The organism is Sphingomonas aquatilis (genome assembly GCF_014196115.1).
Taxonomy (GTDB): Bacteria; Pseudomonadota; Alphaproteobacteria; order Sphingomonadales; family Sphingomonadaceae; genus Sphingomonas; species Sphingomonas aquatilis.
Map to the genome: position 1 here is coordinate 680,576 of NZ_JACIDB010000001.1, position 228,839 is coordinate 909,414.

The window sequence follows — 228,839 nt, forward strand, 5'->3', positions numbered from 1 at the left end:
GGTATGCACGGCGTGCGGCTGGCGGGCAGCGGACGGCTGGGCGGCCGTGTGCTGACGATGCCGACGCGCTTCGTCGCGGCGGAGGTGACGGGTGTGGGCGACGTCGCGGGCGGCATCCTGCGCAACCTCAGCCTCGACGGGCCGGTGTGGCTGACGGGATCGCTGCTGACCGCGGATGCGCTGCGGCTGCGATCGGACAAGCTGGACGGGCGGATCATGGTGTCGCTGAATCTGGCGACCGGGCGATACGAGGCGGGGCTGAACGGGACGCTCGGGCGGCTGTATATCAAGGGGCTGGGCGTCGTGGACGTTCGATCCGACCTCACCGTCGTGCCGGGGCCGGGCGGCAAGGGCACGCGGATCGTCGGGCGCGGGATCGCGCAGGTCGTGCGGCTCGACAACGGCTTCCTGCGCGCGCTGACCGGCGGTTTGCCGCGCGTCGTTGCGTCGCTGGAACGCGCGCCCGACGGGACGATCCGCTTCGCCGATCTGGTGCTGACGTCGCCGCTGCTGACGTTGCGCGGCAGCGGCTATCGCCGCAACGACGAGACGTTCCATATCGACGCGACCGGGCGGCATGCGCGCTACGGCCCGGTGACGATGCTGCGGCTGGACGGGAAGATCGACCGGCCGACGCTCGATATCGTCTTCGCCGCGCCCAATACGACAATGGGGCTGAGTCAGGTGCGGCTGCACCTCGACCCGACGCCGACCGGATTCAACGTCCAGGCGCAGGGCGGATCGCGGCTGGGGCCGTTCGCGGGGACGGGGCGCATCCTGCTGTTGCCGCCGGGCGTCGACGACGTGCTGTTCGTCGACCGGCTGGCGGTGAGCGGCACGGTTGCATCGGGCCGGCTCGCGATGCCGCCGGGCGGGTTCGAGGGCACGCTGACCGTGGCCGGCGGCGGCCTGTCGGGTGCGCTGCGCTTCCACCCGGTGGGCACGGTGCAGCAGATCGTCATGAGCCTGGATGCGGCCAATGCGCAGCTGTCGGGTGCGACGCTGCGGCGTGGGCATCTGGAGGCGACGCTGCTGCTCGATCCGGCGGGCGCTTCGATCGACGCGACCGCATCGGGGCAGGGGCTGCGGCAGGGGCGGCTGAGCCTCGCGCGCTTTGCGGGGAATGCGAAGCTGCGCGGCGGGACGGGGGAAATCCGTGCGTCGATCGCCGGGTCGCGCGGCCGCGCGTTCGATGTGCAGACCGTGATCGCGGTGGCGCCGGATCGGTATACCGTGTCGGCGCAGGGCACGCTCGACCGCCGGCCGCTGAAATTGCTCGAACCCACGATCGTCACGCGCGATGGCGACGGGTGGCAGCTGGCGCCGACCAAGCTCGCCTTCGCGGGTGGCGAGGGCAGCCTGGCGGGGCGGTTCGCCGACGATGCGCTGGCGGTGGATGCCAGCCTGACGCGCATGCCGCTCGCGATCCTCGACATCGGTTTCCCGCGGCTGGGGCTGGGCGGCACCGCGTCGGGGCGGATCGTCTATGCCAGCCGGGCGGGCGAGGCACCGACGGGACGGATCGACCTGACGCTGCGCGGGCTGAGCCGTGCGGGCCTCGTCCTCGCGTCGCGACCGATCGACGTGGGGCTGGCGGGCGTGCTGTCCGCCGACCGGCTGGGCGTGCGCGCGGTGATGGCGTCGGGCGGGCGGACGATCGGGCGGGCGCAGGCGCTGCTCAAGCCGCTGGGGGCGGGCGACCTCGCCAGCCGTATCGCCGCGGCGCCGCTGATCGCCCAGCTGCGTTATCAGGGGCCGGCGGACACGCTATGGCGGTTGACCGGCGTCGAGCTGTTCGATTTGTCCGGTCCCGTCGCGATCGGTGCGGACGTCAGTGGGCGGATCGGCGCGCCGGTGATCCGGGGCGTTTTGCAGGCCAATGGCGCGCGGATCGAAAGCGCCGCGACCGGCACCGTGCTGACCAACGTCGTCGCCAGCGGCAAGTTCGGGGGATCGCAATTGCAGATCGACCGCTTCGCGGCCGACGCGGGCAAGGGCGGGCGCGTGACGGGTGTCGGCACGTTCGATTTCGGCGCGGCGCGCGGCGTGGGGGTCGACGTGCGCTTGCAGGCGGATCGCGCGGTGATGATCAACCGCGACGATTTCGGCGCGACCGTCACCGGGCCGCTGACCTTCTTGTCCAAGGGCGTCGGTGGTCAGATCGCGGGCAACGTCCTGCTCGATCGCAGCCGCTATCGCTTGGGGCAGGCGAGCGCCGCCACCGCCGTGCCGCGGCTCAACATCCGCGAGATCAACCTGCCCGACGGTGGCGAAGAGGACGAGGCGCCGCCATCGCCGTGGACGCTGGCGATCAAGGCGAAGGCGCCCGACAAGATGATCGTCAGCGGCCTGGGCCTGTCGAGCGAATGGTCCGCCGACCTGTCGATCGCGGGCGAGCCGGGCAATCCGGCGATCACCGGCCAGGCGACGCTGGTCCGCGGCGACTACGAATTCGCCGGCCGCAAGTTCGAGCTGCGTCGCGGCATCATCCGCTTCGGTGGCGAGGTGCCGGCCAATCCCGCGCTGGATATCGAGGCGAATGCCGACAGCACGGGCCTCAGTGCCTCGATCCGCGTCACCGGCACGGCACTGAAGCCCGAGATCAGCTTCACCAGCGTGCCGGCGCTGCCGCAGGACGAATTGCTGTCGCGCCTGCTGTTCGGCACGTCGATCACCAAGTTGTCCGCGCCCGAGGCGTTGCAGCTCGCCGCGGCGGTGGCGGCGTTACAGGACGGCGGCAACGGCCTCAACCCGATCAACGCGGTACGGCGCGCGGCGGGGCTCGACCGGTTGCGCATCCTGCCCGCCGATCCGCAGACGGGTCAGGGCACGTCGATCGCCGCGGGCAAGTTCGTGACGCGGCGGCTGTATGCGGAAATCGTCACCGACGGGCAGGGCTATTCGGCGACGCGGCTGGAATATCAGGTCACGCGCTGGCTCTCGCTGCTGTCCAGCATCTCCACCTTAGGCCGGCAAAGCGCGAACGTGCGCGTGTCGAAGGATTATTAACCCGCCGCAGCGGTTCCGCTGAGCGCCATCGTCGGCTAGGGCCTGTCCATGTCCGACGTATCCGCCCCGTCGCCGCGTTCCCGCCGCTGGACGCTTTACCGCCTGCGCGCGCTGCTGCGATCGCGCGGGCCGACCAGCGTGCGCTTCCGGCGGCGGATCGCGGTGATCACCGGGGCGATCTTGATCGGCATCGTCGCGGTGCTGTTCGCCGAGGCGGCCGATTATACGGGACTGGTGTTCAGCGCCTATGCGCGTACCTGGCACTGGCTGCCGCTCGTCACGACGCCGTTGGGCTTCATGGCGCTCGTCTGGCTGACGCGGCGGTTCGTGCCGTTGGCGCGCGGTTCGGGCATTCCGCAGGTGATGGCGGCGCAGACCGACCCGACCGCGGCGATGGGCGGGCTGATCGCGGTGAAGACGGTGCTGGGCAAGGTCGTGCTGACGATGGCGGCGATCCTGTGCGGCGCGAGCGTCGGGCGCGAAGGGCCGACGGTGCAGATCGCCGCGGCGGTGATGGGGATCAGTCACCGCGTGCTGCGCGTACCGTTGAAGGGCGCGGTGGTGATCGCGGGCGGCGCGGCGGGCGTCGCGGCGGCGTTCAACACGCCGCTGGCGGGCGTGATGTTCGCGATCGAGGAACTCGCCGCCGCCTATGAGCAGAAGGTGACGCTGCTGGTCCTCTCGGCGATCGTCATCGCCGGCCTCGTCGCGCAGAGCCTGGCGGGCGACTATATCTATTTCGGCGCGATCGGCGCGCATATGCCGACCGCGAGCGCGCTGATCGTCGTGCCGGTCGCGGGCGTCTTCGGCGGACTGGCCGGCGGGCTGTTCTCGCGCGTGCTGCTGGGGCTCGCCAGTGGGCCGGGCCGCGTGACGCGCTGGACGAAGGCGAACCCGGTGCTGTTCGCGGGCATCTGCGGCGTCCTCGTCGCGGTGCTGGGCGTGTTCTCGGCCGGGCTGACCTGGGGCACCGGCTATTCCGCGGCGCGGGCGATGATCATCGGCGTCGATGCGCCCTTGTGGTTCGGCCCGGCGAAGGCGCTGGCGACGACGGCGACCGCGGTCGCCGGGCTGCCCGGCGGCATCTTCGCGCCCAGCCTGGCGGTAGGGGCGGGCGTCGGCAATCTGCTGCACGCGGTCTTCCCGGACGATCCGGCGGGCGCGGTCGTGATCCTCGGCATGGTCGCCTATTTCGCGGGCGTCGTGCGTGCGCCGCTGACCGCGGTGATCATCCTGTCCGAAACGACGGTCAGCCGCGGGCTGCTGCTGCCGATGTTCGCCACCGCGTTCATCGCCGACTGGGCGAGCCAGCTGGTGTGCCGCGAGAAGCTGTATCACGGGCTGTCGCAGACGTTTCGGTAAGGCGCGCGACGACAATTCCTAATCGTCATTCCCGCGAAGGCGGGAATCCAGATGCGCTACCGTTTCGCTTCTGTCGCTGAGGTTAGAGGTTATGGATTCCCGCCTTCTCGGGAATGACGGGGTGTGTTCGGTTTAGCGCAGCGCGTGGACCTCGGGCGTGTCGAGGCAGCGCATCATGTCGGCGGATTGCATCGCGCGGCCGGTCTGCGGCGCGGTGTAGACGGGCACGTCGAACGGCTTGCCGAGCCCTTCCGCGGTAAAGCCGCTGCCACCCGTGCAGCGCATCGCTGCCGCCAGCATCCTGGGCGGCGTGTCATAGCCTTCGTAGGACAGGCGGAACGTGCCCCAGTGGATCGCCATCGATCGCGCCGCGCCAAGGCGCTGGTGGATGAGCGCCGCCTCCGCAGGGCCGACATGGCTGCCCGACGACATTTGACCGGGCGCGAAGCGGAAGGCGCCGATCGGGATCATCGCAAAGCGGATCGGGCCGTAGGTCGCGGCCTCCGCCGGCCACAGGCCATCGCCGAAGCCGGTGTCGCCCGCGAAGAAGATGTTGCCGCCGCTGGGCAACGCGACGACGAAGCTGGACCAGAGCGCGCGGTTGCGATCGGTGAACCAGCGGCTGCCCCAATGGTGGTTGCGCGTCACGAAGACGCGGGCGCGGTCGCCGGGGCACCAGCTGTCCGGGTCACAGCGGATGTCGCTGCTGGTGTCCTGAATCCCGGCGGCGGTGAGCGTCGCGTTGCCGCCCCAGTCGAGTGCCGTCGCCTCCGCGCCGGTCTGGCCGATGACGCTGTCGTTGCCCAGGCTGGTGACGATCGCGGGGTGATCGCGCTCCCACAGCCGCTTCAGCGTCGCCTGATCGAGGTGATCGTAATGATTGTGGCTGACCAGCACGAGATCGATCTTGGGCAGATCGTCGAACCGGATGCCGGGTGCTGCGACGCGCTGCGGACCGAAGCCGAACGGGCCGGCGCGCTCCGCATAGATGGGGTCGGTGAGGATGTTGAGGCCGTGCGTCTGGATGAGGACGCTGGCGTGGCCGATCCACGTCACGACCATGCGATCGCCGTCGATCCGCGCGGCGGGGCGGGACGGTGTGACCGTCACGCTCTTCGGCCATTCGGGACGCCCGTCGTTTCCGGTCAAATAACGCCAGAAGAAGCCGGTGCGGCTGCCGCCCGTGGGCATGCGCATCGTGTCCTGATCGCCATCCGGATTGAAGAAGCGCTGCCCGTCGTAATGGTCGCTTTCGTCGCCTTCGTAATAGATGCGGTCGAGGAAGCGCGGGACGATCGTCACGGTGAGGCCGAATGCGATGACGAGCGCCAACACGATGCCGCCGATGATCTTCAGTGCCAGCGCCACGGCAGCCCCTTTGGAGATTGATGCGGGTGAACGCCGCGGAGGTGCCGTGGGTTCAATGGCGCGTCAATCGCGGGTGGGCGTGGGAGGGGACTTGTGCGGGCCGTGCGCTCGGCTAGCATCCCGCCGCAAAGGGGATGGATATGCGTCGGATCGCGTTGGGTTTTCTGTTGGCGAGCGCCGTGCTGGCAACGCCGGCCGTCGCGCGTCGGGTCACCGTCGAAGAGGTGCCGCTGGAGCAGGTGCAGGCGCTGATGACCGCGGGCGAGGCGACGAGCGTCGAGGTGACGCGCGCCTATCTCGACCGGATCGCCGCACTCGATCGCGAGGGGCCGGCCCTACGCAGCGTTATCGCGATCAATCCCGACGCGCTGGCGCAGGCGAAGGCGCTGGATGCCGAGCGCAAGGCAGGGCGTATCCGGGGGCCGCTGCATGGCGTGCCGGTGCTGATCAAGGACAATGTCGAAACCGCCGATCGGATGGCGACGACTGCGGGCAGCCTGGCGCTGAAGGACAATGTCACCGGTCGCGACGCGCCGGTGGTGGCGCGGCTGCGCGCGGCGGGGGCGGTGATCCTCGGTAAGACGAACCTGAGCGAATGGGCGAACATCCGATCGACGCACGCGATGAGCGGGTGGAGCGCGGTCGGCGGGTTGGTGAAGAACCCCTATGCGCTGGATCGTACCGCGTGCGGATCCTCGTCCGGCTCGGGCGCGGCGGTGGCGGCGAGCTTCGCCGCGGCGGCGGTAGGGACGGAAACCGACGGGTCGGTCGTGTGCCCGTCGTCGATCAACGGCCTTGTCGGATTGAAGCCGTCGATCGGCCTGGTCAGTCGCACGCATGTGGTGCCGATCAGCCATTCGCAGGACACGCCCGGGCCGATGGCGCGCAGCGTGCGCGACGTGGCGGTGCTGTTTTCGGCGATGGTCGGGCCCGATCCCGCCGATCCGGTGACGGCGGGCGCGGTTCCGCGCGACTATGCGGCGGGGCTGTCGGTCAGCGCGCTGTCGGGGATGCGCGTGGGTGTCATTCGGCCGAAGGACATGCCCGCAGACCTCGCCGCGCGCTACGATGCGGCGCTGGCCGTGCTGACCGCAGCGGGCGCAGTGCTGGTGCCGGTGACGCCACCCAAGCTCGATGGGGTCGGCGATGCCGAGTTCATGGTGCTGAAGACCGAACTGAAGGCCGATCTGAACGCGTACCTCGCGACGACGCCGGCGGCGGTGACGGCACGCGACCTCGACCAGTTGATCGCCTTCAATCGCGATCATGCGACGCAGGAAATGCCGTTCTTCGGGCAGGAGATTTTCGAGATGGCGGCGCAGACCAAAGGCCTGCGCGATCCCGAATATTTGGCGGCGCGGGCGAAATCGCTGAAGGCGGCGAGCGGGGCGATCGACGGCATGCTGACTGCGGCGGGCGCACAGATACTGGTCGAGCCGACCTATGCCGAGGCGTGGCTGAGCGATCCCGTGTATGGCGACCAGTATAACGGACCGTCGTCGTCGGAGCTGCCGGCGATCGCCGGTTATCCCAATCTCACCGTGCCGATGGGGCTGGTGAGGGGACTGCCGGTGGGCTTGTCGTTCATCGCGACGAAGAACGGCGAGGCGACGGTGCTGGGCGCTGGCTATGCCTATGAGCAGCGGGCGAAGGCGCGTGTGGCACCGCGGTATCTCGCGCAGGCGGATGTGGGGGCGGTGCTGGAGGGGAGTCGCTGAGGTCCCGCACCCACCCTACCCCGCGGGTGAGGTGGATTAGGCGCGAAACCGCCTTTCCAGACGCCACTGCCACAGCATCAGCAGCGGCACCGCGCCAAGCTCCATCGCGAATCCGAACACATGCCCCGCTGACGGTGCGCCGACCGCGACCAGCGATACGATCCGGCTGAGGCCTCCTGCGACCACCAGCGCACCCAGCAGGCGGAAGCGGGGGCCCTTGCGCTCGATGCCGGGGATGCACGTCGCGAACGCGATACCGACGGCGAAGAAGATGCCGGAGATGTAGCGGAAATGGCTGTCGAGATCGGTCGGGATCACCGGGGGATGGCCGAGGAAGCCCGGCCCCCGCGCCACGCTCCAGCCACCGACCGACAGCGGTACGAGGCAGGCGAACGCGACTATGATTTGCAGCGCACGGCGCTCCACCGCGGGGCTCACGACAGGATTTCCTTCCGCACGTGGATGGCGCGGAGCGACACGCGCACCTCCCACATGAAGGCGGCGAGGCAACAGGTGAGCAGCGTCACCGCGACGATGAAGCAGAAGGCGATGCCGGTGCCAATATGCAGCCGCGCGATATTGGCGACGAACAGCATCGCAATGACGATGCACGCCATCACCGCGCTCAACACTGCGAGGAACAGCGCCGCGTTGATGATCGACATGCGCTCGTCGAGCAGTTTCAATTCCCAGATGTCGCGCTGTTGATCGCGGCCGCTTTCGGCGATCACCCGTTCTTCCAGCACGCGGGCGCGATCGATGACGCGGGCGAGGCGGCCGGCGAGCACGTTCAGGATCTGTCCGATCGCCGCCAGCATGAAGACGGGCGCGAGCGACAGCTGGATCGTCTGCGCGATCGTGGACACCTGGAGCAACGTGGGCATGGCGCCATCATATCCGGGACGGCGCCGCGGGAAAGGGCCGATCCGTGCCGGGCGGGCAGTTTGTCGATCGGAGGGCCGCGATCGGCGGATTTTCGTTGCCCGCCGCCGATCGAGCGATAGACCCGCGGACGTGCGGCCGCCGATGCGCCTTTCGACGTTCGAACGTCTGCCTCCCGCCGCGCGCGCGCGGATCGACGATGGCCTGTCCGTGGCGATCGACGCGGTGGCGACGCGGGCGGCGCCGACGCACGGCTTCCTGCGCTACGGGTGGTATGCCGCGGCGCTGGACGCTTATGGCGGCAGGGCCCGGACGTTGGTGGTCGAGGAGGAGGGGCGGCCCGCGCTGGCGCTGCCGTTCGTCGGTATCGGGCCGGGGTTCGCGCGCGCGGCGGCGGTGCCGGGCAGCTATTGGCCGTTTCGCAGCTTTCCGCTCGCCGCCGACGCGGGGGAGGCGGTGCTGCGGGTGGCGCTGGCGACGCTGGCGCGCGCCGTCACACTGCTGCGGATCGGACCGGTCTATGACGACGATGCCGCGGTGATGCCGCTGATCGCCGCGGCGCGGGCGCAGGGCTGGGCGGTGCTCGACCGGTTCGTCGCGGACAGCTGGCTGCTCGACATGGCGGCGCGGCAGCAGGAGGGGGCGTGGCCGCGCGGGTCGACGCTGCGCAAGAATCGCTTCCACGAAAAGCATCTCGCGAGCCATGGCGTGCCCGACTGGCGCTTCCTGTCGGGGGCGGACTGGCCGGCGGCATTCGACGATCTGGCGGCGGTGGAGCAGGCGAGCTGGATCGCATCGCGCACCGACGGCCGCGATGCCAAGTTCACACGGCATGGCCATGGCGCCTTCTGGCGCGCGGCGGCGCGGGACCCGGTGCTGGCGCAGCGGATGCGCGCGGCCTTGCTGACCATCGACGGCACGCCTGCGGCCTTTTCGTTCGATCTCGACGCGGGGACGCTGACCTACGCGATCGCGAACAGCTACGACCCCGCCTATGCCAAGCATTCGCCCGGCAAGCTGCTCTATTACCGCAATCTCGTGCAGGCACAGACGCGGGGGATCACGCGGGTCGACTGGGGGGCGGGCGACAGCGGGTACAAGCAGGTGATCGGTGCCGATCGGGGGCCGGCGATCCGCGACTGGTTGCTGGTGCGTCCGGGCGCGCCTGCGCTGGTCGGACGGCTCGCTGCGGCCGCATGGCGGCGATCGGGGCAGTAGACGGAACCCGGCCCCAGCGCGTAGGCGTTGAGGCATCATGTTCGTCTTCCTCGATTTCGAAGCCTCGTCGCTCGCCAAGAAAAGCTATCCGATCGAGGTCGCCTGGGTGTTCGAGGACGGCACCGACGAAAGCCATCTGATCCGCCCGCCGCTGCAATGGTCGGACTGGGATGACGAGGCGGAGGCGATCCATCACATCACGCGCGCCGAGATCGAGGCGAACGGCACGCCGCATGACGTGGTCGCGCAACGGATGATCGACGTGCTCAGCGGCCATGCCCTGTTCGCGAGTGCGCCGTCCTGGGACGGCAAATGGCTGAGCGCGTTACTGCGTGCCGCGAAACAGCCGCGCCACGCGCTGCGGTTGCGCGACAGCGAGGAAGCGCAGCGCGAGACGGCGACCGCGATCCTGCGCGGGGTGGTGCCAGATGTCGAACTGGGGCGGGCGGTGGCCGATGCCGTGGTGCTGGGCGAGGTGCGCGATCATGACGTGCCGGCGCACCGGGCGCTGGCCGACGCGCGCGACGAATGGCGTCGTTGGGGGCTGGTGAAGCGGGCTGCGGAAGAGCGGGCGGGGCGCTGATGGGCGAGGTGGTCAACTTCCGCCGCGCCCGCAAGGCACGGGACCGGGCCGCGGCCGGCAAGGTTGCCGATGCGAACCGCGCGAAGTTCGGGCGGACCAAGGCGGAGCGTGAGGCCGCAGAGGCCGAGGCGGCGCGGATCGAGCGGACGCTGGATGGGGCGAAACTGGAGGATTGAGGAATAGGGCATCGCGCCCACCCTCACCCTTCGCCGCCTTCGGCGGCTCTTCCCTCTCCCATCGGGAGAGAGAGGGAGGCGCCGAAGGCGCCGGAAGGGTGAGGGCAGGTGCTGCGCTCTAACGGCTCACACCCGCCGCCGCACCCTCCACGCCATCACCGCGACCAGCGCGGCCAATCCGAACCAGGTCAGCGCATACACCAGGTGGCTGTTGCGGAACCGCACCACGGTCAGCCCGCCGCGCGGCCACCCGCTCCTGGGTTCGCTCGCATCGATGAAATACGGCGCGACCCGACCCATTCCCCGGCGCGCTGCGATCGCGGCGATGTCACGCGAATACCAGCGGTCCGCCGCCGGGTCGTTCGTGCGCAGGAACGCGCCACCCGGTTCGCTCAGCCGCAACAGGCCACGAACGGATTGCATGGCGGTGGAGGGGGCGATGCCGGTGCGCCGGTCGGCGGGGACGAAGCCGCGGTTGACCAACAGGGTGAAGCCGCGATCGGTATCGAAGGGCGTCATCACCCAGAAGCCGCCGCCCAGTTCCGTCACCGCCTGCACCAGCGTGTCGGCGCCGGTGCGATAATGCCCGCGCACGATGACGGGGCGGTAGACGTCGTCCTTGCCGATGGCGGGCCAGCGCTCGGGGCCGGGTGCAGGCACCGGCGGCTGCGCCAGCATCGTCTCGGTATGCGCGATCAGTGCCAGTTTCCACGTCCGGCGTTCGAGCTGCCAGACGCCCAGTCCGATCAGCGCGGCGATCACGAACAGCAACAGGCCGGTCGTGATCGCGCGCCCACGATTCATGGGGCTACATCGCCCCCATGTCGCCGCCGCTCATGCCCGGCATCATGTTGGCGTTCATATGATACATGACCCACATCGAACCGGCGAGGCAGATCGCCACGATGATGACGGTGAAGATCAGCGCCATCAGCGTCCACCCATTCTCCGACTTGGAGTTCATGTGGAGGAAGTAGATCATGTGGACGACGATCTGCACCAGCGCGAACGCCATGCAGATGCCCGCCGTGATCCGCGCGTCGGCGATGACGCCGCTCATCACCAGCCCGAACGGAATGGCGGTGAGGATCACCGACAGGACGAAGCCGATCACATAATCGCGGCGGGTGCCGTGCGCCTCGCCCGAGGAATGGCCGTGGTCATGGTCATGGCCGTGATCGTGCGCATGATTGTGTGCGTTGTGCGCGCTCATCGCAGCACTCCCAGCAGGTAGACGAAGGTGAAGACGCCGATCCAGATCACGTCGAGGAAGTGCCAGAACAGCGACAGACATTGCAGGCGGCGCTGGTTGGCGGGGATCAGGCCCTTGCGGCCGACCTGTACCATCAGCGTTACCAGCCAGATGATGCCGAAGGTGACGTGCAGGCCGTGCGTGCCGACGAGCGTGAAGAACGACGACAGGAACGCGCTGCGCTGCGGACCGGCGCCCTCGGCGATCAGGTTCGAAAATTCGTAGAGTTCGATGCCCAAGAAGGCGAGGCCGAACAAGCCGGTGATCGCCAGCCACCCTTGCGTGCCCTTCACGTTGCCGTCGTTCATCGACAGCATCGCAAAGCCATAGGTGATCGACGACAGCAGCAGCATCGAGGTGTTGAGCGCCACCAGCGGCAGCTCGAAAATCTCGTGCGGCTGCGGGCCGCCGGCATAGCTGCTGCCGAACACGCCATAGGCCGCGAACAGCATGGCGAAGATCAGGCAGTCGCTCATCAGGTACAGCCAGAAGCCCAGCATGGTGCTGCCGCCGGCGTCATGATGATGTTCGTCGGTCTCATAGAAGACCGGGGCCTGGGTGCCCGGGGGGATGGTCGCTTCGCTCATGGCTCCTCAGGCCCCCAATGCCGGGGTTTGGGCCGGGGTTTGGCCCGGGGTTTGGGTCGGCTGCTGGGCCGCGCGGGCGGCGAGTTGCTGCGTGCGCAGATCCTCGCACGCCGTCACTTCCTCGGCGGGGATGTAATAATCGCGGTCGTAGTTGAAGGTGTGGCCGATGCTGACCGCCACGATCCCGACGAAGGACAGGATGGCGAGCCACCACATGTACCAGATCATCGCGAGGCCGAAGACCACCGCCAGGCCCGCCAGGATCACGCCCGTGCCGGTGTTGCGCGGCATGTGGATGTCGCGGAAGCCGGTGGTCGGGCGCACGGCGTTGTTCGCCTTCATGTCGTACCAGGCGTCGACATCGCGGACGACGGGCGTGAACGCGAAGTTATAGGCCGGCGGCGGCGACGAGGTCGCCCACTCCAGGCTGCGGCCCTGCCACGGGTCGCCGGTCTCGTCGCGCAGGCTGTCGCGATTCTTGATGCTGACGAAGATCTGCATCAGGAACGCGCCGATCCCCACCGCGATCAGCAGCGCGCCGATTGCCGCGACGATGAACCAGATCTGCAACGACGGATCCTCGAAGTGGCGCAGGCGTCGCGTCACACCCATCAGGCCAAGCACGTAGAGCGGCATGAACGCGACGTAGAAGCCGACGACCCAGAACCAGAAGCTGATCGTGCCCCAGAACTTGTCGAGCTTGAAGCCGAACGCCTTCGGGAACCAGAAGTTGATGCCGGCGAACATCCCGAACAGCACGCCGCCGATGATCACGTTGTGGAAGTGCGCGATCAGGAACAGCGAATTGTGCAGCACGAAGTCGGCCGGCGGCACTGCGAGCAGCACGCCGGTCATGCCGCCGATCACGAAGGTGATCATGAACGCGACCGTCCACATCATCGGCAGTTCGAAGCGGATGCGCCCCTTGTACATGGTGAACAGCCAGTTGAAGATCTTCGCGCCCGTCGGGATCGAGATGATCATCGTGGTGATGCCGAAGAACGAATTGACGCTCGCCCCCGACCCCATGGTGAAGAAGTGGTGCAGCCAGACGAGGTACGCCAGGATGGTGATGACCAGCAGCGCATAGACCATCGACGTATAGCCGAACAGCCGCTTGCCGCAGAAGGCGCTGGTGACTTCGCTGAACACGCCGAACGCCGGCAGGATCAGGATGTACACCTCCGGGTGACCCCAGATCCAGATCATGTTCACGTACATCATGGGGTTGCCGCCCATGGTGTTGGTGAAGAAGTGCGTGCCGAGATAGCGATCGAGGCTGAGCAGCGCGAGCACCGCGGTCAGGATCGGGAAGGCGGCGACGATCAGCGTGTTGGTGGCGAGCGCCGACCAGGTGAAGATCGGCATCTTCATCAGCGTCATGCCCGGTGCGCGCATCTTGACGATGGTCGCGAGCAGGTTGACGCCGGATAGCAGGGTGCCGACGCCGGCGACCTGCAACCCCCAGATGTAATAATCCACGCCGACATCGGGCGAATAATCGAGCCCCGACAAGGGTGCCATCGCCAGCCAGCCGGTGCGGGCGAATTCGCCGACGAACAGGCTGACCATGACGATCGCCGCACCCGCGGCCGTCATCCAGAAGCTGAAGTTGTTGAGGAACGGGAACGACACGTCGCGCGCGCCGATCTGCAGCGGCACGACATAGTTCATCAGACCCGTGACGAAGGGCATCGCCACGAAGAAGATCATGATGACGCCGTGCGCGGTGAACACCTGGTCGTAATGGTGCGCGGGCAGGAAGCCTTCGTTGGCGCCGAACGCCATCGCCTGCTGGGCGCGCATCATCAGCGCGTCGGCAAAGCCGCGCAGCAGCATGATGATGCCGAGCACCATGTACATCACGCCGATCTTCTTGTGATCGACGCTGGTGAACCATTCCTTCCAGAGGTAGCCCCACACCTTGAAGTAGGTGAGGGCGCCTAGCACCGCCGCGCCGCCGATCGCGACCATGATGAAGGTCGCGACCAGGATCGGCTCGTGGATCGGGAAGCTGTCGAGCGTCAGGCGCCCGAAGATGGTCTTGAGAAAGCTATCGGACATCATGTCGGTCCTACGAACGGGCCACGGCGGTAACGCCGGGAAGGGGCAGCGGATCGATCGCGGTCATGCTGCGGTTGGCTTCGCTGCCCGGCTGGCTGCTGCCGGGGGCTTGCTGGCGGGGGGCGTTGCGGTGCGGGCTGCTGCCCTTTTCCTCCGGCTCCTTCTGCAGCGCGCCCTTCGAGTCGCTGCCGCGCATGTGGCCGGTGTCGTTGACGGGAGGGGCATGGCCCATATCCATCCCACCGTCCTTCATCATCGTCGCCTGCATGCAGGTTTCACCGGGCTTGGTGCACATGCCGAGGATGCGATCGAACAGGCCGGGCGCGAAGCCGGCGTAGCGGATCGCGGGGACCTTTTCGCTCGGACGCTCCAGCTTCAGGTAGGTCGCATTGTCGAGCTTGCCCTGCGCGCTGCGCGTTTCCGACACCCACTTGGCGAAGCCGGCATCGTCGAAGCCATCGACGGTGAAGCGCATGTCGGAGAAGCCGGCGCCGCTATAGTTGGCTGAAATGCCTTCGAACCGGCCGGGCTTGTTCAGCACGGCGTGCAGCTGCGTCTCCATGCCCGGCATCGTGTAGATCATGCCGGCCATGGTGGGGACGTAGAAGGTGTTCATCACCGACGACGAGGTCATCCGGAACACGATTTGGCGGTTGACGGGCAGGACCAGCTCGTTGACGGTCGCGATGCCCTGTTCGGGATAGATGAACAGCCACTTCCAGTCGAGCGAGACGACCTGGATTTCCAACGGCTTCGCGTTCTTCGCCACCGGCTGGCCGGGCGCAATGCGCGCGAGCGGGCGATAGGGGTCGAGACTGTGCGTGCTGATCCAGGTCAGCGCGCCCAGCGCGATGACGATCAGCAGCGGCGCCGACCAGATGATCAGCTCGAGCCCCGTCGAATGGTCCCAGTTCGGGCGATATTCGGCGTCTTCGTTCGTGTGGCGGTATTTCCACGCGAACAGGACGGTCAGCGCGATCACGGGCACGATGATCAGCAGCATCAGGCCGGTCGACCACAGGATCAGATGGGCCTGTTGCCGCGCGACATCGCCGGCCGGGTTCATCACCACCAGATCGCACCCACCCAGAAGGGCCGGCGCGAGGAGCGCGAGGGCGGCGGTGCGCATGCGCGCCGCGCGGAAGGACGGAAGGGTTCGCATCGTCATTCGCGCTAATCCCGTTCGCTGCACCGCAAAATAGGACATTTTGTCCTATCCCGTCCCCGCCGTTCGCGCGCTAGAAGGTCGTGCGCGCGCTGCGTCCGAAAGGACACGACGTGCGTTGACGACCGGTGGCCGAAAGGCCGTGAGACGACAGGACTGCGATACATGTCAGTGGCTTCCGCCCATTCCGCACCGCTTGAACGCGATGCCCGTGCCGTCAACACGCGGGGCGACCATGAGGTCCGTCCGGGCGAGATCGCGATCGGCGTTATCATCGGCCGCACGTCCGAATTCTTCGACTTCTTCTGTTATGCCATCGCATCGGTCATCGTCTTTCCGGCGCTGGTGTTCCCCTATGTCGACCGGTTGACCGGCACGCTCTGGTCGTTCGCGCTCTTCCCGCTGGCGTTCATCGCACGGCCGATCGGCACGCAGATCTTCATGTGGGTCGACCGCACGTACGGCCGCGGCACGAAGCTGACGATCGCCTTGTTCCTGCTCGGCACGTCGACCGTGTCGCTCGCCTTCCTGCCCGGTTATGAAGAAGTCGGCATCTGGTCGGCGATCCTGCTGTCGCTGTTCCGCATCGGCCAGGGCCTTGCGCTGGGCGGCGCGTGGGACGGCCTTGCCTCGCTGCTCGCGCTCAATGCGCCGGCCGAAAAGCGCGGCTGGTACGCGATGGTGCCGCAGCTCGGCGCGCCGCTCGGCCTGATCGTCGCCAGTGCGCTGTTCGCCTTCTTCCTGTCCAACATGGACATGGGTGATTTCCTGTCGTGGGGCTGGCGCTATCCGTTCTTCGTCGCCTTCGCGCTGAACGTCGTCGCGCTGTTCGCGCGGCTGCGCATCGTCGTGACGCCGGAATATACGCAGCTGTTCAAGACGCGCGAGCTGACCCCAAGCCGCGTGACCGCGACGGTGAAGGCGCAGTGGCGCAACATCATCATCGGTGCCTTCGCACCGCTCGCCAGCTTCGCGCTGTTCCACATGGTGACGGTGTTCCCGCTGTCCTGGGTCGCGCTGTTCACCAAGGAAGACATCGCGCGCTTCCTGGGAATCGAGATCGTCGGCGCCTTCTTCGGGCTGGGCGCGGTCGTCATCTCGGGCCTGCTTGCCGACCGGATCGGGCGGCGTTCGGTGCTGGGCTATACCGCGGCGGCGATCGCGGTGTTCAGCGGCTTTGCCCCGCAGCTGCTGGGCGCGGGCAGCTCGGGTGAGCTTGCGTTCATGATCGGCGGCTTCATCCTGCTCGGCCTCGCCTTCGGCCAGTCGTCGGGCGCAGTGACCAACAACTTCCCCAAGGGTGCGCGCTACACCGGCGCGGCGCTGACGTCGGACCTGGCGTGGCTGTTCGGTGCGGGGTTCGCGCCGCTCGCCGCGCTGGTGCTGGCCAGCGAGTTCGGGCTGATCGCCGCGGGTGGCTATCTGCTGTCGGGTGCGATCGGCACGCTGGTGGCGCTGGGCCTCAACAAGGAACTGGCACGCCGTCTCGACTGATCGACGTCGCTTACAGGATATGCGAGCGCGCGTCGGCTTCTGGCCGGCGCGCGTTTTGCATTTTTGGGCAGGTGGTTAAAGCGGCCGTCGTCACAGCGAGGGCTTAACTTCCCGGTGGCGGCGCTTGGCAAAGGCCGGCGGGGCCCCAGCTTGCGCTGGGGCGACGATGTTTTTGCGAAAGCGTGAAATGCGGCGCCGTCAGTCGATCGCGCGGACCGACAGCACCTCGATCGCATCGTTGCGGCCGCCGAAGGGCAGTACGTCGCCGGGCTCGGCTCCCATGAGGGCGCGCGCGAGCGGTGACTGGAACGACAGCCGGTCGGCCTGCGGTTCCGATTCGTCATCGCCGACGATGCCGATCTCGCGCGTACGACCGCCCATCCGGATCGTTACGATCGTGCCAAAGCCGGCGCTCCCGTCCGCGGGTGCCGGCGTCTCGATCGCGGTCGTACGTCGCGTCTGCCAATAGCGCAAATCACGCCGGATCGCCTCAGCCTGTTCGGTATCGGCGTCGGCCAGTCTGGCTTCCAGGTCGGTTATCTGGCGCTCGATCAAGGCCTTGCCTGCTGCCGTCACCCAATTGGGGCCAGCTGGCAGGGGGCGTTCGAACTTGGGTTCCATATGCTCTTCGTCGCTCTCGCGGCGGAAGGCGACGCTCATCTCATCCTCTCCATCTCTGTCCCACCATCGGACAGGCGGGGCTTAACCACCTTTGCCGCTGGTCCAAATCGTAAACGCGGCGTTAACGCCTTTGCTATGACCAGACGCCTCGTCCTCACCAACGAATCCGCCCGGCATCCTTTCCGTCGCGCGTTGCCGCCGCCGAAGGTGGTCGATCCCCGCAAGAGCGACGACAGCGACTGGAAGCTGTTCCTGCTCAGCTTCGCCGCCTTCTTCACCTGCTTCTATACGTTCCTGTTCTGAACGCCGCGCGCCTGCCTCAGTCGCAGGCGAGATGCAGCCTCTGCGCGATCCATGCGGAGACGAGGCACATGGCGGCGACCAGGAAGAGCATATCGACCGCCTGAACGCCCGCGACGTTGATCCCGATCGCGGCGATCGAACCCAGCGTCATCGCGCCCGAGTTGACGACGTTGTTCGCCGCCACGGTGCGCGCGGTCTGGTCCTTCTCCACGGTCGTCGTCAGGAAGGCGTAGAGCGGCACGACGAACATCCCGCCCGTGGTCGCAATGGCGAGCAGGGTGAGCATGATCGGGATGGCGCGCGGCTGGGCGACGAATTGCGCCCAGTCGTAGAAATGGCCGGGAGCCGCCGGCGTCCAGCCGCGGCACAGGAACGAGAATAGCACGACGAACGCGCCCATCGCGATCACCGATACCGGTGAATAGCGCGCGCTGATCCGCCCCTTCAGCATCGTGTTGATGACCACGGAGCCGATCGCGACGCCGACCGAGAAGATCGCGATCGCGCCGCTCGCCACGCGCTCGTCGGCGGTCAGCACGTTCTTCACCAGCGGCGGGAAGATGATGATGAGCACCGACCCGATCGTCCAGAAGAAGCTGATCGCGCAAATCGCCAGGAACAGCCGCGGGATGTGCATCGTCGTGCGGATCAGGCGGAACGAGGCGGTGAAGGGGTTGTAGTTGAGCTTCAGTCGCGGCCCCTCGCGCGGCGCGGGCGGCACCGCGCGGGCGGTGATCCAGCCGATGCCGGCAATGACGAGGACGAGGATCGCCGCGCCCTCGATCGGCACCCAGCCCGCCATGATCGTACCCATCAGGATGGCGAGATACGTGCCCGCTTCGACGAGGCCGGTGCCGCCGAGGACGTCGTGCGCCTTCAGATGCTGCGGCAGGATGGCGTATTTGATCGGGCCGAAGAAGGTCGAATGGACGCCCAGGAACAGCACCGCGCCCAGCATCAGGCCGATGCCGACATGCGGATAGCCCGCGCGGGCCACCATCAGGCCGCCCGCGCCGAGCAGCATGATGCCGATTTCCGCGGTCTTCACGATGCGGATGATGCGCGCCTTGTCGTGGCTGTCGGCGAGCTGACCTGCCAGCGCGGAGAGCAGGAAAAAGGGCAGGATCGCGATGCCGGTGGCGACCGCGTTGAAGATCGTTTCCACCTTCGGATCGTTGAAGATCGCATAGGTCGCGAACAGCACCATCGACGTCTTGAACAGATTGTCGTTGAAGGCGCCCAGGAACTGCGTCGTGAAGAGGGGCAGGAAGCGGCGCTGCTTCAGCAACCCCAAAGCATTGATCATGCGGAACACGGCCTTCGATCGTGGCAGGATTGCGGCGGGCATAGCCCAGTGGCGGCGCGACGCCAACCGGGGTTGGGTGGGCGGGTGCTTCCCCGCAAAGGTCGTCATTCCCGCGAAGGCGGGAATCCAGAACCTCTGACGCTGCGGCTCCATCGATATGGTAGCGCGTCTGGATTCCCGCCTGCGCGGGAATGACGGTTGAGGAGCGCGCTCGCACATGTTTCGCAGCTCAATGCAAAACATCATTACTTCCCGGCCCGCAGCGGGTTAGGAGAGACCCACGATGCTGACCTTGCCCAATCTTCTGACGCTGTCGCGGATCGTCGCGGTGCCGTTGCTCGTCGCCTTTCTGTGGTGGCCGCGGTGGGAGGCGGGCTTTGCCATCGCCTTCGCGCTCTACTGCCTGATGGGGATCACCGACTATTTCGACGGCTACCTTGCGCGCGCGCAAGGGGCGGTGTCGAAGCTGGGCGTCTTCCTCGATCCGATCGCGGACAAGATCATGGTCGCGGCGGTCATCCTGATGCTGGTGGGCACGCGGCACGACGACAGCGCGCTGATCACCGGGGTGCATCTGATCGCGGCGCTGATCATCCTGCTGCGCGAGATCGCGGTATCCGGGCTGCGGGAGTTTCTGGCCGGGCTGCAGGTGTCGCTGCCGGTGTCGAAGCTGGCCAAGTGGAAGACGACGCTGCAACTCGTCGCCTTCGGCGCGCTGATCCTCGCGGGGGCTCTGCCGGCGCAGGTGTGGATCAAGGTCGCTGGCCTCGGCTGTTTGTGGGGCGCGGCGGTGCTGACGCTGGTGACGGGCTGGGACTACCTGCGCGTCGGCCTGAAGCACATGGACTGAGCGCGATGCGGATCGACATGCTGTATTTCGCCTGGGTCCGAGAGGGCATGGGCCGAGCGAGCGAGACCGTGGACGCGCCGGACACGCTGGCGAGCGTCGCCGATCTGGTCGACTGGCTGGCGGCGCGTGACGATGCCTCCGCCGCGGCGCTGACCGATCGCGCGCGGTTGCGGGCGGCGGTGGATCAGGCGTTCGTGACGCTCGACGCGCCGATCGCCGGCGCGCGCGAGGTGGCGCTGTTCCCGCCGGTGACGGGCGGATGATCCGCGTCCACGTCTCGCCCACGCCGATCGATCTGGCGGCGGAGATGGCCGGAGTCGAACGCGCGGATGGTGCCGGGGCGGTCGCGACCTTCACTGGCCTCGTGCGAAGCGACGATGGCGTGGGGACGCTGGAGCTGGAGCATTATCCCGGCGCGACCGAGGCTGCGCTGACGCGGCTGGCGGAGGAGGCGACTTCGCGCTGGGCGCTGGGCGCGGCGACGATCGTGCACCGCGTCGGGCCGATGGCGCCGGGCGAGCGGATCGTGTTCGTGGCGGCGGCTGCGCCGCACCGCGCGGCGGCACTGGACGCGTGCGCCTATCTGATCGACCGGCTGAAGACCGATGCGCCGTTCTGGAAGCGCGAGACCCGCGGCGGCGAGGCGCGCTGGGTGGAGGCCCGCGATAGTGACGCCGACGCGGCGGCGCGGTGGAGCGAGCGTTAGAGCCGCTCTGTCATTCCCGCGGAGGTGGGGATCCATCAGCTCCGACGTTTCGACCTGAGCCGTGGCGGTAGCGCGTCTGGATTCCCGCCTTCGCGGGAATGACGGAGTGGGTGGGCGTCGGAGATTTACGGCAGCCGCGGCACCAGCACGCCGTTGACGACGTGGATCACGCCGTTCGCCTGCGCGACATCCGCCGCCTCGACATAGCTGCGATTGCCGCTGGCGCTGGTCAGCGTGATGACGTCGCCGGTCATCGTCGCGGTCAACGGCTGGCCGCCGAGCGTCGTCAGCGTCGCGCGGCCGCCGCCTGCTGCAATGCGCGCCTCCAGCTGCTCGGTGGTCATGGTGCCGGGGACGATATGGTAGCGCAGGAGTGCTACCAGCGTCGGCCGGTTCTCCGGTGCGAGCAGATCGCCTGCGATGCCGGGCGCCAAGCGGGTGAAGGCCATGTCGGTCGGCGCGAACAGCGTGTAGGGGCCGTTGCCCGCCAGAAGCGGATCGAGTTCGGCGACGCGTAGCTCCCGCGCGAGTGTGGTGAGGCCGGGCGTCTTTGCGATCGACTGGGCGATCGTCGCTTCCGACTCCATCCGGCTGGGATCGACCGCCACCGGTGCCGGAGCGGATACGACGGGCGGTGGCGCGACCACGGGCGCGGTGGCGGGCGGCACGCAGCCGGCAAGGCTGGCGAGCAGGACGGACGGGCCGAGCCGGCGGATCGATCGGGCGTTGGGTCGGGTCACGCGCACTCCTGTAATTCTCGGCCCTTACCGGGCTTTGGCCAGTGCCTCGGCAAGCAGCTGGAAATCCTTTTCGCGCGGGGACGCGCGGCGCCAGACCAATGCGATACGCCGCACCGCATTGTCGGCGTCCAGCGGTTTGGCGACGATATTGGTGTGATCGAGGATGCCCGCCTTCAGCGCCATTTCGGGCAGCATCGTCATGCCCAGACCGTTGTCGACCATCTGGACGATCGTGTGCAGCGAGGTGCCGAGCATCGTCGCTTCCGCGCGCAATTCCGGGCGGTTGCATGCCGAGAGGGCATGGTCCTTCAGGCAATGGCCGTCTTCGAGCAGCAGCAGGCGGGTCTCGTCGATCAGCGCGGCGGGCACGGCGGGCGGGTCCGACGGCATGTCCTGCGGCTGATAGGCAACGAACAACCGGTCGTCGAACAGGGGCTGGCTGGCGACGTCGCCGCACGCGAAGGGCAAAGCGAGCAGCACGCAATCGGTGCGACCATTGTGCAAGCCCTCGCATGCGGCACCTGAGGGCTCTTCGCGCAGGAATAGCTTGAGGTCAGGATAGTCGCGACGCAGGCGGGGCAGGATGTGGGGCAGCATGAACGGCGCGATCGTCGGGATCACGCTCATCCGCATCTCGCCCGACAGCGGGCGGCCAGCGGCGCGCGCGATATCCCCCAATTCCTCCGCTTCGCGCAGCACGCGGCGCGCCTTGTCGGCGATCCGGTCGCCCAGCGGTGTGAAGCGGACGACACGGCGGGTGCGTTCGACGAGGGTGACGCCGATCAGCGTTTCGAGCTCACGCAGGCCCGCCGACAGTGTCGACTGAGTGACGAAGCACGCCTCGGCCGCGCGGCCGAAATGGCCATGGTCCTTCAGCGCGACGAGATATTGCAGCTGTTTGAGCGTGGGGAGGTAGGTCGCCGCCATGGCCCGGCGAGATAGGGGGTGGGGGAGGGGGATGCCAGTCCTAAGTCTGGCGGGTTGGCTGGCGTGGCGGCGGCCCAATACCAACCGTCACCCCGGACTCGTTCCGGGGTCCACCGGGCGGCAAGGGGATGGCAAGAGGCTCCAGCCCTCCCCCCGCGGCTCCGTGGACCCCGGAACGAGTCCGGGGTGACGGGTTTTGCCGGACGATCGTTTCGCCCGGGGATTACTCCGCCGCTTCTTCCCAGTCGCGCGTCTCTTCCACCGGCATGCGGATCAGGTGATCGAAGGCCGACAGCGCCGCCTTCGACCCTTCGCCCATGGCGATCACGATCTGCTTGTACGGCACGGTCGTCACGTCGCCGGCCGCGAAGATGCCGGGCTGCGAAGTGTGGCCGCGGTGGTCGATTTCGATTTCGCCGCGCGGCGACAGCGCCACGGTTCCCGCCAGCCATTCGGTGTTGGGGACGAGGCCGATCTGCACGAAGATACCGGCAAGATCGACCCGATGTACCGCTTCGCTATTCCGGTCGCGGTAGGAGAGAGCGACGACCTTGTCGCCATCGCCATGGACTTCCGTCGTCAGCGCAGAGGTAAGGACGGTGACGTTGGCGAGGCTGCGCAGCTTGCGCTGGAGCACGGCGTCGGCGCGCAATTCGCTGTCATATTCGATCAGCGTGACGTGCGCGACGATGCCGGCAAGGTCGATCGCCGCTTCGACGCCCGAATTGCCGCCGCCGATCACCGCCACGCGCTTGCCCTTGAAGAGCGGACCGTCGCAATGCGGGCAATAAGCGACGCCCTTGTTGCGGTATTCCGCCTCGCCCGGCACGTTCATCGTGCGCCAGCGCGCGCCGGTCGACAGGATGACGGTGCGCGCCTTCAGCGACGCGCCGTTTTCCAGCACGACTTCGTGCAGGCCATCGGCGCCCGCCGGCACCAGCTTTTCCGCGCGCTGCAGGTTCATGATGTCGACGTCATAGTCGCGCACGTGGCGTTCGAGCTCGGAGGCGAGCTTCGGGCCTTCGGTGTGCGGCACCGAGATGAAATTCTCGATCCCCATCGTATCGAGCACCTGCCCGCCGAAGCGTTCCGCGGCGATGCCGGTGCGGATGCCCTTGCGCGCGGTGTAGATCGCCGCGGCGGCACCAGCGGGGCCGCCACCGACGACGAGGACGTCGAACGGGTCCTTCGCCCCGATCTTTTCGGCCGCGCGTGCGGAGGCGCCGGTGTCGAGCTTGGCGACGATCTGTTCCAGCTCCATCCGGCCCTGGCCGAAGGGTTCGCCGTTCAGGAATACGGTGGGCACCGCCATCACCTTGCGGCTGGCGACCTCATCCTGAAACAGCGCGCCATCGATCGCGGTGTGCGTCACGCGCGGGTTGAGGACCGCCATCAGGTTCAGCGCCTGCACGACGTCGGGGCAATTGGCGCAGGACAGCGAGAAATAGGTTTCGAAATGATAGTCGCCGTCGAGCGCCACGACCTGCTCGATCAGGTCCTGCGCCGCCTTCGACGGGTGGCCGCCGACCTGGAGCAGCGCGAGCACCAGCGAGGTGAATTCGTGGCCCATCGGCAGGCCGGCGAAGCGGACGCCGATGTCCGTGCCGGCGCGTCGGATCAGGAAGCTGGGGGTGCGGTCGTCATCGCCGGTGGTGACGCTGACCTTGTCCGACAGCGCGGCGATCTCGTCGAGCAGCTCGCGCATCTGCTGCGACTTGGCGTCCTGCCCCAGGCTCGCGACCAGCTCCACAGGGAAGCGGACGTGAACCAGATAGGCTTTGAGCTGCTGCGTCAGATTGGCGTCGAGCATGGGAGGCTCCCGAAAGGAATGACTCTACGTAAAAAGCGAACGGCCCGAGGCGGATGGTCCGCCCCGGGCCGCGCGTGCCGTGGCCCCGGGGGGCAGCCGGCTTAGATCTTACCGACGAGGTCCAGGCTGGGGGCGAGCGTTTCTTCGCCCTCTTCCCACTTCGCCGGGCAGACTTCGCCCGGATGCGCGGCGATATACTGCGCGGCCTTGATCTTGCGCAGCAGTTCGGCGGCGTTGCGGCCGACGCCTTCCGACGTCACTTCGATCAGCTGGATCACGCCGTCGGGATCGATCACGAACGTGCCGCGATCGGCCAGGCCCTGGCCTTCGCGCAGAATCTCGAAGTTGTTGCTGATCGCGTGATTCTGGTCGCCCAGCATATAATAGTTGATCTTGCCGATTGCGGGCGAGCTGTCGTGCCACGCCTTGTGGCTGAAGTGGGTGTCGGTCGACACGCTGTACACCTCGACGCCCATCTTCTGGAGCGTGGGATATACGTCGGCGAGGTCTTCCAGTTCGGTCGGGCAGACGAACGTGAAGTCGGCCGGATAGAAGAAGAACACCGCCCACTTGCCGAGCACGTCGGTGTCGCTGACCGACACGAACTTGCCTTCCTTGTAGGCTTGCGTGGTGAAGGGCTTCAGCTTGCTGCCGATGAGGGCCATGGGTCGTCTCCGTTGAATGGTGTGGAGCCGATATAGGCGATCATGCTGCAATGCAAAATTGATCTGTTTGCGCCGCATGATCGATGTGATCGATTAATACGAGGGCGCTGGCATCTTTCTACCGCAAGCCCGAGCGTATCACTTTGCAAGTGCAGAATAAATCGACCAGGCGCTGGTGAGGGTCAGCAACACGCCGACCAGCGCCATCAGGTGGCGGGTGGGGACACGCTTGGCGAGAATGCCGCCGAACGGCGCCGCGACGAGGCCGCCGATGAGGAGGCCGAGCGTGTGCAATGTGAAGGCGGACCAGCCGAGCACGGAGAAAAAGGTGACCGAGGCGGTGGCGGTGAGGAAAAATTCCGCCGTGTTGACCGTGCCGATCGTGTGGCGCGGCGTCGCGCCCTGAATCAGCAGGTTGGAGGTGACGACCGGACCCCAGCCGCCACCGCCCGCGGCATCGAGGAAACCGCCGACCAAGCCGAGCGGCGCGACGACGCGAGGTTTGCGCGGCTTGATCTCGCCACCGACCGCGCGGAACAGCAGGTACAGGCCGATGCACGCGAGATAGGCCATGACGAACGGCTTGGCGGCCGAGGCGTCGATCGTGCTGAGCAACGTCGCGCCGGCCACCGCGCCGATCATGCCGGGGATGACGAGCCGGCGGAACAGCTTCCAGTCGACATTGCGGTGTACGACGTGGCTGACGCCCGACGCGGCGGTGGTGAACGTTTCGACCGCATGGACGCTGGCGGAGGCGACCGCGGGCGGCACACCCATCACCGTCACCAGCAAAGTCGAGTTGATGACGCCGAACGCCATGCCGAGCGCGCCGTCGATGACCTGCGCCGCAAAGCCGATCGCGATGAACGGCAGCACCTGGGACCAGTCGATCGCAGTCAGAAAATCAGGCATCGCAGGCGGTAACTCCCGGCGCCCGGCAAAGACGCATTGGCCGCATCGTGCCCGCTGTGGCCAATTCCCACAACAAAGCTGGGCTTTGCCGCCCCCAAGCCGCGGGGCCTCTGCCGACGGCTCTGCGGTGGAACCATGGAAATTACGCCGCCGAAGCGTTACATGCAGCGGATGACGAGCCGGAAGGGCAAGGGGAAGTAAAGGATGTTCGGACGGCTTGCCGCCTATCTCGATTCGATCCGGGCGCGTGATCCGGCCCCGCATTCGCGCGCCGAGATCCTGCTGTATCCGGGCGTCTGGGCGCTGGGCCTGCACCGCGTCGCGCACGCTTTGTACGGGCGGCGGTTGTTCTTCCTGGCGCGGGCGGTCAATCATTTCGCGCGGGCATGGACCGCGATCGATATCCATCCGGGCGCGACGATCGGTCGCAATTTCTTCATCGACCATGGTTTCGTCGTGATCGGCGAGACGGCGGAAATCGGCGACGACGTCACCATCTATCAGTGCGTGACGCTGGGCGGGACCAGCCCCGACAATGGCGTCGCAGGCAAGCGCCACCCGACGCTCGCCGATGGCGTGATCATCGGATCGGGCGCGCAGGTGCTGGGACCGATCCTGGTGGGGCCTTGCGCGCGCGTCGGTGCCAATGCGGTGGTGACGCGCGACGTGCCGGCCGGTGCGGTGATGGTGGGCATCCCGGCGCGGCCGACGATGGTGGAGGGCGGCGCGGCCGAAGCGCCGTCGCGCTTCGTGCCCTATGGCACGCCGTGCAGCGAGATGTTCGATCCGGCGACGCAGAAGATCGAGATGATGCGCTGCGAGCTGGAATCGATGCGCAAGCGGCTGGACGCGCTGCTCGCCGAACGGGCGGACGACGCCGCGCCGCAGGCGGAGCGTGACAGAGCGTGATGGGCGGGGCCTGATGGGGATCGTCACGCCGTTTCCGCTGGGACGCGAGCCGGGGCAGGTCGGGTTCGAACGCGTGGAGCTGAACCGCATTCTCGACCTGTACGGCCGCATGGTCGCGGCCGGGCATTGGAAAGACTATGCGATGGAGCTGGGCAAGGATGCCGCGGTCTTCGCCGCCTTTCGCCGGACCGCCGAGCGTCCCGAATTCCGTATCGAGAAACGCCCCGCGCTGCGTGCGCGGCAGGGCATGTGGGCGCTGATCGGCGAGCAGGGTATGGTCCTGAAGCGCGGTCAGGAGCTCGGCCCGGTATTGGCGCCGATCGAGCGGCGGTTGATGAAGCTGGTCGACTGACCGGGGGGCGAGGGCTCGCCCATTAGCCGTCATCCGAGAGAAGGCTGAGATATCCTCGGTGTAGCGAGGAGCCGTCGCCGCGAGACACCTCGGCCCCCGCAGGGGTGATGGCGCGTCGGATCAGAGGATGACGGGGAAGGCGGCGCCTCCCCCGGTTCCCTCAAGCGTATTGCACCGGTGGCAGTCGGCGGCGGAGCGATTGCGACAGGGCGGTCACCACGGCGCGGCGCATCGGCTGCCAGAAGGCCGACAGGCATAGCAGCGCCGATCCGATCACGAAGGCGGTGAGCGCCGCGCCCAGTTCGATGGCACCGGCGCTGCGGAACAGCGCGTAGAGCGCGGCCAGCACATAGGCGAGGCCCGATACCAGGAGCGCGCGACGGTCGACCGCCAGCGCGATGGCGGCGAAGCAGACGTAGAGCGCCAGCACCACCACGGCCATGCCTGCGCCGATGTCGCCGCGGAACACGCCCAGCATCTGGAAGATCGAATGCGCGATCATCGGCGCAGCGGCGAGGTGAAGCCAGAAGGCGACATCGGACCGGCGGGTCTTGCGTTCGGTATCGCTCATGTCCCAACGCATCGCCGCGGCGAAGACGCCAAGCCCGCCGACCAGCAGCAGTGGCCAGACCGCATCCTTCACGTCGGGGATGGCGGCGAGGATCAGGCCGATCGCAGTGGCGACCAATGCGGCCGCCCCGGCGGCGACGGTGATCGGCACCATGAAGCGGCGCCAGTGCAGCCACGCTGCGCCGGCGGTGGCCAGGCCGATGCCCGCGATCGCCAGCGCTCCCGCGCGATCACCAAGGTTCGGCGCGATGGCCTGCACGCCCTCGAACAGCCCGCCAGCGACACCGCCGACGAAGGCGATCAACAGCAGGATGCTGGGCAGCGCCATTCGGCGTTTGGCGGTGAAATATTCCGCGAGCACCCATGCCGTGCCCGCGACGAACGCGCCACCGAGGGGACGGGCAAACGCGGTGCCGATCTGCCCCACCGCGACGAGCAGCAGCACGATCGCGATCGAGACGAAGATGTCGTTGAAGCCGGTGAGCAGACGGAAATGCTCTTCGTCCACCGCCGGTGCTGCGTGCGCCGCGGCGATGTGCGCGCGCAGCGCCGCCGCGGCGTCGGCGGAGATCGCCCCCGCCGCCACCGCGCCATCGATGTCGCTTTCGCTATACATGGCGATCCTTCCCCAAGTTGCCGATCGGGGGAAGCTATCAGTAGTGTGTTATTTGTTCAACACACTAATATCTTGGGTGTTTGGGCGCTTAGCGGACGAGGGGCCCCTAGCTCCGTCACTGCGACCTACGGGACGCAATGACGATGGGGTTCCGGTGGGTGTGACGGGCGACTCGCCTGAGCGGTGATGTGCCGCGCCGTCACCCACGCAGGGTCAGCGCTTGCCGACGCGGGCCTTGCGGGCGGCGTAGCGGGCGTCGCGCGCGGCCTTCATCTCCGCCTCGGTCGGGATGCGGGGCTTGGCCTTGGCAGCAGCTTCTTCGGCAGCGATGCGCGCGGCTTCGGCCGCGGCTTTCTTCTCGGCGATCGCCTGTTCGCGTGCGGCCTTCTTTTCGGCGCTCGCCTTGGCGCGCGCAGCTTCCTTGGCTTCGGCGGCGGCGATACGCTCGGCGAGCACCGCTTCGTCGACCTGCGGACGGTTGCGCAGCTTTTCGAGTGCGGCCTCCTTGGCCTTGGCGGACAGCGCGGCGCGCTCCTGGAACGTCTGGGGTTTGTAGGCGGCCATGTGGTGAACGGTATTCCTTATTGTCGGGCTGACGGGTCGACGATGCGACCTCGGCGGCGTGCCGTTACAGCAAAACGTCGCATTCTCCAAAACGCTGCGTGTGGAACCGGCTCGCGGTGCGGCGGGCGAGCGTGTAGGGCGGCGCCTTTCGCCGCAACGAAGGACGCGATCGATGACCCCGCGCGAGCTATTGGGAACCGCCGAGGTGCCGGGCGGCGAGCCGCTGCGCCTGTTCCGCCGCGGTGGCGATTTCATGATCGTGCTGGAACGCAACGAGCTGATGAACAGCCGGATGAGCGGGTCGGAAGAGGCGCTCGCCGTCATGACGATCGAGCGGCTGGCGTCTCGCACCCCGCATCTGCTGATCGGCGGATACGGCATGGGATTTACGCTGCGCGCGGCCTTGACGGCATTGGGGCGGGATGCGCGTGTGACCGTGGCCGAGCTGGTGCCGGAGATTATCGCCTGGGCGCGTGGGCCGATGGTGGACCTGACCGCGGGCGGATTGGACGATCCCCGCGTGACGGTGCGGATGGGCGATGTCGCGGACGCGATCGGGGCGGGGACGTATGATGCGATCCTGCTCGACGTGGACAACGGGCCTGACGGGCTGGTGCGCGCCGAGAACAACCGGCTCTATTCGAATCGCGGGCTGGCGGCGGCGCGGGTGGCGCTGGCACCGGAGGGCATATTGGCGGTGTGGTCTGCGGGGAAGGACGCGGCGTTCACCAAACGGCTGCGCGACGCCGGGTTCGAGGTGGACGAAGTGAGCGTCCGCGCACGCAGCAACGGCAAGGGCGCGATGCACACGATCTGGTTCGCGCGGAAGCGGTAGGGCGCGGCGCCCTCACCCTTCCCACCCGGCTGCGCCGGGCGGGCCCCTTCCCTCTCCCAATGGGAGAGGGAGGGAGGCGCGAAGCGCCGGAAGGGTGAGGGTCGCGACCTCGGGAACGATGACGCGTTCGTGCGTCTCCTACGCCGGCTCGCCGACGATCGTCTTCAGCTCCATGAAGTCGGCGATGCCGTATTTGCCGCCCTCGCGACCGTTGCCCGATTGCTTGAAGCCGCCGAACGGCGTGCCGACCGGGCCGCTCCAGCCGTTGATCGTGACGAGGCCGGCGCGCAGCCGCGGCGCCACCTTGGCCGCTTCCGCCGGATCGCCGGAGATCGCCGCCGACAGGCCATATTCGGTGGCATTGGCCAGGCGCACGGCCTCGTCGCGGTCCGTGTAGCGGGTGATCGTCGCGACCGGGCCGAATGTCTCTTCGCGCGCGATGCGCATGTCGGGCGTTACATCGGCGAAGACGGTCGGGCGGACATAATAGCCGGCGTTGCGACCATCGGGACGACCGGGGCCGCCGGTGACGAGTGTCGCGCCCTCGTCGATCGCCGACTGGATCAGCGCCTGGATCTTGTCGAACTGCGCCTTGTTGACGACTGGGCCGATGTGGGCGCCCATCTCGGCGGGGTCGCCGACGGGCACGGATTCGAAGATCGCCTTGGCGACCTGCGCCGCTTCCTCCGCCTGGCTGTCATGGACGAGCAGGCGGGTGGGCGCGATGCAGCTTTGCCCCGAATTGGCGAGCACGCCCTGTAGCGTCGGCGGCAATACGCTGGCGAGGTCCGCGCCCTCCAGCACCAGATTGGGGGCCTTGCCGCCCAATTCCTGATGCACGCGCTTGACGGTCGCCGCCGCAGCCTGTGCCACCGCGATGCCGGCGCGCGTCGATCCGGTGAAGCTCACCATATCGACGCCGGGGTGGGCCGACAGCGCCGCGCCGACCGTGGGGCCGTCGCCGTTGATGAGGTTGAAGACACCCGCGGGTACGCCCGCTTCGTGCAGGATTTCGGCGAGGATCATCGCGCAGCTTGGCGCTTCCTCGGACGGCTTGAGAATCATCGTATTGCCGGCAGCAAGCGCGGGCGCGACCTTGGCGCAAATCTGGTTGAGCGGCCAGTTCCACGGCGTGATCATCGCGACGACGCCGATCGGTTCGTGGACGACGCGCGCCTTGCCGACCTGTTCGGAGAAGGTGAATTCGCGCAACGCCTTCACCGTGCCCATCAGGTAACCGAGGCCCGCGGGCGCCTGTGCCGCCTGCGCGAAGCCGACTGGCGCACCCATTTCCTGGCTGACCGCTTTGGCGAGATCGGGGATGCGGCTCTTGTACACCTCGATCACGCGGTCGAGCAGGTCGGCGCGCTCCTCCGGCGTGGTCTGCGAGAACGTCTCGAACGCGCGGGTCGCGGCGGCAACCGCCTTGTCGACATCGGCCTGCGTGCCGAGCGTGATCGTCGTCACTGCCTGTTCGGTCGACGGATCGATGACGTCATAGGGGCGGCCACCCTCGCTCGCCACCCAGGCGCCGTCGATGTAGAAGGTGAGGGGATCAGTCATCGCATCGCTCTCCAACGGATTTCCATCGATAGTGCGATGCGCCGGGATCGGTTGCAACCCGAAACGCGTATCGCGGGTTGGGGCGGGGCACGAGAAGGACGGACGGCATATGAGCGAACGCGTCGCACGCATCACCCGCACCGGCGGGCCGGAGGTGATCGAATGGGTCGACGTCGACCTGCCGCCGCCCCGGCCGGGCGAGGTGCGGATGCGCCACCATGCGGTCGGCCTGAACTATATCGACACCTATCATCGCAGCGGCGTCTATCCGGTCGACCTGCCGGCGGGGCTGGGCAGCGAGGCGGCGGGTGTGGTCGAGGCGGTGGGTGAGGGCGTAGATGGCCTGTCGGTGGGCGATCGGGTCGGCACGTTCGGGCCGTCGCGCGGCGCCTATGCCACGGCACGCAACGTCGCCGCGAAACAGCTTTTCCGGTTGCCCGACGATGTCGACGATCGCACCGCCGCCGCAATGCTGCTGAAGGGGTGTACGGTCGAAGCGCTGGTCGACCGCTGCGCGCGCGTGCAGCCGGGGCAGACGGTGCTGGTGTGGGCGGCGGCGGGCGGTGTCGGGCAGCTGATGACCGGCTGGCTGAAGGCAATAGGCGCGACGGTGATCGGTACGGCCGGCACGCAGGCGAAGGCGGAGCATGCGCGGGCAGCGGGCGCGGATCACGTGCTGCTCCACCGCGACGAGGATGTCGTGGCGCGCGTCAAGGACATGACCGATGGCGCGGGCGTCGCAGTGGTGTTCGATGGCGTTGGTATGGCGAGCTGGGAGCGGACGCTGGCCGTGACCGCGCGGCGCGGCCTAATCGTCAGTTACGGCAATGCCGGCGGCGCGGTGACGGGCGTCAATTTGGGCGTGCTGGCGGCCAAGGGGTCGCTGTTCGTGACCAGGCCGACGCTGTTCGATTATTACGTCACGCCCGACGAACGGCAGGCGGGGATCGAGCGGCTCTATACGATGCTGCGATCGGGCGCGATCCGGCCCGAGATCGGTCAGACCTTCGCGCTGGAGGACGCGGCGGACGCGCATCGGGCGCTGGAAGCGGGCGAGACGCGGGGGAGCACGATCCTGACCGTCTGAGGCCTTGGGTCGCGGGCGTGAAGAGAAAAGGGGCAGTCACCCTGTCGGGGTGGCGCAAGTCGTTCGAGGGCATCGTGCTGTAAAAGCCGGGTAATGGTCGCACGCAATCGGATAGACGAAGCAATAGGCGCCGGCTGCATGAACGGTTTGTCATTCTGACGTCTTGATCGTGCCATCGATCGTCGGGCATGGCGGGCGCCGGAGTGTCGCCAATGTCCCAGAATTCGGTTTTCTACGATGCCAGCGGTCGGCGTAAACGGCGGTTTACGCTGGCGGTCGTCGCGTTCGTGCTGTTGCTCGTGCTGTCGGTCGCGATGTTCGCGGTGTCGATCGGCGCGGTCCCGGTCGCGCCGCTGCTGCCCGTGGAGGTCGAGCGGCCGCCGCTCCAGCGGCTGGCGGCGCCGCATGGCGTGTTGCGACGCGCGCGGCGCAGCATCGCTTATTATGAGAACAAGCTGTTCGGCACCGCGGCGCGCAAGCCGGCGGCATCGGGCAATCCGACGCTCGCCATCGCCTTTCACACGCCCTGGGACCCGTCGAGCGCCGCGAGCCTTCGCCGTCATGTCGAACAGCTCGACTGGGTGATCCCGGGCTGGGTCTCGGTAACGGGCCCCAACCACCAGATCACCGTGTTCCGCGACACCGCCGGCCGCACCATCCTGAACAAGGCGATCCACCGTCCGGTGGTGTTGCCGATGATCCAGAATGCGCTGAACGGCAATTGGGACGGCAAGGGCACCGCCGCGCTGATGGCTGATCCGAAGGCGCGCGCGGCCTTCCTCGACAAGCTCGTGCCCTGGCTCGCCACCAATCGCGCGGGCGGCGCCTTCTTCGACTTCGAGAATCTGCCCGCCAGTGCGCAGGCCAACTACCGCGCCTTCCTGGCCGATGCGCAGCGCCGCTTCGCGCCGCGCGGCTGGGTGGTCGCGATCGCGGCGCCGGTCGGCAATCCGGAATGGAACCTGCCCGCCTACGCCAAGGTCACCGACAAGATCTTCCTGATGGCGTATGACGAGCATGAAACCTCGGGCGAGCCTGGGCCGATCGCGTCGCAGCATTGGTTCGTCGAACAGGTCGCCAATGCCTCGCGCGGGATCCCGCCGCAGAAGCTGGTCGTGGCGATCGGCTCCTACGCCTACAATTGGTCGCCGGCCGGCAACGACGCGATGAGCGTCGAGGAAGCGTGGCAGGCCGCACGCGATTCGGGCACGGTCCCGACCTTCGACCCGGTCAGCGGCAACAGCAGCTTCGCCTATAAGGAAGGCGACGAGAGCCATGTCGTCTGGCTGCTCGATGCGGCGTCCGCCTATAACGAGATGACTTTCCTGCAGCGCGCGGGCATCGGCAGCATTGCGCTGTGGCGCCTGGGTGCCGAAGACCCCAGCGTGTGGAAGCTGTTCGGCCGCGATCACCGCACGCTGCCGCCGGCCAGCGTCATCGATACGATCCCCGCGGGCACCGACGTCGACATCGAAGGACCGGGCGAAATCCTGAAGGTGGCCGGCACGCCCGTCACCGGCCAGCGGTCCGTGGTCACCGGCCCCAATGGCGCGATCACCGACGTGCGCTTCGATCGCCTGCCGGCACCGCTGGAAGTGGACCGTACCGGCTATCGCAAGAAGCTGCTCGCGCTGACCTTCGACGATGGACCGGACCCCAAGTGGACGCCCCAGATCCTCGACGTGCTGAAGCGCGAACATGCCCCAGGCACCTTCTTCATCGTCGGGGAGAATGCGCTGACGCAGCGGCCGCTGTTGCAGCGGATGATCATGGAAGGCCATGAGATCGGCAGCCACACCTATACTCACCCCAATCTCGCGACCTCGTCGCCGGGGCAGGTGCTGTTCGAGTTGAATGCCAACCAGCGCCTGTTCCAGGCCTTCACCGGCCGATCGCTGCGCCTGTTCCGCGCGCCCTATTTCGGTGATGCCGAGCCGAGCACCGCGGACGAACTGGGGCCGGTGCTCCAGGCGCAGAACCGCGGTTATGTCTCGGTGGGTCTGCACGTTGATCCGGACGACTGGAAGCGGCCGGGCGTGCAGGCGATCATCGACCGGACGATCGCGCGGGTCACGGATGGTCCCGCCAACTGCACCAACGATTCGCCCGTCGATTGCAGCCGCAATGTGATCCTGCTGCACGATGCCGGCGGCAATCGTGCCGAGACGGTCGCGGCGCTGCCGGTGATCATCGATCGGCTGCGGGCGATGGGCTATCACTTCGTGCCCGTCTCGACGCTCGCCGGCCTGTCGCGCTACGCGTCGATGCCGCCGATCAGCGCCAGCGATCAGCTCGCCGCGCGTGTCGACCTCGGGCTGTTCAGCGTATTGGGCTTCATCGTCGTCGCGCTGCACTGGATGTTCGCGATCGCGATCACCGTCGGCATCCTGCGCGCGCTCGCGCTGTCGGCCCTGGCGCTGATCCAGGCGCGGCGCGAGGGACGCGAGGTGTTCCCCGCGATCGACCCGACGCGCTTCGTGACGGTGATGATCCCTGCGTACAACGAAGAACGCGTGATCGAACGCGCGGTCCGCGGCGTGCTCGCCTCCACCGATGTCGCGATCGAGGTGATCGTGATCGACGACGGGTCGAAGGATCGCACCTCCGCCGTCGTGGCGGAGGCGTTCGGCGACGATCCGCGCGTCCGCCTGCTGACGCTGGAGAATGGCGGCAAGGCGCGTGCGCTCAACACCGCACTGGCGCAGGCGAAGGGCGAGATCGTCATCGCGCTCGACGCCGATACGCAGTTCGAACCGACGACGATCGCACGCCTCGCCCGTTGGTTCGACGATCCGAAGCTGGGCGCGGTCGCGGGCAATGCCAAGGTGGGCAACCGCGTGAACCTCGTCACCAAGTGGCAGGCGCTGGAGTATATCACCGCGCAGAACCTGGAGCGGCGGGCGTTCGCGCGCCTCAATGCGATCACCGTGGTGCCGGGCGCGGTCGGCGCGTGGCGGCTGGCGGCGATCCAGCAGGTCGGTGGCTATCCGCACGATACGCTGGCCGAGGACCAGGACCTTACCATCGCGATCCAGCGCGCGGGCTGGGCCGTCCGCTACGATCAATATGCGGTGGCGTGGACCGAGGCGCCCGAGACGTTCCGCGCGCTCGCCAAACAGCGCTTCCGCTGGGCATTCGGGACGCTGCAATGCCTGTGGAAGCATCGCTCGGCGATCGGCAGCAGCCATCCGCGGGGGCTGGGCTGGATCGGCCTGCCGCAGGCGATCGTGTTCCAGATCCTGCTTGCCGCGATCAGCCCGATCATCGACTTGGCGTTGCTCGTCAGCTTCGTCGTCACCTATCTCGACGTGCAGGCGCATGGTTGGGCGCAGACGAGCCATGACGTCTACACGATGCTGACCTTCTGGGCGGTGTTCACGACGATCGACCTCCTGGCGGCAACGGTCGCCTTCGCATTGGAACGGCGCGAGAAGTGGAGCCTGTTGTGGCTGCTGATCCCGCAGCGCGTCGGCTATCGCCAGATCATGTATTACGTCGTGTTGAAGGCGATCACGCAGGCGATGCGCGGACCGATGGTCGGCTGGGGCAAATTGCAGCGCACCGGCCGCGTGCAGGCGGGGTGAGGGACAGCGCGCCGTGTTCCGAACACGCGTAAAGGTGTGTTGCATCGCGTCACGTGCCGAGGCGGACATGGCGACCGCCGCCGGGGCGGATGCATTGGGCTTGGTGGCGCGGATGCCATCAGGCCCCGGGCCGATCCCCGATGACCGGATCGCCGACATCACGGCGGCGGCCCCGCCGCCCGTCGCCACGTTCCTGCTGACGTCGGAAACCACGGCGGAGGCGATCGCGGAGCATGTGTTACGAACGCAGCCGACGACGGTGCAAATCGTATCGCATATCGATGTCGCGGAGTCCCGTGAGCTTGCGGAACGGCTTCCCCACGTCCGTCGGGTACAGGTGATCCACGTCGAGGGGCGCGAAGCCCTCGACATGATCTCCCTGTATTCCCCGCACGTCCACGCATTCCTTCTCGATTCCGGCCGGCCGAATGCGACGATCGCGGAATTGGGCGGCACGGGCAGGGCGCATGACTGGGCGGTCAGCGCCGACTTCATCCGGGCCAGCACGCGTCCGGTCTTTCTGGCCGGCGGCCTGTCCGCGAGCAACGTGGGCGAGGCGATCCGCAAGGTGAGGCCATATGGGCTCGACCTGTGCTCCGGTGTACGGACGGACGGTCATCTCGACGCGGCCAAGCTCGACGCATTCATGCATGCCGTGCGCGCGGCCGACATGGCGATGTCTCGATAGACTGTCGTGCCGTGAGCCGGCAAACGTCGGCAGAATGGCATCGCCTTCCCGGCGCGCGAGGTTTACGAACGGTTGCACGCGTTTAGGGAGCCTGCATGATCCGTCCGTTGCTGTTTCTGGCGTCGCTGTTCGCTGCCGCTCCGGCGATTGCGCAGGCCAAGCCGCCGCTGGTGCTGGCGGCGGCCAGTCTGCAGGAATCGATGACCGCCGCGGCCGACGCCTGGGCGAAGCGAGGCCATCCGCGGCCCGTCATCTCCTTCGCCGCCTCGTCCGCTCTGGCGCGGCAGGTAGAGGCGGGGGGCGATGCCGATCTGTTCGTGTCGGCAGACCAACAGTGGATGGACGCGCTCGCCGCGAAGCGACTGATCGTGCCGGCAAGTCGCGTCACCTTCCTGGGCAACCAGCTGGTGGTCATCGCCGCAAAGGACAATCCGGTGCGCATTCCGGTACGTCCGCCCGCCGCGCTGGCGCGGGTATTGGGCGCGGGGCCGCTCGCCATGGCGGATGCACCGGTCCCGGCGGGCCAATATGGCGAGGCGGCATTGAAATCGCTCGGTGTGTGGGGTGCGGTCGCGCCCAAGGTGGTGCGCGGCGACAGCGTCCGCGCGGCACTGACATTGGTCGAACGCGGCGCAGCGCCGCTCGGGATCGTTTATGCCACCGATGCCAAGGCGTCGGCCAAGGTGCGGATCGCGGGCGTGTTTCCGGCGAGCAGCCATCCGCCCGTCACCTATCCGATCGCGCGCCTCGCCCGATCGACGAACCCGGAAGGCGAGCGGTTCCGCCGCTTCCTGATCAGTGCGCCGGGCAAAGCGATCTTCCGCCGTTACGGGTTCCTGCCCCGCTGATGCTCTCGGCAGAGGAATGGGGGATCGTCGGGCTGAGCCTGCGCGTCGGCGGGGTGGCGGTGGCGGCGATGCTGCCGGTCGCCTTCGCGCTGGCGTGGGCTTTGGCGCGCGGGCGGTTTCCGGGCAAATTGCTGCTCGACGCGATCGTCCACCTGCCGCTGGTGGTGCCGCCGGTGGTGACGGGGTGGCTGCTGCTCATTGCCTTCGGCCCGAACGGCCCCGCCGGCGCGCTGCTCGAACGCTGGTTTGGGGTCAGCGTGCTGTTTCGCTGGACCGGGGCGGCGATCGCGGCGGGCGTAATGGCGATGCCGCTGATGGTGCGCGCGATGCGGCTGTCGATCGAGGCGGTCGACCCGCGGCTGGAAAGCGCGGCGCGCACGCTGGGGGCGGGGCCTGCCCGCGTGTTCTGGACGCTGACGCTGCCGCTGAGCTTGCCGGGCGTACTGGCGGGCGCAGTGCTGGGTTTCGCGCGCTCGATCGGGGAGTTCGGCGCGACGATCACCTTCGTCTCCAACGTGCCGGGACAGACGCAGACGCTGCCGCTCGCCATCTATTCGGCGCTTCAGCAACCGGGGGCAGAGGCGAGCGTGTGGCGGCTGTCGGGGATCGCGGTGGCGCTGAGCCTGATCGCGCTGCTGGCGTCCGAATTGCTCACCCGGCGCGTGCGACGGGGGCTGCATGTCCTTTGAAGTGCGCGTCACCAAGACGCTGGGCGACACGCGCGTCGCGATCGATCTGGCGGTGGGGGAAGGGCTGACGGTGCTGTTCGGGCCGTCCGGCATCGGCAAGACCAGCGTGCTCAACATGGTCGCCGGCCTGCTGCGCCCCGATGCAGGCCGGATCGTGGTCGGCGACACGGTGGTGTTCGACGCGGCGGCCGGCATCGACCTGCCGCCCGAGCGGCGGCGGGCGGGCTATGTCTTTCAGGACCCGCGGTTGTTCCCGCACCGCCGGGTGCGCGCGAACCTGCTGTACGGGGCGAAGGACGAGAGCGCCCTCGATGCTACCGTCGCGATGCTGGGCATCGGCCATCTGTTGGGGCGCTGGCCGGGCACGTTGTCGGGCGGCGAGGCGCGGCGGGTGGCGATCGGCCGGGCCCTGCTCAGCGACCCCGCCTTCCTGCTGCTCGACGAACCCTTGTCGTCGCTCGACCGGGCGCGGCGGGGCGAGATCATGGACGCGATCCTGCGCGTTCGCGACGAGGTTCGCCTGCCGATCCTGATGGTGACGCACGACCCTGAAGAAGCGGAGCGGCTGGGCACACGTATCGTCCGCTTCTGACCAATCTTTCACCGCAATTGCCTGCCAGACATTGGGGCGGTCGGGAGCATTGCGGCCGGGCTTTGGGGGGAGAAGCGGTCATGCACGACTCGCGTCTTGGCTGTCTGCGTGTGCTCGCTGGCGTTGCGATGTTGGTTCCGGGCGTCGCCGCAGCGCAGGCGGACGAGGGGAAGGCAGGCGACATCGTCATCACCGGCAAGCGACCGCGTGGGTCGGCGATCGGCGATGTGGAGCCGGTTGCGGTGCTCGACGCCGGGCAATTGCGGACGCTCGGCACCAACATCGACGATATCCTGCGTCAATTGAAGCCGCTGACCACTTCGGCAAGCGGCGCGGATCCCGTGTTCCTGCTCAACGGGCGCCGCATCTCCGGCTATCAGGAGGTGCAGACGCTGCCGCCCGAGACGATCGAGCGGACCGAGGTACTGCCCGAAACGGAGGCGTCGCGCTTCGGCTTTCCGCCGACGGTTAGACTCGTCAATTTTATCACGAAGCCGCATTTCCGGGCGCTGGCCGTGGAGCAGAGCGCGTCGACCACGACCGATGGTGGCGGCAGCGCCGCGACGCTGTCGCTCAGTCCGACGCGGATCGATCGCGACCGGCGCTTCGTCGCGACGATCGAATATCTCCACCAGGACGCGTTGCCCTATGCGCGGCGGCCGACCTTTGCCGATCCCGACAGCCTGTTCGATCCGACCGGCAACGTCACCGGGATCGGCGGGGCCAGCCTGTCCCCGACGCTCGACGCGCTGGCCGGCCAACGCGTGACGGTAGCGCCCGTGCCGCTCGATCCAGCGCGGCGTGGTCTGTTGTCGGCCTATGCCGCGGCGGCGAACGTGCCGCGTCGGTTCGACATGGCGCCGTATGGAGCGCTGCAATCGAACGACGAGGTTAAGATCAACGCGACGCAGGCCGTACCGATCGGCAAGACGGTGACGGCATCGCTCAACCTGTCGATGGACGCCAAGGGCGGGTCGCGACCGGGTGGCCTCGCCACCGCGGTGCTGCGCGTCCCCGGGAGCAACCCGTATTCGCCCTTCGGCACCGACGTTCTGCTGTACCGCAATCTGCCGGAGGCCGGCGTCTTGCGCCAGTCGGGCGGGGGCCTGCAATTGCATGCGGGCGGCACGGTGCAGGGGAGCGTGAAGCGCTGGCTGTGGACCGTCACCGGCAATTACGACCGGGCGCTGACCCGCTTCATGCTCGACCAGGGCGTGGATCTGACTCGCGTCCAGGCGGCGATCACGGCCGGCGCCGATCCGTTTCGCGGCTTTGCGGTGCAGGACGTCGCGACCCGGTTGACCAGCCGCAGCCGATCCGTCGCGGAGACGCTGTCGAGCAACGCGACGGCGACGGGACCCGTGGCGCGACTGCCGGCGGGGGAGGCGCGGATGACGCTGATCGCGGACTATGCCCGCACCGGTAGCAACGGCACCCTGGCTGGGAGCGACGGGACCGCACGGAGCCTGACGCGGTCGGTGCGGAGCGCGAGCGCCAACGTCGATCTGCCGATCGCATCGCGGGAGCGGGGCGTGCTGGGCGCGATCGGCACGCTGTCGGCCAATGCGACGCTGGGCGTATCGTCGGTGTCGGATTACGGGAGCCTGCTGTCGCGCTATCTGGGGCTGACCTGGACCCCCGTTTCGCCGGTGCAGGTCACCGCGTCGCTGAACGTGACGCAGAACGCGCCGGACATTGGGCAATTGACCCAGCCGGTCGTCACGATCACCAACGTCGCCTTCTTCGACTTCGCGACGGGCACCAATGCGCTCGTCACCCTGACGAGTGGCGGCAATGCCGATCTGGCGCCGGAGCGGCGGCGCGTCAGCACAGTGGGGGCAACGTGGAAGCCGATGAAGGCTCGCGAGTTACGGCTGGCGCTGAATTATATCGAGACGCGGATCGACGATCAGACGGTCAACATCGTCCGGGGAAGCCCCGCGCTGCTCGCGGCGTTTCCGGAGCGGTTTCGCCGCAATGCCGATGGCCAGTTGCTGACGGCGGACCTGCGGCCGATCAACGTCGCCTTCGAACGGGAGCGCAAGCTGGAGGGGCGGATCAACCTGTGGACGCCGCTGGGCGCTGCGCCCAAGCCGCCTGCCGCGCCGGCCGGCAGCACCGCCCCGCCGCCGCCGCAACGGCAACGGCCGTCGCTGTACAGCTTCGTTACCGCGACTCTGCGGCTGGACGATCAGGTGAGGTTGCGGCCGGGGCAGCCGGTGTTCGACGCGCTGGACGGCGATGGGGTGAGCAGCGTGCAGGAGCGGTCGCGGTTCGAGGCACAGGGGGCAATCGGCGGTTCGGTGGGGGCGGTGCAGGGCGGCATCTTCGGCCTGTGGAAAGCGCCGACCCGGATCCGCAGCGACATTCCGAGCGCCGACCTGCGCTTTTCGCCGAGGATGTTCTTTTCGCTCTATTCGACGTTCGATGCCGCCAAGCTGGCGCCGAAGGCCGACTGGACGAAGCGGATGACGCTGCAATTCACGGTGCAGAACCTGTTCAACAACCGGGTGCAGGTTCGGGACCGGACCGGGGCGACGCCCTATGCCTTCCAGCCGTCGTTTCTGGACTGGTATGGGCGGGTCGTGAAGCTGTCGGTGCGTAAGTTGTTTTGAGGGCAACGAAAAAGGCGGTCCGTTGCCGGGCCGCCTTGATCGTTTTGTAGCTGAGGGCCACGCCGTCACGGAGCAAGTCCGTGACGTCAGACGAAGGCGGTGATGCCGCCTTCGCTGGCCGCCGTGGCGAGTCTTTGGATTGCCGAAACAATCCAAAGCTGCCCGCGGATTAACGCTTCGAGAACTGGAAGCTGCGGCGGGCCTTGGCGCGGCCGTACTTCTTACGCTCGACCGTACGGCTGTCGCGGGTCAGGAAGCCAGCGGCCTTCACCGGCGAGCGCAGGATCGGCTCGTACTTGGTCAGCGCCTGGCTGATGCCGTGCTTGACCGCGCCGGCCTGACCCGAGAGGCCACCGCCCTTGACGGTGCAGACGACGTCATACTGACCTTCGCGCTCGGTGATGCCGAACACTTGGTTGATGACGAGGCGCAGCGTCGGACGCGCGAAATACACTTCCTGGTCACGACCGTTGATCGTGATCTTGCCCGAACCCGGCTTCAGCCAGACGCGTGCGACGGCGTCCTTACGACGGCCGGTTGCATAGGCGCGGCCGAACTTGTCGAGTTCCTGCTGACGCAGCGGCGTGGTCGGCTGGGTCTGCACCGGCGCGGCGGTTTCGCCCTCGGCACCATTGGCGGCACCGTTGGTCGCCGGAGCGGCGGCAGGAGCCTGGGCCGCCTGCTGGGTCAGCGAGGCGAGGTCGGAAAGGGACTGGCGATTGTCGGTCATTACGCGCCCACCTTGTTCTTGCGGTTCATGCCCGCGATATCGAGAACCTCAGGGTTCTGGGCTTCGTGCGGATGCTCCGAACCCTTGAAGATGCGCAGGTTGCGCATCTGCTCGCGGCCGAGCGGACCACGGGGGATCATGCGCTCGACGGCCTTCTCGAGAACGCGCTCCGGGAAGCGGCCTTCGAGGACCTTGGCGGCGGTGATGCCCTTGATGCCGCCGGCATAGCCGGTGTGCTTGTAATAGACCTTCTTCGCCGCCTTGTTCGACGTGAAGCGGATCTTGTCGGCGTTGATGACGATCACATTGTCACCGCAGTCGACGTGCGGGGTGAACGACGTCTTGTGCTTGCCGCGCAGGATGTTGGCGATGATCGACGCGGTGCGGCCGACGACGAGGTCGGTGGCGTCGATGATGTGCCACTTCTTTTCCACCTCATGCGGCTTGGCCGACTTGGTGGTCTTCATGAGCGCCTTCATGGGCGAGACCTTTCGGTTTGAAACGAGACACGCCGCCTGTTTCCAAGCGGCGTGGTTGAGCGTGCCAATGCGGGAGGGCCCCGCGAAAGTCAAGCAAACAGCGGGTTTGCTGACGGGTAAAATAATACCACAGGCCGCCGTCGCTCAGGCGAAGCGGCGGTCGCGGCCCCCGATCGCATGCGCGGCAAAGACGGTGGCGATCAGCAGGAGCGCGGCATTGCCCTGATGCGCGACGGCGATGTCGATCTGCACGCCGCTCATCAGCGTGGCGATGCCGAGCACGATCTGCAGCGTCACGAGCAATACGACCCACAGCCCCGCCTTCGATCCGCTGCGCGTCGCCCGGATCGCGAGCCAGACAAGCGCGGCGGCGGTGGCGAAGGCCCACCAGCGGTGGAAGAACTGGACGACGACGGGATTGTCGATCGCATTGCGCCACGCCGGGTCGACCATCGGCACGCCCGCGGGGAACACAGCGTCGCCCATCAGCGGCCAGCTGGCGAAGGCATAGCCGGCATCGAGCCCGGCGGTGAACGCGCCATAGACGAGCTGCACGACCAGCGCCGCCAGCGCCAGCACCGCGGTGCGCGTCAGCCGCGCGGGCGGCGCCGAGGGATCGCGAAGCAGCGCCATGAGGTCGAGCGCGGTCCAGACGATGCCGGCGAGGATGGTCAGCGCGGTGAGCAGATGCACGGCAAGGCGAATATGGCTGACGTCGGTGCGGACCGACAGGCCTGAGGCGACCATCCACCAGCCGATCGCGCCCTGAAAGCCGCCGAGCGCGAGCAGCGCGCCGAGGCGCCAGCCATAGCCCGCCGGAATCTGGCGCCGCACCGCGAACCACAGCAGCGGCAGCGCGAAGGCCATGCCGATCAGCCGGCCCCACAGGCGGTGCAGATATTCCCAGAAGAAGATGTGTTTGAATCCGGCGAGCGTCATGTCGCGGTTGAACGCCTGATATTCCGGGATGCGTTTGTAATTGTCGAATTCGGCCTGCCACTGCGCCTGGTTCAGCGGCGGAATGGTGCCGCTGATCGGTTTCCATTGCGTGATCGACAGGCCGGATTCGGTCAGGCGGGTGATGCCGCCGATCACGACCATCGCGACGATCAGGCCGGCGACGACGAACAGCCATCGCGCCACGCTGCGAGGGCGGGCACGGGAAAGGAAAGCGGCGCTGGGTTGAAGCATGCCGAGGCTCATACGCCTGTTCCCGACCGCCGACCAGCGGCGTCGAAACCGCCAAAACGAGCGTGGAAGTGGACGAAGTGGACGATACGGTGTGTCTCGAAGCCCTCCCATGCGAAGGGGCGGATCGACCGGAGCGGCGAGGGACGTCCTACGACGGAACAGGATGCCGGCAACGAATCGCGCCGGACCGAATCAGTCATATGTCGACTGTTCACGCTTTTTCCCAAATAGGACAGCGATATTTTGCGTCCCTAAAAGGCATGCACCTTCCCGTAACCAAATGGCGATAGACCATGTCCAGGATAGGGCGGGAGTTTTCGATGTTTAACGTGACGGTAGACATCGAACGCGGCTGTTTCGAAAGTACAATATTTGGCTTCTGGACGCTCGAGACCATCAGCGACTTCCATCGCGCGGTTACCGAAGCGGGGCGCCGTATCCAGGCGACCGGGCGGGCGCCGATCAGCCTGTGCGATTACACCGGTGCGATGACGCAGAGCCAGGAGGTCATCGCCGCGTTGACCAAGATCATGGAGAATCCGATCGTCCGATCGCGGCGGGTGGCCATGTACACGGGCGACGTCATGCCGCGAATGCAGGCGGTCCGCGCGACGCGCAACCGCCCCGAGTTCCGGTTCTTCACCGACAAGGACGAGGCGCGGGCCTGGCTGTTTGCGGACGAGGGTGACGCGTCACCGCAACCGGTTGCGGCGTAGGCGGGACGAGCCCCGGGGGTGTCACGGGGCATGACGCGCAAATCGATCGACGCAGGAACTGTATGATAATTCCTCCCCCGCCAGGGGGAGGTGGCGCCGCCGGAGGCGGTGACGGAGGGGGCGGATAGGAACGTCTCCGGCAACTGGGCGCCACCCCGACCTCCCCCTCCGTCATGCCTGCGGCATGCCACCTCCCCCTGGCGGGGGAGGAATTAAGGACGGCATCGGGTGCCGATCCCCGGTTCTGTGCCTGCGTACCCACCGCCGACTGGACAATGCCTCCGGCCACATCTAACGCATGATACATTATATCATGGAGGTGACGATGCACGATGACGTGCCTGTGCCGGGCGCGCTGGCGTTCGGGACAACCGGGGCGGCACGGTGATGCTGGTCCCGTATCTGCTGGGGATCGCCGCCGCCGGATCGACCTATGCCGGCGGGCGGCTCGCCATGCGGTTCGGGCGGCGGCAGGACCTGTTGTTCGGGCTCACCGGCGGGATGGTGGTGGGGCTGGCGTTGCTCGATCTGCTGCCCGAGGCGGTGGAGGGCGGCGGGAGCGCGAGCGAATGGGTGTTCGGCGCGGTCGCGATCGGCATGGCGCTGTATATGCTGCTCCACCGGTTGCCTGGAGGGGCGATGGTGGGGCGCGTCAGTCTGGTGCTGCACAGTCTGATGGACGGGCTGGGCATCGGCTTTGCCTTTCAGGTGTCGCAGTCGACCGGTTGGCTGGTGGCGGCGGCCGTGCTGGCGCACGACATGGCGGACGGCGCCAATATGATCGGGATATCGTCCACCGCCTGCCGGCCGGAGCGGGCGCACCGCTGGCTGATCGCCAATGCCGCCGCGCCGCTGGCTGGCGTTGCGATCGGGCAGGCGATCCGCATCGACGCGCATCACCTGTCGCTGATGCTCGCGCTGTTCGCTGGCGGCTTCCTGTACATTGGTGCGTCCGAATTGCTGCCGCGCAGCCGCGGCGGCGCGCGGGGCTATGGCGCGGGGCTGGCGAGCATGGCTGGGATCGGCGTGATGGCGTGCGTCACCTATGCGGCGGGGTGACGGCGCCGTGCGGCTTCATCGCCGGTAAAGCCGGGGCGGATAGCATCGCGCCATATCACGGGAAGGACGATGGCATGACGATTCCGGTTGGACGCGGGTGGGCCTTGACGCTGCTGATGGCGGCCGCATGCGTGCCCGCGCCGCTGCTGGCCCGGCCGTTGGCGAACGGCGCGTCTGGTCCGTCGACGTTCATCGTGTCGTGCGATTGCGCGACGTCCGTGAAGCGGGCGAGGGTGCAGCGCAGGATCGAGCGCGCGGGCGGCAGGATCCTGTATGCCTACGCGACCATCGGCGGATTTGCGGTGACGGCGCGGCGGCCTCAGGACGGCGCGGCGTTGCGGCGACGGCTGGAGCGCGTTGCGGGAATCCAGTCGGTACAGCCCGATAGCGTGATCCGGCTCGCCCCGCCCGGTGCGCCGCAGTGACAGCGTCGCCTGTCGCCGTAAAATTCGGAGATGTAATGTTGTAACGCAGCGCGGCTACGCCTAGATGGTCGGCTCGGATGGACCATAGGACTCACTCCCATACGACCTCGGTCGTGCGCAGCTTCGGCTGGGCGGGGCTCGATCGCGCGGCGATCGCGTTGTCGGGGCTGTGCGTCGTCCATTGCATCGCGAGTGCGGTGCTGCTCGCCATGCTGTCCGCGGCGGGCGGGCTGCTGCTCAACCCGCTGTTCCATGAGATCGGTCTCAGCATCGCGATCCTGCTCGGCGCGGTGGCGCTGGGGCGGGGGGTGATGGAGCATGGCTATATCATGCCCGCCGCAATGGGATCGTTCGGTCTGGGGATCATGGCGGGTGCGATGAGCCTGCCGCATGAGGGCGGTCATGGCGCGGAAACGCTGTGGACCGTGATCGGCGTCGGCCTGCTCGCCTTCGGGCACGACCTGAACCGCCGCGCCGGGCACTGACGCCGCTTGCCGCGGGGGCGAGCGCACCTTATTTCAGCAGCATGGCCAGCCACGCGCATCACGATCACCACGAGCCGCAAGGCGACGACCTGATGAAGGCCGCGCAGACGACGCTGGAAAAAGCGGGCGAGCAATGGACGCCGATGCGCGCCAGCGTGTTCGCGGCGCTGGCGGCGTTCGACAAGCCGGCCAGCGCCTATGACATTGCCGATGCGCTGTCGCAGCGCGAGGGGCGGCGGGTGGCCGCCAACAGCATCTATCGCATCCTCGACGTGTTCGTCGCCGCGAACCTGTCGCGAAAGGTCGAAAGCTCCAACGCTTACGTCGCCAACGCGCATCCCGATTGCCTGCACGACTGCATCTTTCTGGTGTGCGATTCCTGTGGACGAACCGTGCATCTGGACGATGACAGCGTCACCCGCGGGGTGCGCTCTGCCGCGCAAGCTGCTGGATTCACACCGGTTCGTCCCGTGATTGAGGTGCGGGGGCGCTGCGCCGACTGCGACTGAGCCCGGTTCGCGCTGCCAATCGACAGCCGATGGCGAAGCGCGTAGACGGGTGGGATGGCCGAACTCCCTGAGACTCCGCTGCTCGATACCGTCAACACCCCGGAAGAGCTGCGAAAATTGAAGCCCGAGCAGCTGCGCCAACTGGCGGACGAGCTGCGGCAGGAGACGATCTCCGCCGTCGGGACGACCGGTGGCCACCTCGGCTCCGGGCTGGGTGTGGTCGAGCTGACCACCGCGATCCACTATGTTTTCGATACGCCGCGCGACCGGTTGGTCTGGGACGTCGGGCATCAATGCTATCCGCACAAGATCCTGACCGGGCGCCGCGACCGCATCCGCACGTTGCGTCAGGGTGGGGGCCTCAGCGGCTTCACCAAGCGGAGCGAGAGCGAGTACGATCCGTTCGGCGCGGCGCATTCGTCGACCTCGATCTCGGCGGCGCTGGGCTTTGCGGTGGCGAACAAGCTGGCCGGCACGCCCGGGCGTGGCATCGCGGTGATCGGCGACGGGGCGATGTCCGCCGGCATGGCCTATGAGGCGATGAACAACGCCGAACAGGCGGGCAACCGGCTGGTCGTGATCCTGAACGACAATGACATGTCGATCGCGCCGCCGGTGGGCGGGCTGTCGGCATATCTGTCGCGCATCGTGTCGAGCCGCGAATTCTTAGGGGTGCGCGACATTCTGAAGCGCTTCGCCCGCCGCCTGCCGCGGCCGTTCCATCACGCCGCGCGCAAGACCGACGAATTCGCCCGCGGCATGACGATGGGCGGCACGCTGTTCGAGGAACTGGGCTTCTATTACGTCGGGCCGATCGACGGGCATAACCTCGACCATCTGATCCCGGTGCTCGAGAACGTCCGCGATGCCGAGGAAGGGCCGATCCTGGTCCATGTCGTGACCAAGAAGGGTAAGGGCTATGCCCCTGCCGAGGCCGCGGCGGACAAGTATCACGGCGTGCAGAAGTTCGACGTCATCACCGGTGCGCAGGCGAAAGCGCCTCCGGGGCCGCCGCAATATCAGAACGTGTTCGGCGACCAGCTGGTGAAGGAAGGGCAGCGCGATCCGACGATCGTCGCGATCACGGCGGCGATGCCGTCGGGCACCGGCGTCGACCGCTTCGCCAAGGCGTTTCCGGATCGCGCGTTCGACGTGGGGATCGCGGAACAGCATGCCGTCACCTTCGCGGCGGGCCTCGCGGCGCAGGGCATGCGGCCGTTCTGCGCGATCTATTCGACCTTCCTGCAGCGCGCCTACGACCAGGTGGTGCATGACGTGGCGATCCAGAATCTTCCCGTTCGCTTCGCGATCGATCGCGCGGGGCTGGTCGGTGCCGATGGCGCGACGCATGCCGGATCGTTCGACGTCACCTATCTGGCGACTTTGCCCAATTTCGTCGTGATGGCGGCGGCGGACGAGGCGGAGCTGGTGCATATGACGCACACCGCCGCGCTGCACGACAGCGGGCCGATCGCGGTGCGCTATCCGCGCGGGGCCGGCGTCGGCGTCGATCTGCCGGAGGTGCCGGAGCGGCTGGAGATCGGCAAGGGCCGCGTCGTGCGCGAGGGCAAGACGGTGGCGATCCTGTCGCTTGGCACCCGGCTGGAGGAGGCGCTGAAGGCCGCCGACACGCTGGAGGCGAAGGGGCTGTCGACCACGGTCGCCGACCTGCGCTTCGCCAAGCCGCTCGACGAGGCGCTGATCCGCCGCTTGCTGACGACGCACGAGGTCGCGGTAACGATCGAGGAGAATGCGGTCGGCGGCTTCGGCGCGCACGTGCTGACGCTGGCGAGCGACGAGGGGCTGATCGACGGCGGGCTGAAGCTGCGCACGATGCGCCTGCCCGATACGTTCCAGGACCAGGACAAGCCCGAGAAGCAATATGCCGAGGCGGGGCTCGACGCCGACCATATCGTCAGCACGGTGCTGACCGCGCTGCGTCACAACAGCACGGGCGTGCACGAGGGCGCGCGCGCGTGAGCGGACCGCTGAAGGCCGCGATCATTATCGGCCTGGCGGTCGTGGTGCTGATCGCGGTCAACGTGCGCATGTACCGCGCGATGAAGGCGGCGACGGCGAAGGGCCGGGCGCTGGAGGCGGACCCGCGCGAGGACCGCGGTGTCTGAGTCGGGCCGCTTCGCCTCATTGACGGAGGCGGAGCGGCAGATTCTGGCGCTGCTGGCGGCGGGGCATACCGCCAAGACGGCTGCGGCGACGCTCGGCCTCAGCGTCCACGGGGTGAACGAGCGGCTGCGCGAGGCGCGGCGTAAGACGGGGGCGGGGAGCAGCCGCGATCTCGCCCGCGCGCTGGCTGCCCAAGAAAATTGTAACCAGACAATCGGGGTGGTCCCGGCCGCCGCCGTGCCGCCAGAGGCCGTGCCGGACCTGCCGCAGCGTGCGGCGGGCACGGTACGGAAAGGGGTGCGTCCAATGGTGTTGGGACTCGGTATAGCGGCGGCGGCAGTGCTGCTGGGCGGCATCGGCTGGCAGCAGGAACGGGGGCAGGCGGCCGATCCGTTGCTCGGCTCTCTGGTGGTGCACAAGCCCCATGACGCGGCGGCACTGCATGCGCGGGTGCGCCGGGAAGCGCGCGATGCTGGCTGGGCCGCGCCGGCGGAAATGCGGCTGATGAACCGGTTCGGCAGGATCGACGGGGTCAACAGCCTGCGCGTCCTGTGCGGGACGGATCTGCGCGAGGTGGCCGGGCGGATCGCACCGGGCGGCACCACCAATGCGGCGTTGCTGGAGGTGCAGCAGGTTGCCTTTTCCGGCGTGCGGACGCTGGGGTTCACCGATGAATCGAGCTTTTCGGTCGGCGGGCAGGACACCGGCCAGGGCGCGGCGTTCGTCGCCTACCTGTACCGGCGCGCCGCCGACGTGCCCTATGTGGTGACGACGACGCCGGCGATGCACGCGACGATCGCGCCGGGGCCGTTCACGCTCGGCGTCACCTTCGATCGACCGATGCAGCCGGGGGACTTTTCCTTCGTGAAGTCCGACCGCGGCGCCTATCCCGAATGCGACGGCACGCCGCGCCGGTCGGCGGATGGGCGCAGCTTTACGATGCAATGTACCGCGGTGGCTGGGCAGGCCTATGCAGTGGGCTTCAACAGCGCGCAACATCGCAACTTCAAGAGCCTGGACGGGGTGCCGGCGGAGCCGTCGCTGCTGACGTTCGACGCGAAGCGCTGACGGCGGAGGCCCACGGCCGGCCGCTCGCACGGCGGCCGGTTTCGTGGTATGCGACGGGCCATGAAGCTGACCAAGACGCCCGATGGCTATGTCGTTCAGGTCCCCGCAGACGTCGTCGCGGCGTTGGGCTTGCATGAGGGCGACGCGGTCAAGGTCGTGAAATCGAACGTTATCACCATCGACGTGTCCGACGAGGAACGCAGACGTGCGATGGACACGATCCGAGAGTTGTCGCAACCGCTTCCGCCCGGTTACAAGTTCGATCGCGAGGAAGCCAACGCGCGGTGACACCGGCGTTTTTCGATACCAACGTTCTTGTCTACGCCTTTGGTGACGATGCCCGCCGTTCGGTCGCATTGCGATTGCTTGATGAAGGGTGCGTGGTCAGCGTCCAGTCGCTGAACGAGTTGGCCAATGTCCTGCTGCGGAAGCAGAAGCGGGATTGGCCGACAATCGGGCGAGCGGTTGATGCGATCATCGCGCGCAGCGCGACGATCGTGATTGCCAACCTGGACCTCCACCACCTCGGCCTGCGCCTCGCCGAACGCTATCGCCTGTCGGTCTACGATGCGATGATCGCTGCGGCGGCGCTGACGGCGGAGTGCGACACGCTCTATTCCGAGGATATGCACGACGGACTCGTCATCGACGGGCGCGTCAGGATCGTGAATCCGTTTGCGCCCGTCGCGGGATAGCTATCGGCCGAGATAGTGCGTTTGCGCGGCGTCGGTCGCGTTGATCGCCAGGATCGAGCGGGCATCGCCCGGGGAGCGGGCATGGCCGTGCCCGTCGGTGCCGGCGGCGATCACGCGGTCGAGCAGCTCCTGTCCTTCGCGCCACCAGCCGACCCCGCTCGCGGCGTTGAGGTGGCCCTGCGGCCCGGCGTCGACGAAATGACTGCCCCATTGCGCGGCGAGGCTGTGCGCGCGATCGATGGTGATCCAGGGATCGTCACTCGATGCGACGACGATCGACGGGAAGGGCAAGGGCGTCTTCGGTGTCGGCGCGAAGCCGCGCAATTCGTCGGGCGCGTTCGGGCGGTCGACGTCCGCGGGCGCGACGAGCAGCGCGCCGGCCACCGGCCAGCCATAGGGTTGCGGCGACAATTCCGCCCACCACGCCACCGCAAGGCAGCCGAGGCTGTGCGCGGCGAGGATGACGGGTGCTTCGGCGCGGGCGATCGCCTGGTCGAGCTTCGTCACCCAGGCGTTGCGGTGCGGCGTATGCCACATGCCGAGTTCGACGCGAACGGTGTCGGGCCGCGCCTCCTCCCACAAGGTCTGCCAGTGCGAAGGCCCGGAGCCGCCGAGGCCGGGCACGGTCAGGATGGTCGGCAAGGTCGCGTCGTAATGGGAAAATCCGGTCATGCTGCATCTCCCTCCAGTGGGGGACAGCGGGGCCGGCCGGCGTATCGGGACACGCCGTACGGTCATGCTTCCCGACAGGCAAGGTAATCCTACTATTCCTATAGGCAATAGAGTCGCGGCTGATGGAGGGCGGGATGCGACGGGTGGAGCGGGAGGGGGCCAAGAGCCGTCATTCCCGCGTAGGCGGGACTCCAGAACCTCCGACGTTCGCGATGGACTCGAAGCGGTAGCGCGTCTGGATTCCCGCCTTCGCGGGAAATGACGGGTGGGGTCGGGGTGGGCGACTGCCCAGGAATGACGGTGGGGGCGGCCGGGGCGGAGGTGCCCTCGCACAGCAGGGGGCGTGACGCCGGGCGGTGCCCTCGCTACGGAGCCCTGATGGCGAAGATCCGTGCCGACCAGTTGCTCGTGGACCGCGGGCTCGCCGAATCGAAGACGCGGGCGCAGGCGCTCGTGATGGCGGGGCTGGTGTTCGTCGATACGCGCAAGGTCGACAAGCCGGGGCAGGCACTGCCCGCGGATGCGCCGATCGAGGTGCGTGGGCGCGATCATCCCTGGGTGTCGCGCGGCGGCATCAAGCTGGCGCATGGCCTTGATCATGTCGGGTGGGACGTGACCGGCGCGGTGGCGATCGACGTGGGATCGTCGACGGGCGGCTTCACCGACGTGCTGCTGACCCGTGGCGCGGCCCGCGTCTATGCGGTCGACAGCGGCACCAACCAGCTCGCGTGGAAGCTGCGGCAGGACCCGCGCGTGATCGTCCACGAACAGACCAGCGCGCGCATCCTGACCGACGCGCATATCCCCGAGCCCGTCGACCTGATCGTGTGCGACGCGAGCTTCATCGGCCTGTCCAAGGTGCTGGAGCGGCCGATGACCTTCGCGCGGGAGGGCGCCCGCCTGCTGGCGCTTATCAAGCCCCAGTTCGAGGCGGGGCGCGACGAGGTGGGCAAGGGCGGCGTGGTGCGCGATCCCGCCGTGCATGCGCGGGTGTGCGACGACGTGGTCGCCTGGCTCCAGGCGAGTGGTTGGAGCGTCGCGGGCGTCACCGAAAGCCCGATCACCGGGCCCGAGGGCAATATCGAATTTCTGGTCGCGGCATCCCGAAACGGGCCATGACGGAACGATAATCGTAACGGACGCTTTACGAACGGGCCGTCACGCGACAAGGGGCGCGAAAGGCATGCGGAGGAAGCGTCGGTGAGCGGGATTGCGTCCAAGGGTCAGCTGCGAATGTCGTTCCTGCGCTGGGCGATCGTGACCGTGCCGCTGATCCTGCTGCTGGGCTTCGCCTCGGGCCGCGCCGTGCCGGCGGGGTCGGAGAACAGCTGGTACGTCGCGCTGCAAAAGCCTGAACTCACGCCGCCGGGCTGGGTGTTTCCGGTCGCCTGGACGTCGCTGTACATCCTGCTGGGTCTATCGGTCGCGCTGATCCTGCATGCGCGCGGCGCGCGCGGGCGGGGGCTGGCGCTGGCGGTGTTCGCGGTGCAGTTCGCCCTCAATCTCGCCTGGACGCCGCTGTTCTTCGGGGCGCATCGTATCGGCGCGGCACTGGTCGTGATCGTCGCGATGCTGCTGCTGTCGATCGTCACGACACTGCTGTTCGGGAGGATTCGCACCGCTGCGGCGTGGCTGATGGTGCCCTATATGGTGTGGATCAGCTTTGCGGGCGTGCTGACCTGGCGGATCGGCCAGCTCAACCCCGGTGCGGAAACCCTTGTGCCAGGGGCGCACACGTCCCAGATGCTGTGACAATACGCACGCTTATGTGCCGGGAACCGATGATATGCAGTCCGATAACCGCCTGTTCGATGATTTCGTGAAGCTGATGAACGGCGCCGCCGGCACGCTCGCCGGCGTGGGGCGCGAGGCGGAATCGGGTGCGCGCGCCCGGATGCGCGAATGGATCGGCGGGCTCGATTTCGTCAGCCGCGATGAGTTCGAGGTGGTGAAGGCGATGGCCGTCGCGGCCCGCGACGAAAATGACGCGCTGAAGGCCCGGATCGATGCGCTGGAGGCGAAGCTTGCCACCAGTGCGGCGCCGGTTGCCTGATTGGGGCGCCTGACCCACTTTTCCACAGCTTTATCGACAGGCTTGTCCACGACGGGGTTGCATGGGGCTTTTTGCCTCGGCAGCCTCGTCGTGCGATAAGGGGCACGATAATGCTCGATTCCGCCGAACACGATACCGATCCCGCCGCCCCCATCGACATGCTCGAGGCTTACTACGCCGCGCATGGCTGGGAGCATGAGCGGCATGACGACGAGATCGTCGCGACGGTCAAAGGCAGCTGGACCACCTATGAATTGCGCGCGCTGTGGCGTGAGGACGACAGCGTCCTGCAATTCCTAGCGTTCCCCGACATCAAGGTGACCGACGATCGGCGCAGCGGCGTCTATGAGGCGATCGGGCTGGTCAACGAGCAATTGTGGATCGGCCATTTCGAGCTTTGGTCGTCCTCCGGCGTGCTGCTGTATCGGCATGCGGCGATGATCGACGGCGAAGACGAAGGCACGATGTCGCTGGGTGCGGCAGAGCTGCTGGTCGAATCGGCGATCGAGGAGTGCGAGCGCTTCTACCCGGTGTTCCAGTTCGTCCTGTGGGGCGGCAAGACCCCGCGCGAGGCGCTGGCCGCCGCGCTGATCGAGACGCAGGGCGAGGCCTGAGGCGGTGAAGCTGCTGATGATCGGCGCCGGCAATATGGGCGGCGCGATGCTGCGCCGCTGGCTCGCGGCGGGGATGGAGGCGCGCGACGTCACCATCGTCAGCCCCAGCGGCCGTGCGATGCCCGATGGCGTGCGCGTCGTGCCTGCGGTGCCGGCGGCGGAGGAGGGGGCGTATGACGTCATCCTGCTCGGGCTGAAACCGCAACAGCTGCGCAGCCTGTCGGGCGGTGCGATCGCGGGCCATGCGCCGCGGCTGCTGGTGTCGATCCTGGCCGGGGTGGAGGAGGCGACGCTGGCGCCGCTGTGCCGCGCCGGGACGGTGGTGCGCGCGATGCCGAACCTGCCCGTCGCGATCGGCAAGGGCGTGGTGGCGCTCCATTCCTCGACCGCGGACGCAAGCGTGCGCGACGAGGTGACCGCCTGGATGCGGCCGCTGGGCCATGTCGAATGGATCGCCGACGAAGCGCGGTTCGACGACGTGACCGCGCTGGCCGGCTGCGGGCCGGGCTTCGTCTTCCGCTTCGCCGATGCGTTGGCGCAGGCGGGGGCGGCGCTGGGGTTGCCGGCGGATCAGGCGGCGCGGCTGGCGCTGGCGACGCTGGAGGGCGCGGCGGTCATGGCAGCGGACGCCGACGCGCCGCCAGCGACGCTCGCCGATCGCGTGGCGAGTCCGGGCGGATCGACGCGGCAGGGGCTGAACGTGCTCGACCGTGCCGACGGACTGGTCGCGCTGCTGACCGATACGCTGGCCGCCTCGGCGCGCCGGAACCGCGAGATGGCGGCCGAAACGCGCTGAGCCGCAGGGCGCGGCCCAGCCGATGGGCGTGGGGGTTAGAGCCCCAGCTTCTGGACGTTGGCGCGCTCGGCTTCGGGGATCATGCCCTCCAGCACCGCCCAATAGCCCGACACCGCCTCCTGGCCGGCGGATTGATAGGCCTGCGCCATCTTGACGCGCACCGCCTCGAACAGGTCGCTTTCGAGCTGCGCGCCCTCCGTGGTCAGGCGCAGCAGCCGCTGGCGGCGGTCGCGTTCGCCGGGCCGGGCGGTCACGAGCTTGCGGTCGCTCAGCTCGTTGAGTACGCGACCCAGCGATTGCTTGGTGATCGCCAGCATCGCCAGCAGCTCGCTGACCGTCAGATCGGGCTTGCGGGCGATGAAATACAAGGCACGGTGGTGCGCGCGGCCCAATCCCTGGGCGGCAAGCCCCTGGTCGATGGAGCGCGTGAGATGGCTATGGCCGAAATACAGCAGTTCCATGCCACGACGGAGTTCGGGTTCACGCAGGAATTGCGCGGATGCGGAGGACACTGGGGCAGCCATATTGACCGGTTTAGCCACCGTCCCTACGCGTCTGCAACCCCTGATGTCTGAGAGAAATCAAATGAATGCGCCTTCGACGGCCGGGTCGGCCGCTTTTCGCTTCGATCCCAGCACCACGCCGGTGGACGCCAACGAGCGCGCGGCGCGGCTGGTCGATCCGGGGTTCGGCCGCGTCTTCACCGACCATATGGCGGTGATCCGCTACACCGAGGGGCAGGGCTGGCACGACGCCGTCATCACCGCGCGCGCGCCGGTGACGGTCGATCCCTCCACTGCGGTGCTGCATTATGCGCAGGAGATTTTCGAAGGGCTGAAGGCCTATCGTCTGGATGACGGCGGCATGGCGCTGTTCCGTCCCGACGCGAACGCGCGCCGCTTCAACAACAGCGCGCGCCGGCTCGCGATGCCCGAACTGCCCGAAGAGCTGTTCCTTGAATCGTGCCGCCAATTGGTCCGGACCGAGCGCGACTGGTTTCCCCAGATCGACGGCGGCGCGCTGTACCTGCGCCCCTTCATGTATGCGAGCGAGGCGTTCCTGGGCGTGAAGCCGTCCGCCGAATATCTCTACATGGTCATCGCATCCTCGGTCGGCGCCTATTGGAAGGGCGGCGCGCGCGCGGTGTCGATCTGGGTCAGCCAGAATTACACGCGCGCCGCGCCCGGCGGCACAGGCGAGGCGAAGTGCGGCGGCAATTACGCCGCCAGCCTGGCCGCGCAGTCGGAAGCGATCGCGCAAGGGTGCGACCAGGTCGTCTTCCTCGACGCGGTCGAGCGCCGCTGGGTCGAGGAACTGGGTGGCATGAACGTCTTCTTCGTGTTCGACGACGGATCGATGGTGACGCCGCCGCTGACCGGCACGATCCTGCCCGGCATCACCCGCGATTCGATCATCCGCATCGCCCGCGACCAGGGCCTGACGGTGCGCGAGGAGCCCTATGGCATCGACCAATGGCGCGCCGACGCCGCGAGCGGCCGCCTGACCGAAGCCTTCGCCTGCGGCACCGCCGCGGTCGTCACCCCGATCGGCCAGGTGGTGGAAGCGACCGGTCGCTTCACCATCGGCAGCGGCGGCACCGGCCAGCTGACGCAGCGCATGCTCGACGCGCTGTCGGCGATCCAGCGCGGCCGCGCCGCCGACCCGCACGGCTGGCTCGAACGACTGGATTGAGGACGCGCGGCCGGGTTTTCCTGGCGTTCACGCGAAAACCCGGCGTGTTGGGGCTTTTCACGCGCCGCCCGCCGGCTATAAGGCGCGCCTCCCGGTGGGGCGTCGCCAAGCGGTAAGGCAACGGTTTTTGGTACCGTCATACGCAGGTTCGAATCCTGCCGCCCCAGCCATCTGCCTGAAATCTCAGCCGAACGTGATGTGTGCCTGTCGTGGTGGACCGCTGGCTGGAAGGCCGCGCGTGCCATGGGGGCGCTCCGCGGTGACGCGGATGATGCTGGCGGTGCTCGACAGGCGGGCCAGGGCAGGAAATCGAGATAATCGAGCGGGTGCTCCAAGCGATCGCTAGGGGCATACTGTCCGCCTCTGATCGGCAAGAGGGGTAGGCCCATGTTAGGCCATGCGGCCTAGCATCCGGCCTCGTCCGACTGCGGGCGGGGGAGACGTCTCCTTACGCTCGCATCAGGCGGTGCTCCATGGCGTCTTTGCCGGATCGGCGGTGCGGCCGTCCTGTATCGCGCCTGGTGTTCTGGAGAAGCGTGGGGTCGGCGCGGTGTGGGGGATGCCGTGCTGATCGACGAACGTGCCGCGCGCTCGAAGATGGGGATCGTGGAGCGCCTCTTGCGTGGTGAGGACGGGGTAGACGCAGGCGTCGGTGCCGCGGAACAGCGCCGTCCAGTGCGCGCAGGGCTGGCTGGCGAAGGCGGCTTCGAGCAGCCGTGTGGTTTCGGGCCATGCCGCCTCGCGCTGCAGGTCCGATGGGCGGTCGCAGGCAATGCCCAGCGTCGTGAGCAGCTGCGCCCAGAATTGCGGCTCGATCGCGCCGACGGCGATCTGGCGGCCGTCGGCGCACATGTAGGTGCGGTAATATGGGGCGGCGCCGGCGAGGGGGTTTCGGTCGCGGTGCAGCGAGATGCGTCCGGATGGCGTGAGGCCGGTGAACATCGTCATGAGATTGCTGACGCCGTCGACGATCGCGGCGTCGACGACCTGCCCGCGGCCGGAGCGTTCGCGCTCCCACAGGGCGGCCATGATGCCGAAAGCGAGGAACATCGAGCCGCCGCCGAAGTCGCCGACGAGATTGAGCGGCGGGGGCGACCGTTCGCCGGCCTGGCCCATCGCGGCGAGTGCGCCCGTCATGGCGATGTAATTGATGTCATGGCCGGCGGTTTGGGCGAGTGGGCCATCTTGTCCCCACCCCGTCATCCGGCCGTAGACGAGCCGGTCGTTGCGGCCGCACAGGATGTCGGGGCCGAGGCCGAGGCGCTCCATGACGCCGGGGCGGAAGCCTTCGATCAGCACATCGGCCGTGTCGCAGAGGGCGATCGCCTGATCGCGCCCTTCGTCGCTGCGGATGTCGAGCGTCATGACCGTCCGGCCGCGATCCATGATCGGGTTGGGCCAGCCATTGCCGCCAGGGCGATCGATCCGCACGACGTCCGCGCCCTGATCGGACAGCAGCATCGCGCAATGCGGGCCGGGACCGATGCTGACGAACTCCACCACGCGAAGGCCGACGAGCGGCCCGGATGCTTCGGCCATGGCTAATCCTCCGGGGCGATGCGGACGCGCAGGGCCGCGTCGGCGTTCGTCAGGATCAGCTGGCAGGAGAGGCGGGAGCCCGCGCCGCGATGATCGCTGCTGTCGAGCAGATCGTCCTCGTCCGGACTGAGCGGTGGCAGAATGCCGTCGCCGTCCTCGACATAGACATGGCAAGTGGCGCAGGAGCAGCATCCGCCGCACATCGCGAGGAGCTCGTCGATGCCGGCGTCGCGGATCGCCTCCATGACGCTCATGTCCGCCGTAGCGTCGACCTGGCGCATGGTGCCGTCGCGCAGGATGACGGTGATCGCGGTCATGCCGCCATCTCGTGCGGCGCGACGATGCAATGCGTCAGCCGCGACGTGATGATCCGTTCGGCGTCCCGCACGATGCGCGCGACCAGGTCGCGGCAGGTCGGAATGTCGTGGATGAGGCCCTGGATCTGGCCGGCCCAGATCAGTCCCGCGTCGAGGTCGCCGGTTTCGAGCGCGATCCGCCCCTTCGCGCCGGATACCAGCGGGCGGATATCCTCGAACGTCGTGTCTGGACGGTTCGACAGATCGACGACGCGATCGGAGACGCTGGTCTTGGCGACTCGGCCGGTGTTGTGGAAGCGGCGGAAGATCAGGTTGGTCGCGCGCTCGTCGTTGGCGACGATGAACTGCTTCACTGCGTCGTGGATCGGCGCCTCGACCGTCGCGCAGAAGCGTGTGCCCATGTTGATGCCATCGGCACCGAGCGCGAGCGCGGCGGCAAGGCCACGGCCATCGCCGAAACCGCCGCTCGCCAGCATCGGCACGCGCACCCTGTCGGCGGCGGCGGGGATCAGGACGAGGCCGGGAATGTCGTCCTCCCCGGGATGGCCGGCGCATTCGAAACCGTCGATCGAGATGGCGTCGACGCCCATCCGCTCGGCGGACAGCGCGTGGCGGACGGCGGTACATTTGTGGATGACGGTGATGCCGTGCGCCTTGAAATGCTCGACATGCTCCTGCGGGCGATGGCCGGCGGTTTCGACGATGGTGACACCCATGTCGATGATCGCCCGGCGATAGTCGGCATAGGGCGGCGGCGATACCGAGGGCAGGATGGTGAGGTTCACCCCGAACGGCTTGTCGGTCATCGACCGGCAGCGTTCGATCTCGCGGCGCAGATCGTCGGGCGTCGGCTGGGTGAGGGCGGTGAGGATGCCGAGGCCGCCGGCGTTGGACACCGCCGCGGCCAGTTCGGCGCGGCCGACCCACATCATGCCGCCCTGCACGACCGGATGTTCGATACCGAGCAGGTCGGTGATGCGCGTGCGCAGCGCCATCAGAGCGCCTCGACGATGGTGACGTTGGCGATGCCGCCGCCTTCGCACATGGTCTGGAGGCCATAGCGCTTGCCGCGCGCGCGCAGGGCGTGGATCAGCGTGGTCATCAGCTTCGTCCCGCTCGCGCCGAGCGGGTGGCCGAGCGCGATCGCGCCGCCGTTGACGTTCAGCCTGTCGGGATCGGCGCCGACATGCTTCGCCCAGGCGAGCGGGACCGGCGCGAACGCCTCGTTCACTTCGTACAGATCGATATCGTCGATCGAGAGGCCGGCCTTGCGCAGCGCCTTGTCGGTCGCGAACAGGGGTTCTTCGAGCATGATGACGGGATCGCCCGCGGTGACGGTCAGGTCGACGATGCGGGCGATCGGCGTCAGGCCGTGCGCTTTCAGGGCGCGTTCGTTGACGACCAGCACCGCGCTGGCGCCGTCGCAGATCTGGCTGGCATTCGCGGCCGTGATGACGCCGCCGTCGCGCAGCGGCTTTACCGAGGCGATCGCTTCGAGCGTGGCGTCCAGGCGAATGCCCTCGTCGCGCCAATGGGGTTCGTCGTCGACCATGATCGGCACGATCTCCGCATTGAACGCGCCTGCCTGCGTGGCGGCGGCGGCGCGGCGATGGCTTTCCAGTGCGTAGCGGTCGAGCGTCTCGCGATCGAAGCCGTATTTGCGGGCGATCGCCTCCGCACCGTCGAACTGGCTGAATTCGGCGACGCCGAAGCGCGCGGCGATGCTCTCGCTGACCGGGCCGATCCCGATGCCTTCCTTTTTGTGGAGCGACATGTTGGAGAACATCGGCACGCGGCTCATGCTTTCGGCGCCGGCCGCGATAACCACGTCCTGCGTGCCCGACATGACCGCCTGCGCGGCGAACTGGATCGCCTGTTGCGACGAGCCGCACTGGCGGTCGATCGTCACTGCCGGCACGCTGTCGGGCAGTTTCGAGGCGAAGACGGCGTTGCGGCCGAAGGCGAAGGATTGTTCGCCCGCCTGCGTGACGCAGCCCATGATGACGTCCTCGATCGCAGCAGGATCGATGCCGGAGGAATCGACGAGCGCGTCGAGGACGCTGGCCGCGAGGTCGGCCGGGTGGACGGTCGACAACCGGCCGTTGCGACGGCCTCCGGGAAGGCGGACCGCGTTGACGATATAGGCATCGGCCATGATCAGGCTCCTGGAAAGATGGGCTTGCGGCGGGCGAGGAAGGCGGCGACGCCTTCGCGGGATTCGGGATGCGCGCCGGCGGCGGCGATGGTCGCGGCCTCTGCGTCGAGGTGATCGCGCAACGTGGCGGTCGCGCCCTCGAGCAGCAGGTGTCGCGCGGCCCCGATCGCGGCGGTCGGGGCGGCGACCAGCGCCTGCGCGGTGCGGAGCGCCTCGTCCGCCAGATCGGCATCGTCGACGGTGCGGGTGACAAGGCCGATCCGCTCCGCCTCGTCTGCACCGATGCGCGCATTGGTCAGGATCATCGCCTGGGCACGGCGCAGGCCGATGAGGCGGGGCAGCAGCCAACTCATCCCGCCATCGGGGCTGAGGCCGATGCCGGTATAGGCTGCGGTGAAATGCGCCGAGCGCGACGCGATCACGACATCCCCCAACAAGGCGAGGCTGAGGCCGGCGCCGGCTGCGGGGCCGTTGACCGCGACGACCAGCGGCTTGGCCATCGTCGCCATCGTCACGACCGCGCCGTGCAGCGTATCGGCCAGGTCGCGCAGGAAGCGCGGCGCATCCTCGCCCGCCGTCGCCATGCCGCCGACATCGCCGCCCGCGCAGAACAGCCGGCCGGCGCCGGTGAGCAGGACGCAGCGGACGGCAGGATCTGCGGCGACGTCGGTCGCGGCACTCGCGAGGTCTGCGGCCAGCGCCGGGTCGATCGCATTGCCGGCGTCGGGCCGGTTGAGCGTCAGATGGGCGATGCCGCCGTCGCGGCGCAGCAGGACGGTGCTCATCGGCAGCTCTCCATGGCCTCGCGGGCCAGACGGGCGAGGCGGGGGAAGGCCGCGGCACGCTCGCGGGCGTGGGCGGAGGCGGCAGTGCCGCGGATCACCCGGCCCTTGATGCCGTGGAAGATCGCAGCGAGGCGGAAGACGTTGAAGGCGACGTAAAAATCGTAATGGGGAATGGCGGTGCGGCCCGTGCGCGCGCAGTAGGCGGCGATGTACTCCCGCTCGCTGGGGATACCGAGCGCGGCGATGTCCGCGCCGGCCAGCCCGGCGACGATGTCGGGCGGCATCCGGTACATCATCGCATGATAGGCGAAATCGGCGAGCGGATGGCCGAGTGTGGAGAGCTCCCAGTCGAGTACCGCGAGGATGCGCGGTTCGGTGGGGTGGAAGATCATGTTGTCGCAGCGGAAATCGCCGTGGACGATCCGTGTCTCGTCGTCCGCGGGGATGTTGTCGGGCAACCACGCGACCAAGGCGTCCATGTCCGAATCGCGGCCGGCATCGGCATCGTCCTGATATTGTTTCGACCAGCGCGCGATCTGCCGCGCGAAGTAATTGCCGGGCCGCCCGTAATCACCGAGGCCGACGGCGGCGTAATCGACGCCGTGCAGGGCAGCGAGCGTCGCGTTCATCGCGTCGAAATAGGCGGCGCGCTCTTCCCGCGGCACGTCTGGGAAGGTCGCGTCCCAGACGATCCGTCCCTCGACCAGCCCCATCACGAAGAACGGCGTGCCGATGACGCCGTCGTCGGCGCAGATGCCTTGGACTGGCGCGACCGGCACGTCGGTATTCGCCAGCGCGGTGAGCACGCGCGCTTCGCGCAACACATCGTGTGCGCCCTTCAACAGCGGCCCCGGCGGTTTACGGCGCAGCACATAAGCGGCGCCGGGCGTGGTCAGGCGATAGGTGGGGTTGGACTGCCCGCCCTTGAACTGGTCCACGGTCAGCGGCCCGGAAAAGCCATCGACATGGTCGGCCATCCAGCGGGCGAGCGCGGCCTCGTCGAAACGGTGCGCGTCCCGGACGGCGGTGGTGCCCGCGTTGGCGGTCTGGCTGAGCGCTTCGGTCATAGCGCCGTCCAGACGGACGCGCGTTTGGCGGCGCGGGCGTCAGGCGCGGCGTCCGGTGCGTCATGCGTTAGGGCGTTCAACGCCGTGTACGCTTCGAGGCGGGCGATCGTCAGCCGGCCCGCGCGCGCGATCCGGATATAGCGGTGCGTCATGCCTGCGCCGCCTTCCAGTCGCGCTTGATCTTCTTGGCGAGGCTCCATTTGTGGACTTCGGTCGGGCCGTCGTAGATGCGGAAGGCACGGATTTCGCGGAACACCTGTTCGACGATCGTATCGCCGGTGACGCCGGTGCCGCCCATCACCTGCACACAGCGGTCGGCGACGCGCATCAGCGCTTCCGACACGGCGACCTTGGTCATCGAGCTTTCCGGACCGCCGTTCGCGCCGCCATCCAGCGCGTCGGCGCACCAGTCGATCATCAATTCGGCCTGTTTCAGATCGATGAGGTTTTCGGCGAGCATGAAGCCGACGCCTTCGTGATCGATCAGCACCTTGCCGAAGGCATGGCGGCGATTGGCGTAGTCGGTCGCGATCTCATGCGCGCGGACGCACGCGCCGAGCCAGCGCATGCAGTGCGACAACCGGGCCGGGGCGAGGCGGATCTGGGCATATTTGAACCCTTCGCCGCTGTGCCCCAGCATCTGGTCGGCCGGAATGCGCAGATTGTCGATCCGCACCACGGCATGGCCACCGGGCATCGAGCTGTCGATCGTATCGAGCACGCGTTCGATGGTGATCGCCGGGTCGGGCAGGTCGACCAGAAACATGCAGGCGCCCCCGGTCCCGTCGGTGGCGTCCGACTTCGCCATGACGATCCCGACCTTCGCGCCCTCGGCACCGGTGATGAACGCCTTGCGACCGTTGACCACCCAGTGATTGCCGTCGAGCGTCGCAGTGGTCTGCATCATCGACGGGTCCGAGCCGGCGCCGCCGTCTGCCGCGGGTTCGGTCATGAAGAACGCCGAGCGTGCGTCGCCGCGCATCAGCGGATCGAGGAAGCGGCGCTTCTGATCGTCGCTGCCGACCTTGCCGAGCAGGTACATGTTGCCCTCGTCCGGCGCGGCGGTGTTGACCGCAATCGGGCCGAGCGGGGACAGGCCGGACTGGCGCAGGACATAGGCGGTCTCGCGCTGTGTCAGATGCGTGCCATCGGGCAGGATGTGGGGGGTGAGCACGCCTGCCGCGCGCGCCTTGCCGCGCAATTCGTCGACCAGCGCGTCGCTGGGCCCGTGCGCGTCAAGGCGCGGGTCGCTTTCGTACGGCGCGACGACATCGCGGACGAAGGCCTCCACCGCCGCGCCGATGGTACGCGCCCGCTCGGTGGGCGCGGTCATCGCGGCGCCATCCGGATCGCGCCGTCGAGGCGGATCGTTTCGCCATTGAGCATCGGGTTGGTCACGATCGATTCGACCAGCTGCGCATATTCGTCGGGCTGGCCGAGGCGGCTGGGGAAGGGCACCTGCGCACCCAGGCTGTCCTGCGCCTCCTGCGGCAGCGTCGCGAGCAGCGGCGTCCAGAAGATGCCGGGCGCGATCGTCATCACGCGGATGCCATAGCGCGCCAGTTCCCGCGCGATCGGCAGCGTCATGCCGACCACGCCGCCCTTGGATGCGGCATAGGCAGCCTGCCCGATCTGACCGTCATAGGCAGCGACGGAGGCGGTGTTGATGACGACGCCGCGCTCCTCGCCGATCGGCGCCGCGGTGTGGAGTGCCGCGGCGAATTTCGACAGGACGTTGAACGTGCCGATCAGATTGATCGTCACGATTTTCGAGAAGGACGCGAGCGGCAGCGGGTTGCCGTCGCGGTCGATCACCTTCGCAGGCGGGCCGATGCCGGCGCAATTCACCAGAATGCGCGCCTTGCCGTTGACGCCCTCCGCTTCCGCGATGGCATCGGCGACCGCCTGTTCGTCGGTGACATCGACGCGCACGAAATGCCCGCCGATCTCCTGCGCTAGCGCCGTGCCGAGATCGGCGTTGAGATCGAAGATCGTGACCTTGGCGCCCTGAGCCGCAAGCCGTTTGGCGGTGCCGCCGCCAAGGCCGGAGGCCCCGCCCGTCACGATCGCCGCAATGCCATCGATATTCATCCTGTCGTCTCTCCGAATTGGTGGGTTTGGGAGGGCGCCGTCACAGCGCGCGGGCGATCACCATGCGCTGAATGTCCGATGTGCCTTCGTAGATCTGGCAGACGCGGACATCGCGATAGATGCGGGCGAGGCCGAATTCCTCGAGATAGCCGTAGCCGCCGAGCGTCTGGATCGCGCCGGATACGATCCGTTCGGCCGCCTCCGACGCGAACAGCTTCGCCATCGATGCGGCGGTCAGCGCCGGCTCGCCCGCGTCCTTCAGCGCGGCGGCGTGCAGTACGAGCTGCCGCGCCGCTTCCAATTGCGTGGCGAGGTCGGCGAGGCGGAAGCCGACCGCCTGATGGTCGATGATCGGCTTGCCGAAGCTGCGACGGTCACGCGCATAAGCGACGGCGATGTCGAGCGCGGCCTGCGCCATGCCGACCGACTGGGCGGCGATGCCGATCCGTCCCGCCTCCAGATTGGCGAGCGCGATGGCATAGCCGCGGCCCTCTTCGCCCAGCAGCGCATCGGCGGGCACGTCGCAGTCGACGAAGCGCAGCGCGCACGTGTCGGAGGCGGACTGGCCGAGCTTGTGTTCGACCTTGTCGACGACATAGCCGGGCGTGTCGGTGGGGACGAGGAAGGCGGACATCCCCTTGCGCCCCGCCCCGGGATCGGTGACGGCGATCACCATCGCAACCCCGGCGATCTTGCCCGACGTGATGAATTGCTTGGCGCCGTTCAGCCGCCATCCGCCATCGATGCGCGTTGCGGTGGTGCGGATCGCCGCGGCATCCGATCCCGCATCGCTCTCGGTCAACGCGAAGGCGCCGATCGCGTCGCCGGATACCAGTCGTGGCAGCCAGCGTGCCTGTTGTGCCGCGCTGCCGTCCTTGAGCAGGCCCGAAACCATGATCGAATTCTGGATCGACACGATCGTCGACAGCGCGCCGTCGGCCGCGGCAAGCTCGATCAGGGCGAGCGCGTACGAGACGTAATCGGTGCCGGCCCCGCCGACATCGGCAGGCGCGGTCATGCCCATCAGGCCAAGGTCGCCAAGCTGCCGGAACAGGTCGGGCGGATAGCCGCCCGCCGCTTCGAAACCGGCGCTTGCCGGACGAAGACGCTCTTGCGCGAAGGCACGTACCATGTCGCGGATGGCGATCTGGTCGTCGGTCAGGATCACGTCTGCCTCTCCCGTCGCGCCCGGTTGTCGGGTCGCCGTGCCTGCCGGGATAGCGGACGCGAGGCGTTTGGGCTTTGCCCGGCACTCGCGCCGCTTTTCACATTTCTTGCGCTGCGATTGCCGGGCGAGGCTGCGCTGTGGTTCGACCCGATCATAACGATAAGGGAGAGGTGCGATGCATCCGGCAGACCATGCCGTCCGTCATCCGCAGAAGGCCGCGATCGTGCTGGCGACGTCGGGCGAGCAGATCAGCTTCGCCGCGCTGGATGCGCAGTCCAATGCCAGCGCGTGGCAGTTGCGGGCGTTGGGCCTGACCCGCGGCGATGTCGTCGCAACCGTGTTCGCCAATGCGCCCGAGGTCTTCGTGTTCGGCTGGGCGGCGCAGCGGTCCGGGCTGTACCAGACCGCGATCTCGAACAAGCTGAGCGCGCGCGACATCGCCTATATCCTGCGCGATTGCAGGGCGAAGCTGCTGGTCGTCTCGCCCGCTTATGCCGAACTGGCGCTGGCGGCTTTGGCAGAGGCGCCGGATGTGCCGGCCTATTGCTGGACGGGCGCACGCGAGGGGCTGGCGGACTGGTCCGCGGCGGTGGCGGCGCGGCCGACCACCCCGATCCCGGATGAAAGCGCGGGGACTGATCTGCTCTATTCCTCCGGAACCACCGGGCGGCCGAAGGGGGTGAAGGGGGCGCTGCCAACCGGGCCGATCGGCGCGGACACGCCGCTGACGCGGATGGGCAGCGGCCTGTACGGCATGGGTGCGGACAGCATCTATCTGTCGACGTCACCACTCTATCACGCCGCGCCGCTACGCTGGGCGATGGCTGTGCAGCAACTGGGCGGGACCGTGATCGTCATGGAGCGGTTCGATGCCGAGGAGGCGCTGCGCCTGATCGAGCGGTATCGGGTGACGCAGGCGACGTTCGTGCCGACGCATTTCGTGCGCATGCTAAAGCTGCCCGAGGCGGTGCGCCGCCGCTATGACTTATCGTCGTTGCGCGCCGTGGTGCATGCGGCGGCGCCATGCCCCGTGCCGGTCAAGCGCGCGATGATCGAATGGCTGGGGCCGATCGTCCACGAATATTATTCGGGCACCGAAAGCTGCGGGATCACCGCCTTGTCGAGCGAGGAATGGCTGCGCAAGCCGGGGTCGGTCGGGCGTGCGGTGCTGGGCAATATCCATATCGTCGACGATGCGGGCGTCGAGCTGCCGCCGGGGGAAACGGGCAACGTCTTTTTCGGCGACGGGCCGCGATTCGAATATCTCAACGATCCGGTGAAGACGGCGGAGGCGCACAATGATGCAGGCTGGGCGACGTTGGGCGACATCGGGCATGTCGATGAGGATGGCTATCTGTTCCTGTCCGACCGCAAGAGCTTCATGATCATTTCGGGCGGGGTGAACGTCTATCCGCAGGAAATTGAGAATCTGCTGGTGACGCACCCGGCGGTCGCCGACGTCGCGGTGATCGGCGTGCCGTGCGACGAGATGGGGGAGAGCGTGCTGGCGATCGTGCAGCCGGCCGCGACCGTGCGGGCGGACGATGCGCTGGCGGAGGAGCTGCGCGGCTTTGCCCGGCGCGAGCTGGGCGGGGTGAAGACGCCCAAGCGCGTGGTGTTCCAGGCGGAGCTGCCGCGCGAGCCGACGGGCAAGTTGCTGAAGCGCGTGCTGCGCGAACACTATTGCCGCTAGCTGCGGCGTCGGGCGGTCGTCCGCGTTGTCGGCGCCGTCGTGCCATCGGTGTGGCGTCGCCGATCACTGCGCCGTCGACGCTCTGCACCACCCGGCGCTCGGCATCGACGGCATGGCCGCTGACGACGGTCGCCACATCGAATGGCAGGGTCAGGGGATGAGCACGACCTTGATGCACTCGCCACGCGCCTGCGCCGCGATGGCGTCGTTGATCTGGGCGAGCGGGAAGGTCTGGACCAGCCGGTCGAACGGGAAGCGGCCGTCGCGATGCGCCGCGATCAGCTGCGGAATGAAGGTCTGCGGATCGCTGTCGCCCTCCATGATCCCGACGACGCGCTGCCCGAAGGTGATCATCGCGGCAATGTTGATCGCGACGGCATCCTCCGCCTTCGGGGGAACGCCGACCAGCCCGATCATGCCGCGGGAGGCGAGCGCGCCGAGCGCCGCCTCGATCGCCTCGACCCGGCCGCTGGTGTCGAAGGCGAAGTCGAAGCCATCGGCGATGATGCCGCGCAACGCTTCGGTGACGGGACCGGCATGGGGATCGATGACGTGGGTCGCGCCGAGGTCCAGTGCGATCTGGCGGCGTGCCTCAACGGGTTCGACCAGCGCGATCGTCGTGCAGCCCTGGATTTTTGCGCCCATCACCGCAGCGAGACCGACGGGCCCGCCGCCGACGATCGCGATCGAGCTGCCCGCCGGACAGGCCATCGAGCGCATCACCCCGCCGGCGCCGGTCTGGAACCCGCAGCCAAGGGGCCCAAGGATTTCGAGCGGTGCGTCCGCGTCCTCGACCTTCACGACATTGCCCGCGCGGACGATCGCCTGGGCGGCAAAGCTCGACTGGCCGAAGAAGTGCGAGGCGATCGACTCGCCATTGGCGGAATAGGCGGTCGACCCGTCCTCCAGCCGCATGCCGGCATAGTTCAGCGGCGGAAAATCGCGGCAATAGCTGGGCAGATGCTCCTGGCAGCGCGCGCAATGGCCGCAGCTGGAAAAGCCGAGGACGACACGGTCGCCGACCGCCAGTCCCTCGACTCCCTCGCCGACCTCTTCGATCACGCCTGCACCCTCGTGGCCGAGCACGGCCGGCAGCGGGTAGGGGGCGAACTGGTCGCGAAAGACGAGATCGGTGTGGCACAGGCCGACCCCGGCGATCTTGACGCGGACCTCACCGGCGCGCGGTGCTTCGACCGTGACCTCCTCGATCGAGAATGCGCCCTTGGGTGTGCGGGCAACCGCGGCGATGGTCTGCATGAGTGTCCCTACTGGATGGTATGGCGCCAGCCGCTGGGCGTCTGGCCGGCATATTGGCGGAAGGCTCGCGTGAAATGACTCTGGCTGGTGAAGCCCAGCCGGTCGGCGATGGCGGCGATCGACATGTCGGACGCGGCGAGCAATTCCTGTGCGCGATCGAGACGCGCCTTCATCACATATTGATGGGGCGTCGTGCCGGTCGATTTCTTGAACACGCGGCAGAAATGCGACGGCGTCAGGCCCGCGCGCTGCGCCAGCGCCTCCAGCGTATGGTCGCCTTCGGGATGGGCGAGAATGTCGTTCATGATCTGGTGAATGCGATAGGCGGAGAAATCGGTGCTGGGGAAGGCGGCGTCGGCGACCGGCGTCGTGCCGCGCAGCGTGTGCGCACGCAGCGCGCCGAGCAGCGTATCGATGTAATTCGCGCGTTCCTCGGTCTGCGCGGCGTATAATTCGCCCAGGATCTGCCGCGTCAGCGCGATGCCGAGCGGGTCGGCGAAGGCGAAGCGCATCGCGCGAAACTGATCGACCGCGCTCTGCCGTTGCAGCTCGTCGACCGGCACCGAGACGGTGACGACGTCGAGTTCGCCGTCGATCCGCCAGCCCGTGCTGACCCCAGCGGGCACGATCGTCGCGCAGCCGGGAATCGAGCGCGACTTGCTCCACTGATCCGCTTCCCACAGGCGGGTGTCGGGCTTGCCGCCGACATGGACGACGAAGACGGGATCGACCAGCGCCGGCAGTTCATAGCTGCCGATGAATTGCCGCCAGCGGGCGAATTGCCACGCGCCGATGTTGACGCTGCGATCGGGCGCGCGGCCCAGTGTCTTGGCGATGATCGTTTCGTTGCTGGGCATGCCCGTCGCGTCCCTCTCCATCACGCAGCCCGCAGAACGACGTCGAGGTTCTTCAGGCCGTTGATGAAGTTCGACCGGAACCGACGCGGCGGCGCTTGCACGTCGAACGATGTAACACGATCGGCGAGCGTGTCGAACGCGATGCGCAGCTGCATTTCGGCGAGGCGCGATCCGACGCAGACGTGCTGGCCGGCCCCGAAGCCGACATGCTGCGCACCCTTGCGACGAACGTCGAAGCGATCGGCATCGGGGAAGGCGCTTTCGTCGCGATTGGCGGAGATGTACCACAGCACGACCTTGTCGCCCTTCGCGATGGCCTGACCGCCGACGATGGTGTCCTCCATCGCCGTTCGGCGCATGTGCATGACGGGGCTGGCATAGCGGACCATCTCCGGCGCGGCGGTCTTCAGCACGTCGCGGTCGGCGCGGATCGCATCCCACTGGTCCGGGTTGGCCGAAAAGGCGGCGACGCTGTGGCTGAGCGAGTTGCGCGTCGTTTCGTTGCCGCCGACCAGCACCAAGATGAGATTGCCGATGAAATCGCGGAACGGCACCGGCACGCCGTCGATCTCGGCATTGGCGAGCAGCGAGGCGATGTCACCGGTCGGTTCGGCGCGGCGCGCCTCGAACAGCTCCTGGCCGAAGGCGAAGAATTCGCCCAGCGTCGCGCCCATCGCTTCCGGGCTCTGGCGGAATTCGGGATCGTCCTCGCCGACGAAGGCATTGGTCCAGTCGTACAGCTTGGGCCACAGGTCGATCGACACGCCGAGCAGTTCGGCCAGCGTCATCAGCGGCAGCGGTGCGGCGAGGGCCGGCACCAGATTGATCGTCTCGCCGAGCGGGATGTCCGCGACCAGCTGTGCGACCCGCGTCCGGATGCGCGTTTCGATATCGCCGAGCCGGGCGGGGGACAGCGCCGGCATGACGAACTTGCGGTAGCGGGTGTGGATCGGCGGATCGCGCGAGATGAAGGGGATGCCGATCGCCGACTCGCCGGCGCCGGTCAGCCCGACCTCGTTTTCGTTGAAGATGCGATGGCCGCCATTCTCATAGGCCGACGAGAACAGCTGCGGCTGGCGTGACACCTCGACAATGTCGGCATGGCGCATGACCGACCAGAAGCCCGCACCGTCGCTTTCGGGGGTCCAATGCACCGGGTCTTCGCGCCGCAGGTGCGCGAACAGGTCCCATGGCACCCCGGCTTCGTACAGGCCGGGGTCCTTCAGGTCGGCGGCGAGCAGCGTCGCCATCAGAACGCCACCCGGATCGAGCCGCCGTAGGTGCGCGGCGTTGCGGGAACGAGGAAGTTGTAGGGGAAGCCCGCCCCGCGCAGATCGAGGCCATAGGCATAGACGCGCGCGTTGAAGAGGTTGTTGGCGAACGCCTTGATCGTGAAGCGACCCGTGGTCAGTGCGGCGGTCAGATTGACCTTGGCATAGCCGCCCTGTTGCAATTCGCTGTTGCGCTGCCCGGTGCCGACCGCATTGATCGCGTTGAACGGCGAGAAATACTGGCGCGAGAAATAGGCGACGCTGGGCGACACGGTGAGGCCGTTGGTGCCGTTCTTGAACACGGTCAGGTCGACGCCACCCTGTGCGGTGAAGCGCGGTGCGAACGGCAGGTCGTTGCCGTTGAGCACCGTGTTCTGGAGCGTCAGCTGCTTGTACGTCGAATGGAGGTAGCCCGCGGCAGCCGTCAGCACGATCGCCGGCGATACGCGCAGCCGCGCCTCGCCCTCCGCGCCATAGACTTCGGCCTTGGGCGCATTGACCAGGAAAGATACCGGACCAGGCCGCGTGTCCTGCACCTGCTGGTTGGCATAATCGTAGTAGAAGGCGGCGGCGGTCAGCGTCAGCGCATTGTCGAAATAGCGGCCCTTCAGCCCGACCTCATAGGCATTGACGCGTTCGGGCGCGATATAGTTGATGCCCGCCGACGAGGTGTAGCCGCCGCCGTTGAACGCGCCCGAGCGATAGCCGCGATTGTAGCTGGCATAGACCAGCGTGCCGCCGTCGAACGTGTAGCTGAGCGAGACGCGGCCGGTGAGCGCGTTGTTCCGGCCGTCGAGCGCAAAGCGCGCCGCCGGATTGTAGGCGCAGGTGCCGGGTACGCCGGGGCAGGGCACCGTCGTCGCCAACGGCGTCTGGGTGCCGCCGATGTTGCCGGCGAACAGATAGGCATAGCCGTCGCGATACTGGCTGCGATCCCAGGTGTATCGCGCGCCCAGCGTCAGCACGAGGCGGCTGGTGAGGTCGTAATCGCCCTGGGCGAACACGGCGTAGCTGCGCCGCACCTGGCGGTAATGCTGGAAGAAGCCGCCGTTGACGTTCGGCCCGAGTGCCTGGCCGATGTTGAACGTATTGTCGGTGGTGACCTGATCCCAGCCGTAGAAGCCGCCGGCGACCAGCTTCAGCTTGTCTGCGCTATAGTTGAAGCGCGCTTCCTCGCTGAACTGCTGGAAGGACGAGCGCCAGTTGATGTCGAGCACGTCGAGCGGCGAGCCGTCCGCCGCCTGTTGCAGGTTCTGCTTGCCGCCGTCGCGTGAGGTGATCGAGGTGAAGGTCAGCTTGGGCGAGACTTCGTAGGCGATCGTCGCCGATGCGCCATAGGCTTCGGTGCGGTTCAGCCCCATGCGGTTTTCGTTGGTCTGGAAGAAGCCGAGGCCCGTGCGATAGGGCAGCAGGCCGTGGATCGCCGCCTGCGCGCCGCGGTCGCGCCCGCCATAGACCTTCAGCTTGATATCGAGCGGGCCGGCGCCCGGGCGGATGCGCAGGGTCGCGCGGCCTTGCAGCGTGTCCTGCGAATTGCCGTCGCGGCCGCCCGGGAAGACGTTCTGGATCTGGCCATCGCCCTTGGCATAATTGCCGGCGATGCGCAGGCCGAGCTGGTCTTCGACCATCGTCGTCTCGATCGCCGCCTGCGCGGTATAGGTGTTGAAGTTGCCGTAGCCGCCTTCGACATAGCCTTCGTTGCCGCTGAGCGTCGGCCCCTTGGTGATGAAGTTGATCGCGCCGCCGGTGGTGTTGCGGCCGAACAGCGTGCCCTGCGGGCCGCGCAGCACCTCGACGCGTTCGAGATCGAACAGGCCCATGCCGTGCGCGGTGCGGCTGGCAAGGTACACATCGTCGACATACACGCCGATCGGCGACGCCTGATTCGAATTGTATTCGTTGGCAACACTGATCCCGCGCAGCGAGAAATTGGGCTGGGTCGAGCCATAAGGGCTGCTGACCTGCAGGTTGGGCACCGCGGCGGCGAGGTTCGCCGAATTGGTGATGCCCTTCGTCGTCAGCGTGTTGCCGCCGATCGCCGAGATTGCGATCGGCACGGCGAGGACGGATTGTTCGCGGCGCTGCGCGGTGACGACGATGTCGCCGCCCTGGTCCGGGGTGGCGGCGGGCTGTTGCTGATCATCCGCAGCGGGGGCGGCCGGCGGCGTCGTGGCCGCATCGGTGCCGTTCGTGGATTGAGGCTGCGTCTGGGCCTGCGCCATCGCAGGATATGTCAATGCGGCGCCGGCGAGCAGGGCCGTGGCGAACCTGGACATCATGGTCCTCTCCTTGTGATGGGAGGCTCTCGGGTGGCCTCTTCCATGCTGTTGTGTAGCGCAGCCCTTCGTCCGGCGCTTTGCATGGCCTTGTTTCGCTTTTTCACATTTCTTGCGCGCACCGCTGCACGGCGGCACCGATCTGCTACGTCGATGGCACAAGGTGTTGCCCGCTTGCCGCGGAGCCACCGCACAGGAGAGCGAGATGGATTTCGACGGTCCCTACACCATGACCATCGGCGGCCGGTCGGTGCCCGGCTCGGCCACGTTCGACGTCGTCAATCCGGCCACCGAAGCGGTGATCGCACAGGCCCCGGAGGCATCGCGCGAGGATCTGGATGCGGCGGTCAAGGCGGCGCGCGATGCCTTCCCCGGCTGGGCGGCGACACCGATCGCGGAACGCCGCCGGGTGATCGACGCGCTGGGTGATGCGATCCTCGCCAATCTCGACGCATTCAAGCGCCTGCTGACGCTTGAGCAGGGCAAGCCCCACGCCGATGCCCAGGGCGAGGTCGGCGGCGCGGGCATGTGGCTGAAGGGCGCGGCGACGCTCGACCTGCCGGTGACGGTCAACGAGGATACCGCCGAACGTTACAGCGAGACGCGGCATGTGCCGATCGGCGTGGTGGGCGCCATCGCTCCGTGGAATTTCCCGATGATCCTCGCGATGTTCAAGGTTGGGCCGGCGCTGCTCGCGGGCAATACGATGGTGCTGAAGCCGTCGCCGTTCACGCCGCTGACCACGCTGAAATTCGGCGAGCTGGCCGCGACCATCCTGCCCGCCGGCGTGCTCAACGTCGTGACCGGCGGCGATCGGCTGGGACCGTGGCTGACCGAGCATCCCGGCATCGACAAGGTGAGCTTCACCGGATCGACCGCGACCGGGCGCCGGGTCATGCAGAGCGCGTCGGCGACGCTGAAGCGCGTGACGCTGGAACTGGGCGGCAACGATCCGGCGATCGTGATGCCCGATGCCGACGTCGCGGCGATCGCGGAAAAGCTGTTCTGGGCGGCCTTCACCAACAACGGCCAGATCTGCATCGCGACGAAGCGGATGTACGTACACGAGGCCGTGTACGAGCCGCTGAAGGCGGCGCTGGTCGCCTATGCCAAGACGGTGAAGGTGGGCGATGGGTCGGAACAGGGCACGCAGATCGGCCCGATCAACAACCGTCTGCAATATGAGCGCGTGCTGAGCCTGATCGCGGACGCCAAGGACAAGGGCTACACGTTCCTGATCGGCGGCGACGCTTCGGACACGCCGGGGTATTTCATCCCGGTGACGATCATCGACAATCCTCCCGAAGACAGCCGCATCGTGCAGGAAGAGCAGTTCGGCCCGGTGCTGCCGCTGATCCGCTTCGACGATGTCGAGGACGTGATCGCCCGCGCCAACGCCAGCGAATATGGTCTGGGCGCCTCGGTCTGGGGCGCAGACGAGGACGCCGCATATGCGGTCGCCGAACGGATCGCGAGCGGCACCGTCTGGGTCAACGAGGTACAGCATCTGACGCCGTTCGCCGCGTTTGGCGGCATGAAGCAATCCGGCCTGGGCGTGGAAGGCGGCCTCGAAGGCCTGGCGGAATATACCAATACGCAGACGATCACGCGGCGGCGGTGATGTGATTGCGCGATCCTGACGGCCACGGCGTTTTGTGGGTGTTGTAGGGGCGTATTCGGATGGTCGCCCGTCGCGAAGCGGTTGTGCTTCCGCGACGGGCGTCCAGCTGTTCCGACGTCGTCAGTTTCTGAGTCGTGTGGGCCCAGTTGTAACTTGGACTTCGCGTGTAAAGCACAGATACTGCTGGCAATTTATCACAACAGAGCATCGGCGATAATTGTCGGCGCGGTCGCTGTGTAGTCCGCGTCCGAGATGATATTCCTGATCAGTGACCCTGAATACGTCGGATACGATGCATTTTTGGTGGTAAAGCCAAGATATCTTGCCGCCCTCAGCGACTCCCATTTATCGCCTACCGAAGCGGTAGGAAAAAGGGAGTGGCGCGCATGTGGGGACGCAAATTCGTAAAGGTCGGCACGGCAAGCGCTGCCGTGGCATTGCTGGCCGCGACACCGGCCTTGGCGACCGATGGCTATTTCCTCAACGGCGTTGGCGCCAAAGCCAAGGGTATGGGCGGCGTCGCCATCGCCTTGCCGCAGGACGCGCTTTCGATCGTGTCCAATCCGGCGGCGGGGACCTTCATCGGGCATCGCCTGGACGGCGGCGTGGAGGTCTTCGTCCCCGATCGCGGCGCAGGCATCAGGGGTAATGCGGCGGGCCCCGACGCGCGGTTCGGCGGCAATGGCAGCAATCCGTTCGTGCTACCCGAGATCGGCTATGTGCGGCCGCTGTCGGACAGGTTTGCGGTCGGCATCGCCATCAGCGGCAATGGCGGGATGAACACGAACTACAAGGCCAATCCCTTCGCCCGCTTCGGTGCGACCGGCCGGGCCGGGGTCAATCTGCAGCAGCTGTTCGTGTCGCCGACCCTGTCGGCGCGGATCGCGCCCGGTCACGGCATCGGCATTTCGCCGGTGATCGCGGTGCAGAGCTTTCGCGCGAACGGCCTGCAGCCCTTCGCCGCCGCCTCCGCCGATCCGCAGCACTTCACCGACCGTGGCACTAGCTGGTCCGCGGGCGTCGGCGTGCGCGTCGGCTATCTGGGGCAGATTACCGACTGGTTGAGCGTCGGCGCCTTCTACCAGTCGAAGATCGCGACTGGACGGTTCAATCGTTATGCCGGACTGTTCGCGGATCGTGGCGGCTTCGACATCCCCGCGTCTTACGGCGCGGGACTCGCGGTCAAGCCGGTGCCCGCGCTGACGATCGCGGCGGATTACAAGCGGATCGACTATTCCGGGGTGGGCGCGGTGGGCAATCCGCTCGCCCCCCTGTTCCGCGGCGTGCCGTTCGGGGCGGCGGGTGGCCCCGGCTTCGGCTGGCGCGACGTCAATGTCGTCAAGGTCGGCGCCAGCGTCACCGCCAGCCCGCGCTGGCAGCTGCGCGCGGGCTATGGCCATTCGGACAATCCCGTGCCGCCATCGCAGACGTTCCTCAACATCCTCGCGCCCGGCGTCGTGCAGGACCATGTCACGCTCGGCGCGACCTATACGACGCGCTCGGGCGTCGAGATCACCGGTTTCGCGATGCATGTCCCGAAACGGCGGGTCGAGGGTCGCGGTTCGATCCCCGCGTCTTTCGGTGGCGGCGAGGCCGATATCCATTTAGGTGAGACGTCGATCGGACTGTCGTTCGGCAAGCGCTTTTGAAGGAGGTGGCATGAGCCTGGCGGACACGCTGATGCCGTTGGCGGGCGGTGTGGTCATAGGGGCGGCGGCCGGCGGGTTCCGGATCATGACCGGGCGGATCGCGGGCATCAGCGGCATCTATCGACAGGCCGTCACCGGCCCCGATCGGTGGTGGCGGCTCGCCTTTCTGGCGGGACTCGTCATGGCAGGCGTGGGCGCGACGGCGCTGGGTGCGATGCGCGGGGCAGCGGCGATCGACGCGATGGGCCTGCCGCTGCTGATCGGCGGCGGCCTGCTCGTCGGGTTCGGGGCGGGGTTCGGCGGCGGCTGCACCAGCGGGCACGGCGTCTGCGGGATCGCCCGCCTGTCGCCGCGGTCGCTGGTGGCGGTGCCGGTGTTCATGCTCAGCGCGGTCCTGACCGTGCTGGTGACGAAATGACCCGGCGTCATCCAATTGTCCTCACCGCCTTTGCCTGCGGCCTGCTGTTCGGCATCGGCCTAGTGATATCGGGCATGACCGACCCGGCGCGCATCCGTGCGTTTCTGGACGTGACGGGAGACTGGAACCCCAGCCTCGCCCTCGTCATGATCGGCGCGATCGCGACCGCGGCACCCTTCTTCGCCTATGCGCGTCGGCGCGAAGGTAACGATGGGGGCGGGGGGCAGGATGTGCGACGGATCGACGCGCAGCTGGTGATCGGGGCGACGATCTTCGGCATCGGCTGGGGGCTTACTGGGATTTGTCCGGGGCCCGCCTTCGTCAATCTCGTCGCCGCGCCGCAGCCGGTCGTGCTGCTGCTTGTCGCAATGGGTGGCGGGCTCGCGCTGTCGCGCTGGATCGGTGCGCGGCGATAGGCGACGCCCGGGCTAAGCCTCCGCACCACGGGCGCTGATCCGACGGCCTATACCTGGCGGCGCAATTCACGCTGTTGCACCGCGGCGGAGATGCTCGCCGCAGCAGGCTGTCGTTGCCGGGTCGTTTGGCGTCTTGCCCCATTTTGGGATGGCAGCTGGCAGCGTGATCGGCGCCGCACATTGTTCTCCATTTCGCAATGAGTTAGTACCGGGTCGGACCTGGGGCAAACGAATGCAACGATTCTGGGCCATGATCGATGAGGATCGTCGCCCCCCGCCCGCGGCCCCGCTGTCAGCGTCCTCCATCTCCGCCGCCGCTGCCGCCATTCTGGTAACCTGGGCCGCGCGGGTATTTGCGGGCGTGGAACTGCCGTTCCTGTTCTGCCTGGGGGCCATTCTATATGCGTCGCTGAACGAAGGCTTGGTGTCCGGCCTCGTCGCGACGGGGGTGACGCTCACCGGGACGACGCTGTTCGCCAGTCCGTCGAGCCCGCTGGTCACGGACCGCAACCTCGTCATCGTGACCGCATTTGGGGCGGCCCTGTCGATCACCGGCGAATTGATGCAGCGCGCACGGCGCCGGGAACAGCGGGCCGCGGCCCATGCGCGGCGACGCGAACAGACATTGCAGATCATGTTCGACGATTCGCCCGCGGCGATGCTGGTGGTCGATCCTGCCGATCGGATCGCCGCCGTGAACGACGCGACCGCCGAACTGTTCGGCATAGACCGTCGCGCGTTCGCCGGATTGCCGCTCGACCTGTTCGTGCCGCCGTCGTCGCGCAATGCCGCAGCGCCGCATCGGTCGATCACCGCGGACGGACGAACGCTGCACGTGCGGGTTCTATCGAAGCCCATCCCCCTCGCCGGACGCGCCTACAGCATGCTGTACCTTCGCGACGAAAGCGAGGCGATCAAGGCCGCCGAGCAACTCGCCGAAACGCAGCGCGGACTCTACCGGATCGCGCGAGCCACATCGCTGGGCCAATTGGGATCGTCGATCGCGCACGAGCTCAACCAGCCTTTGGGCGCGATCGCCAATTATCTGGGCGTCGCGCAAGCGCTGCTCGCCGGCCAGACGCCCCAGGTCGCGCCTGCGAACGAGGCGCTTGGCGACGCGCTGCGGCAGGTGTTTCGCACGGCGGCGGTGCTGCGCAAGCTGCGCGAATTCGTCGCCCGGCGGCCGCCGACGTTGCAATGGCTGGACGTTCACGCGCTGATGGAAGACGTCGTCAGGCTGGCGCATTTGGCCGTGAAGGAATCGGGCGCGCAGTTCGAAGCCTGCATCGACCGGGGGCCTGCGGAAATACTGGTCGACGCGGTGCAGATCCAGCAGGTGCTGTTGAACCTTCTGGTCAATGCGGCAGAGGCCGTCGAGAATCGCCCGTCGCCCTCCATCGGACTGCGCAGCTGGAGCGAGCATCCGGACACGCTGACCATTGCCGTCGAGGACAGTGGCCCGGGCGTGCCGCTCAAGGAGGATCGCGATCTGTTCGCACCATTCCAGTCAACGAAAGCCGAAGGGGTAGGGATCGGCCTCACCATCTGCCGCAGCATCGTGGAGGCGCATGGGGGCCGCATCTGGTGCGACAATGAGTCGACGTTGGGCGGCGCACGATTCCTGCTCTCACTACCACGCCGGGATGCATAGGGGACCCATCATGCAGAACGAGTTGCCGATCTACATCATCGACGATGAGCCAGAGATGTGCCGCTCGTTATCGCTGCTGCTCGCGACGTCCGGGGTGCCGGCACGATCGTTCGGCAGCGCCGACCTGTTCCTCGATGCACTGGATTCCCTGCCGATCGGCGTCATCATCTGCGACGTCATCATGCCCGGGTCGTCCGGCCTCGCGCTGGTGCGTGCGCTGCCGCCGCTCGACCGGCCGGACCCCGTCATCGTCATTGCGGGCCATGCCGATATCCCGCTCGCCGTCGACGCGCTGAAGGCCGGGGCGTTCGATTTCATCGAAAAGCCGTTCGAGGCGTCGGTGATTGGCAAGGCGGTGGCGGGCGCCAAATCGCTGCTGCGCGACCGGATGGCCGCCCGGCAACGGCTGGACGCCTTGTCACCACGCGAACGGCAGGTGCTGCACCTGATCAGCCAAGGTGCGACGAGCAAGGAGGCGGCGCGCGCCCTTGGCATCAGTCCGCGGACGGTCGAAACCTATCGCGTGCATCTGCTTGAAAAGACGGGTGCGGGCAGCACCGCAGAGCTGATCCGCCTTGGCGTCGAACTCGATCGGTTGGGCGTGGGATCACTCGCGCCACTCGTCGCGCATCAGCTTGATGCTCAGGCTGTACACTAGCCCGCTCGGCGGCAGGCGCATGATGGCCTCGCACCGGCGGTTGGACGCGATGAGATCGCGCAGGAGGCGCGAGCCGAACCCCGTTTTCGCCGGCATCGAGACGGGAGGGCCATCGATTTCCCGCCATGTCAGATGCAGGGCGGCATCCCCCGCCTCGCTGCGGACCAGCGCCCAGCGGATATCGACCCGCCCCAACGGGCTGGTCAGGGCGCCATGCCGAATGGCGTTCGCACAGAGTTCGTGAAGGACGATCGCGATCAGGTTCGCCCAGCGCGCCGCCAGCGCGACGGACGATCCGGATTGCGCGACGCGGGGGCGCTGTGGATCGTCGAACCTGGCGGTAACTTGCGCCGTTACCTGCTGGATCGAGCAATAATCGCCGGTGACCTCGCATCCGATGCGCGCGACGGCATCCAGGCTGCGCAGGCTATCGATAAAGGCCGCCACGACGGGATTGGCGCCCAGAGGGGCCAGCGACAGGCGGGCCAGCGCGATGGCCAGCGAGACGAGGTTGCGCGAACGATGCACGGCCTCGGTCTGGGTGACGATGTCGAACGAACGGTCTTCGTCGGACGCAATGGAGAGGCTGACGATCCGGCCGTCGTCCGTGGTCGCGGGGATCGTGACAGGCAATCGCGACACCGCGTTCAGGCTGCCATCGTGCAATCGACCGGACCGTATCGCGCCGTCCGCGTGGTCCGTGATCCGGATGGACGCGGGCAGGTCCTTCCACTGGATCGTCAGATAGACCGGCGATGCTTCGACGGACATGATGCGACGCTCCTCGCATAGGCGGTTCATGAGCGGGACGCGCCAGCGTCCGCCCCCGGGCGCACCCTGCTGCCGGAGCGGCCTGTCCAGCAATTCCGAAACAATACGGATCGCATGCCGCGGGGTGATCCGTAATCGCGCGAATGTTCGGAAGGCCCTGGCAGTCGTAGCGATAGCGGCAGGAGGTGCGTCATGCCGGACACAGTTTTGCATCGGGCGGTGAAAGGGAAAACCGACGATCGGCACGGCCGGCTGATGCCCGCCCTCAGGGTGGATGCCCGTGCCGACCGTCGCAGGCGGCCGGGCTCCATCCTGCCGGATCGGTTCCGGGATCGCCGGGCTTGCCCCAAAGCCCCCCGCGTGGTGCCCGGCGTGGCCACGATGGCTGGCCGATCAGGACGACAGCCACTTCCGTCCTGAATCCCGGCGGTCGTCGCTCGCACCTCCCCCAGGTGCGAGCGGCACTGCCGATCGAAACGAAACCCGAAGATCTGCGGCGGTCGTCACGGACGCGGTCGTCGCGCGCGGTGCATTGCCGCGGGATCTGCCTGTCCGTCATCGTGCGGCCCGCCGATCCGCGCGGTGTGTTCCAGGCCGGACGGCGACCCCTTCGCCGGCCGTTCACCCAACGACAGTTGGTCAACAGGAGCACTTGCCATGAAGAAAGCTATCTACAGTTCGCTGTCGGTTCTTGCATTCGCGATCGCCGTGCCCGCCGCAGCGCAGACATCGGGCACGGTGACCGGCGGCGCCGGCATCGGCATCGGCGTCGGCGGCTTCACCAACGGCGCCATCGATACCTCGGCGGTGAGCGGGACGAACAATCAGGCGCTCAGCGTCGATGTCACCCGCAACATCTCGGCATCGTCGGGCAGCGGCTTCGGCGGCACGATGAACATCAGCAGCGTGCCGGCCGGGTCGAGCTATGCCGTGGTCGGCGGCGTCGGGACGTCCGGATCGTCGATCGCCGCGAACATCGATGCGGCGAACAACGGCACCATCACCACCACCAGCTTCAATGCGGGCCTGTACGGTGGTCTGACCGGCGGTTCGGCGGCGCTCAACATGCAGGTCATGAACTTCGGCCAGAGCACCGCCGACTTCAAACTGGTCAGCTCGTTCGACGCGACCCACTCCGACCAGTTCAATCTCACCTCGACCGACTGGACGATGGCCGGGGCGGCAGGTGCCACCGCCTTCGGCTTCGGCTCGCTCGGCTGGGACGTCGATTGATCGACCAACTCGGGGTGGCGCGGCCGCCACCCCATTTCTTGAAGAGGGAGAGGGAAGATGAAACGTGTCCTGGGTCCAGCCGCCGTTCTCGCGCTCCTGCCACTGAGCGCCGAGGCGCAGCAAATGGAGGCGCAGTCGAGCAATACGGTCAACGTCATGGCCATCACCGGGCCGCAGACCGACGTTCCCACACGGCAGGAGGTCGTCTACGGCGGGCACACGTGGACGACGCCGAGCGCCCAGGGCAGTTATTTCGGCGGTGCCAATCCGTGCCTGATCGGCAGCGGCGGCGGCGCTGCGGGCGGCCCCATCGCCTTCAACATCAACGTCGGCAAGAGCGACGAGGGGTGCCAGCGCCGGTCCGATGCGGCCGCGTGGCATGCCATGGGTTTCGACAATGTCGCGGTGGCGCGCATGTGTCAGGACATCAAAAGCGCGGATGCCTTTTTCGCAGCCACGGGAGAGGTCTGCCCCGGGGCGATGGCCACGCGATACAAACTCGCGGACGGCTCGCCGGCGCGCCCCGCGGCGCTCGTCGCGAACAGCCGTGCGATACCCGGCAACCAGTATAGCGGCCCCGTCGACCTCACCAGCCCGCAGGTGCAGGCCGCGATCCGCGCCGAGGCCGCAAAGATGCTGCGGTCGCAATCGAACGTGAGCGCTCCGCCACCGGGCGCATCGCCGTCGATCGGAAGCGAAGTGCCATTGATGAGGAAGTGAGGCGGTGAGCGGACATAGGCTCGCAGATCGTCGGCCATCGTTTGCGCGCCGAAGGGACATTGGTGGAGCCGCGGCGCAAGGGGTGGCCGGGCGACGTCGGGTCGGTGCTGACCTTCCGCCATTCGCCTGACGTTTACGCGTTGCGCCCGCGCCGACGCCATCGCATGCTCCGCCGCAAAGCGCTGGGGGAGACGAGACATGCGGAACGGGTGGATGATCGCTGGACTGCTCGCCCTTCCGACGGGCACGGGCGCGCAGGTATCGCCGACGACCGTGCCGCCCCCCGCCGCGGTCCCGGGGGCAGGCAGCGCGCAGGGCGACGTGTCGGTCACGATCTACAATGGCGACGTCGCGCTGGTGCAGGACGTCCGCCAGCTCACCCTCGCCGCCGGCCGTGTCCGCCAGTCCTTCCCGGACGTCAGCGCCCAGATCCGGCCCGAGACGGTGTCGCTCACGATGCCCGACGCCGGCATCGTCGAACAGAATTTCGACTATGATCTGCTCAGTCCGTCGAGCCTGATGGAGAAGGCGGTGGGCGAGACGATCACGCTCGTCCGCACCAACCCCGCCACCGGCGCGGAAACGCGCGAGCGCGCGCGGGTGCTGGCGGTAAACGGCGGTGTCGTCCTCGACATCGGCGGGCGGATCGAGGTGCTGCGCGACGACGGCCTGCCGGTACGTGCAGTGTTCGACCGTGTGCCGGAATCGCTGCGCGCGCGCCCGACCCTGTCGGTGACGCTGGCGAGTGCGCGATCGGGAACGCGCCCTGCAACGCTGTCCTATCTCACCCGCGGCCTCGGCTGGAGCGCCGATTACGTCGCGCTGTTCGACGACAAGGCCGGCACGGTCGACGTGCAGGGCTGGGTGACGCTGCGCAACACGACCGGCACCACCTTCACCAATGCCAAAACCCTGCTCGTCGCAGGCGAGGTGGGCAGCGCGAACGACGAGGACGACGCCCCGGTTCGTCCCCGGCGGCCGGTGCGCACCCCGGTCGGCACCGAGACGTCGGCGCGCGAGCAACTTGGCGACTATTACCTCTACCCGCTCGCCGAGCGGACGACGATCGCCGACAAGCAGACCAAGCAGGTCAGCTTCCTCGACGTGAAGGGCGTTGCTGCCAGCTCGGGCTATCGCTTCGACAACGGCTGGCTCGGCACGGCCGACGCCCCGCGCAGCGCGCAGAGCGTGCTCCGCTTCTCCAATCGTAGCGGCGCCGGCGGGGTCGGCGACGCGCTGCCGGCCGGCACGGTGCGCGTCTACATCCGCGATGCGCGCGGCCAGCCGCAATTTACCGGCGAGAACCGCATCGAACACACGCCGCAAGGATCGACGATCGCGCTGCCGACCGGCGACGCCTTCGACGTCAAGGTGCAGCCGACCGTGGTCGAACGCACCCGGCTCGGCGGCGACCGGTGGCGGACGCGCATGCGCTACACGCTGACCAATGCGCGGCCGCGCGCCGTGACGGTCGAGCTCGTGCAATCGGGCCTCGACTGGTCCGACACGCGGATTACGGAGGAGAGCCGCAAGAGCGAGCGGCCCAATGCCGGCAGCGCGACGTGGCAGGTGTTGGTTCCGGCCAATGGGGAGGCGGTGGTCACCGCGACCTTCGACACGCGCTACTGATGCGTGCGCTGCTGACGGTCTTGCCGGCGTTCATCGCGATCGGCGCCGCGCCTCTGCCTGCGATGCCCGGCGTCGTGACGTCGCCGGCGCCCGCAGCCGTCGCGCTGACCGTCTATCGCGCGCCCTACGGCCAAGGCGCGATGAACCTCGGCTATCTCCAAGGCTTCGCGCTGGTCACCGAAACCCGCCGCATTGCCGTGCCAAAGGGCGCATCGACGCTGCGCTTCGAGGGCGTTGCCGAGGGCATCGTGCCGGTGAGTGCGGTGGTGGAGGGGTTGCCCGGCGGCGTCATCGAAAAGAACCGCGACGCGCGCCTGCTGTCGCCTGCCTCGCTGGTCGACGGGACGCTTGGCCGCACCGTGACGCTGACGCGCACGGATCGCGCCACCGGCCGCCGGGTTTCCGAACAGGCGACGATCGTCGCCGGTCCTGCGAGAGGCGTCGTGCTGAAGACGCGCGCCGGGATCGAGGCGCTGCGCTGTTCGGGCCTGCCCGAGCGGCTGAGCTTCGCCGGCGTGCCCGGCGGACTGTCGGCGAAGCCCGTGCTCAGCGTCGCGACGGTCAGCCCGGTAGCGCGCACCGCCACCGTAAAGCTGAGCTACCTCGCCAGCGGCTTCGACTGGCGTTCGAGCTATGTCGCCACCGTCGCACCCGGTGGCCGCACGCTCGACCTGTTCGCCTGGCTGACGCTCGCCAACGCCAATCCCGAGCGCTTCCCCGACGCGCAGCTCAGCGCGGTGGCGGGTCGCCTCAACCGCGTCTGGACGCCGGGGATCGAGCGCGCCGTCGCAGCGCTGTCGCTGTCCTGTTATCCGCTCGGCACGACGACGTCCGATCTGCCTGAGGAGACGTTCGAGCAGGCCGACGACATCGTCGTCACCGGTTTCCGAATGGCAGCGCCGCCTCCGCCGCCGCCGCCGCCTGCACCGGAGCCGGCACCTGCACCGCCGGCACCGGAGAACCTCGGCGACCTCAAGCTCTACCGCGTGCCGATGCGCGTCACCGTCGCGCCGCGCGCGCAGAAGCAGGTCGCGCTCTTGTCCCGCGCCGGCGTTCCCTTCGATCGGCGGTATCGCGCGCGTCTCTATCCCGGACAGCCCGTCGCGAGCGCGCCGACCCGCATCGTGCTCGCGCTGCGCAACCGCCGTGACGCCGGCCTTGGCCTGCCGCTGCCGGCGGGCAGCACCGCGGTCTATGCCACGCGCAACGGCGAGCGGCTGCTGCTCGGTCAGGGCGCGTTGACGGACCGTGCGGAGGGGGAGTCGTTTCGCATTGCCGCAGGCATCAGCCCCCAGGTGATGGTCATGCAGGAGCCTATTTCTGCCGACATTATGCGGGTGGTGCTGACCAATGCCGGTGCTGCCCCTGCGTCGGTCGACGTGCCGATCGGCACTGCCGGCCAGCGGATCGAAGCGATCGACGCGACGTTGCCGATCGTCGACGGCGCCCGCACCTGGTCGGTTGTCGTCCCGGCAGGCGGCACTGCCGAGTTGCACTACCGCTATTGCTGGGACCGCTGCCAGCGCTAGCCGCGGGGCGCGGGCGACGGGGCATCTCGGCCGATGAGGTTCCTGCTGGCGGAGGACGATGCGGCCACGGCGGAGCCGATCGGCGCCAGCCTCGCCTGTGCGCGATAGACGTCGTTGGGGATGTCGTGGAACATCCGTCCGCGCGCCGGTTGCCTTGCGACGGGCTAACCGGGCGTGGGCGCGGCCGTATCCGTCGTGATACTGGTGACCGCCATAGATCGCTCGACGCCGATCGCACGAATGAAACGAGCGTCGTGGCTGACCACGAGAAGCGCTCCGTCGAACCGTTGCAGGGCGCGCTCCAGAACCTCGATCGACTCGATGTCGAGATGGTTGGTCGGTTCGTCGAGGATCAGCAGCCAGGGCGGCTGCGGGCCGGATAGGGCGGCGGCCAATCCCGCCCGCAGCCGCTCCCCACCCGACAGCGTGCCGACGACCCGCTGCGCGTCACGGTTGCGAAAGGCGAAGCGCGCGCAGGCGGCATGGACCGCTTCTTCGTCCAGCGTGGGGTGGAGGCGGCGCAGGTTGCCGACGATCGTGTCGGCGGCGTCGAGCAGGCCGACATGCTGGTCGAGCATCGCGATCCGCTCGGCGCGTCGGCGAACCGTACCGCTGGCCGGTGCAAGGTCTCCCTTGGCGAGGCGGAGGAGGGTCGATTTGCCAGCGCCGTTACGGCCGGTCAGCGCGACTCGTTCCGGTCCGCGGATCGTCAGCGACCAGGGGCCGAAACGTCGGTCGCCATAAGCGACGGTCGCGTGCTCGATCGAGAGTATCTCGGCCTGCGCCGGGAGGCCGGTGGCGGGGAGGTCGATGGTGAGCGGCGTCAGCACCTCGACCCGTGCCTGGGCGGATGCGCGGGCTTGCACGGCCTCCTCGATCTGCCGTTCGGCGAGCCTGCGACCGTACCCGCTGCTGTTCTCGGCGCGCTCGGCTTGGCGGCCGAGCAGGATTTTCGGCTCCGATCCCCTGGCGGCGAAGCTGCGCCCGGCCTTGTCGCGCCGGTCCTTGGCCTCGCGCGCAGATTGGGCGGCCAGGCGGGTGGTGCGAAGGGCGGCATCGGTGCGGGTCTGTTCGGCCTCCGCACGCGACCGTTCGGCATCGCGTGCCGCCGCGAAGGCCGACCAGCCGCCGCCGACGATGCGATTGCCGATCGGGCTCAATTCGACGATGCGGTCCATGGTTTCGAGCAATGCGCGATCGTGGCTGGCGACCAACAGGCCGCCGCGCCAGCCCGCGATCCAGCGTACGATGGCATCTCGACCTTCGGCGTCGAGATTGTTGGTCGGTTCGTCAAGCAGCAACAGATCGGGCTTGGCGATCGCCAGCCGGGCCATGCCGACCCGCGTCCGCTCGCCGCCGGACAGGCTTCCCATCGGGCGCTCCAGGTCGATGCCGTCTAGGCCGACATCGGCGAGCGCGGCATCGATCGCGGCCGGCAGTGTCCAGTCGGCGGCGTCGAAGTCTGCCGCGGTGCCGTCCCCGGCTTCGATCCTTGCCAGGATCGACAGCGGGCGGTGGACACCGAGCGCCTTGGCGACGCTATCCCCGTCATGCCACAGCTGGGCAAGCCGGTCGACCGTTCCCGCGCGGTGGATTGTGCCGGACACGGGAAGCACGTCGCCTGCGACGATGTGCAGCAGCGTCGACTTGCCCGATCCGTTGCGTCCGACCAAGCCGATGCGCTCGGCGCCGACCGATAGGGTCAGGTCATCGAAAAGCGGTCGGCCGTCAGGCGTGGCGGCGGAGAGATTGGAAAGGGTGAGGAAGCTCGACATAGACACCGTGGCGGACGGAAAGGGCAGGGCGGGTGGCGCTGATCTTCCGGTCGTTCATGGTCGTGGCTCCTTCGGTCTCGTCCCCGATATAGTCGATGGCGACGCCTGCGTCACCCGGGGTCAGACAAGGATCGCGGGCGTCGCCAACAGCCACGGCGCATATTCCCCGCGCCATGGCAGTCGTGCCCTGACCGGGATTGCGTGCTAGAGCCGCCCGCATGTCCAAATCGCACAGCACCGACGGCGTCGTCCTGGTCGACGGCGCCACCTATGAATGGCACCTGCAACGTGAACCGTATCAATCGGACGACGAAGGGTGGAAGGGGATGACGATCGCGCTGCTGCAACGCGATGCCAAGCGCGAAGCCTGGGTGGAATTTCCGCCGCCCAAGCGGCTGTTGAAGGGCTTGCCGCGCGGTCGTTTGCAACTGGATGATGCGACAATCTCGCGATGCGTGCGGGCCGCTCTGTCGGCGGGGTGGGAGCCGACGTCGCGGGGCAAGCCGGTGGTGTTTTCGGTCGATGCCGAAGGCAATTAAGCGGTCGATGCGGGCAGGTCACGACCGCGATCCTGCCTGACCGCGAAAGCCGGCCGTAGCCCGCGGCCGGGACCGATCGCTTTCCATTCGTGCCCGATGGGTTACAGCGGCCGCCTTGCGCGGCGCCACCTGTCGCAGCGCATATGGGTTGGATCGTCAGGAACTACCGTCGCTGTGAATTATCGCCATTCCTTTCATGCGGGTAACAGCGCCGATGTGGTCAAGCACAGCCTGCTGATCGCGTTGGTGCACGCCTTGCAGCAGAAACAGACCCCGCTGACCTTGATCGACACCCATGCCGGCTGCGGGCTGTACGACCTGTTCGGCGAGGATGCCCAGCGGACCGGCGAATCCGCGCATGGCGTGCTGCGTGCCTTTGCCGACCAGACCCCAGTGCTGGACGACTATCGTGCCGCCGTACGGGCGGTGAATGTTGCGGCTGAGCCAAACCTCTACCCCGGGTCGCCCCGCTTTCTGGCGCAGCTGCTGCGCCCGCAGGACGTCCTGATCCTGAACGAGAAACATCCCGAAGATGTCCGCACGCTACGCCGGGCGATGCGCGATACGCCCGCGGCGGTGCACGAGCGCGACGCCTACGAATTCTGGCTGGCGATGGTGCCGCCCCGCACCGCACGCGGCGTGGTGGTGGTCGACCCACCCTATGAGCAGACCGACGAACGCGACCGGATCGTCACCACCCTTGCCGCCGCGCACCGCAAATGGGCGCATGGCGTGACCGTAATCTGGTATCCGCTGAAGGACCGGGCCACGCATTCGCGGTGGAAGGAACAGCTGCACAGGCTCGCCATCCCGAAATTTCTGACGGTGGAGCATTGGCTTTACGACCAGGATCAGCCCGGCATCTATAACGGCGCCGGCCTGTTCATCATCAATCCGCCCTACGCCTTCACCCAGGCGCTGCCGCCCCTGCTGGAGGCGCTGCGCGCCGTGCTGGCACCGGAGGGGCATGACGGCGAGATCACGGCCAACTGGCTGCGCGGCTGACTATCGCGCCGGCTGCTCGGCGACGGTAGGGCCGCGCTGAACGACCGAGTTCAAAAGATGCCGGTTGATCCGCCCGCATGTTTGGTCATGAGAAGCCGACCACCGCATGCGGCACGTAGGGCGCCTCCAGCCGGGCGATCTCGTCATCCGACAGCTCCAGGTCGAGCGCCGCGATGGCATCGTCGAGATGTGCCGGCTTGGACGCACCGACGATCGGTGCCGACACCTCGGGCTTGGCGAGCACCCAGGCGAGTGCGACCTGCGCGCGCGGCACGCCGCGCTCGGCGGCGACGGCGGCCACGGCTTCCACCACCTTGCGGTCCGCTTCCTGCGTAGCGGCATACAGCGTGCGGCCGAATTCGTCGGTGTCCGATCGGGCGGTGGTCTCGTTCCAGTCGCGCGTCAGCCGGCCGCGCGCGAGCGGGCTCCAAGGGATTACGCCGATCCCCTCCGCCGCGCACAGCGGCAGCATCTCCCGCTCTTCCTCACGATAGAGGAGGTTGAGGTAATCCTGCATGGTCGAGAAGCGCGTCCAGCCGTTCGCCTCGGCGACGTGGAGCATCGTCGCAAACTGCCAAGCGAACATCGACGAGGCGCCGATGTAACGCGCCTTGCCCGCCTTTACGACGTCGTGCAGTGCCTCCAGTGTTTCCTCGATCGGCACGTCATGGTCGAAGCGGTGGATCTGGTAGAGATCGACATAATCGGTGCCGAGCCGGGTGAGGCTGGCATCGATCTCCGTCATGATCGCCTTGCGGCTGAGGCCGGCGCCGTTCGGGCCGGGGCGCATCCGGCCATGGACCTTGGTCGCGATCACCACGTCGTCGCGGCGGGTGAAGTCCTTCAGCGCGCGGCCGACGATTTCTTCCGATGTGCCGTCGGAGTAGACGTTTGCCGTGTCGAAGAAGTTGATCCCGGCCTCCACCGCCTGGCGCAGGAGCGGTCGGCTCGTCTCTTCGTCGAGCGTCCAGGCGTGATTGCCGCGATCGGGAATGCCGTAGGTCATGCAGCCGAGGCACAGGCGCGATACGTCGAGGCCGGTATTGCCGAGCTTGATATAGTCCATGGGTCGTCTCGCTTGTTCGGTTTGCCGCATCAACGCACGGGCGGCGATTGTGGCGCTGCCGATCGTTGTTGCTGCGGGTGGGTCTGCGAGGGTCGTGGCGGCCGGTGAATCAGCGCGCGTTGCTGCTGGAGTAGGGCCGGTCCGCGGGGCGCGTCGCCCATGTGGTGTTCGGCGCCGTTTGCATGACGAAGCGTAATTCGCCGCCCGCCATGATCTCATCGTGGCGTAGATAGGCGCGTGTGACGGGTGCTCCGTTCAGCGTGACTCTACCGACATAGGGGTGTCGGTCGTCGAGACCGTCCGCGATGACGGTCAGCGTCCGGCCGTTGGGCAGCGTCAGCACCGCCCGGTTCACGAACGGGCGGCCGATGACATATTCGAGGCTGCCGGGCGTCACCGGGTAGAAGCCCAAGGCGGTGAAGACCAGCCACGCCGACATCTGGCCCAGATCGTCGTTGCCGGACAGGCCATCGGGGGTCGCGCGATACTGGCTGCCGACGATCTGCGTCAGTCGCGCCTGCGTGCGCCACGGCGCGCCGGCATAGCTGTACAGATAGGCGACGTGGTGGCTGGGTTCGTTGCCGTGGATATACTGGCCGATCAGCCCGGCGATGTCCTCGGCATGGCTGTAGTCGAGCTTGGACGTGTCGAAATCGAACATCGCATCCAGCTTTGCGACAGTCGCCGCGTCGCCGCCGAGCGCGCGGACGAGCGCGGCCTGGTCCTGCGGCACGAACCAGCTGTATTGCCAGGCATTGCCCTCCGTATAATCCGATCCGTAGTTGATCGCGGTCGGATCGAACGGCACGCGGAACGTCCCATCGCTCTTGCGCGCGCGGATGAAGCCAGTCTTCGCATCGAAGCTGTTGCGCCAATTTTCCGAGCGCTTTGCGAAGGTTGCGGCGACGTCGGTGCGCCCCATCGCGCGCGCCAGGCGGGCGATGGTCCAGTCGTCGTAGGCATATTCAACCGTCTTCGATGCCGCTTCGGGTTCGCGGTCAATCGGCACGTAGCCGCGCGCCATATATTCGCCGAGCCCGGCATAAGGCGCGTAGGTGGCGCTGGCGACCATCGCCGCCAGCGCGGCATCCGCGTCGAACCCGCGGATGCCCTTCAGATAGGCGTCGGCGATCACCGGAGCGGCGTGATAGCCGATCATCGTCCACGTCTCGCGCCCCTGGAACTGCCAGACGGGCAGGATGCCGTCGGGACTGTGTTCGCGACTGGCGATGAGCGAGCGGACGATGTCGCGGGTCGTGGCGGCCGGCTGCACCAGCGTCAGCAAGGGATGTTCGGCGCGGAACGTATCCCACAGCGAGAAGGTCGATCGGAACGTATAGCCGTCCGCGCGATGCACCTGATTGTCCGGCCCGCGATAGCGACCGTCGACGTCGCCGGCGACGGACGGGGCGAGGAGGCTGTGATAGAGCGCGGTCGCGACCGATCGTTGCATAGGCGCGGGCGCGTCGATCCGCAGCACGTCGAGCGCGGCGTGCCATGCGGTCGCGGTCCGGGCGGCGATCGCGTCGAAATCGCCGGTTTCGCTCAGCAGGTTGGCGACCGCGCCCGCCTCGTCGACCGAGGAAATGGCGCTGGTCACCTCGATCGGGCGATCGGTGGTGCCGAAATCGAACCGGGCGACGAGCGCCCGCCCGGCGCGTTCGGCCACCGCGTCGCTGCCGCGCCCGGGACCCTGGAAGCCCTTGTACGCGACATCGGTCTCGGTCGACACGAAGGCGTGGCCGGTCAGTGGCACCGAAAAGCGGATGGCGAAGCACAGATTCCGATCCGGCGCCCAGCCGCGCGTCTGTCGGCAGCCGGTGACGATGCCGTCGGGGCGCAGCCGGATCGACGACCACAGGACCTTGCCCGGATAATTGTAGAGCGAGCTGCGCAGGTCGAGCAGCAGATGCATCGGCTGCGCCCCGGCGGTGGGGCGATAGCGGGCGACGCCGATCCGCGTCCCTGCGGTGAGTTCGGCGCGGACGCCGCGGTCCTTCAGGGCGACCGCATAATAGCCCGGCCGCGCGACCTCCGTCGCATGATCGTAGCGCGATCGATAGCCCGTCCCGGGCTTGCCGACGTCGCCCGGCTCGAACGGTACGGCGTCGCCTGCCACGGGCATCATCAGCACATCGCCGAGATCCGAATGCCCGGCGCCCGAAAAGTGCGTCAGCGAAAAGCCCTGGATCGTCGGATCCTCGTACCGATAACCGGCGGCATGGCTGTAGCAGGCGCGCAGGACGCAGGTGGTGTCCGTGTCGGGCGAGAATTGCACCATGCCGAACGGCGCGACCGCACCGGGAAAGGTATGGCCTTCGCCGCCGGTGCCGATCATCGGATCGACCTGATCGTACGTCGATTGCGCCAGGAGCGGCGTCGCCGCAAACCCGGTCAGCAGCGCCAGAAGCATACGGAAGCAAAGGGTGGTCATCGGACAGTTAGAGCATTCCCCCGGTATCAGGGGAAGGCCGTTTGTCGATGATGCCCCGTTGTTTCAACGGCTTGGGCGGCGGTGCGGTGCGGCGATCCTATGCCAAGGGGCGCAGGGTGAAGCGCGTGATCTCCGACGGCACGCCCAGCCGCAGCGCGAAGCCCGGCCACAGGCCGGTGCCGTTGCTGACGTACAGCGTCATCCCGCCGACCGCATAATTTCCGGACACGAAGCCGGCATTGCCGCGCGCGACGAGCCGGTCGAGCCCGCGGATCATGCCGCCATGCGTGTGCCCGGACAGTTGCAGCGCGACTCCGCGCGCGGCGGCGTCGCGCGCCTTGCGGGGCTGATGGTCGAGCAGGATCACCGGCGCACCGGCGGGGGCGCCTCGCAGCGCGAGGGTGAGATCCGGCCCGGGCTCACCGACGCTCGGTGCCGACAGGTCGGTGACGCCGGCGACGACCAGCCGCTCCCCGCCGCGTGCGATGACCGTGTGGGCGTTGGTCAGCATGCGAAACCCCAGACCCGACAGGTGCCGCATCCATGCGCCGTAATCGAAGAAATATTCGTGATTGCCCGGAATGGCATAGACGCCGTCCGGCGCATGCAGCCGCTGGAGCGGCGCCACGTCGTCGCGTCGCATGGCCACCGATCCGTCGATGAAGTCGCCGGTGACGACGATCAGGTCGGCGCCCGTTGCATTGGTGCGATCGACGACCGCCTGCGCCCAGCGCGGCGTGAAGAGACGGCTGATGTGCAGATCGGTAAGCTGGACGACGCGATAGCCGTCGAAGGATGGCGGCAGGTCGCGGATCGCCACCGTCACGTCCTTGATCGGCGGCACGCGCAGCGCGTTGGCGACGCCGATGCCGGCGAGCACCGCGGCGAGACCCCCGACGGCGTAGCGCAGCGCGTCCGGCTCGCGGATCGCCGCCTGCCGCACGAGCATCGTCAGCAGCGCGCCGAGGTCGAGGACCAATTGGAAGGCGGCGAGCAGCACCAGGGCACCGAATGCCCAATTGAAGAGGATGACGATGGGGCGCGGAAATTCAGGCGCGAAGACCGATCCCGACGACAACCGGCTCCACAAATGGAATTGCGACGCCGCCAGCATCAGGATGCCGACGGCTATCTTGGCCCAGAGCGGTAGCGGCAGGGGCCACAGCCAGCGCGCGATGACTATCAGCGCCGGTATGGCAAAGACGAGGTTGAAGATAAGAGGCACTCCGGCGTTTGCATGCGATGCCCGCTGTAAACGAGGCACGGGGCCGCTGTGTCCATCCCCAAGTCCGCGCAAGACGGCGTGGCTGTGGCCTCTCCCTAAATTGGACGCGAGGGCAGAGGGGGCGAACTAGGCCGTGTCGACATTCACCGTCGTGATGGATTTTTCGACGAGCGGAAAGGCATGAAGACAGAAGGGTTTTGTTCGCGCGGAGGCGCGGAGGACGCAGAGATGTCACGCGGGTGGCTGCGCTTCGCCTTGACCTCGACCGAGATAGACAGGCCGCTCGCGCGGCAAACGCGACACCTCTGCGTCCTCCGCGCCTCCGCGCGAACCGTCTTGTCTTTACCTCTTCGTATCGTGGCGTGAATGCATGTCGATCGGTCCTAAAAGCCCTGTTTGACCGTGACATGCACACGATCGAGCGTTCCGGCCGTCCCATTGACGAGTTCCCGGTGCGACAGGCGCGCTTCGACGCCCAGATCGAGGCGCGGCAACGGCGACACGAACAGGTTGATCGCCGTGTCCCATACCTGCCGGGTCGACAGGGGCGAGGCGGACGCGGGGTTCCAGATGCGCTGGAACGACCCCATCCACGTGCTGCGCAACGTGCCGGTCCAGACATGACGGATCGCGGCAAATCCCGCGACCAGCGGCACGGCCACCAATCGGTCGTCCGCCGCCTGATAGATCGCATCGGCGGCGACGTTCGCGCCGACATAGCGGCCCAGACCGCGGCCGCCTGTCATCATGAAGCGGATATCGTCGCCCTTGCCCGTGGGCAGCGGTGCGATGCCCGCCAGCGAGATGCCATAGCCTTGCGCCGTTGCCGCCGGCCGGCCGTTGGCGGGATCGACGCGCATCGATCGGAACAGCCCGGTCAGCGACAGGCTGGCGCCCTTCGACGCCCAGAGCAACTGCCCGGTCACATCGGGGATGCTGTCATCGTCATTGTCCGACAGCGCGGTCGCGCCGGCCATCGCGGACACGGTTTCGGGATTTTCGATCGAGGCGGATACGGTCCATCCGGTGCCGATCGAACGGCTGTAGCGCAGCAGCATCTGCCGGACGAGCACGGTGCCGTCGGTGACGCCGACGAAATCGGCGGTTTCGGGTAGGGCTGCGACATATTGGAAGTTGCTCCAATCCTGTCCGACCGCAAAGCCGCCATAGCCCGCGACCGCGCGGCGCAGGCCGAAGGTATAGGGATTGAGCGCACGTTCCCCGCCGGCCACCGCGGGCGCGACCTGGAAATCCGCCTCGATCAGCGTGGTCAGCGACTGCGTGCCGACCGGTGTCGCGGTCTGGAAGGCAATGCGCGATTGCTTGGCCGAGGCATCGGTGAGGATACCGGATCGCCGGCCGCCGACGGGGATCGATTGCGGCAGCGACAGTTCGCGCCCCAGCGGGTTGGTCGCGGTATCGCCGTTGCCATAGCGGCTGACGATCAGGTCGCCCTTGATGAAGCCCGCGATCCGGAAGTTGGTATCGCCGATGCGGAAGCCATAGCCCGACGGCAGCGACGCCGTGCCGCCTTGCGCGGTGATCGACGGGGTGCCCGCCGGGCGGGGCAGGGGGTCGGTCGCGGCTGCGCGCGCAATCGGGGGGCTCGCAATCGGGGCGGGCGCTGTCTGGGCGGGCGTGGCGGCGACGACCGGCACGGGCTGCGCGGGCGGGTGGGTCGCATCGAGCGCGCGTTGCAGCGCGTCGAGCTGTTGTTGCAATTGTGCCACCTTGCTGCGCAGCGCCTGATAGTCCTCGGCGGACTGCGCGGCGGCGGGTGTCGCGGCGATCATGGCCACGCCGCACAGCAATAGGGCGCACGTCGTCCGCTGCCGAAGATGCGGCATTCTGTAGTCCTTTTATCGAGAGGCCCGGCGCGCGTCGCCGGCCCGATCGGCGTCAGCGCGCGATGATGGTGGAGTCGATGTCCGCGATCGTCCGGACGCCGGTCAGCGCCATCGCCACCCGCATCTCGCGGTCGAACAGGTCGAGCAGCTTGGCGACCCCCGCCTGGCCATCGGCGGCCAGCGCGTAGATGAAGGCACGACCCAGCATCGCCGCGTCTGCGCCAAGCGCCAGCATCCGCACGACGTCCAGCCCCGATCGCACGCCGGAATCGGCGAGGATCGTCAGCTGTCCTTTCACGGCGTCGGCGATGGCGGGCAGGGCGCGCGCCGAGGAGAGCACACCGTCGAGCTGCCGCCCGCCATGGTTCGACACGACGATACCCTGCGCGCCGAAGCGGACGGCCTCGCGTGCATCCTCGACATCAAGGATGCCCTTGATGACGATCGATCCCTTCCAGACGTCGCGAATCCATTGCAGGTCGCGCCAGCCGATCCCCGGATCGAAATTGGCGCCTAGCCAACCGATATAGTCCTCAAGCCCCGTGGCCGCGCCGCGATAGGCGGAGATATTGCCCAGATCATGCGGCCGGCCATGAATGCCGACGTCCCAGGCCCAGCGCGGATGGGTTATCGCCTGCAGCATCCGCCGCCATGCGGCCCCCGGTCCCGACATGCCCGAATGCGCATCGCGGTAGCGCGCGCCGGGGACGGGCATGTCGACGGTGAAGACCAAAGTCTCCACCCCGGCCGCCTGCGCCCGCTCCAGCGCGTCGCGCATGAAGCCGCGATCCTTCAGCACATAGAGCTGGAACCAGATCGGCGCGGGCGACTGGCGCTGCACTTCGTCGATGGCGCAGACCGATACGGTCGACAAGGTGAAGGGCACCTGCTTGCTTGCGGCGGCGCGGGCCGCCTGCACTTCGCCGCGCCGTGCGTACATGCCGGTGAGGCCGACGGGGGCGAGGACGACCGGCATGCCGACCGACCGGCCGAACAGCGTCGTGCCTAGGTCGATATCGGCGACGTCGCGCAACACCCTCTGGCGCAGCGCGATGTCGGACAGGTCCGACACATTGTGGCGCAGCGTATGTTCGGCGTAGGCGCCGCCGTCGATATAGTGGAACAGGAACGGCGGCAGGCGCCGCCGCGCGGCTTCGCGATAGTCGGTGGGGGCGGAGATGATCATCGGGTCGTTCCCAATTTATGACGAGAGTTCGGCGCTGCGCGCCGCAGTGGCGCGCTCGGTGCGGGCCAGGTCGTCCTCGACCTGCCGGACCGTGGTGCGCACGAATTCGAGATGGACATCGGCCGCATCACGTGCGCCGTCCGCGTCGCCCGCCACGATTCGCTCCATGATCGCGCGGTGTTGCGCCGACAGCGCGTCGAACGTGCGCGGCACGGCGTAGATCTTTTCGCGGCTCTGCGAGATGCTAGTGTGCAGCAGCCCGAACAGGCTGGACATGACATGCGTCAACACCGCGTTGCGCGAGGCATGCGCAATGGCGAGGTGGAAGGCGGCGTCGGCATGCGCCTCCGCCGCAACGTCGCCCGCGCCGTGCAGCTTCTCCATCGCGTCGAAGCGGCGGCGGATACGGTCCTTGTCCACCGCGTCGGCGCGCCGGGCGGCATGATAGGCGGCGGTGCCGTCGAGCGACTCCCGCACCTCGAAGATGTCATGGCCATAGCCAGGATTGGCCTCGACCAGTGGGGCCAGCGGTTCGGCGATCATCTGCTCGGTCCATTGCGCCGAGGGCTCGGCCAGGATCGCTCCGGCACGCGGGCGGATGATGATCCGTCCCTGTGCCGCAAGCCGGTTCATCGCCTCGCGCAGGATGTTGCGCGATACCCCCAGCGTCTCGGCCAGCGATCGTTCGGAGGGCAGGCGCGCGCCGGGCAGCAACTTGCGCTGGGCGATCAGCGCCTCGATCGCGGTTTCCGCGCGGTGGGATACGCTGGCTGAGCCGCTCATGGGATCATCCATGGCAGGAGATAGGCCTGGACGGTGGTGATGATCCCGACCAGTGCGCAGAGCGGCAGGCTGTGGCGCACGGTGAAGCGGAACAGGTCGGATTCCTTGCCCACCAACCCCACCGCGGCGCAGGCGATGGCGATCGACTGCGGCGAGATCATCTTGCCGGTGACGCCGCCGGTCGTGTTGACCGCGACCAGCAGCACATCGCTGACCCCGATCTGGTGCGCGGTGTTGGCCTGCAATGCAGCGAACAGCGCGTTGGCCGAGGTATCCGACCCGGTCAGGAACACGCCCAGCCAGCCGAGGAACGGCGAGAAGAAGGTGAAGGCCGATCCCGTATGCGCCAGTGCCAGCGCGAGCGTCGCCGACAGCCCCGAATAATTGGCGAGGAAGGCGAAGGCGAGGACCATGCCGATCGAATAGATCGGGATGAGCAGGCTCTTCAACGTGTCGACAAAGGTACGGGCCGCATCCGCCGGCTTCATCCGCAGGAAGGCGATGGTGACGATCGCCGCCAGCATGATCGCGGTGCCGGTCGCCGACAGCCAGTCGAACTTGTACACCGCTTCATAGGGCGTGACCTGCGGAACGATCGGCGGCACCTTGGCGACCAGCTTGTCGAGGAACGGCACGTGCAGCTTCAGCACGAGGTGTGCGAGCGGTCCGTTGGCGGCGAACAGCGCCTTGACCGGGGCGATGCTCCACAGCGTGACGAACACGGTCAGGATCAGGAAGGGCGACCAGGCCCAGGCGATCTGTGCGGGCGAATGGCGGACAGCCTGGGCCTTGACCGGCGCGACCGGCACCGCGCCGTCGGCGGCGACCTCCGCCGCGTCGAAGCGGAAGATGCGCTTGGGCTGCCAGAAGCGCAGGAAGATGGGCAGCGTGATCAGGGTCGCAAGCGCGGCGGTGATGTCGGGCAGCTCCGGTCCGATGAACTGCGCGGTCAGGAACTGGACGATGGCGAACGACCCACCGGCGACCAGAATGGCGGGCCAAGTCTGGCGTACGCCGCGCGGGCCGTCCATGATCAGGATCAGCCAGAAGGGCACGAGGACCGACAGCAACGGCAATTGCCGCCCCGCCATCTGCCCGATCAGGAACGGGTCGATGCCGGTCACCTGTCCGGCGACGACGATCGGAATGCCCATCGCTCCGAACGCCACGGGGGCGGTGTTGGCGATCAGGCACAGGCCCGCGGCATAGAGCGGCCGAAAGCCGAGGCCGACAAGCAAGGCGGAGGTGATCGCGACCGGCGCACCGAACCCGGCCGCGCCTTCCAGAAAGGCGCCGAACGCAAAGCCGACCAGCAACAGCTGCAGACGCTGATCCTCGGTGACGTTCAGGATCGACTGCCGGATGATGTCGAACGCGCCGGTCGCCACCGCGATACGATAGAGAAACACCGCGCCCAGGATGATCCAGGCGATCGGCCACAAACCGTAGAAGAAGCCGAACACACCGGCGGCGATCGCACTGTGTACCGGCATGCCGTACAGCGCGATGGCGACCGCCAGCGTCAGCGCCACGGTGATCGTCCCCGCGACATAGCCTTTCAGGCGGAAGACGGTGAGGGATAGGAAGAAGAATATGATTGGTACGGCGGCGACCAGGCTAGAAAGCCAGATATTGCCCAACGGATCGTAATTTTGCGCCCAGACGTCCACGGCACCTCTCTCTTCTGGTAGTACCAGATATGCGATGTTGTGGTCATTCATCGACCGAGTTGTTGCGCGCGTCAACGCAGCTAGGAGTTTAGCTGGTGCTTTGTGGTCCTACCAGTGTTGCATGCGCCCTACTTTGCCGGTCGTGCAAGGTCCGTATGGGGCAAAGCGGCAAGAGGCGCCGCCGCGTTCACTGGTGGCGCAGGGTCTTTTCGAAGCCTTCGTTCGCCTTCGTCATCTTGGCGACCTTGCGCAGATAGGTTCGGACGTGCCGTTCGAACCGATCTTCGTCGTTGAGGCCGGTCGCGGGATAGTCCTCTTGCGCGATCAGTTGCTTGAGGCGGGCGGCGAAGGCGGGCTGGTCGGCCGTGCTGTCGTCATCCTTCAGCGTGCGGCACACCCATTCCTCGGCCGCCGCCTTGTCGTAATCGTCGCGCGCGTCATAGCCTTGCCGGTCCGCCGCCGCCTGATCCAGCCGCGCGGCGGCATGCCGACGGTCCAGCCATCGGCGCACCAACGCCGGGTCCCAAGGTTTCAACGAATCCGTCATGATAGTCCCCGATCGGTCCGCAGCGATCGGACCCTGTTCGCCGCTTTCCTTAGGATGTGGCGGATCGCTTCGCTACAGGCGGGGCAATCGAAGCAATCGGATCGCGCTATGGCCAGACGTTCGAAATATGATCCCTACGATCACCTGCCCGCAGACGACGACACGCCGGCCGCGCCGCCGCCGTGCTGGCTGTGCGGCCGGCCGACGGGCAAGACCATCGTCTGGCATCATCCCGTGCCCAAGAGCCGTGGCGGCCGCGACGTCGTGCCGATGCATCCGATCTGCCAGCAGACGCTGACCGCGAACTTCACCAATTCCGAATTGCAGCGGCACGGCATGAACGTCGCGGGCCTGCTGGATCACCCCAATGTGCGCAAATTCGTCGATTGGGTGGCGAAGAAGGATCCCGATTTCACGGCGACGATCACGAAGAAGCAGCGCTGATCGCCGTCGCCCCGATCCGGCGACGCGCTATGCGGGATCGTCGGTCGGCGCCTGGGATCGGCCGAAGAGCTTCCAGCCGAGCAGCGCGGCGGCCAGCAGGCCGACGATCACCCAGGTGAGGTTGCCGAGCAGGCTGGCGATCGTCTGCACCTGATCGCTGAACGCGCGGCCCAGCGACACGTAGATCACGAGCCACAGGACCTCGCCCGCGACGTCGAGCGCGAGGAAGCGCGCCCAGGGATATTCGGTGAGGCCGCTGGTGACGTTGATCCAGGGTCCGAGCGGCCCGATCAGCCAGCGGCTGAAGAAGATGCCCCATCCCGCCCATTTGCGCGAATAGGCCTCTGCCTGTTCGACCTTGTCCGCCCCGCCGATGCGCCTGGTCACCGCCGCGAGCAGGGGGCGCCCGCCGTAGCGCCCGAAGGCATAGCCGATCTGGTCGCCGATGACGGCGCCGGCCGAGCCCGCGGCGACGACGGGCCAGAACGACAATTCCCCCTGCGCGACGAACGATCCCATCGCCACCAGCGTCAGCGAGCTGGGAAAGGGCATGCCGGCCGCCGCCAGGATCATCGCGACGAACAATGCCGGCAGACCATAGGTCGTCAGCAGTTCGAGCAGTTGGTCGGTCATCGGGCGGGCGACGCCGATCGGGATGGGGCAACGGGCGGCGGTGGCGGGCCAGGGGGCGGATATGGCGGCCGGACGTGGACGATCGCATAGGTCAATTTCGCCTCGACCTGCGACATCGACCGGCCGCTGTCGCGCGCGATGCGGGCGAGCGGCCGGCGATCCGGCGTCGGCGGCAGGTTCAGTGCGGCGTGCAGGATGTGCGGCGGAACGTGATAGGAATGCGCGACATAGCCGATCGTCATCCACGGCTCGATCGGTTCGTCGCGATGCGCGTTCCAATAGAGGGCGTCGCTGACCGTCCGCACCGCGTGATAGCCGGTGAACGCCACGATCGCGACGAACAGCGCGATCAGGGCTTTGCGCCAAGGCTGCGTGCGGGTCATGCCCCCGCGATACGCCGGGCGGGGGCGGCGATCAACGTGGCGGCGTCATCCGGGGGCGGGGCGGGTATGCTGCCCGCTTGTTCCCGAATGACGCCCTGCGGCCGTGTCAGGCGGATCGCAGGCCCAGCCATTGCGACGAGCCCGGTAGCCACCGTCGTGCGACCCCCTCGAACAGCAGAACGAGGATCAGCGTCAGGCCGAACAGCGGCAGGTAGAGCGCGAGGGCGAGGATCGCGACGACCAGGCCGGCGCCGAACCGCGCCCGGCCGACGGGGATGGGCGCGCCGAGCAGGCCGATCGGCCGCCGCCGCCACCACATGACCGCGCCCGACACCGACAAAAGGACGAGCAGCAGCGCGGTGGCGGTGCCGAGCAGCTGGTTGGCGAGGCCGAACAGCGCGCCTTCATGCGCGGCGATACCGTAGCCGATCACGCGATCGATCCAGTGGCGTTGCGCGAAATCGGTGCGGCTGACGATCCGACCGCTGGCGCCGTCGATCTTGAGCGTGCTGCGCAAGGGACGGTCTGCCGTGTCAGAGGCGACCGACCAAGGGGCGCCGGCCTGCGCGGGGGGCGTGATGAGCACCGGTCCGGCGAGGCCCAGCGGGCGGGTGGTCGCGATGACGCGGGCCAGATCGCCCGGGGACGGTGGCGGCGCCGGCATCGTCATGCCGCCATGCCCGGCATGCTCGCCCGACGCGGCATCGGCCTTGGGAGCCTTGCCGCCGATCGTCCAGTCCACCGGGCCCCGCGACGTGCCGGTGACCTGGCGCACCTGGGTGAGGTAGGTTCCCCACCCCTTGGCCCAGGGCAGGCCGGTGAGGATCAGCCCCAGCGCGAACACCGTGACCCAGATCCCCGCCGTCGCATGGAGGTCGCGCCAGAACAGGCGTCCCCGTGCGCGCAGCCGAGGGTAGAGGATTCCGGCGAGGCCGCGCCGCCCGCGCGGCCACCACAGATACAGGCCGGTCAGCAGCATCACGATCGCCCAGCAGGCGGCGATCTCGACGAGGTAGCTGCCGGCCGCTCCGGCGAGCAATTCGCCGTGCAGGCGGAAGACGACGCGCATGGGGCGCTGCTCTTCGGTCACGACGCCCAGCACGGCCAGCGAGTGGGGATCGACGTAGACGCGCCGGTCCGCGCCGCCCCGGGTAACGAGCACACGGACCGCGGCGTCGGGCCGTTCGGGCATCACATATTTGCGCAAGGTCGCGCCGGGCACGGCGTGCAACGCGGCGGCGACCTGCGCGTCCGGCGATGCCGGCGCACCTGCGACGGGCAGGCGATCATAAGGGCGGTCGAGCCAGGATTCGATCTGCGGACGCCACAGATAGATCGTGCCGGTGAGTGCCAGCCAGATCACGAACGGGATGCAGAACAGCCCCGCGTAGAAATGCCAGCGCCAGACCGACGAATAGAAGCCGCCTGCCTGTCCAGTGCGGCCCTGCGTGTCGCGTGCCATCAGAACCGTCCCTTGATGCCGGCGTAGATCGTGCGGGGCTGGCCCGCATAGACCGAGCCTGTGACGCCGCGCAGCACCGTCGGCGAATTGAGCGTGCCGTTCGCGGCCAGGCTGTTGGCGATGATCGAGGCGGAGCCGACATAGGTCGTGTCGGTCAGATTCTCGAGCGAGGCGTATAAGGACAGGCGCGACCACCAGCCGGCGCCGGCGGGGGGATCGTAATGCAGGTTCAGGTTGACCAGCGCATAGCCCGGCACGCGCAGCGAATTGGCATTGTCGATCCAGTAGCGCGAACGCCACGTTACCTCGGCGAACCCGCCCAGTCCGGCAAGCGGACCGGCAGGGCGGTCATATCCGGTTCGAAGGTTGGCGAAGGTGGGAATCACCCCCGGAATGCGGTTGCCGTCGCGGTCGAACACGGCCGACACCGTGCCCGACGTCAGCCGCTCGAGATATTGGGTGTAGCGCTGGTCGTTGTAGCTGTAATTGCCGCGGACATAGCCGCCCTCGACCAGATCGGGACGCCATTCGACCGCCATTTCGACTCCGCGGTGGATCGACCGCGGCACGTTGGTGGTGAACGACAACAGGTTGACGCCCGCCGACTGGCTGACCTGTTCGTTGCGGAACCATTCGTAATAGCCGGTCAGTTCGGCGGTGAGCGTGCGGCCGAGACGCAGCTCGGCGCCGAGGTCGACGCCGGTGTTCTTCTGGGTCTTCAGCGCGACATTGTCGCCGGGCACGCCGGCGGGCGTCACGAACAGCTGGCCGGCTTGCGGGATGCCATAAGCGGTTCCCACGCGTGCGTGCAGGCGCAGCGCCGGATCCGCCTGCCAGACGAGCGAGGCTTCGGGGGCGACATTGCCGAACCGGCGCAGCGCCGGCACCACCGTCATCGTCGGGCTGGCACCGACCGGATAGGTGTAAGCGGTCTGGCGCATGTTGATGATCGAGCGTTCCGCGCCGATGCCCGCCACGAAGGTGAGCGTCGGCGTCAGCCGCAATTCCTCACGCGCGCGGATGCCGAGGTTGCGCACGTCGCCGAACACGGTCTGCGTCGGCGCGCCGATGCCGTTGCGGCCGGCGGGCGTCTTGTTGAACGAAAAACTCTGGTTATCGAGATAGCCGTAGAACAGGCCGACGAAGCTGACCGCATCCATGCCGAACAACCGCCCGCGGTTCGTGACGTCCGAACTGATCGCATAGCTGTCCAGCGTCCCCTTGAAGGGGGTGGCGCCGGTCGGCTGGTTGACGACGCGGCTGTCGAACAGCGCCTGCGTGCGCCACGTCGTCGCCGACGACAGGTCATGCTCCCAGCGCGCGCCGACGATCGTCCGGCGATCGTTGCGGGCGAGATCGCCTTCGGTCGCGGTCTGGGCGATGCGGGTGCCGTTGATCCCGTTCACCAGGACCGAGATCGTGCCGCATCCCGGCGCGGCGGTCGCCGCCTGCTCGCACCCTTGCTGATAGGGGTTGGCGGCGAACTGGTTGAACGACAGGCGCGTCGACAGGCGGAACTCGCCCTCGTTGTAGATGAGCTTGCCGGTCAGCCGGTCGCGATCCGACAGCGCGACGGTCGCGAGCGCGTTGATCGTGCCCGTCTCATAGCCGGTATGGCCCGTTGCGCCATTGGCGCGCACGAAGCTGCCGAACAGCGCATAGTCCTGGTCGGCATTGCCGTGGCCGATCGTCGCATAGGCATTGAGATAGCCGTAGCTGCCAGCGTCCAGCCCCAGCTCGGCCCCCTGGATGTCGCGGCCGCGGCGGGTGCGGAAGTTGATCGCGCCCTCGATCGCATAATTGCCGTATCGGGCGGACGATGGCCCGCGGACCACGTCGACCGCACCGTAGGCGTGCGGATCGGTGAGGTCGAAGCGGGCGAGGCCGTCGGGCTGGGTGACCGGGAAGTCGTCTTCGAACACCTGGATGTTGCGCGCGCCGAAGCTGTTGCGCGCGTTGGAGCCGCGGATCGACACGCCCACGTCGCGCGGGCCGTTGCCGCCGATCACCGTCACGCCCGGCGAGAGCTTGACGATGTCCGCGATGGTGCGCGCCGGCGTGTTGCGGAAATCGCGGTCCGAGATGGTGGTGTCGGTCTGGCCCGTGACCTGCGTGGTGAGCGTCAGCGCGCGTCCCGTGACGATGATGTCGCCGGGCGCGGCTGACGTGTCGATGGGCGTGGACGCAACCGGCGTCGGCGTGGCGGCGGGCGCAGGCGCAGGCGCGTCGAGCTTGCGCAATTCGGCGTCGATGGCGTCCCGTTGGCGCAGCAATTCGGCGCGGCGCGGGTCGGTGGATTGGGCAGACGCCGACGACGCGGCGAGCGCGGCCAGCGAGGCCGCGGCAAGATACTGGAATGTAGGCACGATGATCCCCTGAAAGCATCAGGCGCCGTGCCGCCCGATGGGCGGCCGGCAGCCGAAACCGCGCGCGATTCGAACGATCGCCTGCGGCACGGGCGAGGGGAACGCCGCGGGGCGTCCCGTCTCGCCGTCGATCAGGCGGTGGCGGGTGGCGCGCGCAGCGGGGGGCGGAGGCGGGTGAACTGCCGCGGGGCGGGCGGAACGACGGTCCGGAAGACGGTCGCGACGATGAAGGCGACGACCAGCGCGAGCAGCAGCGGGTCGGCGCCGCTCATCGCGGGGGCGTTGAGGCCGGCGAAGGCGCAGGGTTGCTCCGCCTTGCCGTGATCCGGCTTGTCGTCGTGATGCGCCATGCCGGGCATCGCCATGGTCATCGTCACCGGGCCGTAGCCCGAGCAGATCTCGATCGTGATCGCGCCGTTCGACGAACCCAGCATATAGCCGTTGGGCACGACGATTTTCATCAGCAGCGTCAAGGCGATCAGCCAGGCGGCCAACCAGCGATGATGCAGGACATGATGGCGTATCGCGCTCACCGGACCGCCCTATCGCCCGATGGTGCCGCCGTCACCTTGCATTTTGGTAGGAGCGCGATGCGCCGGCGTGCCGTCAGCCGAACAACGGCTTCAGCGGGTTGCCGATCAGGCCGCTGACCATCGCCGCCTGGATGCGTGTTGCCGGCCATAGCTTGGACAAGGGGCCGACGATCCGGTCGCGCACGAACGGGAGCGCGTGACTGTCGGACTGGTAGACGGGGGTGAACAGCGCGGTGAGGGCCTGGTACAGATGCACGTGCCGGCGCCGCATCGCGATCGCTTTGCTCAGCGCCGTGGCCACGTCCGGCGACTGTCGCAACGCCAGCGCGAGCGCATAGGCATCGAGCAGCGCCATGTTCGCGCCCTGTCCCAATTGCGGGCTGGCCGAATGCCAGGCGTCGCCGATGTGGATCATGCCCGCTTCCGCCGGCCTCGGCAGCGTCCGGTGGGCGTAGCGGGCGAAGGTGAGCTGGTCGGGGGAGTGGATCTGGTCGAGCAAGGCGCGCGTCGCCGGCCATAAGGCAGAGACCTCCGCCTTCCAGGCATCGAGTCCCGCCGCCTGCCATTCGGCGAGCCGATCGGCGCGCAGCGACCAGAAGAGCGCCGCCTGCTGGCGCGGGTCGCCGGGAAACCGCCCGATCGGCAGCACGCCGACCATCACGCTCGCCCGCCGATAGCGCTGTTCGAGCGCGGCGGGATCGAAGCCGGCATCGGCGGGCCAGTCGAGCGTTCCCCACAGCGCACCATAAGCGAGCGTGCGGCCGCAGGGTGGCGCCAGCGGCGTCCGCGTGCCGAGCGCGTCGACGATGAGGTCGAACGGGCCGATCCGCCGGTCGCCCTCCAGCAGCAGGACGCGACGGTCGCCGGCGGTGAGGTCGCTGCCCGACACCGCGCAGCCGGTTTCGATCGCGATCCCCGCGGCCGCGACCGCCTGGTGCAGCAGTGCGAACAAAGTCGCGCGATGCACGCCGACGCCGAACCCGGCCCGCTTGCCGAGCGCCGCATAGCGGACGGACAGGACGACGCGGCCGCTGCTTCCCGCCTCGCCATGCAGGCGATCGATGCGGGCACCATGGTCGAGCAGCGCGTCGGCCAGCCCCAATGCGCGCAGGACCGCGAAACCGGTCGGCTGGATCATCAGGCCTGATCCCACGGGGCGGGGCGCATCGAACCGCTCGAACAAGGTGACATGATGGCCGTCGCGATGCAGCAGCAGCGCGGTGGCGAGGCCCGCCGGGCCGCAGCCGGCAATCGCGATGTGAAGACGCTGCATCGCGCCAGCCTAGCCGGACGGCGGCGTCGCGCCATCCCTTTCGATCGTAATGAAGTGCCGGCCGCGGTTCACACCGCCAGATCGTTTGCCTCGACATGCGCGGCGATTTCGCCGGCGGTGGTCCACCAGATGCGCGGATCGTTCGCGGCGCGGAGGTCGGTCAGCACGCGGGCGAGGGCGGGCGTGCGATGCGCCTGCCCCATGATATACGGGTGGAGCGCGATGCCGAGGACCACGGGGCGGCGGTCGCATTCCGACAGCAATTGCTCGACGGCGGCGCGGATCATGCCGGCGAACGTTTCCGCCTCCTGCCGGCGGGCGATGATCGCGGGGATGTCGTTGATCTCCTGCGAATAGGGGACCGACAGCAAGCCGCCGTGCGCGGTCGACAGCCGCGTCGGCTGGTCGTCGTGCGCCCAGTCCAGCACGTAGCGATAGCCCTGCTGCGCCAGCAGGTCCGGCGTCTGGTCGCTTTCGGAAATCCAGGGGCCGAGCCACCCCGTCGGGCGGACGCCCAGTGCGGCGAGCCGATCGGTGACGTCGCCGATCATCGTCGCTTCGCGCCGGCCGGACAGGTCGCCTTGCGCCGTGGCGTTGGTCGCGCCATGCGCCGCAATCTCGTCGCCGCGGTCGCGGCACGCCTCGGCCAGGCCGGGGCAGGCATCGAGCACGTCCGCGTTGACCAGCGCCGTGGTGCGCAGGTCGAGCCGGTCGAAGAGATCGAACAGCCGCCACGCGCCGACGCGATTGCCGTAATCGCGCCAGGCATAATTCATGACGTCGGGATCGGTCTGCGCCGGGGCCAGCTCGGCACCCAGGCCGCTGCCGAACTGGAACACCTCGTAATTGACGCCCAGATAGATGGCGAGGCGGCCACCATTGGGCCAGTCGTAGACGGGACGATCGGTGATCGGGCGATAGGCGTAGCGGTCGTGGTGCGAGCTCATCCGCCGGTAACGCGTCGCGGGCGCCTTGGGCCCAAATCATCGGTCGTCGCATGGGCTGGAACGTCCGCGCGCGTGGCTCGCTGTAGCGGCAGGTCATCACAGGAGGTCAGACGTGGGCACGGATAGCGGACGGACGACGGACACCGGCGGCGGTCGATGGGGTCGCGGTGCGGCGCTGGCGTCGGTCGCCGCCGTGCTGGGGATCAGCGCGCTGGTGGGGCGTGGCAATGCGCCCGACGCGACGCATCCGGGCGTGCGGCGCTGGTATCGCAAGCTCGACAAGCCGGGCTTCACGCCGCCCGATGCCGCCTTTGGCGCGGTGTGGCCGGTGCTGGAAACGGGGCTGGCGGTGGGCGGCTATCGCCTGCTGCGCAACCCGTCGGGGGCGAGCCGCAATGCGGCGGTCGGCCTTTGGCTGGTCAACAGCGCGCTGATCGGCGGATGGACGCAGCTGTTCTTTCGCGAGCGGCAGCTGGGTGCGAGCGCGGCGGTGTCGGGCGCGATGGTGGCGACGGGCGCGGCCTATGTCGCCACTGCCGCGCGCGTCGATCGGCCGGCGGCGGCGTTGGCCGTGCCCTTCGTCGGCTGGCTGGGCTTTGCGACGTTGCTGGCCGGGCGGATCTGGCGCGACAATCCGGCGGAGGGGCAATGCGCCGCGTAACCGTATGGCATGACGGCCAGTGTCCGCTGTGCCGCCGCGAGATCGCCATGATGCGCCGGCTGGACCGGCGCGGCCGGATCGACTTCGTCGATGTCGCCGGCCCGGGAACCTGCCCGATCGACCGCAGCGCGATGCTGGCGCGCTTCCACGCGCGCGAGGGCGACGGGCCGTTGTTGTCGGGTGCGGCCGCCTTCGCGGCGATGTGGCGGGCGATCCCGCTGCTGCGTCCGCTGGGCATCGCGGCGCGCAACCCCATCGTGCTGGCGATGCTGGAGCGCGCGTATCGCGGCTTCCTGCGGGTGCGACCGCGCCTGCAGCGCTGGCTGCGGCGGCGCGAGGCACGCGCATGAGGCCGTGGCGCGATCCCGTTGGTCCGGACCAGCAGAGCGTCTGGGACTTTCCGCGGCCCGCGGTAGCGGAGGCGAGCGACCGGCACGTCCGGATCGAGCATCGCGGCGTCGTGGTGGCGGATACCCGTGCGCCGGTCCGCACGCTGGAGACCAGTCATCCGCCGAGCTGGTACATCCCGCCGGCCGATATCACGCCCGGCGTGCTGATCCCGTCCAACCGGCGATCTTTCTGCGAATGGAAGGGGCATGCGGTGTACTGGCATGTGCAGGTCGGCGACGTCCGGCTGACCGATGTCGCCTGGAGCTATCCCGATCCGACACGCGGCTTCGCGATCCTGCGCGACCATGTCGCGTTCTACGCCGGGCCGTTCGACCGCTGCCTGGTCGATGGCGAGCAGGTGATCCCGCAGCCGGGCGGCTTCTATGGCGGGTGGATCACGGCGGACCTGGCCGGGCCGTTCAAGGGCGTGCCGGGCAGCATGGGCTGGTAGGCCGGGCGCCGCTTGCGGAACGGCAGTTCGCGTTGCAGTTTCGGTCGCCGTGCCTGGAGTGACCGAATGACCGAGGATTTCATCGCCGCCTTGCCCAAGGCCGAACTGCACCTGCACATCGAGGGCAGTCTGGAGCCCGAGCTGATGTTCGGGCTGGCCAAGCGCAACGGTGTCGCGATCCCCTATGCGTCGGTGGAGGCGGTGCGCGCGGCCTATGCCTTTTCCAATCTGCAGGATTTCCTCGACATCTATTATGCCGGGGCAGACGTGCTACGCACGCGCGCCGACTTCCACGATCTGGCCGCTGCCTATTTCGACCGGGCCGCTGGCGATGGCGTGGTGCATGCCGAGATCATGTTCGATCCGCAGACGCACACCGCGCGCGGCATCCCCTTTGGCGAGGTGATCGAGGGGCTGCTCTCTGCAATGGCGGAGGCGGAAGCGCGGCATGGCATGACCAGCGCGCTGATCATGAGCTTCCTGCGCCATCTGAGCGAGGAGGAGGCGTTTGCGACGCTGGAGGAGGCGACGCCGTGGCTCGACCGGATCACCGCGGTGGGCCTCGATTCGTCCGAAGTCGGTCATCCGCCAGAGAAGTTCGCGCGCGTCTTCGCCGCCGCCCGCGCGAAGGGGCTGAAGCTGGTCGCGCATGCCGGGGAGGAGGGGCCGCCGGAGTACGTCCGCCAGGCGCTCGACCTGCTCGACGTGGACCGGATCGATCATGGCAATCGCTCGCTGGAGGACGCGGCCTTGGTCGCGCGGCTGGCGGACGAGGGGATGACGCTGACGGTGTGCCCGCTGTCGAACCTGAAACTGTGTGTCGTCGACCGCATTGAGGATCACCCGATCGATGCGATGCTGGCGCAGGGGCTGCGCGCGACGATCAATTCGGACGATCCCGCCTATTTCGGCGGCTATGTCGCGGACAATTACCGCGCGGTGGCGGCGGCGCGGGGGCTGGACCGCCAGGCGCTGGCAACGCTGGCGCGCAACAGCTTTACCGGATCGTTCCTGCCGCCGGACGCGGTGGCGGCGCATCTGGCGCGGCTGGACGCCTTCGTCGCGGCGGCGTGAGGCAGCCAGCGTAAAAACATACGGAAAACATACGCCCTGACCCGATAATCGCTCTCGAAACCCTACGGACGCACGGCCTAATTGCCTTGCCCGCAGGAGGATCCGGCGCCCGTTCGCGGCGCCCGGATCCTCCGTTCGTGGGAGGTTCGATTTCGTGCGTATCCGTTATTGTTTTGCCGTCGCCCTGCTGCCGATCGCGGCGCCCGCTTATGCCCAGAGCACCGACACCGCGCCGCCGCCGGCCGTCACCGTCAACGGATCGGCCGCGATCCTGTCCGACTATCGCCTGCGCGGCATCTCGCAGACCGACGAGCATATGGCGGTGCAGGCCGGGCTGACCGTTGCCCACAAGAGCGGCATCTATGTCGGCGCCTGGGCGTCGAACCTTGCCGGCTGGGGCACGTTCGGCGGCGCCAATATGGAACTGGACCTGATCGGCGGGTACAAGACCAAGATCAGCCCGACCGGCACGCTCGACGTCGGCCTGACCTGGTACATGTATCCGGGCGGCGCCAACAAGACCGACTATGCCGAACCCTATGTGAAGCTGTCGGGCACCACCGGCCCGGTGTCGCTGACCGCGGGTGCGGCCTATGCGCCCAAGCAGCAGGCGATCGGCAAATGGTACGATAACGGCGCCAGCGCGGCGGCGGGCGTCTACGACCATCCCGGCGCCAAGAGCGACAATCTGTACGTCTGGGGCGACGGCGCGGCTGCGATCATGGGCACGCCGTTCACCGCCAAGGCGCATATCGGCCACAGCTGGGGCATGGATGGCCTGGGCCCCAATGCCACCGCGCCGACGCCGACCGGCGATTATTGGGACTGGTCGCTGGGCGTCGACACCAGCTGGCACAATCTGACGCTGGGCGTGGCCTGGATCGATACGAACATTTCGGACCGCGACGCCGCCTATCTGCGGCCGAGCTTCAGCAAGGGACAGGACGGCACCGGCAACATCGCCGGCAGCACCGCGCTCGTCTCGCTCACCGCCGCCTTCTGAACGGGGAGACCTTTCCATGCAGGATATCATCTGGCTGTCGATCATCGGCGGGCTGTCGGCGCTGACGCTGGCCTATGCCCGCCTGTGCGACAAAGCGTGAGGGCGCGACCATGACCATCGACCTGTGGCTCGCCGCCGCCTGCGCGCTCGGCCTGCTCGCCTATCTGGTGGCGGTATTGCTCCGCCCCGAACGCTTCTGAAGGGAGCGCCGTCATGACCATCCAGGGTTGGGGCCTGATCCTCGCCTTCGTCGCGGTGCTGCTCGCCCTCGTCAAGCCGGTCGGCCTGTGGCTGTTCGCGCTGTACGAGGGGCGACGCACGCCGCTCCATGCCGTGCTCGGCCCCGTCGAGCGCGGCTTCTATCGTTTGTCGGGCATCGACCCGGCGGAAGAGCAGGGCTGGCGCCGCTACGCCGTCCATATGCTGCTGTTCAACATCGCGCTGATGCTGTTCACCTATGCCGTGCTGCGCTTGCAGGCGGTGCTGCCGCTCAACCCGCTGCATTATGCGGGCGTGGGCGCGGACGGTGCGTTCAACACCGCGATCAGCTTCACCACCAATACCAACTGGCAATGGTATGCGGGCGAATCGACGCTGTCGAACCTCAGCCAGATGCTGGCGCTGACCATCCACAATTTCACGTCGGCAGCGACGGGCATCGCGCTCGCCTTCGCGCTGTTCCGCGGTTTCGCGCGGCGGAAGGCGAGTGGCATCGGCAACTTCTGGGCCGACATGACCCGGATCACCCTGTACCTGCTGCTGCCGGCGTGCATCGTCTACACGATCTTCCTGATCGCGAGCGGCGTGCCGCAGACGCTGGCCGGATCGGTCGACGTGACGACGCTGGAGGGGCTGCGCCAGACGCTGGCGCTGGGCCCGGTCGCCAGCCAGGAAGCGATCAAGATGCTCGGCACCAACGGTGGCGGCTTCTTCAACGCCAATAGCGCGCATCCGCTCGAAAACCCCGGCGCGCTGGTCAATTTCGTGCAGATGGCGTCGATCTTCGTGATCGGCATGGGCCTGACCTGGACGTTCGGCAAGGCGGTGGGCGACACGCGCCAGGGCTGGGCGATCCTGGCGGCAATGATGCTGCTGCTCCTGGCCGGCGTCGGCGTCACCTATTGGCAGGAAGCGGCGGGCAACCCGGTGCTGCACCATCTGGGCGTCGCGGGCGGCAACATGGAGGGCAAGGAGGTGCGCTTCGGCATCGCCGCGTCCGCCTTGTTCTCGGTCGTCACCACGGCGGCGTCGTGCGGCGCGGTCAATGCGATGCACGACAGCTTTACCGCGCTGGGCGGCATGATCCCGCTGATCAACATGCAGCTGGGCGAAGTGGTGGTCGGCGGCGTCGGTGCCGGTATCTATGGCTTCCTGCTGTTCGCCATCCTCGCCGTCTTCGTCGCCGGCCTGATGGTCGGGCGCACGCCCGAATATGTCGGCAAGAAGATCGAGGCGCGCGAGGTGAAGCTCGCCGTGCTGGCGATCGCGGTGCTGCCGCTGGTGATCCTGGGCGGCACGGCGCTGTCCGCAGTCGCGCAGGCGGGCCTTGCCGGGCCGCTCAATAAGGGGCCGCATGGCTTCAGTGAAATCCTGTACGCCTTCACCAGCGCGGTCGGGAACAACGGATCGGCCTTTGCCGGCCTGACCGCGGGTACGCCCTGGTACAACGGCCTGCTGGGCGTCGCGATGTGGATCGGGCGGTTCTTCGTGATCGTGCCGATGCTGGCGATCGCCGGCAGCCTTGCCGCCAAGCGCCACACGCCGGCGGGCGCGGGATCCTTCCCGACCACCGGCGGCCTGTGGGTCGGCCTGCTGGTCGGCATCATCCTGGTGCTGGGCGGCCTCACCTTCCTGCCGAGCCTCGCCCTCGGTCCCATTGCCGATCATCTCGCGATGATCGGTGGCCAGCTTTCGTAAGGGGCGCCGTCATCATGGCCCAGACACGCAACGCATCCTTGTTCACCGCAGAGCTGATCGTGCCGGCGATCCGCGATGCCTTCGTCAAACTCGATCCCCGGCAATTGATCCGTAACCCGGTGATGTTCACCACCGCCGTCGTCGCGGTGCTGCTGACCGTCCTGCTGGCGGTGGGGCAGGACGGCCTGTCGACCGGCTTCAAGCTGCAACTGGTCGTCTGGCTGTGGCTGACGGTGCTGTTCGGCACCTTCGCCGAGGCGCTGGCGGAAGGCCGCGGCAAGGCGCAGGCGGCCAGCCTGCGCGATGCTAAAGCCGAACTGAAGGCCAAACGGCTGATCGGTGTCGGCGACGCCTGGGAGCTGGTCGCGGGCACCCGGCTGAGCGTCGGCGACGTCGTGCTGGTCGAGACGGGCGACCTGATCCCGTCGGACGGCGAGGTGATTCAGGGGGTCGCATCAGTCAACGAAGCCGCGATCACCGGCGAAAGCGCGCCGGTGATCCGCGAGGCGGGCGGCGACCGGTCGGCGGTAACGGCGGGCACGCGCGTCATCTCCGATTCGATCAAGGTGCGCGTCACCGTCGAGCCGGGGCAGGGCTTCCTCGATCGCATGATCGCGCTGGTCGAGGGTGCCGAGCGGCAGAAGACGCCGAACGAGATCGCGCTGACCATCCTGCTGACCGGCCTGACGATCATCTTCCTGATCGCGGTCGCGACCATTCCGGGCTTCGCCAGCTATGCCGGCGGGTCGATCCCGGTCGCGATCCTGGCGGCGCTGCTGATCACGCTGATCCCGACGACGATCGCCGCCTTGCTCTCGGCAATCGGCATCGCGGGCATGGACCGGCTGGTCCGCTTCAACGTGCTCGCCAAGTCGGGCCGCGCGGTGGAGGCGGCGGGCGATATCGACGTGCTGCTGCTCGACAAGACCGGCACGATCACGATCGGCGACCGGCAGGCGAGCGAGTTCCGCAGCGTCGGCGGCGCGAGCGCCGAAGACCTCGCCGAAGCCGCACTGCTCGCCAGCCTGGCGGACGAGACGCCCGAAGGCCGGTCGATCGTCGTGCTGGCGCGCGAGCGCTTCGGCCAGACCGCGACGCTTCCCGATCATGCCGAGGTAATCGCCTTTACCGCGCAGACCCGCGTGTCGGGGGTGCGGATCGGCGACACGCTGATCCAGAAGGGCGCGGTCGATTCGATCCTGCGCGCCAATCCGGGCAGCGGAGAGACCGCGGCGGCGACCGAATTGCGCCGTATCACCGACGAGATCGCCCGCGCCGGCGGCACGCCGCTGGCGGTGGCGAAGGACGGCCGCCTGCTCGGCGCGATCTTCCTGAAGGACGTGGTGAAGGCGGGCATCCGTGAGCGCTTCGCCGAATTGCGCCAGATGGGCATCCGCACCGTCATGATCACCGGCGACAATCCGCTGACCGCCGCGGCGATCGCGGCCGAGGCGGGGGTCGACGACTTCCTCGCCCAGGCGACGCCCGAGGACAAATTGGACCTGATCCGCAAGGAACAGACCGGCGGGCGGCTGGTCGCGATGTGCGGCGACGGCACCAACGACGCGCCCGCGCTGGCGCAGGCGGACGTGGGCGTCGCGATGAACACCGGCACGCAGGCCGCGCGCGAGGCGGGCAACATGGTCGACCTGGACAGCGACCCGACCAAGCTGATCGAGGTCGTCGGCCTCGGCAAGCAGTTGCTGATGACGCGGGGGGCGCTAACGACCTTCTCGGTCGCCAATGACGTCGCCAAATATTTCGCGATCATCCCGGCGATGTTCGTCGCGCTGTATCCGGGGCTGGGCGTGCTCAACGTGATGGGGCTGACGACGCCGCAGAGCGCGATCCTGTCGGCGATCATCTTCAACGCGCTGATCATCCCGGCCCTGGTGCCGCTGGCGCTGAAGGGCGTGACCTATCGCCCGATGGGGGCGGGGCCGCTGCTGGCACGCAACCTGGCCATTTATGGCCTGGGCGGGCTGCTCGCGCCGTTCGTCGGAATCAAGCTGATCGACATCGTCGTCGGTGGCCTCGGACTGGCCTGAGGAGTAGATATAATGGGTAAGGATTTCTCTTCGGCACTGCGGCCGGCGATCGTAATGACATTGCTGTTCGCGGCGTTGCTCGGCATCGTCTATCCGCTGGCGATGGCCGGCGTCGGCCAGATCGTCTTCCCCCATCAGGCGAACGGCAGCCTGATCGAACAGGGCGGGCGCGTGATCGGGTCGGACGTGGTGGGCCAAGCGTTCACGTCGGACCGCTATTTCCAGACGCGCCCCTCCGCGGCGGGCAAGGGTTATGACGGCATGGCGTCGAGCGGATCGAACCTCGGCCCGGCGAGCAAGGCACTGGCCGATCGCGTCACCGCCGATGTGGCGAAGCGCCGGGCGGAGGGCGTGACGGGGCCGATCCCCGCCGATCTCGTCACCACCAGCGGATCGGGCCTCGACCCCGATCTGTCGCCGGAGGCAGCGCTGGCGCAGGCCCCCCGCATCGCACGCGTCCGCGGCTTGCCGGTGGCACGCATCGAAGCGCTGGTCGCCGCGGCGACCGAGGCCCCCGTGCTGGGCGAACCCCATGTAAATGTGCTTGCACTCAACCGCGCGCTCGACGCATCCCGCAGGTGATGAGCGACGGCCGGCCCGACCCCCAGGCATTGCTGCGTCAGGCGGCGCAGGAGGGTCGCGGCCGCCTGAAGATCTTCCTCGGGGCGGCACCGGGCGTCGGCAAGACGTTCGAGATGCTGTCCGAGGGGAAGGCGCGGGCGCGCGAGGGCGTCGATGTCGTCGTCGGCGTGGTCGAGACGCACGGCCGCGCCGAGACGGAGGCGCTGACCCGCGGGTTCGAGATCCTGCCGCGCCTCGCCATTCCCTATGAGGGGCGGACGCTGCACGAGATGGACCTCGATGCGCTGATCGCCCGCGCCCCCCGCCTCGCGCTGGTCGACGAGCTGGCGCATACCAATGCGCCGGGCAGCCGCCACCCCAAGCGCCATCAGGACGTCGAGGAACTGCTCGCTGCGGGGATCGACGTCTATTCGACAATCAACATCCAGCATGTCGAAAGCCTCAACGACATCGTCGCGGGCTTTACCCATGTCCGGGTGCGCGAGACGGTGCCCGACAGCGTGCTGGAGGCGGCCGAGATTGAGGTCGTCGACATCCCGCCCGACGAGCTGATCGAGCGGCTGAAGGCGGGCAAGGTCTATCTGCCGCAGGAGGCGACGCGCGCGCTCCAGCATTTCTTTTCCAAATCCAATCTGTCTGCGTTGCGCGAACTGGCGCTGACCCGCGCTGCGCAGGCGGTCGACGCGCAGATGCTGGAGCATGTCCGCGCGCTGGGCGTCGGCGGCACCTGGGCGGGGGCGGAGCGGATCGTCGTCGCGATCAACGAACTGGCGGGCGGCGAGGGGCTGGTGCGAGCGGGCAAGCGCGTCGCGGACGGGTTGCGCGGGCCGTGGACGGCGCTGTTCATCGAAACGCCGCGCGTGGCCGCGTTCAGCGACGCGCAGCACGCCCGCGTCGCGGCGGCGATGACGCTGGCGACACAGCTGGGCGCGACGGTGGTGACCGTCCCTGCGGCGGGGGTGGTCGAGGGGATCAAGGCCTATCTGGCCGATGCCCGCGCGACGCAGCTGATCGTCGGCAAGTCGCGGCGGTCGCGCTGGTTCGAGTTGCGGCATGGTTCGGTGGTCGACCGGCTGGTGCGCGAGACGCCGGGCGTGACCGTCCACGTGCTGCCGGTTGCGGGTGGTGCGGCAAAGCCCGAACGCCTGCCGCGCCGGCGTGGCGCATGGGGCACGCGGCTGGGCTATGTCGCCACCAGCGCGATGATCGCGGGCGTCACCGGCGCCGGCACCGCGCTGTTCCGGGTGCTGCAGCTGGGCAACGTCGGCATGCTGTACCTGCTGCCGGTGATGGCGGCGGCGAGCCTGTTCGGGCTGCGCACCGGCCTGTTCGCGGGGCTGGCATCGAGCCTGGCCTATAACTTCTTCTTCCTGCCGCCGACCGGCACGTTCACGATCAGCAATCCCGAAAACGTGATTTCGGTGTTCGTGCTGCTGGGCGTCGCCTTCGTCACCAGCCATCTCGCCGCGCGGGTACGGGCGCAGGCGGACCTCGCCAGCCAGAGCGCGCGGACCAATGCCGCGCTGACCGGCTTCCTGCGCCAGTTGACCGAACTGGCCGACGATGCGGCGGTGAAGCGCGCCACCTGTCGCGAAATCGCGCATATCCTCGACGTGCATAGCGTGCTGCTGGGTGCGGGCGCCGGCGGATTGGACGTGCAGGCCGCCGATGCGGAGGGGTATCAGCTCGGCACGCTCGATCTCGCCGCGGCGCAATGGGCGTTCGACAATGCGACGACGACGGGGCGCGGATCGGGCACGCTGACCGCATCGGACTGGGTGTTCCACCCGCTGTCGCATGCCGGACGGACGCTGGCGGTGCTGGGCCTCGCGCGCGACGGCGGCGGTGATCCCGTGCGCGCCGACCAATTGCCGCTGCTGACCAGCCTGATCGACCAGGCGGCGATGGTGCTGGAACGGCTGCGGCTGGAAGGCGAGATGCGCGACGTCGAGACGATTCGCACCCGCGATCGCCTGCGCGGCGCCTTGCTGTCGTCGGTCAGCCACGACCTGCGCACGCCGCTGACCGCGGTGAAGGCTGCTGCCGCTGAGCTGCGCCACGGCGTGACGCCGGATCTGGTTACGACGATCGAGGTCGAGACGCGGCGGCTGGACCGGTTCGTCGCCAATCTGCTCGACATGGCGCGGATCGAGGCGGGGGCGCTGACGCTGGCGATCGAGCCGACCGACCTTGCCGATGCGGTGACGGGCGCGGCGCATGATGCGCGCGCGGCGCTCGCCGGTCATGCGATCCGGCTGGACGTGCCGCCCGACCTGCCGCTGGTCCGCTGCGACGCGCAGCTGCTGCATCATTGCCTGCTCAACCTGCTCGACAATGCGGGGCGCTATGCGGATCCGGGCACCGCGATCCGCATCGTCGGCGCGCATCGCGGCGCGACCTTGCGGTTGTCGGTGGTCGACGAGGGGCCGGGCCTGCCGCCGGGAGCGGAAAGCGCGATCTTCGACACGTTCCGCCGCTTCGACGGATCGGATCGCTCGGCGGGGGGCACGGGGCTGGGCCTTGCCATCGTCAAGGCGTTTGCGGAGGCGATGGGCGTCGGCGTGGAGGCGGCCAATCGCGACGATGGCGCAGGCGCCCGGTTTACGCTGGTCTTCCCGTCCGCGACGATCGTACGCGACGCAATGGTCGAGGGGCAGGTCTGATGGCGCGCGTGCTGGTGGTGGATGACGAGCCGGCGATCCGGCGGTTGCTCCGCCAGACGCTGGAGCGCGCCGGCCACGACGTGATCGACGCCGCCGATGCGCGCGCGGCGCTGGCCGCGGTGGCGCAGGACGCGCCGGATGCGGTGCTGCTCGATCTGGGGTTGCCGGGGCGGGATGGGCTGGAGCTGGTGCCGGTCATCGCGCGGACGCCGGGGATCGCGCTGCTGGTCGTCTCCGCGCGTGATGCGACCGAGGACAAGGTCGCTGCACTCGACCTCGGCGCGGACGATTACGTGACCAAGCCGTTCGACAGCGAGGAATTGCTCGCCCGCCTGCGCGTTGCGCTCCGACGCAGCGAGGCGAAGGGCGGCGGCGTGGTGCGCGCGGGCGAGGTGACGATCGATCCCGCCGCGCACCGCGTCGAACGCGCGGGCGCGGAGGTGCATCTGACGCGCAAGGAATATGAGGTGCTGACGCTGCTCGCCGACCATGCCGGGCGCGTCGTGACGCACAAACTGATCCTGCAGCGCGTGTGGGGCGGTCACGATCCGAAGGTCGAATATCTCCGCATCGTGATCCGCAACCTGCGCCAAAAGCTGGAGGCGCCGCGCCCCGTCGGCAGCCTGATCGCGAACGAACAGGGGATCGGCTATCGGCTGATCGGGTAGGCTTTTTCGCCCTCACCCTTCGCCGGCTTTGCCGGCTCTTCCCTCTCCCGCTGGGAGAGGGAGGGAGCGCTGAGGCGCGGAAGGGTGAGGGTGATGTCAGCCGGTCCGGGATATCACGCGGCCTCGTGCCCTTCCGCCAACGCACGGTCGATATCCGCTGCGCTGTGGCGTTCGGTTAGGAAGGTGCCGGGCGTGCCGGTCAGGCGGTTGACGATGCGGCCGCGGCGGACGCCTTCGCGTGCGGCGATCGTATCGGTCCAGCGGCGGACGTTCGGATAGTCCTCGACCGACAGGAACTTTTGCGCACTGTAGATGCCGTCCATCAGCCCGCCATACCAAGGCCACGCCGCGATATCGGCGATCGTATAGTCGTCGCCCGCGAGGAATGCGTTGTCGGCTAGCCGCGTGTCGAGCACGTGCAGCTGGCGCTTCGCCTCCATCGCATAGCGGTCGATCGCATATTCGATGCGGAAGGGCGCGTAGGCGTAGAAATGGCCGAAGCCGCCGCCGACGAAGGGCGCCGAGCCCATCTGCCACATCAGCCAATTGAGCGTTTCGACCCGCGCCGGGCCGGAGGCGGGCAGGAACGCGCCGAAGCTTTCGGCGAGGTGGATCAGGATCGATCCGCTTTCGAACAGGTGCAGCGGCCGATCGCTGCGGCGGTCGAGCAGCGCCGGGATTTTCGAATTGGGATTGATCGCGACGAAGCCGCTGCCGAACTGGTCGCCCTTGCCGATCTCGATCGGCCAGGCGTCATAGTCCGCGCCCGCATGGCCGGCGGCGAGCAGCTCTTCGAGCATGATCGTCACCTTCTGCCCGTTGGGGGTGCCCAGCGAATAGAGTTGCAGGCCATGGTCGCCAGTGGGGAGGTCGCGTTGTTGCGTCGCGCCGGAGATGGGGCGGTTGATGCTGGCGAACTGGCCGCCGTTGCCCGGGTTCCACGTCCACACCTCGGGCGGGACGTAGCCGGCGGGCTGGTTGTTGGCACTGGTGTCGTCGGCCATCGATCGGGCTCCTCATGGGTCGGGCGCTGAACGCGCGAAAGGGGGTTTGGCGCCGTCAGGGGATCGTGAGGCGGAAACGGGTCGGCGCATCGGAGGCTAGCGTCAACGTGCCGCCATGCGCCAGCGCGATCTGCCGCGCGAGGCTGAGGCCCACACCGGTGCCGTCCGCCTTGGTGGTATGGAAGGGGCGGAAGATGCGGGCGACGGCGTCTGCGGGAACGCCGGCGCCATTGTCCTCTATCTCGATGGCCAGCGTGTCGCTTGCCGTGACGCGCAACGCCACCTGCGCCCCGGCGGCGTGCGCCGTGGTGGCCGCTTCGGCGGCGTTCTGTAGCAGCGCCCAGACCGCCTGCACGATCTGGTCGCGATCGAGCGTCCAGGCGTCGGCATCCGCCGCCACCGATAGTGCGACGGCGGGCCATCGCGTGGCGAACAATCGCGCGAGATCGTCCGTCAGCTCGCCCACCGGCACCGCACGCCGCGTGGGTTCCGGCAGGCGGGCAATGGCGCGATAGGCTTCGGTGAAGCGCTGCAACCCCTCTGCGCGGCGCGCGAGCGTGTCGAGGATCTCGCGCAGCAACGCCACGTCGACCTGCGGCCGCGCGACCGCGACGGCGCCGCTTTCGGCGAGCGAGGCGATGGGGGCGAGGCCGTTGAGCAATTCGTGCCCCAGGACCTGGATCATCTCCGCGCTGGCGCGGGCTTCGGCGGCGCGCTCCTCCTGTTCGATGTCGATCAGCGCGGCGACGTCCTGCCCATTGGCAACGCGCACGCGGTCGATCCGCCAGCCGCGGCCTTCGTGGCGCAGATGGGTGGCGGTGGCATCGGTCAGCGCCGGCGGCACGGGAAGGATACGGTCGTCGGTCGCGAACAGACGGCGCGCGGCGCGGTTGAGCGCGCGCGCGGCAGTCGCGTCGATCGCCAGCAGCGGCGTCGGCGCGGCGTCGAGCAACAGGCGCAAGACCAGCCCGTCGGCGTCGTCGGTCCGTGCCGGGTCCGGTCGGACTGCATCGCGCGGGCGCGCCACAAGCCACCAGTTGAGCGCAGCGAGCCACAGCGCAACCAGCGCTGCGCCAACGCCCAGGCCCCAGGTGCCCTGCTGCCAGGCGAGCGCCGCGACGATGCCCGCCACGACCAGTCCGAAGCTGAGGGCGATGGGCGAGGGCCCGCGCTTAAAGACCATAGCGCGCCATCCGCCGATACAGCGCGCCGCGGCTGAGGCCGAGCGCCGTCGCCGCCTGTGTGACATTGTGGCGATGTTCGCGCAGCGCCGCTTCGATCATCGCGCGCTCCGCATCACTGAGCGCGAAATTCGCCTCTGGCGCGGTGGGGACCGCACTATCCGCGATCGGGGCGGCGGGCGCGATCAGTGCGGCGTCGAGCACGCCATCGTCCGACAGCAGCACCGCGCGTTCGATCGCCAGCGCGAGGCCGCGGACCTCGTCCGGCCAGACGGCGCTGCGGATCGCCGTGACCGCGGCGTCGGTGAAGTGGACGGGCGGCCGTACGAACCGCTCCGCGGCAAGCCGCGCGAAATGGCGCGCGAGCAGCACGGCGTCGTCGTCGCGCGCGCCGAGCGACGGCATAGCCACCTCCACCGTCGCCAGCCGGCGTTGCAGCGCGGGCGAGAGCGCCGTGACGCTGGACGCGATCGCGATGCAGCGGATGTCGGCGGGCAGCCGCTGGGCAAGTCGATCCTGTGCGAACGCGTCCAGCCCGTCCGGGTGGCGCAGGATCGCGGTGCCTTCGGCCGTATCGAACGACGCCCAGGCGGCGGGATCGCGCAGGTCGATCGTGATCGGCGTTCGCGAGGCCCATGGTGAGGCGGCGTGGATCGCCAGCGTGGCGAGCGTCCGGCCGCTTCCGGCGGGGCCGGTGACGGTGACGCCCGCGGGGGTCGGCGCGATGCGGCGGATCAGCGCGCGCACCCGCTCCATCGCCGCGCTGTCGCCGAGCAGGCGGGCGGGTTCGGCTCCGGCGGACTGCGGCGATGCCGGCGCCGCTGCCGCCCCGCGCAGGATCGCCCCCTCGACGCGGGCGAGCAGGTCCGCGTTGCGCCACGGCTTCATCGCGAAATCGCGTGCGCCCGCCTGCATCGCCGCGACCGCGATGCGGATACCGCTGTGCGCGGTGAGTACGATGACGCAAGCGGCTGGATCGTCGGCCATGATCCGGGCGAGGCAGGCGAGGCCCTGTTCGCCACTCGATTCCCCCGGTGTGAAGTTGAGATCGAGCAGGATCGCGTCGTAGCGCTGCGTCGCGAGGCGCGACATCGCCTCTTCCGGCCCCTTGGCCCCATCCAGCCGGTGGCCGGCCATGCGAAAGGCGATGTCCATCGCGCCGAACACCGCCGGATTGTCGTCGATCAGCAGAATCGTCCGTCCGGTTGACACGCCGTCGGACCGTCCATTTCCGGACAGTGCGTCCGCTTGCGAACGGTCACCGTCCGGTGTTCTAGGTAAAAGTCCAGTATTCATAACGGTTTAGGCTTTTCGGCTGTTCGCGGCGACACTGGCGCCATGATGACCGAACCGTCCGAACACGCAACTGCTTCCCCCGGTACGTCGCCGGGCGCCGCCATGGACCGCCGCGTCGATCGGCCCGCACGCCCCTGGTGGCGCCGCCGCGGCGCGCTTGCCGTCTGCCTCGCACTGATCGCTGCGATCGCGCTGTGGCGGATCATGCCGGCGAGCGGATCGACCGACGTCGCCGCCACGGACATCGACACCGGCACGGTCGAACGCGCGCCCTTCGCCGATTACCTGCCCGTCCGGGCGACCGTGGCGCCGCGCGTCACCACGTTGGTCGGGGTGCTGTCGGGCGGGCAGGTCGAGAAACTGCTGGTCCAGGACGGCGCGATGGTGGCGGAGGGACAGCCGCTCGCGACGCTCGCCAACCCGACGCTGAAGCTCGACGTGCTGACCCGCGAAGCGCAGATCGCCAGCCAGCTGGGCGGCCTCGCCGGCGAGAACCTCGGCATCGCGCGCAACCGCCTCGATCGCGCGGGACAGATCGCACAGGCGAACTACGACCTCATCAAGGCGCGCCGCGACCTCGGCATCCGCCAGCAGCTGCACGACAAGGGCTTCGTCTCCGATGCCGGCGTGAAGAGCTACGCCGAGGAAGCGGCGTATCAGGAAAAGCGGCTGGCGCAGCTGCAATCGGGTGGCGCGGCGGAGGCGCGGATCACTACGACGCAGGGGGCGCGGCTCGACGACACGCGCACGCGGCTGGAGCGCAACCTGGCGGCGGTGCGATCGGGGCTGGACGCGCTGACGATCCGCGCGCCCGCAGGTGGCCGGCTGACCAACTTCACGCTGCAGCCCGGGCAGACGCTGAAGCCCGGCGACCCCGCGGGGCAGGTTGACAGCGAAGGCTCGTGGAAGCTGGAGGCGGATGTCGACGAATATTATCTCGGCCGCGTCGCGGTCGGCCAGCGCGCTACGGCGAACGGCATGGCGCTGACCGTGTCGAAGGTACTGCCCGCGGTGAAGGACGGTCGCTTCCGCGTCGAATTGACGTTCGACCGCGCGCCGACGGCCAGCCTGAACCGTGGTCAGACGATCGACACGCGTATCACGCTCGGCAGCACCGCACCCGCTCTCGTCGCGCCGGTTGGTGGCTGGCTGGAATCGGGTGGCGGTTCGTCCGCCTTCGTCCTCGACGCCGATGGCCGCCATGCCCGCCGTCGCACCATCAAGACCGGCCGCCGCAACCCCGAACAGGTCGAGATCCTGTCCGGCCTGCAACCCGGCGAACGCATCGTCACCAGCAACACGTCGTCCGTGAAGGGCGACATCCTCAACATTCGTTGAAAGGGCTCTTCGTGATCCGTCTCGAAAATATCCAGCGCCGCTACGTCTCCGACGAGGTGGAAACCACCGCGCTCGCCGACATCGACCTGCACGTCGCGGCGGGGGAGTTCCTCGCCATCATGGGGCCGTCGGGCTGCGGCAAGTCGACATTGCTCAACACCTTGGGCACGGTCGATCGGCCGACGGGCGGCCGCTACCTGTTCGGCGATCGTGACGTTGCCGCGTTAGACGAGGCGGAGCTGGCGAAGTTTCGCGGTTCGACCCTCGGCTTCGTGTTCCAGAGCTTCAACCTGATCGACGAGCTGACGATCGAGGAGAATATCGCGCTCGGCCTCGCCTATCGGAAGGATGCGGGGGACCGGAAGGCGCGCGTCGCCGCGGCGATGGACAAGGTCGGCATCGCCCACCGTGCGCGCCACTTCCCGCACCAATTGTCGGGCGGCCAGCAACAGCGCGCCGCCATCGCCCGCGCGATCGTCGGCGATCCCAAGCTGATCCTGGCGGACGAACCGACCGGCAACCTCGACACCGCGAACGGCGAGCAGGTGATGGGAATCCTGTCTGCGCTGAATGCCGAGGGCGCGACGATCGTGATGGTGACGCACTCGCCCAGTCACGCCGACATGGCGAAGCGCCGCATCGACATGCTCGACGGCCGCATCGTCGCCAGCGCCATGCGCGCGATCTGAGGGGGGGGGACGCCATGAACCGCTTCGCGCTTTTGTCGCTGTACCGCTCGCTAACCCGGCACAAGCTCTACGCCGCGCTCAACATCGGCGGGCTTGCCGTGGGCATCGCCGTGTTCCTGGTGCTGGGCCTGTACGTCCGGTTCGAGACGAGCTTCGAAAAATGGCTGCCGAACCATGACAAGATCTATCTGGTCGAAACCGTCTGGAACATGAAGGGCAGCGAATATAACGGCCCGACGCCCGAGACGATGGGTGGACTGCTCGACGAGTTGAAGGGCGATTTCCCCGACATCGTCGGCACGCGCTACTCCGGCGGCAAGAACGGCGGCAGCGTGTTGCGCAACGGCGTCGCGACGCGTGAGGATTTGGCGCAGGCCGATCCGACCTTCTTCGATGTGTTCGATATCCCGATGGTGAAGGGCGACGGGCGGCAGGCGCTCGCATCGCCGACCGGCCTGCTGCTCAGCGAAAGCCAGGCGCGCAAATATTTCGGCACCACCGATCCGATCGGCCAGACGATGACGATCGCTGCCGCGGGCGAGACGCCCAAGCAATATCGCGTCACCGGCATTTTCCGTGACCTGCCAGCAGCGACCGAACGGCAGTTCACGATGCTGGTCCAGCTGCCGAAGACAGCTCATCCCGAGCAGTGGACACACTGGGGCAGCACGTCGTTGTCGACATACCTCCGCTTCGATACGTCGGCGGCGGCGCAGGCGTTCGAACAAAAGATGCCTGCGTTCGTCGAGCGGCATGGCGTGCGGGACATGGGGCCGAAACCGTCGGAGTCGATCGGGCTTGCGATGTACCCGCTCGCCAAGGTTCATCTGACCAACGACATCGGCGACGGGCAGCGCCAGACGGTCGTGACGCTGGGCATCGTCGGCGTGCTGACGCTGCTGATCGCGCTGGTCAATTACGTCAATCTCGCCACGGCGCGCGCGGGGCTGCGCGCGCGGGAGGTCGCGATGCGCAAGGTGCTGGGCGGCAGTCGCAGCGCGCTCGTTCGCCAGTTCCTGGGTGAAGCGGTGCTGACCGTTGTGGTGGCGGCACTGGGCGGTTTGATCTTGGCCGAGCTGGGCCTGCCGTTGGTGAATGCGGCGGGCGGTCTGTCGCTGACGATTCCCTATCAGATCGTGGTGCCGGCGCTGGTCGTGCTGGCGATCGTCACCGGGATCGCGGCGGGCTTCTACCCTGCAGTGATGCTGGTGCGCTTTCCGGCGGCGGCGGTGCTGGCGTCGTCACGCGCGCCGGGCGGCGGCCGGGCGGGGACGCGGACGCGCGAGGCGCTGGTCGTCTTTCAGTTCGGCCTCGCCATCGCCTTCATGATCGGCACCGCGGTGCTGGTCGCGCAGACGCGCTATGTGCGCACCGCCGATATCGGGTTCCGGCGCGACGGCCTGCTGGTGATCCCGTCGCTGTCGAGTGCGCAGATCAGTCCGGGCCAGGCCAATGCCATCGTCGCCGCGATCCGCGCGCTGCCGATGGTCAAGGCGGTCGGCCTCTCCAACTTTGCCGTGGGCGGCAGCGGCAGCATGAGCAGCGACAACGTTCCGATCCCGGGGCGGCCGGGAGACGGCCCGATGCTGAACTGGGTCGATGTCGGCCCCGACTTCTTCAAGGCGCATGGCGTCGGCGCGGTGGCGGGGCGGCTGTTCGACAACGCGCATCGTATGGACGACAACAGTCAGCGACCATCCGGGGCGGCCAAGAACATCATCATCACGATGAAGGCGGTCGGTACGCTGGGTTTCCGTTCGGCGGATGAGGCCATCGGGAAGACGGTCGGCGGCGACCGTCCGCGTACGATCATCGGGGTCGTCCCCGATATGCGCTTCCGATCGCCCCGCACGCCGATCGTGGCGACCTATTATTACTACACGACCAAGGCGCCGTCGTTCGTGACCGTCGCGAGCGTGCGGGTGGCAGGCGATCCGCGCGCGGCGCTGGCGGAGGTGAAGGCGATCTGGCAGCGGATGGCGCCGCAGGTGCCCTTCGGCGGCAAGAGCGCGGATGACCGGCTCGATGACTTCTACAAGGCCGACGAGCAGGCGACGCGGCTGTTCGCGATCGGCGCAGGGCTGGCGGTGGTGATCGGTTGCGTCGGCCTGTGGGGGCTGGCCTCGTTCAACACCTCGCGGCGGATCAAGGAGATCGGCATCCGCAAGACGCTGGGCGCGTCGTCGGGTGATATCGTCAAGCTGCTGGTCGGGCAGTTCCTGCGGCCGGTGCTGATCGCCAACCTTGTCGCCTGGCCGATCGCCTTCTTCGCGATGCGGACGTGGCTGGCAGGGTTCGTGGATCGGATCAGCCTGTCGCCGCTGTTCTTCCTTGGCGCGACCGTGCTCGCCGTCGTGATCGCGGTGCTGACCGTGCTGGGGCAGGCGCTGAAGGCGAGCCGGGCTGCGCCGGCCTGGGCGTTGCGCCATGACTAAGCGCCTCGCCGCCATCGCGCTGCTGCTGAGTGCCGCGCCCGCCTCTGCCGAAACGCTGCGCGAGGCGATCGCGGCGGCCTATGCCACTAACCCGCAGCTCGCGGCGGCGCGGGCGCGGCAGGAGGCGCTGGCGGAAACGCCTGCACAGGCGCGGGCGCTCGGGCGGCCGACGCTGTCGGCCAGCGGGGGTGCGGGGTACGACCGGCTGGGATACGGCAGCTCCGGCAATGCGTCGGTCGCGGCCGACCTGCCGATCTGGACCGGCGGGCGGGTGCGCGCGGCGGTCCGGGCGGCGCGCGAGGATGTCGCCGCGGGCGCGGAGGGGCTGCGCGATACCGAGGCGGCGATCCTGCAGGGCGTCGTGCTCGCCTACGCCGACCTGCTCTACAACCAACAGGCGGTCGAGGTGGCGCGTGTCGGCATCGAGCGGCTCGATCGGCAGGTGGAGGAGGCGCGCTCGCGCTTCAACCTGGGGCAGGGGACGCGCACCGACGTCGCGCAGCTGGAGGCGCAGCGCGCGACGGTCGTCGCCAATCTCGCCGATGCGGAAGGGGCGCTCGCCACCGCCGCCGCAGCCTATCGCGCCGCGGTGGGGCAGGATGCCGGCGCTTTGGTGGCCGACGTGCCGCCGCCCGCCGCGCTGCCCGCCGATCGTGGCCAGGCACGCGCGGCGGCCGAGGCGTCGAACCCTCTGCTCCTCCAGCAACGCCGCGTCGTCGCAGGGTCCGCCGCACGGATCGATGCGGCTCGCGCCGAGGGCGCGCCATCGCTGGACCTGACGGGCGGTTACGGCCGCGGCCTGATCGTCGGCGATGGCCGGACTCGGGGGTATGACGCCGCCGCCTCCGCCGGGCTCAGCCTGCGCATACCGTTGTTGACCGGCGGCCTCGTTCCGTCGCGCATACGGCAGGCCCAGGCGACCAACCGCGCCGAACGCTTTCAGGCAGACGCGACGCAGCGCGAAACCGTTCGCAGCGTCGATGCCGCCTGGGCGACGCTGAGCGCGGCGCAGGCACGGCTGCGCGCAAACGTCGATGGCCTTGCCGCCGCCGACCTCGCGCTGAAGGGCGTGCGTGCCGAATATGCCGTCGGCCTGCGCACGACGATCGACATTCTTGTTGCCGACCAGAGCTATCGCAGCGCGCAGCTGGCGGTCGCGTCGGCGCGGGCGGATGTGCTTGTGGCGCAGGCGGCGCTGCTGCGCGCGACGGGGCGGCTGGATAGCCGGGCCTACGGATAGGTTCATGCAATCGATTGTTGTATTGGCCTGCGCAAACCGCTATCGCTGATCCGATGACGCTGCGACGATGGCGTCCGTCAGGGAGAGGCGCCATGCGTATGCCGGAGATGAAGCCGCGACTGTCGGTGCCGCGTATCCTCGAGATGAACCTGGGGTTCCTGGGGCTGCAGTTCAGTTTCGGGCTGCAACAGGGCAATATGGCGCCGATCTACAGCTATCTCGGCGCGTCGGAGGCGTCGCTGCCGCTGCTGCAACTGGCGGGGCCGATGACGGGGTTGCTGGTCCAGCCGCTGATCGGCGCGCTGAGCGACCGGACGGATACGCGCTGGGGCCGGCGGACGCCCTATTTCCTGGTCGGTGCGCTGATGTGCGCGATCGGGCTGTTTTGCATGCCGCTGAGCAGTTCGATCCTGATGGCGGTGTCGCTGCTGTGGATCCTGGATGCCGGCAACAATATCACGATGGAGCCGTATCGCGCTTATGTCTCCGATCGGCTCGATCCCAGCCAGCACCAGATCGGCTTCCTGACGCAATCGGCGTTCACCGGCCTTGCGCAAATGCTCGCCTTCCTGACGCCGTCGCTGCTGGTCTGGGCGGGGATGAACCAGGATTGGGTCGACGCGCACAACATCCCCTATACCGCGCGCATCGCGTTCATGGTCGGCGCGGTGCTGTCGCTGACGACGATCGTCTATTCGGTGCGGCGCGTGCCCGAACTGCCGCTGTCGCTCGCCGAGCGCGCGCGGATCGCGGCGGCGCCCAAGGGGCTGGGTGCGGCGCTGCGCGAGATCGGCACGGCGATCGTCCAGATGCCGCTCGCGATGCGCAAGCTGGCGCTGATGAGCCTGTTCCAATGGTATGCGATGATGGCCTATTGGGCCTATGTCATCTACGCGATCGGCCGGTCGGTCTATGGCACCGCCGACGCAACCTCCAGCGGCTTCCATTCCGCGGTGCTGACCAACGGCGTGATGGCGGCCTGGTACAACGGCATCGCCTGTCTTGCGGCCTTTGCGATGGTGCCGCTCGCCCGCCGGATCGGTGCGGCACGGTTGCATGGCGTCTGCCTGGTGCTGGCGGGCGCGGGGATGATCGCGCTGCCGCATGTCACGACCGCGGCGATGCTGTTCGTGCCGGCGATCGGCATCGGCATCGGCTGGGCGAGCATGATGGGTAACCCCTACGTCATCCTCGCCGGCGCGATCCCGCCCGAACGGACGGGCGTGTACATGGGCATTTTCAACATGATGATCGTCATTCCGATGCTGATCTTCTCGGCGACGATGCCGCTGATCTACGGCCCGTGGCTGGGCGGCGATCCGCGCAACGTGCTGACCTTGTGCGGCGTGCTGATGGTCTGCGCGGCGGCGGCGGTCGTCTGGGTCCGCGAGCGCCCCGCGGCGGAGGCACGGGCATGAGCGTGTGGCGGCGCGAGGATGCCGTATTGGCGGTGGCGGACGCGGCAGCGCGGCTGCCGGTGATCCTGGCGAAAGACGTGGTGGCGATCGATCCCACCCGCGCCCTGTGGGACATGTGGCCGATCGCGCGTCGCGACGGCACGACCGCGACGATCGACGGACGGCACTATTGGTTCTTCCTCGCCGTGCCGCAGGCGCCCGATCCCGAGGCGCGGCACGATGTCGCTCGTATCCGCTTGTACAGCGTCGGCGCGGACGGCTGGCGCGATCATGGTGATGCCTTTCCCGATGGCTTCACACCGGGCACGCGCGAATGGTCGGGCAGCGCCTGGCTCGCTGATGACGATGTGACGCTGACGATGCACTTCACCGCGGCGGGCGTGCGCGGCGGCGGCCCGCGCTTCACGCAGCGCCTGTTCGAAACCACCGGCCGGCTGGTCGACGGCCGCGTCACCGACTGGAGCGCGCCGGTCGAGACGGTGCGCGCCGACGGCCGTTGGTACGCGCCGGCCGAACAGGACGCCTCAATCGACGACCGGATCAAGGGATTCCGCGACCCGGGCTATTTCCTCGACCCCGCGACGGGGCGCGAACACCTGCTGTTCACCGGCTCCGCGGCAGGCGCAACCGACGTCCACGACGGCGTCGTCGGCCTCGCCACCCGCGACGGCTTCGGCTGGGCGATCAAGGCGCCGCTGGTGGACGCGACCGGCGTCAACAACGAGCTGGAACGCCCGCATATCGTGGTGCGCGACGGCCTGTATTATCTGTTCTGGTCGACGCAGGCGAAGCGCTTCGCCCCCGGCATCGATGCGCCGACCGGCCTGTACGGCATGGTCGCCGATCGCCTGTGCGGCCCTTGGCGCCCGCTCAACGGCAGCGGCCTCGTCGCCGCCAATCCGATCGAGGAACCGACACAGGCCTATTGCTGGTGGGTGACGGGCGAGGGGGATGTCATCAGCTTCGTCGATTATTGGGGTCTCGATAATGTGCCGCGCGGCAGCGACGCCGCCTTCCGCCGCGAGCATTTCGGCGGCACCGCCGCGCCCTTCTTTCGATTGGAACTGAAGGGCGACAGCGCGCGGATCGCCTGACCTCTCGTCAGGCGCTGTCGCGTGCGACCAGCACCGGCTCCATCACCAGCGACGGGCGGTCCTCGCCCGCGATGCGCGCGAACAGCGCATCGACCATCGCCTCGGCCCCGCGTGGCAAATCCTGCCGCACCGTCGTCAGCCCGATGCGCGCCTGCGCCGCGAAGGGCAGATCGTCGAAACCGGTGACGGCGATCCGTTGCGGCACGGCGGTCCCGCGCCGATCGAGCACCGCGATCGTCTGCATCGCGATCACGTCCGAGGCGGCGGCGATGCCGTCGATCGCGTCGCCCGCGCGGTCGAGGTTCGCGGCGATCTCCGCGGCCATGATGTCGGAGGCGAGGTGCGTGTCGAGCTGTAACGGCGGCGGCAGGCCGGCGGCCTCCGCGGCAATGCACAGGCCGCGGTGGCGATCGATCAGCTCCAGCGTCCGCACCTCGCCCATGAAGGCAAGCCGGCGACAACCGCGTGCGATCAACCGCTCGCCGACCAGTCGGCCCCCCGCGACATTGTCGACCCCGATCGCGCAATGCGCCTGACCCGGCACGGTGCTGCCCCAGACGACGAGCGGGCGATAGCGGCGCGCGACCTCTTCGATCACCGCGAACTGGTCCGACTGGCCGATCAGCAGCACGCCATCGAGTGTCCCCGACCGGACGATATCGTCCAGCCAGTCGTCGCTGTCGGGCACGACGCGGGACAGCAGCACGTCATAGCCGCGGGCGGTGATGCCGTCAGCGAGGTGGCCGAGCAGCGTCATGAAGAACGGGTCGGACAGATGCTGGCGCCGTTCATGGCCCAGCGGCACCGCGATGCCGATCACGCCGGTGCGCTGCGTGCGCAGCCGGCGCGCCATCAGATTGGGGCGAAAGCCATGTTCGGCGGCGATCGCGGCGATGCGCTGGCGCGTCTGTTCGTTGACCAGCGGACTGTTGGCGAGCGCGCGGGATACCGTGCCGGGATTGACGCCGGCCAGCCGGGCGATGTCCTTCAGGGTGCGGATCGGGCGCTCAGCCGTGGTCATGGTGACGGCATAGGTCGCGCCGCGGCGGAAATGAAGATGCCACCGCATCGTGCGCCAGAGCGCCCGCCCGGAAATCGCCTTTGACCGCAGCCGCCAAATAGTATCATATGATGAAAAGCTGTCCTATATTTGAGAGGGTGCCGGACATGGCCGACTGGAGCCGCAGGACGTTCCTGCTTTCGACGACGGCCGCGACCGCGGCAAGCGTGATGGGCACGGAGGCGGTCGCCGCCGCCGAGACCGTCGCGAATGCGACAGGCGCGGCCGGCGGCAATGCCGGCTGGCTCGACGGCCCCCCACCCGCAGCGCATGAGGGCATGACCTGGGGGCAGCCCTGGCCGCGCGGCACGCGACTGGCCGATGCGTACCGGATCCGCGCAGGCGGGGCGACGCAACCCGTGCAGAGCTGGCCGTTGGCATGGTGGCCCGATGGATCGATCAAATGGACCGGCCATGCGGTGCCCGCCGACGCCGCGCTGGCAGCCGACCTGCGGGTCGAGGCGGGGAAGGCCGGCGGCGTTGGCGCCGCAGTGCGCGTCACCGAACGAGGTGACGTGATCGAGGTCGTCGTCGGCGACACGGTGTGGACGATCGGCCGCAGCGGCGCGGCGATCATCCGCAGCGCGGCCAGCGGCGGGCGCGAGGTGCTGCGCAACGTCGCGCTGACCGCATCGGCACAGGACGGGTCCGACGATGATGCCGAGGCCGCTCCGCGGCGGTTGCGCTACGCCAGCCGGATCGATCGTGCGGTGGTCGAACAGACCGGGCCGATCCGCGCGGTGGTGCGGGTCGAAGGCCAGCATGAGGGCGAGGGCGAGGGCGAGCGGTGGCTGCCCTTCTCGCTCCGCCTCTACTTCCACGCGGGGTCGGCGTCGGTGCGCGTGGTGCATAGCCTGATCTTCGACGGCGATCCCGCTAGGCGCTTCGTCCGGGGACTGGGTGTCACCGGCGAGGCGCCGCTGCGCGATGCGCTGTACGACCGTCACATCCGCTTCGCCGGACAGGATGGCGGCCTGTGGGCCGAGGCGGTGCGGCCGCTCACCGGCCTGCGTCGCGATCCCGGCAAGGCGTTCCGGACCGCCCAGACCGAGGGCCGCGCCGTACCGCCGATCGGCCAGATGGCGGCGGCGGTGCGCGACAAGCTCGACTATATCCCGGCCTGGGGCGAATTCCGCCTGCGCCAGCCCAATGCGGATGGCTTCGCGATCACCAAGCGGACCGGACCGGGCCATGGCTGGGTCGACGTGGATGGCGGCCAGCGCGCCGCGGGCCTCGGCTATATCGGGGGACCAAGCGGCGGCGTTGCCTTTGCCATGCACGATTTCTGGCAGCGCTGTCCCGTCGGCCTCGACGTTGCCGGCGCGGACGGTGACGCGGCGCGCTTCACGCTTTGGTATCACGCCCCCGACGCGCCGGCGATGGACCTGCGTTTCTATCACGGCACGATGGGCATGGCGGATTACGCGCACCAGAATCTGGGGCTGGACGTCACCTACGAGGATTATGAGCCGGGCTGGGGCGATGCGTCGGGCATCGCGCGGACCAGCGAGTTCCGGCTATGGGCCTTGCCCGCCACGCCGAGCCGTACGCGCCTTGCGCAGATGGCGGTGCAGGTCGCCCGCCCGCCGCGCATCGTCGCTGCCAATGCCGCGGTGCATGACGCCCATGTCTTCGGCATCTGGGGCCCTGCCACGCCGCCTGGACCCGGCGTGCGCGGCGGCATCGAAACCCGCGCGGCGAGGGAGTTGGACTTCTACATCTGCCAGATCGAGCAGCGTCGCTGGTATGGCTTCTGGAATTATGGCGACGTCATGCACAGCTATGACGACGACCGGCACGTCTGGCGCTACGACATCGGCGGTTTCGCCTGGGATAACAGCGAGCTGTCGAGCGACCTGTGGCTCTGGTACGCCTATCTGCGCACCGGCCGCGCCGACGTGTTCCGCATGGCGGAGGCGATGACGCGCCACACGGGCGAGGTGGACGTCTATCATACCGGCCGCTTCAAGGGCTTCGGCACGCGTCACGGCGTGCAGCATTGGGGCGACAGTTCGAAACAGCCGCGCATCTCCAACGCCGCCTATCGCCGCATCTTCTATTACCTCGCCGCCGACGAACGCTGCGGCGACCTGATGCACGCGCTGATCGACAGCGACCGGATGCTCGCCAACGTTGACATCATGCGCAAGGTCGGCGCGCATCTGCCCAATGACGGCGCGACCGTGGGGACGGGGGCGGTCGTCTCCGAAAAACCGCTGCCGGCGGGGCAGGTGTTCATGTCGTTCGGCACGATCTGGGGCCCGCTGGTCGCCGCCTGGATGACCGAATGGGAGCGGACGCGCGATACGCGCTGGCGCGACCGGATCGTCGCGGGCATGCGCACCATCCCGACGCTACTCAAGCAATGGTTCGCAGGTGGTGCGGCGTTCGACCTTGCCACCGGGCGGTTCGTGGGCGGCGGCGATACCGTTAGCATGAGCCATCTCAACGGCGTCTTCGGCGTGTTCGAAACGATGGCCGAACTGCTCGAACTGGTCGACGTGCCCGCCTATCGCGCGGCGTGGATCGACTATTGCGCGTATTACAACGCGCCCGAAGCAGCGTTCCGCGCGAAGACCGGCGATCCCGGCAAGGGGCGCGCGCTGACGCAGGCGCATTCGCGCTTCACCGCGTATGCGGCGGTGGCGACGAAGGACACGGCGCTCGCCCGGCGCGCCTGGGCGGAATTCACCGGCGCGGGCGACCGTGCGGGTCGTGATCAGACGAAGGGCACGCGGCGCATCCTGCCGCCTGCGGTGCTGAAGCCGGTCGACGAACTGGCCGACGTGTCGACCAACGATGCCGCGCAATGGGGGCTGGCGGCGACCGCCAATCTGGTGCTGCTCGCGCCGCTGATGGACGGCGGGACGTTGTGATGGTGCGCGCGCTGCTGCTCGCCGGGGTGGTGGTCGCGGCGCCGGCGGCGAGCGCGCGCGAAACCCTGGCGCGCTGGCGGATCGAGGCGGAGCCGGGGGCAAAGGTCACGCTGCTGCGCGGCGGCGAGATCGATATCGACGCGGCGGACGGCGTGACGCTCTGGTATGCTCGCCCACTGACCGGGCCGGTCGCGATCGATTACGACGTGATGGCGGTACAGGCGGGCGGCCCGCACGATGCGGTCAGCGACGTCAATGCCTTCTGGATGGCGCAGGACCCGGCGGTGCCCGGCGGATCGGTGCTCGCGCGACCGCGCAACGGCGCCTTCGCGGAATACGATACGCTCAAGACCTATTATGTCGGCATCGGCGGTAATCGGAACACGACGACGCGCATGCGGCGCTATGTCGGCCGAACGGGGGATCGGCCGCTATTGCCCGAACACGACCGCAGCGACGCCGCCGCGATGCTGGTGCCTAACCGCTGGACGCATATCCGCCTGATCGCGAACGGGCAGGAGATCGCCGTGGAGCGCGACGGCGTGCGGCTGTTCACGATGCACGATGCCGCGCCCTACACGCGCGGCTGGTTCGGCTTGCGCACGACGCGCAGTCATTTGCGGGTGCGGAACGTGCGGTTCTCGCGGCGATAGAAAAAGGGCCGGATCGTCTGGCGATCCGGCCTCGTTTTCATCAGAACTTCAGCGATACACCGGCGAAGAAGCGCTGACCCGGGTAGAATACGTCCGACGTACCGATGTTCTTGATGTAGGTCTGACCATATTCCTTGTTGATGTTCTGCATTTCCATGAACAGCTGGTAATGCCACTGCGGGAAGCGGAACACCACTTTGGCATCGAGATAACCTTCGGCCTTCCGATAGATCGGCAGGTTGCCATTGTTCGCATCCGCGACCGTCACCAGCCAATCTGACCGATAGTTGTAAGCGAGGCGCGCGTTCAGCCAACCCTTGTCGTAGAAGATGCTGGCGTTCCACGTCCACTTCGACAGGCCGGGATAATCGTTGAGCGGCTGGCCGGTCCCCTGATTCGTCAGATTGGTGCGGAGCGCACGAGCGTAGGTCATGTTCGCGCTTGCGCCGAAGCCGTCGAACGGCGCGGGCAGGAAGGTAAAGGCCGTCTGTGCGCTCGCCTCGATGCCGTCAAGCAGCGCGCCGAAGCCGTTCACCGGCTGGCGTACGGTGTAGGTTACGCCGTCCTGGAATAGGTTCACGCCCGAACGAACGACATTGCCGATGACGAAGCTGTTCTCGAACTTCTTGTAATAGCCCAGACTGACCAACGTATCCTTATTCGGATACCAGGCGAGGTTCACCTCCCACTGATCGGCCCGGTAGGGCTTGAGTTCCGGGTTGCCCGCCGTGCAGACGTCGTCCGCCGCGGCGACGGTCACGTCATCGAGGCAGTTGATGTTCGGGACGAGATCGGTCGGCCTCGGGCGTGCCAGATTCTTGGCCCAGTTGCCTTGCAGGATGAGATTGGGCGTGATCGCCAGCGCCAGGTTGAACGCCGGAAGAACATCGAAATAGGTGTTGGAGAGCGCCAGCTGTTGCGCACCGAGCGTGACGGTCTCCACCCGCCCGGCCGCGTTGAAGCGGGTCTGACGGCGGATGTTCGTGCCGGTGCCGACGTCCTTGGTGAAGGTATAACGAACGCCGGCGTTGCCGGTCAGTCGCATGCCCAGAACGTCCTGTTCGAAATTGCCCTGTAGATAGCCCGACGCGATCGTCTCATCGATCTTGACCTGCGGGATCTGCGGCAACCCGTTCGCGTCCCGAACCAGTGACTGGTTGAACCCCGACAGATCGTAGAAGAGTCCGAGCACCTTGGGATCGAAATTCGCATAAGCCAACCGGTTGGGGATCGCCGACGGAATCCCCTGAATGCCGGTGAACATTGGTGCGCCGCCGGTCGTCGTGCCCAATGCACTGATCAGGTTCGCGTATTCGTTGCGGGTCAGATAGTAGGTCGTGCCGACGACCCGCTGTGGCACCGTCGCCGCATCGACAATCTGCGTCGTGTACGACACGTTCGCGCTGCTCTGATAGACGGCGGGGGTCGTCGTCGTGGCGGGAGTCAACAGTCGCGACCCGCCGCCCATATAGGTGTAATAATCGGCCCAGCGGAACTGGCCGCCGAATTCGATGCTCTTCAGCGGGCCGAGGTCTGCGTCCCAGATGCCGTCCAGCTTGAGCTGGTTCTCGCTGTTGCCCTGATCGCTGGGCCGGAACTGGACCGTGGGGCCTGCCGGTGCAAAGTTACCCGGCGTGCCGTAGCTGGTATAGATCGAGGGATCCGCTGGGTTGACGTTGTTCGGGTAGATGAAAACGGGCACGCCAAGATCGTTGCGCCGATCGACTTGCATTCCCGCGATGCCGGTCGACAGCGCGATCAGGTTGGTATTGCCGATGGTACGCGATTCACTTCGCGAAGCGAGACCCTTCAGACGGAAGTTGTCGAAGGTCCAGTCGAAGCCAGTAATATAATAGCGGGAATTCTGGTTGTACTGGAAGTCGCGGCGCTGCACGCCCAGAATATTCGACGAGCCATTGTAGTTGGGCGCGCTGGCGCTCCCGATGTTCACCGGACCCAATGCGGTCGTGTAGCTGGTGACGACGTGATTGGCGCCGACGGTCGACGTACCCAGCGTGACCTGCGGCGTCGAGCTGGTGCCGAGCGATGGGTCGAGCTGATAGCGCTGGATGCGGCCCATATCGAGCGAGTAATTGACATCGTTCAAGCGCTGGTCACGATTGTTCCACTGCACCTCGGCATAGGCGCGGAAATTGTGGGCAAATTCATATTGTGCGGTAATGTCGCCGGACAGTCGCTTATCGCGACGCACCCAGTTGCGGTAGCGCGGAACGGTCGGCGCCCAATCGAAGAATTGATTTTCGCATGCGGCGCGACGGGTGGCAAAGGTCTGGCTTGCCGTAGCACCCACGCCTGCGCAGCTGGCGTAGGTGTTGAAGTTGGCATAGTCGCTATTGGCGACCGTCTTCTGGTCTGAATGGTCGAAGTCGGCGAGGCGGCTATAGTTGGTGTTGCTGGCGTAGTCCTGCCGTGTCGTCACATCGCTGTACGTGATGTTGGCGAGAACGCCGAGGCCATCGATCAGGAAATGTGGCGTGCCGATCAGCAGCGTCGCGCGCGGGCGCCAGTCGCGGGTCGTTTCGAGATGCTGGCCGGACAGGTTGACCGAGGCGATGCCCTGCTTGAGCTCGAGCGGCTTGCGCGTTTCGATCTGGACGGTGCCGCCAAGGCCGCCTTCAGTCAGCTTGGCCTGATAGCCCTTGTAGACGTCGATCGACTTGACAAGTTCGGAGGCGAGTTCGCGGAAGTCGCCGGCGCGGGCGCCGAGTGCGGAGGACTGGCCGACGCCGTTGATCTCGACGCGGTTGAGATCGGGTTCGACGCCGCGGATCGAGATCTGGGTGCCTTCGCCAAAGTCGCGGCTCAGCTGCACGCCGGTGACGCGGGCGAGGCTGTCGCCGATGTTCTTGTCGGGGAAGCTGGCGATGTCGTCGGCGACGATCGAGTCGACGACGGTGCCGGCGTTGCGCTTGCGCTGGATCGCGGATTGCAGCGAGGCGCGGGTGCCGACGACGACGATATCGCCCGGTGCCTTTTCGTCGAGGTCCTGCTTGGGGGCGTCGGGCTGCGCCTGCGCGGTCGGGGCTGCGGTCTGTGCCAGCGCGGGCGTGCCAGCGATCAGGCCGAACGCCAGGGCGCTCCATGCCGAGGTGCGCAGCATGGCGCGGGCACCGGACCGCGAAACTGTGAATGCAGTGGAACCCGTCATGTCATCCTCCCTCATGCGTCCATGCCTGCCCCCGATCTGCGCGGGTTGGCGGCGGTGGAGCCCCATTCTCGATTGCCTGTGTAACTAACCACAATGTGGAATGCAATCGTATAGATTGGAATTTTGAAAAAGGGTGCTATCACTGTCGCAAGCCGCACCAACGAGGCGGCGCAGGGGTAAGCGGCGCGATGCGTCTGGAGAGGAATGCGATGGGACGGCAGGCATTACGGAGCGGAATCGCGGGCTTGGTCTTGCTGGCAACGGGCGTGGCGGCGTCCGTGCAGGCGGGGGCGGAAGGGCCGGTGCGGCAGGCGGAACGGCTGGACCGCGATGTCGTCGCGGTGCCGGCGGAGGGCGGCGGCGTGCTGATCGACTGGCGGTCGCTGTCTTCCGATCCCAAAGGCGTCGGGTTCGACGTCTATCGCGACGGACGTAAGGTGACCTCTGCACCCGTCACGCAGTCGACCAACTTCCGCGATCCCGACGGCACGCCCGCCAGCCGCTATGCGGTGCGGATGATCGCGCCGGGCACGGCGGGCGCGATGACGCCGGCGGTGCCGGTCTGGGCCAAGGGCTATTGGTCGATCCCGCTCGATCCCCCTGCGGGCGGCACGACGCCGGATGGCGAGGCGTATAGCTATACGGCGAACGACGTCGGTATGGGCGATTTGGACGGTGACGGTCAGCCCGATCTGGTGTTGAAATGGGACCCGACCAACAGCCATGACAACAGCCAGGGTGGCTATACCGGGCCGGTCTATCTCGACGGCTATACGCTGCGCGGCAAGCGGCTGTGGCGGATCGACCTGGGTCGCAACATCCGCGCTGGCGCGCATTACACGCAATTCCTGGTGCAGGATTTCGACGGCGATGGCCGCGCCGAAGTGGCGATGAAGACCGCCGACGGCACGGTCGATGGCCTGGGCACCGTTATCGGCGACGCGAAGGCCGACTGGCGCCAGCATGACGGCGAGGTGCCGCAGGCGGACAAGACCGGCGCGCATGTCACCGCCGACGGGCGGATGGTGGCGAAGCTCGCCGGGCGTATCCTGACCGGGCCGGAATATCTGACCGTGTTCGACGGGCGCACGGGCAAGGCGCTGGCCACCGCGCCTTATGATCCGCCGCGCGGCCCCCGCAACGATCCGGGCTTTGCCGAGATGGCGAAGCTATGGGGCGATGCGTACGGCAACCGCGTCGACCGGTTTCTGGCGGGCGTCGCCTATCTCGACGGGCGGCACCCGAGCATGATCTTCGGACGCGGCTATTATGCGCGCACCGCGATCGCGGCGTGGGACTATCGCAACGGCAAGCTGACCGAACGCTGGCTGTTCGATACGAACCAGCCGGGCAACGCGGATTACGCCGATCGCGGCAATCACCAGTTGAGCATTGCCGACGTCAACGGCGACGGGCGTGACGAGGTGATCTACGGATCGATGGCGGTCAGCGCCGATGGCAAGGGGCTGTGGACGCAGCCGCTTTACCATGGCGACACGATGCACGTCGGCGACCTCGATCCATCGCGACCGGGGCTGGAGAAGTTCGGGGTGCACGAGCAGATCGCGCATAATGGCGGGATCGGATCGGCGCTGCTCGATGCGCGGACCGGTGAAATCCTGTGGAGCAAGCCCGCCAAGACGGACACGGGCCGTGGCCTGAGCGCCGATATCGACCCGCGGTATGTCGGCGAGGAGATGTGGGGGGCGAACCAGCCCGACCTCTACGACGTGCATGGCAAGGCGATCGGGCCGCACCCCAGGCAGACCAACTTCGCGATCTGGTGGGACGGCGATCTGCTGCGCGAACTGCTCGACGGCACGACCATCAGCAAGTGGAACTGGAAGACGGGCAAGGCCGAACCGCTGCTGGTGGCGGATGGAGCGGCGTCGAACAACGGCACCAAGGCGACCCCAGCGCTGCAGGCCGACCTGATCGGCGACTGGCGCGAGGAGGTGGTGTGGCGTAGCGCCGACAATCGCGAGCTGCGCATCTATACGACGCCGTGGCCGACGACGCACCGGATCACCACGCTGTTGCAGGACCCGGTCTACCGCGCCGGGATCGCGTGGCAGAACACGGCGTATAACCAGCCGCCGCACACGGGCTTCTACCTCGGCATGACCAAGGCGTCCGACACGCCGGAGTGAGGGAAGGGCGCAGCCCGGTCAAAGGACCGGGTTGCGTCCCCACAGCTGGTCGTAGCGCCAGCCCGACAGGTCCTCGACGATCGCGCCGCTCTGCGGGGTGGCGGGCTGTGTGGCGCCGGCGCGCAGGCGCTCGATCTCGTCCATCAGCACGACATGGGTGGTGGGATCTAGGCGGAAGCGCAGCGACACCCATAGGCCGAAGGCGAGGATGGCGAGCGTGCCGCCGATCATCACCGCGACGATCGCGTGGACGGTGACCGACGACTGGCTGGTCGCGCCGGCGACAAAGCCCGACAGCTGCAGGATCTGCCCGACCGCGATCAGCGCGATCGCCTGCGACATCTTCCGTACGAAGGTCATGACGCCGGCGAACGCGCCCTCGCGGCGGCGGCCGGTGACGATCTCGTCGACGTCGGCCATGAAATTGTAGGTCGCCCAGGGGATGTAGTTGAGCGCACCGCGGCCGAGTCCGGCGAAGACGACGGGGATCGCGAAGATCCAGCCGCTGGCGCCATGACCGCTCCACCACAGCCCCAGGAAGATCAGCACGCCGATCGCGAAGCTGACGCCCGCGATACGATAGGCGAGCGCGGGCGACGCCCGCAGCGCGAAGTTGATCGCCAGCAGCACCGCGACCGTCTGCACCGCATAGGTGAGACCGGCGAGGTTCGACACCGCCAGCGTCGTGCCGCCCAATGCGAAGACGACGAAATAGGCGAAGGCGGCGTTGAAGATATCCTGGCTGATGTAGCCGCCGAGATACATGCCGAGGTGCAGGCGGAACGCGCGGATGCGCAGCGTCGAAAACAGGTTGCGGTAGAGATCGCGGATCGCGGCGGTCGGCGTCATCCTTTCGCGGGCGAGCGCTGCGGTTTCCGCCGACCGCGGACGTTCCCAGCTGAACAGGTACAGCAGCGTCGCCGCACCCATGAACAGCACGGCAAACAGGATACCCATGTAGAGGTAGGTGTCCGGCGAATCCTTGCCGAGATGCTCGATCAACCGGCCGGGCAGGATCGCGGCGAGGATCGCGGAGATCTGGCCGCACATGATGCGCCAGCCGGCGAACTTCGCCTTGCTGCGGTAATCGCTCGCCATTTCGGCGGCGAGCGTTTCGTAGGGGATGATTTCGAGCGCATAGACCAGCTCGAACAGGACGTAGGTGACGAGATAATACCAGAAGGTCTGGCCCGACACCCACATGATCGCGAACGAGGGCAGCAGCGGGATGGCGGCGAGGATGAACGCCCGCCGCCGCCCGAATTTTCGCCCTGCCCAGGTGTCGCCGAACCGGTCGGAAATATAGCCGATGGTCGGGCTCGCCACCGCGTCGAGCACGCGGGCGATGCCGAAGATCAGCGTCGCCTGCGCCGCCGACAGGCCGCAAAAGGTGGTGTAGAAAAACAGCACCCAGGTGCTGATGACCGCCATCGACCCGGCGCCAAGGATGTCGTTCGATCCATAGGCCGCGAAATTGTACCAGCGGACCGGACGGGCGGGGGCGATGGCGGCCTGGGTCATCAGATGTACGTCCGCAGGAATTCGCCGAGCGCGCAGATCGCCAGGCTCTGGCCGTAGGGCATCGAGGTGAGGGCGATGTCCTTGTAGAACTGCATCGTATCGCCCATCGCGGTGCCGAAGCTGACCTGCTTCAGTTCGCCCTTGTCATCGATATTGGCGAGGACGGCGCGGATCGCCTTGATCCCGACCGCTTCGTAATGGCGTGGCAGATAGCCCTTCCGCACCGCCTTCAGGATGCCATAGGCGAAACCGGCCGTGGCCGACGCCTCGAGATAGCTGGTCGGATCGACGATCAGCGTGTGCCACAGGCCGCTGTCGTCCTGATGTTCGGCGAGCGTCTTCACCTGTGCCGCCAGCGTGTCGATCAGGAAGGTGCGGAACGCGTCGCCCGGCGGCAGGTCGAGCATCTCGATGATTTCGGGGATCGCGATCGTGACCCAGCAATTGCCACGCGCCCACAAGGCACCCGCGAAATTGTGGCGGCCATCGAAGGTCCAGCCGTGATACCAGAGCCCGGTCTGGCGATCGAACAGATATTTGATGTGGATCAGGAACTGGCGCTTGGCCTCCTCGATATAGTGCGGGCGACCCAGGATCTGGCCGATGCGCGCGAGGGGTAGCACGCTCATCATCAGCGTGTCGTCCCACATCTCCTGCGGGTTCTCGTCGTTGAAGACGATATGCTGGAAGCCGCCCTCTTCGGTCTTGGGCAGGCCGTCGTCCGCCATCAGCCATTCCGCCCAGATGTCGAGATAGGGCAGATACGTCTGGTCGCCGGTTTGCTCGTACAGGTTGGCGAGCGTCAGGAAGGGCGACATGGTGTTGATGTTCTTGGTCGGCGTGCCCGCGGCGAAGCGGTCCTCGAACCATTTCAGCATCACGTCCCAGGCGGCCTGGTCGCCGGTCTGCTCCCAATAGCGGTACAGGCCGAACAGGCCGATGCCATGGGTCCATTCCCAATCGTTCCACCCCTTGGTGTCGATGACGCGACCGTCCTCCAGCCGGAGCAGGAACTCGCCGGTCTCATCCTTGATGTTGACGAGGTTGTCGATCAGCTTGGCGATCTGCGCCGTCACCTCGGCGCGGGGGATGTCGTGATTGAGGGCTGCCACGGGAAAGGGTCTCCGTAAGGATCAGGGGGTTGGATAGAGGTCGCGATAGGCGGGAGCGGCCACGTCGGTGACGGGCACGCCACCGCGTGCGTGATGGAGGGTGACGAGCTTGACCGGCTCGATCGCGTTGCCGGGCGCGCCGTCGCTGGTGACGGCGAGCGCTAGCGTGTTGCGGCCGCGATGGCGCAGGATGCCGTCCGGGATCGGGAAGACGCGTTGCGGGCCGACGTTGGATACGAACTGGCCCATGTTCCAGCCGTTGACGAAGATCAGCACGCGGTAGCGATTGGGCGAGCGCGGTGTCTTGGGATCGCCGATCTGGACGCCGATCGTTGCGTCATCGCCCTTGGGTACGGACAGGTCGAAGGAGGTGCGATACCAGCTGGTGCCGGTATAGGGCTTGGCGTCGGCCAGCTTGCGCGCTGCCCATGCGCCGTCGGGGAAGCCCGGCAGCGTCCAGCCCATGCGCTCGCCATACAGGCCACCATTGTTGCTGGGGCCGCGGGCGACATCCTTGAGGTCTTCGCCGCCCACGCGGCCCTGGATTTTCCACGCGATTGGCACGGCAAAGCTGTCGCCGCCCGGCCGCGCGAGCGAGACGGAGATCAGGCCGCGCGGTTCCTTGTGCGCATCGTCGACGTCGAGGTCCCAATTGTGGCCGTTCACCCGCACCATCGCCGCCAGCACATGCTCGCCGGGGGCCTGTGCCTCCCGGGGCAGGGCGAATTCCGCGACGCCGGTGGTGATCGGTCGGGGCAGGCCGCCCGCCAGCTCATGCTGGCCAACCAGCTGGCCGTCGAGGAACAGCTGAAGCATGCCGGCACCGCCCGCGCCGTAATGGACGGTCACGGTCTGCGCGTCGGCAGAGCCGGTGAAGCGGCCGCGATACCAGACGTCGCCGTCATGGAAGCCATAGGAGTCCGCGCCGAGATTGAGCTGGCCGGTCGGCGGGCGGATGGTCGCGACGTTGCGTGCCGAGCCTGCGGTGGCCCAGGCGGAATCGTCGAAGTCCCGGCGGGCTTCCGGCGACCCCTCAGCATAGCGCCAGGTTGCGGTGGTCAGGTCCGGCAGCGCAAGCGGCTGCGGTGCGGGCAGGGGGCGTCTGGCGATCAGGCTGCCGCTGACCGAGTCGGTGACGGGCACCGCCTGTCCGTTCCAGCGGACCGAGCGCACCGGCCCCCAGACCTCCAGCGGAGTGGCGGTTTCGGTATCCCCTGTCAGGTCCAGCGTCGCGCCCCGCACGGTGGCGTGGCGGACGAGCGCGGGGCCGCGTTCCAGCAGGCCGTCCTGCCGAAAGAAGCTCTGTCCCGCCGCCACGTCGCCGATCAGCAGCAGCAGCGGCGCACGCCCGCCGCCCTCGATCCGTACGCGGGCGAGACCCCGATGGGTATAGGTCAGGCGCAGGTCGCCCTTGGCGGCATCGAAGGCACTGGAAACCTGCCCGTCGATCACCGTGACCTTAGGCGCGCTCGTATAGCGCAGCACCGTTTCGCCCGGCTCACCCGCGCGACCATAGAACAGCGCGATGTCCTCCGCGCCGTGGCGGATCATCGTCTGCAATTCGGAGGTCGAATAGACCAGCCGCTGCCGCTCGAGGTTCACCCCGGCGACCAGCAGCTTGGCATCGCGCCCGTGCAACTCGCTCGCGAAGCTGTAGTGGCCATCGGGCAGGTCGGCGGCGATGGTGAAGCGCGCGTCGCCGGTCGCGTTGGACGGCTTGGGCGCGACGAACAGCAGACGCGCGTCCGTATCGGGATTGCGGTCGTGATAGACCTGCACCGCCTCGCTGCCCGTGATCGCGACGGGTGGTGCCTTCTCCAGCCGGGCGAGGTCGGGCACGGCAGCCAGGAACTGGCCGATCTGCTTCAGCTCCAGCGCCTTGGGCCGCAGATTGCGCGCCTCGTCGATCGCCGATCCGTAATCGTAGGAGGTGTAGACCACCGGCGCGGGCAGCCAGCCCCAGCTGGTGCCGCCATAGCCCATGTAGATGCTCTGGATGGCGATGCCGTTGGCGATGTTGGTGCCGTAGAATACGCGCTGGTATCCGCTGCCGCGCTGGATCGCGTTGCACGGATACATGCCGTTCGATCCCCAATAGTCGAACCACCCGCCGCCAAACTCGGCGATGAACCCTGGCGTCTTGGGCGAGGCGCTGGCGCCGCCCTTGGCGCCGCCGGGTCCGTACAGGCCCCAGTCGGGGGCGGGGGCGCCTTTGGTCGGCTTGTTGTCGACGCCGCACACGCCGCCGGGATAACCGTCGAACGCGTAGAGCTCCTGCGGTCCCGGCACGGTCAGGGGCACGCCCGAGTTTTTGGGCACCCAATAGCCGTTGCGGCCCTGGTCGTTGTGGAACATCGGTACGGTGATGCCGTCGGCGCGGGCCTTGTCGTACAGATGCTGCATGTAGCGGCCCTGGGCGGGGGTGGTCAGCGCCAGTTCGTTCTCGATCTGGTGGAGGATGACTGTCCCGCCGCGCCCCAGCTGGTGCCGCGCGATGATCGGGTTGATCCGGTCGAGCCATTCGTCGACCGCCGCGAGATATTCGGGATCGTCGGTGCGCGCCTTGCCCGGCTGGTTGACCAGCCAGCCCGGAAAGCCGCCGCGCGACAGCTCGGCATTCACATAGGGCCCGGCGCGGGTAATGACGTAGAGTCCCTCCTCCTGCGCCATGGTCAGCAGCCGGTCGATGTCGCGAATGCCGCTGAAATCGTAGACGCCCTTTTTCGGGCTGTGGAATCCCCAGTCGATATAGATCGCGACGGTGTTGAAGCCGCTGGCCTTCATCTTCTGCAGGATGTCGCGCCACAGATCGGGCGAGGGCAGCCGGAAGGGGTGAAATTCGCTCGACCAGATCAGCGTCGGCTTGCCGTCGATGCGCAGCGAGCGACTGTCGAAGGTGACGCGCGGCACCTCGGTCGCGGGCGCGGCCTGCGGCGCGGCGGCACCGGCCAGCAGCAGGGCGGCGGTGAGGCTCATGCGAAGTGGAACATCGGCGTCAGCGGCGCTTCGACCGGGCGGTTGCCCGGCTGCACCTCCATCAGGTCGGCCATATAATCCCACCAGCGCTGCATCACCGGCTTAGCAGGCAGAGCGTCGCGCTTGTCGTCGGGGTGGAGGCGCAGGACGGCGAAGAGCGCGTTCGTCTCTTCATCGAGGAAGATCGAATAATCGTAGATACCTGCCTCGCGCAGAGCCTCGGCGAGGTCGGGCCAGATCGCGTCGTGGCGGCGGCGATATTCCTCCGCCATGCCGGGCTTCAGCATCATGCGGAATGCGATCGGCTGGCTCATGCGTCGTCTCCGGGAATGTTGAGGCCGTGGCGGTGAGCGAAGGTCGCGAAGCGCGCGAGCCAGGGGTGAGGCTTGCCGTCGGCGCCGATCAGGCGCGGGCCGTGGCCGCCCGTCTCGACGATGTGCAGTTCGGCCGGGCGGGGGAGGGCGTGGACCGCCTGAAACATCGCGATGCTGTTGGCGACGGGCACGACGGGATCGTCGGCGGCATGGCCGAGGAAGGTCGGTGGCATGTCGGCGGGCAGGTTCAGCTCGGCGGAATAGCGCGCGGCAGTCGCTGCGTCGGGGGCTTTGCCGAGCAGTTCGCGCTTCGACTGAGCGTGGGCGAAGGGTTGCGTCATCGTGATGACCGGGAAGAACAGGCCGGCGGCCTTGATCGTCGTCGGTTGGGTATCCGCCCCGTCTACGGGCGCGTAGGTCTTGAGCGCCGACTGCGATGCAAGGCGCGCAGCGAGATGCCCGCCCGCCGAAAAGCCCATCGCCGCGATATTGGTCGGATCGATGCCCCATTCCCGTGCGCGCGAACGGATCACCCGCAGCGCACGCTGGGCGTCCTGCAAGGGCGCATCGGGACCGACCGCCCAATTGTCGTGGGGCAGGCGGTAGAGCAGGTCGAACGCTGTGACGCCCTGCGCCGCAAGCCAGCGCGCGACCGCGGACGGCTCGCGCCCCACGGCGACGCGGGCATAGCCGCCGCCGGAGATCAGCAGCACCGCCGCGCCGTTCGGCTTCGCCGCGGGGCAGACGGTCAGCATCGGCGTCGCGACATGCGGCCAGGCGATATTGTCGGCCGGGCCCTTGGGTGCGCGCAGCACGAACGTGTCGACGATCGGCGGCGTCGGCATGCCCGGCGGGGTGGCGGGCCAGATCGGGAAGCGGCTGACGGCGGGGGCGGCGAGCGCCACGCGCGGCGTCGCGGCGAGCGACAGGCCGGCGGCGATCAGGGTGCGGCGGTCCAATGGCATGTCAGTTTCCTGCCGGGCGTTGCGTGCTGTGCGCGCCGCTGGCGGCGAGGCGAAAGGCCTCGGGCGCAGGCGGCTGGCTGGGGTCGAGCGGGGTCAGGTCGCGGCGCACCAGACGGGCGAGCGCGGGCACCTGTCGCCGGGCGGCATCGGCGACGATATGCGCGAGCACCCATGCGCCGTAATTGTCGTGATGCGTCGCGTCGCGACCGTCGTCGTTGAACGCGAGCGGCGCGCGCGTCCGCCCCAGCGCCTCGTAGAAACGGATCGAGGCGGCGTTCAGGTCGATGACCGGCGTCTGCGTTTCCGCCCCGACGGCGCGGACCGCGGCGGCATAATCGGCGAGCGTCGGGCGGATATGGCCGTCGGCGGTCCACATGCGCCGCTCGGGCGAGGTGACGAGCACCGGCGTGACGCCGCGCCGGCGCAGCTCGGCGATATAGGTGCGCAGATAGTCGCGATAGGTCGTCGCCGCATCGGCATAGGTCTGCGGCCACTGCGTCTTCTGGTCGTTGTGGCCGAACTGGATCATCGCGATGTCGCCGGGTTTCGCGCTCGCCAGTACCTTGTCGAGCCGCAGCTCGGTCAGGAAGGATTTCAGCGTTTCGCCCGACTCCGCATGGTTGGCGACGGCGATCTCGGGCGCCAGGAACGCGGGGAGCATCTGGCCCCAACTCGCCGCGGGTTCGGCGGGCTGATCGGTGACGGTGGAATCGCCGAGCAGGAACAGCGTCGGTACGTCGACGGGCGCGATCGACACGGTGCGCAGGCCGGGCGCGTGACCCAGCACCTCGATCGTCAGCCGGTCGTCCCAGTTGAGGGCGCCGAGCTCGCGGGGCTTCAGACGCACTGCACTGCCGCCGGGCGCGTTGGCGGGCGGCGGTGCCAGCTGGGGGTTGCGGACGTTCACGATGAATCGCCGCGTGATGATTTCGCCGGGACGCGTGCGAACCGCGTCGAGCATCAGGCGGCGGTTCTCCGCCTTGATCGTCGTCTCCGTCGCACGGGCGGGATCGCCCAGCGTGACCGTCACCGCATAATTGCCGGGTGCCGCCGCGATGGAAAAGAGATGGGGATCGGCCTCATAGCCGAACCCGTCGGCATAGGCCCGGCCGGCCGCCACGCGGATCGCGGCGGGATCGCGGGTCGTGCCGGCTAGGACGTAGGTGCGCGCAGGCACGGCGGCGGGCGCAACCACCGCCACCGCAGCCGCCAAGGCGGTCAGAGCGTACACGACGGGCCGCCTGCGGGCGTATCGCGGTGCAGAGCGGGGCGATCCGTCAGGATGTGGCCCGCGATCGGCAGGCCGGTCGCCGCGAGACCGCCCGCGACCAGATCGGCGATGCGGCGCGCGCCCAGCTCGCTGAAGTGCGTGTCGTCGTCGACCGCGTCCTTATAGCCGGGCAGCCCCTCACCCTTGGCGTAATGGAGGTAAAAGCGTTTCGACCCGTCCGGCCCCAGCGCGTCGATCCAGCGTTCGGACAGCGCGGCAAGGTCGATCAGCGGCACCTTGGTTTCCTCCGCGACGCGCTTGGCGGCGGCGGAATAGGTGGGGAAGCTCGGCACGACCTGGCCGTCCTTGAAGGCGCGGCGCGTCACCGGGGTGATCAGCACCGGCTGCGCATGCGCCATGCGTGCGACCGCGATGAAATGCTTCAGGTTCGCTTCGTAATCGGGAATGGGCGTGTAGCGTTCCGGCTTGGCCTGGTTTGCGTCGTTATGGCCGAACTGGATCAGCAGCGTATCGCCCGGCTTCAATGTCCGCGCGATCGCGTCGAGCCGTCCTTCCGCCATGAAGCTCTTGGTGCTGCGACCCGCCTGGGCGCGATCGTCGATCGTCACCTCGGGCCCGACCGCGCAGCGCAACATGCTGCCCCAGCCCGACAGCGGATATTGCTGCGCGTTGTAATCCTTGGCGGTCGAATCGCCGGCGATGACGATACGCATCGGGCTTGCCTGCTCCGGCGAGGCGGCGCTGGCCGCCAGCGGCAGCAGGATCGCGGCGATCCCGAGCAGTGGCTTTATCGTCGCCATATGCACCCATCCTCCTGTCGCCCACGGCTCTTGTCGGCCGTGCTGCGGGTATGGAAGACTATCCCATATAGTGCAAGCGATGATTGGTATTTGAGAAGGGTCAGCCCTGTGCCGGGTCGCGCCAGCCGAGGTCGCGACTGATCGCATGCGCGGTGCCGAGCACCTCGTCGGTCAGCGTCGTCATGCGATCGTCGGACATATATTGCGCGGCGCTCGACACGCTGATCGCCGCGACGATGCGGCCACTGGCATCGCGGATCGGCGCGGCGACGCAACGAATCTGGTCTTCGTTCTCCTCAAGGTCGAACGCGCAGCCGCGGCTGACATAGCCCCGCATCCGCGACAGCCACAGGTCGTAATCGGCCGTGTTATGATCGGCTTCGAAATGCGGCTGCCACTGCCGTTCGGGATCGTCGAGCATCAACGCCTTGCCAAGTCCGGTCGACGTCATCGGCTGGCGATCGCCGACGCGGCTGCTGATCTCCACACGACGGCGGCCGGGGATTTTATCGAGATACAGGGCGCGGTCATGGTCGCGCACGCCGAGATGCACCGTATCCTCCGACGCGGCCGCCAGCGCCTCGATATGGTCGCGTGCGATCTGAACGACGTCGGCCTGCTGCTGCGCTAGGAAGCCCAGTTCGAGCAGCTTCGGCCCCAGGCGATAGCCCTGGCGCGGCGTGAAGGTGAGGAAGCGGCGGTCGATCAGCGCGCTGGCGAGGCGATGCGTCGTGCTGCGCGTCAGGCCAAGCCGGCTGGCGAGTTCGGCGAGCGCGATCGGGCGATCGGCGACGGCATCGATCAGGTCGAGCCCGCGTAACAGCGTCTGGCTGCCGGAGGGGGCCTTTGCCTCGCTGGAATCGGCTGAGGCGGCCTTGGCGGCGGAAGCGGGCATGGTCGAGCTCTCCTGCGACGCGAGCGACCTGCGTCCTCGTGCCATAATATGGGACTATTTGCCCGGCGCACGGGGCGCTGTCGAGCGATAAAACGCGGGATATCTGACCGATCAGCGGCCAGAACCAAGGGAGTGCGGACCATGCGCCGCGGACGTCGCTGAATCCGCGTTGCGAACTCGGCGACGTGCGCAGGCGGCGCTATGGTGGGTAGGTCCCGCCTATTGCAGGTTCACGAAGGCGCCGCCATCGACCAGCAACGCTGCACCCGTGACGTAGCGCGCCAGGTCGGACGCGAGGAAAACGGCCGGCCCCGCCATATCCTCCGGCACGCCCAGCCGCCCCAGCGGTACGCGCCCTTCCATATATGTGCGCTTGCCCTCGTCGGCGAGGTCGTCCTTGTTGATCTCGGTCAGGATGGTGCCGGGCAGCAGCGAATTGCAGCGGATATTGTGCCGTCCCAGCGCGATGGCGGCGGACTGCATCAGCGAATGGAGTCCGGCCTTGGTCGGGGTGTAATGCGTCTGGAATTCGCCCCCGACGAGCGCCGAAATGGAGGAGACGGCGATGATCGATCCGCCATGGCCCTGATCGACCATCTGCCGCGCCGCCGCCTGGCACATATAATAGCCGCCGTGCAGGTTGACGCGCATCGTGCGTTCGAACGTCTCGACCGGCATGTCGAGGAAGCTGTGGAACGGGCAAATGCCGGCATTCGACACCATCACGTCGACCTTGCCGAACGCCTGCACCGCCTGCGCAATGAAATCGGTCGCGGTGGCGGGATCGGCGACGTCGCCCTGGATCGCAAGCCCACGCTGGCCGGCGGCTTCGATCCCCGCGATGCATTGCGCCGCGCCGTCCGTGTCGCGCGCGAAGTTGATCGCGACGTCCGCGCCATGCTGCGCTGCGCCGATGGCGATGGCGCGGCCGATGCCGGTGGAGGCGCCGGTGACGACCACCGTCTTGCCTTCGAGCAGTTTCATCGCATTCCTCTCCGTCGATCCATTGTGCTGTAGTCCCGGTGCCATTTCAGCCAAAGAGCCGATTGACGCCCGGAGTCTCACTAGCTAGTATCCTATCCCATAAAGTGAGAAAGTAAACCGGGCAGAGGGGCTTGCCGTGGCGTTGTCGAAGATCAAGCATGTCCGCGCCTTCGTCGCGCGCGGGGCGGGGGCGGATTACCACGATCAGGGCGCAGGCCATTGGATCGACGATCACATCGCCACGCCGATGAGCCGCTATCCCGAATATCGCCAGTCGCGGCAGAGCTTCGGTATCAATGTGCTCGGCACTTTGGTGGTCGAAATCGAGGCGGAAGACGGTACGATCGGCTTTGCGGTGACGACGGGGGGCGAGCCCGCCGCCTATATCGTCGAAAAGCATCTTGCCCGCTTCCTCGAAGGCCGCAGCCCGCACGAGGTCGAGAAGATCTGGGACCAGATGTATTTCTCGACCCAATATTACGGCCGCAAGGGGCTGGTCGTGAACGCCATCTCCGGCGTCGACCTGGCGCTATGGGATTTGCTCGGCAAGCTGCGCGGCGAGCCGGTCTATCACATGCTGGGCGGCGCGGTGCGCGACGAACTGCAATTCTACGCGACCGGCGCGCGGCCCGACGTGGCCAAGGAACTCGGCTTCATCGGCGGCAAGCTGCCGCTTCATCACGGTCCCGCCGAAGGGCTGGAGGGGCTGGAGAAGAACATCGCGCTGCTCGCCGATATGCGCAGCAAATGCGGCGACGATTTCTGGCTGATGTACGACTGCTGGATGGCGCTCGACCTCGATTATGCCACCCGGCTCGCGCACCGGGCCTGGAACGAATGCGGGCTGAAGTGGATCGAGGAGGCGCTCAGCCCCGACGACTATTGGGCCTATGCCGAGCTGCGCAAGAAGGCGCCGCCGGGCCTGCTCGTCACCACCGGGGAGCATGAGGCGACCCGCTGGGGCTTCCGCATGCTGATCGACATGGGCTGCTGCGACATCATCCAGCCCGACGTGGGCTGGTGCGGCGGCGTGACCGAACTGATCAAGATCGCCAATTATGCCGACAGCCGCGGCGTGATGATGATCCCGCACGGATCATCGGTCTACAGCTATCATTTCGTCATCACCCGGCACAATTCGCCCTTCGCCGAATTCCTGATGATGCACCCCGGCCCGACCGAGGTGGTGCCGATGTTCGCGCCGCAATTGCTGGGCGAGCCGGTGCCGCAGAACGGCCGCATCCGCGCGAGCGCGCTCGACAAGCCCGGCTTCGGCGTCGAGCTGAACGCCGACGTGCCGCTGCATCGCCCCTATACGCACTGAGGATTTGTCCCATGAAGCTCTGTCGTTACGGCACCCGCGGTGCCGAAAAGCCCGGCCTGATCGATGCGGATGGACGCATACGTGACCTGTCGGGCGTGATCGCCGATGTGACGCCCGCTGAGGTGACGCCCGAGGCGCTGGCGCGTCTCGCCGAAATCGGTCCCGCCACCTTGCCGCTGGTCGAGGGTACCCCGCGCTACGGCGTGCCCGTCGCCGGCATCGGGAAGTTCATCGCGATCGGCCTCAACTATGCCGACCACGCCAAGGAAGCGGGTCTGGAACCGCCGCCCGAGCCGATCTTCTTCACCAAGGCGATCTCGTGCCTGACCGGACCGAACGATCCCGTGATGATCCCCAGGGATTCGCAGAAGACCGACTGGGAGGTCGAGCTGGGCATCGTGATCGGCAAGACCTGCCGCTACGTCGAACAGGCGGATGCACTCGATCATGTCGCCGGTTATGTGCTGGCCAACGACGTGTCGGAGCGGGCGTTCCAAAAGGAACTCGGCAGCCAGTGGGACAAGGGCAAGGGCTGCGACACCTTCGGCCCGGTGGGCCCGTGGCTGGTGACGGCGGACGAGGTCGGCGACTGCCAAACGCTGGACATGTTCCTCGACGTCAACGGCAAGCGGATGCAGACCGGCAATACGGCGACGATGATCTTCCCGGTCGCCGAATGCATCGCCTATGTCAGTCGCTTCATCACGTTGCATCCGGGCGACCTGCTCATCACCGGCACGCCGCCGGGCGTGGGCGAGGGGCAGAAGCCCGACAAGATCTTTCTGAAGGCAGGCGACACGATGCACCTCGGCATCACCGGCCTCGGCGAACAGCGCCAGACCTGCGTGCCCTTCGCGATGGAGCTGCCCGCGTGACCAGCTATGCAGGCCGCTTCGCCGGCCGCACCGCGATCGTCACCGGCGGCGCGTCGGGCCTCGGCTGCGCGGTCGCCAAGCGGATCGTCGAGGAAGGCGGCAGCGTCGCCTTGTGGGACGTCGACGCCGACCGCCTCGCCGAAACCCAGGCGGCGATCGGGGCGACGCATATCGAGGCGTTCGACGTGTCAGATGCCGCTGCCGTCGCCCGCGCGACCGATGCCACCGTTGCGGCGTTGGGGAAGGTCGACATCCTGGTTTGCTCGGCGGGGATCACGGGTGCGACCGCCTCGGTCGATCAATATCCGATCGACAGCTGGCTGCGCGTCGTCGACATCAATTTGAACGGCCTGTTCTATTGCTGCCGCGCGGTGGTGCCGCATCTCGTCGCCAACGGCTATGGCCGGATCGTCAACGTCGCGTCCGTCGCGGGCAAGGAGGGCAACCCTAACGCCTCCGCCTATTCGGCCACCAAGGCGGGCGTGATCGGCCTCACCAAATCGCTGGGCAAGGAACTGGCGGGCAAGGGCGTGATCGCCAATGCGTTGACCCCGGCGACGTTCGAGAGCCCGATCCTCGCGCAACTGCCGCAGAGCCAGGTCGATTATATGCGCGGCAAGATTCCGATGGGGCGGCTGGGCGAAGTCGCGGAAAGCGCGGCGATGGTCTGCTTCATGGCCAGCGAGGAATGCAGCTTCACCACCGCGTCGACCTTCGACACGTCGGGCGGGCGGACGACCTACTGATGACGCATGCGGGCGGCGAGGCGGCGATTCCGTTCGTCGACGCGCACATTCATCTGTGGGACCTCGCGCGGCTGCGCTATCCGTGGCTGACCCCGCCCTTCGCCGACGATGGCCCCAACGGATCGGTCGAGCCGATCGCCAGCACCTATCTGCCCGCGGATTACCGGCGCGAGATGGCGCGGTGGAACGTCGTCGGCGCGGTGCATGTCGATGCCGGTGCCGGTCCCGCAGACGCGCTCGCCGAGACCGAATGGCTGGAGGGGCTGGCGGAGGCGGATGGGCTGCCGACCGGCATTGTCGCCTTCGCGGCGCTTGACGATCCCGAGGTGGAGACGGTGCTTGCCGTGCACGCCCGCCACCCGCGGGTGCGGGGCATCCGCCATATCGTCAACTGGCACGCCGATCCGCAGCGCAGCTATACCCCGCGTGATGTGACGCAGGACGATGCGTGGCAGCGCGGTTTTGCGGCGCTGGCGCGGCATGGCCTGTCCTTCGACCTGCAATGCTATCCGGGGCAGATGCCGGTGATGGCGGCGCTCGCCGCGCGGCATCCGGAGGTTCCGGTGATCGTCAACCATGCCGGCATGGCGGTGCTGAGCGACGCCGACGGCTACGGCGAATGGCGTCGCGGTCTTGCTGCGCTGGCCGCCTGTCCGCAGGTGGCGGTGAAGCTGTCGGGCTTCGGGTTTGCGCGGCGCGACTGGGATGCGGCGTTCGTGCGCGACACGGTGCGCACCGTCATCGACCTGTTCGGCCCGGAGCGGGCGATGTTTGCGAGCGACCTGCCGACCGACCGCCTGTTCGGCAGTATCGACGCGCAAATGGAGGCGTGCCATGCCGCCGTCATCGATCTGGGCGATAGCCACCGCCGTGCGCTGTTCGCCGGCAACGCCAATCGCATCTATTGGCTGGGCCTCGACCTGCCGCTTACCAAGGACGATCACTGATGTACGACCGGACCTATTACGCGACGCATCCGGACATGATGGAGTGCGTGTCGAACGACGAGTTGCGCGACCGCTATCTGATCCAGGGGCTGTTCCGCGACGGCGAATGCGTGCTGAACTACACGCATGCCGAGCGCTTCGTGATCGGCGGCGTCGCGGTGGCGAGCGGCAGCGTGAAGTTGCCCGACCAGACCGAGCCGGCATCGGCGGCGGGCCACCCGTTCCTCGAACGCCGCGAGATGGCGATCGTCAACGTCGGCAAGGTCGACGGGACCGTGACGGTCGATGGCGAGACGTTCGAGCTCGGCAACAAGGACTGCCTGTACGTCACGATGGGGGCGAAGGACGTTCAGTTTTCGGGTGACGGCGCGCGTTTCTACCTCGCTTCGTGCCCGGCGCATCAGGCCTATACGACGCGCAAGCTCGGCATCGCCGACGCCAATGCGCTCGAGCGCGGCAGCCTGGCGGAATCGAACGAGCGCACGATCTTCCAGCTCGTCATCCCCGGCATCTGCGACAGCGCGCAGCTGGTGATGGGCCTCACCGTGCTGAAGCCCGGCAGCGTGTGGAACACGATGCCGCCGCACATCCACGAGCGGCGCAGCGAGATCTATTTCTACTTCGAGCTCGACAATCTCGACACCGACCGCGTGATGCACTTCATGGGCGAGGGCGAGGCGACGCGTCACATCGTGATGCAGAACGAGGAAGCGGTGATCAGCCCGCCCTGGTCGATTCATATGGGCGCCGGGACCAAGGCCTATGCCTTCATCTGGGCGATGGCGGGTGAGAACCAGGATTATACCGACATGACCGTGCTGGACATCTGCCAGCTGGCGTAAGCCGAACCTCCCTCCCCTGACAGGGGAGGGTCGGGGAGGGGTGGCGTGCTCGCGGTACGGACGGGCGAGCACTGCCGGCCACCGTATCCCCGGACCCCACCCACCCCCGGCCTCTCCCTTGCAGGGAGGGGAGGAGTCAAGCAATGAACCCCTTCGATCTTTCGGGCCGCGTGGCGGTCGTGACCGGTGCGAACACCGGCATCGGGCAGGCGATCGCGATCGCACTGGCGCAAGCGGGCGCTGATGTCGCACTCGTCGGCCGCACACCGGCCGAAGATACCGCCGCCGCGATCCGCGACCTTGGCCGCCGCGCGCTGATCGTGTCGGCGGACCTGTCGAGCATCGCGCCGGTACAGCGCATCGTCGACGAGACGGTGGCGGGGCTCGGCGGGCTCGACATCCTGGTCAACAATGCCGGGATCATCCGCCGCGCCGATGCGGTGGACTTCACCGAAGCGGATTGGGATGCGGTGGTCGACACCAATTTGAAGTCGGTGTTCTTCCTGTGTCAGGCCGCCGGACGCCACATGATCGAACAGGGCAGGGGCCGGATCATCAACATCGCCTCGATGCTGACCTTCCAGGGCGGCATCCGCGTGCCGAGCTATACCGCGTCGAAGTCGGGGATCGGCGGCCTCACCAAGCTGCTCGCCAACGAATGGGCGAAGCATGGGCTGAGCGTGAACGCGATCGCGCCCGGATACATCGCGACCAACAACACCGCTGCGCTGCAAGCCGACGAAGCGCGCAACGCCGCGATCCTCGATCGCATCCCGGCGGGCCGCTGGGGCGATGCCGCGGACCTCGGCGGCGCAGCCGTGTTCCTCGCCTCCGACGCCGCGGCGTACGTCCAGGGCCATATCCTCGCCGTCGATGGCGGGTGGCTGGCGCGCTAAGTCGCGCCAGCCGATACCGTCAGATGCCGTAGCGCAGCGACAGCATCACGTTGCGCGGTGCATTGGCGAAACAGTCGCCGCGGACCAGGCATGAGGCATAGCCCCTGCGGTCGAACAGGTTGGTCGCGTTGAGCGACAGCCGCCACCGTTCGCGCGTGATCTCGGCGAGGGCATCGACCATCGCGCGGGCCGGCGTGACGATCGACCAATTGGCGTCGCTCGTGACCTGCCGGCCGGCATAGCGCACGCCCGCGCCCAGCCGCAGCGTGCCGAGCGCTGCGTCGAAGCTCTTCGTCGTCCAGGCCGACGCGATGGTGCGCGGGAAATATCCCGCCGCTTCCTCGTCGCCGGTGATCGTGTTGTGGCCATAGGCGAGCGACAGGTCGAACCGACCCGGCAGGCTGTGCGTCGCTTCCACCTCGAACCCCTTGGTCGTCAATTCGCCAGTCTGCGTGATGCGCATGCCTGGGCCGGTGATCGGGCGGCCGTTTTCCTTGATGCGGAAGGCGGTGGCGGTGACCATCGTGTTCGGGCCGGGCTGCCATTTGGCGCCCGCTTCGAATTGCGTGCCGGTCTGCGGACGGAACGGCCTGCCATCGCTGGTGGTCCCTGCGATCGGCTGGAAGCTCTCGGTATAGCTGAAGAAGGGCGAAATGTTCGCCGCGACCTCGCCGATGATGCCGGCGCGGAAGGTGGTGGCGCTGTCCGACGTGCGGGTCGCGCCGCTGTGGCCGATCACATGATCGCGGCGGACGCCGAGGACGAGCGACACGCGGTCGTAGAAGCGCAGCTGATCCTGCGCGTACAGGCCCAGCTGAGACTGGGTCGTGCGCGAATAGGGGTCAGTGGCGACCGGCGTCGCGAGCGTGGCATAGTCGATATTGTACAGGTCGATCGTCTGGTAATCATAGGCGGACGTGATGCCGACCTTGTTCCAGCTGTAATCGACCCCCGCGAGCAATGTGTGCTCGATATGCGCGCCGGTGTTGAAGCGGGCCTGCACGTTATTGTCCGTGGACAAGACGTTCAGCCGCCCGAGCTGGGACCCCGCGTAAACGCCGATCAGACGGCCGTCGCTGCCCGGCACGTACGGATCCGTCGGGTTCGAATAACTGTCGGGATAATGGGTGTTATAGGTGAGGTGGCTGTCGATGTAGCGCGCCTTCAGGCTCAGCTTCACTGCATCGCTGAACCGGTGGGTCAGCAGTCCCGACCCCTGCCACATGCGTCCGTCGTACCGATCCCAGCCGGGCTTGCCGACGAAGAGATAGGGATCGAGCGGCGGCCGCCCGCGATTGTCGCGCACCGTGCCGACGATCGGCAGGAAGTTGAGCGTCGATCCGGTCTTGTCCTGCTGGTAGAGGCCGAGCAACGTCACGTCGGTGCGCGCATCCGGTCGCCAGGTGACCGACGGGGCGATCATGATCCGGTCGTCGGGAACGTGATCGACATAGGTGCCCGAATCGCGCACCCGCGCGACGATGCGCCCCGCCAGCTTATCGCTGGCCGCAAGGTTGAGGTCGGCCAGCACCTCCTTGCGATCGAAGCTGCCATAGGTCAGCTGCACCTCGCCCGTGTTCGTGAATACCGGCGTCTTCGACACGAGATTGACGAGCCCGCCGATCGATCCCTGTCCGAACAAGACCGAGGCGGGGCCGCGCACCACCTCGACCCGCGAGAAATTGTACGGGTCCGACGCGATGTTGACGTAATAGCTGTAGATGTCGCGCATGCCGTCACGAAACTGGAGCGCGCTGACGCCGCGGATCGTGAACGTGTCGACGCGCGTGTCGCGACCATACAGGTCGGTCAGCACGCCCGCCGCATAGCGCATCGTATCGGCAACGCTGATCGCGCCCTGCGACAGATAGGTCTCGCTCGGGATGACCGTGACCGGCTGCGGCACCTCGATCGCCGGCGTGTCGGTCTTGGTCGACGCCTGTGCTTCGGTCACGCGGCCCTCGACGAGGATATCCCCGCCCGACTGCCCATCTGCAACCTTGCGCTGGGCGTCGGTAGTATCGTCGGTGGCGGCGGCGCCCGGTGTCAATGCGACCAGCGCAGTTCCGGCGAGCAATGCGAAAGCTGACATGAAATCCCCTTTGGTAACGGCGGGGCCAATATCGCTATTGCGAATCGCATGCAATTGTCTCGAAGGGTAGCTGGGTGCCACTGCTGGCAATGGTTTTATGATAGCGAAACCATGCGGCGCGGACCTAAGCGGTTGACGGCGCTCGCCTCTGCCCGGCAAGTCAGCCCGACAGGATCAGGAGAGGTTGAATGGCGTTTTCCCGCAGCGTGGCGATGATCGTTGCCGCCAGCGCTCTGGCGGCGGGCATGGTGACAGGAGAGGGGCTGGCGCAGCAGGCGGCTTCTACCGGCGTCGCGCATCCCGAGCTGTGGCCGACGCTGCCGATGAAGCTGAAACGCAATCCGAAGGTCGAGGCACGGGTCGACGCGATCCTGAAGCGGATGAGCGTGGAGGATAAGGTCGGCCAGCTGATCCAGGTCGATATCGCCTCGATCACGCCCAAGGACCTCGAGACGTACAAACTCGGTTCGGTTCTGAACGGCGGCAATTCGGCGCCCAATAGCGACGAATTCGCCCCTGCCGCGGAATGGTTGAAGCTGTTCGACGCGTTCTACAACGCGTCGGTGAAGCGCAGCGATGGGCGCCCGGTCGTGCCGATTATCTGGGGCACTGACGCGGTGCATGGCGACAACAATATCGTTGGCGCGACGCTGTTCCCGCACAATATCGGCCTTGGCGCGACGCGGGACCCTGCGCTGATCCGGCGTATCGGCGCCGCGACCGCGGCGGAAACGGCGGCAACCGGCATCGACTGGAGCTTCGCGCCGACGGTGGCGGTGGTGCAGGACGACCGCTGGGGTCGGACCTACGAAAGCTATTCCGAAGAGCCTGAGATCGTCCAAGCCTATGCCGGACAGATGGTCGAAGGGCTGCAGGGCGCGGTCGGTCAGGACTTCATGGCGCCCGGCCATGTCATTTCCTCGGTGAAGCATTTCCTGGGCGATGGCGGCACCGGCGGCCGCGATCAGGGTGATACGCGCGTCAGCGAACAGGTGCTGCGCGACGTGCATGCCGCGGGCTACAAAAGCGGCCTCGCCGCGGGCGCGCTGACCGTGATGCCGAGCTTTTCCAGCTGGAACGGCGTCAAGATGACCGGCAATAAAAGCCTGCTCACCGACGTGCTGAAGCAGCGCATGGGCTTCGATGGCTTCGCGATCGGGGACTGGAACGCGCACGGCCAGGTGCCGGGGTGCAGCAACGAGGATTGCCCGGCAGCGATCAATGCGGGCCTCGACATGTTCATGTATTCCGGCCCGAAGTGGAAGGAGCTGTACGCGAACACGCTGCGCGAGGCGAAGGACGGGACGATCCCGGCGGCGCGGCTGGACGATGCGGTACGGCGGATCCTGCGGGTGAAGATGCTGGCGGGCACGTTCGATGCCGGGCGCCCGTCGTCGCGGCCGATGGCGGGCAAGTTCGACCTGCTGGGTTCTCCCGAGCATCGCGCTATCGCGCGTCAGGCGGTGCGTGAATCGCTCGTGCTGCTCAAGAACAACGGCGGCGTGCTGCCGCTGAAGCCTAGTGCCAATATCCTCGTCGCCGGCCGTGGCGCGGACAATATCGGCCAGCAGTCGGGTGGCTGGTCGATCACCTGGCAGGGCACGGGCGTCACCAATGCCGCCTTCCCTAACGGCCAGTCGATCTGGAGCGGGATCGATCAGGCGGTGCGGGCGGGCGGCGGCAAGGCGACGCTGGCGGTCGATGGCGCGTACACGACTAGGCCCGATGCTGCGATCGTCGTGTTCGGCGAAACGCCTTATGCTGAGTTTACCGGCGACCGCCCGACGCTGGAATATAGCCCCGAAGACAAGAGCGACCTTGCGCTGCTGAAGAGGCTGAAGGCGGCGGGCATTCCGGTCGTCGCGGTGTTCCTGTCGGGGCGGCCGCTGTGGGTGAACCCGGAGTTGAACGCGGCCGATGCCTTCGTTGCGGCCTTCCTGCCCGGCACCGAGGGTGGCGGCGTCGCCGACGTGCTGATTGCAGGGCGCGACGGCAAGCCGCGCAACGACTTTCATGGCAGACTCAGCTTTTCGTGGCCCAAGCGACTCGACCAATATGTGCTCAACCGGCGCGATCCCAATTACGATCCGCTGTTCTCGTTCGGCTACGGCCTGACCTATGCGAAGGGCGCGACGGTGCCACAGCTGAGCGAGGCAAGGCCTGCGGGCGGTGCGGCCGATCAGAATGCCTTGTTCGTGCGCGGGCGCGTCGTGCCGGGCGCGCGGCTGGAGACGCAGGGACCCGTCCAGCTCAGCCGGGTCGATCGCACGTCGCAGGAGGATAGTCTGCGCCTCACCTTCGCCGGCACGGGTGCGGCTAGCGCCTATCTGGACGAGGCGACGCCGATCGATCTGACACGCGAGACGAACGGCGATCTCAGCCTGATCGTCGACTATCGCGTGACGCAGGCACCCACCGCGGAGGTAACGCTGGGGGTGCTGGGTAAGGCGGCCGGCACCGTGCCGATCACCGGTGCGCTGAAAGGCGAAGTCGGCGAATGGCGGCAGATCGCCGTGCCGCTGCGCTGCTTTGCGCAAAGTGGCGCGACGATGGGGGCGGTGCAGCGCCCCTGGGTGATCGCGACCACCGGGCGGCTCGGCATGGATGTCTCGGGCGTCCGCATCGCGAGCGCGCCGCCGGGGCCGGTGAGCTGCGGCACGCGCTGAACCAAGTCAGCCGGTCCTCGCGTTGATCGCGCGGGAACCGGCTTGTCGGGCATTCGTCTGACGACATGGGATGCCGGCGATGGGGACCGGATCGAGAAGGGGGTGACGTGCGCACAAAGGGTCTCGTGCGGCTGGTGGTCGGCGGTGCGCTGGTGCTGGCGTCGAGTGGCTGTGCCGCGCTGTCGCACGGGTTCGTCAACGCCGCCGGCCCGGTCGCGGCGGATCAGCGTCATCTGTTCGTCGTGCTCGCCTGCGTGCTCGTCTTCGTTGCCGGGCCGGTGCTGCTGCTCGTGCCGCTGTTCGCCTGGCATTACCGGCTGTCGAACACCCGCCATGCCTATCGCCCGAACTGGTCCTTCTCCTGGCCGGTCGAGGCGCTGATCTGGATCCCGCCGACCGCGATCGTCATCGGTTTGGCGGTGCTGCTGTGGCATCATACGATCCGCGACGATCCCTATCGGCCGCTTCCCGGCGGGCCGCCGGTCGAGGTGCAGGCGATCGCACTCGATTGGAAATGGGTGTTTATCTATCCGAGGCAGGGTGTCGCTTCGATCGATCGCCTGACCATTCCCGTCGGGCGTCCGGTGCGTATCCGGCTAACCAGCGGTACGGTGATGCAATCGCTGATGATCCCGCAGCTCGCCGGGCAGGTCTATGCGATGGCGGGCATGACGACGCAGCTTCACATCATGGCGTCGCGCCCCGGCACCTTTCGCGGCGCCAACACGCAATACAATGGCGATGGCTTTGCACATCAGCGCTTCGACGTGGTGGCGCTTCCGGCCGGCGCGTACGATCGCTGGCTGACGCAGGCGCGGGCAGCCGACCGTCCGCTCGATGCGGCGACGTGGCGGCGGCTTTCGGCGCGCTCGGTCATCGCGCAACCGGTCGTCTTTTCCAGCGTGGCGCCGCAACTCTTCGACCGGGTCGTCGCCCAGGCGGGCGATCACGGCCATAGGAAGGATCATCGATGACCGCCGCGTCCCCCGTCTTCCCGGCGCTGCTGGGGCGGTTCGCCTGGGCCGATCTGCCGTTCGTGCGGGCATGGCAGGATCCCAATGCGAGCGAGATCGTCGGTGCCGCGGCCGGCGGGCTGGTGGTGATCGGCGCCGTTGCAGTCGTGGTGTTGCTGACCCGCTATCGGCTGTGGGCCGAATGGCTGACCAGCCTCGACCACAAGAAGATCGGCATCATGTACATCGTCACGGCCTTCGTGATGCTCGCCCGCGCGCTGGTCGAGGCGGTGCTGATGCGCGTGCAGCAGGCGGTGGCGATCGGCGATCCGGGCTTCCTGTCGCCCGACCATTTCGGCCAGCTGTTCTCGACGCACGGGTCGATCATGATCTTCTTCATGGCGATGCCGTTCCTCACCGGTCTGATCAATTACGTCATGCCGCTGCAGATCGGCGCGCGCGACATGGCCTTCCCATGGGCCAATTCGATCGCGCTGTGGCTGACGATCGGTGCGGCCGGGCTGATGATGGCGAGCCTCGTCGTCGGACAGTTTTCCACCGGCGGGTGGAGCGGCTATCCGCCCTATACCGAGCGCGCGTTCAGCCCCGGCGTCGGCGTCGATTACTGGATCTGGGCGGTGACGCTGTCGTCGATCAGCTCGACGATGGCGGGGATCAATATCGCCTGCACGCTGTACAAGCTGCGCTGTCCGGGCATGACCATGATGCGCATGCCGATGTTCTGCTGGACGTCGCTCTGCACCGCGATCCTGATGATCTTCGCGCTGCCGCCGCTGACCGTCGCGACGGGCCTGCTCGCGCTCGACCGGTATCTGGGCTTCCACATGTTCACCAACGACCTCGGCGGGAACATGATGAACTACGCCAACCTCTTCTGGCTGTTCGGCCATCCGGAGGTGTACATCCTGATCCTGCCCGCCTTCGGCGTCTATTCGGAGGTGGTATCGACCTTCTCCGGCAAGGACCTGTACGGATATACCTCGCTGGTCATCGCGACGATGGCGATCGCGGTGTTGAGCTTCACCGTCTGGGTCCACCACTTCTTCACCATGGGGCAATCGGCTGAGATCAACGCGGTGTTCGGCATCGCGACGATGACGATCGGCGTGCCGACGGGGGTGAAGATCTACGACTGGATCTGGACGATGTTTCGGGGTGAGGTGCGATTCAGCGTGCCGATGCTGTATGCCATCGCCTTCATGATGACGTTCGTGCTGGGCGGCCTGACCGGGATCGTGCTGGCGATGCCGCCGCTCGATTACCTCGTCCACAACACGCTGTTCCTCGTCGCCCACTTCCACAACATGCTGATCCCCGGGCTGCTGTACGGGATGCTCGCCGGTTACACCTATTGGTTTCCCAAGGCGTTCGGGTTCCGCCTCGACGAACGTTGGGGGCGGGTTGCGGTGGCGTGCTGGGTGGTGGGCTTCTACCTCGCGTTCATGCCGCTGTACGTGCTCGGCGCGAGCGGGATGGCGCGGCGGACGAGCGCGATCTTCGAACCCGATTTCCGGCCGTGGCTGTACGTCGCCTGCGTCGGCGCTTTCGTGCTGCTCGCCGCGCTCGTCTCACTGGGGGTGCAATTGTGGGTCAGTATTCGAACCCGCGACGCGCGCCGGGTGCCGGCTGGCGATCCGTGGGACGGGCGGAGCCTTGAATGGGCGATCCCGTCTCCGCCGCCGGCGTATAACTTTGCCGTGCTGCCGCCGGTCGATCGGCGCGACTGGTTCTACGACCGCAAGCACGATGCGGCGAAGCCCGATCCGTACCGGCGGCCCGCAGGCTATGAGGCCATCGACATGCCGCGCAACGCCATGAGCGGTATGGCGATCGGTTTGTCCGCCGCGTTGGCGGCGTTCGGGCTGGTATGGGGCATGTGGTGGCTCGCGGTGGTGAGCGTCGAACTGATCGTCGCGGCGGTCGTGTTGCGCAGCTTCGGGCGGGGGCAGCACCGGACCATCCCGGCGCGGCAGGTCGCGGCGGAGCATGATGCCTGGCTCGCGTTGGTTCATGCGACGCCGCCGACGCCGCGGCAGACGGAAATGAGTGACGCCAATCGCGGTCGGGCGGAGATCAAGGCATGAGGGACCCCGAACTGGCGCATGTCGGCCTGCCGCTCGGCAAGAGCGAGGGGTTGGACACGGAGCGGGCGGAGACGGCGATCTTCGGCTTCTGGCTGTTCCTGATGAGCGACGCCGTGCTCTTCGCGTTACTGTTCGCGACCTATGGCACGATGGTCGCCAATACCGTCGGCGGGCCGACGCCGGCGTCCGAATTCAAGCTGCTGCCGACCTTCGTCGAAACGCTGCTGTTGCTGACCAGCAGTGCGACCTTCGGCCGGGCGAGCGTCGCCATGACCTGGCGCGAGCCCCGGCGCGTGCTGATCGGCTGGCTGGTCGCGACATTGGGGCTGGGGCTGAGCTTCCTGGCGCTGGAGGCGAACGACTTTGCGACGATGTTCGCTCATGGCGCCCTTCCGACACGAAGTGGCTTCCTGTCGTCCTTCTTCGCCCTCGTCGGACTGCATGGGTTGCATGTCGCGCTGGGCAGCTTCTGGCTGGTGGTGATGATCGGGCAGATATTGGCTTACGGTTGCGATGCCAGGGTGCGGGTCAATCTGCTGCGGCTGGGGCTGTTCTGGCACCTGATCGACATCGTCTGGATCGCGATCTTCAGTCTCGTCTATCTGCCGGGGGCGATCCGATGAGCAATCCGGCCAAGGAGCGGGCGGCGGCGCTACGGACCTATGCGGTCGGCTATGTGGGGTCGCTGGCGCTGACCGCCGCCGCCTTCGTCGCGGTGCGCTGGCCGAGCTTTGCCAGCCGGACGACGTTCGGGATCGTGCTGGCGCTGGGGTTCGTGCAGATGGTGGTGCAGTTCCGCTGCTTCCTCCACATCGGGCTGAAGCGGTCGTCGCGGCATGACCTGCAGCTGATCCTGTTCACCGCGCTGATCATCGCGCTGATGGCGAGCGGGACGCTGGTGATCCTGTTCAACTTAAGGGGACGGATGGGGTAGGGGCCGCCCCGTTCCCATCCGTTCGTGCTGGTGAGCAGGCCGCCGAGCCCCCCAGGCTCGGCTGAAACCATCCGGGGGATGGTTTCACCTAGCTCACTGTCGAAGCACGGGCTTCCGCAAGCGATGCCGGTGCTTGTGGAAGCCCGCCCTTCGACAGGCTCAGGGCGAACGGAAATTGGGCGGGCAGTTACTGATCCAGGAACGAGCGCATCTTGCGGCTGCGGCTGGGGTGCTTCAGCTTGCGCAGCGCCTTGGCTTCGATCTGGCGGATACGTTCGCGCGTCACCGAGAACTGCTGGCCGACCTCTTCCAGCGTGTGGTCGGTGTTCATGCCGATGCCGAAGCGCATGCGCAGCACGCGTTCTTCGCGCGGAGTGAGCGAGGCGAGGACGCGGGTGACCGTTTCCTTGAGGTTCGCCTGGATCGCGGCATCGACCGGGATGACGGCGTTCTTGTCTTCGATGAAGTCGCCCAGGTGGCTGTCTTCCTCGTCGCCGATCGGCGTTTCGAGGGAGATCGGCTCCTTGGCGATCTTCATCACCTTGCGCACCTTTTCGAGCGGCATGCTCAGGCGCTCCGCCATTTCCTCGGGCGTGGGCTCGCGACCCTGCTCGTGGAGGAACTGGCGGCTGGTGCGGACCAGCTTGTTGATCGTCTCGATCATATGGACCGGGATGCGGATCGTGCGCGCCTGATCGGCGATCGAGCGCGTGATCGCCTGACGGATCCACCAGGTCGCATAGGTCGAGAACTTGTAACCGCGGCGGTATTCGAACTTATCGACCGCCTTCATCAGGCCGATGTTGCCTTCCTGAATCAGATCCAGGAACTGAAGACCGCGGTTTGTATACTTCTTGGCGATCGAGATCACGAGGCGCAGGTTCGCCTCGACCATCTCCTTCTTGGCGATGCGCGCCTCACGCTCCGCCTTCTGCACCATGTTGACGATGCGGCGGAATTCGCCGAGCGCCATGCCGGTCTGCTGCGAAATCTCGCTGATCTCACCGCGGATGCGATCGACCGCCGCTTCCTCGTTGGCGGCGAAATTGCCCCACTTCTTGTCCAGCTTCGCGACCGACTGCAGCCACGTGTCATCGGTCTCGTGGCCGACATAGCGGTCGAGGAAGTCCTTGCGGCTGACCTTGTGGCGTTCGGCGAGGCGCAGCATCTGGCCGCCCAGCGCGGTGAGGCGCCGGTTGAAGGCATAAAGCTGGTCGACGAGATATTCGATCTTGGCGTTGTGGAACTGGACGCTCTCGACCTCGGCGGTCAGCTCTTCGCGCAGCTTCTGATACTTGCGCTCGTCCGCTGCCGACAGCTCGCCACCCGCCTGCATCGCATCGAGGCGCGCCTGCTGGATCTTGCTGAACTTCTTGTAGAGCGCGGTGATGTTGGCGAACCGCTCGAGCGCCTGCGGCTTGAGCGTCTCTTCCATCTGCGCGAGGCTGAGGGTGTTGTCCTCTTCCTCATCATCGCTGGGACGCGGCGGGCGCGGGCTGCCGTCCTCGTCCTCGTCATCCGCGGACACTTCCTCAGGCTCGGCCTCTTCCTTGAAGCTGGCGCCGGCGGTCTTTTCGCTGATCTCGCCGGTGTCGTCGTCCTCGGCACCCTCGACCTGCTCGGCCGACGGACCCTTCGACAGCATCGCGTCGAGATCGAGGATCTCGCGCAGCTGCATCGTGCCTTCGTTGAGCTGCGTCGACCAGTCGATGATGGCGTTGAAGGTGATCGGCGATTCGCACAGGCCCAGGATCATCGTGTCCCGACCGGCCTCGATCCGCTTGGCGATGGCGATTTCGCCTTCGCGGCTGAGCAGTTCGACCGCGCCCATTTCGCGCAGGTACATGCGGACCGGATCGTCGGTCCGGTCGACGGTTTCCTTCTTCTTGGTTTCGAGCGCAGGCGCGGCGGTGCCATCGCCGTCAACCTCGGTGACCTCGGCCTCGTCCTCCTCGGACGCTTCCTTCTCGTCACCGTCCTCGCCGGCTTCCTCGTTCTCGACGATATTGACGCCCATCTCGTTGAGGGCCGCCATGATATCTTCGAGCTGATCGGAGGACATCTGGTCCTGCGGCAGCGCCTCGTTCAGCTGGTCGTAGGTGATGTAGCCGCGCTTCTTGGCGCGCGCGATCAGCTTTTTGATGTCGGCATCGTTCAGGTCGATCAGCGGTGCATCGGCCCCATCGCTACCGTCGTCACCACCGTTACCGTTAAGCTTCGCCATCAATTGTCCTCGGAACCAAACGCTCGGGCGTCTTCGTTCGCTTGCACGAGATTTGCAAGTCGAAGCTCCAACGCCTGTTTCTCTTTCACCAATGCCACTTGCCGTTCGAACGCCGCATCGGTGAAATGCGCCTGCATCGAGACGGTCGCCTCGTGCAGGGCCAGGTCGACTTCGGGGCGGGCCACCAGAATGGCGATCGCCTCGTCAAGATCGGCCCGGGCGCGGCTGACGTCGCCGCCGCTTTGCGTGAACGAATAGGGCATCGTGTCGGCCCTCAACAGATCGCTGGCGATCGTATCGAACCCACTCCGCGCCAATATGGTGCGCAGACGCGCGCTATCAAGCGCCTGATCCTCGAGCGCGACATCGACGACCGCTTCGAACAAGCGGCCGAGCGCGCCATCGACCAGTTTGAGGCTGCCGAGCACCTCCATATGCCGGGCGATCTCCACCGGATGGCGGATCAGGCCCGCGAGTACCGCCTTGGCCAGCACGCGGTCGATCCCGGCGGCGTGGAAGGCCTTCACATCCTCGGTCGGCGGAGCGATCGGCTGTTTCCACTGGCCGTCCGCACCACGCTTGCCCTGGGGGCGCGGTGCGTTGGGAGTGAAGGTGCGACGTTTCGGCGCGAAATGCTCGTAGAAGCGATTGCGGAAGTCGTTTTCATATTCCTTGCGCACCGACCCGTCGGCGATCGTCGCGGCGAGATCGGCGAGCCGTTGCTTCAGGCCGGCGCGCTGTTCGGGCGTGTCGAGCGGGCCGGCGGCGACCTCGCTCTGCCACAGGCGGTCGACCAGCGGCTGGGGCTGGCCGAGCAATGCCTCCATCGCGGCGGCGCCGCCGGCCTTCACCAGATCGTCGGGGTCCTGCCCCTGCGGCAGGGTGACGAAGGACAGGCTGCGGCCGGGGGCGAGCATGGGGAGGGCGCGGTTGGCGGCACGCAACGCCGCCTTCTGCCCGGCGCTGTCGCCGTCGAAGCAGAGGATCGGCACGTCGACCATCCGCCACAGCCGTTCGAGCTGTGCCTCGGTCAGCGCGGTGCCGAGCGGGGCGACGGCTTCGTGGATGCCCGCCTGGCTGAGCGCGATGACGTCCATATATCCTTCGACCACCAGCACGCGGTTCGCCTTGCGCGCAGCGGGGGCGGCGCGGTCGAGATTGTAGAGCGTGCGGCCCTTGTCGAAGAGCGGCGTGTCGGGCGAGTTGAGGTATTTGGGCTCGCCGTCGCCGATCACGCGGCCGCCGAAGGCGATGACGCGGCCGCGGGCGTCGCGGATCGGGATCATCAGCCGGCCGCGGAAGCGATCGTACGGGTCCTTACCCTCGACCTGGATCAGCAGGCCGCATTCGACGAGCGCGGGGTCGCCGTAATCCTTCAGCGCGGTCTTCAGCTTGCCGCGGCTGTCGGGGGAAAAGCCCATGCCGAAGGTGCGGGCGGTGTCGGGGGTGATGCCGCGCTTGGCGAGGACGGTGCGGGCTTCGGCACCGCCGATGCCGTTCAGCTGTTCGGTGAACCAGCTCGCGGCGTCGGCCATCGCGTCGTGCAGGCCCTTGGCGCGTTCGGCCTTGGCAGCGGCGCGGCGATCCTGCGCGGGCATCTCCATGCCGGCGGCCTGCGCCAGTTCCTTCACCGCATCGATGAAGGGCAGGCCGCGCTGATCGGTCATCCACCGAATCGCATCGCCATGCGCCGAGCATCCGAAGCAGTGGTAGAAGCCCTTGTCGTCGTTGACGTAGAAGCTGGGCGTCTTTTCGTTGTGGAACGGGCAGCAGCCGCGCATCTCGCGGCCCGCCTTGGTGAGCTTGGTCGTCTTGCCGATCAGCGCCGACAGCGACGTACGGGCGCGAAGCTCGTCGAGGAACTGCGGGGACAGGCTCATGCGTGCGATTCTACTATGCCCGACGAGGGGCGTTTAGGCAATGCGCCGATGCCGGAGGCGCGCGGAAGTGGACGAAGTGGACGGTATGTAACGTTCGGAATGCGGCCCTGTGCGAGCGGGCCGCGGGAATGGCCGTTCGCGCCCCGGGGGCGCGGGTCGGGTGGACGATGGCAAAGAGCGAGGTGCTCTATGCACGGTTTGTTCCGTGTAGGACAGGGGCGATCGTCCTCTCTCCGTCACCCCGGACTTGATCCGGGGTCCCGCTTGCAGTCGCAGAAGAAGAAGAAGAAGCGGGATCCCGGCTCAAGGCCGGGATGACGGAGGAGGGGCGGAGTGGGTGGGGCGGTCGTTGCGCGCCTTCGCTTACGACAGCGCGGCCTTCACCAGGCCGCTGGCCTTGCTCATGTCGAGGTTCGCGGCGTGGCGGGCCTTTAGTTCGGCCATGACGCGGCCCATGTCCTTCATGCCGGTGGCGCCCAGTTCCGCCTTGATCGCCTCGATCGCCGCGGTCGTTTCGGCGTCGCTCATCTGGGCGGGGAGGAAGCGCTCGATCACCGCGACCTCGGCCTTTTCGGCGTCGGCGAGTTCCTGGCGGCCGCCGCTTTCGTACATCTGGATCGATTCGCGGCGCTGCTTGACCATCTTCTGCAACACCTCGACCACCACGGCATCGTCGTCGGTGGGGGCGGTGCCGGTGCGCAGTTCGATGTCGCGGTTCTTGATCGCGGCCTGGATCAGGCCGATCGCGGCGCGCGCTTCCTTGTCGCCGGCCTTCATGGCGGTGACCTGGGCGGCCTTGATGTCGTCGCGAATCATGGAAGAAAGCCTCGAATACGGGAAAGCCGGGGACCCTAGCGGAAAGCGGCGGCCCCGTGAACCGGTTGACCTAGGCCAAGCTGGGGGGTAGCGGGCGCCACTTAGCGACATAGACGAAACCTTCAGGAGTGCCCGCCAAGCCATGGCCGAGCCTAAGCCCATTGCCATGCCCGCAAAGCCCGATGGGGCCACGGGCGTTCTGGTTCTTGCGAACGGCGAGGTGGCCTGGGGCCGCGGTTTCGGCGCGGAAGGCGCGGCGGTGGGCGAGGTGTGTTTCCACACCGCGATGACCGGCTATCAGGAGATCATGACCGACCCGTCGTTCGCGGGCCAGATCATCACCTTCACCTTCCCGCACATCGGCAACGTCGGCGCCAACCCCGACGATATCGAGGCGGATGCGCCGCATGCGCTGGGCATGATCGTGCGGCAGGACGTGACCGAGCCGTCGAACTTTCGCGCGGTCGAGCGGCTGGACGGCTGGATGAAGCGGCATGCGCGCATCGGCCTGTCGGGCATCGACACGCGCGCGCTGACCCGCCGCATCCGCGCGGGCGGTGCGCCGAATGGCGTGGTCGCGCATTCGGCGAGCGGCGAGTTCGACCTTGATGCGCTGCTGGAGATGGCGCGCGCCTGGCCGGGGCTGGAGGGCATGGACCTCGCCAAGACGGTGTCGACCGAGACGCATTACGCTTGGGGCGAGGCGCGCGAGGGCGACGTGTGGCGGCTGGGCTTCGGCTATGGTGGCGATGGGGCTTCGACAGGCTCAGCCCGAACGGCAGGAGAGGGCGCGACATCCACGACCGTTCGCCCTGAGCCTGTCGAAGGGCAAGTGGCGAAGGACCGCCCGCACGTCGTCGCGATCGATTATGGCAGCAAGCACAACATCTTCCGCAATCTGGTGAAGGCGGGCGCGAAGGTGACGGTGCTGCCGGCGCAGGCGACGTTCGACGACGTGATGGCACAGAACCCGGACGGCATCTTCCTGTCCAACGGCCCCGGCGATCCCGCCGCGACCGGCGACTATGCGGTGCCGGTGATCCGGCAGCTGCTCGATACGGGCAAGCCGCTGTTCGGCATCTGCCTCGGCCACCAGCTGCTCGGGTTGGCGGTGGGCGCGCGGACGACGAAGATGTTCCAGGGCCACCGCGGCGCCAACCATCCGGTCAAGCGCCTGTCCGACGGCGCGGTCGAGATCACCAGCATGAACCACGGCTTCGCGGTGGAACGGGAGTCGCTGCCCGCCAACGTGCGCGAGACGCATGTGTCGCTGTTCGACGGGAGCAACGCGGGGCTGGAACTGACGGATCGTCCGGCGTTCAGCGTGCAGTATCACCCGGAAGCAAGCCCGGGGCCGCAGGATAGCCTGTATCTGTTTGAGCGGTTCGTCGGATCGCTGCGGTGATATATTCAGCGCTCTTGCTACTCACCGCCGTCTCCGGCGAGCAGCAAGTGCTGGACCGTATTTCGACTGATTGCGGTCTCTCCGCGGGCGACATCATGCTGCAGCATGGGCGATTAGTTCGCGTCCGTCCAAAGGGGACGCCGTCTTATGCCGCACTGAAATGCGCCTTCGCGAAGCTGAAACAGCGCAACTTCACATATCCTATCGGCTTCATTTCCGAGCCGCCTGTTGGACGTAAGAAATAATGCCAAAACGCACCGACATCTCCTCCATCCTCGTCATCGGCGCGGGGCCGATCGTCATCGGTCAGGCGTGCGAGTTCGATTATTCGGGCACGCAGGCGATCAAGGCGCTGAAGGAAGAGGGCTATCGCATCGTCCTCGTGAACAGCAATCCGGCGACGATCATGACCGATCCGGAGCTGGCCGACGCGACGTATGTCGAGCCGATCACGCCCGCCGTGGTCGCCAAGATCATCGAGAAGGAGCGGCCCGACGCCGTCCTGCCGACGATGGGCGGGCAGACCGCGCTCAACACCGCGCTGGCGCTGTTCCATGACGGCACGCTCGAAAAGTTCGGCGTCCAGATGATCGGCGCGGATGCCGAGGCGATCGACAAGGCCGAGGATCGCCAGAAGTTCAAGGTGGCGATGGACAAGATCGGGCTTGAAAGCGCCCGCTCGGCGATCGCGCATACCGTCGAGGAGGCGCTGGCGGGCCTCGAGATCACCGGGCTGCCGGCGATCATCCGCCCGAGCTTCACCATGGGCGGGTCGGGCGGCGGCATTGTCTACAACCGGTCCGAATTCGTCGACATGGTCCGCAAGGGCCTGGACGCGTCGCCGACCACCGAGGTGCTAATCGAGGAATCGCTGCTCGGCTGGAAGGAATATGAGATGGAGGTCGTGCGGGATCGCAACGACAACGCCATCATCATCTGTTCGATCGAGAACGTCGATCCGATGGGCGTCCACACGGGCGATTCCATCACCGTCGCGCCGGCACTGACGCTGACCGACAAGGAATATCAGATCATGCGCAACGCCAGCATCGCGGTGCTGCGCGAGATCGGCGTCGAGACGGGCGGGTCGAACGTCCAGTTCGCGGTGAACCCCAAGGATGGCCGCCTGGTCGTCATCGAGATGAACCCGCGCGTGTCGCGCTCGTCGGCGCTGGCGTCCAAGGCCACCGGCTTCCCGATCGCCAAGGTCGCGGCCAAGCTGGCGGTGGGCTATACGCTGGACGAGATCGACAACGACATCACCGGCGCGACGCCGGCGTCGTTCGAGCCGACGATCGACTATGTCGTCACCAAGATCCCGCGCTTTGCCTTCGAAAAGTTCAAGGGTGCCGAGCCGGTGCTGGGCACCGCGATGAAGTCGGTCGGCGAGGTGATGGCGATCGGTCGCAACATCCAGGAATCGATGCAGAAGGCGCTGCGCGGGCTGGAGACGGGTCTGTCGGGCTTCAACGCGGTCGACCATCTGGTCGGCGCGCCGCGCGCGGAGATCGAGGCGGCGCTGGCCAATCCGACGCCGGACCGGCTGCTGGTCGCGGCGCAAGCGCTGCGCGAAGGCTTCACCGTTGCCGAGGTGCATGCGATCGCCAAGTTCGATCCGTGGTTCCTCGAACGCATCGCCGAGATTGTCGCAGCGGAAGAGGAGGTGTGCCGCAACGGCCTGCCGATCGAGGCGGCGGGCATGCGCCGCCTGAAGGCGATGGGCTTCAGCGACAAGCGGCTCGCCTATCTGGCGCTCAAGTCCGCCAATCTGCGCGGCATGGAGCGCGGCATCGCGCGCGGATCGGGCCTGATCCACGAGGCGGTCGTCGCGATGACCGGCGGCGTGACCGAGGACGAGGTGCGCGCGTTGCGTCACCGGCTGGGCGTACGCCCCGTCTTCAAGCGGATCGACACCTGCGCCGCGGAGTTCGACGCCAAGACGCCCTATATGTATTCGACCTATGAGGCGCCGTCGTTCGGCGAGCCCGAGGACGAGAGCATGCCGTCCGACCGCCGCAAGGTGGTAATTCTGGGCGGTGGCCCGAACCGGATCGGGCAGGGGATCGAGTTCGACTATTGCTGCTGCCACGCCTGCTTCGCGCTGGCGGACGCGGGCTATGAAACGATCATGGTCAACTGCAACCCGGAGACGGTGTCGACCGACTATGACACGTCGGACCGCCTGTATTTCGAGCCGCTGACCGCCGAGGACGTGCTGGAAATCCTGCATGTCGAACAGTCGAAGGGCGAGCTGGCCGGCGTGATCGTGCAGTTCGGCGGGCAGACGCCGCTGAACCTCGCCCGCGCGCTGGAGAAGGCGGGGATTCCGATCCTGGGCACCAGCCCTGACGCGATCGACCTGGCCGAGGACCGCGAGCGCTTCGCGGCGCTGGTCAGCAAGCTGCGCCTGAAGCAGCCGGCGAACGGCCTCGCGCGCAGCCGGGACGAGGCGGTCGCCGCGGCGGAGCGGATCGGTTATCCGGTGCTGATGCGCCCCAGCTATGTGCTGGGCGGGCGGGCGATGGAGATCGTGGACTCGCTCCAGCAGCTCGACGATTACATCCAGACCGCGGTGCAGGTGTCGGGCGACAGCCCGGTGCTGATCGACCAATATCTGCGCGACGCGATCGAGGTGGACGTCGATGCGGTGTGCGACGGCGACGAGGTGGTCGTCGCGGGCCTGCTGCAGCATATCGAGGAAGCCGGCGTCCATTCGGGCGACAGCGCGTGCTCGATCCCGCCCTATTCGCTTGGCGCCGAGACGATCGCCGAAATCGAGCGGCAGACGGTCGCGCTGGCGCATGCCTTGGGCGTCAAGGGCCTGATGAACATCCAGTTCGCGGTGAAGGATGGCGAGGTCTACCTGATCGAGGTGAACCCGCGCGCCAGCCGCACCGTGCCCTTCGTCGCCAAGGCGATCGGCGCGCCCATCGCCAAGATCGCGAGCCGCGTGATGGCGGGCGAAAAGCTCGCCGACATGCCGCCGATCGATCGCCACATCGATTATTATGCGGTCAAGGAAGCCGTCTTCCCGTTCAACCGCTTCCCGGGCATCGACCCCGTCCTGTCGCCGGAAATGAAGAGCACGGGCGAAGTGATGGGCATCGACCCCGACTTCACCACGGCGTTCATGAAGTCGCAGCTGGGCGCGGGCACCGTGCTGCCGACCGGCGGCACCGCCTTCGTCAGCGTGAAGGACGGCGACAAGCCGCATATCGTGCCGGCGGTGAAATCGCTGCTGGCGCGGGGGTTTAAGGTGCTGGCGACCGGTGGGACGGCCGATTACCTGGAAACCGCGGGGCTGGCGGTCGAGAAGGTCAACAAGGTCGCGCAGGGGCGGCCGCATATCCTCGACCGGATCATGGACGGCGAGGTGACGCTGATCTTCAACACCACCGAAGGCTGGCAGAGCCTGAAGGATTCCAAGCCGATCCGGCAGGCGGCGCTGGCGCAGAAGATCCCGTATTTCACCACGGCACCTGCCAGCGTGCAGGCCGCCGCGGCAATCGGCGTCGCCTCCCTTGAAGTCCGCCCCCTGCAATCCTACTATTCGCAGTCGCACAACTGATCCCGACATAATGACGTGATGTGCGGGGGCGGGCCGAAAAACGGCCCGCCCGCGGGGATGAAGCAATTGGGGACTGACACATGGCGACCGTCGAAAAGATGCCGATGCTCCAGGAGGGCTATGAGAAGCTCACCGCGGATCTGAAGCGTCTGAAAGCCGAACGCCCCCTGATCGTCGACGCGATCGAGGAAGCCCGCGCGCACGGCGACCTGTCGGAAAACGCCGAATATCACGCTGCCAAGGAGCAGCAGGGCCAGAATGAGGCGACGATCGCCGATATCGAAAGCAAGCTGTCGCGCGCGCAGATCATCGATCCGCGTGAGCTGTCGGGCGACAAGGTGGTGTTCGGCGCAACCGTGACGTTGCTCGATGACGACGACAAGCCGGTGAAGTACCAGATCGTCGGTGAGACCGAGGCGAACGCCAAGACGGGCCGGATTTCGTACAATTCGCCGCTGGGCCGGGCGCTGATCGGCCGCAAGGTGGACGACGAGGTCGAGGTGTCGGTGCCGGCCGGCGACCGCTATTATGTGGTGTCGAAGGTCGAATTTATCTGATTCTGTGTGGAGGCGGCGGTGTTCTCCGCCACTCCGTCATCCCGGCGCAGGCCGGGATCCATGGACACGGCGCCATCTGCGTTGGAGCGTCACAGCAGCCGTTTCGCCTCCATGGATCCCGGCGTTCGCCGGGATGACGAGGTGGGCGGTGGTCCCGCTTTTAGTCAAAGCGCGGCTCGGCTTTTACGTCGCGGCTAGGTATCATGTCGCGGCTGGTTGTCGGCTGTTGGTCGCACGACGCGACCCCACCCACACCGTCATTCCCGCGGAGGCGGGAATCCATATGCAGTGTGGTTTCGGCTCCATCGCTGCCATTAGCGTGTCTGGATTCCCGCCTTCGCGGGAATGACGGGGGTGGGGAAGGTGGAGCGGCATAACCCACCGTGGGTGGTGCGGACGCTGTGGCGTTCCGCCCGTCTTAATCATGGTTTTCGCGGCCCCGGACGCGGTCCGGGGCGCAGTGGGGGCGGAGCGCCCCCGTCCGCTTACGCTTCCGGCGTCGTGACCAGGTCGGGTTCGAGCAGGCGGTGGAGGTGGACGACCACGAACTTCATCTCGGCATCGTCGACGGTGCGCTGGGCGTTGGCGCGCCAGGCCTTTTCGGCGCTCGCATAGTCGGGGAAGATGCCGACGACGTCGAGCTTCGACGGATCGGCCCAGTCGAGCGTGCGGGGATCGGTGACGCGGCCGCCGAAGACGAGGTGGAGCTTGCTCATGCGCTGAGATTCCTGGGGTGATGATTTTACCCCGCCGTCCCTAGCGTGTTGCGGCGCAATATTGAACCCCGGATGGCCTGCGGACAGCGGACCATTGGGGACCGTTTTGTCATTGCGCGCGAAGCGCGGTAATCCAGGGTGTCGTGATCCGGCTCTGGATGGCTTCGCTCCGCTCGCAATGACGGGATTGGGCTTAGTCCTTGGCGCGGGCCGACTGCGCCGCGGCGGAACCTGCGGTGGTCGCGGCCTTGGCGATGCCCTGGAACAGCGACTTCACCTGATCCTTGGCGGCGTCCTTCGACAGGCCGGCATTCTGGAGTTCGGTGGCGCCGGCTTCGCGGGCGGCGGCGACGGCGCTGCGGGCGCGCTCGCCGAGCGACCGGCCGAGCGGGGCGAGCAGCTGCTTTTCCTTTGCAGAGCGCGGGATCAGCGCACCGGCGAGCGCGCCGATCGCGATGCCGCCGGCGACGATGGCAAGCGGATTGGCCTCGATCGCGTCGGCGGTGCGGCGCGCGGCGTCGCTGGCGGCGTGCTTGGCATCGTCGAGCCGGTCATGCACTTCGGCCTTGATGTCGGCGGTGGCGTCGGCGACGCGATCCTGGGTCTGGGTGTCGGTCATGGGTCTATCCTTTGCGTGGATGCGCGGGGAACGCGGATCAGTCCTTGGGGCCGAGGCCGGGTTCGTGATTGCGTTTGAAGCGATGCGGCTTGTCCTTCTTGCGGAACAGGCCGGCGAGGCGGTGGCGGGCGAGGAACAGGCCGGCGACGGCCGTGACCCCGGCGACCGCGCCGGGATTGCGCACCGCCGTGTCGAGGCTGGCCTGGGCCGCGGCCTGCCCCTTGTCGGCGACGTCGCGCGCCGCCTGCTTGGCGAGATCGCGCGGGTTGAGGCGGACCTGCAGCTTGCGCAACGTGCCCGACAGGCGCTCGCGCGCCGCGGCGGCTTCCGCTTCGGCGTCCATCAGGCGGGTTGCGGGATCGGTCACAGCTGCTTCTCCGTGGCAGGGGCGAGGCGACTCTTGCCGATGAGGGCGAGGCTGGCGGCGATCGCGAGCACCGCGATCACGACGGCGAGCGTCGCGAGGCCAGGGCCGAACAGCGTCGCGAGCGTCAGGACCGCACCGACCAGCGCCGTGATCAACGCAGCGAGCGCCAGCACCCCGGCGACGACGAAGAACACGATCGCACTGCGATAGGCGCTGACGCGTTCGCCGATCCGCGCCTTCACCACCGCCACTTCGGCGCTGGCGAGACCGCGGGCGTCCTCGACGAGCTGGCTGACGAGGTCGGTGATCCCTTCCTCGCCAGCGCCTAAAGTTTCGCCCGCGGTTTCGATTGTCGGCAAGACCGCCACGAGCCCCTTACGCCTTGTCGTCGAGGCCGGACTGGACGACCCGGGCGAGCGCGAAGCCCAGCGCCGCGGCGACGCCGATCGCGACGCCCGGGCTCTTGCGGACGAAGGCGCGCGCGTCGTCGAGCAGCTCGTCGACGTTCTTGTCGCGGATCTGGCCGGAGAAGTTGGAGACGACGCCGGCTGCCGAGCGGGCGTAGTCGCCATATTGCGCGCCGAGCTTGTCGTCGACCTGGCCGGCAGCGTCCTGGATCATCTGCGACAGCTGGTCGAGGCCGCCGATCGCGCGCTCCTTGCCGGTGTCGGCCAGCGTGCGGATCTTGTCGGTCGCCTGCGCGCCGTATTTCGCCGAATAGTCCTTGGCGGTCTGCTTCGCCTGTTCGACGCGGCTGGTCGCGCCATCGGCATCGCTACTGGCGGTGGAGGAGAGGGTGTCTCCGTCAAGGACGGGGTTCAGATCGGTATCGGACATGGTGGCCCTTTCGTGACAGTCTCGTATCGAAGCCTCTAACCCCGGCCGACGACGGCCGGTTCCCTTGCGGCAGGCAATTGCCGCCCGCGCGGCGAGCGGGTAGAGGCCGCGGCATCTGAGCCCCAGAGGTAGGAGCATCGTTACGTGACCGCAATCATCGACATCCATGGCCGGCAGATCCTCGACAGCCGCGGCAACCCGACGGTGGAGGTCGACGTGCTGCTGGAGGACGGCAGCTTCGGCCGCGCGGCGGTGCCCTCGGGTGCGTCGACCGGCGCGCATGAGGCGGTCGAAAAACGCGACGGCGACAAGAGCCGCTGGGATGGCAAGGGCGTCGACGATGCCGTCGAGGCGGTGAACGGTGAGCTGGTCGAAAAGCTGATCGGCATGGATGCCGAGGATCAGGCCGACCTGGACGCAGCGATGATCGAGCTGGACGGCACCGAGAACAAGGGGCGCCTGGGCGCGAACGCGATCCTGGGCGTCAGCCTGGCGGCGGCGAAGGCGGCGGCGGAAGCGCGCGGCATGCCGCTGTACAAGTATGTCGGCGGCGTGTCGGCGCACGTGCTGCCGGTGCCGATGATGAACATCATCAACGGCGGCGAGCACGCAGACAACCCGATCGATTTCCAGGAATTCATGATCGTGCCGGTCGGCGCGGAGAACATTCTGGAGGCGGTGCGCTGCGGATCGGAAATCTTCCACACACTGAAGAAGGCGCTGCACGACAAGGGTCTGGCGACGGGCGTGGGCGACGAGGGCGGCTTCGCGCCGAACATCGCCAGCACCGAAGAGGCGCTGGGCTTCATCATGCAGAGCATCGAGAAGGCGGGCTATACGCCGGGTGACGACGTGATGCTGGCACTCGATTGCGCGGCGACCGAATTCTACAAGGACGGCCGCTACAATATCTCGGGCGAGGGCAAGGTGCTCGAAAGCGGCGCGATGGCCGAATATCTCGCCGACCTGACCCGTCGCTACCCGATCTTCTCGATCGAGGACGGCATGAGCGAGGACGATTGGGAAGGCTGGAAGGCGCTGACCGATCTGATCGGCGACAAGGTGCAGCTGGTCGGCGACGATCTGTTCGTCACCAACCCCAAGCGCCTGAAGCGCGGCATCGAGGGCGGCTATGCCAATTCGCTGCTGGTGAAGGTCAACCAGATCGGCACGCTGACCGAGACGCTGGAAGCGGTGAACATGGCGCAGCGCAACCGCTACACCGCCGTCATGAGCCATCGTTCGGGCGAGACCGAGGATGCGACGATCGCCGATCTGGCGGTCGCCACCAACTGCGGCCAGATCAAGACCGGCTCGCTGGCCCGTTCGGACCGTCTCGCCAAGTACAACCAGCTGATTCGCATCGAAGAAGAATTGGGCGACTCGGCACGATATGCGGGCCGGAGCGTTCTGAAGGCTTGATCCCGAACGGGATGCAAGCGAGGATGTAAACCATGGCGCGGGCGGTAACGGCACGGAAAGGCACGAACGGAGGGCGGTCGAACCCATCGACCGCGTTCCGCAAGGTCATGCGTCGTGCCGCGCTGCCCGCGCTGGGCTTTACGATCATGGCGTTTTTCGGCGCCTATGCCGTGCTGGGGCCGAACGGCATCCTGGCCTATGGCGATTACAAGAAGCAGCTGGCGCGGCGGGAGGTGCAATATGCCTCGCTCGACCAGAAGCGGACGGTCCTGCAGAATCGCGTCGCTCTGCTGGATCCCGACCACGCCAATCCGGATATGGTCGATGAAATGGTGCGCAAGGAACTGAACGTGGCGCATCCGGATGAGGTCATCGTTCCGCTGAAGTAGGGGCGGTCGGCGCGTTGGGTGCGTTTCGGGGTTATGCAGTGAGCGCTTAGCTTTCGTCGTTGATTTCGTACGCCTCACGCGCTCCGTCACCCCGGACTTGTTCCGGGGTCCACTCTGCGGCGAGGGGGGTGGTTCGAGCCTCTTGCCATCCCCCTGCGGCCCGGTGGATGCCGGACCAAGTCCGGCATGACGGAGTGGGGTGTGCGAGGGGCGGGCCTCTACCAAGGTCGCGTCTGCGCCGAAGGCGCGGCCAGATCCCTCCGCCGCCGTCATTCCTGGGAGTGTGGCGGTCCGAGGTCGGTGTCGCCGCCTTTGTCGCGTCCTTCGCCGCCGGTCTGTGGGTAACCGTCGCCGGCCGCCGCATCGCTGCTGAAGTCTTCGCCGGGGTTGCCGCCGCCGGCGCCGCTGCCGCTGCCATGGACCGCGCCGGTCTGAGGGTCGAACGAGGCGCGCAGGCCGTTTTCGGGCGGCAGGTTCGGGTCTTGCGGCGGATGCGGATCGCCGGGGCGGGCGGCGACGGTGCCGCTGGGGGTCTGGCGACCGAGGTCGGATTCGCGGTCGCGGTGATAGTCCAGGCCGTAGCGGCCGGCATCGCGATCGAAGGGATTGCCGGTCGTGTCGCGGTCGGGATCGACCTTGCTGGTGTCGGGCATCGGTGCCTCCTGTCGTGGGATGACAGGTAACGCGTTGGGATCGCGGGCGTATCCCATCGCACATCAGGGGCGGGGCTAGGGGTGAAAATCGGCGCGATCCCCAGGGTCGGCCAGGGCACCATTCTTTTAATACCGACCGGTACGAAAGCCGTTGACGGCGCCGTGATCCGCTTTTATACCGCTTGGTATAGAAGATGACGAGGCATTCATGTTGCGAGGGACCGCAGCGCCGGATGAAGAGCCTTCGCCATCTCGATCGAACGACACTGACGATGCAGCGCGCACCGTGCCCTTTGGCGCGGACGGGAGGCCTGCGGCTCGGGTAAAAGGGAGTGACACCATGGCTTTTCTCGCTTTCGCCGAACCGGGCAATGCCGGCTATGCCCGCGTGAGCGCGCAGGGGCTGGCCGCGGACGCCACACGGGTGACGGCGCCGACCGAGGACCGCCCGGTGCTGAGCGAGCTGGAGCGGTCGGTGATCGGCCTTGCGCGCGGTGACGGCCTGTCGACGCTGCGGCCGCCGGGGCGGCTGTCGCGCGGGCTGGAGCTGGTGTTCGGCGTGCGGATCAGCCCGATGCTGGCCGATCCCAAGCTGGAGGCGCTGCGTCGGGTCGCGGTGCTGAGCTGGAAGCGCGGCTATGCGATTGCCTCCGCCGAGGTGAAGGCCTTTCTGGCGGCCGGTTATTCGCCAGCGCATTACGAGCTGGTCGTGGATACGATCGCGGCGGCGCGGCAGGCCGAAAGCCGGCGCGGACGGCGCTGAACCTCCTTTTGTCTAACAAATTGACGGGCCGGATGTAGGCCGATAGTCATGGCCCCAGCGCGCAGGAACGCGTCGGGGAGAGATGCATGAAGACGATGCTGAGGCTGCTGCTATGCTCTGCGCTGGCGGCGGCGGTGCCGGTGGCGGCGGACGCGCAGGACGCGACAGCGACGGGGCCGACCGATATCGTATCGGTGCGCGGTGACCATCCGGGGCCCAAATACGATCGCCGCCTGTTCGGCCAGTTCGCCGAGCATCTCGGCACCGGCATCTATGGCGGCATCTGGGTCGGGCCCGGCAGCAAGATCCCCAACGTCCGCGGCTATCGCACCGACGTGCTCGACGCGCTGAAGGCGATCCGGGTGCCCGTCGTCCGCTGGCCGGGCGGCTGCTTCGCCGACGAGTACATCTGGCGCGAAGGTATCGGCCCACGCAACAAGCGCCCGGTCAAGATCAACACCCATTGGGGTGGCGTGACCGAGGATAACGCCGTCGGCACGCACGAATTCATGGATTATTCCGAGATGCTCGGCGCCGACGCCTATGTGTCGGGCAACGTCGGGTCCGGCTCGCCGCGCGAGATGGCGGAGTGGGTCGAATATATGACCTCGCCGACCGGATCGACGCTGGCCAAGGAGCGCGCCGCCAACGGCCGCAAGACGCCGTGGAAGCTGCCGATGTTCGGCATCGGCAACGAATTGTGGGGCTGCGGCGGCAACATGCTGCCCGACTATGCCGCCGACGAGACGCGCAAGTTCGCGACCTTCGTCAAGACGCCCGAAGGCGTGCCGATCATGAAGATCGCGAGCGGCGCGAATTCGACCGACTATAACTGGACCGACGTCATGATGCGCAAGGCGGGCACCATGATCCAGGGCATCGGCGTCCATTATTATACCGTCCCTGGCAGCTGGGAGCATAAGGGCGCGGCGACCGGCTTCAGCGAAGACGAGTGGGCGGTGACGATATCCAAGGCGCTCAAGATGGACGAATTGCTCCAGGAGCATTCGCGCATCATGGACAAATACGATCCCAAGAAGAAGGTCGCGCTGCTGGTCGACGAATGGGGCACCTGGTACGATCAGGAACCGGGATCGCATCCGGGATTCCTGTATCAGCAGAACAGCCTGCGCGATGCGGTGGTGGCGAGCCTGAACCTCGACATCTTCGCCAAATATGCCGACCGGGTGCGCGGTGCGAACATTGCGCAGATGGTCAACGTGCTGCAGGCGATGATCCTGACCGACGGCAACCGCATGCTGCGGACGCCCACCTATTGGGTGTTCGACATGTACAAGGATTATCAGGACGGCACGGTGCTGCCGGTCGAGGTCGCCTCGCACTGGTATACGCGTGGCACATATGAGGTGCGCGCGGTCAGCGCGAGCGCAGTGCGCGGCACCGATGGCGTCGTGCATGTCGGGCTGACCAACGTCGATCCCAACCGGGCGACGACGGTGACCGTCCAGCTGGCCGGGCTGGCGGGCAAGAGCGTGACGGGACGCATCCTGACCGCGCCGACGATGGATGCGCACAATACCTTCGATGCGCCCGATACGCTGAAGCCGGTGGCGTTCACCGGTGCGAGCCTGGGGGCGAACGGCCTGCTGTCCGTGGCGCTGCCGGCGAAGTCGGTGGTGATGCTGGACGTCAGGTGAGGGGGCGGGGCGGCGTTGGCGAGGGTCGGCGCCGCTTGCCCTCTCTCTTCGTCACCCCGGACGTGTTCCGGGGTCCACTCTGCGGCGAGGGGGTGGCTGGAGGCTCCGGCCATTCCCCTGCGGCCCGGTGGACCCCGGAACACGTCCGGGGTGACAGGGATCAGGCGTAGGGCGGCTGGTGGAAGCCGGCGGGCGATAGCGTGAAGATCTCGCAGCCTTCGTCCGTAATCCCGATCGAATGTTCGAACTGCGCCGATAGCGAGCGGTCGCGCGTTACCGCGGTCCAGCCGTCGTCGAGCAGCTTCACGTCGGGGCGGCCGATGTTAATCATCGGTTCGATCGTGAAGATCATGCCGGGCTTGAGTTCGGGCCCGGTGCCGGGCTTGCCGACATGGACGACTTCGGGCGCGTCGTGAAACAGCAGCCCCAGGCCGTGGCCGCAGAAATCGCGGACGACGCCGTAGCGGTGCTTTTCGGCATGGCGCTGGATCGCATGCGCGACGTCGCCCATGTGGTTGCCGGGCTTGGCCTGTTCGATGCCCAGCATCAGGCATTCGTAGGTCACTTCGACCAGCCGCTTCGCCTTCAGCGGGACGTCGCCGATCAGGTACATGCGGCTGGTGTCGCCGTGCCAGCCATCGACGATCGGCGTGACGTCGACATTGACGATGTCGCCCGACTTCAGCGTCTTGTCGCTGGGGATGCCGTGGCAGACGACGTGGTTGATCGAAATGCAGGTCGAATGCGTATAGCCGCGATAGCCCAGGGTCGCGGGCACGCCGCCGTTCGCGGTGACGAAGTCGTAGATCAGCCGGTCGAGCTCGGCGGTCGTGACGCCCGGCACCATGTGCGGCACCAGCATGTCGAGCGTTTCGGCGGCGAGGCGTCCGGCCTTGTGCATGCCGGCGAAGGCGGCGGGGCCGTGGAGCTTGATCGCGCCGGTGCGCCCTTCCGGCGCGTCGGAGGTGACGGTCACATATTCGGTCATCGAGCGTATATAGCGTGGCGAGCGTCATTTTGCGAGGTAAAGCGGGTCACATGGAGCAGGAACGCATCTGGACCGCCGCGCTGGTCGTCATCGGCGACGAGATTCTGTCGGGGCGCACGCAGGACAAGAATGTCGCGCAATTGGCCAGCTGGCTGAACGTGCAGGGCATCCGGCTGGCCGAAGTGCGCGTGGTGGCGGACAAGACCGCGGCCATCGTCGAGGCGGTGAACACGCTGCGGGCGCGCAACGACTATCTGTTCACCACCGGCGGGATCGGGCCGACGCATGACGACATCACCGTCGATGCGATCGCCGAGGCGCTGGGGGTGGGCGTCGAGCACCATCCTGACGCTATGGCGACGCTGGAGCGATATTATGCGACGCGCGGCGGACTGACCGAGGCGCGGGCGCGGATGGCGCGGGTGCCGGCGGGGGCGGGGCTGATCCCCAATCGCGTGTCGGGCGCACCGGGGATACAGGTCGCGAATATCTACATCATGGCGGGCGTGCCGCATATCACCGCGGGCATGCTGGATGCGTTGACCGGAACGCTGGAAGGCGGGCGGCCGGTGGTGTCGGGGACGATCGGCTGCTGGGTCGCCGAGAGCGAGGTCGCCGATCTGTTGCGCAACGCGGAGAAGGCGCATGAGGGCGTGTCGATCGGCAGCTATCCGTTCTTCCGTGAGGGGCGGACGGGGGCGAATTTCGTCGTGCGCAGCGCGGATGCGGGGTTGGTCGAGCGGTGTCTCGCGGATTTGACCCGGGAGCTGGAGGCGACGGGGCGTGCGGTGGTGCCGGAGGGGATTTAGTCCCGATCGCCTCGTCACTCCCTACTTCGTCATCCCGCCTCTCCGTCACCCCGGGCTTGACCCGGGGTCCCGCTTTTCGTTCGTCGGCCGAAGAAGAAGCGGGACCCCGGCTCTTCGGCCGGGTTGACGGAGGGGGTTAGCGCGTGAATGCGCCCACGTCGGCGATCGCCAGCTTTTGCGCCGGAACCGCGGTCGCGGCGAAGGTGAGGCGCAGGTAGCGGACGGGGCGGGGGCTGGTGAACGGGATGCGCTGCGTCGAGAGGGCGTAGGCGATATTCTGGAATTCGCCCTCCGCCGCCGGCGTCCAGGTCTTGCCGTCGGTGCTGGTTTCGGCGCGATAGCCGCGGGGCGGGGCGCTGACCTTGTCGGGGTGGCGCCAGGGGGTGAGGCTGAAGCCGGCCACCGTCTGCGTCTTGCCCATGTCGAGCGTGACCGACGCCGGTGTCGTGGTGGGCGCGAGCTGGCTCCAGACGGTGGAGCCGTCGCCGTCGAGCAAGGCTTCGGCGCCGGGCGCGGTGGCGGCGACGACCTTCCAGTCGCGCGGCGACAGGACCGCGGCATCATGGCTGGGCGGTGCGGCCACCGGAACCGGCGCGACGGCGAGGAACAGCGACAGCTCGCTGATCGCCGGGCAGGCGGGCGCTTCGAAGATGACGAGGCGGACGCGGCGGGCGGTGATCGGCTGGGGCAGCCGGATGATCCGCTGCGCGCCGATGCATTCGTGGGTGGCGAGCCGCTGCCACGCTCCGCCGACCTCCGCCTCGACCGCGAAGCGCGTGACGCGGACGCCGAGGGGCAGATATTCGCGGATGCGGATCAGGTCGAAGCGGCGGCCGGGCGGCAGGTCGAGCGTCAGCGTCGGTGTGGTGACGCCGTCGGGTGTCGACCAATAGGTGTCGCGGTTGCCGTCGAGCACCTTGGCGGGCGCGAAGGCGGGGCCGCGGGTGGCCGAGGCGCTGGCGACGGCGCCGGTCGCGAGGTCGGTCGCGAAACTGCCGCGGATCGCATCGCCGAAGCTCCTGAGCACCGCGACGTCATGATCGGGCAGGCGGCCGCGGCGATCGGGCGGCAGGTTGAGGTGCATGTTGGTGCCGCGCGCGACCGATTCATCGAAGAAGCGGATCAGGCGCGCGGGCGTCTTCACCTTCGAATCCTCGTCGGCGTGGTAGAACCAGCCGGGGCGGATCGAGGTGTTGGTTTCCGCCGGCCACCACAAGGGCGCGCCGCGTACGCCGCTGTTGCCTTCGGACTGGACATAGGGGTGGTCGGGCATGGTCGGCCAGCAGGGGTCGCCAGCGATGCCGTCTTCGTTGCCGACCCAGCGGATGTCGGCGCCCAGCGGATCGAAGGTGCAGGCCATCGGCTGATGCTGATGGACCAGTGCAATGATCGAGGGCCAGTTATAGTATTTCGGCGCGTCGATCGTGCGGGTTTCGCGCGCGCCGCCATAATAGCCGTCGCCGCCATTGGCGCCGTCGAACCAGAATTCGAAGAGTTCGCCGTAGCGGGTGCAGAGTTCGACCACCTGCTTGCGATAATAGTCGATATATTCGGGGCGGCCGTAGCCGGCGTGGTTCCGATCCCAGGGCGAGAGGTACAGGCCGAACGACAGGCCGTGGCGGCGCGTCGCCTGCTCCATTTCGCGGACGATATCGCCCTTGCCGTTCTTGTAGGGGCTGTTGCGGATGCAATGGTCGGTCAGCATCGTCGGCCACAGGCAGAAGCCGTCATGATGCTTGGCGGTGAGGACGATGCCGGTCATGCCGCCGGCCTTCGCCGCAGCGACGATCTGGTCGGCGGAGAAATCGGTCGGGTTGAACAGCTTGGGGCTTTCGTCGCCATAGCCCCATTCGCGATCGGTGAAGGTGTTGATCGAAAAATGGACGAAGGCGTAGCGTTCGCGCTTGTGCCACGCGAGCTGACGCTTTGAGGGCGTAGCGCCCCAAGGCTTGGGGGCGGCGACCGGGGTCGCGGCGAAAGAGGGGGCGGCGGTGGCGGCGCTCGCGGCGAGGCCGGAGGCGATCAGGGTGCGGCGGGAGAGGTCGGTCACGGGGTGGCTCCGGGTATTGGGTAGAGCGGGAGTGGGCGGCATTCGGTTCGTCACCCCGGACTCGTTCCGGGGTCCACCGGGCCGCGGGGCCACGGCTGGAGGCTTTGACCGACCCCCTCGCCGCGGAGTGGACCCCGGAACACGTCCGGGGTGACGGAGTGGGTGGGGTGAGGGATCACGCCATCTGCCGGCCGTTGGAGGGCGGGCGGTCGGCCTTGGCTTGGCCGAAGGTCTTTACGGGCGTGCGGCTCATCGTGAAGACCAGGCGGCCACCCTTCATCAGGTCGGCGTGGGAAATCCAGTTCTTGGTCCAGGGGCGGCCGTTGAAGGTGATCGACCGGACGTAGGGCGTGTCGGCGGTGTTGCCCGGCGCCTCGATCGTCAGGCTCTTGCCGCCGGGCAGCGCGATCTGCGCGCGTTCGAAGAGCGGAGAGCCGAAAACATATACCGCCTCGACCGGATCGACCGGATAGAAGCCGAGCGACGACAGGACGAACCACGCGCTCATCTGGCCGCAATCGTCGTTGCCGATGATGCCGTCGGGGTCGTTCTTGTACATCTCGGTGCACAGGCGGCGGACCATCGCCTGCGTTTTCCACGCCGCGCCGGTGTAGGCGTACATATAGGCGGCGTGCTGGTCGGGTTCGTTGCCGTGCGCATACTGGCCGACGAGGCCGGCGATGTCGGGCGGCGCGTTGGCGGGCAAGGTCGAGGGCGCGGTGAAGAAGGCGTCGAGCTGGCGTTCGAATTTCGCCTCGCCGCCCATATGCTCCATCAGGCCGTAGATGTCGTGCTGGTTGAGGAAGGTCGCCTGCCAGCCGTTCGCCTCGGTATAGTCGCGCCACCAGGGCTTGGGCATGTGGCCCAGCTGGATGGGATCGTAGGGCGTCCACCAGCTGCCGTCGGCGAAGCGCGGTCGGGCGAAGCCGATCGAGCCGTCGATGACGTTGCGCCAGTTGCGCGAGCGTTTGAGCAGGCGGTCGGCCTCCGCCGTCTTGCCGGCGGCGCGGGCGAGGTGCGACGACGCCCAGTCGTCATACGCATATTCCTGCGTACGGCTGACGCTTTCGAACAGCTTGTCGGCGGGCACGTAGCCCATCGTGTCGTAGAGGTCGCGGCCCTTGCTGTTGTCGAGGTCGGGCGCCGAGAAGTCGAACGAGCGTTTGGCGATGCCGGGCCAGGCGGCGGCGTAATCGGCCTTGATGCCCTTCTTCTGCGCCTCGGCGAGGACGGAGACGGCGTGCCAGCCGATCATCGTGCCCGTCTCGACGCCCTGCAGCGGCCAGCACGGCGGGCCGTAGGGGCTCTGCTGCGTCTGGCGGATGAGGTCGGCGACGAGGCTTTGCGCCTTGTCGGGCGCAACGATGGTGAGCAGTGGATGGAGCGCGCGATACGTGTCCCACAGCGAGAAGGTGCTGTAGGCGGCATTGCCCTGCGGGAGGGTGTGCGGCTTGCGGTCGAGGCCGATGTAGCGGCCGTCGACGTCGGAGAAGAGCGTCGGCGCGAGCAGGGCGTGGTAGAGCGCGCTGGTGAAGATCGTGCGTTGATCCTCGGTGCCGCCTTCGACGCCGATCGCGCCAAGTTCGCGGGTCCAGCGGCCTTGCGCCGCGCGGCGGACGGCGTCGAAGTCCCAGCTGTTGCCCTCGGCGGCGAGGTTGGCGCGGGCGCCAGCGACGTCGACGCCGGAGATGCCGCAGCGGATGACGAGCGGGGCGCTGCCGGCGTCGTCGTAATGGAGGACGGCCTTGACGCGGTTGCCCTTCACGCCAGCCGCGCCCTTGGGCTGTTCGGCATCGGCGTCGCCGTAGAAGGTGACGCGGTCGGGTTTGCGCGACAGCTGCATCGCGAAGTGGATGTGGCGGCCCTTGGCCCAGCGGTTGACGGTGCGGCTGCCGGTGAGCGTACCGGCGGCGTCCATGTCGAGGCTGGCGTCGGTGACGAGCGGGGGATGATCGCTCTTGTCGAGGATCAGGTGCGACAGGTCGATCAGCACGTGTGCGGGGCCGGCGGGGAAGGTGTAGCGGTGGTAGCCGGTCCGCTCCGTCACGGTGAGCTCGGCGCGGACGCCGCTTTCGAGCGCGACGCGGTAATAGCCGGGTTCGGCATGTTCGGCGGTGAAGCGCTGGCGATAGCCGGCGTCGGGGTTGTCGAGCGGGCCGGGGAGGAGCTTCACCGGGCCGCGTGTCGGCACGACCAGCACGTCGAGCATGTCGCCGATGCCGGTGCCGGACAGATGCGTGTGGCTGAAGCCCATGATCGACGTGTCGGTGCGGTGATAGCCCGAACACGCGTCCCAGCGCTCGACATCGGTGTCGGGGGAGAGCTGCACCATGCCGAACGGGACGGTCGCGCCGGGATAAGTGTGGCCGTGGCCGCCGGTGCCGATGAAGAGATTGGCGCGGGTGGGCGCGGCGGTCGCGGCGAAGGCGGGGAGGGGTAACGTTGCCGCGGCGGCCGAGGCAAGCAAGGCGCGGCGGGTTACACCCTCACCCTTCCGCGGCTGCGCCGCTCCCTCCCTCTCCCGGTGGGAGAGGGAAAAGACGCCGAAGGCGGCGAAGGGTGAGGGTGGCATCAGAAGGTCTCCTTGAGGATCGCGGGCTTCGTCTTCGCCAGATGGAGGATCAGCTCCGCAAACAGGCCGTTGGCCCAGGCGAACCAGCTCCGCGTGAACTTGGCGGGATCGTTCCGGTCGAAGCTTTCGTGGATGAAGCCGGTGCCGCCGTCGGTGTCGCGCAGCGTCTTCAGGCAGGCGCGGATCGTGGCGTCGTCGGTGGATGTCAGCGCGCGGATGGTGAGCGACATCGGCCAGATCTGGCCTTCGCCGACATGCGGGCCGCCGATGCCTTCGCCCGCCGTGCCTTTGAAGAACCAGGGATTGGTGTCGCTCCAGCAGGCGTCGCGGGTGCGCTGCCACAGCGGATCGGCGGGATCGACGCAGCCGAGATAGGCGAGGCCCGACAGCGAGGGCACGTTGGCGTCGTCCATGAACAGCGCGTTGCCGAAGCCGTCGACCTCATAGGCCCAGACCTCGCGCCCGTCGCGCAGGCGCATCGTCCCGAAGCGGCCTAGCGCGCTTTCGATTTCGAGCGCCAATTGCGTCGCATCGCGGACGATGCCGCCGTCATTGCCGGTTTCCTGCGCGACCGTGGCGAGTTCGCGCAGTGCGGTCATCGCGAACAGGTTGCTGGGGATCAGCATCGGATAGGTGCAGGAATCGTCCGACGGGCGGAAGCCCGAATGGATCAGGCCGTTGGGCCTGGTGGGGTTGCCATAGCCCCACAGGAGCGTCTCGGTCGGCTGGGGGGCGGAGCGGCGGAAGCTATAGGGGCCGTGGCCGTCCATCCGCTGCTGTTCGCGGAAGGTCGCGATGCTGCGCTTCGCGGCGGCGGCCCAAGTCGCGTCGAACGGCGTCTTGTCGCCGGTGGCGCGCCAATATTGATGGGCGAGGCGCATCGGGTAGCAGAGCGAATCCACCTCCCATTTCCGCTCCGCGACGCCCGGCTTCATAACGGTGTCGTCGTGCAGCGACCATTCGAGGTTCGATTTCGCCGTCGGGTCTTCCATGAACGCGTTGGCGTAGCTGTCGATCAGGATGCAGCGCGCCTGACGGGCGATGAGGCCCGTGAACAGGCGGCGCAATTCGGGCGCGGTTTTGACGAGGTGGAGATAGGGTTTGAGCTGCGCCGAACTGTCGCGCAGCCACAGGCAGGGAATGTCGCCGGTGATGACGAAGGCGTCGGGCTTGCCGTCGATGGTGCTCATGCGGACGGTGGTGTCGAGCGTGTTCGGGTAGCAGTTGCCGAACATCCAGCGCAGTTTCGGGTCGCCGATCTGTTTTGCGACGCGGGTGAGATCGCGCTCGACCGCGGGGCTGGTGAAGCGGCGATCGGCGGGGGCGGGGCGCTTGCTGGGGAAGGCGGGTGCGGCGAAGGCGGGGGTGGCTATCCCCACGCTTGCCAGCGCGCCGGCGGTGAGCAGGCTTCGGCGGTTGAGGCTCGGGACGTACGCCCCAATTCCACCGTCACCCCGGACTTGGTCCGGGGTCCACTTCGCGGCTGGGGGGGAGGCAAGAAGCTCTGGCCCGCCCCTTGCGGATGGGTGGACCCCGGAACAAGTCCGGGGTGACGGGGTGGGGGGGGAGAGGTCGCGGCTCATTTCGGCAGGTCCGTGTCGGTGCCGGTCACGGCGAAGTCGAACCACTGGCCCGCTCCATCGCCGGGCTGGCCGCCGCCGACGTAGAGGCGGTAGGCACCCGGCGCGACGTGGCGGCGGCCGTCGTGGTCGACGATGCTCATGTCGCGGGGGGTGAGGGTGAAGGCGACGGCCATGCCCTTGCCGCGCTTCAGGTTCACGCGGCGGTAGCCGACGAGCTGGCGTTGCAGCACCGCCTCCGTGCTGCCGAGCGGGCGGGTGGGGGCGGGGGGGACGAGATAGGCCTGGACGACCTCGTCGCCATCGCGCGGGCCGGTGTTGGTGACGGTGGTCTCGACTTTGAGCGGCTGGCCGGCGGCGATGCTGGCAGCGCCGCGGGGGGCGGCATAGCCGAAACGCGTGTAGCTGAGGCCGTGGCCGAAGCCCCACAGGGGCGTTCCGGTGAAGTAGCGGTAGGTCCGCTCCTTCATCGCATAGTCGATGAAGGCGGGCAGGTCGGTGGTGGCGCGGTAGAAGGTGACGGGCAGGCGGCCGCCGGGGTTGGTGATGCCCGACAGCACGTCGGCAAGCGCGGTGCCGCCGGCCTCGCCCGGATACCAATTGGCGAGGATCGCGTCGGCGGATGTGGGATCGACGCTGACCGCGCTGCCGCTGCTGAGGACGAGGACGATCGGCTTGCCGGTCGCCTTCAGTGCGGCGAGCAGGCGTTGCTGGGGCAGGGGCAGCGCGATGTCGGTACGGTCGCCGCCGACGAAGCCGGGGACGGACACGGACAATGCCTCGCCTTCCAGATCGGGCGACAGGCCGGCGACGACGATTGCGAGGTCGGCGTCGCGCACCGCCGCCACCGCCTGGTCGAGCAGCGGTTGGGCGGGCGGCATCCAAAGCAGGCGGAAGCTTTCGTCGTCCGACACATGGTCCAGCGTGATCGCGATCGGTTGCGGCGTGCCGTCGCTGTCCACCGTCATCTCGACACGGCCCTTGGGCAGCGGGCCGTCGTGCAGCACTTTGCCGCCCAGCGTGACGCGGGCACTGTCGTGCGTGGTGCAGTCCTTCCAGCATTGCGACTGGTCGATGATCAGGCGGTACTGGCCGGGGCCGGGGGGCACGAACTCGCCGGTCCAGCTCGCCTTGAACGGACCGACGGGCAGGCCCGGCGCGACGGGCGCGCGGTTGAAGTCGAGGTCGATGCGGCGGTCCTGCCGGGTGACCGACGCGGTACCGCTATAATCGGCGCGCAGGCCGGGCTTGCCGCCCGCGCGCAAGGCGGTTTCGGGGACGACGACCGCCGCGCCGTCGGCGAGCGCGGAGCCTTGCGCATAGCTGACGTTGGCGGCGCCGAAGCGCGCGCGGATGCCGTCGAGCGGGGTGACCGGACGGATCGCGGTGCCGTGGTAATTGCCCTGAAGCACGCCGAGGTCGTCGGCGTCGGCGCCGATAACCGCGATCTTCGCGCCGGCCTTCAGCGGCAGGCGGTCGGCGTTGTTCTGGAGCAGCACGATCGATTTGCGTGCCGCGTCGAGCGCGATCGCCTGATGGGCGGGCGTGCCGACCTGATCAGAGCGGATGCGGCTGTACGGGCTGGTGCCGCCGAACGCGATGCCCAGCGCCTGGCGCGCGCGGAAGGCGCGGGTAAGTGCGGTGTCGACCTCTGCCTGGGTGATCAGGCCCTGCTTCAACGCCTGGGGCAACGCGGCATAGGCGCTGCCGCAATTGACGTCGGTGCCGCCGCGTACCGCCGCCGCCGCGCCACCGGCGGTGTCGAGCCGATAATGGTGATAGCTGCTGATGTTGCCGACCGCGTCGCAGTCCGACACCGTAAAGCCGGTAAAGCCCCAGTCGCGGCGCAGACGCTCGTTTATCAGCGGCGACGAGGCGCAGGCGGGGACGCCGTGGATGCTGTTATAGGCACACATCAGCGACATCGCCCGGCCTTCGGTGATCGTGCGGCGGAAAGCGGGGAAATAGGTCGCTTCGAGATCGCGTGGGGACGGATCGACGTCGAAGCTGTCGCGACCGGCTTCGGGACCGCTGTGGACGGCGAAGTGCTTCGGCGTGGCGACGACGCGCGGGTGGGCGGGGTCCGGCCCTTGCAGGCCCTGCACGAAGGCGACGCCCAATGTGCCGGTGAGATACGGGTCCTCGCCGTACGTCTCCTGTCCACGGCCCCAGCGCGGATCGCGGAAGATGTTGATGTTGGGCGACCAGATGGTGAGGCCTTGGTAGATGCGGCGGTTGGCGGTGACGGGCTGCGCATTGAACTTGGCGCGCGCCTCGGTCGAGACGACGGTGCCGACCTTATCCAGCAGATCGGTGTCCCAGGTGGCGGCGAGGCCGATTGCCTGCGGGAAGACGGTTGCCTGGCCGTCGCGGGCGAGGCCGTGGAGGCCTTCGTTCCACCAGTCATAGGCGGGCAGGCCGATCGCGGGATCGGCGGGCGCGGTGCTTTGCAGCTGCGCGGCCTTCTGTTCGGGCGTCATCGTGGCGATGGCGGCAGAGATGGGGTCGGCCGCTTGCGCGAGCAGCAGGAGGGCGGGGATCATTCAGGCGCTCCGGTGATGGTTCGCGGGAAGACGCGAAGACGCGAAGAGGGTGTGCGGTTGGGGTGCCCCGCATGCTTCGTCACCCCGGACTTGTTCCGGGGTCCAGCGGGCCGCGGGGGCAGCATTCGAGCCTCTTGCCACGCCCCTCGCCGCGGAGTGGACCCCGGAACAAGTCCGGGGTGACGGGGGGAGTGGGGGGGCATTGTGGCCGCCATCAGCGGGCCAGCGTCCGTAGTACGGGCATCTGTTTGCCGGTCAGCGTTACCGTCTTGCTCTCGCCCGGCAGCAGGTCGAAGCCGCTGTCGCTTGCCTGGCCGGGTGTATCGCCCATGTCGACCATCACCGCGCGGGCGAGGTTCTTTGCGGTGATCGTCAGGTCGTTGCCCGAGCGGCGCATGGTCAGGCCCGGATCGGGATAGGCCATGTCCTTCGGCACGAGGCGTTCGACGATCGTGCGGCTGACGGCCTTGCCGCCGACGATCAATTCGGCGACGGCATAGCTCTTCGCCGGATCGGCGCTGCCGAACAGGTCGGCGTCGGACAGCGTCGCGACATTGGTCGACGACAGCGGCGCGAGCGTCGCGTCGGCTTCGCGCACGCCCAGCGTCGCGCCGGTCATGTCGCGTACCGTCACGCGCCAGTGCGCGGGGATGGCGCCGGTCGCGTCCGACACCAGCACGACGCGGGTCGCGCCATTGCGATGTTCGGCAACGATCGCCTGGGGCGCGAAGAAGCGCTTCGCCTGATATTGCAGCAGCTTCCACTGGCCGAGATGGTCGATGCTCGCCCAGCTGATCGACGGCCAGACGTCGTTCAATTGCCAGAACAACGAGCCCATCGTCACCGGGCGGCAGGCGCGATGGTGGCGCGCGGCGAGGTCGATCGCCTGCGCCTGATTGACCTGCGTGAGGTAGACGAAGTCGGCGAAATCCTTGGGGGCACGCAGGCGCTGGTCGAGGTAAAGCTTCAGGCGGGCGTTGCCCTCGCCGGCCAGGAACTTCTGGTGCGCCTTCATCACCGGGCTTTCGGGGTCGAGCGTTCCCTTCCCGGCGAACAGGCGGATCGTTGCCATGGTCGGCATCGACTGGAAGCCATATTCGCTCATGAAGCGCGGGCAGCTGTCGAGATAATTCTCGACCGGCTTCGATCCCGACCACACGTCCCAGAAATGGCGGTCGCCATTGGCGTCGGTATCCACGGGGCCTTCGTAATCGGTCGAGGGTGAACCGGGCATATAGGGCGTGCCGGGGCTGTTGCGCGTCACCGCAGCGCGCAGCACGCGGTCGAACAGCACGGCCATGCCGGCGCCGATCCGTTCCTGCTCGTCGGCGCCAACCGCCTTCTTGAACGCCTTGCGGTCGCCCCAGTTTTCCCAGCCCGACAGCACTTCGTTGCCGCCGGCCCAGATCACGATCGAGGGGTGGTCGCCGATCCGCGCGACCTGTTCGTCGGCTTCGGCGGCGACATTGGCGCGGAAGGCGGCGTCGGGGGGCGTCACCGATCCGCCGAACATGAAGTCCTGCCACACCATGATGCCCATCCGATCGGCGGCGGCGTAGAAGGCGTCGTCGAGATAATAGCCGCCGCCCCAGATGCGGACCATATTCATGTTCGCGTCGCGCGCTGCCTTCAGCAGCGCTTCGGGTTCGGCCGGGTCGACGCGGGCGGGGAAGCTGTCGAACGGAATGACGTTCGCGCCCTTGGCGAAGATCGGCGTTCCGTTGACGACGAAGCCGAACGCGCCTTGCCTGCGGTCGAGCGTGACGGTGCGCAGGCCGATGGAGCGCGTCTGCGTGTCGCCGTCGAAGGTGGTGGCGACGGTGTAGAGCGGCTGCGCGCCATAGCCGACCGGCTGCCAGCGCTGCGGCCGCGGTATGGTCAGCGGGATCGCGACCGGGTTTTCGCCCGGGGCGAGCGTGACGGTCGCCTGGCCGGTCTGGCGGCTGCCGTCCGGGCCGGTGACGGTGGCGGTGAGCGTGACCTGCTTGCTGGTATCCGCGACCACGGTGGCGTGCGCGGTCACGCGCGCCTCGGCATCGTTCAGCGCGTCCTGCGCGACGCGGACATGATCGAGGCGGGCATCGTCCCACGCCTCCAGCTTGACCGACCGCCAGATGCCGTCGGCGACGAGACGGGGACCCCAGTCCCAGCCGTACTGATATTTGGGCTTGCGGATATAGGGGCTGGTCTGCACGCCCTTGGGCTCGTCGCCGAACGCGCTGTCATATTCGCCAGGCAGCGGGTGCGCTTCCTTCAGCACCATCGGCTGGAGCGTCTTGATCGGGCTGGCGATGGTGACGAGGATTTCGTTGTCGCCCGCCTTGAGCAGCGGCTTTGCATCGGCACGCCAACGGCGGTGGGCATTGTCCGCGGTCAGCAGCGGCTGGCCGTTGACGGTGACGGTCGCGAACGTGTCGAGCCCGTCGAACACGAGGTCGAGGTGCCGGTGCGCGAGCATCTGCGGCGTGACGGTCAGCGTCTTGCGGTACTGCCACGCCGACAAGCCGGCCCATTGGATCGCGCCTTCATTGGTGCCGATGAAGGGATCGGGCACGCGTTTCAGGCGGATCAGGTCTTCCTGCACGCTACCCGGCACGCGCGCGGCGAACCAGCGCGCTTCCTTCGGATGTGCCTTGACGGCGGCGGTGTCGGCGGGGTCGAGCCGCGCCTGCCATGCGCCATCGAGCGGCACCACCTCGCGCGCGGCAAGCGGCGAGGTGGCGAGCAGCAGGGTCAGGAGGGCGCGCTTCACTTCGAACCTTCCGTCAGCTGAACCTTGCCCACCGTATAGGAGGGGTCGGTTAGCGGGGAGGTGAACTGGAAGCAGACGTCGCGATCGCCCGTCATCATCGGCAGCGTGCCCGACAGCGTGAAGCGCTGCGGCGCCGTCTTCGGATCGGGCAGCGGGAAGGCGCCGACCGCGATCGGGTGGGCGGTCTTGTCGCCGGCCTTTTGCGCGGCAGCGGCGGCGATGCAGCCGATCTGCACAAGCAGCTCGCCATGCGCCGACACATTGTAATGTTCGCGCACCATGCGCTGTTCGTGCGCGAGGCCGTAATGGCGGGCGAGGCGCACGACCTCGACGCTATAGCCGCGCGCGACGTCGAGCGGCGCGTCGGGGTAGAGCGTGCAGGTGTCGAACAGGTTGATGTTGTAGACGGGCGCGTCGGCGGTCGCTTCCGAGGTCAACGGCACGCGCAGGCCGAGTGCGCCGGCGGGACAGGCGGCCATGTCCGAACTCGAGCGCGCGAGCAGGGTTGCGCGCGACGTGTCGAAGCTGCGCACCGCGGCGGTCGGGGCGCCATTCGCGTCGAAGGCGACGGCCTTCACCAGGATGCCGGGCTTCAGCGTCAACGGCGAGGTGTAGGCGGGTGAGCGTAGCGTCGGCGCGCTGCCGTCGACGGTGTAGCGGATCGTGCCATAGGGGACCTGCGTCGACAGCGCGAGCGCCACGCTGTTCTTGCGCAGCGCATCGCCGCGCGTGCCGGTGAGGTCGAAGCCAACCGCAAAAGCGCTGTCGGCGACGCGCATGCTGGCGCGGGCCCAGCGATCGTCCTGGCGTTGCAGGCGGGGGAGGAAGGCGACGAGGTCCGTCGGCCGGTCGCGCTGCACCTTGGGCGACCAGGTGATTTCGGCGAGCGCGCCGGCGCGCGGGAAGATCAGATGCTGGAGCTGCCCCGGCGTGACGATATATTCGCTCCACAGATTGCCCTGCGCGCCAAGCACGTGGTGCGCCTTGTCGGCGGCGATGCCCTTGGGCAGCGGGTCGTAGGCATAGACCTGTTGCAGCGTGGTGATGTCGAGCCGGCCGGGCGGCTCGTCGCTGCGGCGGCTCTGCAAGCCGTTGAGGTAGAGCGGGTTGCCCGGCGACATGACGACGTCATGCCCCATGTTGGCGGCGTCGATCCCGCCCTGTTCGCCGCGCCACGACATGACCGAGGCGGAGGCGGGCAGGCCGCCCTCCAGGATCTCGTCCCAGCCGATCAGGCGGCGGCCCTTGGACTGGAGGTAGGTGCCGAACTGTTCGATCATCCAGCTTTGCAGGGCGTTTTCGGTCTTGATGCCCAGCGCCTTCATCTGCGCCTGCACCTCGGGGCTGCGTTCCCACTGGTCCTTGACCGCTTCGTCGCCGCCGAGGTGGATGTAGGTGCCGGGGAAGATCGTCATCAGCTCGTCGAGCACGTCCTTGACGAAGGCGATGCCCTTCGGCCCCGGATTGAACAGATAGGGCATGATGCCCCAATTGTTGCTCACCAGCGGCCGGTCGCCGAGGATGCCGAGCTCCGGATAGGCGGCGACGAGCGCATTGGCGTGGCCGGGCAGGTCGATCTCGGGCACGATGGTGATGCCGCGCACGCCGGCATAGGCGACCAGCTCCTTCAATTCCGCCTGGGTGTAGAAGCCGCCGACGCGGTCCTTCTCGGTAGGCTGCGGGCCACCCGTCCAGGGCGGCAGGCGCCAGCCGCCGATGCTGGTGAGCTTGGGGTATTTCTTGATTTCGACACGCCAGCCCTGATCGTCCGTCAGGTGCAGGTGGAGCGTGTTGAGCTTTACGCTCGCCATCTGGTCGACGATCGCGCGCAGCGCCGGCATGGGCAGGAAGTGACGCGCGGGGTCGATCATCAGCCCGCGCCAGCCGAAGCGCGGTGCGTCGGTGATGGTCAGCGCAGGCACGGCGACGGGCTTGCCGAACGCCGCATCGGGGCTGAGCAATTGCGCGAGCGTCATCGCGCCATGGACGAGGCCGCGGTTCCCCGATGCGGCGACGGTGATCCCCTGCGGCGTGACCATGAGGCGATAGGCTTCGTCGCCGGTGACGCTGGCGTCGCGGACGAGGCGGATCGCGCCGGTGGTGCCGGGGGTGAGAGTGAGGCCGCGCGTGGTGCGGACGTGGTCGGCGAGCAGGCGGGCCGCGGCGGTGGCGCCGGCATCGGTCGCGGCGATGCTCGCGCCGTTGGCGACGGTGAAGCTGCCCGTACCGCGGACCACCGATTGCGGCATCGGCAGCAGCGCGAGCGCAGGCTCTGCGCCCGTCTGCGCGATGGCAGGGGTGGCGGAGGCGAGCAGGGCCAGCGCCGCTCCCCCGACGATGGTTGCGATACCGACGTGCTGCGTCATGCCTGCCCCTTGGTCATGTTTTGGTATTGCATGTATCTTGAAGCAGCATCGTCGCGGCGTCCATGCCCGCGCATCAAAAAGTCACAAAAAAGACCCCGGCGTCGCTGGATAGCGAGCCGGGGTCCGAGGCCGGAGCGCGCAGGGGAGCGCGCTCGCCGGGGAGGAACAGTGCGACGCCGGCCGTCGATCGGCCGGCGCCAATATCTTACATGCGGAACGACAAGGCTGCGGAGAAGGTGCGGCCATTCTTGTAGAAGGCGGTCGGACGATCCGGGGTCGCGTTATACTGACGATAGGTTTCGTCGAGCAGGTTCTGCGCGTTCACGCTGAGCACGACGCCGTCCAGCAGGTTGAGAGAGGCGGACGCGTCGAGCTGATTGTACGGCGCCACCATCTCGCGCGAGCCGAGGCGGCCGATCGTGCGGAAATAAGAGGTGCGGTAGTTGTAGCTGACGCGAGCCTGGAACGGACCCTTTTCGAAGTAAGGGATCACGTTGACCGTGTGCTTCGACAGATAAGGCAGATTCAGCGTCGTGCCCGTGACGTCGACCGACGAGGTGCTGCTATCCTGATAGGAATAGTTCGCCTGCAGGCCGAACCCGCCCCAGATTTCAGCCTGCCCCGACACGAGCACGCCGTTCACCGTCGCCTTCGCGCCGTTGATCGGCTGGCTGACGTTGTACGTGGTGATCCGGTTCTGCAGCGCGTTGAAATAGTCGACGTTCTGACGGAACGCGATGACGTAGTTCTTGATGTCGCGGCGGAAGAGTTCGACCGCAAGCAGCGTGCCGCTCCGCGGATACCATTCCGCGGTCAGTTCGTAGTTCACCGACTCGTACGGCTTCAGGTTCGGATTGCCGCCGCCGCCGTCGAGCGTGATGTCGTTGAGCGAGGTCGCGGCAGCCAGATCCTGATAGCGCGGACGCGAGATCACCTTGGCCACGGCACCGCGCAGAATGACCTTCGGCGAGATCGTCCAGGCAACGTTCGCGCTCGGCAGGAACTTCAGATAGTCGGTCGCGACACGGGTCGGGATCGGCTGCGGGTTCGCAACGGCGCTAGGCGTGGTAGCGAAGTTCGACACATCGCGCGTGTACACCAGCCGACCACCAACGTTGCCGCGAAGCGGACCCTGTTCGAAGTTCGCTTGGACGTAGCTGGCGATCACGGTCTCGCGTACCTTGGTGGACGCGCCGACCTTCGTGACGAGCGGGCTGTTGATCGCATTCGCTAGAATGTCGATCACGGCCTGATCCGGCAGGTTCAGATACTTGGTCGCGTTGCCCATGCCGCCGCTGCCGTCGAACGTGCCGTCGGGTGTGGTCAGCGTCGTTACGCCGAGCTGGTTCGCCGTGCGTGAGGACGTGAGGTAAGTGTTGATCCCGCGAGCGTCCACGCGGTTGACGTGGTCAGTGACCCGCGATCCGATGAGGATCTGCGTGAGCGGGCCCAACGCGACGGGCACGGTGGCGTCGTACCCGCCAAAAATGTCGCGGTCGGTCGTCACGCTGTAATCGAGCCCCCCGATCTGGGCGCCGACAAGCTGCTTGCCATTGATGATGAGCGGACGCCCCTCGATCTGGGCAGGGTTGTTATTGGGGTTGGTGAAATAATTCGCGGGGTTGGTCAGGTCGCCGGTGAAGTTGACCGTCGCCGAGTCCGGCGTGAACGCATAGCTGTAAGGCAGCTTGGTCTGGACGTTGAAGAGATATTCCGGATTGCGCCCACCGGTTGCCTTCGACCAGCCGCCCGCGAAGGCGATCTTGGCGCCATTGTCGCCTTCCCAATCGGCGAACAGATTGACGTTGTCGGTCTTCAGCTTCGTCCGGCGGACCAGCGTGTCGAGCTGTGCGCTCTGATTGGGAGCGGCGCCGAACGTCGCGCCAGTAACCACGCCGTTGCTCACCGTCGCTGATTGCAGCACGCTGCCGGTCCATGCGCCGGGGATCGTGTACATCGACTGGCTATAATTGTTGTAGTTGCCGTCGATGTGCAGGCCGTTCAGCGTGAACGTCAGGTCAGGACGCGGCCGATACTGGACGGTGCCGGTGACGCTGGCGCGCTGGCGCTGCTGCTGGAAATAGGCATAGTTGATGCCGAACGGCGAGGTCGCCTTATACAGGTCGGCGATCGTGCCGCCGTTGATCGTAGCGCCCTGGCTCTTCAGGCTCAGCGTGCCGTTGGTGCAGTTGACGAACGGGCTGTTGTAAGGGCACGCGCCCGTACCGTTCGGAGCGACATTGTCGTAGCCGAAGAATTCGACGCCCGCGCGGGTCAGGTTCTGCTTGTCGTAGGTGGCTGCGACCAGGATGCCGAACGTCTCGTCGGCATTCTTCCAGCTATAGAGGCCGGACGCGCGAACATTGCCCTTGTTGGAACGGTCGTTGTACGAATAGCCGCCCGAGGCGAAGATCGCATTGGCTGCCAAGTCGAGCGGACGGCGGGTGCGGACGATCACGGTGCCGCCCAGGCTGCCTTCCTCGATACGCGCTTCCGGCGACTTGTAGACTTCCAGCCGGTCGACCAGTTCCGGTGCCAGCAGCGAATAGTTGAAGGTGCGGCTCGACGGATCGTTGTCGTTGCCACCCCAGTCTGCCGAGGCAAGCGCGTGGCCGTCCAGCAGCATGCGGTTGAGCGCCGGATCGGTGCCGAGAATCGCGACCTTCTCGCCTTCGCCAAAGCGACGGTCGATGCTGACGCCCGGGATGTGTGAGAGCGATTCCGCGACGTTACGGTCGGGGAACTTGCCGACGTCTTCCGCGGTGATCACGTCGACAACGGCGTTGGCGTTCCGCTTGACGTTGATGGCTTCGCGCAGCGACCCGCGATAACCGGTGACGACAATGTCGTCGCCCGCGGCGTCGGTCTGGCCCGAGGTCTGGGTGCTTCCCGTCGGCGTAGCGGTCGGCGCTTCCTGTGCGTGGGCGCTGCCGGCGAATCCGGCAAGAATGGTGGAGACGAGGATCACGTGGCGCAGGCGCATAGGCTGTTCCCTGAATATGGAACACGCCCGGCCGCATGCCCCCCCTTATGTTCCCAGCTGCCGCAAAGCCGGCGACAGTGCAGCGACGGCGAAACAGTTACGCGTTTCCTGCTCGTTGCTGCTGCGTTGCTACATATCCAATAAAGCCCAAATGGTATATATAAAAACTGTAACATTTATTTTGGTAGGGTAGCTGACCTATTGTGTCGTTTCGCTCTCGTACGATCAGCCGTTTAGGGTGAAACGCCGTTCCAAAGGAGATTTCGGGGTGATGGTATCGCAAACAGTGGAGCGCTCCCGAGTCGCGCTGGAAATCTGCGTCGAATCGGCGGTGGGCGCGGCGGCGGCGATCCGCGGGGGATGTGACCGGATCGAGCTGTGCAGTGCGCTGGCGCTCGGTGGGCTGACGCCGTCGGCGGGGTTGGTCGCGGAGGTCCTCGCGCTGGCGGTGCCAGCGGGTGTGCCCGTGCGGGCGATGGTGCGGCCGCGGGCGGGCGGGTTCGACTATGACGCCGACGATCTGGCGCTGGCGTTGGCCGACGCGCGTGCTCTCGTCGCGGCCGGGGTTCAGGGGCTGGTGTTTGGCGCGACGGCGGGTGCAACGCTTGCGGAGCAGGCGATGCAGGCCTGGATCGCGGGGCTTGGCGAGGATTGCCCGCCGCTCACCTTGCACCGGGCGATCGATGTCGTGGCCGACCCGGTAGCCGCGGTCGATGTGGCGGTTTCGTTGGGGTTCGACCATGTGCTGACCTCCGGCGGCGCGCGCACCGCGATGGAGGGGGCGGCGACGATCGCGGCGATGGTTGCGCGCGCGGCGGGGCGTTGCACGATCATGGCGGGGGCGGGGGTGGCGTCCGACACGGCAGCCGCGCTGCTGGATGCGACCAATGCGGGCGCGCTGCACGGCTCGGCCAGCGATCCTGCGCCGACAGTGGAGCAGGATCGCTTTGGCTTCGGTCCGCTGCCGCGCCAGACCAATGCCAATAGAGTCGCAGCGCTGCGACAGGCGATTGACGACAAGTCCAATCTAAGACAATTGTAGCGCAAGGTGCCACTGGCGCCGGTCCGCGTAGCGTGGCACGCCTGATGCCGAAGACGCTTGCGGAAAAGGGGATCGACGATGAGTTTCATGAGCAAGGTGGGGCGGTTCCGCGCTGAAAATCCCTCGCCGCTCTATCTCCAGCTGCAACAGCTGATCCGTGACGCGATCGCCACGGACGTCATCACGCGCGGCGATGCGATCCCCGCGGAGCGCGATCTGGCGGTCGAATATGGCGTGTCGCGCATCACGGTGCGCAAGGCGATCGAGGGGCTGGTCGAGGAAGGCCTGCTGACCCGCCGTCGCGGCGCGGGGACGTTCGTTGCCGGGCGCGTCGAGAAGAATTTCAGCAAATTGTCGTCTTTTTCGGAAGATATGGTCGCGCGCGGGCGCGTGCCGTCGAGCGCGTGGATTTCGCGTGCGGCCGGCATCGTGTCGCCCGAGGAATCGATGGCGTTGGCGCTGTCGCCCAGCGCGCCGGTCTATCGCTTCCAGCGGCTGCGCTTCGCCGACGAGGTGCCGATGGCGCTGGAGCTGTCGACGATCGCCGGCTTCTGCCTGCCGTCGGTCGATGCGGTCGATGCCTCGCTGTACACGGCGCTGACCGAGGCGGGGCATCGCCCGGTCCGCGCGTTGCAGCGGCTGCGCGCGGTGCCGTTCGGCGGCGATCATGCGCGCATGCTGGGCGTCGATCCCGGCTCGCCCGGGCTGCTGATCGAGCGGCGCGCCTTCCTGCGCGACGGCCGCGCGGTCGAATTCACCCGATCCTATTACCGCGGCGACAGCTACGATTTCGTGGCCGAGCTCGCCGACACCTGATCCTTAGCGAAGGGCGCTTGCTGTGACGACGGATACGATGACGGACACGACGATCGGCACGACGCTGATGCGCGCCGAGACGCTGGAGGCGGGGGCGACCGTCGCGCGGCTGGTGGCACGCAACGCCGAGGCGCTGACCGCGCTGGGCGAACGCCTGCGTGCGAACGCGCCCGACGTCGTCGTTACCTGCGCCCGCGGGTCGTCCGATCATGCCGCGACCTATGGCAAATATCTGATCGAGACGATGGTCGGCGTGCCGGTCGCGTCCGCGGCGCCCTCGGTCGTGTCGCTGTTCGATGCGCCGGTGTCGACGCGCCGCGCGCTGTGCATCGCGATTTCGCAATCGGGCCGCAGCCCGGACCTGCTCGCGACCGTCGAGGCGCATGCCAAGGCGGGGGCGGAGGTGGTCGCACTGGTGAACGACGAAACGTCGCCGCTCGCCGAGATGGCGGATACGCTGCTCGCGCTGTCGGCGGGGCCGGAGAAGTCGGTCGCGGCCACCAAGTCGTGCATCGCGGCGATGGCGGGTCTTGCCGCGCTGGTCGCGGCCTGGTCGGGCGACGAGGCGCTGAAGGCGGCGGTCGCGGCGCTGCCCGAACAGCTCGATGCGGCAGTGACGCTCGACTGGAACGCGGGCGTGGACGTGCTCGCCGAGGCCAAGCAAATGTTCGTGATCGGTCGCGGCTATGGCTTCGGCGTGGCGCAGGAATGCGCGCTGAAGCTGAAGGAAACCTGCCAGTTGCAGGCTGAGCCGTTCAGCGCCGCCGAGGTTCGTCATGGCCCGATGGCGATCGTCGGCGAAGGCTATCCGGTGCTGGCGCTCGCCACGTCCGACGCGGCGGGCGAGGACGTAATGGCGGTGGTCGAGACGTTCCGCGAACGCGGCGCGGCGGTGCTGGCGGCGCATGCCGGCGACGACCGCGCGAACCTGCCGGCGCTGGAGGCGCATCCGGCGGTGCAGCCGATCCTGATGCTGGCGAGCTTCTATGGCCTCGCCGAAGCGCTGTCGCGGCATCGCGGGCTCGACCCCGATTCGCCACCGCATCTCGCCAAGGTGACGCGCACGCTATGAGCACCGCCCATCGCTTCACCAACGGCCACGTCGTGGTCGGCGATGCCGTGTGGCGCGGCGCCGAGATCGTCGTCACCGGCGATCGGATCGCGAGCATCCGCCCGCTCGACGGCGCGGCGACCGATGCGGTCGACCTGGAGGGGGGCTGGGTGATGCCCGGCTTCATCGACACGCAGGTCAACGGCGGCGGCGGCGTGCTGCTGAACGACGAGCCGACCGTCGAGGGCGTGCGCGCCATCGCCGCGGCGCACGCGCGCTATGGCACGACCGCGCTGATGCCGACGCTGATCAGCGACACGCCCGACCGGATCGCGCTGGCGCTGGATGCCGTCGATCAGGCGATCGGTGCGGGCGTGCCGGGCGTCGTCGGCGTGCATATCGAAGGGCCGTTCCTGAACGTCGCGCGCAAGGGCATCCACGATGCCGGGCGCTTCCGCCTGCTCGACGAAGAAATGGTCGCGCTGCTCGCCAAGCCGCGGCGCGGCGTGACGATGGTGACGATCGCGCCCGAACTCGCGAACATCGAGCATATCCGCCGGTTGGCGGCGGCTGGCGTGCGCGTCAGCGCGGGGCATACCGAAGTGCCCTATGACACGGCGCTCGCGGCGTTCGACGCCGGGCTGACGGGAATTACCCATCTGTTCAACGCGATGCCCGCGATGGTGCAGCGGACGCCGGGCCTGGTCGGCGCTGCGCTGGACGATCCGCGGCCTTGGTGCGGGCTGATCGTCGATGGCGTGCATGTCGCGCCCGCCGTGCTGCGCATCGCGATCCGCGCGCGCGGGCCGGAGCGGATGATGCTCGTCACCGACGCCATGTCCTCGGTCGGCGCGGAGCATAAGGACTTCGTGCTGCAAGGGCGCCAGATCCGCGTGGCGGACGGCATCTGCGCGTATGAGGACGGTACGCTCGCCGGATCGGACCTCGACATGGCGACCGCGGTGGCCAATGCGATGGGCATGCTGGGGCTGGAGCCGGCGGTGGCGGCGCGGATGGCGGCGGGCAATCCCGCGGCCTTCCTGGGCCTGGAGGCGGAGCGGGGCACGCTCGCCGCCGGGCTGCGCGCGGACTGGGCGCGACTGACCGCGGCGATGGCGCCGGTCGAAACGGTGATCGGCGGCGTCGCGGTGCCGGGCGCCGCGGCGAAAGAGCATGAGGCGGTAAACGCATGACGATCGACCGGCGGCAGCTTCTCGGGACAGCCGCCGGAGCCGGCCTGACATTGGGTTTGTCGGCGGGGTTGCCCGCCATCGCCTCCGCCAGGAGCGCGACGGGCTATGGCGCGCTGCCGATGCCGCCGCCCACCGATCGGCTGCCCGATCCGCTGCCGGTGATCGATCCGTCGCGGATCGGCTTCGACACGGGCTGGCTGTTCCATGAGGGCGACGTGATCGTGCCGCCCGCGACGACGCACGAAGAGACGTATCTGCGCGCCAAGGCGGGCAACGCCCGCGGCGCGGCGGCGATGGACTATGACGACAGCGAATGGCGCCCCGTCACGCTGCCGCACGACTGGGCAAGCTTCCAGCCGTTCGTCGAAAGCGCCAATCCGTCGCAGGGCTACCGTCCGCGCGGGATCGGCTGGTATCGCCGTGCCTTCCGCCTCGATCCCGCCGACGAGGGGCGTTACCTGGAATTACAGTTCGACGGCATCGCGACCAATGCGACCGTCTGGGTGAACGGCAGTCCGGTCGCGCACAATTGGTCGGGCTATAACAGCCTCTACCTCGACATCACGCCGTTCGCCCGGTTCGGGGATGCGCTGAACGTCGTGGCGATCCGCGTCGATGCCGATGCCATGGAGGGCTGGTGGTACGAAGGTGCCGGCCTGTACCGCCATGCGTGGCTGGCGCGCCGCGCACCGGTGTCGATCGAGACCGATGGCGTGCATTGCGATCCGCGCCATGATGGCGGCGACGCCTGGCGCGTGCCGGTGACCGTCACCGCGCGTTCGACCGAGGCGGCGCCGGTGCGCGTGCGCGCGGTGGCGAGCCTGGTCGATCCCGACGGGCGGACCGTCGCGACTGCGACGAGCGAGCTGGTGGCGGTGCCATCGCTCGACGCTGCGGAGCTGACGACGACGCTGACCATCGCGCGCCCGCAGCGCTGGTCGGTCGAGACGCCGACGCTCTACACGGTGGCGGTGGCTCTGGAACGCGACGGCAAGAGCGTCGACGCGCGGCGGGTGCAGGTGGGCTTCCGCACGATCCGCTTCGATGCCGACAAGGGCCTCTTTTTAAACGATCAGCACGTCAAGCTGAAGGGCGTGTGCCTGCATCTTGACCATGCCGGCGTCGGCACGGCGGTGCCCGACACGCTGCTGATGTGGCGGCTGGAGCGGCTGAAGGAGCTGGGTTGCAACGCGATCCGCTGTTCGCACAACGCGCCCACCACCGCCTTCCTGCAACTCTGCGACCGGATGGGTTTCCTCGTCATGGACGAGAACCGCAACTTCAATCCCTCGCCCGATTATATGGCGCAGCTGGAATGGCTGGTGCGGCGCGACCGCAATCACCCCAGCGTCATCCTGTGGTCGGTCTTCAACGAAGAGCCGATGCAGGGCACCTCGGCGGGCGTCGAGATGGTGCGGCGGATGGAAGCGGCGGTGCGCCGCCTCGACGACAGCCGGCCGGTGACCGCGGCGATGAATGGGTCGTTCTTCAACCCGCACAATGTGTCGAGCGTCGTCGACGTCGTCGGGTTCAATTATTATCCGGGCGATTACGACAAGTTCCATCGCCTGAATCCGACCAAGCCGATGACGAGTTCGGAGGATACCAGCGCATTCATGACGCGCGGCGCCTTTGCCGACGATGCCGCGGCGCATGTCCTGTCGTCGATGGACGATCATGCCGCGGCCTGGGGCGAGACGCATCGCGCCGGCTGGGCGAAGATCGCAGGCCGGCCGTTCGTCGCGGGCGGCTTCGTTTGGACGGGCTTCGACTATCATGGCGAGCCGACGCCCTACGTCTGGCCGACGATCGCGAGCTTCTTCGGGATCCTCGACCTCTGCGGTTTTCGCAAGACCGCCTATGACATCCACCGCGCCGGCTGGATCGACGACGCACCCGTCATCGGCATCGCGCCGCACTGGACGTGGCCGGGCAAGGAAGGCCAGCCGATCAAGCTGCTCGTCATGTCCAATGCGGAACGGATCGTCGTGAAGCTGAACGGCCGGGTTGTCGGCGAGGGGGCGGTCGATCGGCTGATGGGGAACAGCTTTACCGTCTCCTATGCGCCGGGAACGCTGGAGGCGATCGCGTATCGCGGCGGGCGCGAGGTCGCGCGGGCGGGGCATGAGACGGTCGGCGCGCCGGTCGCGCTGCGCCTGACGCCGGCGCGGCGTGTGATGGCGGGCGATGGCGAGGACGTGCAGCCCGTCACCGTCGATGCGGTGGATGCCAAGGGCCGGCACGTGCCGACCGCGAACCTGCTGGTCGGCTTCGCGATCGAGGGCGCGGCGATCATCGGGCTGGGCAATGGTGACCCCAACAGCCACGAGCCCGAAAAGGGCAATGCCCGATCGCTCTTCAACGGACTGGCGCAGGTGATCGTGCAGGCGGATGCGGCGCCGCGCGGGCGCATCACGCTGCGCGCGACGGCGCCCGGCCTGAAGCCGGCGACGCTGCGGATCGACCGGCTGGCGGCGACGCCGCGGGTGCAGGTGCCGACGGCGACGATGGTACGCACGATCGATTCGTGGCGTCGCTCGCCGCGGCTGAGCGCCAAGCCCGACGCCAGCCTGGCGCCCGCCGATGGCGACAACAACAGCTGGAGCTTCGTCCGCAGCGGGACCGCGACCGCAGCCGAACCGCAAGGCGGCTGGCAGGTCTATCGCGCGCGCGTGACGCCGATCCGCGCGATCGCCGCCAAGGGGGGGCGCATCGCCTTTGCCGCGGTCGCCGGGCGGGCGGAGCTGTGGGTGGACGGCGTACGGCTCGCCGACAAGGCGGATGCGGCGACCGGACCAATTACAGCCGCCCTGCCGGCTGGTGCTGGCGAGCGGACTATCGTGTTGATCGTGCAGGCGGATGCGCAGGCGCCGTCGGGAATTGTCGGGCCCGTTGCACTCTCCCGTTGATGTTACAGATTTACTTTGCGATTGGTATTCAATCGGTATGATCGCCCCGTCAGGGAGCGGTATCGGACGGCGGCAACGGCCGAAGGGATGACGGGATGATCAACGTGCAGCTGAAGGCGCCGCTGGCAGGATGGGTGCTGCCGCTCAGCGGGATTCCCGATCCGGTCTTCGCCGAGGGCATGATGGGGCCGGGGCTGGGCATCGATCCCGTCGGCGACACGCTGCATGCCCCCTGCGACGCGACCGTGCTGACCGTTCATGCCGCCGGCCATGCCGTGACGCTGGGCCTTGGCGAGGGCGTCGCGCTGCTGATGCATATCGGCATCGATACCGTCGCGATGGCCGGCAAGGGCTTCACGCCGCTGGTCTCGCCCGGTGATGCAGTGCGCAGCGGCGATCCGCTGATCCGCTTCGATCTCGACGCCGTGGTGCTCGGCGCCGCATCCGCGGTCACGCCGGTGATCGTCGTCGAGGGCGCCGCGGTGTCGCTGACCGATGCGGCGGGGGAAGGGCTGGTCGCGGTCGGCGATCCGCTGGTCCGCATCGTCGGCGGAGCATCCGACGCCGCGACCGCCGCCGCGTCCGGCGAGACGGTGCGCCACGAGACGATCGTGCGCCTGCCGCACGGGCTGCACGCGCGCCCGGCCGCGCGGATCGTCGCGGCGGTGCGCGAGAGTGGCGCCGACGTCCAGCTCATCGCGGCGGGCCAGACGGCTGCGGCATCGAGCCCGATCGCCTTGCTGTCGCTGGGCCTTGCGACGGGCAGCCCGGTGACGATCGTCGCACGCGGCAGCGGTGCCGAGGGGGTGATCGCCGCGATCGAGGCGTTGTTGACGCATGAGGTGGAAGATGGCGCGGCGCCGGCCCCCGCCGCCCGGCCGGTGGTGCGCGCCACCCCGGCGACGCTGCCGCCGGGCGTGCTGGGCGGCGTGTCGGCGGCGCCGGGCCTCGCGATCGGCCCCGCCTGCTGGCTGCGCGCCGAACTGCCCGACGTGCCCAGCACCGGCGAGGGTGTCGTCGTCGAGCGCGAGCGGCTCGCCGCCGCCATCGCCAGCGTCGATGAAGCGCTGGATGCAGAGGCGGCGCGCCCCGGCCATCTCGGCGGCGTGCTGCAGGCGCATCGCGCGATCCTGGCCGATCCGGATCTGCGCGCGCGTGCCGATGCGGCGGTGGCCAACGGTCTGTCCGCCGCCGCGGCGATGCTGAGCGCGGCGGAGACGCAGGGCGCGGCGCTGCGCGCCTCCGGCAACGCGCGCATCGCCGAGCGGGCGGACGACATTCGCGACGTGGCGCTGCGGGTCGTGCATGCGATCCTCGGCACGCAGCCGGCCTTGGCCAGCGTGCCCGCAGGGGCGATCGTGCTTGCCGACGAATTGCTGCCGTCGCAGCTGGGCGCGCTGTCGGCGGCGCAGGTGGCGGGCTTCGCCCTGGCGGGCGGCGGGCCGACGTCGCACGTCGCGATCCTCGCCGCGGGTATGGGTGTGCCGATGGTGGTGGCGCTCGGCACGGCGATCGACGCGATCGACGATGGCGCGGTGCTGATGCTCGACGCCGATGCCGCGATCCTGATCCCCAACCCGACCGAGGAATGCCTTGCCGCCGCGCGCGACACGATCGCGCAGCGCGCCGCGGACGAAGCGGCGGCGCTGGCGGCGGGCGACCGCCCGGCGACGACCGCGGACGGACAGGCGATCCATGTCTATGCCAACCTCGGCAACCTCGCCGATGCGCAAGCCGCCGCGGCGCAGGGGGCGGAGGGCTGCGGCCTGTTGCGCACCGAATTCCTGTTCCTCGATCGGGCGACGCCGCCCGACGTCGCGGAACAGGCGGCGGATTATCGCGGCATCGTCGCGGCGTTGCCCGACCGGCCCGTCGTGATCCGCCTGCTCGACGTCGGCGGCGACAAGCCGGCGCCTTATCTGGACATCCCCACAGAAGAGAACCCCGCGCTCGGCCTGCGCGGCATCCGCGTCGCGCTCGCCCGGCCCGAGGTGCTCGATGCGCAGCTGCGCGCGATCCTCTCCGTCCCCGATGTCGCGCGGTGCCGCATCATGGTGCCGATGGTCGCGAGCGTCGACGAGATGGTCGCGGTGCGCGCCGCGCTCGATGCCCTGCGGGACGAACTCGGCGTTGGCCCGGTGCAACTCGGCGCGATGGTCGAAACTCCCGCCGCCGCCGCGACCGCGGACCTGATTGCGGCGCACAGCGACTTCCTGTCGATCGGCAGCAACGACCTCACCCAATATGTGCTGGCGATGGACCGCGGCAATCCGGCGCTCGCCGCCGGGATCGACGGCCTGCACCCCGCCGTGCTGCGCCTGATCGAGATGACCTGCCGCGGCGCGGCGACGCGCGGCGTGCCGGTCAGCGTCTGCGGTGGCCTCGCCGCCGATCCACTCGCCGCGCCCATCCTGGTCGGCCTCGGCGTGCGCACGCTGTCGGTGCCGCCGGCACGGGTGCCCGCGATCAAGGCGCTCGTGGCGCGGCTGACGCTGCCCGCGGTGCAGGACCTTGCCGCCGCCGCGCTCTCTGCCGCCAGTGCCGCCGAGGTCCGCGGCCGTGCCCGACGTTTCGCCGAGGAGGCCGCCCGATGAGCCAGTCCCGCTTTTCCGTGATGAGCTTCCTCCAGCCGCTCGGCCGCGCGTTGATGCTGCCGATCGCGGTGCTGCCCGTCGCCGGCCTGCTGCTGCGGCTGGGGCAGCCGGACCTCTTGAACATCGCCTTCGTCAGCGCGGCCGGGGATGCGATCTTCGCGCATCTTGGCCTGCTGTTCGCGGTGGGCGTCGCCACCGGCTTCGCCCGCGACGGTAACGGTGCCGCGGTGATGGCGGGCATCGTCTGCTATCTGACCATCGGCAACACCGCGCAGGTATTTCTCGTGCCGCCCCCCGGCACGGTGCCGCCGGGCACCGCGGATGCTATCGCCGCGACGTTGGCGACGGCGTGGAAGGGCGCGGCGATCGACAAGCTGCAGGTGCCGATCGGCATCATCGCAGGCCTGGTCGGTGGCCTGTTCTACAACCGCTTCGCCACCGTGAAGCTGCCGGAATATCTCGCCTTCTTCGGTGGGCGGCGGCTGGTGCCGATCCTTGCCGGTTTCGCCGGCCTGGCGATCGGCGCGCTGCTGGGGCCGAGCTATGCGGGGATCAACGCGGGCGTCGATGCGCTGAGCCGCGGCGTCGTCGCCGCGGGCGGCTTCGGCCTGTTCGCCTTCGGCCTGCTCAACCGGCTGCTGTTGGTGACGGGGCTGCATCACATCCTCAACAATGTCGCCTATTTCGTCGTCGGTGATTATCACGGCAAGACCGGCGACCTGACGCGCTTCTTCGCCGGCGATCCGACCGCGGGCGGTTTCATGAGCGGGTTCTTCCCGGTCATGATGTTCGGCCTGCCCGCCGCCTGCCTGGCCATGTACCACGCCGCCGCGCCCGATCGGCGCAAGACGGTGGGCGGCATGCTGTTCAGTCTTGCGCTCACCTCGTTCCTGACCGGCGTGACCGAGCCGATCGAGTTCAGCTTCATGTTCCTCGCGCCCGTGCTGTACGCGATCCACGCGGTGCTGACCGGCCTGTCGGAAGCGATCATGAACGCGCTCGGCGTGCGCATGGGCTATGGCTTTTCGGCGGGCCTGTTCGATTACGTGCTGAACTACGGCAAGGCGACGAAGCCGCTGATGCTGCTGCCCGTCGGTGCGGTCTATGCGCTGGTCTATTACTCGCTGTTCCGCTGGGCGATCGTGCGGTTCGACCTCAAGACGCCGGGCCGGGAGCCGGTGGAGGCGGGGGCCGCTCCCGCCGCTGTCGTCCCGGCGGATGCCAAGGCCGCGGCCTTCGTCGCGGCGCTCGGCGGGCGTGCAAACCTGCGCAGCATCGACGCCTGCGCCACGCGCCTGCGCCTGGGCGTGGCGGACGCCACCGCGATCGACGAAGCGCGCCTGCGCAGCCTCGGCGCGCGCGGCGTGCTGCGTCCGTCCGGGACGTCGGTGCAGGTGATCGTCGGCGGCATCGCGGATGCGCTCGCGATGGACATGCGCGCGGCGCTGGATGCGGGGGACGCGGCGGATGCGAGTGGGGGCGCCGCGCCTGTCGCTGCCGCGCCGAACCCGGCGGCGGAGTCGGTGGACCTGTCGCCGACGCTGCAAGCGGCGCTCGGCGGCGGCGGCAATGTCGCCTCGGCCAGCCGCCACGGCACGCGTCTGCGCATCGTCGTTACCGATCGCAACCGCGTCGATGCCGCGGCGCTGGCCACCCAAGGCCGCGCGGTGGCCTGGGCCGCACCCGACACGCTGCACCTGCTGACCTGATACACCGCTTGCATCCCCGCGGCGGCCCGGCTAACCGGGCGCCTGCGCGGGTGTAGCTCAATGGTAGAGCAGCAGCTTCCCAAGCTGAATACGAGGGTTCGATTCCCTTCACCCGCTCCCGTCTTCCTCCTGTGAACCGGCTCGAACCCTACTCGGGGAGGGGGGCTGTCGGCAAATGGGGGGTAGCGGACATGCTGTCTTGGCGTCAGCAAGCCCAGCCTGTCGCCGCAAGCACGACGCCAAAGCACGCGAGCGAAATGTAAATCACGGCAAGAACCCGAAATGCTACAGGAGTCGCATCTCGGTCGGCATCATCTACGCTACGGAAAACGCTTGGCATGTTTCCACTGGCGAAACCTGCCCATAACGCGATCCCTGAGAATGAGGCTATCACCAGCCCAACGATCACTGAAGCGTTCATAGCTCATCATTGCCACCCAAAGGAATGTCCGCAAGTGGGCGTCAGCGGCCTGTCCGCTTTTGGGGGAGAGCGGACGTTCGGCGAGGTCAGGATACTCTTCACCTCTGCTATTGCGGAATATGTCTCAGCGAAATTTTTACGGTAAAGGAGCCAATACCGGCGATTCCTCTTTCGCCGTAGCTGTATATTTTTTCTCTATAAAAAGACCAATTTTTTGCCTGTCCATTGCCGAGAGGTGAAAAGCATCGTCGATCTCGCTACGGTTTCGACGACGTTCTATCGCAGCACTTTCGGAAGCATACTGCTCAATCAATACGTCAAGGCGATGCCTATCCGGGGACGATTTCGCTAGCTCTTGCCCAATCTGTAGGTCAACGTGATTGAGCGCACGATAGCTTTCGCCAATTGCCCGTTTGACAGATTGGTGCGCCCAAAGCTCCGTTCCTGCAGGTGATAGCTGAAGCAACCGCGCTATAGACCTTGCCGCGTCCAGCAGCTGCGTTTCGGTCATCTGAGACAGCGCCGGTGCGCTAACCAGAAGTAGAAGTGCGGTCAATTTTGAACGGTGTCGCATTTAAACTGGGTAATCTCAGCGATCCGTCGTCGCAAGCGCGCTTAATCAAGGGTCGTGAGGGTCCAATTCAGACGTCGGTGAAACGTCCGCTATTGGGCGTTTGCGGACGTTCGTCGATTGCGGGCCGGGAGTGTATGCTTATGGGTGGTTAGCTGACGTTCGTGCGCTTCCGCCTGGAGCGCGCGGCGGTAAAGCTTTCGGTTGATCGATACTCCCGGCCAAGCGCGTGTCTCCTGTGACGATCGAAGTCTCGATCACCTCGCGCACCCGCAGCACGGAGCAAGCGAGAACACCTCCAAAGCACGAACGCTGCCCATGACACGCCGACAGATATCGACAGGGCCGCAACGACAAGCTCTGCGACATTATAGGGTAATTTTAAAAATGTGAGTGGGCCAAACGGAACCATGCCGCCCAAAATCGAAAGGTTCGCGCGCCGCCCATAGTCGGAGCGGCGACCAAGGTCGCGATCAACGAACCGGCGCAGACGAAGGTATATGCTCATGTGGCTAGTCTAGATCGCATTCGAATGTCTGCAATTGGACGTTCACCGCCTTCGACTGATGCACTGGCGAGCGGGTTATTAACATCCAGCCCGAAGCACTGCCCGCCGACAGCGTCGGCGTCGCGATAATCCGCCAAAATGGGCACATGCGTGAAGCGTCCGGTTCGAGCCTGTTAATATCCTTGCGTTACATCGCGTTCGTCATCGACCGGAGTGGGTAGTGCGGCGCGGAGTGAGGTTTGGACGGGTGTTGGCGCTCGCGCTGATCGGCATGCTGGCGGTGGCGTCGGCAGCCGTGCCGGCTGCGCCGCCCGCCGCGCATCGCGAATCGATCGAAGGTTTCGCCAAGGATGCGTGGTCGACGTCCGCGGGCCTGCCGCACAACGCCGTCCATGCGATCACGCAGACCGGGGACGGATATCTGTGGTTCGCGACGTGGGAAGGCGTGGCGCGCTACAATGGCGTCGGCTTCACGACCTTTTCGCGCATGTCGACGCCCGCCTTGCCCGACAGCGCCATCGCGACGATCGCTGCCGATCGGTTCGGCAACCTGTGGACGGGCGATACGCGCGGCAATCTGGGGCGGCGCGATCCAGCCGGGCGCTGGCGTTTCTGGGGGCGGGCGCAGGGCATGCCGCGGGCCGCGATCAACCGGATGGCGGTGGACGACACGGGGCGCGTCTGGGTGGGTTTCGACCGGCTGGGGATCGGACGACTCGACCCCGATGGTCGCTTCACGGTGCTGCGCGGGCCGGCGGGTAAGCCGATCACCGTCTTGCGGATCGCCATCGACGCCGAAGGGCGGCCGTGGCTGGGCACGCTGGACGGCGCCTATCGTGCCGATCCCGACGGTCGCCTGCGTGCCATGTCGGCCGAACTGGGCCTGCCGCCGGGACAGGCGATGCCCTTCCGCGACAAGGCGGGACGCATCTGGCTGACGGCGGGATCGTCGCTGTACCGCGTCGAGGGGGGCCGTGCGGTCCTCGTGTTCCGCCAACCCGACGGCAAACGCTTCAGCGACTTTCTGCACGCCACGAACGGCGACCTGTGGCTGGGCACCGAGAATGATGGCCTGCTGCGGGTGAAGGGTACGCGCGTTGATCACTTTTCGACGCGCAACGGCCTGCCCGAGGGGCGGATCACCGCGCTGTTCGAGGATCGCGAACACAGTATCTGGGTGGGCGCCAATGGTGGGCTGTTCCGGCTGCGCAAGGCGCTGTTCGCCAATCTGCGGGCCGAAGACGGCCTGTCGGGCAATTACGTCCGGGCGCTCGCCGAGACGCGGGACGGCAGCCTGTGGGTCGGATCGAGCAAGGGGCTGGACGTCGTGCCCCCGTCGGGCGTGCCGCGACCGGTGTCGCTGGGCCCGGCCGCCAATCGCGTATCGGTCATGAGCCTGTCGGCCGGGCCGGACGACCTGCTGACGATCGGTACGTTCGGCGATGGTGTGCTGCAGGCGCGCGGCGGGCGGGTCGTCCGACGCATCACCCAGGCGCAGGGTCTGCCGGCCAATCACGTCCGCGCGTTTGCGCAGGCGCGGGGCGGGGGCGTCTGGGCCGGGACGCAGCGCGGCGTTGCGCTGATCGATCCTGCCGGCCACGTCCGCCTGCCGCGCACGCACGATCTGCCGGCCGAGATCGTCTATGCGCTCTCGGAAACGCCCGAGGGGCTGTGGGTCGGCACGGTGAGCGGCGCGTGGCTGTGGAACCACAGCGGCGTGCATCGGATCGACATCATGGGCGCGGGCCAGGCCAACAGCGTCTTCGGCTTCTTCCATGATCCGGAGACGGGCGATACCTGGATCAGCACCGATCGCGGCCTGTTCCGGCATCGCCGCGACGGCCAGCTGGACCATATCGGCATCGAACGCGGCATGCCCGTCGACGGGTTGTTCCAGATGACGGTCGGGCGCGGCGGGTCTGCCTGGATCGGCAGCAACAAGGGCATCGTTCACGTCTGCTTCAAGGCGCTGCGTCTGGCCGCGGATGGCCGGCTGCCCCGCATCGGCCCCGATCTGTTCACTGCGCTGGACGGCCTCGCCAGCGCACAGAGCAACGGCGCGTCGGGGCCGACGACCCTGCAGCGGCGCGACGGAACGATCTGGATCGCGACGGCGGAGGGCGTGGCGTTCGTCGATCCGCGCCGGCTGGCCCACTTCCGCTTCATGTCGCCCCCCGCAGTCGCGATCGAAAGCGTGGAGGCCGATGGTCAGCCGATGACGGCGGGGCCGGAGGGGGCGTACGTGCTGCCGGCGGGAACGCACCGCCTGACGATCGCTTATGCGGGGCTCAGCTACCTGCTGCCGCAGGGCATTCGCTATCGCACGCAGATGGATGGCTTCGATACCGGCTGGGTGGATCGCGAGTCGCAGCGAACGGCGGAATTCACCACCCTGCCGCCCGGCACCTATGCCTTCCGCGTCCAGGCGGCGCAGGCGCGTGGCGCCTGGGGGCCGGACAAGACAATCACGGTGCGGCTGGAGCCGTTCCTGTGGCAACGCTCGTGGTTCCAGTTGGCCTGCGCCGCGCTGGTCATCCTGGCGCTGTGGTGCCTGCACCGCTGGCGGACGCTGGCGATGGCGCGGCGCGAACGGCAGCTCGCGCGGCTGGTCGATGCGCGCACCGCCGAGCTGCGACAGCAGAGCCATGTGCTGGAAGAGGTGGCGCAGGAGCGCGAGCAATTGCTCGACCGCCTGCGCGGGCAGGCCGACGCGCTGGAGCAATTGGCGAACGAGGACCCGCTGACCGGGGTCGCCAATCGCCGTCGCTTCAACGACATGCTGTCGCACGTCGCGACGGTCAGCGCGCAGGACGGGCGCCACTGGTCGCTGGCGATCGTCGACATCGACCATTTCAAGCAGGTCAACGATCGCCATTCGCATGTCGTCGGCGATCTGGCGCTATGCGCGGTCGCGGAGGTGCTGCGCCATGCGGCGCCCGCGGATCATCTGGTCGCGCGACTGGGCGGCGAGGAATTCGCGCTGCTGATGCCCGACACCGATGCCGTGCAGGCGGCGCGCATTGGGGAGCGGATCCGGACGGCGGTGCAGCAGCGCGATTACCGGGGCATCGCGCCGGATCTTGCGATCACGATCAGCATCGGCGTGGCGACCTGCGCAATGCGCGGCGTGGACGCCGCGACCATCTTCCAGGCGGCGGATGCCGCGCTGTATCGCGCCAAGGCATGGGGGCGGAACCGCGTGGTGGCGGACTGAGGACGCCCTTGTTCACAATAACGCGGCGGGCGAGACCGGCTCGCCCGCTTTGAAGGCGCCTTACCGGCTCAGCAGAACGGCCGCTTCGTAGAAGGCCGCGCCGATCAGGCCGGCGGCGGGGAGAGTGACGACCCAGGCGACGACGATGCGGCTGGCGACGTTCCAGCGCACCGCCGACAGGCGCCGCGCCGATCCGACGCCGACGATCGCACCGGTAATCGTATGCGTCGAAGATACGGGGATGCCGCCCATCGTCGCCATGAACAGCGTGATCGCGCCGCCGGTCTCCGCGCAGAAGCCCTGCGCGGGCGTCAGGCGCGTGATCTTGGACCCCATCGTGTGGACGATCTTCCACCCGCCCGACATGGTGCCGATCGCCATCGCGGCCTGACAGGACAGGACGACCCAGAAGGGGACGTGGAATTCACCGCCCAGCATGCCCTGCGAATAGAGCAGGACGGCGATGATCCCCATCGTCTTCTGCGCGTCGTTACCGCCGTGGCCGAGGCTGTAGAGCGCGGCGGACACCAGCTGCAATTTGCGGAAGCGCCGGTCGACGCCCATCGGGGTCAGCTTCAGCGACGACCACGCGACCGCCAGCACCAGCATCAGTGCGAGGATCAGGCCAACCGCAGGCGATAGGAAGATCGCGGCCACCGTCTTGCCGACGCCGGCCCAGACGACGCTGGAAAAGCCCGCCTTCGAGATGCCGGCGCCGAGCAGTCCGCCGATCAGGGCGTGGCTGGACGACGACGGGATGCCGTAGCGCCACGTGATGACGTTCCACGCGATCGCGCCCATTAACGCGCCGAAGATCACCTGCGGGTCGATGATCTGCGCATCGACGATGCCCTTACCCACCGTCTGCGCGACGTGGAGGCCGAACACGGCGAAGGCGATGAAGTTGAAGAAGGCAGCCCACAGCACCGCGTGATGCGGTTTCAGGACGCGGGTCGAAACCACCGTCGCGATCGAATTGGCGGCGTCGTGCAGCCCGTTCAGAAAATCGAACAGCAGCGCGACGCCGATCAGTGCGACCAGCAGCGTGAAGGAGATCGTCATCGGATCACGCGTGATCGATCACGAGACCTTGGATCTCGTTTGCGATATCCTCGAACCGGTCGGCGATCTTTTCCAGATGGCTGTAGATTTCACGATCGACGATGAAGCGCATCGTCTGGTTGTCGCCGCATTCCTTGAACAGCGCGCGCAGGCCCTGGGCGTGGTGCTTGTCCACCTCGCCCTCCAGCGCAACCAGTCGTTCGGTCAGCTGGTGCAGGCGGGGGGCATTGCTGTCGAGCTTCCGCAGCAACGGGATCGCTTCGGCGGTGACGCGCGCGGCTTCGGCGGCCAGATCGGCCATCGCGCGCATGTCGGGCGCGAAGGCAGTGACGCCGTACAGGTCGATCGTCATCGCCGTCTGGTGCATCTGGTCGATCGAATCGTCCATCACGCCGATCAGGTCGGTGATCGCGGAGCGGTCGAACGGCGTCACGAAAACGCGACGCACGTCCTGCAACACGGCACGGGTGATGTCGTCGGCCTCATGTTCGCGATGCTCGATCTCCGCGATGTGCTGCGCGATCGCGCCATCGCCGCTGAACAGCTGTTGCAGGGCATCGGCACCGGCGACCAGCGTGGCGGCGTGCGCCTCGAACTGTTCGAAGAAGCGACCCTGCTTCGGCATCAGCGCCTGGAACCAGGCAACCATAAAAGACCTTTCAGTAATGGCGCGGCGCGCATGGAGCCGGGAGAGGCGGCACGCAAGCCGTTTCTGCCCGTTGCGCCGGACCGGGACGGATGGGTGACGCGCGGGAAGCGGCCACTTGTCCGGCGGAAGACACATCGGCCATGCCGAGTTTCCATGACGATAGCATGACTCATCGCGAATTGCGCCAGCCCGCGTGAGGGGTGGCGCAAGGCCTGAAAAATCCGGGTCGGCAGGATCGGGCGGGATGGCCCCGGCCGTTACGCGCGCTCGACAAGGGCGAGCGCGCGGGGCAGGGCCGTGGCATGTCCTTCGTCGCCACGCTCCGCGCCGCCACCGCCATCGATCACGAGCGGGTGGACGCCGCCTTCGGTGCGATGCGCCTCGACGAGCGCGACGATTATCGCCGCATGCTCACCGCCCACGCCCGTGCCGTGCCGGGGGTGGAGGCGGTGCTGGCCCGCGCCGACCCCGCCTGGGGCTTGCCCGCCTGGACGCCGCGTACCCCCTTGCTGGTATCGGACCTGACCGCGCTCGATGTCGGCATGCCGGATCCATTGCCCTTCGAGCTGCCGAGCCGAGAGGCCGCGACCTGGGGCGCGCTCTATGTCGCGGAAGGATCGCGGCTGGGCGGGCAAGTGCTGGCGCGCGGCATCGCCGCGGGCCTGCCGCATGCCTATCTGTCGGCGCGTCACGCGCCCGGTGCCTGGCGGGCGCTGTTGGCAAGCCTCGACGCGCGCGCCGCGGCGGCGGTGCCGGCATGGCGTGAGGGAGTGGTGGACGGCGCCAAGGCGACCTTCGCGCTGTTCATGGCCGCACATGCCAAGAGGTAGCGGCAGATTGACGTAGATTTAACCGTCATTACTCATTTTGGCGTAAGATAAGTCCAAAATGCTACGCTTTTGCCAGCGTACCTGTCATTCGCGAGCCGGGGTGAAAGGGGGGGCGTGGACCAATGGCGCCGAACGTCGGCAAAGTGACATTCTTGCTGGCCGAAATGCAGACGCGGATCAACGCGGCCGGCCTGCGCAGCTTCGAAGGCGATGTCGACCGCTTCGCCATCTTCTCGCTGATCGTGCGCGAAAGTCTGCGCCGCAATCCGCGCGGCAAGGCGATATCGACGCATTCGCTCGCCATCTCGCTGTCGCGCTCGTTCGAAACGGTACGCCGCCACGTCATCGCGCTGACGGAGGCGGGTCTGTGCGTGCGCGGGCAATATGGCGTGCTGGTGCGTGCCGAGGTGCTGGAGCGGCCCGACATCGCCGCGATGATGCGACTGGCGCACGACAGTTTCGTCAGCTTCGTCGAGGGGCTGGAACAGCTTGGCGAGTGGAGCGGCGCGCGGCCGGCTGCCAAGCCCTATGATCCGCAGGTCGGCATCGCGGCGTCGGTCGACGTGATGCTGGCGGCGGTCGACAGCAATCGGACCATCCATCGCAACTGGCTGGATCTAATGCTGTTTTCGACCGTCCTCTATGCGAACCTACAACGTAGCCGCGCCGCAGGACAGCCATTCGGTTTCGGCCCCGACCATGCGGTGCGGCCCGCCGCGCTTGCAGAGGCGATGAGCCTGCCGGAAACCACGGTCCGCCGGCGCCTGAAGCTGCTGGTCGAAGAGGCGGGGTCGCTGAAGCGGGTGGCCAAGGGATATATCGTGTCGGATGCGTGGATGGCCCAGCCGGGTGCCGCCGAGACCAGCGCGCGCACTTACAGCAACATCCGCCTGATCGTGACGCATGCCGTGGCCAACGGCTTTCCGATCGACCGGCCGGCCAGCGTCTACATCGACGGCCGTCCGTCAGCCGTCCAGTTCGTCTGAGCGATTGCCCGGCTGCGACTGAAGCACGCGGTTCTTGCCCCGCCGCTTGGCGAGGTACAGGGCTTCGTCCGCGGTGCGCATCGCGCTGGCCGGATTGCCGTAAAAGGCCGCGACGCCAGCCGAGAAGGTCAATTGCCCGATGCCCTCGCCCGTCGTCTGGTTGACGAGCGTGCGGGCGGCGAGCGCCTCGCGCGCGATATCGAGTCGGTCGATCGCGTCGGCCGGGTCCATATCCTCGAACAAACAGGCGAATTCCTCGCCGCCGTGCCGCGCGACGAAGGCGGCGACGCCCAGTTCGCGGCACAGATGCTTGCCAATCATCTTCAGCACGCGGTCGCCGGCATCATGGCCGTGGCGATCGTTGATGCCCTTGAAATTGTCGATGTCGCAGATTGCGACGCTGTGGCGGGATTCGGCCCAGTCGATGTCGGTGTCGCCGCTCAGCGCGCGCAGGCGTGCATCGAAGCTGCGCCGATTGGGCAGGCCGGTCAGGTGATCCTCGTCCGCGGCCCGCTGTGCCTCCTTCAACGTGGTGCGGAGCGTCTCGGTTTCGCGGCGGGTCTCGTCGAGCCGCTCGGCGAGCTGCTGGGTGCGGGCGACGGCGGCGGCGGTCAGGTCGATCAGTCGCGCCACGGTGCCGCGGGGATCGCGATCGAGACCGTCCGCCTCCGCGCTCAATGCCGTCTCATAGTCGCGTGTCGACGCCTGTCCCTGACGGATCACGCGCTCCGAATCGCGCAGGCGCCGCGACAGCGTGTCGGCCATGGACGCCATGCGTTCGGCCTGACGATGAGTCTCCGCCTCGGCCTGCCCCGCCAGCCCATCGACGAACTCCGGATTCAGGCGCCCGGCCCGTGCCAGCTCGTCGTCGATCGCGCGCGTCAGCCGGTTGTCCTCGCCCAGCACATAGCGGCGGGCGATCCGAAAGTGCGCTTCGGTCGGCGATAGATCGTGGGCCGACAGGAAATCGCCGATCTGAGCGAAAAGCCGCCGCCCCGCCTCACGACGGGCGTCTTCGCCCGACCCTGCCATGCGTGCCGTGCCGCCGGTCAGCCAGGACGACAGACGGGCCATGCGCGACGGCGCCGTATCGTGGGGCATGACGGGCGGCAGGGCGTCGATGCCGCGCGCTCCCGCGATGCGTGGCCCGGACATCGCCGTCCCACGCGCATCGCCATGGCTCAATGGCACCGTCATCCGTCACGTTCCCGATTACCTTTACGAGAACCAATCCTAGACCAGCACAGGTGAAGTAAAGCTTAGCCGCGCCTCATTTCGGTGCGGAAACGATCGAGAAATCGGGCACGTTTGCTGCGATCTTGGGAGATGTCGTTGTATCTCAATAGTATAGGATTTGGGGCGTGCGCCTCACTCTTCCGCGATCGGGGCGGTCATGATGGCGCGTAGGCCAGGCATATTGTCGTGATAGTCGAGCGTACCCGATAGGCGCTGCACCATCGCGACCATCATCCGGCTGCCGAATCCCTGACCGTCGCCGCTCGCCTCGCCGCGACCGCGCCCGTCGTCGGCGACGATCAGCCGCAGCCGACCGCCGTGCTGCTCCAGCGTGATCGCCAGCGGACCGGCCGCGCCGTCATAGGCATATTTGGTGGCGTTGATCACCAGTTCGGTGAGGATCAGCCCGATGTTCACCGCACGATCGGTGGGCACCAGCACCGGCGCCAGATCCAGCGTCAGGTAGCGTCCCCAGTCGGCCCCCAGCGAGGTGCGCATGTCGCCGACCAGTTCCTCGACATAGCGCGACAGATCGACGCTCTCGACCTGATCGTCGCGATACAGGCGGCGATGGACCAGGGCGACCGCCGCGAGTCGCGCCTGCGCCTCGGCCAGATGGTCCGCGATGGCGCCGGGGCCGGCGGTCTTTGCCTGCAAACGCAGGAAGGACGCGACCAGCTGCAGGCTGTTCTGCACACGATGGTTGACCTCCTTCATCAGGACGTCCTTCTGCGCGAGCAGCGTTTCCTTTTCGCGCAGCGTCCGCGTCAGCTCCCGGTTCAGGCTGCGCAACCGGACCTGCTGGCGCCCTTCGAACAGGCGGCGACGGATACGGTGCGCGGCCTCCACCTGCTCCTGCGACCAGCGGCGCGCACGCCCGCGCACCGTCTCGACATAGCTGGCGAAGGACGCGCGGGGGGTGAGCGCGGCGGCGTCATTCGCCTGCGGGCCGGCGCTGTGGCCGGGAGCCTTGTGCGGGTTGCCCGCCCATTCGATCACCTCGATCCGTTCGGCGCGGAGCCAGAGCAGCGTCGCATCCTCCTGGCGCAGCGGCATGGCGATCATGCCGCTGGCATAGGTCAGCACATCGTCCTCCACGCCCATCAGCGCGGGCAGTTCGTGCGTCGCCACGGGTTCGTTGCCCCGCTCATGCACCCAGCGTGCGATGGCGCGCAGCACCGCGTCGGGCGGGCAGCGGCCGCTGGCCTCGACATGATCGCGCGTCACCAGCGCCAGACCGTCGGCGTCCAGCATCTCGCGCAGTTCGTCGCGGGTCGCGCGGATGATCTGCGGCAACGTGCCTTCGTTGCCCAATCGGGGTGCGAGGCCGTCCTCGACGGTGCGCAGCTGCAATCGCTCGCGATACGCCGCCGCCTCTTCCTTCGTGCGGATCTGGCGGGCGAGGGCGCTCGCCAGCGTGGCGGCTGCGCTGCGAGTCGGCGCGGGCAGCTGGCGCGGCCCGTCGTTGTGACACGCGATCAGGCCCCAGAGCAGTCCGTCCTTGACGATCGAGATCGACGCGGACGCCCCCACGCCCATGTTGCGCAGATATTGGAGGTGGATTGGCGAGACGTGGCGGAGCGCGACGTCGGACAGATCGACGCCGGTGAAGCCCGCCGGCCGTAGTGGGGCGGGGGTATAGTCCACCGTCGGAATCGCCCGCGTCCGGTTGCGAACGTAGAGCGCGCGCGCCTGCTTCGGAATGTCGCTTGCGGGGAAATGATGGTTGAGGAACGTCGGCAGATGCGGCGCACGATCCTCGGCAACGACGACGCCGGCGCCATCGTCCAGGAACTGGTAGATCATGACCCGATCGAAGCCGGTCAGCGTGCGATAGGCGGCAGCGGCCCGCGCGCACAGCGTCGTCTTGTCCGTCGCGCGCTCGAAGCTGCTGGCCACGGCGTCCAGCCACGCCAACGTCGCGGCGGCGGTGGTCGCATCCGCTTCGATCGGCTCGAGTTCGACCAGCAGATGCGTGCTCGACCGGTGAAGCGCCACCGTGAAGCGCTCGTCGCGGCCGGCGATCGGCTGCGGCATCTGCGCATTCAGCCCGCCCGAGAGACCTTCGATGAGCGGCCCCACCTCTTGCCCGATCAACGTGGCGAGTGGTTGCCCCAGCCAGTCGCTGCGCAGCCGCGTTTCCAGATCGCCGGCGCCCGCAACCACCGCATGGTCGCCCTCGATGCTCGCGACGAGCAGCAGTCCGTGCGGCTGGATCGCGCCCGGAATGTGGATCGGCTCGCGATCGCAAATGGTGAGGTCGAGAGGCGAATCCGCCGCATCGCTGGCCCGGTTCGGGTGGGAAATCGCCATTATCACTCTGATACTATCCGCGGGACAGCATGGTCCCGCTCACAAGGCATTACAATCCGCCCCGTATTAATCTGCATCAATTTTGTCTGCGCGCCGAAGAATTTGGGGGAACGCGCCGCTGCCATGGCGGGTTGGCGGTGCGGACTTTCAAGGACATGCCGATGCTCGCTCATATTCCGATCCGCTACAGCCCCGATGTCGAGCGGATCGACCCGGATGAGGCAGAGACGATCGCGGGGTTGACCGACGCCTTCCGTCACATACTCGACACGACATCGCGCGACTATGGCCGGGCGGTCCGGTCGGTGCATGCCAAGGCGCATGGCATCGCGCGGGGCACGCTGACGATCCATGAGGGGCTGCCAACCGAACTCGCACAGGGCATCTTCGCGAGCCCAGGCACGCATGAGGCGGTGCTGCGCCTGTCGACCAACGCGGGCGATCTGTTGCCCGACGCGATCGGGCTGCCGCGCGGGCTGGCGCTCAAGGTGCTGGATGTGGACGGCGCGCGCCTGCCGGGATCCGAGGACGACCGGACGCAGGATTTCGTCATGGCGGACGGCCCCGTGTTCGCTGCGCCCGATGCGCAGGCGTTCCTCAAGAATCTGAAGCTGCTCGCCAAGACGACTGATCGGATGGAGACGGGCAAGGTCGTCCTGTCGAAGGTATTGCGCGGGATTGAGGCGGGGCTGGAGGCGGTCGGCCATCCGTCGGCGACGTTGAAGACGTTGGGGGGCGCGCCGCACCTGCATCCGCTGGGCGAGACGTTCTACAGCCAGACGCCGTTCCGCTACGGCGATCATGTCGCCAAATTCGCACTATTCCCGGTGTCGCCTGCCCTCGTGGCGCTGACGGGGGTTGCCGTCGATACCTCGGACGATCGCGATGCGCTGCGGGCGGCGGTGCGCGACACGTTGATCGCACACGGCGGTCAGTGGGAACTGCGCGTCCAGCTCAACACCGACCTCGACGCGATGCCGGTAGAGGATGCGACGGTCGAATGGGACCAGGCGCAAAGCCCGTTCGTCACCGTCGCCACGCTCGACGTGCCGCCGCAGATCGGCTGGGACGACGAGCAGACACGCGCCACCGACGAGGCGCTGTCCTACAGCATCTGGCACGGCATCGCCGCGCACCGGCCCCTCGGCAACGTCAACCGCGCACGCCGCGACACCTATCGCTTCTCCGCCGATTATCGCCGCAGTTTCAACGGCTGCCCGATGCACGAACCGGCGCGGCTTGCCGACCTCGCGTGATCCGGCCTAGCAGCGCAGCATGATACGGTTGTTTCACGTCAGCGACGTCCATTTCGGCGCGGAGGATCCTGCCGCCATCGCCTGGTTCGGCAGGTGCGTCGCCGACGAAGCGCCCGATGCCGTCGTGATGACCGGCGACCTGACGATGCGCGCCACCCGCCGCGAATTCCAGCGCGGCGGCGAATGGCTGGCGAGCCTGGGCGTGCCCGTCACGCTGGAGGTGGGGAACCACGACATCCCCTATTATTGGGACCCTTTCCGCAGATTGTTCGCGCCCTATCAGCGCTATGCCGCGGTCGAGCGGATGATCGAGCGCGAGCTCGACCTGCCGGGCGTCACCATCGTCCCGTTGAAGACGACGGCGCGCGCGCAATGGCGGTGGAACTGGTCGAAGGGGCGGGTGAGTTCGGGATCGCTGCGGCGCGCGCTGGCGATGATGGCGGAGGCGCCAAAGGGCAACGTCATCCTGGTCGCCGCGCACCACCCGCTGATCGACGGCGGCGCCAAGGGGACCGCGAAGACGCATGGGGGTGACGCGGCGCTCGGCGCACTGGCGGAGGCTGGCGCCCATGCCGTGCTGTCGGGCCACGTCCACGATCCCTTCGACCTGCCGATCGAGCGCCACGGCCGGATCGTGCGGATGATCGGCGCAGGCACGCTGTCGAAGCGGACCCGCCATACGCCGCCGGCGTTTAACGAAATCCGCGTCGCGGACGGGGCGTTTCAGACGATCGTGCGGCGCATGGGCGAGGCGCCGGTAGCGGCCGCTTAGCCGGGATAGGGCGACAGGGCGGTCGGCCCTGCGACGTCCGCCACCCCCGACGGTCGCAGCGCACCGCCGGCAAGGCCGACGGCACGCATCGCGGCGACATAGTTGCTCGCCGCCATGACCGCGCACAGCCAGCCGACCAGCAACGCATCGACGGTGAGGATCGGCCAAAGCCATACGCGTGGCGCCATGATCGCCGCAGCGCCCAGCAGATAGTGCGGGATCATCAGTGGCAGCATCGCTACGACCGTAAAGGCGATCGTCCACGGCAGCCGCCGCGCCATGATCCGAACCGAGGCGACGGGTCCGATCGACGCATCGCCCAGCGTCGCCGCGACCGTCCAGGCGACCAGCAGGCACTGGACGATCAGGCCACCCGCCAAACCGGCGAGCAGCGCCCCTGGCGTCTGCGGCAGACCAAACAACTGCGCCGCCGACAGCGCGATGTGGATCGCCACCACGCCCGCGAACAGCCGCATCGCCAGCGGATCGCGCTGCGCCGCGAACCGGGGCGAGCGCGTGTGCACGAAGCGCGTGATCCAATAGGTCGGGACCAGCAGCGCCAGCACCTTCACCATCCCCAGCGCCATGCGCAGCGGATGATGCTCCAGCGCCTTGGCGGCGGCGATGCTGTCGTACATCCCGATATGCACCTCGGCGACGTGCTGGAGCAGCTCGAAGACGACCGGCACCAGTGCGAGCAGCGGGCAGGCGGCGAGGAAGGCGAGGCTGCCGCCATAGCTCGTCCGAAGGCCCTTCCAGAAGGTCATGGTTCATCTCCCTGGTGCGTGAACGTGAGGATGTCGCCGGGCTGGCAATCGAGCACGGTGCAGATCGCCTCCAGCGTCGAAAAGCGGATCGCCTTGGCCTTGCCCGTCTTGAGGATGGAGAGGTTGGCGAGGGTGATGTCGACGCGTTCGCTGAGCTCGGTCAGCGTCATGCGCCGGGCGTGCAGCATGTCGTCCAGGTGGACACGCACCGGCATCAGACGGTGCCGTCCAGATCGTCGCGCATCACGGCGCCCCGTTCGAACACCTGCGCCAGGACAAACGCGATCAGCACCGCAAGCCAGCCGGTGAAGCTCGGCTGCCAGTCGGGATAGTCGATGTGCAGCACATTGGCCGCCACACGCGCGAGGCCATAGCCAAGGTCGGCGAGCTGAATCACCAGCAGCATCCACCCGATCGTCCGCACCCGCGCGGCATTGGCACGCGCGAAGGGATCCGCCTGCTCGACCGTGCGCAGGATCGCCCGCAACGCTTTCAGCAGCCGCTCGACCGCCACGCCGACAGGGATGCCGACCAGCATCGTCAGTTGCAGGAACGCGATCACCGCCGCGGTGTCGATACGGCCATGATATTTGCGCACCAGCAGCCGCTCGATCAGCTCGGCGCCAGGCAGCGTCGCGATCAGCACCGCGACGAAAAAGGCGATCGCAACGGCGTTGGCGATCCGGAACGCCTGCACGGCACGGACCGACCAGACCAGCAGGCGAGGGGGCTTGGACTTCGCATCTTCCATAAGCAGA

Annotated in this window: 195 protein-coding genes, 2 tRNA genes and 1 pseudogene (1 of these 198 cut by a window edge); 104 read left to right on the forward strand and 94 right to left on the reverse strand. The window is 67.7% G+C overall.

Features of this window, described 5'->3' with window-relative positions; all coding sequences use genetic code 11:
• Together GGR47_RS03170 and GGR47_RS03175 are read left to right on the forward strand one after the other, a co-directional pair.
• Positions 1 to 3,009, forward strand: partial view of a translocation/assembly module TamB domain-containing protein gene (locus tag GGR47_RS03170; RefSeq protein ID WP_147035508.1) — the 3' portion only. It extends 1,101 nt beyond the left edge of the window; the window shows 3,009 of its 4,110 coding nt (coding positions 1,102-4,110); its start codon lies off the left edge, out of view; the stop codon is at positions 3,007 to 3,009.
• A 48-nt stretch (positions 3,010 to 3,057) separates the two neighbouring features.
• On the forward strand, positions 3,058 to 4,371 hold the full coding sequence (locus GGR47_RS03175) for a chloride channel protein (RefSeq protein WP_147035504.1): 1,314 nt from the start codon (positions 3,058 to 3,060) through the stop codon (positions 4,369 to 4,371).
• A gap of 132 nt (positions 4,372 to 4,503) precedes the next feature.
• Here GGR47_RS03175 and GGR47_RS03180 read toward each other — a convergent pair whose 3' ends face one another.
• Positions 4,504 to 5,739: an MBL fold metallo-hydrolase gene (locus GGR47_RS03180; RefSeq protein WP_147035505.1), complete on the reverse strand. Its 1,236-nt coding sequence runs from the start codon at positions 5,737 to 5,739 to the stop codon at positions 4,504 to 4,506.
• Positions 5,740 to 5,873: 134 nt separating this feature from the next.
• On the opposite strand from GGR47_RS03180, the gene GGR47_RS03185 reads away from it, so the two are divergent.
• The gene (locus GGR47_RS03185) at positions 5,874 to 7,457 is read left to right on the forward strand and encodes an amidase (RefSeq protein WP_183949429.1); all 1,584 of its coding nucleotides are present in this window, start codon (positions 5,874 to 5,876) and stop codon (positions 7,455 to 7,457) included.
• Between the two features lie 36 nt (positions 7,458 to 7,493).
• Here the strand turns inward: GGR47_RS03185 and GGR47_RS03190 are convergent, their stop codons facing one another.
• Entirely contained in the window at positions 7,494 to 7,895 is a 402-nt protein-coding gene (locus GGR47_RS03190; RefSeq protein ID WP_147036437.1) for a DUF4345 domain-containing protein, read from the reverse strand.
• A complete protein-coding gene (locus GGR47_RS03195; protein ID WP_017977902.1) occupies positions 7,892 to 8,341 on the reverse strand; it encodes a DUF2721 domain-containing protein in 450 nt (149 codons plus the stop codon). The genes GGR47_RS03190 and GGR47_RS03195 overlap by 4 nt, the downstream gene beginning before the upstream one ends.
• A gap of 142 nt (positions 8,342 to 8,483) precedes the next feature.
• Between GGR47_RS03195 and GGR47_RS03200 the strand changes: the two genes are divergently transcribed.
• From GGR47_RS03200 to GGR47_RS03210, 3 genes are read left to right on the forward strand one after another with little or no spacing between them, the layout of a single operon-like run.
• Entirely contained in the window at positions 8,484 to 9,557 is a 1,074-nt protein-coding gene (locus GGR47_RS03200) for a GNAT family N-acetyltransferase (protein WP_147036436.1), read from the forward strand.
• 37 nt (positions 9,558 to 9,594) lie between these two features.
• Positions 9,595 to 10,140: a 3'-5' exonuclease gene (locus GGR47_RS03205; protein ID WP_147036435.1), complete on the forward strand. Its 546-nt coding sequence runs from the start codon at positions 9,595 to 9,597 to the stop codon at positions 10,138 to 10,140.
• Positions 10,140 to 10,316 carry a DUF4169 family protein gene (locus GGR47_RS03210; RefSeq protein WP_147036434.1) on the forward strand — a complete coding sequence of 59 codons (177 nt, stop codon included), beginning with the start codon at positions 10,140 to 10,142 and terminating at the stop codon, positions 10,314 to 10,316. The genes GGR47_RS03205 and GGR47_RS03210 overlap by 1 nt, the downstream gene beginning before the upstream one ends.
• 126 nt (positions 10,317 to 10,442) lie before the next feature.
• Here GGR47_RS03210 and GGR47_RS03215 read toward each other — a convergent pair whose 3' ends face one another.
• Genes GGR47_RS03215 through cyoA form a run of 5 tightly spaced genes read right to left on the reverse strand, consistent with a single transcriptional unit; the run spans position 10,443 to position 15,348 of the window.
• Positions 10,443 to 11,120, reverse strand: coding sequence for an SURF1 family protein (locus GGR47_RS03215; protein WP_147036433.1), 678 nt, complete (start codon positions 11,118 to 11,120; stop codon positions 10,443 to 10,445).
• Positions 11,121 to 11,124: 4 nt separating this feature from the next.
• Positions 11,125 to 11,529, reverse strand: coding sequence for a cytochrome o ubiquinol oxidase subunit IV (cyoD, locus tag GGR47_RS03220; protein WP_147036432.1), 405 nt, complete (start codon positions 11,527 to 11,529; stop codon positions 11,125 to 11,127).
• The gene (gene cyoC / locus GGR47_RS03225) at positions 11,526 to 12,155 is read right to left on the reverse strand and encodes a cytochrome o ubiquinol oxidase subunit III (protein WP_017977908.1); all 630 of its coding nucleotides are present in this window, start codon (positions 12,153 to 12,155) and stop codon (positions 11,526 to 11,528) included. The genes cyoD and cyoC overlap by 4 nt, the downstream gene beginning before the upstream one ends.
• 6 nt (positions 12,156 to 12,161) lie before the next feature.
• A complete protein-coding gene (gene cyoB, locus GGR47_RS03230) occupies positions 12,162 to 14,222 on the reverse strand; it encodes a cytochrome o ubiquinol oxidase subunit I (protein WP_147036431.1) in 2,061 nt (686 codons plus the stop codon).
• Positions 14,223 to 14,229: 7 nt separating this feature from the next.
• Positions 14,230 to 15,348 (reverse strand): ubiquinol oxidase subunit II, encoded by a 1,119-nt coding sequence (gene cyoA / locus GGR47_RS03235; RefSeq protein WP_147036438.1) that lies wholly within the window; start codon positions 15,346 to 15,348, stop codon positions 14,230 to 14,232.
• A gap of 201 nt (positions 15,349 to 15,549) precedes the next feature.
• Here cyoA and GGR47_RS03240 point away from each other — a divergent pair, with 201 nt between their 5' ends.
• Positions 15,550 to 16,878, forward strand: a complete 1,329-nt coding sequence (locus tag GGR47_RS03240) for an MFS transporter (RefSeq protein ID WP_020486401.1) — start codon at positions 15,550 to 15,552, stop codon at positions 16,876 to 16,878.
• Between the two features lie 198 nt (positions 16,879 to 17,076).
• Here GGR47_RS03240 and GGR47_RS03245 read toward each other — a convergent pair whose 3' ends face one another.
• Entirely contained in the window at positions 17,077 to 17,538 is a 462-nt protein-coding gene (locus GGR47_RS03245) for a GreA/GreB family elongation factor (protein WP_147036430.1), read from the reverse strand.
• A gap of 96 nt (positions 17,539 to 17,634) precedes the next feature.
• Here GGR47_RS03245 and GGR47_RS03250 point away from each other — a divergent pair, with 96 nt between their 5' ends.
• Positions 17,635 to 17,802: a hypothetical protein gene (locus GGR47_RS03250; protein WP_017977913.1), complete on the forward strand. Its 168-nt coding sequence runs from the start codon at positions 17,635 to 17,637 to the stop codon at positions 17,800 to 17,802.
• Between the two features lie 16 nt (positions 17,803 to 17,818).
• On the opposite strand, the gene GGR47_RS03255 is transcribed toward GGR47_RS03250, so the two are convergent.
• On the reverse strand, positions 17,819 to 19,108 hold the full coding sequence (locus GGR47_RS03255) for an MFS transporter (protein WP_167509748.1): 1,290 nt from the start codon (positions 19,106 to 19,108) through the stop codon (positions 17,819 to 17,821).
• 283 nt (positions 19,109 to 19,391) lie between these two features.
• Between GGR47_RS03255 and pgsA the strand changes: the two genes are divergently transcribed.
• From pgsA to GGR47_RS03270, 3 genes are read left to right on the forward strand one after another with little or no spacing between them, the layout of a single operon-like run.
• Positions 19,392 to 19,958: a CDP-diacylglycerol--glycerol-3-phosphate 3-phosphatidyltransferase gene (gene pgsA / locus GGR47_RS03260; protein ID WP_063688019.1), complete on the forward strand. Its 567-nt coding sequence runs from the start codon at positions 19,392 to 19,394 to the stop codon at positions 19,956 to 19,958.
• Positions 19,959 to 19,963: 5 nt separating this feature from the next.
• A complete protein-coding gene (gene moaD / locus GGR47_RS03265; protein WP_043059428.1) occupies positions 19,964 to 20,221 on the forward strand; it encodes a molybdopterin converting factor subunit 1 in 258 nt (85 codons plus the stop codon).
• Positions 20,218 to 20,664 (forward strand): molybdenum cofactor biosynthesis protein MoaE, encoded by a 447-nt coding sequence (locus tag GGR47_RS03270; RefSeq protein ID WP_147036428.1) that lies wholly within the window; start codon positions 20,218 to 20,220, stop codon positions 20,662 to 20,664. The genes moaD and GGR47_RS03270 overlap by 4 nt, the downstream gene beginning before the upstream one ends.
• 125 nt (positions 20,665 to 20,789) lie before the next feature.
• On the opposite strand, the gene GGR47_RS03275 is transcribed toward GGR47_RS03270, so the two are convergent.
• The 5 genes from GGR47_RS03275 to GGR47_RS03295 all read right to left on the reverse strand — a co-directional run bounded on the left by GGR47_RS03275 (position 20,790) and on the right by GGR47_RS03295 (position 25,718).
• Complete coding sequence (locus tag GGR47_RS03275; RefSeq protein ID WP_244305094.1) at positions 20,790 to 21,404, reverse strand: fasciclin domain-containing protein; 615 nt, start codon at positions 21,402 to 21,404, stop codon at positions 20,790 to 20,792.
• Positions 21,405 to 21,428: 24 nt separating this feature from the next.
• Positions 21,429 to 22,331, reverse strand: coding sequence for a hydrogen peroxide-inducible genes activator (locus GGR47_RS03280; RefSeq protein ID WP_147036426.1), 903 nt, complete (start codon positions 22,329 to 22,331; stop codon positions 21,429 to 21,431).
• A 223-nt stretch (positions 22,332 to 22,554) separates the two neighbouring features.
• Positions 22,555 to 24,141 carry an alkyl hydroperoxide reductase subunit F gene (gene ahpF, locus GGR47_RS03285; RefSeq protein WP_147036425.1) on the reverse strand — a complete coding sequence of 529 codons (1,587 nt, stop codon included), beginning with the start codon at positions 24,139 to 24,141 and terminating at the stop codon, positions 22,555 to 22,557.
• A 101-nt stretch (positions 24,142 to 24,242) separates the two neighbouring features.
• Positions 24,243 to 24,806: an alkyl hydroperoxide reductase subunit C gene (gene ahpC / locus GGR47_RS03290; protein ID WP_063688025.1), complete on the reverse strand. Its 564-nt coding sequence runs from the start codon at positions 24,804 to 24,806 to the stop codon at positions 24,243 to 24,245.
• Positions 24,807 to 24,944: 138 nt separating this feature from the next.
• Positions 24,945 to 25,718 carry a sulfite exporter TauE/SafE family protein gene (locus GGR47_RS03295; RefSeq protein WP_147036424.1) on the reverse strand — a complete coding sequence of 258 codons (774 nt, stop codon included), beginning with the start codon at positions 25,716 to 25,718 and terminating at the stop codon, positions 24,945 to 24,947.
• A gap of 204 nt (positions 25,719 to 25,922) precedes the next feature.
• Between GGR47_RS03295 and epsC the strand changes: the two genes are divergently transcribed.
• Together epsC and GGR47_RS03305 are read left to right on the forward strand one after the other, a co-directional pair.
• Positions 25,923 to 26,627, forward strand: a complete 705-nt coding sequence (gene epsC, locus GGR47_RS03300; protein ID WP_147036423.1) for a serine O-acetyltransferase EpsC — start codon at positions 25,923 to 25,925, stop codon at positions 26,625 to 26,627.
• A gap of 13 nt (positions 26,628 to 26,640) precedes the next feature.
• Entirely contained in the window at positions 26,641 to 26,979 is a 339-nt protein-coding gene (locus tag GGR47_RS03305) for a DUF2794 domain-containing protein (RefSeq protein ID WP_017977924.1), read from the forward strand.
• A 160-nt stretch (positions 26,980 to 27,139) separates the two neighbouring features.
• On the opposite strand, the gene GGR47_RS03310 is transcribed toward GGR47_RS03305, so the two are convergent.
• Together GGR47_RS03310 and GGR47_RS03315 are read right to left on the reverse strand one after the other, a co-directional pair.
• Positions 27,140 to 28,165 (reverse strand): hypothetical protein, encoded by a 1,026-nt coding sequence (locus tag GGR47_RS03310; protein ID WP_147036422.1) that lies wholly within the window; start codon positions 28,163 to 28,165, stop codon positions 27,140 to 27,142.
• 213 nt (positions 28,166 to 28,378) lie between these two features.
• Positions 28,379 to 28,729 (reverse strand): DUF6481 family protein, encoded by a 351-nt coding sequence (locus tag GGR47_RS03315; protein WP_017977926.1) that lies wholly within the window; start codon positions 28,727 to 28,729, stop codon positions 28,379 to 28,381.
• 172 nt (positions 28,730 to 28,901) lie between these two features.
• On the opposite strand from GGR47_RS03315, the gene GGR47_RS03320 reads away from it, so the two are divergent.
• Positions 28,902 to 29,564, forward strand: coding sequence for a polyamine aminopropyltransferase (locus GGR47_RS03320; protein ID WP_147036421.1), 663 nt, complete (start codon positions 28,902 to 28,904; stop codon positions 29,562 to 29,564).
• Between the two features lie 138 nt (positions 29,565 to 29,702).
• Here the strand turns inward: GGR47_RS03320 and GGR47_RS03325 are convergent, their stop codons facing one another.
• Positions 29,703 to 31,127, reverse strand: coding sequence for an aldehyde dehydrogenase family protein (locus GGR47_RS03325; RefSeq protein WP_147034943.1), 1,425 nt, complete (start codon positions 31,125 to 31,127; stop codon positions 29,703 to 29,705).
• A 109-nt stretch (positions 31,128 to 31,236) separates the two neighbouring features.
• Here GGR47_RS03325 and GGR47_RS03330 point away from each other — a divergent pair, with 109 nt between their 5' ends.
• The 7 genes from GGR47_RS03330 (at position 31,237) to GGR47_RS03360 (ending at position 41,230) form a co-directional block, all read left to right on the forward strand.
• Positions 31,237 to 32,214 (forward strand): quinone oxidoreductase family protein, encoded by a 978-nt coding sequence (locus GGR47_RS03330; RefSeq protein WP_147034942.1) that lies wholly within the window; start codon positions 31,237 to 31,239, stop codon positions 32,212 to 32,214.
• Positions 32,215 to 32,426: 212 nt separating this feature from the next.
• Entirely contained in the window at positions 32,427 to 35,798 is a 3,372-nt protein-coding gene (locus GGR47_RS03335) for a glycosyltransferase (protein ID WP_147034941.1), read from the forward strand.
• A gap of 34 nt (positions 35,799 to 35,832) precedes the next feature.
• Complete coding sequence (locus GGR47_RS03340) at positions 35,833 to 36,486, forward strand: phosphoribosylanthranilate isomerase (RefSeq protein WP_338112054.1); 654 nt, start codon at positions 35,833 to 35,835, stop codon at positions 36,484 to 36,486.
• A gap of 95 nt (positions 36,487 to 36,581) precedes the next feature.
• A complete protein-coding gene (modA, locus tag GGR47_RS03345) occupies positions 36,582 to 37,334 on the forward strand; it encodes a molybdate ABC transporter substrate-binding protein (RefSeq protein ID WP_147034939.1) in 753 nt (250 codons plus the stop codon).
• Positions 37,334 to 38,023: a molybdate ABC transporter permease subunit gene (gene modB, locus GGR47_RS03350; RefSeq protein ID WP_063688041.1), complete on the forward strand. Its 690-nt coding sequence runs from the start codon at positions 37,334 to 37,336 to the stop codon at positions 38,021 to 38,023. Before modA ends, modB begins: the two co-directional genes overlap by 1 nt.
• On the forward strand, positions 38,013 to 38,615 hold the full coding sequence (locus tag GGR47_RS03355; RefSeq protein ID WP_147034938.1) for an ATP-binding cassette domain-containing protein: 603 nt from the start codon (positions 38,013 to 38,015) through the stop codon (positions 38,613 to 38,615). Before modB ends, GGR47_RS03355 begins: the two co-directional genes overlap by 11 nt.
• Positions 38,616 to 38,695: 80 nt before the next feature.
• Positions 38,696 to 41,230: a TonB-dependent receptor domain-containing protein gene (locus GGR47_RS03360; RefSeq protein ID WP_244304936.1), complete on the forward strand. Its 2,535-nt coding sequence runs from the start codon at positions 38,696 to 38,698 to the stop codon at positions 41,228 to 41,230.
• Between the two features lie 169 nt (positions 41,231 to 41,399).
• Here GGR47_RS03360 and rpsI read toward each other — a convergent pair whose 3' ends face one another.
• The 3 genes from rpsI to GGR47_RS03375 form a co-directional block, all read right to left on the reverse strand.
• Positions 41,400 to 41,960, reverse strand: a complete 561-nt coding sequence (gene rpsI / locus GGR47_RS03365) for a 30S ribosomal protein S9 (RefSeq protein ID WP_017977936.1) — start codon at positions 41,958 to 41,960, stop codon at positions 41,400 to 41,402.
• Entirely contained in the window at positions 41,960 to 42,439 is a 480-nt protein-coding gene (gene rplM, locus GGR47_RS03370; protein ID WP_017977937.1) for a 50S ribosomal protein L13, read from the reverse strand. Before rplM ends, rpsI begins: the two co-directional genes overlap by 1 nt.
• A 144-nt stretch (positions 42,440 to 42,583) precedes the next feature.
• Complete coding sequence (locus GGR47_RS03375; protein ID WP_167509685.1) at positions 42,584 to 43,630, reverse strand: COX15/CtaA family protein; 1,047 nt, start codon at positions 43,628 to 43,630, stop codon at positions 42,584 to 42,586.
• A gap of 320 nt (positions 43,631 to 43,950) precedes the next feature.
• On the opposite strand from GGR47_RS03375, the gene GGR47_RS03380 reads away from it, so the two are divergent.
• The 10 genes from GGR47_RS03380 (at position 43,951) to GGR47_RS03425 (ending at position 50,711) form a co-directional block, all read left to right on the forward strand.
• A complete protein-coding gene (locus tag GGR47_RS03380) occupies positions 43,951 to 44,346 on the forward strand; it encodes an STAS/SEC14 domain-containing protein (RefSeq protein ID WP_147034936.1) in 396 nt (131 codons plus the stop codon).
• 387 nt (positions 44,347 to 44,733) lie between these two features.
• Positions 44,734 to 45,405, forward strand: a complete 672-nt coding sequence (locus tag GGR47_RS03385) for a ZIP family metal transporter (RefSeq protein WP_147034950.1) — start codon at positions 44,734 to 44,736, stop codon at positions 45,403 to 45,405.
• Between the two features lie 74 nt (positions 45,406 to 45,479).
• Complete coding sequence (locus tag GGR47_RS03390) at positions 45,480 to 45,830, forward strand: hypothetical protein (protein WP_147034934.1); 351 nt, start codon at positions 45,480 to 45,482, stop codon at positions 45,828 to 45,830.
• A 113-nt stretch (positions 45,831 to 45,943) separates the two neighbouring features.
• Positions 45,944 to 46,315: a MerC domain-containing protein gene (locus GGR47_RS03395; RefSeq protein ID WP_017977943.1), complete on the forward strand. Its 372-nt coding sequence runs from the start codon at positions 45,944 to 45,946 to the stop codon at positions 46,313 to 46,315.
• Between the two features lie 41 nt (positions 46,316 to 46,356).
• On the forward strand, positions 46,357 to 46,824 hold the full coding sequence (locus GGR47_RS03400) for a Fur family transcriptional regulator (RefSeq protein ID WP_017977944.1): 468 nt from the start codon (positions 46,357 to 46,359) through the stop codon (positions 46,822 to 46,824).
• 54 nt (positions 46,825 to 46,878) lie between these two features.
• Complete coding sequence (dxs, locus tag GGR47_RS03405) at positions 46,879 to 48,804, forward strand: 1-deoxy-D-xylulose-5-phosphate synthase (protein WP_147034933.1); 1,926 nt, start codon at positions 46,879 to 46,881, stop codon at positions 48,802 to 48,804.
• Positions 48,801 to 48,950, forward strand: coding sequence for a hypothetical protein (locus GGR47_RS03410; RefSeq protein ID WP_167509683.1), 150 nt, complete (start codon positions 48,801 to 48,803; stop codon positions 48,948 to 48,950). The genes dxs and GGR47_RS03410 overlap by 4 nt, the downstream gene beginning before the upstream one ends.
• Positions 48,943 to 50,016: a LuxR C-terminal-related transcriptional regulator gene (locus GGR47_RS03415; protein WP_244304935.1), complete on the forward strand. Its 1,074-nt coding sequence runs from the start codon at positions 48,943 to 48,945 to the stop codon at positions 50,014 to 50,016. Before GGR47_RS03410 ends, GGR47_RS03415 begins: the two co-directional genes overlap by 8 nt.
• Before the next feature lie 60 nt (positions 50,017 to 50,076).
• Positions 50,077 to 50,304, forward strand: a complete 228-nt coding sequence (locus GGR47_RS03420; protein ID WP_147034932.1) for a hypothetical protein — start codon at positions 50,077 to 50,079, stop codon at positions 50,302 to 50,304.
• On the forward strand, positions 50,301 to 50,711 hold the full coding sequence (locus GGR47_RS03425) for a PIN domain-containing protein (protein ID WP_147034931.1): 411 nt from the start codon (positions 50,301 to 50,303) through the stop codon (positions 50,709 to 50,711). The genes GGR47_RS03420 and GGR47_RS03425 overlap by 4 nt, the downstream gene beginning before the upstream one ends.
• Here the strand turns inward: GGR47_RS03425 and GGR47_RS03430 are convergent, their stop codons facing one another.
• On the reverse strand, positions 50,712 to 51,383 hold the full coding sequence (locus GGR47_RS03430; protein ID WP_017977950.1) for an RBBP9/YdeN family alpha/beta hydrolase: 672 nt from the start codon (positions 51,381 to 51,383) through the stop codon (positions 50,712 to 50,714).
• A 378-nt stretch (positions 51,384 to 51,761) separates the two neighbouring features.
• Between GGR47_RS03430 and GGR47_RS03435 the strand changes: the two genes are divergently transcribed.
• The 5 genes from GGR47_RS03435 (at position 51,762) to GGR47_RS03455 (ending at position 54,846) form a co-directional block, all read left to right on the forward strand.
• Positions 51,762 to 52,502, forward strand: coding sequence for a TlyA family RNA methyltransferase (locus GGR47_RS03435; protein WP_147034930.1), 741 nt, complete (start codon positions 51,762 to 51,764; stop codon positions 52,500 to 52,502).
• Between the two features lie 114 nt (positions 52,503 to 52,616).
• A complete protein-coding gene (locus GGR47_RS03440; protein ID WP_147034948.1) occupies positions 52,617 to 53,135 on the forward strand; it encodes a TspO/MBR family protein in 519 nt (172 codons plus the stop codon).
• A 34-nt stretch (positions 53,136 to 53,169) separates the two neighbouring features.
• The gene (locus GGR47_RS03445) at positions 53,170 to 53,436 is read left to right on the forward strand and encodes an accessory factor UbiK family protein (RefSeq protein ID WP_043059067.1); all 267 of its coding nucleotides are present in this window, start codon (positions 53,170 to 53,172) and stop codon (positions 53,434 to 53,436) included.
• Positions 53,437 to 53,546: 110 nt separating this feature from the next.
• Positions 53,547 to 54,050, forward strand: coding sequence for a type III secretion system chaperone family protein (locus GGR47_RS03450; protein ID WP_147034929.1), 504 nt, complete (start codon positions 53,547 to 53,549; stop codon positions 54,048 to 54,050).
• Positions 54,051 to 54,054: 4 nt separating this feature from the next.
• A complete protein-coding gene (locus GGR47_RS03455) occupies positions 54,055 to 54,846 on the forward strand; it encodes a pyrroline-5-carboxylate reductase family protein (protein WP_147034928.1) in 792 nt (263 codons plus the stop codon).
• 35 nt (positions 54,847 to 54,881) lie between these two features.
• On the opposite strand, the gene GGR47_RS03460 is transcribed toward GGR47_RS03455, so the two are convergent.
• The gene (locus tag GGR47_RS03460; RefSeq protein ID WP_147034927.1) at positions 54,882 to 55,370 is read right to left on the reverse strand and encodes a MarR family transcriptional regulator; all 489 of its coding nucleotides are present in this window, start codon (positions 55,368 to 55,370) and stop codon (positions 54,882 to 54,884) included.
• Between the two features lie 61 nt (positions 55,371 to 55,431).
• On the opposite strand from GGR47_RS03460, the gene GGR47_RS03465 reads away from it, so the two are divergent.
• Both GGR47_RS03465 and GGR47_RS03470 read left to right on the forward strand, forming a co-directional pair.
• Positions 55,432 to 56,538 (forward strand): branched-chain amino acid aminotransferase, encoded by a 1,107-nt coding sequence (locus tag GGR47_RS03465; RefSeq protein ID WP_147034926.1) that lies wholly within the window; start codon positions 55,432 to 55,434, stop codon positions 56,536 to 56,538.
• 95 nt (positions 56,539 to 56,633) lie between these two features.
• Positions 56,634 to 56,708, forward strand: a tRNA-Gln gene (locus GGR47_RS03470).
• 289 nt (positions 56,709 to 56,997) lie between these two features.
• Here the strand turns inward: GGR47_RS03470 and GGR47_RS03475 are convergent.
• From GGR47_RS03475 to GGR47_RS03520, 10 genes are read right to left on the reverse strand one after another with little or no spacing between them, the layout of a single operon-like run.
• Complete coding sequence (locus tag GGR47_RS03475) at positions 56,998 to 58,077, reverse strand: CaiB/BaiF CoA transferase family protein (RefSeq protein ID WP_147034925.1); 1,080 nt, start codon at positions 58,075 to 58,077, stop codon at positions 56,998 to 57,000.
• Between the two features lie 2 nt (positions 58,078 to 58,079).
• Complete coding sequence (locus GGR47_RS03480) at positions 58,080 to 58,394, reverse strand: 2Fe-2S iron-sulfur cluster-binding protein (protein WP_147034924.1); 315 nt, start codon at positions 58,392 to 58,394, stop codon at positions 58,080 to 58,082.
• Positions 58,391 to 59,389, reverse strand: coding sequence for an NAD(P)H-dependent flavin oxidoreductase (locus tag GGR47_RS03485; protein WP_147034923.1), 999 nt, complete (start codon positions 59,387 to 59,389; stop codon positions 58,391 to 58,393). The genes GGR47_RS03480 and GGR47_RS03485 overlap by 4 nt, the downstream gene beginning before the upstream one ends.
• Positions 59,389 to 60,549 carry an acetyl-CoA C-acetyltransferase gene (locus tag GGR47_RS03490; protein WP_147034922.1) on the reverse strand — a complete coding sequence of 387 codons (1,161 nt, stop codon included), beginning with the start codon at positions 60,547 to 60,549 and terminating at the stop codon, positions 59,389 to 59,391. The genes GGR47_RS03485 and GGR47_RS03490 overlap by 1 nt, the downstream gene beginning before the upstream one ends.
• A 2-nt stretch (positions 60,550 to 60,551) precedes the next feature.
• Positions 60,552 to 61,334 (reverse strand): enoyl-CoA hydratase/isomerase family protein, encoded by a 783-nt coding sequence (locus tag GGR47_RS03495; protein WP_147034921.1) that lies wholly within the window; start codon positions 61,332 to 61,334, stop codon positions 60,552 to 60,554.
• Positions 61,331 to 62,401, reverse strand: coding sequence for a phosphotransferase (locus GGR47_RS03500; RefSeq protein WP_147034920.1), 1,071 nt, complete (start codon positions 62,399 to 62,401; stop codon positions 61,331 to 61,333). Before GGR47_RS03500 ends, GGR47_RS03495 begins: the two co-directional genes overlap by 4 nt.
• Positions 62,398 to 62,553, reverse strand: a complete 156-nt coding sequence (locus tag GGR47_RS03505; RefSeq protein ID WP_167509682.1) for a hypothetical protein — start codon at positions 62,551 to 62,553, stop codon at positions 62,398 to 62,400. Before GGR47_RS03505 ends, GGR47_RS03500 begins: the two co-directional genes overlap by 4 nt.
• Positions 62,550 to 63,734 (reverse strand): acyl-CoA dehydrogenase family protein, encoded by a 1,185-nt coding sequence (locus GGR47_RS03510; RefSeq protein ID WP_147034919.1) that lies wholly within the window; start codon positions 63,732 to 63,734, stop codon positions 62,550 to 62,552. The genes GGR47_RS03505 and GGR47_RS03510 overlap by 4 nt, the downstream gene beginning before the upstream one ends.
• Positions 63,731 to 64,492 carry an SDR family NAD(P)-dependent oxidoreductase gene (locus GGR47_RS03515; RefSeq protein WP_147034918.1) on the reverse strand — a complete coding sequence of 254 codons (762 nt, stop codon included), beginning with the start codon at positions 64,490 to 64,492 and terminating at the stop codon, positions 63,731 to 63,733. Before GGR47_RS03515 ends, GGR47_RS03510 begins: the two co-directional genes overlap by 4 nt.
• 40 nt (positions 64,493 to 64,532) lie before the next feature.
• Positions 64,533 to 65,657, reverse strand: a complete 1,125-nt coding sequence (locus GGR47_RS03520) for an acyl-CoA dehydrogenase family protein (RefSeq protein ID WP_167509684.1) — start codon at positions 65,655 to 65,657, stop codon at positions 64,533 to 64,535.
• A gap of 178 nt (positions 65,658 to 65,835) precedes the next feature.
• Here GGR47_RS03520 and GGR47_RS03525 point away from each other — a divergent pair, with 178 nt between their 5' ends.
• On the forward strand, positions 65,836 to 67,353 hold the full coding sequence (locus tag GGR47_RS03525; RefSeq protein WP_147034916.1) for an acyl-CoA synthetase: 1,518 nt from the start codon (positions 65,836 to 65,838) through the stop codon (positions 67,351 to 67,353).
• 150 nt (positions 67,354 to 67,503) lie between these two features.
• Here the strand turns inward: GGR47_RS03525 and GGR47_RS03530 are convergent, their stop codons facing one another.
• The 4 genes from GGR47_RS03530 to GGR47_RS03545 are packed head-to-tail and all read right to left on the reverse strand — an operon-like array spanning position 67,504 to position 73,017.
• Entirely contained in the window at positions 67,504 to 68,610 is a 1,107-nt protein-coding gene (locus GGR47_RS03530; protein WP_147034915.1) for an NAD(P)-dependent alcohol dehydrogenase, read from the reverse strand.
• An 8-nt stretch (positions 68,611 to 68,618) separates the two neighbouring features.
• A complete protein-coding gene (locus tag GGR47_RS03535; protein ID WP_244304934.1) occupies positions 68,619 to 69,467 on the reverse strand; it encodes a helix-turn-helix domain-containing protein in 849 nt (282 codons plus the stop codon).
• Between the two features lie 20 nt (positions 69,468 to 69,487).
• The gene (locus tag GGR47_RS03540; RefSeq protein ID WP_147034913.1) at positions 69,488 to 70,717 is read right to left on the reverse strand and encodes a cytochrome P450; all 1,230 of its coding nucleotides are present in this window, start codon (positions 70,715 to 70,717) and stop codon (positions 69,488 to 69,490) included.
• Positions 70,717 to 73,017, reverse strand: a complete 2,301-nt coding sequence (locus GGR47_RS03545; protein WP_147034912.1) for a TonB-dependent receptor — start codon at positions 73,015 to 73,017, stop codon at positions 70,717 to 70,719. Before GGR47_RS03545 ends, GGR47_RS03540 begins: the two co-directional genes overlap by 1 nt.
• Positions 73,018 to 73,219: 202 nt before the next feature.
• On the opposite strand from GGR47_RS03545, the gene GGR47_RS03550 reads away from it, so the two are divergent.
• From GGR47_RS03550 to GGR47_RS03575, 6 genes are all read left to right on the forward strand, one after another.
• Positions 73,220 to 74,635, forward strand: a complete 1,416-nt coding sequence (locus GGR47_RS03550) for an aldehyde dehydrogenase family protein (RefSeq protein WP_147034911.1) — start codon at positions 73,220 to 73,222, stop codon at positions 74,633 to 74,635.
• Positions 74,636 to 75,021: 386 nt separating this feature from the next.
• Positions 75,022 to 76,284 carry an OmpP1/FadL family transporter gene (locus tag GGR47_RS03555; protein ID WP_244304933.1) on the forward strand — a complete coding sequence of 421 codons (1,263 nt, stop codon included), beginning with the start codon at positions 75,022 to 75,024 and terminating at the stop codon, positions 76,282 to 76,284.
• Positions 76,285 to 76,294: 10 nt separating this feature from the next.
• On the forward strand, positions 76,295 to 76,702 hold the full coding sequence (locus GGR47_RS03560) for a YeeE/YedE family protein (protein WP_147034910.1): 408 nt from the start codon (positions 76,295 to 76,297) through the stop codon (positions 76,700 to 76,702).
• Entirely contained in the window at positions 76,699 to 77,118 is a 420-nt protein-coding gene (locus GGR47_RS03565) for a DUF6691 family protein (protein ID WP_147034909.1), read from the forward strand. Before GGR47_RS03560 ends, GGR47_RS03565 begins: the two co-directional genes overlap by 4 nt.
• Positions 77,119 to 77,368: 250 nt before the next feature.
• Positions 77,369 to 78,769, forward strand: coding sequence for a sensor histidine kinase (locus GGR47_RS03570; protein ID WP_147034946.1), 1,401 nt, complete (start codon positions 77,369 to 77,371; stop codon positions 78,767 to 78,769).
• Between the two features lie 10 nt (positions 78,770 to 78,779).
• Positions 78,780 to 79,427 carry a response regulator transcription factor gene (locus tag GGR47_RS03575; protein WP_017978006.1) on the forward strand — a complete coding sequence of 216 codons (648 nt, stop codon included), beginning with the start codon at positions 78,780 to 78,782 and terminating at the stop codon, positions 79,425 to 79,427.
• Here GGR47_RS03575 and GGR47_RS03580 read toward each other — a convergent pair.
• On the reverse strand, positions 79,377 to 80,444 hold the full coding sequence (locus GGR47_RS03580) for a hypothetical protein (protein WP_244304932.1): 1,068 nt from the start codon (positions 80,442 to 80,444) through the stop codon (positions 79,377 to 79,379). The genes GGR47_RS03575 and GGR47_RS03580 overlap by 51 nt on opposite strands.
• Positions 80,445 to 80,855: 411 nt before the next feature.
• Between GGR47_RS03580 and GGR47_RS03585 the strand changes: the two genes are divergently transcribed.
• From GGR47_RS03585 to GGR47_RS03600, 4 genes are all read left to right on the forward strand, one after another.
• Positions 80,856 to 81,431 (forward strand): hypothetical protein, encoded by a 576-nt coding sequence (locus GGR47_RS03585; RefSeq protein ID WP_063688080.1) that lies wholly within the window; start codon positions 80,856 to 80,858, stop codon positions 81,429 to 81,431.
• Between the two features lie 57 nt (positions 81,432 to 81,488).
• Positions 81,489 to 82,151, forward strand: coding sequence for a hypothetical protein (locus GGR47_RS03590; RefSeq protein WP_244304931.1), 663 nt, complete (start codon positions 81,489 to 81,491; stop codon positions 82,149 to 82,151).
• A 198-nt stretch (positions 82,152 to 82,349) separates the two neighbouring features.
• Positions 82,350 to 83,780 (forward strand): DUF4139 domain-containing protein, encoded by a 1,431-nt coding sequence (locus GGR47_RS03595; RefSeq protein WP_147034908.1) that lies wholly within the window; start codon positions 82,350 to 82,352, stop codon positions 83,778 to 83,780.
• Positions 83,780 to 85,309 (forward strand): DUF4139 domain-containing protein, encoded by a 1,530-nt coding sequence (locus GGR47_RS03600; RefSeq protein WP_147034907.1) that lies wholly within the window; start codon positions 83,780 to 83,782, stop codon positions 85,307 to 85,309. Before GGR47_RS03595 ends, GGR47_RS03600 begins: the two co-directional genes overlap by 1 nt.
• Positions 85,310 to 85,473: 164 nt before the next feature.
• Here GGR47_RS03600 and GGR47_RS03605 read toward each other — a convergent pair whose 3' ends face one another.
• A complete protein-coding gene (locus GGR47_RS03605) occupies positions 85,474 to 87,084 on the reverse strand; it encodes an ABC-F family ATP-binding cassette domain-containing protein (protein WP_147034906.1) in 1,611 nt (536 codons plus the stop codon).
• Positions 87,085 to 87,302: 218 nt separating this feature from the next.
• On the opposite strand from GGR47_RS03605, the gene GGR47_RS03610 reads away from it, so the two are divergent.
• Positions 87,303 to 87,623 (forward strand): hypothetical protein, encoded by a 321-nt coding sequence (locus tag GGR47_RS03610; RefSeq protein WP_147034905.1) that lies wholly within the window; start codon positions 87,303 to 87,305, stop codon positions 87,621 to 87,623.
• Between the two features lie 174 nt (positions 87,624 to 87,797).
• Positions 87,798 to 88,628: a 23S rRNA (adenine(2030)-N(6))-methyltransferase RlmJ gene (locus GGR47_RS03615; protein WP_147034904.1), complete on the forward strand. Its 831-nt coding sequence runs from the start codon at positions 87,798 to 87,800 to the stop codon at positions 88,626 to 88,628.
• Positions 88,629 to 88,713: 85 nt separating this feature from the next.
• Here the strand turns inward: GGR47_RS03615 and GGR47_RS03620 are convergent, their stop codons facing one another.
• The 8 genes from GGR47_RS03620 to GGR47_RS03655 all read right to left on the reverse strand — a co-directional run bounded on the left by GGR47_RS03620 (position 88,714) and on the right by GGR47_RS03655 (position 99,386).
• Positions 88,714 to 89,694, reverse strand: coding sequence for an aldo/keto reductase (locus tag GGR47_RS03620; protein WP_147034903.1), 981 nt, complete (start codon positions 89,692 to 89,694; stop codon positions 88,714 to 88,716).
• Positions 89,695 to 89,803: 109 nt separating this feature from the next.
• Positions 89,804 to 92,128 carry a GH92 family glycosyl hydrolase gene (locus tag GGR47_RS03625; protein WP_147034902.1) on the reverse strand — a complete coding sequence of 775 codons (2,325 nt, stop codon included), beginning with the start codon at positions 92,126 to 92,128 and terminating at the stop codon, positions 89,804 to 89,806.
• 97 nt (positions 92,129 to 92,225) lie between these two features.
• Positions 92,226 to 93,353, reverse strand: coding sequence for a metallophosphoesterase (locus tag GGR47_RS03630; protein ID WP_147034901.1), 1,128 nt, complete (start codon positions 93,351 to 93,353; stop codon positions 92,226 to 92,228).
• Positions 93,354 to 93,736: 383 nt separating this feature from the next.
• On the reverse strand, positions 93,737 to 95,200 hold the full coding sequence (locus GGR47_RS03635; RefSeq protein WP_244305040.1) for a porin: 1,464 nt from the start codon (positions 95,198 to 95,200) through the stop codon (positions 93,737 to 93,739).
• A gap of 52 nt (positions 95,201 to 95,252) precedes the next feature.
• Positions 95,253 to 96,386, reverse strand: coding sequence for an FMN-dependent L-lactate dehydrogenase LldD (gene lldD / locus GGR47_RS03640; RefSeq protein ID WP_147036116.1), 1,134 nt, complete (start codon positions 96,384 to 96,386; stop codon positions 95,253 to 95,255).
• A 15-nt stretch (positions 96,387 to 96,401) separates the two neighbouring features.
• Positions 96,402 to 97,169: an FCD domain-containing protein gene (locus GGR47_RS03645; RefSeq protein ID WP_147036117.1), complete on the reverse strand. Its 768-nt coding sequence runs from the start codon at positions 97,167 to 97,169 to the stop codon at positions 96,402 to 96,404.
• Positions 97,166 to 98,839 (reverse strand): L-lactate permease, encoded by a 1,674-nt coding sequence (gene lldP, locus GGR47_RS03650; RefSeq protein ID WP_147036118.1) that lies wholly within the window; start codon positions 98,837 to 98,839, stop codon positions 97,166 to 97,168. The genes GGR47_RS03645 and lldP overlap by 4 nt, the downstream gene beginning before the upstream one ends.
• A gap of 187 nt (positions 98,840 to 99,026) precedes the next feature.
• Positions 99,027 to 99,386 (reverse strand): hypothetical protein, encoded by a 360-nt coding sequence (locus GGR47_RS03655; protein WP_183949430.1) that lies wholly within the window; start codon positions 99,384 to 99,386, stop codon positions 99,027 to 99,029.
• Between the two features lie 108 nt (positions 99,387 to 99,494).
• Here GGR47_RS03655 and GGR47_RS03660 point away from each other — a divergent pair, with 108 nt between their 5' ends.
• Positions 99,495 to 99,830, forward strand: coding sequence for a hypothetical protein (locus GGR47_RS03660; RefSeq protein WP_017978023.1), 336 nt, complete (start codon positions 99,495 to 99,497; stop codon positions 99,828 to 99,830).
• Positions 99,831 to 99,857: 27 nt separating this feature from the next.
• On the opposite strand, the gene GGR47_RS03665 is transcribed toward GGR47_RS03660, so the two are convergent.
• The 7 genes from GGR47_RS03665 to GGR47_RS03695 form a co-directional block, all read right to left on the reverse strand.
• Complete coding sequence (locus GGR47_RS03665; protein WP_017978024.1) at positions 99,858 to 100,463, reverse strand: DedA family protein; 606 nt, start codon at positions 100,461 to 100,463, stop codon at positions 99,858 to 99,860.
• A complete protein-coding gene (locus GGR47_RS03670) occupies positions 100,460 to 100,846 on the reverse strand; it encodes a hypothetical protein (RefSeq protein ID WP_147036119.1) in 387 nt (128 codons plus the stop codon). Before GGR47_RS03670 ends, GGR47_RS03665 begins: the two co-directional genes overlap by 4 nt.
• Positions 100,847 to 100,952: 106 nt before the next feature.
• Complete coding sequence (locus GGR47_RS03675; RefSeq protein ID WP_147036120.1) at positions 100,953 to 102,308, reverse strand: PepSY-associated TM helix domain-containing protein; 1,356 nt, start codon at positions 102,306 to 102,308, stop codon at positions 100,953 to 100,955.
• The gene (locus tag GGR47_RS03680) at positions 102,308 to 104,674 is read right to left on the reverse strand and encodes a TonB-dependent receptor family protein (protein ID WP_147036121.1); all 2,367 of its coding nucleotides are present in this window, start codon (positions 104,672 to 104,674) and stop codon (positions 102,308 to 102,310) included. The genes GGR47_RS03675 and GGR47_RS03680 overlap by 1 nt, the downstream gene beginning before the upstream one ends.
• 131 nt (positions 104,675 to 104,805) lie before the next feature.
• Positions 104,806 to 105,207 carry a DUF2946 family protein gene (locus GGR47_RS03685; RefSeq protein WP_244305042.1) on the reverse strand — a complete coding sequence of 134 codons (402 nt, stop codon included), beginning with the start codon at positions 105,205 to 105,207 and terminating at the stop codon, positions 104,806 to 104,808.
• 73 nt (positions 105,208 to 105,280) lie between these two features.
• A complete protein-coding gene (locus GGR47_RS03690) occupies positions 105,281 to 106,480 on the reverse strand; it encodes an FAD-dependent oxidoreductase (protein ID WP_147036122.1) in 1,200 nt (399 codons plus the stop codon).
• Between the two features lie 68 nt (positions 106,481 to 106,548).
• The gene (locus GGR47_RS03695; RefSeq protein WP_147036123.1) at positions 106,549 to 107,427 is read right to left on the reverse strand and encodes a polysaccharide deacetylase family protein; all 879 of its coding nucleotides are present in this window, start codon (positions 107,425 to 107,427) and stop codon (positions 106,549 to 106,551) included.
• A gap of 112 nt (positions 107,428 to 107,539) precedes the next feature.
• Between GGR47_RS03695 and GGR47_RS03700 the strand changes: the two genes are divergently transcribed.
• The 11 genes from GGR47_RS03700 (at position 107,540) to GGR47_RS03750 (ending at position 118,884) form a co-directional block, all read left to right on the forward strand.
• Positions 107,540 to 108,088 carry a TspO/MBR family protein gene (locus GGR47_RS03700; RefSeq protein WP_147036124.1) on the forward strand — a complete coding sequence of 183 codons (549 nt, stop codon included), beginning with the start codon at positions 107,540 to 107,542 and terminating at the stop codon, positions 108,086 to 108,088.
• Positions 108,076 to 108,438: a thiol-disulfide oxidoreductase DCC family protein gene (locus tag GGR47_RS03705; protein WP_147036125.1), complete on the forward strand. Its 363-nt coding sequence runs from the start codon at positions 108,076 to 108,078 to the stop codon at positions 108,436 to 108,438. Before GGR47_RS03700 ends, GGR47_RS03705 begins: the two co-directional genes overlap by 13 nt.
• Positions 108,435 to 108,929: a DUF427 domain-containing protein gene (locus GGR47_RS03710; RefSeq protein ID WP_147036126.1), complete on the forward strand. Its 495-nt coding sequence runs from the start codon at positions 108,435 to 108,437 to the stop codon at positions 108,927 to 108,929. The genes GGR47_RS03705 and GGR47_RS03710 overlap by 4 nt, the downstream gene beginning before the upstream one ends.
• Before the next feature lie 66 nt (positions 108,930 to 108,995).
• On the forward strand, positions 108,996 to 110,003 hold the full coding sequence (locus GGR47_RS03715) for an adenosine deaminase (protein ID WP_147036127.1): 1,008 nt from the start codon (positions 108,996 to 108,998) through the stop codon (positions 110,001 to 110,003).
• Positions 110,004 to 110,157: 154 nt separating this feature from the next.
• The gene (locus GGR47_RS03720; RefSeq protein WP_147036128.1) at positions 110,158 to 111,006 is read left to right on the forward strand and encodes a TorF family putative porin; all 849 of its coding nucleotides are present in this window, start codon (positions 110,158 to 110,160) and stop codon (positions 111,004 to 111,006) included.
• A 110-nt stretch (positions 111,007 to 111,116) separates the two neighbouring features.
• Positions 111,117 to 111,206: a K(+)-transporting ATPase subunit F gene (kdpF, locus tag GGR47_RS03725; protein ID WP_017978036.1), complete on the forward strand. Its 90-nt coding sequence runs from the start codon at positions 111,117 to 111,119 to the stop codon at positions 111,204 to 111,206.
• A gap of 13 nt (positions 111,207 to 111,219) precedes the next feature.
• Positions 111,220 to 112,923, forward strand: coding sequence for a potassium-transporting ATPase subunit KdpA (kdpA, locus tag GGR47_RS03730; RefSeq protein WP_147036129.1), 1,704 nt, complete (start codon positions 111,220 to 111,222; stop codon positions 112,921 to 112,923).
• Between the two features lie 14 nt (positions 112,924 to 112,937).
• Positions 112,938 to 114,971 carry a potassium-transporting ATPase subunit KdpB gene (gene kdpB, locus GGR47_RS03735; RefSeq protein WP_147036130.1) on the forward strand — a complete coding sequence of 678 codons (2,034 nt, stop codon included), beginning with the start codon at positions 112,938 to 112,940 and terminating at the stop codon, positions 114,969 to 114,971.
• Positions 114,972 to 114,983: 12 nt separating this feature from the next.
• The gene (gene kdpC / locus GGR47_RS03740) at positions 114,984 to 115,553 is read left to right on the forward strand and encodes a potassium-transporting ATPase subunit KdpC (RefSeq protein ID WP_147036131.1); all 570 of its coding nucleotides are present in this window, start codon (positions 114,984 to 114,986) and stop codon (positions 115,551 to 115,553) included.
• Positions 115,553 to 118,216 (forward strand): sensor histidine kinase, encoded by a 2,664-nt coding sequence (locus GGR47_RS03745; protein ID WP_147036132.1) that lies wholly within the window; start codon positions 115,553 to 115,555, stop codon positions 118,214 to 118,216. The genes kdpC and GGR47_RS03745 overlap by 1 nt, the downstream gene beginning before the upstream one ends.
• Positions 118,216 to 118,884, forward strand: a complete 669-nt coding sequence (locus tag GGR47_RS03750; RefSeq protein WP_147036133.1) for a response regulator transcription factor — start codon at positions 118,216 to 118,218, stop codon at positions 118,882 to 118,884. The genes GGR47_RS03745 and GGR47_RS03750 overlap by 1 nt, the downstream gene beginning before the upstream one ends.
• Before the next feature lie 113 nt (positions 118,885 to 118,997).
• Here the strand turns inward: GGR47_RS03750 and yghU are convergent, their stop codons facing one another.
• From yghU to GGR47_RS03765, 3 genes are read right to left on the reverse strand one after another with little or no spacing between them, the layout of a single operon-like run.
• Complete coding sequence (gene yghU, locus GGR47_RS03755; protein ID WP_147036134.1) at positions 118,998 to 119,888, reverse strand: glutathione-dependent disulfide-bond oxidoreductase; 891 nt, start codon at positions 119,886 to 119,888, stop codon at positions 118,998 to 119,000.
• A 55-nt stretch (positions 119,889 to 119,943) separates the two neighbouring features.
• Positions 119,944 to 121,071, reverse strand: a complete 1,128-nt coding sequence (locus GGR47_RS03760) for a sensor histidine kinase (protein WP_147036135.1) — start codon at positions 121,069 to 121,071, stop codon at positions 119,944 to 119,946.
• Positions 121,061 to 122,281 (reverse strand): sigma-54-dependent transcriptional regulator, encoded by a 1,221-nt coding sequence (locus GGR47_RS03765; protein ID WP_183949431.1) that lies wholly within the window; start codon positions 122,279 to 122,281, stop codon positions 121,061 to 121,063. Before GGR47_RS03765 ends, GGR47_RS03760 begins: the two co-directional genes overlap by 11 nt.
• A gap of 126 nt (positions 122,282 to 122,407) precedes the next feature.
• Here GGR47_RS03765 and GGR47_RS03770 point away from each other — a divergent pair, with 126 nt between their 5' ends.
• The 6 genes from GGR47_RS03770 to GGR47_RS03795 all read left to right on the forward strand — a co-directional run bounded on the left by GGR47_RS03770 (position 122,408) and on the right by GGR47_RS03795 (position 130,579).
• Positions 122,408 to 123,703: an efflux RND transporter periplasmic adaptor subunit gene (locus tag GGR47_RS03770; RefSeq protein WP_244305293.1), complete on the forward strand. Its 1,296-nt coding sequence runs from the start codon at positions 122,408 to 122,410 to the stop codon at positions 123,701 to 123,703.
• A gap of 11 nt (positions 123,704 to 123,714) precedes the next feature.
• On the forward strand, positions 123,715 to 124,392 hold the full coding sequence (locus GGR47_RS03775) for an ABC transporter ATP-binding protein (protein WP_147037343.1): 678 nt from the start codon (positions 123,715 to 123,717) through the stop codon (positions 124,390 to 124,392).
• Positions 124,393 to 124,406: 14 nt separating this feature from the next.
• Positions 124,407 to 126,827 (forward strand): FtsX-like permease family protein, encoded by a 2,421-nt coding sequence (locus GGR47_RS03780; protein ID WP_147037344.1) that lies wholly within the window; start codon positions 124,407 to 124,409, stop codon positions 126,825 to 126,827.
• Positions 126,820 to 128,067, forward strand: a complete 1,248-nt coding sequence (locus GGR47_RS03785; protein WP_183949432.1) for a TolC family outer membrane protein — start codon at positions 126,820 to 126,822, stop codon at positions 128,065 to 128,067. The genes GGR47_RS03780 and GGR47_RS03785 overlap by 8 nt, the downstream gene beginning before the upstream one ends.
• Before the next feature lie 92 nt (positions 128,068 to 128,159).
• Entirely contained in the window at positions 128,160 to 129,485 is a 1,326-nt protein-coding gene (locus GGR47_RS03790) for an MFS transporter (protein ID WP_147036093.1), read from the forward strand.
• A complete protein-coding gene (locus GGR47_RS03795) occupies positions 129,482 to 130,579 on the forward strand; it encodes a glycoside hydrolase family 68 protein (RefSeq protein WP_147036092.1) in 1,098 nt (365 codons plus the stop codon). Before GGR47_RS03790 ends, GGR47_RS03795 begins: the two co-directional genes overlap by 4 nt.
• Before the next feature lie 7 nt (positions 130,580 to 130,586).
• Here GGR47_RS03795 and GGR47_RS03800 read toward each other — a convergent pair whose 3' ends face one another.
• Positions 130,587 to 131,648 carry a LacI family DNA-binding transcriptional regulator gene (locus GGR47_RS03800; RefSeq protein WP_147036091.1) on the reverse strand — a complete coding sequence of 354 codons (1,062 nt, stop codon included), beginning with the start codon at positions 131,646 to 131,648 and terminating at the stop codon, positions 130,587 to 130,589.
• Positions 131,649 to 131,746: 98 nt separating this feature from the next.
• Here GGR47_RS03800 and GGR47_RS03805 point away from each other — a divergent pair, with 98 nt between their 5' ends.
• Entirely contained in the window at positions 131,747 to 134,515 is a 2,769-nt protein-coding gene (locus tag GGR47_RS03805) for an exo-rhamnogalacturonan lyase family protein (RefSeq protein WP_147036090.1), read from the forward strand.
• The gene (locus GGR47_RS03810; RefSeq protein WP_221204581.1) at positions 134,515 to 135,168 is read left to right on the forward strand and encodes a DUF6250 domain-containing protein; all 654 of its coding nucleotides are present in this window, start codon (positions 134,515 to 134,517) and stop codon (positions 135,166 to 135,168) included. The genes GGR47_RS03805 and GGR47_RS03810 overlap by 1 nt, the downstream gene beginning before the upstream one ends.
• 40 nt (positions 135,169 to 135,208) lie before the next feature.
• Here the strand turns inward: GGR47_RS03810 and GGR47_RS03815 are convergent, their stop codons facing one another.
• The gene (locus tag GGR47_RS03815; RefSeq protein ID WP_244305037.1) at positions 135,209 to 138,337 is read right to left on the reverse strand and encodes a TonB-dependent receptor; all 3,129 of its coding nucleotides are present in this window, start codon (positions 138,335 to 138,337) and stop codon (positions 135,209 to 135,211) included.
• 209 nt (positions 138,338 to 138,546) lie between these two features.
• Between GGR47_RS03815 and GGR47_RS03820 the strand changes: the two genes are divergently transcribed.
• Complete coding sequence (locus GGR47_RS03820) at positions 138,547 to 140,487, forward strand: rhamnogalacturonan lyase (RefSeq protein ID WP_147036088.1); 1,941 nt, start codon at positions 138,547 to 138,549, stop codon at positions 140,485 to 140,487.
• Positions 140,488 to 140,505: 18 nt separating this feature from the next.
• On the opposite strand, the gene GGR47_RS03825 is transcribed toward GGR47_RS03820, so the two are convergent.
• From GGR47_RS03825 to GGR47_RS03865, 9 genes are all read right to left on the reverse strand, one after another.
• Positions 140,506 to 142,008, reverse strand: a complete 1,503-nt coding sequence (locus GGR47_RS03825; RefSeq protein WP_147036087.1) for an MFS transporter — start codon at positions 142,006 to 142,008, stop codon at positions 140,506 to 140,508.
• A complete protein-coding gene (bglB, locus tag GGR47_RS03830; RefSeq protein ID WP_063688158.1) occupies positions 142,008 to 143,120 on the reverse strand; it encodes a beta-galactosidase BglB in 1,113 nt (370 codons plus the stop codon). Before bglB ends, GGR47_RS03825 begins: the two co-directional genes overlap by 1 nt.
• A 21-nt stretch (positions 143,121 to 143,141) precedes the next feature.
• Entirely contained in the window at positions 143,142 to 146,096 is a 2,955-nt protein-coding gene (locus tag GGR47_RS03835) for a beta-galactosidase (RefSeq protein WP_147036086.1), read from the reverse strand.
• Positions 146,093 to 146,410, reverse strand: coding sequence for an L-rhamnose mutarotase (gene rhaM, locus GGR47_RS03840; protein WP_063688162.1), 318 nt, complete (start codon positions 146,408 to 146,410; stop codon positions 146,093 to 146,095). Before rhaM ends, GGR47_RS03835 begins: the two co-directional genes overlap by 4 nt.
• Entirely contained in the window at positions 146,407 to 147,375 is a 969-nt protein-coding gene (locus GGR47_RS03845; protein ID WP_147036085.1) for an alpha/beta hydrolase, read from the reverse strand. The genes rhaM and GGR47_RS03845 overlap by 4 nt, the downstream gene beginning before the upstream one ends.
• A 1-nt stretch (position 147,376) precedes the next feature.
• The gene (locus GGR47_RS03850; RefSeq protein ID WP_244305036.1) at positions 147,377 to 148,606 is read right to left on the reverse strand and encodes a rhamnogalacturonan acetylesterase; all 1,230 of its coding nucleotides are present in this window, start codon (positions 148,604 to 148,606) and stop codon (positions 147,377 to 147,379) included.
• Positions 148,594 to 149,406 carry a rhamnogalacturonan acetylesterase gene (locus tag GGR47_RS03855; protein WP_147036084.1) on the reverse strand — a complete coding sequence of 271 codons (813 nt, stop codon included), beginning with the start codon at positions 149,404 to 149,406 and terminating at the stop codon, positions 148,594 to 148,596. Before GGR47_RS03855 ends, GGR47_RS03850 begins: the two co-directional genes overlap by 13 nt.
• A 100-nt stretch (positions 149,407 to 149,506) precedes the next feature.
• Positions 149,507 to 150,301 carry an IclR family transcriptional regulator gene (locus GGR47_RS03860; RefSeq protein WP_147036083.1) on the reverse strand — a complete coding sequence of 265 codons (795 nt, stop codon included), beginning with the start codon at positions 150,299 to 150,301 and terminating at the stop codon, positions 149,507 to 149,509.
• A gap of 219 nt (positions 150,302 to 150,520) precedes the next feature.
• Positions 150,521 to 151,285 (reverse strand): L-rhamnose 1-dehydrogenase Lra1, encoded by a 765-nt coding sequence (locus GGR47_RS03865; protein WP_147036082.1) that lies wholly within the window; start codon positions 151,283 to 151,285, stop codon positions 150,521 to 150,523.
• A 136-nt stretch (positions 151,286 to 151,421) separates the two neighbouring features.
• On the opposite strand from GGR47_RS03865, the gene rhmD reads away from it, so the two are divergent.
• The 6 genes from rhmD (at position 151,422) to kduD (ending at position 156,915) form a co-directional block, all read left to right on the forward strand.
• Positions 151,422 to 152,609: an L-rhamnonate dehydratase gene (rhmD, locus tag GGR47_RS03870; RefSeq protein ID WP_147036081.1), complete on the forward strand. Its 1,188-nt coding sequence runs from the start codon at positions 151,422 to 151,424 to the stop codon at positions 152,607 to 152,609.
• A gap of 11 nt (positions 152,610 to 152,620) precedes the next feature.
• Complete coding sequence (locus GGR47_RS03875; RefSeq protein ID WP_147036080.1) at positions 152,621 to 153,484, forward strand: 2,4-didehydro-3-deoxy-L-rhamnonate hydrolase; 864 nt, start codon at positions 152,621 to 152,623, stop codon at positions 153,482 to 153,484.
• Complete coding sequence (locus GGR47_RS03880) at positions 153,481 to 154,230, forward strand: SDR family NAD(P)-dependent oxidoreductase (RefSeq protein ID WP_147036079.1); 750 nt, start codon at positions 153,481 to 153,483, stop codon at positions 154,228 to 154,230. The genes GGR47_RS03875 and GGR47_RS03880 overlap by 4 nt, the downstream gene beginning before the upstream one ends.
• Positions 154,230 to 155,177 (forward strand): amidohydrolase family protein, encoded by a 948-nt coding sequence (locus GGR47_RS03885; RefSeq protein WP_147036078.1) that lies wholly within the window; start codon positions 154,230 to 154,232, stop codon positions 155,175 to 155,177. Before GGR47_RS03880 ends, GGR47_RS03885 begins: the two co-directional genes overlap by 1 nt.
• Positions 155,177 to 156,019, forward strand: coding sequence for a 5-dehydro-4-deoxy-D-glucuronate isomerase (kduI, locus tag GGR47_RS03890; protein ID WP_183949433.1), 843 nt, complete (start codon positions 155,177 to 155,179; stop codon positions 156,017 to 156,019). Before GGR47_RS03885 ends, kduI begins: the two co-directional genes overlap by 1 nt.
• A 143-nt stretch (positions 156,020 to 156,162) precedes the next feature.
• Positions 156,163 to 156,915, forward strand: a complete 753-nt coding sequence (kduD, locus tag GGR47_RS03895; protein WP_183949434.1) for a 2-dehydro-3-deoxy-D-gluconate 5-dehydrogenase KduD — start codon at positions 156,163 to 156,165, stop codon at positions 156,913 to 156,915.
• 19 nt (positions 156,916 to 156,934) lie between these two features.
• Here kduD and GGR47_RS03900 read toward each other — a convergent pair whose 3' ends face one another.
• Positions 156,935 to 159,007, reverse strand: a complete 2,073-nt coding sequence (locus GGR47_RS03900; protein WP_147036386.1) for a TonB-dependent siderophore receptor — start codon at positions 159,005 to 159,007, stop codon at positions 156,935 to 156,937.
• Positions 159,008 to 159,195: 188 nt separating this feature from the next.
• On the opposite strand from GGR47_RS03900, the gene GGR47_RS03905 reads away from it, so the two are divergent.
• The 5 genes from GGR47_RS03905 (at position 159,196) to GGR47_RS03925 (ending at position 165,665) form a co-directional block, all read left to right on the forward strand.
• Positions 159,196 to 161,673 (forward strand): glycoside hydrolase family 3 protein, encoded by a 2,478-nt coding sequence (locus GGR47_RS03905; protein WP_147036385.1) that lies wholly within the window; start codon positions 159,196 to 159,198, stop codon positions 161,671 to 161,673.
• A gap of 107 nt (positions 161,674 to 161,780) precedes the next feature.
• Positions 161,781 to 162,647, forward strand: a complete 867-nt coding sequence (locus tag GGR47_RS03910) for a cytochrome ubiquinol oxidase subunit II (RefSeq protein ID WP_147036384.1) — start codon at positions 161,781 to 161,783, stop codon at positions 162,645 to 162,647.
• Complete coding sequence (locus GGR47_RS03915) at positions 162,644 to 164,731, forward strand: cbb3-type cytochrome c oxidase subunit I (protein WP_147036383.1); 2,088 nt, start codon at positions 162,644 to 162,646, stop codon at positions 164,729 to 164,731. Before GGR47_RS03910 ends, GGR47_RS03915 begins: the two co-directional genes overlap by 4 nt.
• Entirely contained in the window at positions 164,728 to 165,354 is a 627-nt protein-coding gene (locus tag GGR47_RS03920; protein ID WP_147036382.1) for a cytochrome c oxidase subunit 3, read from the forward strand. The genes GGR47_RS03915 and GGR47_RS03920 overlap by 4 nt, the downstream gene beginning before the upstream one ends.
• Positions 165,351 to 165,665: a cytochrome o ubiquinol oxidase subunit IV gene (locus GGR47_RS03925; RefSeq protein WP_147036381.1), complete on the forward strand. Its 315-nt coding sequence runs from the start codon at positions 165,351 to 165,353 to the stop codon at positions 165,663 to 165,665. The genes GGR47_RS03920 and GGR47_RS03925 overlap by 4 nt, the downstream gene beginning before the upstream one ends.
• Positions 165,666 to 165,852: 187 nt before the next feature.
• Here GGR47_RS03925 and rpoD read toward each other — a convergent pair whose 3' ends face one another.
• The 3 genes from rpoD to GGR47_RS03940 all read right to left on the reverse strand — a co-directional run bounded on the left by rpoD (position 165,853) and on the right by GGR47_RS03940 (position 170,585).
• Entirely contained in the window at positions 165,853 to 167,889 is a 2,037-nt protein-coding gene (gene rpoD / locus GGR47_RS03930) for an RNA polymerase sigma factor RpoD (protein WP_147036380.1), read from the reverse strand.
• The gene (gene dnaG / locus GGR47_RS03935) at positions 167,889 to 169,769 is read right to left on the reverse strand and encodes a DNA primase (protein WP_147036379.1); all 1,881 of its coding nucleotides are present in this window, start codon (positions 169,767 to 169,769) and stop codon (positions 167,889 to 167,891) included. The genes rpoD and dnaG overlap by 1 nt, the downstream gene beginning before the upstream one ends.
• A 363-nt stretch (positions 169,770 to 170,132) precedes the next feature.
• A complete protein-coding gene (locus tag GGR47_RS03940; RefSeq protein WP_147036378.1) occupies positions 170,133 to 170,585 on the reverse strand; it encodes a GatB/YqeY domain-containing protein in 453 nt (150 codons plus the stop codon).
• Positions 170,586 to 170,727: 142 nt separating this feature from the next.
• Here GGR47_RS03940 and carA point away from each other — a divergent pair, with 142 nt between their 5' ends.
• The 3 genes from carA (at position 170,728) to greA (ending at position 176,115) form a co-directional block, all read left to right on the forward strand.
• Positions 170,728 to 171,990 (forward strand): glutamine-hydrolyzing carbamoyl-phosphate synthase small subunit, encoded by a 1,263-nt coding sequence (gene carA / locus GGR47_RS03945; RefSeq protein WP_147036377.1) that lies wholly within the window; start codon positions 170,728 to 170,730, stop codon positions 171,988 to 171,990.
• A gap of 244 nt (positions 171,991 to 172,234) precedes the next feature.
• Entirely contained in the window at positions 172,235 to 175,558 is a 3,324-nt protein-coding gene (gene carB, locus GGR47_RS03950; RefSeq protein ID WP_147036376.1) for a carbamoyl-phosphate synthase large subunit, read from the forward strand.
• An 80-nt stretch (positions 175,559 to 175,638) separates the two neighbouring features.
• The gene (gene greA, locus GGR47_RS03955) at positions 175,639 to 176,115 is read left to right on the forward strand and encodes a transcription elongation factor GreA (RefSeq protein WP_017978083.1); all 477 of its coding nucleotides are present in this window, start codon (positions 175,639 to 175,641) and stop codon (positions 176,113 to 176,115) included.
• 485 nt (positions 176,116 to 176,600) lie between these two features.
• Here the strand turns inward: greA and GGR47_RS03960 are convergent, their stop codons facing one another.
• The 5 genes from GGR47_RS03960 to GGR47_RS03980 all read right to left on the reverse strand — a co-directional run bounded on the left by GGR47_RS03960 (position 176,601) and on the right by GGR47_RS03980 (position 178,654).
• Complete coding sequence (locus tag GGR47_RS03960) at positions 176,601 to 176,831, reverse strand: DUF4170 domain-containing protein (protein WP_017978084.1); 231 nt, start codon at positions 176,829 to 176,831, stop codon at positions 176,601 to 176,603.
• A gap of 193 nt (positions 176,832 to 177,024) precedes the next feature.
• Positions 177,025 to 177,450 (reverse strand): hypothetical protein, encoded by a 426-nt coding sequence (locus GGR47_RS03965; RefSeq protein ID WP_063688207.1) that lies wholly within the window; start codon positions 177,448 to 177,450, stop codon positions 177,025 to 177,027.
• 37 nt (positions 177,451 to 177,487) lie between these two features.
• A complete protein-coding gene (locus GGR47_RS03970) occupies positions 177,488 to 177,817 on the reverse strand; it encodes a DUF3618 domain-containing protein (protein ID WP_147036375.1) in 330 nt (109 codons plus the stop codon).
• Complete coding sequence (locus GGR47_RS03975; RefSeq protein WP_147036374.1) at positions 177,814 to 178,185, reverse strand: phage holin family protein; 372 nt, start codon at positions 178,183 to 178,185, stop codon at positions 177,814 to 177,816. The genes GGR47_RS03970 and GGR47_RS03975 overlap by 4 nt, the downstream gene beginning before the upstream one ends.
• A 7-nt stretch (positions 178,186 to 178,192) precedes the next feature.
• Positions 178,193 to 178,654, reverse strand: coding sequence for a hypothetical protein (locus GGR47_RS03980; RefSeq protein WP_063688213.1), 462 nt, complete (start codon positions 178,652 to 178,654; stop codon positions 178,193 to 178,195).
• Positions 178,655 to 178,798: 144 nt separating this feature from the next.
• Between GGR47_RS03980 and eno the strand changes: the two genes are divergently transcribed.
• Entirely contained in the window at positions 178,799 to 180,076 is a 1,278-nt protein-coding gene (gene eno, locus GGR47_RS03985; RefSeq protein ID WP_147036373.1) for a phosphopyruvate hydratase, read from the forward strand.
• 32 nt (positions 180,077 to 180,108) lie between these two features.
• Positions 180,109 to 180,465, forward strand: a complete 357-nt coding sequence (locus GGR47_RS03990) for an FtsB family cell division protein (protein WP_018251114.1) — start codon at positions 180,109 to 180,111, stop codon at positions 180,463 to 180,465.
• A gap of 269 nt (positions 180,466 to 180,734) precedes the next feature.
• Here GGR47_RS03990 and GGR47_RS03995 read toward each other — a convergent pair whose 3' ends face one another.
• Positions 180,735 to 181,118 (reverse strand): hypothetical protein, encoded by a 384-nt coding sequence (locus GGR47_RS03995; RefSeq protein WP_147036042.1) that lies wholly within the window; start codon positions 181,116 to 181,118, stop codon positions 180,735 to 180,737.
• Positions 181,119 to 181,458: 340 nt separating this feature from the next.
• Between GGR47_RS03995 and GGR47_RS04000 the strand changes: the two genes are divergently transcribed.
• Positions 181,459 to 181,881 carry a hypothetical protein gene (locus tag GGR47_RS04000; RefSeq protein WP_147036041.1) on the forward strand — a complete coding sequence of 141 codons (423 nt, stop codon included), beginning with the start codon at positions 181,459 to 181,461 and terminating at the stop codon, positions 181,879 to 181,881.
• Between the two features lie 86 nt (positions 181,882 to 181,967).
• The gene (locus tag GGR47_RS04005; protein ID WP_147036040.1) at positions 181,968 to 183,539 is read left to right on the forward strand and encodes an alpha-N-arabinofuranosidase; all 1,572 of its coding nucleotides are present in this window, start codon (positions 181,968 to 181,970) and stop codon (positions 183,537 to 183,539) included.
• Between the two features lie 160 nt (positions 183,540 to 183,699).
• On the opposite strand, the gene map is transcribed toward GGR47_RS04005, so the two are convergent.
• Positions 183,700 to 184,527 (reverse strand): type I methionyl aminopeptidase, encoded by an 828-nt coding sequence (gene map, locus GGR47_RS04010; protein WP_017978094.1) that lies wholly within the window; start codon positions 184,525 to 184,527, stop codon positions 183,700 to 183,702.
• Between the two features lie 50 nt (positions 184,528 to 184,577).
• Here map and GGR47_RS04015 point away from each other — a divergent pair, with 50 nt between their 5' ends.
• On the forward strand, positions 184,578 to 185,336 hold the full coding sequence (locus GGR47_RS04015) for a competence/damage-inducible protein A (RefSeq protein ID WP_147036039.1): 759 nt from the start codon (positions 184,578 to 184,580) through the stop codon (positions 185,334 to 185,336).
• A 136-nt stretch (positions 185,337 to 185,472) separates the two neighbouring features.
• Here GGR47_RS04015 and GGR47_RS04020 read toward each other — a convergent pair whose 3' ends face one another.
• The 7 genes from GGR47_RS04020 to GGR47_RS04050 all read right to left on the reverse strand — a co-directional run bounded on the left by GGR47_RS04020 (position 185,473) and on the right by GGR47_RS04050 (position 202,182).
• Positions 185,473 to 187,386: an alpha-L-fucosidase gene (locus GGR47_RS04020; RefSeq protein ID WP_147036038.1), complete on the reverse strand. Its 1,914-nt coding sequence runs from the start codon at positions 187,384 to 187,386 to the stop codon at positions 185,473 to 185,475.
• 175 nt (positions 187,387 to 187,561) lie between these two features.
• Positions 187,562 to 189,958: a GH92 family glycosyl hydrolase gene (locus GGR47_RS04025; RefSeq protein WP_147036037.1), complete on the reverse strand. Its 2,397-nt coding sequence runs from the start codon at positions 189,956 to 189,958 to the stop codon at positions 187,562 to 187,564.
• Complete coding sequence (locus GGR47_RS04030) at positions 189,958 to 191,337, reverse strand: glycoside hydrolase family 125 protein (protein ID WP_371859733.1); 1,380 nt, start codon at positions 191,335 to 191,337, stop codon at positions 189,958 to 189,960. The genes GGR47_RS04025 and GGR47_RS04030 overlap by 1 nt, the downstream gene beginning before the upstream one ends.
• Before the next feature lie 200 nt (positions 191,338 to 191,537).
• On the reverse strand, positions 191,538 to 194,081 hold the full coding sequence (locus tag GGR47_RS04035; protein WP_147036036.1) for a glycoside hydrolase family 3 C-terminal domain-containing protein: 2,544 nt from the start codon (positions 194,079 to 194,081) through the stop codon (positions 191,538 to 191,540).
• A 214-nt stretch (positions 194,082 to 194,295) separates the two neighbouring features.
• Positions 194,296 to 196,833 carry a beta-mannosidase gene (locus GGR47_RS04040; protein WP_147036035.1) on the reverse strand — a complete coding sequence of 846 codons (2,538 nt, stop codon included), beginning with the start codon at positions 196,831 to 196,833 and terminating at the stop codon, positions 194,296 to 194,298.
• Positions 196,830 to 199,199 (reverse strand): beta-N-acetylhexosaminidase, encoded by a 2,370-nt coding sequence (locus tag GGR47_RS04045; protein ID WP_147036034.1) that lies wholly within the window; start codon positions 199,197 to 199,199, stop codon positions 196,830 to 196,832. Before GGR47_RS04045 ends, GGR47_RS04040 begins: the two co-directional genes overlap by 4 nt.
• A 205-nt stretch (positions 199,200 to 199,404) precedes the next feature.
• The gene (locus GGR47_RS04050) at positions 199,405 to 202,182 is read right to left on the reverse strand and encodes a TonB-dependent receptor (RefSeq protein WP_147036033.1); all 2,778 of its coding nucleotides are present in this window, start codon (positions 202,180 to 202,182) and stop codon (positions 199,405 to 199,407) included.
• 271 nt (positions 202,183 to 202,453) lie between these two features.
• Between GGR47_RS04050 and GGR47_RS04055 the strand changes: the two genes are divergently transcribed.
• From GGR47_RS04055 to GGR47_RS04090, 8 genes are all read left to right on the forward strand, one after another.
• Positions 202,454 to 203,224 (forward strand): copper homeostasis protein CutC, encoded by a 771-nt coding sequence (locus tag GGR47_RS04055; protein WP_221204655.1) that lies wholly within the window; start codon positions 202,454 to 202,456, stop codon positions 203,222 to 203,224.
• Between the two features lie 78 nt (positions 203,225 to 203,302).
• Positions 203,303 to 204,040 carry a GntR family transcriptional regulator gene (locus tag GGR47_RS04060; RefSeq protein ID WP_020486424.1) on the forward strand — a complete coding sequence of 246 codons (738 nt, stop codon included), beginning with the start codon at positions 203,303 to 203,305 and terminating at the stop codon, positions 204,038 to 204,040.
• Between the two features lie 37 nt (positions 204,041 to 204,077).
• A complete protein-coding gene (locus tag GGR47_RS04065; RefSeq protein WP_147036043.1) occupies positions 204,078 to 205,112 on the forward strand; it encodes an SIS domain-containing protein in 1,035 nt (344 codons plus the stop codon).
• Positions 205,109 to 206,284 carry an N-acetylglucosamine-6-phosphate deacetylase gene (nagA, locus tag GGR47_RS04070; RefSeq protein ID WP_063688243.1) on the forward strand — a complete coding sequence of 392 codons (1,176 nt, stop codon included), beginning with the start codon at positions 205,109 to 205,111 and terminating at the stop codon, positions 206,282 to 206,284. Before GGR47_RS04065 ends, nagA begins: the two co-directional genes overlap by 4 nt.
• A complete protein-coding gene (gene galA, locus GGR47_RS04075; RefSeq protein WP_147036032.1) occupies positions 206,281 to 209,193 on the forward strand; it encodes a beta-galactosidase GalA in 2,913 nt (970 codons plus the stop codon). The genes nagA and galA overlap by 4 nt, the downstream gene beginning before the upstream one ends.
• 95 nt (positions 209,194 to 209,288) lie before the next feature.
• A complete protein-coding gene (ptsP, locus tag GGR47_RS04080) occupies positions 209,289 to 211,787 on the forward strand; it encodes a phosphoenolpyruvate--protein phosphotransferase (RefSeq protein WP_183949435.1) in 2,499 nt (832 codons plus the stop codon).
• A gap of 20 nt (positions 211,788 to 211,807) precedes the next feature.
• Positions 211,808 to 213,496: an N-acetylglucosamine-specific PTS transporter subunit IIBC gene (gene nagE, locus GGR47_RS04085; protein WP_183949465.1), complete on the forward strand. Its 1,689-nt coding sequence runs from the start codon at positions 211,808 to 211,810 to the stop codon at positions 213,494 to 213,496.
• Positions 213,497 to 213,542: 46 nt separating this feature from the next.
• A tRNA-Gly gene (locus GGR47_RS04090) sits at positions 213,543 to 213,613 on the forward strand.
• 440 nt (positions 213,614 to 214,053) lie between these two features.
• Here GGR47_RS04090 and GGR47_RS04095 read toward each other — a convergent pair.
• The gene (locus tag GGR47_RS04095; RefSeq protein ID WP_147035509.1) at positions 214,054 to 214,428 is read right to left on the reverse strand and encodes a hypothetical protein; all 375 of its coding nucleotides are present in this window, start codon (positions 214,426 to 214,428) and stop codon (positions 214,054 to 214,056) included.
• Between the two features lie 815 nt (positions 214,429 to 215,243).
• Between GGR47_RS04095 and GGR47_RS04100 the strand changes: the two genes are divergently transcribed.
• Entirely contained in the window at positions 215,244 to 218,210 is a 2,967-nt protein-coding gene (locus GGR47_RS04100; protein WP_147035510.1) for a ligand-binding sensor domain-containing diguanylate cyclase, read from the forward strand.
• Positions 218,211 to 218,270: 60 nt separating this feature from the next.
• Here GGR47_RS04100 and GGR47_RS04105 read toward each other — a convergent pair whose 3' ends face one another.
• Together GGR47_RS04105 and GGR47_RS04110 are read right to left on the reverse strand one after the other, a co-directional pair.
• A complete protein-coding gene (locus GGR47_RS04105) occupies positions 218,271 to 219,272 on the reverse strand; it encodes an inorganic phosphate transporter (protein WP_147035511.1) in 1,002 nt (333 codons plus the stop codon).
• 4 nt (positions 219,273 to 219,276) lie between these two features.
• Positions 219,277 to 219,936: pseudogene (locus GGR47_RS04110) on the reverse strand (DUF47 domain-containing protein); the annotation flags it as partial.
• 287 nt (positions 219,937 to 220,223) lie between these two features.
• Here GGR47_RS04110 and GGR47_RS04115 point away from each other — a divergent pair.
• A complete protein-coding gene (locus tag GGR47_RS04115; RefSeq protein ID WP_147035512.1) occupies positions 220,224 to 220,751 on the forward strand; it encodes a biliverdin-producing heme oxygenase in 528 nt (175 codons plus the stop codon).
• A 143-nt stretch (positions 220,752 to 220,894) separates the two neighbouring features.
• Entirely contained in the window at positions 220,895 to 221,737 is an 843-nt protein-coding gene (locus GGR47_RS04120) for a hypothetical protein (RefSeq protein ID WP_244304976.1), read from the forward strand.
• On the opposite strand, the gene GGR47_RS04125 is transcribed toward GGR47_RS04120, so the two are convergent.
• Both GGR47_RS04125 and GGR47_RS04130 read right to left on the reverse strand, forming a co-directional pair.
• Entirely contained in the window at positions 221,717 to 222,892 is a 1,176-nt protein-coding gene (locus tag GGR47_RS04125; protein ID WP_244304977.1) for a GGDEF domain-containing protein, read from the reverse strand. The two genes, GGR47_RS04120 and GGR47_RS04125, sit on opposite strands and share 21 nt — an antisense overlap.
• Positions 222,893 to 223,105: 213 nt before the next feature.
• Complete coding sequence (locus GGR47_RS04130) at positions 223,106 to 225,286, reverse strand: histidine kinase dimerization/phosphoacceptor domain -containing protein (RefSeq protein WP_147035515.1); 2,181 nt, start codon at positions 225,284 to 225,286, stop codon at positions 223,106 to 223,108.
• 155 nt (positions 225,287 to 225,441) lie between these two features.
• Between GGR47_RS04130 and GGR47_RS04135 the strand changes: the two genes are divergently transcribed.
• Together GGR47_RS04135 and GGR47_RS04140 are read left to right on the forward strand one after the other, a co-directional pair.
• A complete protein-coding gene (locus tag GGR47_RS04135; protein ID WP_147035536.1) occupies positions 225,442 to 226,542 on the forward strand; it encodes a catalase family protein in 1,101 nt (366 codons plus the stop codon).
• Between the two features lie 19 nt (positions 226,543 to 226,561).
• Positions 226,562 to 227,314: a metallophosphoesterase family protein gene (locus tag GGR47_RS04140; RefSeq protein WP_147035516.1), complete on the forward strand. Its 753-nt coding sequence runs from the start codon at positions 226,562 to 226,564 to the stop codon at positions 227,312 to 227,314.
• Here the strand turns inward: GGR47_RS04140 and GGR47_RS04145 are convergent.
• From GGR47_RS04145 to GGR47_RS04155, 3 genes are read right to left on the reverse strand one after another with little or no spacing between them, the layout of a single operon-like run.
• Entirely contained in the window at positions 227,311 to 228,081 is a 771-nt protein-coding gene (locus GGR47_RS04145) for a hypothetical protein (RefSeq protein WP_147035517.1), read from the reverse strand. The two genes, GGR47_RS04140 and GGR47_RS04145, sit on opposite strands and share 4 nt — an antisense overlap.
• Positions 228,078 to 228,296, reverse strand: a complete 219-nt coding sequence (locus tag GGR47_RS04150) for a helix-turn-helix domain-containing protein (RefSeq protein WP_017978131.1) — start codon at positions 228,294 to 228,296, stop codon at positions 228,078 to 228,080. The genes GGR47_RS04145 and GGR47_RS04150 overlap by 4 nt, the downstream gene beginning before the upstream one ends.
• A complete protein-coding gene (locus GGR47_RS04155; RefSeq protein WP_147035518.1) occupies positions 228,296 to 228,832 on the reverse strand; it encodes a DUF2975 domain-containing protein in 537 nt (178 codons plus the stop codon). The genes GGR47_RS04150 and GGR47_RS04155 overlap by 1 nt, the downstream gene beginning before the upstream one ends.
• Between the last annotated feature and the right edge of the window lie 7 nt (positions 228,833 to 228,839).

What these genes read in the sequence shown, in the direction of transcription:
- GGR47_RS03250 (WP_017977913.1), top strand. Translation starts at nt 17,635, where the DNA reads ATGACCAGACGCCTCGTCCTCACCAACGAATCCGCCCGGCATCCTTTC.
- cyoC (WP_017977908.1), bottom strand. Translation starts at nt 12,155, where the DNA reads ATGAGCGAAGCGACCATCCCCCCGGGCACCCAGGCCCCGGTCTTCTAT.
- GGR47_RS03965 (WP_063688207.1), bottom strand. Translation starts at nt 177,450, where the DNA reads ATGACCGACACCCAGACCCAGGATCGCGTCGCCGACGCCACCGCCGAC.
- GGR47_RS03585 (WP_063688080.1), top strand. Translation starts at nt 80,856, where the DNA reads ATGAAGAAAGCTATCTACAGTTCGCTGTCGGTTCTTGCATTCGCGATC.
- GGR47_RS03810 (WP_221204581.1), top strand. Translation starts at nt 134,515, where the DNA reads ATGGTGCGCGCGCTGCTGCTCGCCGGGGTGGTGGTCGCGGCGCCGGCG.
- GGR47_RS03635 (WP_244305040.1), bottom strand. Translation starts at nt 95,200, where the DNA reads ATGCCGCATCTTCGGCAGCGGACGACGTGCGCCCTATTGCTGTGCGGC.
- GGR47_RS03990 (WP_018251114.1), top strand. Translation starts at nt 180,109, where the DNA reads ATGGCGCGGGCGGTAACGGCACGGAAAGGCACGAACGGAGGGCGGTCG.
- GGR47_RS03510 (WP_147034919.1), bottom strand. Translation starts at nt 63,734, where the DNA reads ATGACCGCGCCCACCGAGCGGGCGCGTACCATCGGCGCGGCGGTGGAG.
- GGR47_RS03185 (WP_183949429.1), top strand. Translation starts at nt 5,874, where the DNA reads ATGGATATGCGTCGGATCGCGTTGGGTTTTCTGTTGGCGAGCGCCGTG.
- GGR47_RS03385 (WP_147034950.1), top strand. Translation starts at nt 44,734, where the DNA reads ATGCTGGTCCCGTATCTGCTGGGGATCGCCGCCGCCGGATCGACCTAT.
- GGR47_RS03335 (WP_147034941.1), top strand. Translation starts at nt 32,427, where the DNA reads ATGTCCCAGAATTCGGTTTTCTACGATGCCAGCGGTCGGCGTAAACGG.
- modB (WP_063688041.1), top strand. Translation starts at nt 37,334, where the DNA reads ATGCTCTCGGCAGAGGAATGGGGGATCGTCGGGCTGAGCCTGCGCGTC.
- GGR47_RS03785 (WP_183949432.1), top strand. Translation starts at nt 126,820, where the DNA reads ATGACTAAGCGCCTCGCCGCCATCGCGCTGCTGCTGAGTGCCGCGCCC.
- GGR47_RS03805 (WP_147036090.1), top strand. Translation starts at nt 131,747, where the DNA reads ATGGCCGACTGGAGCCGCAGGACGTTCCTGCTTTCGACGACGGCCGCG.
- GGR47_RS03495 (WP_147034921.1), bottom strand. Translation starts at nt 61,334, where the DNA reads ATGAGCACCGTCCTGCTGCGCCGCGACGGCGGCATCGCCCATCTGACG.
- kduI (WP_183949433.1), top strand. Translation starts at nt 155,177, where the DNA reads ATGTACGACCGGACCTATTACGCGACGCATCCGGACATGATGGAGTGC.
- GGR47_RS03240 (WP_020486401.1), top strand. Translation starts at nt 15,550, where the DNA reads ATGTCAGTGGCTTCCGCCCATTCCGCACCGCTTGAACGCGATGCCCGT.
- GGR47_RS03420 (WP_147034932.1), top strand. Translation starts at nt 50,077, where the DNA reads ATGAAGCTGACCAAGACGCCCGATGGCTATGTCGTTCAGGTCCCCGCA.
- kdpF (WP_017978036.1), top strand. Translation starts at nt 111,117, where the DNA reads ATGACCATCGACCTGTGGCTCGCCGCCGCCTGCGCGCTCGGCCTGCTC.
- GGR47_RS03745 (WP_147036132.1), top strand. Translation starts at nt 115,553, where the DNA reads ATGAGCGACGGCCGGCCCGACCCCCAGGCATTGCTGCGTCAGGCGGCG.
- GGR47_RS03905 (WP_147036385.1), top strand. Translation starts at nt 159,196, where the DNA reads ATGGCGTTTTCCCGCAGCGTGGCGATGATCGTTGCCGCCAGCGCTCTG.
- kdpB (WP_147036130.1), top strand. Translation starts at nt 112,938, where the DNA reads ATGGCCCAGACACGCAACGCATCCTTGTTCACCGCAGAGCTGATCGTG.
- GGR47_RS03595 (WP_147034908.1), top strand. Translation starts at nt 82,350, where the DNA reads ATGCGGAACGGGTGGATGATCGCTGGACTGCTCGCCCTTCCGACGGGC.
- GGR47_RS03490 (WP_147034922.1), bottom strand. Translation starts at nt 60,549, where the DNA reads ATGGCCGATGCCTATATCGTCAACGCGGTCCGCCTTCCCGGAGGCCGT.
- GGR47_RS03705 (WP_147036125.1), top strand. Translation starts at nt 108,076, where the DNA reads ATGCGCCGCGTAACCGTATGGCATGACGGCCAGTGTCCGCTGTGCCGC.
- GGR47_RS03980 (WP_063688213.1), bottom strand. Translation starts at nt 178,654, where the DNA reads ATGTCCGATACCGATCTGAACCCCGTCCTTGACGGAGACACCCTCTCC.
- GGR47_RS03660 (WP_017978023.1), top strand. Translation starts at nt 99,495, where the DNA reads ATGGCCAGACGTTCGAAATATGATCCCTACGATCACCTGCCCGCAGAC.
- GGR47_RS04095 (WP_147035509.1), bottom strand. Translation starts at nt 214,428, where the DNA reads ATGACCGAAACGCAGCTGCTGGACGCGGCAAGGTCTATAGCGCGGTTG.
- GGR47_RS04135 (WP_147035536.1), top strand. Translation starts at nt 225,442, where the DNA reads ATGCCGATGCTCGCTCATATTCCGATCCGCTACAGCCCCGATGTCGAG.
- GGR47_RS04025 (WP_147036037.1), bottom strand. Translation starts at nt 189,958, where the DNA reads ATGCCACCCTCACCCTTCGCCGCCTTCGGCGTCTTTTCCCTCTCCCAC.
- GGR47_RS03690 (WP_147036122.1), bottom strand. Translation starts at nt 106,480, where the DNA reads ATGCAGCGTCTTCACATCGCGATTGCCGGCTGCGGCCCGGCGGGCCTC.
- rpoD (WP_147036380.1), bottom strand. Translation starts at nt 167,889, where the DNA reads ATGGCGAAGCTTAACGGTAACGGTGGTGACGACGGTAGCGATGGGGCC.
- ahpC (WP_063688025.1), bottom strand. Translation starts at nt 24,806, where the DNA reads ATGGCCCTCATCGGCAGCAAGCTGAAGCCCTTCACCACGCAAGCCTAC.
- GGR47_RS03200 (WP_147036436.1), top strand. Translation starts at nt 8,484, where the DNA reads ATGCGCCTTTCGACGTTCGAACGTCTGCCTCCCGCCGCGCGCGCGCGG.
- GGR47_RS03925 (WP_147036381.1), top strand. Translation starts at nt 165,351, where the DNA reads ATGAGCAATCCGGCCAAGGAGCGGGCGGCGGCGCTACGGACCTATGCG.
- moaD (WP_043059428.1), top strand. Translation starts at nt 19,964, where the DNA reads ATGCGGATCGACATGCTGTATTTCGCCTGGGTCCGAGAGGGCATGGGC.
- galA (WP_147036032.1), top strand. Translation starts at nt 206,281, where the DNA reads ATGACGATCGACCGGCGGCAGCTTCTCGGGACAGCCGCCGGAGCCGGC.
- GGR47_RS03885 (WP_147036078.1), top strand. Translation starts at nt 154,230, where the DNA reads ATGACGCATGCGGGCGGCGAGGCGGCGATTCCGTTCGTCGACGCGCAC.
- GGR47_RS03205 (WP_147036435.1), top strand. Translation starts at nt 9,595, where the DNA reads ATGTTCGTCTTCCTCGATTTCGAAGCCTCGTCGCTCGCCAAGAAAAGC.
- GGR47_RS03865 (WP_147036082.1), bottom strand. Translation starts at nt 151,285, where the DNA reads ATGAAACTGCTCGAAGGCAAGACGGTGGTCGTCACCGGCGCCTCCACC.
- GGR47_RS04000 (WP_147036041.1), top strand. Translation starts at nt 181,459, where the DNA reads ATGGCTTTTCTCGCTTTCGCCGAACCGGGCAATGCCGGCTATGCCCGC.
- GGR47_RS04145 (WP_147035517.1), bottom strand. Translation starts at nt 228,081, where the DNA reads ATGACCTTCTGGAAGGGCCTTCGGACGAGCTATGGCGGCAGCCTCGCC.
- GGR47_RS03530 (WP_147034915.1), bottom strand. Translation starts at nt 68,610, where the DNA reads ATGCAGACCATCGCCGCGGTTGCCCGCACACCCAAGGGCGCATTCTCG.
- nagE (WP_183949465.1), top strand. Translation starts at nt 211,808, where the DNA reads ATGAGCTTCCTCCAGCCGCTCGGCCGCGCGTTGATGCTGCCGATCGCG.
- yghU (WP_147036134.1), bottom strand. Translation starts at nt 119,888, where the DNA reads ATGGCCGACGACACCAGTGCCAACAACCAGCCCGCCGGCTACGTCCCG.
- GGR47_RS03750 (WP_147036133.1), top strand. Translation starts at nt 118,216, where the DNA reads ATGGCGCGCGTGCTGGTGGTGGATGACGAGCCGGCGATCCGGCGGTTG.
- GGR47_RS03295 (WP_147036424.1), bottom strand. Translation starts at nt 25,718, where the DNA reads ATGCCTGATTTTCTGACTGCGATCGACTGGTCCCAGGTGCTGCCGTTC.
- GGR47_RS03310 (WP_147036422.1), bottom strand. Translation starts at nt 28,165, where the DNA reads ATGTATAGCGAAAGCGACATCGATGGCGCGGTGGCGGCGGGGGCGATC.
- ahpF (WP_147036425.1), bottom strand. Translation starts at nt 24,141, where the DNA reads ATGCTCGACGCCAATCTGACGCAGCAGCTCAAAGCCTATCTGGTTCAC.
- GGR47_RS03500 (WP_147034920.1), bottom strand. Translation starts at nt 62,401, where the DNA reads ATGACCGAAGCGCTCAGCCAGACCGCCAACGCGGGCACCACCGCCGTC.
- GGR47_RS03645 (WP_147036117.1), bottom strand. Translation starts at nt 97,169, where the DNA reads ATGAGCGGCTCAGCCAGCGTATCCCACCGCGCGGAAACCGCGATCGAG.
- GGR47_RS04050 (WP_147036033.1), bottom strand. Translation starts at nt 202,182, where the DNA reads ATGCGCCTGCGCCACGTGATCCTCGTCTCCACCATTCTTGCCGGATTC.
- GGR47_RS04130 (WP_147035515.1), bottom strand. Translation starts at nt 225,286, where the DNA reads ATGGCGATTTCCCACCCGAACCGGGCCAGCGATGCGGCGGATTCGCCT.
- GGR47_RS03315 (WP_017977926.1), bottom strand. Translation starts at nt 28,729, where the DNA reads ATGGCCGCCTACAAACCCCAGACGTTCCAGGAGCGCGCCGCGCTGTCC.
- GGR47_RS04150 (WP_017978131.1), bottom strand. Translation starts at nt 228,296, where the DNA reads ATGCCGGTGCGTGTCCACCTGGACGACATGCTGCACGCCCGGCGCATG.
- cyoD (WP_147036432.1), bottom strand. Translation starts at nt 11,529, where the DNA reads ATGAGCGCGCACAACGCACACAATCATGCGCACGATCACGGCCATGAC.
- GGR47_RS03860 (WP_147036083.1), bottom strand. Translation starts at nt 150,301, where the DNA reads ATGCCCGCTTCCGCCGCCAAGGCCGCCTCAGCCGATTCCAGCGAGGCA.
- GGR47_RS03465 (WP_147034926.1), top strand. Translation starts at nt 55,432, where the DNA reads ATGAATGCGCCTTCGACGGCCGGGTCGGCCGCTTTTCGCTTCGATCCC.
- GGR47_RS03710 (WP_147036126.1), top strand. Translation starts at nt 108,435, where the DNA reads ATGAGGCCGTGGCGCGATCCCGTTGGTCCGGACCAGCAGAGCGTCTGG.
- GGR47_RS03485 (WP_147034923.1), bottom strand. Translation starts at nt 59,389, where the DNA reads ATGGCGCTGCGCACGCGCATCACCGACCTGCTCGGTATCGAACATCCG.
- GGR47_RS03525 (WP_147034916.1), top strand. Translation starts at nt 65,836, where the DNA reads ATGCATCCGGCAGACCATGCCGTCCGTCATCCGCAGAAGGCCGCGATC.
- GGR47_RS03590 (WP_244304931.1), top strand. Translation starts at nt 81,489, where the DNA reads ATGAAACGTGTCCTGGGTCCAGCCGCCGTTCTCGCGCTCCTGCCACTG.
- GGR47_RS03380 (WP_147034936.1), top strand. Translation starts at nt 43,951, where the DNA reads ATGTTTAACGTGACGGTAGACATCGAACGCGGCTGTTTCGAAAGTACA.
- GGR47_RS03665 (WP_017978024.1), bottom strand. Translation starts at nt 100,463, where the DNA reads ATGACCGACCAACTGCTCGAACTGCTGACGACCTATGGTCTGCCGGCA.
- pgsA (WP_063688019.1), top strand. Translation starts at nt 19,392, where the DNA reads ATGCTGACCTTGCCCAATCTTCTGACGCTGTCGCGGATCGTCGCGGTG.
- GGR47_RS03435 (WP_147034930.1), top strand. Translation starts at nt 51,762, where the DNA reads ATGGCGAAGATCCGTGCCGACCAGTTGCTCGTGGACCGCGGGCTCGCC.
- GGR47_RS03715 (WP_147036127.1), top strand. Translation starts at nt 108,996, where the DNA reads ATGACCGAGGATTTCATCGCCGCCTTGCCCAAGGCCGAACTGCACCTG.
- rpsI (WP_017977936.1), bottom strand. Translation starts at nt 41,960, where the DNA reads ATGACCGACAATCGCCAGTCCCTTTCCGACCTCGCCTCGCTGACCCAG.
- GGR47_RS03440 (WP_147034948.1), top strand. Translation starts at nt 52,617, where the DNA reads ATGTCGTTCCTGCGCTGGGCGATCGTGACCGTGCCGCTGATCCTGCTG.
- GGR47_RS03175 (WP_147035504.1), top strand. Translation starts at nt 3,058, where the DNA reads ATGTCCGACGTATCCGCCCCGTCGCCGCGTTCCCGCCGCTGGACGCTT.
- epsC (WP_147036423.1), top strand. Translation starts at nt 25,923, where the DNA reads ATGTTCGGACGGCTTGCCGCCTATCTCGATTCGATCCGGGCGCGTGAT.
- GGR47_RS04140 (WP_147035516.1), top strand. Translation starts at nt 226,562, where the DNA reads ATGATACGGTTGTTTCACGTCAGCGACGTCCATTTCGGCGCGGAGGAT.
- GGR47_RS03845 (WP_147036085.1), bottom strand. Translation starts at nt 147,375, where the DNA reads ATGCCATTGGACCGCCGCACCCTGATCGCCGCCGGCCTGTCGCTCGCC.
- dnaG (WP_147036379.1), bottom strand. Translation starts at nt 169,769, where the DNA reads ATGAGCCTGTCCCCGCAGTTCCTCGACGAGCTTCGCGCCCGTACGTCG.
- GGR47_RS03480 (WP_147034924.1), bottom strand. Translation starts at nt 58,394, where the DNA reads ATGACCGCGATCACCGTCATCCTGCGCGACGGCACCATGCGCCAGGTC.
- GGR47_RS03545 (WP_147034912.1), bottom strand. Translation starts at nt 73,017, where the DNA reads ATGATGTCCAGGTTCGCCACGGCCCTGCTCGCCGGCGCCGCATTGACA.
- GGR47_RS03760 (WP_147036135.1), bottom strand. Translation starts at nt 121,071, where the DNA reads ATGGTCTTTAAGCGCGGGCCCTCGCCCATCGCCCTCAGCTTCGGACTG.
- rplM (WP_017977937.1), bottom strand. Translation starts at nt 42,439, where the DNA reads ATGAAGGCGCTCATGAAGACCACCAAGTCGGCCAAGCCGCATGAGGTG.
- GGR47_RS03505 (WP_167509682.1), bottom strand. Translation starts at nt 62,553, where the DNA reads ATGACGCACCGCTATATCCGGATCGCGCGCGCGGGCCGGCTGACGATC.
- GGR47_RS03605 (WP_147034906.1), bottom strand. Translation starts at nt 87,084, where the DNA reads ATGTCGAGCTTCCTCACCCTTTCCAATCTCTCCGCCGCCACGCCTGAC.
- GGR47_RS03915 (WP_147036383.1), top strand. Translation starts at nt 162,644, where the DNA reads ATGACCGCCGCGTCCCCCGTCTTCCCGGCGCTGCTGGGGCGGTTCGCC.
- GGR47_RS04055 (WP_221204655.1), top strand. Translation starts at nt 202,454, where the DNA reads ATGGTATCGCAAACAGTGGAGCGCTCCCGAGTCGCGCTGGAAATCTGC.
- carA (WP_147036377.1), top strand. Translation starts at nt 170,728, where the DNA reads ATGGCCGAGCCTAAGCCCATTGCCATGCCCGCAAAGCCCGATGGGGCC.
- GGR47_RS03540 (WP_147034913.1), bottom strand. Translation starts at nt 70,717, where the DNA reads ATGGCGACGCTGCTCGCCGCCGACCTGAAGGACCCCGGCCTGTACGAA.
- GGR47_RS03600 (WP_147034907.1), top strand. Translation starts at nt 83,780, where the DNA reads ATGCGTGCGCTGCTGACGGTCTTGCCGGCGTTCATCGCGATCGGCGCC.
- GGR47_RS03445 (WP_043059067.1), top strand. Translation starts at nt 53,170, where the DNA reads ATGCAGTCCGATAACCGCCTGTTCGATGATTTCGTGAAGCTGATGAAC.
- kdpC (WP_147036131.1), top strand. Translation starts at nt 114,984, where the DNA reads ATGGGTAAGGATTTCTCTTCGGCACTGCGGCCGGCGATCGTAATGACA.
- GGR47_RS03245 (WP_147036430.1), bottom strand. Translation starts at nt 17,538, where the DNA reads ATGAGCGTCGCCTTCCGCCGCGAGAGCGACGAAGAGCATATGGAACCC.
- GGR47_RS03855 (WP_147036084.1), bottom strand. Translation starts at nt 149,406, where the DNA reads ATGGCGACGATAAAGCCACTGCTCGGGATCGCCGCGATCCTGCTGCCG.
- GGR47_RS03835 (WP_147036086.1), bottom strand. Translation starts at nt 146,096, where the DNA reads ATGAGCCTCACCGCCGCCCTGCTGCTGGCCGGTGCCGCCGCGCCGCAG.
- GGR47_RS03475 (WP_147034925.1), bottom strand. Translation starts at nt 58,077, where the DNA reads ATGGCCGAAGCATCCGGGCCGCTCGTCGGCCTTCGCGTGGTGGAGTTC.
- GGR47_RS04155 (WP_147035518.1), bottom strand. Translation starts at nt 228,832, where the DNA reads ATGGAAGATGCGAAGTCCAAGCCCCCTCGCCTGCTGGTCTGGTCGGTC.
- GGR47_RS03940 (WP_147036378.1), bottom strand. Translation starts at nt 170,585, where the DNA reads ATGATTCGCGACGACATCAAGGCCGCCCAGGTCACCGCCATGAAGGCC.
- GGR47_RS03535 (WP_244304934.1), bottom strand. Translation starts at nt 69,467, where the DNA reads ATGCCCAGCAACGAAACGATCATCGCCAAGACACTGGGCCGCGCGCCC.
- GGR47_RS03560 (WP_147034910.1), top strand. Translation starts at nt 76,295, where the DNA reads ATGAGCCTGGCGGACACGCTGATGCCGTTGGCGGGCGGTGTGGTCATA.
- GGR47_RS03575 (WP_017978006.1), top strand. Translation starts at nt 78,780, where the DNA reads ATGCAGAACGAGTTGCCGATCTACATCATCGACGATGAGCCAGAGATG.
- GGR47_RS03565 (WP_147034909.1), top strand. Translation starts at nt 76,699, where the DNA reads ATGACCCGGCGTCATCCAATTGTCCTCACCGCCTTTGCCTGCGGCCTG.
- GGR47_RS03780 (WP_147037344.1), top strand. Translation starts at nt 124,407, where the DNA reads ATGAACCGCTTCGCGCTTTTGTCGCTGTACCGCTCGCTAACCCGGCAC.
- GGR47_RS03875 (WP_147036080.1), top strand. Translation starts at nt 152,621, where the DNA reads ATGAAGCTCTGTCGTTACGGCACCCGCGGTGCCGAAAAGCCCGGCCTG.
- GGR47_RS03920 (WP_147036382.1), top strand. Translation starts at nt 164,728, where the DNA reads ATGAGGGACCCCGAACTGGCGCATGTCGGCCTGCCGCTCGGCAAGAGC.
- GGR47_RS03675 (WP_147036120.1), bottom strand. Translation starts at nt 102,308, where the DNA reads ATGGCACGCGACACGCAGGGCCGCACTGGACAGGCAGGCGGCTTCTAT.
- kdpA (WP_147036129.1), top strand. Translation starts at nt 111,220, where the DNA reads ATGACCATCCAGGGTTGGGGCCTGATCCTCGCCTTCGTCGCGGTGCTG.
- GGR47_RS03325 (WP_147034943.1), bottom strand. Translation starts at nt 31,127, where the DNA reads ATGACTGATCCCCTCACCTTCTACATCGACGGCGCCTGGGTGGCGAGC.
- GGR47_RS03555 (WP_244304933.1), top strand. Translation starts at nt 75,022, where the DNA reads ATGTGGGGACGCAAATTCGTAAAGGTCGGCACGGCAAGCGCTGCCGTG.
- ptsP (WP_183949435.1), top strand. Translation starts at nt 209,289, where the DNA reads ATGATCAACGTGCAGCTGAAGGCGCCGCTGGCAGGATGGGTGCTGCCG.
- GGR47_RS03625 (WP_147034902.1), bottom strand. Translation starts at nt 92,128, where the DNA reads ATGACCACCCTTTGCTTCCGTATGCTTCTGGCGCTGCTGACCGGGTTT.
- GGR47_RS04060 (WP_020486424.1), top strand. Translation starts at nt 203,303, where the DNA reads ATGAGTTTCATGAGCAAGGTGGGGCGGTTCCGCGCTGAAAATCCCTCG.
- nagA (WP_063688243.1), top strand. Translation starts at nt 205,109, where the DNA reads ATGAGCACCGCCCATCGCTTCACCAACGGCCACGTCGTGGTCGGCGAT.
- GGR47_RS03270 (WP_147036428.1), top strand. Translation starts at nt 20,218, where the DNA reads ATGATCCGCGTCCACGTCTCGCCCACGCCGATCGATCTGGCGGCGGAG.
- GGR47_RS03820 (WP_147036088.1), top strand. Translation starts at nt 138,547, where the DNA reads ATGGGACGGCAGGCATTACGGAGCGGAATCGCGGGCTTGGTCTTGCTG.
- dxs (WP_147034933.1), top strand. Translation starts at nt 46,879, where the DNA reads ATGGCCGAACTCCCTGAGACTCCGCTGCTCGATACCGTCAACACCCCG.
- GGR47_RS03550 (WP_147034911.1), top strand. Translation starts at nt 73,220, where the DNA reads ATGGATTTCGACGGTCCCTACACCATGACCATCGGCGGCCGGTCGGTG.
- rhaM (WP_063688162.1), bottom strand. Translation starts at nt 146,410, where the DNA reads ATGAGCCAGCCGATCGCATTCCGCATGATGCTGAAGCCCGGCATGGCG.
- GGR47_RS04005 (WP_147036040.1), top strand. Translation starts at nt 181,968, where the DNA reads ATGAAGACGATGCTGAGGCTGCTGCTATGCTCTGCGCTGGCGGCGGCG.
- GGR47_RS03800 (WP_147036091.1), bottom strand. Translation starts at nt 131,648, where the DNA reads ATGCGGTGGCATCTTCATTTCCGCCGCGGCGCGACCTATGCCGTCACC.
- GGR47_RS03400 (WP_017977944.1), top strand. Translation starts at nt 46,357, where the DNA reads ATGGCCAGCCACGCGCATCACGATCACCACGAGCCGCAAGGCGACGAC.
- cyoA (WP_147036438.1), bottom strand. Translation starts at nt 15,348, where the DNA reads ATGCGCACCGCCGCCCTCGCGCTCCTCGCGCCGGCCCTTCTGGGTGGG.
- GGR47_RS04035 (WP_147036036.1), bottom strand. Translation starts at nt 194,081, where the DNA reads ATGATCCCCGCCCTCCTGCTGCTCGCGCAAGCGGCCGACCCCATCTCT.
- GGR47_RS03670 (WP_147036119.1), bottom strand. Translation starts at nt 100,846, where the DNA reads ATGACCCGCACGCAGCCTTGGCGCAAAGCCCTGATCGCGCTGTTCGTC.
- GGR47_RS03355 (WP_147034938.1), top strand. Translation starts at nt 38,013, where the DNA reads ATGTCCTTTGAAGTGCGCGTCACCAAGACGCTGGGCGACACGCGCGTC.
- GGR47_RS03815 (WP_244305037.1), bottom strand. Translation starts at nt 138,337, where the DNA reads ATGACGGGTTCCACTGCATTCACAGTTTCGCGGTCCGGTGCCCGCGCC.
- GGR47_RS04115 (WP_147035512.1), top strand. Translation starts at nt 220,224, where the DNA reads ATGTCCTTCGTCGCCACGCTCCGCGCCGCCACCGCCATCGATCACGAG.
- carB (WP_147036376.1), top strand. Translation starts at nt 172,235, where the DNA reads ATGCCAAAACGCACCGACATCTCCTCCATCCTCGTCATCGGCGCGGGG.
- GGR47_RS03960 (WP_017978084.1), bottom strand. Translation starts at nt 176,831, where the DNA reads ATGAGCAAGCTCCACCTCGTCTTCGGCGGCCGCGTCACCGATCCCCGC.
- GGR47_RS04125 (WP_244304977.1), bottom strand. Translation starts at nt 222,892, where the DNA reads ATGTCCGGGCCACGCATCGCGGGAGCGCGCGGCATCGACGCCCTGCCG.
- GGR47_RS03460 (WP_147034927.1), bottom strand. Translation starts at nt 55,370, where the DNA reads ATGGCTGCCCCAGTGTCCTCCGCATCCGCGCAATTCCTGCGTGAACCC.
- GGR47_RS03795 (WP_147036092.1), top strand. Translation starts at nt 129,482, where the DNA reads ATGAGCGTGTGGCGGCGCGAGGATGCCGTATTGGCGGTGGCGGACGCG.
- GGR47_RS03655 (WP_183949430.1), bottom strand. Translation starts at nt 99,386, where the DNA reads ATGACGGATTCGTTGAAACCTTGGGACCCGGCGTTGGTGCGCCGATGG.
- GGR47_RS03790 (WP_147036093.1), top strand. Translation starts at nt 128,160, where the DNA reads ATGCGTATGCCGGAGATGAAGCCGCGACTGTCGGTGCCGCGTATCCTC.
- GGR47_RS03430 (WP_017977950.1), bottom strand. Translation starts at nt 51,383, where the DNA reads ATGACCGGATTTTCCCATTACGACGCGACCTTGCCGACCATCCTGACC.
- GGR47_RS03390 (WP_147034934.1), top strand. Translation starts at nt 45,480, where the DNA reads ATGACGATTCCGGTTGGACGCGGGTGGGCCTTGACGCTGCTGATGGCG.
- GGR47_RS03825 (WP_147036087.1), bottom strand. Translation starts at nt 142,008, where the DNA reads ATGACCCAGGCCGCCATCGCCCCCGCCCGTCCGGTCCGCTGGTACAAT.
- GGR47_RS03570 (WP_147034946.1), top strand. Translation starts at nt 77,369, where the DNA reads ATGATCGATGAGGATCGTCGCCCCCCGCCCGCGGCCCCGCTGTCAGCG.
- GGR47_RS03610 (WP_147034905.1), top strand. Translation starts at nt 87,303, where the DNA reads ATGTCCAAATCGCACAGCACCGACGGCGTCGTCCTGGTCGACGGCGCC.
- GGR47_RS03280 (WP_147036426.1), bottom strand. Translation starts at nt 22,331, where the DNA reads ATGGCGGCGACCTACCTCCCCACGCTCAAACAGCTGCAATATCTCGTC.
- GGR47_RS03330 (WP_147034942.1), top strand. Translation starts at nt 31,237, where the DNA reads ATGAGCGAACGCGTCGCACGCATCACCCGCACCGGCGGGCCGGAGGTG.
- GGR47_RS03305 (WP_017977924.1), top strand. Translation starts at nt 26,641, where the DNA reads ATGGGGATCGTCACGCCGTTTCCGCTGGGACGCGAGCCGGGGCAGGTC.
- GGR47_RS03900 (WP_147036386.1), bottom strand. Translation starts at nt 159,007, where the DNA reads ATGTCAGCTTTCGCATTGCTCGCCGGAACTGCGCTGGTCGCATTGACA.
- modA (WP_147034939.1), top strand. Translation starts at nt 36,582, where the DNA reads ATGATCCGTCCGTTGCTGTTTCTGGCGTCGCTGTTCGCTGCCGCTCCG.
- GGR47_RS03695 (WP_147036123.1), bottom strand. Translation starts at nt 107,427, where the DNA reads ATGAGCTCGCACCACGACCGCTACGCCTATCGCCCGATCACCGATCGT.
- GGR47_RS03770 (WP_244305293.1), top strand. Translation starts at nt 122,408, where the DNA reads ATGATGACCGAACCGTCCGAACACGCAACTGCTTCCCCCGGTACGTCG.
- GGR47_RS04015 (WP_147036039.1), top strand. Translation starts at nt 184,578, where the DNA reads ATGGAGCAGGAACGCATCTGGACCGCCGCGCTGGTCGTCATCGGCGAC.
- GGR47_RS04065 (WP_147036043.1), top strand. Translation starts at nt 204,078, where the DNA reads ATGACGGACACGACGATCGGCACGACGCTGATGCGCGCCGAGACGCTG.
- lldD (WP_147036116.1), bottom strand. Translation starts at nt 96,386, where the DNA reads ATGATCATCTCCGCCCCCACCGACTATCGCGAAGCCGCGCGGCGGCGC.
- kduD (WP_183949434.1), top strand. Translation starts at nt 156,163, where the DNA reads ATGAACCCCTTCGATCTTTCGGGCCGCGTGGCGGTCGTGACCGGTGCG.
- GGR47_RS03195 (WP_017977902.1), bottom strand. Translation starts at nt 8,341, where the DNA reads ATGCCCACGTTGCTCCAGGTGTCCACGATCGCGCAGACGATCCAGCTG.
- GGR47_RS03375 (WP_167509685.1), bottom strand. Translation starts at nt 43,630, where the DNA reads ATGCTTCAACCCAGCGCCGCTTTCCTTTCCCGTGCCCGCCCTCGCAGC.
- GGR47_RS03210 (WP_147036434.1), top strand. Translation starts at nt 10,140, where the DNA reads ATGGGCGAGGTGGTCAACTTCCGCCGCGCCCGCAAGGCACGGGACCGG.
- cyoB (WP_147036431.1), bottom strand. Translation starts at nt 14,222, where the DNA reads ATGATGTCCGATAGCTTTCTCAAGACCATCTTCGGGCGCCTGACGCTC.
- GGR47_RS03215 (WP_147036433.1), bottom strand. Translation starts at nt 11,120, where the DNA reads ATGAATCGTGGGCGCGCGATCACGACCGGCCTGTTGCTGTTCGTGATC.
- GGR47_RS03450 (WP_147034929.1), top strand. Translation starts at nt 53,547, where the DNA reads ATGCTCGATTCCGCCGAACACGATACCGATCCCGCCGCCCCCATCGAC.
- GGR47_RS04045 (WP_147036034.1), bottom strand. Translation starts at nt 199,199, where the DNA reads ATGACGCAGCACGTCGGTATCGCAACCATCGTCGGGGGAGCGGCGCTG.
- GGR47_RS03515 (WP_147034918.1), bottom strand. Translation starts at nt 64,492, where the DNA reads ATGAATATCGATGGCATTGCGGCGATCGTGACGGGCGGGGCCTCCGGC.
- map (WP_017978094.1), bottom strand. Translation starts at nt 184,527, where the DNA reads ATGACCGAATATGTGACCGTCACCTCCGACGCGCCGGAAGGGCGCACC.
- greA (WP_017978083.1), top strand. Translation starts at nt 175,639, where the DNA reads ATGGCGACCGTCGAAAAGATGCCGATGCTCCAGGAGGGCTATGAGAAG.
- GGR47_RS03360 (WP_244304936.1), top strand. Translation starts at nt 38,696, where the DNA reads ATGCACGACTCGCGTCTTGGCTGTCTGCGTGTGCTCGCTGGCGTTGCG.
- GGR47_RS03255 (WP_167509748.1), bottom strand. Translation starts at nt 19,108, where the DNA reads ATGATCAATGCTTTGGGGTTGCTGAAGCAGCGCCGCTTCCTGCCCCTC.
- GGR47_RS03320 (WP_147036421.1), top strand. Translation starts at nt 28,902, where the DNA reads ATGACCCCGCGCGAGCTATTGGGAACCGCCGAGGTGCCGGGCGGCGAG.
- GGR47_RS04105 (WP_147035511.1), bottom strand. Translation starts at nt 219,272, where the DNA reads ATGACGATCTCCTTCACGCTGCTGGTCGCACTGATCGGCGTCGCGCTG.
- GGR47_RS03995 (WP_147036042.1), bottom strand. Translation starts at nt 181,118, where the DNA reads ATGCCCGACACCAGCAAGGTCGATCCCGACCGCGACACGACCGGCAAT.
- GGR47_RS03620 (WP_147034903.1), bottom strand. Translation starts at nt 89,694, where the DNA reads ATGGACTATATCAAGCTCGGCAATACCGGCCTCGACGTATCGCGCCTG.